Below are 202,438 nucleotides of genomic sequence, written 5' to 3' on the forward strand. Positions count from 1 at the left end.
TTTCCTCTGGGCCGAATAAGCTGACAACTCACCTGATTCAATCTCTTTTACAATCTGGATCTTTAGACTTAGCGTATAATCCTTCTGGGTGCGCTTTACATAAGTGTCATGTCTTTCCATGTCGATTCTTTTTTATTGTATCGCTATTTCAGGACGGGACATTTTCAGATAATAAAAAAGCACCGCAGAATTGTGGTGCTTTTTTATTTAATTTAAGGCTCAATTTCTCTTTTTGTCGGATTAACAATACATATCACCGAATTTTCTTTTTGATAAATATGCGATGAGTTTTTTATATATAATTTTGTCTTAAATACCACGCAAGATACCATTGGTCAATCCTTAGATATAATCTTTGGATATTGGTTTTTAATACAAACTTTTTCAGATTTGGATATAATGTCAGACTTGTAAATAGTCGATTAGAAAGACTTGTTTTTTTTACAGTTTTTTAATAATAAACTGGTTATTAATAAGATTGTGTTTTCCTTAATTTGTTGATGCAATGAATACTCATGAAGTAATAGTTGTTTAGATTAATTTGTGTTAATTGGAAAGGGCTGTCTTTTGTAGACAGCCCTTTTTTTTGCTTTATAAATAAACGGTTGTAGTTTATTTTGTTTTCTTTACATATTGTGTAAGGATTACAATGTATTGTCCTTCAACACGTCCTTCTATTTGTCCGGCGTTGTCCCAGACTAATTTGATGTTGTGTACGGCAGCGCCTCTTTTTGCAGTGAAATTTGCACCCTTTACATCTAAATCTTTGATTAAAACAACTGAATCTCCGTCCAGTAGAATATTGCCATTACTGTCTTTATGAACAATTTTTCCTTCGCCATCATCGCCTTCACCTGTTGCTTTTGCCCATTCCAAAGCTTCTTCGTCCAAATACATCATATCCAAAAGATCATTCTTTTTCAAGCGAGTTAGCATACGCCAAGCCACAATCTGAACCGGAAGATTTTCATTCCACATACTGTCAGACAAACAGTGCCAGTGATTGGCATCGGTAGTTTCAGGATTTTCAATCTGGCTTACACAGGTTTTACAGGCTAGAATGGATTGCTCCAGATTTTCAACTGTGTTAGGTGCCACATTAAAAACTTGTAAGTCATGTGGATTTCCACACAATTCACAAACAGAATTACTTCTGTCTTTTAATTTTTTTTCTATTACGCTCATTATAAGTTGAAAACCATGCTTACATTAGCATAGAATTGGTTGTTTAATTTTTCAAAACCTTGTACGTCAGTATCGTATTTAGCAAAAGGAACACCGAATTCGGTTTGTAAACCAAATCCCTGTGAAAAGAAATAACGGGCTCCAATATGTCCGCCAAAATTTTTAAGACCTAAATCAATACCTGGATAAACATCAATTTGTTCCGGTAATGTCATCACTTTTCCTATGTTAGCATTGAATCTCAATTTTGCATCGATACGGTCTTTAAATTTTGGTTTGATGGTTTCATCGGCAACAGTCACTTCTTTAACACCTAATAAATAAGAAGCAGAAAATCCTATTGAAATATTTTCTCCAAGTCCGTAATCAGTACCAACATTTATTCCTGTGCCGCCATCCTGGAAGTTAGCTCCCAAATGCATTTTAGTATCTCCTTTTCCGTTGTAAGCTTCCTGAGCATTTGCTAAACATGCAGAAAGTAACATTATTAATGTAAAAATCTTTTTATTCATCTTTATTAAATTAAATAGGGGGCAAATATAGTAAGAATCGGGTTAATTCCGCCCAATCTCATTAGGATAGAGTGTGTAAACAGGGTCACTTTGCCAAAATTCCTTGGTTTCGATATCCATTATAGTCAGTGGTCCTTTAAATGCGGCTCCGGTGTCTATGTTCCATACGTTAGCTTTATTGACGGGAATGGTCTGGTTAATTTGTGTGACCGGTGTGTGACCGATATAAATTTCTTTATAAAGACTGAGTCTTTTTGGAAAAAATACAGAATCTTTGGGAAGGGTGGGGTCTAATGAAAGTGCTAATTCCCATAATGTTCTGTCCCAATATAGCATACGGGGAAAATGTTCTATTGTTACACCTTTTAAATTGGTGAAACCTGCATGAACAAAAAGGCGGTTTTGTTCATCTATATGGTAATTTCTTAAGTTGAGTAAAAACTTAATATGTTTTTTTTTGTCTTCTTCAGAAATTTTTTGGTAAGCCATCACGGTAGATTCACCTCCATGATTATACCACATGGGATTGTCATGATTGTTTTGTAACCAGTGGAGAACCAGCTCATCATGATTGCCCCGCATAAAAATACAATTGTATTTTTTTTTCAAAGCGATAAGGAAATCCAGCAGTTGGGGAGATTCGCTCCAACCGTCCAGATAATCTCCCAAAAATATTATGGTGTCATTTGACGTTATCATCGCGCGCTCTAAAACTTGTTTCAATGCTTTTAAAGCTCCATGAATGTCGCCAACAACTAAGAACCTGTTAATCATGTAGTTACAATTTAACAAAATATGCGGAAAATCCGTAGCCACGTGTCATAAATCCTTTATAATTTAGGAAATTATAAAAGGGCCACACTTTTATAGAAAATAATAAATCCAAAAATAAATATTAATCGTTAAAATTTTGAATCATGAAAACTTTAGTTTTATCAATCAGCTTTTTTGTATTGACAATTTCACCCTTTACCTGTTCATCTGAAGTAACTGAAATTGTTGACGAGCAACAACAAACAACCACTCAGGATTGTGATCAGGAAAATGTAGAAATCGATCCTATTGTTATGCCTAAAAAACCATAAGGCCGTCAACAATAATACAAATTTAAAAATTATCTAATCAATAACTTCAAAAAATCAAGAACATGAGAACTTTAGTTTTATCAATCAGCTTTTTCGTATTAACAGTTTCCCCTTTTACTTGCTCTTCTGAGATGTCTAAAATGGCAGATGAACAACAAACCACAACAACTCAGCAAGATCCGGAGGGACTGGTAGAAATTGATCCTATCGTGATGCCAAAAAAACCTTAAGGTATCGGCTATATATAAGTTAACCGGATTCAGAAATTGCAAGAATTCCAGTTACATCAATACGTTTTTTCACAGTTGAAGATGTCTTCTTTTACCTGTAACCATGATATTTCAGAGGTTATGGATAATCCCAGTCAAAAATCACAACCGAGATTTTGATTGAGCAATGAAGATATAAATAGACCCGATTATTATGCCTATAAAGCCTTAATTTTTACTAAATTTCGAGGTTTAAAAGAAAAAACCTACAATTAAAGCTTAAAATTATACCATATTTTTTTTTAATGTAGTAGATTTGATATACTTTTATATCATCTCTGCAAATTGAAAAAGGTATTTTATAGTATACTATTACTTTTTATTTTCTCCTCATGTCATGAGGAGAAAAGCAATACAGGCTCTGTTTCCAGCGAAGAAATAGAATCATTGCTCATAAAAGCCAATGATTTTGAAGTAGCGAATAAAGAAAGAGTAGCCATTTCAAACCACATATTGCAGCTTCTCCAGAATCAACCCAATGATTCACTGAACCGTGCCCGTTATTTTAAATTGGCCGGAAGATATTTCAATGCCGAAGATTATGTGAAATATTTATATGTATGCCGTGAACTGTATAAAATGTCAAATCAGGCCGGTGATACATTGTATATTGCAAGGAGTTTAAACTACATCGGGGATTATCATTATAACCGGTTTAAAAACGATAGTGCTTATTACTACTATATTAAAACCGAAAAAGCGTATTCACATCTTAAAGGTAATCCTGAAGTACTAAGAGTAAAATTCTGGAAAGCAAATATCTTACTGCATGAGAAAGACTTTACCGGTGCAGAAACTGCTATTGTAAGTATTCTGAAAGAAGCAAAAATTGGTGATGATGCCAGATTGGTTTACGATTGCTATATCACACTTGGTAATGCACTTGAAGGATTGAACAACTTGGATGAATCCTTAATCTACTATCAGAAAGCTTATGAGTCATCACTTGAACTTAAAAAAGACCCGCAACATCTTTTGTTAAAAGCCCAAGCTTATAATTTTATCGGAAGATTATACCTTAAAAAAGAGGAGTATGAAAACGCTATCTTCTATTTTAAGAGTGCTTTGCAGTTTGCTAATTTTAAGAACTCCGATCCGGTGGTGTATTCTAACCTGATTAACAATTGGGCTTATGCAAAACTGGAATTAAAAGACGAATCGTCAATTGGAATGTTCAATGAAGCGGTTCAAATTAGGGAAAAACTCAATAATATACCCGGAATTGTTTCCAGTCAGATTAATTTGTCCAAATATTACCTCTTTAAGAGAGATACGATACGCGCTTTGTATTACGGACTTTCTGCTAAAAAGATGGCCAACGAAAACAAAATCTTCGAAGATGAACTTTCAGCGTTAAAACTTTTGGCCAAAATAGAACCGCATAAGAATGCCAAATATGTGTCACGATATATCAAACTTTCCGACAGCTTACAGGATGTTGAGCGTTCGACACGTAATAAATTCGCCAGAATTGAATTTGAAACGGATGAAATCCTGAGCCAGAAGAATAATATTGAGGCCGAAAAAAAGAAAATTTCCATTCAACTGTGGGTGATTGTTGCGCTTAGCGTTGGATTACTTTTGTTAATCATCATGGCTTATATCACCAAAGCACAGCACTCTAAAAACAAAGCATTGCAATTTGAACGGGAACAACAAAAGGCCAACGAAGAGATTTACCGTCTTATGTTAAACCAGCAGAGTGTAATCGATGAAGCACGGCAAAATGAAAAAAGAAGGATATCACAGGAGCTTCATGACGGAATTATGAGTAAATTGACCAGTACAAGGCTTAATTTGTTTATACTCGGTAAAAAAAATGATGAAGAAACTATCAAAAAATGTTTAAATTATATTGCTCAAATACAAGATATTGAAAAAGAGATCCGGAGTATTTCACATGATTTAGGAAAAGAGAATTTTCTTGAAAATGACAGTTTTAAAGCAATTGTTGAATCTTTAGTTGAAAGTCAGCGGGTTTTTTCCGATATTGACTATGTAATTGAAATCAGCAGCGAAATTGACTGGAAGGATATTGAAAGTTCAATCAAAATCAATTTGTACCGTATTTTCCAGGAATCACTGCAAAATATTTACAAGTATTCCAAAGCTAAAAATGTACTGATCGAAATTATTAAAACTGATAAAGGTTTATCTGCCATCATAAAAGATGACGGTCGTGGTTTTGACACAAGAAAAGTGCGGGAAGGTATAGGTTTGAAAAATATGCAGTCGCGGATTAAAAGTTTGAACGGTGAATTAAAAATAATGTCAGGGATTAATAAAGGGACAACAATCCAGATATTGATTCCGATTTAAAAAGATTAAAAATGAAATTGAAAATTCTGATTGTTGAAGACCATCCCTCAATGATTGAAGGTTATAAGATTATTTTGTCTTACAATACCAAAGATTATGAAATTGAGGCTACTTCTGCTTTTAATTGTAAGGCGGCTTATGATATAATCACTGATACAAATGAATTTGATGTAATCTTGTTGGATTACAGTTTGCCGGCTTATCCAGAAAAGGGAATTAATTCAGGGAAGGATTTGGCTGTATTAACGCGTAAACACAAACCAGATTCGAGGATAATCGTATTGACTTCGCATTCGGAGGCTTTGATTTTATATGATTTGATTGTTACGGTTGAACCCGAAGGTATTTTGGTTAAAAGTGATTTTTCTGCTGAAGAATTACTGAAGGCTTTCGAACTTATTGTTGAAGGAGGAACTTATCACAGTACCACAGTTACACAAAACGTGAGTGAATTATTATCCAAGAAAATCTATTTGGACAGTTACAACCGTAAAATTATTTCATTGCTTGCAGAAGGGATTAAGACCAAAAATATCCCAAATTATATGAATTTATCGATAAGTGCCGTTGAAAAAAGGAAGGTGCAAATCAAGGATTACCTAGGAATTGATAAAGGTGGTGATGAGGAAATTATACGCAAAGCCAAGGAAGCAGGTTTGATATAGCCAAAAACAATTTTTAACAAAATTGGAGGTAAAACCGTAAATAAATTTGAAGGAATTTTCGCAATTTTATCGTCTTGTTCCACTAAGGTTTTATGATTGCACAAAATTTAAATACAAGTAAAAATAACAGATTCTCGTTATTGATGTCAACTCTATTGGTTGCGCTTTTTATCGTCATTTCGTTAAATATTGTATTTATTTTGTTCTTCACACTTAAAAACATGAACCAACCTCTTTTTGATATTTTGACCCTGACTTTTAAAGAGGGTTATCTGCTTATCAATGATGAAAAAGTAGGCTTTTCGGTATTTGCTAATTTGTTGATTCTTTTTGTACTCTGGATCGTTATGATTTATAGTACTTTGAGAGCTATTAACAGGAATTTCAGCACTTACTTTTTGTAAATCAGATTCTCACTGTCGTATTTCATTTTTCGTAAGACCCTTAACGCTTCCTTAAAACTTACATAAATTGTAGGATAAGGTTTGAGTAATAATTTAGCGTCAATCAGTCTTTGTTTTGCATTTTCAAAACCGTTTAGATAGCAAAGCATGAATGTATAAGGGAGATTTTCCAAGTCTTTTTCTTCCCTTTCGGTTAAAGTAATTTTCTTTTCCATTTTTTCCAGAAGTGACTTGTTGGAATTGTAGATATGATGAAGCATTTTTTTGTTGTATTCAGGTGGTTCAAACAGCATTTCGGTTTCCATTTTGTAATAACCGTTGTCGAAGAAAGTAATGGTCATTTTTTCCAAAGGATAATAACTCGTTTTGTCATTCAGCCCCAGTGGAATGTATTCGGTTATTACAAAAGTACTGTCGGTATAACTAATCGTCACTTCATCCTGAGCCGAATAAAAGAGTTTGATCTGCTCATTAATTAATTCAATATCAACTCTTGAGAAATAAGTTATATCCCTTATTTTTTTCTTGTTTCCTGCCCAACAAACCACAAATAATTCTTTGAATACTTTGTGTTTGGTGTCCATGTCTTTATGTCTCACATTCATGAAATCCAAAACACCGTCCAATGTATAAGCGATGCTGTTGCGGGAGTTGTTCTCAATACTGATAACGGTCTCTATATTTTGTTTGTTATATGGAACTTTATCTTCCGTTGGGATTGTGTTGCTGCCAACTCTTATGAAAGTAGTGTTTGCGGTTATAGTGTGAATCCCTTTTTTAAAGTAAGATGTTTTATGATTGGGTTTTATGGTGACCAAACCTACAACCCGGTCTTTTGGCAAATTCGGGAATGGGATGTTTTCATATTGGATTTTGGGAGGGTTTTCCAAAAAAGCATTGACCAGATTCTGTATGCGGCTGTCGTCAAAAAAATCATCCCCGACAATTTCATTACTTTCATCTTCAACACCTACGACGATGTACGAATTATTGTTAGGATTCGAGTTTGACAGTGCGCAAATGTGTTTAAGGAATTTTCCTTTTCCTTCCCTTGTGTGCAAATTCAACTGCCTTTTTTTGTCATAAAAGCTATTCTCATCATTGTGAGCCAATAAGTTCTTGATAAGAAGACGCTTGTTAATCATTTCGGCTAAAATATATACTAAAATACATCTTTTACCGTTAAGTCAATAAGTGTAAGGTAAAAAACACATGTTATGTCTTTCTTCAGAAGGTTATAACAGTGGTATTACATGAAATATTTTGATTTCCAACACGTAAACTTGTAATGATTATTGAAAAATCAATTCTGCAAAGTTTATAAGGACAACCTTGATTTTAGTTAGTTCTAACACCGGCCTTTTCTCTCATTCGGGGCCGGTGTTTTTTATTTTAAGGAACTTTTGTTCCCATGCTCTCAGTCCAAATTTTAAACCAGTCTTCAAGATCCAGCTTTAAAGTCAGTGCCTGTGTTGCATTTTTAATACGTTGCGGACTTGTAGTGCCTATTACGGGTAAAATTCCGGAAGGATGTTGAACAATCCAGGCTAACAGAATAGTGTCGGTGGCTACTTGATACTTACTGCTAAGATTATTCAAAAGAACATTCAAACGTTCGGTTTGATCATTTTTCTCCCTGAAAATAGTTCCTAACGGATTCCAGCACATCGGAGTAATTCCGTTTAATTGCATAAAATCGAGACTGCCGTCAGTCATCGGTTCATGATGTGTGGCTGAAAATTGGATTTGGTTAAAATCTACAGCAATTTCTCTTTGGATTAATTGGGTTTGTGATGGTGTGAAATTGGATAATCCGAAGCTTCTTATTTTGCCTTGATGTTTGAGTTTGTCAATCGCTTCGGCAATTTCTTCAGTATGCATTAACGGACTTGGCCTGTGAAGTAATACAACATCTAAATAATCAGTTTGAAGGTTTTTTAGTGAATTTTCCACACTCCAAATAATATATTCAGCTGAATAATCGTAATGCTTAATGTTGTAATCTCTTTTCTCGGAAAGGTATTTGATGCCACATTTTGAAATCAGTTGGATGGTATTGCGTTCAATCCCGCTTTGCCCAAAGGCTCTTCCGAAATCTTCTTCGGTTGTATGTCCTCCGTAAATGTCGGCATGGTCAAAAGTGGTTATCTGTTCGTTAAGACATGTTTCCATCATCGATACCATTCCTTTTGAGTCCAGGTTTTTGCCCCAGCTTCCCCATGTCATGGTGCCGGCTATAATTCGGGATAATTTCGGTTTCAAGATAAATTGGATTAGTAGTTCTTAAAATTTGTCAAATATATTGCTAAACAAAGCTTAAAAATAGGCTATTCATTTAATATTTAACTCATTATTAACAGCATCAATGTAATTTAATTTTCAATTTGCACAGTATTAATTGAAATGTTAATTTCACGACCTTAAAAAAATGACAATGGAAGAAAATACAAGGACTTTAGATATTAGAGCCATAAATGAAAAAATAGAACGCGAAAGTGCTTTTATTGATTTGCTTACCATGGAAATGAATAAAGTAATTGTGGGGCAAAAACACATGATTGAACGATTGCTGATTGGGCTTTTGGGTCAAGGGCATATTTTGCTTGAAGGAGTTCCTGGATTGGCAAAAACTTTGGCAATCAATACGCTGTCACAAGCTGTCCATGGTAGTTTCAGCCGAATTCAGTTTACTCCTGATTTACTTCCAGCCGATGTGGTCGGTACTATGATTTATAACATAAAGCAAAATGAGTTCTCGATTAAAAAGGGACCTATTTTTGCTAATTTCGTTTTAGCCGATGAGATTAACCGTGCTCCTGCAAAAGTGCAATCTGCTTTGTTGGAAGCGATGCAGGAAAAGCAGGTAACTATTGGTGATTCGACTTTTAAATTAGAAAAACCTTTCCTGGTACTGGCAACACAAAACCCGGTAGAGCAAGAAGGAACATATCCGTTACCGGAAGCACAGGTTGACCGTTTTATGCTGAAAACGGTTATCGATTATCCAAAAATGGAAGATGAGCGTCAGGTAATCCGCCAAAACCTTAACGGTGGTTTCGAAAAAGTAAATCCTGTGGTTTCAATCGAACAAATTTTGCGTGCTCAGGAAGCTGTCCGCGAAGTGTATATGGATGAGAAGATTGAAAAATATATACTGGATATCATTTTTGCTACACGTTTCCCCGAAAAATACAAACTGGAATCATTAAAACCGCTTATCAGTTTCGGTGCTTCACCTCGTGGGAGTATCAATCTTGCAATGGCTGCTAAATGTTACGCTTTTATCAAACGCCGTGGCTATGTAATCCCGGAAGATGTCCGCGCTGTGGTACATGATGTATTGAGACACCGTATCGGTATCACATATGAAGCTGAAGCAGAAAATATTACTTCGGTTGAAATCATCAATAAAATTGTAAACGAAATCGAAGTGCCGTAGAAAAGTGACTAGTAAACAGTGACCAGTAACTAGCCTAGTCTTCTTACTAATCACTCTTTACTCTTTACTAATTACTAAGAGATGGATACCAAAGAATTACTTAAGAAAGTCCGCAAAATAGAAATCAAAACCAGAAGATTGAGCGATCATATCTTTTCGGGCGAATACCACACGTCTTTTAAAGGACGTGGTATGACGTTTTCAGAAGTGCGTCAGTACCAATACGGGGATGATGTGCGTGCGATCGACTGGAACGTGACGGCGCGTTATAATGAACCGTATGTGAAAGTTTTTGAGGAAGAACGTGAGTTAACCATGATGTTGATGGTGGATATTTCAGGTTCGGAGAGTTTTGGTACCAAAAACCAACTGAAAAGTGAAATCGTTACTGAAATTGCAGCTACTTTGGCTTTTTCGGCAACACAGAATAACGATAAAATCGGGCTGATTTTGTTTTCGGACCAAATTGAACTTTATATTCCTCCGAAAAAAGGAAAACCGCATGTGTTGCGCATCATCCGGGAATTGATCGAATTTTCACCAAAAAGCAATAAAACAGATATTTCACAGGCGTTACAGTTTTTATCGGCAACCCAGAAGAAAAAAGCAATCGTGTTTATGATTTCCGATTTCATAGCGGATGACGATTATGAAAAGACACTGAAAATTGCCAGTAAAAAACATGATATAACAGGAGTGAGGGTTTATGATATCCGTGAAGAAAAAATGATCAATGTCGGACTGGTAGCCATGCAGGATGCCGAAACAGGTCAGGTGCAATGGGTAAATACCGGATCAGCCACTGTACGCATGCAATACGAAAAGTATTATACTGATAAAGTTACCTATTTCAGGGAAATATTCTCAAAATGTGGTTCAGGCACTGTAAATACCAGAGTTGATGAAAGTTATGTTACCAAATTACTGGGGTATTTTAAATCAAGATAAGATTAATGAAAGTGATCAAAAAGTATAGTTTTCTTTTGTTGTTGTTATGCCAGGTTATGGCATATGCACAGTCTTTGGAAACAAAGATCGATAAGAAAAAAAATAAAATCGGCGCTCAGTTTACGCTTACATTAACGGTTAAAGGTAAGCCTTCAACACAGGTTGCTTTCCCGAATGAGAAATTTTACGGTGGACTGGAAGTTATCGAATCGTTTCCTATCGACACTGTAAAAGAAGAATCACAATATAAACTGATTAAGAAATACGGACTAACCCAATTTGATTCGGGTAAATATGTAATTCCCAGAATTCCGGTTCTAATTAATAAAAAGCTCAATTTTTCAGATAGTATACAAGTTGAGGTACTTAATGTTAAAGTGGATACTTTAAAACAAAAAATGTATGATATCAAACCCATAATTACGGTTGAAAAACCTAATGGGAACTGGTGGAAGTATTTATTGGCTGTTTTACTGCTTTCTGGTATTGGATATGGGATCTATTATTTTTGGAAGAAAAGAAAAGCGCCAAAGGAAGAAGAAATCGTTTATAATTCCCCTATTGAAAAGGCTACAGCTCTGTTGCAATTGCTGGAGAAAAAGAATTGGCTTGAAAAAGGTGAAGTAAAAGAATATTATTCGGAACTGACTGATATTGCACGTGATTATATTGAAGAAGCGATTGAAATTCCGGCTAAGGAAAGTACAACTTCCGAATTGATCGTTTCGTTGCGAATGGCATCGAACAAGAAGAAAATGAAGCTCTCAAAAGAGACTCTTGAAAGTCTTGAGAAAATACTCAAACAAGCCGATTTGGTAAAGTTTGCCCAATCAAAGCCGCTTGATTTTGAAATTGCAAGCGACAGGGAAAAAATCGAAAGTATTATCGTTACATTCGATAAAGCCATACCAGTTGTAGTTGATGAAAGCAGTCTGAAATGGCAAAAGGAACAACAGGAATTTCTTAAGAAACAGCAACGTAAAAAACGTACGGTTGCAGTAGCAGGAATTTCGGGACTTCTACTTTTATCAGCGTTGACATTTGTTAGTATTACCAAAGGAATCGATTATGTGAAAGATGGTTTTTCCGGATATTCAACCAAAGAATTACTATATACAGACTGGTTGAAATCGGAATACGGAAATCCGGCCGTACTTATAGAAACACCGGAAGTTTTGAAACGGATGGATGTGAAGAAAGTGTTGCCTAAAAATACGATGGCATTAATCAAGGATATGCAGATGTTCAGCTTCGGTAATATTTTTGAGTATTTCTATATCACGGTTTCAACAACTGAATTCAAGCAGAAAAAAGATATCGATTTAAGTACTGCATTGGACGGAACCATTAAAACGATTGAAGCACAAGGTGTACAAAATATGCTCGTAAAACAGGAAGAATTCAGTACCGGAAAAGGAGTTAAGGGAATCAAAGGATTTGGAACCATGACAGCAAACGGTGAAGTTTTGTATTATGAGATTTTGCTATTTAGTCAGGACGGAGGTTTACAGCAAATTATGATTGTCCACAAAGACGGTGATGAAAACGGACAGAAAATAGCTGAGCGTATGTTGAATTCGGTAGAACTTAAAGTAGCAAACTAATGGCCAATGTGACTTTTTTAAACCCGGAGTTTTTCTGGTTGTTTCTTCTGCTTCCTTTAGCAGTGGCTTGGTATTTTTATAAGCGTAAAGAAGAAAAGGCAACATTGAAAATAAGTTCGTTGAAAGGATTTAAAGCTTCTGCTTCAATCATTCCTAAATTGAAACCATTGTTATTAGTACTCCGATTATTGGCACTTAGCTCGTTAATTATTGCATTGGCAAGACCGAGAAGTGTTGATGTGAGTAATAAAAGTAACAATTCTGACGGTATCGATATTGTTATTGCATCGGATGTGTCAGCCAGTATGCTGGCTGCCGATTTGAAACCAAGCCGAATGGAAGCACTTAAAAAAGTTGCGGCTTCTTTTGTCAGTGAACGTGTAAATGACCGTATAGGTGTTGTGGTTTATGCCGCCGAAGCGTATACTAAAACGCCTGTTACCAGCGACAAAGCAATGGTATTACAGTCAATTGATGATATAAAATTTGACCCGGTTCTGGAAGACGGAACAGGAATCGGAATGGGATTGGCTACAGCGGTAAACCGTTTGAAAGAGAGTAAAGCCAAAAGTAAAGTCGTGATTTTAATGACTGACGGTGTGAATAATGCCGGATTTATTGAGCCGGTTATGGCTTCTGAAATTGCTGCCGATTTAGGAATAAAAGTATACACAATCGGTATTGGAACTAATGGAAATGCAATGTTTCCTTATGCCTATGCGCCTAATGGAGAATTATTGTTCAAAATGATGCCGGTTAAGATTGATGAAAAGTTATTGCAGGAAATTGCAAAGAAAACCGGCGGAAAGTATTTCCGTGCTAAAGATAATTCGGCGTTAGAACGTATTTATGAGGAAATCAATAAATTGGAAAAATCTAAGGTTGAAGAGTTAAAGCATGTTAATTATGATGAGAAATTTAGATTTTTCGCTGGGTTGGCAGGTTTATTGTTGTTAATTGAAATAGTATTGCAGAATACCATTTTCAGAAGTTTTATTTAAGATGTATAACGAAATAGACGAATCAAAATATTTGTACTTGTTATTTTTGCTTCCAATACTGGTACTCGTTTTTCTGTGGGTTCAGGTTTGGAAACAGAAGAAGCAAAAAGAATTTGGAGATGTACATCTGGTTAAATCATTATGTCCTGATAAATCAAGATTTAAACCGGGATTGAAATTTGGTTTTGTATTGTTTGGGCTTGCTATGTTGATTGTCGCACTAGCCAATCCGAAGATAGGAACTAAAAAAGAAAAAGTTAAGAGAGAAGGAATTGATATTGTTTTTGCAATTGATGTTTCCAAAAGTATGCTGGCTGAAGATATTGCACCTAACCGATTGGAAAAAAGTAAACAGGTTGTTTCGCAGATTATCAATAGTTTAGGAAGTGACCGTGTCGGGATTATAGCGTATTCGGGAAGTGCTTTTCCGGTGTTGCCAATCACAACCGATTACAGCATTGCAAAAATGTTCCTGCAAACCATGAATCCGAATATGATTTCTTCGCAGGGAAGTAATCTGAATGAAGCTATTGAGCTTACAGACAGTTATTTTGAAGGAAGCGGTAATACCAGCAAACTACTGGTCATGGTTACGGATGGTGAAGATCATTCTGAATCGGCAGAAAAAGCAGCAGTCCAATTGCGGAAAAAAGGAATTAAAATCATTACAATAGGTATCGGCACAACGGCTGGTGGTCCAATTCCCTTAAAAAATAACGGAGTAACCGAAAGTTATCATATTGACCGTTCAACCGGTGAGAAGGTAATCACAAAATTACGTCCGGAAGCTTTGGAAGCAATTGCAAAAGCTGCCAACGGTAGTTATATCAACGGTAGTAATACCAAGAGTGTGGTGAATTTCATGAAATCATCACTCAACAAAATACAGAAAACACAATTTGAAGCTACTGAAATGTCAAGTTTCCAGTCACAGTTTCAATGGTTTTTGGGAATAGGGTTTTTCTTTTTGTTTTTAGATATGTTTCTGCTGGAAAGAAAGACAAAATGGGTTCAAAAATTGGATTTGTTTAATGAGAAGAAAGAGAAATAACATGAAAAGCGTTTTTAAAATAGTATTTTTGCTGCTTTTTGTGGGCACTTTTGCACAGCAGAAGAAGGATTTTGCATTGCCGGAAGCGAACGAACAATTTGCTAAAAAGCAATTTGCCGAAGCTGAGGCGAATTATCGTGTTTCGAAAGCAATCAATGGGAAAAGAGCAACTTCTTCGTATAATCTCGGTAACGCGATTTATAAACAAAATCAGCCAAGTGAAGCTAAATATGCTTATGCAAAAGCAATAGAATCGGCAAAAGGAAAACAGCAAAAACACAACGCATTTCATAATATCGGGAATGTATTCATGAAGGAGAAAGCATACGATAAAGCTGTTGAAGCTTATAAAAATGCATTGCGAAACAATCCTTCCGATGAAGAAACGCGCTATAACTATGCTTTGGCCAAAAAAATGCTGAAAGACAATCCTCCAAAAGGAGATGACAAAAAAGACGATAAGAAAGATAAGAATAAGGATAAAAACAAAGATCAGAATAAAGATCAAAAGGATAAAAAAGACCAGAATAATCAAAATAAGGATCAGAAAAAACCTGAGGAGAATAAGCAGGATAAGCCAAAACCTAAACCAGGTAATGTTCCGAAAGACCGTTTGCAGAATTTGCTGGATGCTGTAAATAATGAAGAAAAGAAAATTCAGGATAAGGTTAATGCCAGAAAAGTAAAAGGACAACCGGTTGAAGAAGGGAAAGACTGGTAAAAATGACGGATTAAAATAATGAGGAGACTACTTTTTATATTATTACTTTTAAGTTTCAGATTGTCTGCACAAGTACAATTTGATGCCCGTGTCAGCGCCGACAAAATGGGGATCAATGAAACGGTACAGGTTAATTTTATAATGAATGATGACGGTGATAATTTTAATTATCCAGCATTTGACGGTTTTGAAGTGGTGATGGGACCAAGTCAAACAGTCAATTTTGCTTATAATAATGGAAGAAAATCTTTTCAGAAAACATACTCGTTTATATTACATCCTCTACGAAAAGGAGTTTTGATTATCAAACCGGCAACCATTGAAATCAGAAACAGAATATATAAAACAAACCCGATAAAAATTACAGTTGGTAACGCGGTTCAGAATGATGATTATAATACACCTTACGCCAAGCAGCTTAAGCAACAAAAAAAGAGCGAGCAGGTTTTTCTAGTTGCTGATATTTCAAACCCAAACCCATATCTTAATGAACGTGTGACAATTACTTATAAATTGTTTGTAGGGCCTCAGGCTGAAATTACAGGGTACAGTTCAACAGGGAAAGATCCTCAATATAAAGATTTTTGGAGTCAGGTTGAAAAGAATGATAATCCACAGCCTAAAAATCAAACTGTAAACGGCCAGGATTACCGTTATGTTGATTTAACCAGTGTGGTATTGTATCCTCAAAAATCAGGTAAATTTACGATTGATCCATTATTGCTGAATGTTGAACTAAATGTAATACAGGGTTTTGATATTTTTGGTGATCCGGTAGGAAAGCCAATGGTGAAACGATTTTCAACAGGTTCGAAAGTTATAACCGTTAAACCGCTTCCGGAAAGCAATAAACCCGAATCCTTTACCGGTGCAGTTGGGAACTTTGATTTTCAGGTTGTTCCTTCAAGAACACAATTGAAAGCAGGAGAATCTTTTGATTTAAAAATTGTAGCCAGCGGAAAAGGGAATTTGAAACTATTTACCTTACCTAAACCAGTTGTGCCTTCGGCATTAGAAATGTATGAACCGGCCCATAAAGAGAATATACAGACTTCAGTAGCCGGAATGTCAGGAAATGTAGCTGATACCTATACAATTATTCCGCAAAAGAAAGGGGAATATGTTATAGATCCGATCACTTTTACTTATTTTGATCCATCTACAAATCAATATAAAACCATTAGTTCCGGAAAGATTAAAGTTGATGTAGCAGAAGGTAATGTTATCGTAAACAATGATGCTGAAACCAGTGCAACTAAAACAGAAGTAAAAGCGAATACTACTTTCGGCTTTATAAAAACTAAAACGGAATTATCCGACAAGAATAATGGTGGTTTTTTAGGTTCAGGATTGTTTTACGCACTATTGTTTATTCCTTTTCTTTTGGTTCCGGTATTAGTAGTTTTCAGAAAGAGAAAAGATGCCAGCGATGCTGATGTCACCGGAAACAGAATTAAATTATCAAATAAATTGGCTAAGAAGTATTTGTCTGAAGCGCAAAAACAATTGGCAAATAAAGAGCCATTTTATATAGCACTGGAAAGAGCATTGCATAATTTCCTGAAAGCAAAACTTCATTTGGAAACATTTGAAATGAGCAAGGATAAAATCAAAGAATTATTATTGGTTAAAAAAGCAGATCCGGATACGGTAAACCAATTTATTGCTTTGGTTGAAAGCTGTGAATTTGCACGTTACGCGCCGTCAACCGGAGCGAGTCTGCAAAATGATTACAATTTGGCGGTAAGTATTATTTCCGAACTTGAAAAACAATTGGTTTAGAAATTGAAATCAGAATTTCAAAGAAATTAAATGAGAAAAATAATTTACATAGTCTTATTGTTTACCCAAGTATTTTGGGCGCAGGATGCTTTTGAAAAAGGAAATGAACTGTATCAAAAGGGGAATTATGAGCAGGCAGCTTCCGTGTATCAGAATATTCTGGATTCCGGTCATGAATCGGCTGAGGTTTATTTTAACTTGGGAAATTGTTTTTATAAACTCAGACAAACAGCACCGGCAATCTATAATTTTGAAAAAGCATTGCAGCTGGAGCCAAATGATTGTGAGATATTGAACAATCTTGGATTTGCGCAAAAAATGACAATTGATCATATTGAAGAAGTCCCAAAACTGGGGTTTTCAAAGTTGTTTTCCGATTCTACTTCTCTATTTCATTATGATACATGGGCCTGGTTGTCAGTTGTATTTGCATTTATGGCATTGTTAGGTTTTTCAGGCTATTATTTTTCTAACACAACAACCTTGAAAAGAGTTTTCTTTTCCGGAATGTTGTTTTCGTTACTTTTTGTAATACTTAGTGTTTTTGCAGGTTTTTTTGAAAAGAACCGTTTGGAAAAAGAAAGTCCCGCCATTGTTTTTGCAGAAGAAATCATCGTGAAGAGTGAACCGAATGCATCGGCACCTGATGCTTTCACGTTGCACGAAGGCACAAAGGTTTATGCTTTGGAAACAGTTGGAAATTATAAAAAAATACAATTACTGAATCAAAAAGAAGGCTGGATTGTAAAATCTGCGATCAAAGAACTTAAGTAATATTATTGAACGGTATCTTTGGAAAATTCTGCATCTTCCGACTTGTCATAATCCAAAACTTCTTCTTTTACATCATTAAACCAATCACTTAAAACGGGAAGCAATATTTCGGATGTTTTCATGCAAGGACCAACCAGTAAGGTGTTTTCCTGTAAATCTTCATCAACTTTTATGAAATTACTGTTCATTTTTTGGAACAAAGTCAGAATAATTCCGAAAAAAAGAGCCGTTTTAATCGAGCCGAAAACACCGCCCAATAATGAGTTTGCCCATCCAAGGAATGCAAAACTGGCAATTCCTGACAACGTTTTGGCTAATAAATGGATGGTAACAACTACAATCAATAATGTAATCACAAAGGAAGCGACCTGAAGTGTTTTAGGTGACCATGATTCGCTGTCTCCTATCGCGTTTTGTACAATATAGGAGAATTTCACGGCTATAAAAATGCCGATGAAAAATGCAACCAGTGAGGCTAACTCAACGAATAAGCCGTCTTTGTATCCTTTGTAAAATCCAACAGCTAAGAATATGGCTAATATGATATCTAAAACTCCCATTTTTGTCTCTTTTTTCCCAAAATTAAGAAAATACGGTAAAGAATCAACAGAAAAGAATATCAATGCTATCTTTGCAGACTAATTTTATGATTGTGAACTCATAGCTCATGACTCATAACTCATAACTCATAACAAAAAACGAATGTCACGCGATATACAACTCAAAGAACGCTGGGATCTGCTGGTTCAAAAACTTTCAGATCAATTTTCACAGGGTGAAGACCTTGATTTAGACGCCATTATTTATTTAATCGGGGTTCAGGAACTTGGTAAATTTAATACAACCTATAAGAAAGACGAAAAAATCAATTTGATGCATATAGCCATTTGCCGTTTGCTGGAGCCATATGGTTATTATGAATTTGAATATTTTGACAACGATGGCTGGCCACATTATACTGTAAAAGCCGAATTACCGCCATTGAAAGCTGGTGAACAATCGGTTTTGATGAAGGAAGCCATTGTTAATTATTTTCTCGAGAACGGATTTATAGAATAATAGCATAAAAATGTAAAGTGAACAGATTCATTAGTCTTTAACTGTTCATCGATAACCAAAAAATAGTAACTTTGCATCCTTATTGAAAAGACCCATGACAGATAAGATTAAAGAATACATTGAAGAAGCGAAAGCTTTTACAACCCAAAATAAAGAGAAGCTGGAAGAATTCCGAATCAAATTCCTTGGGAGTAAAGGTTTGGTTAAGGATATTTTTGCTGAATTCAGAAATGTACCGAATGATCAGAAGAAAGAATTCGGGCAGGTAATCAACTTGCTGAAAACCATTGCTGAAGATAAAGTGAAAGCGATTCAGGAGGAGTTGGAAAGTAAAGAAGAGGTAAAAGGAATTTATGGCGATTTATCACGTCCGGCTGAACCATTCAAAATTGGTTCACGCCACCCAATTTCTTTGGTGAAAAACCAGGTTATCGATATTTTCTCTAATATTGGATTTAATGTATCTGAAGGTCCGGAAATTGAAGATGACTGGCATAACTTTACCGCATTGAATTTACCTGAATACCATCCGGCAAGAGATATGCAGGATACGTTCTTTATCCAGACCAATCCGGATATCTTATTGCGTACGCATACATCATCGGTGCAGGTGCGTTACATGGAAAACAATAAACCGCCTATCCGTACCATTTCTCCGGGAAGGGTATTCCGTAATGAGGCAGTATCATCACGTTCACACTGTATTTTCCACCAGGTGGAAGGTTTATATATTGACAAGGATGTTTCTTTCGCCGATTTGAAGCAGACGCTTTTGTATTTCACGAAAGAAATGTTCGGAAAGTCAAAAATCAGATTGCGTCCGTCTTATTTCCCATTCACGGAGCCAAGTGCCGAAGTGGATATCTATTGGGGATTAAAAACTGAAACCGATTACCGTATTACAAAGGGTACCGGATGGTTGGAAATCATGGGCTGCGGTATGGTGGATCCGAATGTTTTAAAAAACTGCGATATCAATCCGGACGAATACAATGGTTTTGCTTTCGGAATGGGTATCGAGCGTATGGCGATGTTACTGTATCAAATCAGTGATATCCGTATGTTCTATGAAAATGATGTCCGTTTTCTTGAACAATTTAAATCGAGTATATAACGAAATAAATAGAAACCCTTTCAGAATAACTCTCGAAAGGGTTTTTTCTTCAAAAACAAAATGAAAAAAGATATAGAAATCCCGAAAGTAGAAAATGTATTTCTGGCTGCAATCCAGGAGTGGAGTGATGACTTTATGGACAAAGTCTGGTATGTTTATTTAGTGAATGATTCCGATTTTGATCTGGATAGTGTAATGGTGGTTTCCAAAGCCTTTGGAACTATAGATGGAGAAATGCGCAAAACATCGCTTTTAAGACACGCTTTTATAAAAGTGCCAACTGTATCTGCCGTGAAAGTAGAAATGATTGAAAACAGCGTTTTAGAGCTTAATAATGAGTTTATGGTGACTTATTTCATAGGAAATACTTTGTACGATAAGAAATTTACCTTCCGTAAGAATACCATTAATGAACGTGCCACCGAAGAAGTGCCCCATATTTGGCAGAATGGTGTGGTTTTAAGATAAAAAAAAGACTCTTTATTTAAGAGTCTTTTTTAATTCCTTTATTTCCTTTTCGTTATATCCCAATTCTTTACAGATTGCTTCAATTTTTTTGAAACTAATTTTTTCCAGAGGATTGAAATATATATGACGGCCCATAAAACCTAATTGTGCCATTGCGTCTGTAGGCATTTCTTCTGAAAGCATCGGTTTTACAGTTTTTAAGATCTCTCTTAAGCCTTTTTCTTCATCAAACGCAATTATATATTTCGGTACATCCGGTGGAATTAATGTGGAAGGCATTTTTGCTATTGTTGGCAAATAATCAGTCATTACCTGCCAAGAACTTTCATCCTTGATACTGGCCATTATTCTGGCTAAGTTCGTGATAGTACATGTAGATACCCTCGAGTTGAATAATTCATGGACTTTGTCTAAAGCCGGCTTTCCTGTTTTAATCAAAAGATTTGCTGCATCATCTTCCAATCCGTTACCATGATTTGCATGAATGTTTAAAATTGCAATACAGGTTTCTATTGTGAAGTTCTGGCTTTCATTTTTTTCAATTTCTTTTAATTTGTTGAGCTTTGATTTGTAATCTTTGCTCTCATCGTTAAAAAAATTAATGGTTTCAAGGTTTTTTTCAGAAAATTCCATCTCACAAAATGAAGGGACTAATTGGTGAAAATATCTTTTTTTGTTAAAAAGTTCACCTTTGGCTTTATCACCGCTTACTTCATATAATTCGGAAAGTTTAGAAAGAAGCTGTGGTTCGTTTGGATATGATTCCGATAGCTTTAGGAGGCATTCTTCAGCTGATTTGTAATTTTTTAAACCCAGATGGTTTTCGGCAATATTGAAAAGTGCTTCACTTTTTAATTCAGGAATCTCAACTATTTTCAGGAATTCTACATTCGATTTTTCAAATTCATTTTTTAGTTGGTAAATTTTACCGATGGTGTAAATCTCTTCGAAACGTTCCTGATAATTATTAACTAGGAAAATCAGGTCATTTAATGCAGCATCAAGATTTTCTGTCTTGAATTTTTCTTCATCATAATTAAGACCTTTTGCTTTATAAACAGCGTTTCCGTCAATGTTTCTTTGTCCGGTTCCGTTTTCATATAGTTCAAGTAACAGAAGGCTTTTTCTTTTAATGAGTTGGGCATTTTTTCCAAATTTTCCGATAGCTTCTTCCAGCATTTCAACTCCTTTTATGACTTCACCGCTTCTGAATAAACTTAAAGCATAAGTTTCGTGACTTTCAGGACAATCGTTGTTCTTGAGAATTTTTTCTGAAATTTCCACGGCTTTGGCGCTTCTGTTTTCGTTAAGTGCTGTATAAGCATCATTTAACTGGCTTTTAATGTTGTCAGAACACTCTTCAGTTGAATTTTTTAAATTCTGATAATCAAATTTTTTACGCGTGTATGTTTCCTGACTAAAGCATGCTATTGTAAAAAAAAAGAAAGAAAAATAGTTTTTTCATTGTATGCTTAATTCAACTTATCTGTTAATTTTTTAAACGATTGCTTCGCTTCTTTGCCTTCATACAATACTTCGTATACGGCATCTAAAATAGGCGTTTTAGCAGCATATTCCTTGTTCAGGTTCCAGGCACTTTTAGCGGCATAATATCCTTCAGCGACCATGCTCATTTCCATTTGCGCCGATTTTACCGTATAACCTTTACCAATCATGTTACCAAACATCCTGTTTCTGGAAAATACCGAATATCCCGTTACCAATAAGTCGCCTAAATAGGCCGAATTATTGATATTGCGTTTCATTTTATGGACTTTCTTGATAAAGCGTTTCATCTCGCGGATGGCATTGCTCATCAAAACCGCCTGAAAGTTATCTCCGTAACCCAAACCATGGGCAATACCGGCAGCAATTGAATAAATATTTTTTAAAACCGCCGCATACTCGGTTCCGATGATATCGTCAGAAGTTTTTGTTTTGATAAAATAACTCGACAGATTTTTAGCCATTACTTTAGCTTTTGCCGCATCACCACAGGCAATGGTTAAGTACGATAAACGCTCTAACGCAACTTCTTCAGCGTGACACGGACCGGTTATAACCCCAATATTGTCGTAATCGATATTGTAGTTTTTGTGGAAGTGTTCGCCCACAATCATACTGGTTTCGGGTACGATACCTTTAATGGCGGAGAAAATGATTTTTCCCTGTAAATCTTCGGTTAAGTTTTGAAGCTCGTTGTTCAGGAAAGCTGACGGAATGGCAAAAATGACATAATCGGCATCTTTTACCGCTTCGTTGATATCGTTGGTAAGGTTTAATTTTTTAATATCAAATTCAACCGAACTTAAATAATTCGGGTTGTGTTTGTGTAATTTTAAATGTTCTAAAGCATAAACGCTTCTCATGTACCAATTTACCTGGTCAACATTCATGGTCAGCATTTTAACGATAGCCGTTGCCCAACTACCGCCGCCTATTACGGCAAATTTAGGTTTTTCACTCATAGTTGAATTTTTAGCCCCGATAGAAACGGCATCCTTTTTACTTGTTAGAGAGGTATCTGTCAGACAAAAAAGTATCGGAAACAAGTAAAAAGATACAGTGGATAGCGGGAAAAAGCTCCTAAAAAAATTAAGGAAAATCAAAGGTAAGAAATTTTTGGCACGCAAATTGGATAGGTAGTTATGAAAACAATAAAAAACTAATATTATGAAAGCTTTAAAACTACTTTTGATCGCCCTAATCACACCAGTTTTGCTTACGTCTTGTACTACCGATGTATATTATGAGGATGATCACGGGATTTCCTTACCGGAATTAATGGAAGGCTACGATTTATGGTATGTTGATTATGACGCGACTACCGGAAGTGGTGACGTACCGTTTTTATCCAGAGCTTTTACCGTTTCATTTCTGAATGGTGATTTATATGCAAACAATAACCTTGCAGGTATCGGAACAACAGGAGGAGGTTTCGGAATTCGGGTTGGTTACTATGATTATTATACTAATTCGGTACGTGTGTATCACGATGTATACGGCGCGTATGATTTAGAAGTGTACCAAATTTCTGCCAACAGAATTAAATTATATAGCCCGAGCCAAAATGTTTCCTATTACCTGATCGGTTACCAAAGAAGTACTTTTGATTACGACCGTTTGTTCTATGATAACATTCATTATTTTTTACAGGAATACAGAGCTTGGGAAAAAGTATATACCAGCAATGTTGGAGCTTTGAATGATTTTGATAACGAGCATTTCATCAAATTCGTTCCGGGCGGAAGCAGCGATACGTTCAAATCATCACAGGATGCACCCGGCACACCGGTTAACAACATCTATTGGGATTTCACCGGATACTACGGTATTTCGAACACTTCGAACCCGTACAGTAAAACTTTAACATTAGATTATGATTTTTGGGGCAATGAATCGTTTACGCTTAGCGTTATCAATGACAACCGAATAAGATTATATCATAATGCAAGTGGTACAACTTATGAATTTGTGGGAAGAGGTTTCATTCAATATATGAAACAGTCTCCCGCAGAAGTTAAGAAAAACGCAACAAAAGAGTTAGTTAGTAAATCGAAATAAATTTAAATTAAGTTACGTTTTGTTTTTGGTGTTTAGTAAGAAGGCGCTCTAGGAATTTATTTCCAGAGCGCCTTCTGAATTTTTAATGGTTTTTTGGGCGTTTCCCTTCGGGTCGGGCTTTACGCTATATCTTTTTTACTTGTTCTCGATACGCTTCGCACTCGAACTGACGTAAAAAAGGATGCCGCTTCAATCCCTAACGCGGGCGTATCTCAATCACAATTATAAGTCTCCAAATTGGAATTTATACTTTTTAATAACTCATTTCCACAATTTCACGGACCTTCTCAGGCGTGATGTTTTGTTTTTCGCCCAATGCTTTCCAACCTCTTTCTTCGAAGCGTTTTACTATGAAATCGGCAGTTCCGTCAAATTGATCCGTGTTCTCGGATAATTTGGTTTGCATTCCCATGGCATGTAGGAATTCAACAGTTTTCTCAATGGCTTTTTCCGCTTTGTCTTCAACAGAAGTTCCGGTTATGCCAAATACACGTTCTCCGTATTGTGCAAGTTTGTCTTTCTTGGTTTCAAACATTACGCGGTATAAACTTGGACCTATGATGGCTAATGTTCTCGCGTGATCAATTTCATATAAAGCTGTCAACTCGTGACCAATCATGTGTGTGGCCCAGTCGGATGGCACGCCTTTTTGGATTAATCCGTTCAAGGCCATGGTCGCGCTCCACATAAAATTGGAAGCCAGTTTGTAATCGGATGGATTTTCAACTACTGACGGACCAATTTCCACTAATGTCTGTAAAATACCTTCTGCAATTCTATCCTGTAACAAAGCATCGTGCGGATACGTTAGGTATTGTTCCAATACGTGTGTGTAGGCGTCAACGATTCCGTTTTGGATTTGTCTTTTCGGTAATGATTCAATTACGGTTGGATCACAAACTGAGAATTTCGGAAATAAAGCACTGCCTCCAAATGCTAGTTTTTCCTGTGATTCGTCGATCGTAATTACCGCTCCCGAATTCATTTCACTTCCGGTAGCCGGTAAGGTTAATACCGTTCCGAATGGAATAACTTCCGAAAGTTCCTTGATTAATAAACGTTTGTGCAGGATATCTTTTGGTTCTCCTTTGAATTTTACGGCTGCCGAAATGAATTTTACACCATCAATCACGCTTCCGCCACCGACAGCTAAAATAAAACCGATGTTCTGCTCGCGGATGATTTCCACGGCTTTCATCAGGGTTTCATAGCGTGGATTGGGTTCAATGCCGCCAAATTCCACTATTTCATATCCGGCCAATGCCGTTTTGACCTGGTCATAAACACCGTTTTTAAAAATACTTCCGCCACCGTAAGCGAGTAATATTTTTGAATCTTTTGCTACTAAATCGGGAAGTTTTGCGATTTGTCCCTTGCCAAATACATAGTTGGTGGGATTGTATAATTCGAAGTTTGTCATAATTTAAAAAATTTAGGACATAAATTTAAGGAAGATTTAACCGACGCGTTTTAAAACTTTGTTAAATGATATATACGAGAATTGCATTATATTTGTGTATAAATCACACATAAAACAGCCATGCAGAATATCAAAATAGCCGTTGATGCTATAGTATTTGGTTATCAAAACAATACACTTTTTGTTTTATTGATCCAGCAGAAATTCGGGAGCCAGAATTCGTATTGGGCAGTACCGGGCGGTTTGGTTCAGGAAGACGAATCACTTATTGAAGCTGTTAAACGTGAATTGAAAGAAGAAACGAATGTTGCAGTTAATTACCTGGAACAATTATACACTTTCGGGGATGATATTACCCGGGATTCCCGTAACCGTGTGATTTCGGTAGCATACATGGCACTTGTTGATCCGTCCAAATTAATTTTAAAAGCAGATACCGATGCTGATGAAGTATCATGGGTGCCGGTTACTAAAATCCCAAATCTTGCTTTCGATCACAATGATATGATTGTTAAAGGTTTGGAGCGTTTAAAGGCTAAACTGACGTACCAACCCATAGGTTTTGATTTGTTGCCAGCTGAATTTCTTTTCTCTGAACTTGAAAATCTCTACACAACAATTCTTCAAAAAGAGATAGATCGCAGAAATTTCCGCAAAAAAATGTTGAGCTTTGGTATTTTGGAAGAAACAGAAACGATCTTACCGCAAAAAGCAGGCCGCCCAGCGAAGTTATTCCGCTTTAATACAGTAAAATACAACCAACTTGTTAAGGAGGGTTTTCACTTTGAAATTAAGTTTGCGTAAAAATTACACTAAAATATTTTGCCGGTAAATTTATTGTTTTTACATTTGTGTAATAAATACGCAAAAAAACAATAAATCATGATACTTAATTTAGATCCTCAGTTCCGTCCGTTTTCAAATGAATCAGAAATTGCTTTCCAGAGTTTTACTTTTTCGGGAGGTGAACCGCATATTAAAATACAATCGGGTTTTGATGTTTCCCAAAAAGTGACAGTTACACACCGTGTGAATTCGTTCAATGATCTGGGATTGGTGTGTGTTACGATTGATGCTTTAAAACGAATGGGAGTCAAAGTGATTGATTTGTTTATTCCATATTTCCCGGCTGCCAGACAAGACCGTGTGATGATTCCGGGCGAACCTTTGTCGGTAAAAGTATATGCTGATATTATTAACGGAATGGGTTTGAATAAGGTGATGGTTTTTGATGCACACTCGGAAGTTACCCCGGCTTTGGTGAATAATTGTGATGTAATCCCGAATTATGTATTTATCGAAAAAGTGCTGAAAGAAATTGGCAATGAAGCCAAATTGATTTCTCCTGACGGTGGAGCTCTAAAGAAAATCTATAAAGTTTCCGAATTTTTAGGTGGTGTCGAAGTGGTGGAATGCAGTAAAAGCCGTGATGTAAAAACCGGAAAGCTTTCAGGATTTAAAGTTTATGCGGATGATCTGGAAGGAATGGATTGTCTTATAGTGGATGATATCTGCGACGGCGGCGGCACTTTTATCGGCTTGGCCGAAGAACTGAAAAAGAAAAATGCCGGAAAATTATATTTAGCAGTCAGCCACGGTATTTTCAATAAAGGATTTGAGAGTCTGACTGTTTTTGATAAAATATTTACAACCAACTCATTTAAGGATTTTGATAATGGGGTTGTGAAACAAATTACATTGGAATTATGAACTATTCAATAGATATACTAAGTGAAGAATTTAGAAAAGGTAAGCGGCATAAATTTTTATTTTTCTGGGGCCACCAGAAATCAAAAGATGGATCGATAACCAAAACATGCTTCAGTCAGTGGTGGGGAAGTCCGTTTACGGTTGACGGAGTTGTTTATAAAACAGCCGAACACTGGATGATGGCCAGAAAAGCCGAACTATTTGGTGATTCTGAAATATACAACAGAATCCTCGATGCAAAATCACCCGCAGAAGCAAAAGCGTTAGGAAGGGAAGTCAAAGGTTTTAAGGCTGATGTCTGGAATGAAAAATGCTATCAAATTGTGGTAGACGGAAATTTCCATAAATTCAGTCAGAATACAGAACTGAAAGAGTTTTTATTGCAAACTAAAGACAGGGTAATTGTGGAAGCGAGTCCGGTAGATAAAATCTGGGGAATCGGTCTAACGGGCGACAGTAATAAAGCCGAAAATCCATTACTGTGGAATGGTTTGAATTTATTAGGATTTGCTTTGATGGAGGTTAGGGATCTTTTGAATGCTAAGTAATGAGGCAAATTGTTTTGATATTAGATTTAGACGGTGTTCTTATCACGACTCCAACCTGGAAGAAAGATGTGATGCATCTTGACGGCTATTCAGATTTCAATGAAAACTGTGTGGCGAATCTAAATCAGCTACTTGCAAATTATCCGATTACAATTTTTCTGAGTTCAACAAGAAGAACTGTCAAAACATTGGATGAGTTCAATGCAATTTTTCAGAATAGGAGTATTAAACAAAAGATAGAAGGGTTTCTTCCTTTGTATGAAAATAAAACCAGAAAGGGAGAACTTGAGCAGTTTGTGGCTGATAAAGGATTAAAAGATTTTATAATTATTGATGACGATAAATCTACCTTGGGTTTACCGGTAGAAATAAAACAAAAATTGGTTCATACCAATCTTCTGGACGGTTTTACGGAAGAAAAACTTGAAGAAGCGATTCAAATTATTCAAAATAATGAAAAACATTAAATACATAAAAGGAGATGCGACCCAACCTAATGACAACGGGAATAAGATAATTGTGCATGTTTGCAATGATATTGGAGGATGGGGAAAAGGATTTGTAATGGCAATTTCGAACAGATGGCCAGAACCGGAACGTCAATATAGGGAATGGTATAAGTCGAAAATCAATTTTGAATTGGGCGAAACACAATTTGTAAAAGTTGAAGAAGATCTTTGGGTTGCCAATATGATTGGTCAACATAAAATCAACAAGGACGAAAACGGGAATGCCCCAATCCGTTATGAAGCAATCCGTGACGGATTGAATAAGGTTTCCGAATTTGCCTTATTACATAATACTTCAGTGCATATGCCAAGAATCGGTTGTGGGTTAGCCGGTGGAAAGTGGGATATTGTTGAACCGATATTGATTGAAACACTTTCGCAAAAAGACATTGAAGTAACAGTTTATGATTTCTAATGTAAAAATAACAGCAATACAATCCGACATTACAACCATTGAAGTTGATGCCATTGTCAACGCGGCAAATACATCCCTACTTGGCGGTGGAGGAGTCGATGGCGCAATTCACCGCAAAGGCGGAAAAACAATCTTAGAGGAATGTGTAACCATACGCAATAAACAAGGCGGTTGTGAAATAGGAGAAGCGGTCATCACCACAGCAGGTAACTTACCGGCGAAGTTTGTGATTCATACAGTTGGGCCGGTTTGGAACGGAGACAAAGAGGAAAAGCAACAATTATTGGCACAATGTTATGTGAATTCTCTGAAATTAGCTGAAAAGCACCAACTGAAAACCATCGCTTTTCCAAACATCAGCACGGGAATTTATCATTTCCCAAAAGACAAAGCAGCAAAGATTGCGGTTCAAACGGTTAAAAACTTCCCTTTTCAATCCGTTGAAGAAGTCATTTTCGTCTGCTTTGACGAAGAAAATTATAAAATATATCAGACGTTATTGTCTGATTAAGACAATGAAAAATGAATTTAATACTAGAAAAATATAAAGAACAAATAAAAGAATGGCCACGTTCAGGTCATCATATCATGGCGCAATACAATGATGAAACGATTGTTGTATATCAATCCTACCGAAATGAAATCGGGGATTTTGCAGCCCAAAACCAGTTTTTCGGTGGTGCTTTCAGCTTAGAACGCATGACGTGGATCAAACCAAATTTCCTTTGGATGATGTACCGCAACGGCTGGGGCAAAAAAGAAGGCCAGGAAGTGGTTTTGGCCATTCACCTGAAACGTGAGGCTTTTGAAAGATACTTAAAAAACGCCGTGTATTCTTCCTTCAATCAGGTTGAAGGACAAACACATGAAGAATGGAAGGAAGATGTAAAAACTTCTGAGGTTAGGTTGCAGTGGGATCCTGATCATGATCCACACGGAGATAAACTGGAACGACGCGCTATCCAAATCGGTTTGCGTAATGATTTCATAAAAAGTTACGCGAAAGAAGATATCGTGTTAATTGAGGATATCAGTGGTTTTGTTACCGAACAATACGAACATGTAAAGAATAACGATTTGGATTTGTTAATGACGCCTTTGGAAAAACCTTTGCTTTTTGAAGACCAGGAATTGAATCTGAAATTAAAACTTTTGTATTAAATAATTCATGAAAGAGAAGGTAATACATAGTGCTTTATTCGGGTTAGCGGTTGCTGATGCATTGGGTGTGCCGGTAGAATTCAGAAAAAGAAGTGAATTGAAAAGCGATCCAGTTACCACCATGAGGGAATATGGGACACATAGACAGCTGAAAGGAACCTGGAGTGATGACAGTTCGCTTACTTTTTGCCTTGCCGAAAGTTTATGTGACGGATATAATTTGAATGACATTGCCAATAATTTTCTGCTTTGGTCTAAAGGTGATTTTTGGACGGCTCACGGAGAAGTATTTGATATTGGGATTTCAACCTATCATACGATTGAGAACATCGCTAAGGGAATCGATCCTGTTTTATGTGGCGGTTTTGAGGAATCAGAAAATGGAAATGGTTCACTGATGCGTATTTTGCCAATGGCTTTTTATTTTACTAATGAAGAAAATGATGGCGTTATTTATCAAAAAATCAAAGAAGTTTCTTCCATAACCCATGCACATTTCCGTTCGGTTTTTGCGTGTTTTGTATATGTGATTTTTGCAATTGAATTATTGAAGGATAAGCCGTTGGCAGAAGTTTATAATAGAACCAAAAAAAGAGTCAGCTTATTTTTGGATAAAAAGAATTTCAATTCAAATGAAACCGGCTTGTTTGCCAGGATTTTAAACAATGATATAAGTATTTTTCCTGAAGACGAGATCAACTCTAGCGGTTATGTTCTTCATAGTCTGGAAGCCGCATTGTGGTGTTTACTGACTTCGGAAACCTACGAAGAAACGGTATTGAAAGCCGTGAACCTGGGTAGCGATACAGATACAACGGCTGCCATAGCCGGTGGACTGGCAGGGATTTATTACGGATTTGATGCAATCCCAGAGGAATGGATACAGGTTTTAGCCAGAAAGAATGCTGTTTTTAATCTGTGTGATAAATTAGAAAAGAAATTAAAATAATGAACAACGATACAAAAAATATAAGCAAATTCCTGAGCCTTGTGCTCCGGCACGCTCCCGAAACCATTAAATTATCATTGGATGTAAACGGTTGGGCTGATGTTGAGGAATTATTGAAGCAGTGTAATGCTTTCCAAAAGAAACTAGATAAGGAAACGTTGGAACAGGTTGTGGAAACCAATGATAAAAAACGTTTTGCTTTCAATGACGATAAAACCAAAATCAGGGCAAGTCAGGGACATTCTGTAGCTGTGGATTTGGATATAAAACCAATAACACCTCCTGATATTTTATTTCACGGAACAGTGGAAAAATTCCTCGAAGCCATCAAAAAAGAAGGTTTGCAGAAAATGAGCCGCCAACATGTGCATTTGAGTAAAGATATTGAAACCGCAACGAAAGTAGCGTCAAGAAGAGGCAAGCCTGTTATCTTGAGCATTGAAACCCAAAGAATGGTAGAGGATGGTTATTTGTTTTATTGCTCGGAAAACGGCGTTTGGTTAACAGACGAAGTGCCTGTCGCATATATAAAATTTTAGAGATGGGAAGAACATTAGTATTTGGTGATATCCATGGCGGATTACGGGCCTTGGAACAGCTTTTGGAACGTGTAAATCCTCAGCCGGAAGATACTCTAATTTTTCTTGGTGATTATGTCGACGGATGGAGCGAATCGGCACAGGTTATTGCGTTTCTTATTGATTTATATGAGAAGCATAACTGTATTTTTATCAAAGGAAACCACGATTTATGGTGTGGAAGATGGTTAAGTTTAGGTGCTACAAATCCGGTGTGGGAAGAAAACGGTGGCCGCGCTACCATTAAAAGCTATATCGGTACGGGTTTGCTTTCTTCGCAAGCACATAAATCATTTTTTGAGAACCTGAAAGATTATCATTTGGATGACCAAAACCGTTTGTTTATCCATGCAGGTTACACGTCAATTCATGGAGTAGCGAAGGAAGTCTATGAAAGCAATTACTATTTCGACCGGACTTTATGGGAAATGGCAATCACAACTGATAAAATGATTGCTAAAGATTCCAAGTTATTCCCGAAAAGGTTATTATTGTACAAAGAAATCTATGTTGGGCATACGCCAACGACTAATTATGATTCAGACAAGCCCATGCAGGGTTGTAATGTCTGGAACATTGACACCGGTGCCGGATTTTCAGGGAAACTGAGTTGTATCGATATTGATACCAAGGAATTCTGGCAAAGTGATACCGTGCAGTCATTGTATCCAGATGAAAGAGGAAGAAATTAAAAAAATAAAACACATATCATGAACCCATTATTATTAACAGACGGTTATAAAGTTGATCACCGTCGTCAATATCCGGATAATACAACATTAGTATATTCCAACTGGACACCAAGAAAATCAAGAATTGAAGGTGTGAACGAAGTGGTATTCTTTGGATTGCAGTATTTTATTAAGAAATACATTTTGGACGAATTCAAAACCCAATTCTTTGACCAGCCGAAAGAAAAAGTGGTGGCACGTTACGCACGCCGTATAAATACGTATCTGGGTGAAAACCAAGTTGGTACAAAACATATTGAAGATTTACATGATTTAGGATATATCCCGATGGTTTTCAAAGCACTTCCGGAAGGTTCAACCGTTCCGTTGCGTGTTCCGATGTTTACCATGTACAATACAAAACCCGAATTTTTCTGGCTGACCAACTATTTCGAAACCTTATTGTCAGCTGTGGTTTGGATGCCTTGTACATCGGCGACAATTGCTAAACAATACCGTGTGGTGTTGGATAAGTATGCAGAAGAAACATCTTCACTACCTGAGTTTGTTGATTGGCAGGGACACGATTTCTCGATGCGCGGAATGGCGGGTATCGAAGCGGCCGTGATTTCGGGAATGGGACATTTACTGAATTTTACCGGAACTGATACTATTCCGGCGATTGATGCCTTGGAAACCTATTACAATGCTAATTCCGAACAGGAATTAATCGGAGGATCAGTAGCAGCAACTGAACATTCGGTAATGTGCATGGGAACCACCGAAGGTGAATATGAAACATTCAAACGTCTTATTTGTGATGTTTATCCGAAAGGAATCGTTTCAATCGTGTCAGACACCTGGGATTTATGGAAAGTACTGACGGATTATCTGCCAAGACTGAAAGAAGAAATCATTTCCCGTGAAGGTAAAGTGGTAGTGCGTCCCGACAGCGGGGATCCGGTATTGATCATCTGCGGAAACCCGGACGGAAAAACCGAACAGGAACGCAAAGGAGTTATCGAATTGCTTTGGGATGTATTCGGAGGAACGGTTAATGCCAAAGGATATAAAGAACTGGTGCCGCAAATCGGAGCTATTTACGGTGACAGTATCACAGTGGAAAGAGCGACCAGAATCTGTCAAAAACTAAAAGAAAAAGGATTTGCTTCCACAAACGTGGTGTTGGGAATTGGTTCTTATACGTATCAATATAACACCAGGGATACTTTCGGTTTTGCGATGAAAGCGACCTATGGCGAAGTAAACGGAAACGGACGCGAAATCTTCAAAGATCCAATCACGGATGACGGTACCAAGAAATCGGCTAAAGGATTAATGAAAATCGAACTGAATAACGGTCGCTATGAATTGAAAGATCAGGCAACCTGGGAAGAAGAGCAAAAGGGCGAACTGAAAGAAGTCTTCCGTGACGGTAAACTGTTGGTCGATGATTCACTGGCAGCGATCAGGGAAAGAATGAAGGAAAAGCAATTGAATTTAGCAGAATAGTTTTTTAAAGCTTTTTCCCGCTATCCACTACAAGTCCGCAGTATGGTGCTTGTTTTTGCAGGTGCAGTTGTGGGGCTCCCTCCGGTCGCCCCAACTTTCCGCAAAAAGTAAGCACCATCCTTTGCGGGCTTTTCGTTTTTATCGGGGCTAGTTTGGGATTACTTTAGAATTGTGCCTTTGGGAGTATTGGTTAAAAAACTTGATATGGAAATAGACAGAGATTTGGTACAGAAGATTCTCGACGATGAATTGGGAGGGAATTATGTAATCGGAAATGTTATGGATACCGAAAAATATGTGTTTGTTTGGTATGAGCATAAAACTTACAAAAAGGATGATCAACGTGGTCATTTGATAGGTGTGGGTCCGGTGGTGCTTAATAAGGAAACGGGAGAATATAAGTTATTAGGTTCCGGGGATTATATAGTGGGTGATTATATGGATTATTTACCTGAAGCAGAAGAAGCCGAAACATTGGAAGATTTTTTTGCAAAACCGGTGGAAGAAATTATTAAGGGTATTCATGACAGGGAATTCGTCAATGATGAAGATTATTTTTATTTTTTATATTTAATGGAAAAGGAGTTTCCGGGATTCAATGGCTATATTACTCTTGACAGAAATTTAAATCTAGGGGAACATTATTTATTTGATCAAGAAAACCCTAAATACAGACAAAAGATTATTGGATTCTGGGAGCAGATAGGATACCCATATTTTATTAGAAATGAAAAGGAAATTGTATTGGGAAGAGTAAAGAATTACAGGCTTTAATTATGTTTATGACGTAACAAAATCCTAACATTCGCATAACAGTCAGTTCATACAATCGTTCCATCTTTAACCTAGAAACAGAGCTCAGATTTCTAAATGTAAAAATGATAATAATGATACTGTATGACAGAAAAAGAAAGAGCATTATGGGAAACCATTTCCAGGTTTTCCTTTGATGAAACCATCGAAGAATATGGTTTCGAAACAAGATTGGCTTACGAAAATAAATGGACACACTACGTCACAAAACAAGCCATCGAAGAGTATAAGAAGTTCATGTTTTTAGCTTCGGTCTCCAACCAGATGGTTTCTCCCTCAGAAATAGTCGATACCGTCTGGCACCAACACCTAATCTTCAGTAAATCCTACGAAAAACTCTGTGGGATATTAGGAAAAAAAATTGAACATATTCCTTCTACTCACAACCCACACAACCATTCGGTTTTTAAATCAGCAAAGGAACACACAACAACTTTGTACGAATCCTACTTCGGAAAACAAAACCCGCATTTCTGGAATAACGATTATCTCGAAGAAACCCAATTAATATCAGATAATACGGCTTTACGTAAAAGGGTATTTCTCATTGGCTGTATAAGTGTCTTCCTGTATCTTCCACTGTTTTTTTTACTCAAACCTTTTATCGTCACAATTGAAAGTGAAGTTTTTATACTCTTTACCATAATACTGGAACTAACGTTGTTCTTCGTGCTTAAATTTCAAATTGAAAGTAAAATTGAGAATCAGGCCGGGATGCTCTACAGTGAAGACATACATACGCAAAACCTGACTGTTCCGGAAGTGCTATGCCTGAAAAACGGTAATAACGACGAGTATATCCATGCGGTTGTCAATACCATGATTAAAGAAGAGAAAATCCACTTCAGTAGTGATTATACGATAAGTCTTAATGAAGATGAAAAACCGGAATCTGAAAGTGAAATGGCTGTTGTAAATGTTTTTCTGGAGAAAGAAGTGCGGAATTACCCTGCTTTATTCAATCATTTGAAACACAAAAGTATCTTCACTATTCCGGACCTAGCAATGCAACTGTATAAAAAGCGCTGGTTAAATAATCCGGTTTTCATTAAGTCTGTTTCAGGATTGGTCTTAGTTATGTTACCAATGCTGTATCTGCTTTTAATCCGTTTGCAATTAGGATTGGAAAGGAATAAATCGGTTATCTTTTTACTAATCGGAATTGCAATGTATTTGCGGATTGCATGGTATTTCGTGAAAAAAATATACAACGATTTGCTTCAGGATAACTTGCCGGAATTGTATGTTCAAAAAATAAAAAGCAATGAGCGCACCGATTTAAAAGAAGGTTCCGAATGGCAATACCTGGTTTTGGGAAGTATTATGTACACCATGCATTTTAATCAAATGGTTAATCACGTTAATCATAATGCAAGTCAATCAGGTTCTTCATCAGGTTGTGGAACCAGTTGCGGTTCAAGCTGCGGAAGCAGTTGTGGTTCCAGTTGCGGCGGTGGCTGTGGGGGCTGCGGCGGTGGAGATTGATATCCCGGATGTTTTGTAATGTTTACTTGTTGTTTAACCTTTGGTTAAGCCTTTTTATTTTCTATAAAACAAATTATGGTCGATGTATTCCCAAACCTTATTTGGTAGCATGGGGATTACATTCTTTTTGTTCTTGATGCTTTCCCTGATGAAGGTTGAAGACAATTCAATCACGGGCGCACCTACACGGTGTATTTTAGGGTTATTGACAAACTCACTGCTGATTTCTCCCGAATTCAGTCTTGGGTACACATAAATGTCATGATTGTTTAAAATTACCTCATAATTCTTCCATTTGTGCAAAGAGTTGAGGTTGTCTTCCCCCATGATAAGTGAAAACTCGTGATCCGGATATTTTTCCTGTAAATGAGCCAGCGTATTGACGGTATAGTTCGGTTGCGGAAGCTTGAACTCTACATCCGTGGGTTTGATATCCGGATAGTTTTCGGTGGCCAGATGTACCATATGCAAACGGTGGTAATCATCCAGCAATGTATTTTTCTGCTTGTGCGGATTATGAGGTGTAACCACCATCCAGATCTGATCCAAATCGGAATGCTCGGCCATATGATTGGCAATAATCAAATGTCCAATGTGGATGGGGTTGAATGTTCCGAAGTAAAGTCCGATTTTCATGGTTTCAAATCTTTTTTAACTCATCAAAAAGAGTTGATTTATTAAACTTTTGTCTTTTATAATCAATTAAATGAAATACAGCTTCCTGTTTTTCTTTAGCCTCTTTAATAATAACTAAAACATTTCCAAATTCATTCCGAAGAATATCAGAATAAAAGATGATTTCATAGTTGTTTTGTTCCAGTTTTATGAACCTGTGTTTTTTGAAGAAATGATATTTTGAATCCTGAAAGAATTCAATTTTTAAGGTTAGTTCTTCAATTGAATCGTAAGGTTTTTTTTTAAATAAATTATTTTCTTTAACAGTTCTCAAATATTCCAAAAAAAAAGTAGAGAATGTACAAAAAGCAGCAGTTGCGAATGTAAACCCAATGGCATATTTTAAAGGAAATGTATTTTGATGAAAATAAGCAATCGTTAATAAAATGATTGAGAGGAATCCAAAAACAACTAAAAAAAATTTAAAAACAGTAAGAATAGGTTTTCGATTCAGAATTAAAACGCGAATCATTTTACTTTACAAAATTCTTTACCAACTGATAAGCCTCTTCCTTCGCAACATCCAAATCATAATTCTTGATAATTGTGTCAAATTGCGGTGCTGTTGCCAGTTCCACGTGTGCTTTGGCAATACGCATGTTGATTTTGTCGTCGCTTTCAGTAGAGCGTTCTTTCAGTCGGCGTTTTAACTCGTCCACACTTGGCGGTTTAACAAAAACAGCAAGAGTCTGTTCCGGGAATTTATGTTTAATACGCAATCCGCCGGCTACATCAATGTCGAAAATAACATTCTTGCCCAATGCCCAGATGCGCTCCACCTCACTTTTCAGTGTTCCGTAAAAGTTATCACGGTATACTTCTTCCCATTCCACAAAGTCCTCGTGCTTGATGTGTTGTTTGAAATCGTGAATTGACATGAAGTAGTAATCTTTTCCGCTTACTTCTTCGCCTCTCGGCTCGCGTGTTGCCGCCGAAATGGAAAACTCAAGATTCAATTCTTCAATTCCCAATAAATGCCTTACTATAGTGGTTTTTCCCGATCCCGATGGTGCCGAGAATACAATTAATTTTCCTCCGTTATTCATTTTTCTAGTGATTAGTGAATAGTAAAGAGTAATTAGTTAAAAGCAATCTCTTCGAAAGCCAGTCACTAATTACTCTTCACTAATTACTTATAAAACATTCAATACCTGTTCTTTTATTTTTTCGAGCTCGTCTTTCATCATGACCACCAGTTTTTGCATTCCGGAGTGGTTTGATTTAGACCCCATGGTGTTTATTTCACGTCCCATTTCCTGGGTAATGAATCCCAGTTTACGGCCATTGGCTTCTTTTCCGGCCAAAGTTTCAAGGAAGTAATCCAAGTGATTGGTGAGGCGGACTTTCTCTTCGGTGATGTCCAACTTCTCCAAATAGTAAATCAACTCCTGCTCAAAACGGTTTTCGTCCACATTGACTTTCAACTCGTCGATAGCGGTCTGTAGTTTGTTTTTGATATTCTGGATGCGTTCCGGATCTAATTCCAATGTTTGTTCCATGAACGAACGGATATTCGCAATGCGCAACTGAAATTCTTTTTCCAATGACATTCCTTCGTCAACCCTGAACTGGTTGATGTTGGTTAATGCTTCGTTGATCACACCCTGAATCTGGCCCCACTCGTTTTCATCGATTTCCTCACGTTCTGTTTTTAAGGCATCCGGCATTCTAACCGCCATTTTCATTAGCTCGGTGTTGTCGGCATCGGGTAAAATAGCACGCATTTGGGCAATGTATGCCTTTACGATGGGTGCATTGACCTTGGTTGAGGTTTCTTCTCCCGTTACTTCAATGTACAGGGAAAAATCAACTTTTCCGCGCTCTAACTGCTGGGCAATCTGATTGCGTAAACCCAACTCCATCTCACGGTAGGCAGAAGGCATCCTGACGTTCAGGTCCATTCCTTTACTGTTAAGGGATTTGAATTCTACGGTGATTTTTTTTGTGGGCAATTGCAAAGTTGCTTTCCCAAACCCGGTCATCGATTGTATCATAGTCATGAAATAAGAGGGTAAAGATAAGAAAAGTTATTAGTAGTTAGTACTTAGTGATTAGTGACTAGTAATTAGTAATTGGAAGGGTTGATAAGTTATGGATTGATGTTGATTGAAAAATGTGAACTAGTTACTAAATAATGAGAACTAGTAATTAAGTTTGGTGAACTAGTTACTAAGTAACGAGAACTAGTAATTAAGTTTGGTGAACTAGTTACTAAGTAATGAGAACTAGTAATTAAGTTTGGTGAACTAGTTACTAAGTAACGAGAACTAGTAATTAAGTTTGGTGAACTAGTTACTAAGTAATGAGAACTAGTAATTAAGTTTGGTGAACTAGTTACTAAGTAACGAGAACTAGTAATTAAGTTTGGTGAACTAGTTACTAAGTAATGAGAACTAGTAATTAAGTTTGGTGAACTAGTTACTAAGTAACGAGAACTAGTAATTAAGTTTGGTGAACTAATTACTAAATAATGAGAACTAGTTTGCAAATAGCGTAAACTATAAACAATCAACTATAAACCACTAACTTTTTACTAAGTGCTTAGGACTAATCACTAAGTACTCGAAACCTTCTTCTGCGTGACTAAATACACCCCGATAAAAATCAATAAAGCCGAACCCGCTTTCACCCAACTCATTTCATCTTTTTCTAATCCGATGGCGAAAATAGAAGCAAACAACGGCTGCAGGTAAATAAACACGGCAACAGTGGTGGGTTTGAGCTCTTTCATCGAAAGTAAATTCAGTAAGTACGTCAGGAAGGTTGAAAAAATCACCACAAAACCGATTTTCAGATAAGCAGAAGTAGGTACAACAGTCCAGTCCACCGCTTGGAATTCACTCCACCCGAAAGGAATAACCATCAGAAAACCGAAGAAGTATATCCACTTTACAAACGAAAGTGCATTGTATTTATCCATCAGTTTTTTAACGATGATGAGGTAAAAACCATACGACATGGCATTCACAAATACGAGAAAGTTACCCAGTGAGGCATTAGGCGCATTTACCATCGATTTTCCGTACAGGATCAATGTGATGGTTCCGGCCAGTCCAAGAAGGATACCAATTATTTTTTTGTTTTCCATCCGTTCTTTGGTGATGAGTGCCGAAAGAATAAGTACAATCATCGGTGTGGTGACCATTAAAACGGCTCCCATGATAGGAGAGGTGTAGCTCAATCCTTTAAAAAAGGTGAGCATGTTGAAGGCAATTCCGAAAAAAGAAGCCGCGATGATTCTTGGGAAATCGGCTTTGTCAATTTTTTCGGTCTTCACAAATAAGGTTGAAATCCAGAACAAAAGCATCGAACCGCCTACACGCAAGAAGATAAACCCGAAGGGATCGATGTATTTAGGCATCACATCTTTGGCAACCGTAAACGTTACACCGTAAATAATGGAAACCAGTGTGGCGGCTACAAGAGCCCATTGTCTTTTACTCATTGTTCAGGAATTTGATGGCGGCCTCAACGGTTTTGGCGCTGTTGCCCACAAATATGTTACCGTCGGCAATAATCACCGGACGTGATAAGAACGTATAATGTTCCAGGATATAGCGTTTGAAATCGGCTTCATTCAGTTTTTCGTCTTTCAGTCCCATTTCCTTGTACAAGGTGGCTCTTTTGCTGAAAAGGACTTCATAACTTCCGGCCATCTGCTGCATTTCATCTACCTGTTTCACGGTCATCGGTTCAGTCTTGATGTCTTGTAATTCAAAGGTGTCAAGGTGTGGCAATGACTTTAAAATACGTTGGCAGGTACTGCAGGTTTTTAAGTAATATATCTTTCGCATTATTTTAATTTTAAGTATTTATCGGCTTCTTTGTAAGGAATTAGTAATTCAATCGGTCCTTCTGCATACGAAGCCACTTCATATTGGTTGTAAACTAATTTTACTCCTTTTTCAGTCAGGAAAATATTCAGAGGCAAATGAAACTTTTCATCCGTAAACCAATAGCCGGTTTCATTGATGTTGACGTTTTTAGGAATGCTCTGTTGCTTTCTGAATTTCTGTTCGGCTAATTTGGTAAATCCCTTAAGATCAGAAAACAGATTTTCTTTTTTGATTTGTTTGCCGGTTTTGGCATCAATGAAAAAGGAAATTGAAGCACCGTTTCCGTGCGCACCGCCGGTGAAAGCCCAGTAGTCGACAACCAAGTTCAATAATTTGGATGATTGGTATTCAATTGTTGTGGTGCTGTAACCCTGCCAGGAAGTCGTATACTCCGGTTCTTCTTTCAGGGCTTGATTGTAAGTGTTTATGAAATTTGTGCAAATCGCATCAAAATCTTTAGGTTGGCTAAGTGTATCATTGTAGAATAAACTACTGTTTTCGTTTAATACCAGTTTATCGATACTGTCAGTTACTACGGATTTTGCTTTAAAAACCGGAACATCAAGTACTAACTCGGTTGTGTCCTGTCCTTCAACGATGCGCTTTTCGAATTTTTTCATGTCATAATCCAAAGTGTCAAAGTCAGATTTTACAGAATCAATAACAGCATTGGTTTTTGAAGTGTCAGTAGTTGGGGTTTCTTTTTTACAACTGACAGAAATACCCGCAATGAGAATAAAATAAAATAATTTACGCACGTTAAAATTGTATTAAAATGTACTACAAAATTAACTTTTTAAACTTACGGTTGGCGCTTTTGGTTTACTTTTGAAAAAAATAATTTATGGGAACTTTTACCAAAGAAATTTCAATTCGCTGGTCTGACCTGGACCCGAATTTCCATATGCGCCACAGTGCTTTCTATGATTTTGGCGCACAACACCGTATCGAAGTATTGGAACAACACGGATTAACCATGAAACTGATGCAACAGCAGTCTTTCGGTCCGGTTTTATTTCGTGAGGAAGCCATCTTCAGAAGGGAAATCCATTTAAGCGACACGATTACGATTACCACCAGAATGGGAAAAATGAAAGCCGATGCTTCGCGTTGGACCATCGTGCACGAACTGAAGAACCAAAGGGACGAACTGTGTGCCGTGATCAGTGTTGACGGTGCGTGGATGGATACTAAATTAAGGAAGCTGGCCAGTCCAACCCCGGAAATCGTTCAGGAAGTCATGAATGCATTCCCTAAAACAGAAAATTTTATTGCCTTGTAAACTAAACAACTATGGAATATACTTTTAAAATTAACCTTTTGTCGCGTAACGTTCTTTTGAAATTTCTTGAAAACCACACATTGGAACAATTGAACAAAGTTCCGGACGGATTCAGTAATAACCTGATCTGGAACATCGGTCATATTGTAGTGGTACAGCAAATGCTGGTGTACCGTTTGTCAGGATTACCGATGATGGTTTCAGATGCGATGGTTGCAAAATACATGAAAGGAACAAAGCCTGAAGCAGATGTAACGCTGGAAGAAGTCGAAGAAATCAAATCATTGCTGTTCGCTACTTTGGAACAATCCAAAAAAGATTTCGCTGATGACATTTTCAAAACCTATAATGAGTTCACGACTTCAGCAGGTTATACGGTTACCAGCGTAAAGGATGCGATGGAATTCAACAACTACCACGAAGGCATGCATACCGGCATTATGATGCAAATCAAAAAGTTTATTTAATAAAGGCAAAACTCCCCAAAAGAACAACACAAAATTTCTTAGGGGAGTTTTCTCGAATTAAGCAACTCTTTCTTCTTTTTTGAGAAGTATATTTTCTTTGAGTTCCGCTACCGGAATGTTAAGCTTAAATAGCTTTCTTTTGTGCAGGTAAAGCTTTAAGCGGAGTTTGTATAAATCATATACGATGATCACTGCGAGTACCAGACTCACCAGATAAAACATCTTGAATCCCAGATAAACATACGTGAACCCGGCCAATACCGCACCAATCAGGTAAAATACGGTTATCGATGATAATAGTTTTGCCCGTTGCTTCAGGTTTTTGTTGTTCCGGAATTCTTTCTTGGTGAACATTGAGAACAAAATCCCTAAATCGGTCGTCGTTCCTGTTAGGTGCGTTGTTTTGATGGAAAAGTTCGAAATACTTGCCGTCAGTCCGTTTTGTAAACCCATCGCGAATAGCATAATGGCTAATAAAACTTCGGTCTCGGCTAATGTTTCGCCATAAAAATTGTCTCCGTAAATACTCACTGCGATTAAACACAGTATCTCGAGTATTAATGGTATCGAATGGGCAATATAGCTGTTCTTATGATTAAGGTGTATCACGGCCAGATTTGAAGTGAAACTCCCCAGGAAGAATAACAAAATCCAGGAGAAAACCACAACAGTCTGATAGAGATTTCCTTTTACGATTTCTGAAGCAAGAACAGCATAATGCCCTGTAATGTTTGACGAGAATGAAAAGAATAGCAGTAGCGAACCGATATTGATCATTCCGGCAGAAAATGCGGATAAGGAACCGAGTTTGAGATTGTCTGAATGTGATCTGCTGTTACTGTATTTTCTAAGCATCTTTAGTTGTTTTTTTCAAATGTTAAGCGGGCAATGCCGCGTATATCTGTGTTTGTATTAAAATTGAGTACGAGCCTGTCTTCCGATAATTCCGTAAGGGTATAATGTTCAACAGTGTTGTCATTGTACTTCAGCTCGAGTATGTTTCCCCTTCCCTTGATGGTCCAGGTCAATTCTTTTGTGGTGTCTTTTCCTTCCAGAATTAATTTCCGTCCGGGCATGAAAATCCATTTTTCGGCTTTGTGGATAACCAGATTCTGACTGGCAATTTCCTTGACATAACCCGAAACGTTTTTGAAATCGGCATTCACCGTGTCGTTTTTATCGGCCTTTTCATATTCCCAGGTGGCTTCTTTCCATTCGCCTTCAATCTTTTTTTCCGGATTCCCGGACATGCCTGTCATCACAGTTAAGGATAACAAAACCAGCAAAGGGAGACTGATGTATTTTATAATGATTTTCATGATCGTTTCTTTTTGGGTTAACTGATGGAAACCTGATTCAGGAATACTTCTGTAATTTTTCCTTTTTCGGGAACCGGAATTGCAGTATCGCTATTGATGGTGATAACTTCCACGACCGATTTTTTAATGAATACTGATAAGTCAAAGCTGTTTTTGTTTGATAAGTTTTGCTTGCTGTCAGAGATGTAGATTTTTTCAATCCTGTTGGATTCTAAATAGCTGTTGAAAGCACTTTGGTTAAATCCGGTAAATAAATCGGTTTTCAATGAATTGATGTGGGAATCAAATTTGTTGCACAACACTTCGCAGGCTTCTTCAAATTCGGTATTGCTTAAAGCGTCAATATGCTTCATTTTGGAAAAGAACAATAAGTCTCTTATCGAATCGCTCAAATTCATTCCGTGCAATAAGATAATGTCTAAGGATGTGCCTGAAGTGTTGTTGCTTAAAACGGCTTTTAAAGTATTAAGGGAATTGACGGTAAAGTCGGTCGGTATTACAATTGTTTTTCTCATGCTTCTTACTATTTGTTGTTTACAGGGCAAAAGTAGAAGCGCCGTATTAGAGCCTTATTAAACTCACATTAAAATGTTATTAGAATTAGGCCTACGGGATTAAAATGAGATTAGAAAACCTTAGCAAAAAGTTAAAAAAGCAGTGACAGTATTGTTTTTAGTCTTCTGTTTTGACCGATGGAAGTGTGATTTGTACCGTCGTTCCTTCGTTTTCGGCAGAAGTCACCAAAATCTTCCCGTTGTGCATGCGGATGATATTTCGGGTAAGTGGTAATCCAATGCCGTAACCTTCGTAGTTTTTGGTGTTTGATGCCCTGAAGAAAGGATCGTAAATGTATTTGATCTCGTTCTCGGGAATACCGATTCCTTTGTCTTTGATAATAATGTAGACATAATCATCTGATGCGCCAATTGATACTGTTACATGGTTGTAGTCTGAATACTTACAACCGTTGCTGATGATGTTGCTGAAAGCAAGATGAAGGAGTTGGACGTTTCCGTTTACCTTTAACTTTAACGGATTTTCCGGTAAGAGTTCCATGTCAAGGTGTATTCTGTTCTTGCTGTTTAAGGTGCCCAGGTTTTCTTTTACATCCCAGATCAATTGGTCGATGCGTATTTTTTCGAATTTCTGTACTTTTCCGTTAAATCCGGTTTGTGCCAGAAACAACAGTGCTTTGGTTTTGTTGTCCAGTTTTTCGGCTTCCTGTAAAATGATTTTCAAAGAGTCTACATAGTCTTCAGTCTGTCTCGGTTTGGAAAGCACTACATCGGCTTCACCTATGATGGCTGTCAATGGAGTTCTTAATTCATGGGAGGCATTGCTGATGAAGTTGTTCTGGGTTTCAAAGGAGGTTTCAATCCGGTCGAGCATGTCATTGAAGGTGCCGGTAAGTTCATAAAGTTCATCTTTGGCGGTGTCTTCACTCAAACGCAAATGCAGGTTTTCGGAACTGATTTCTTTTACTTTCTCTGTAATGGCCGAAATAGGTTTGAATATGTTCTTCGAATAATAAACAGCAATGTATAATAATAGAAGGAAAGCTGCGCTTATGGCAAACAACATGGTTTTGATCAGGTTTTCGGCTTGGTTGATCTCGAAGTAATTCTCGGCAACGGTGATGACAATGAAATTGCCTTTAGCCGACTTGTATTTGATGCCTTTGTAAAGGTATTCATTGGAAACAAAACGAGCCTGTCCTTTTTGGATTACATCACTGAAAAATTCTTCGTTGATTCCTACTTTCTGGGATTGGTCACTAATGTTGAGACGACTGTCTATCGGAATGAAGAAATCCCGCTCGTGCGGAAGTTTGTCTAAATCATCATCGGGTGAAAATTCATTTCCACCGGCTAATTTCTCCTTGGCAACCTTATTTGCCCTGGCTTCCAATAAACGGAATAGATAATCTTCCGAATAATCGGAAACGGTCGCATAGATGAAGATACTGAACAGGAAAATTACGATCAGGAACGGGATCAGGAACAGTAAAATAATCCGTGAGTGTTTTTTCATGTCTCAGTTGTTGTTTGGGGTTAAACGGTTTAGTTTTCCCGCATCACATATCCCATGCCTATAACAGTATGGATAATCTTGTCTTCTGCTTTAAGGTCTATTTTTTTCCGGAGGTAATTGATGTATACATCTACGACATTGGTGCCCAAATCATAGTCAACGCCCCATACCGCCTCCAATATGTCCATTCTCGAAAGTACTTTGTTTTTGTTTTTCAGTAAATGGAGTAATAGTTTGTATTCGGTTGTGGTCAAAGAGACTTCTTCTCCTTCCAGGGTAACGGTTTTGGTATAGTCGTTTATCTTTAAATCGTTGAAACTGTACAGGTGTTCCGGCGCGAGGCTCTCGTCATTCTGGGAAGCCGCCTGTCCGGAAGAACGTCTCAGTAAGGTCTTGATGCGGGCTACGAGTTCAATGAATTTAAAAGGTTTGACCAGATAATCATCGGCTCCGTTTTCCAATCCCAAAACAATGTTTTCGGAAGTGCCGAGTGCTGTCAGAAATAATATGGGTACGGCTTGGTTCTTTATGCGTATGGATTTGCAGACTTCCAAACCGTTCATCTCCGGTAACATAATGTCTAAAATGATCAGGTCAAAATGGCTTTCCAATGCTAATTGCAATCCGGTCTTGCCGTCAAATGCAACACTGACTTCAAATCCTTCTTCTGTAAGTCCTTTTTTGATAAAGGAAACAACATGGGCCTCATCTTCAACCAAAAGTATTTTTTTCATGGGTAATGGTGCTTCAACGGGAAGGATTAGTCATAAAATTATTGTAAAAGAGAAGGCAAGTTAAAAAAAATAGTCCGAAGTTAATACCTTTGTGAAAAATATATGAACTATGAAATTTAATACTAAAGTTATACATGGTGGACAACACCATGATCCAAGTACCGGGGCGGTTATGCCGCCGGTTTACCAAACATCGACTTTCGTTCAGACAAGTCCGGGGAGACCTTTAAATCCTGATTACGAGTATAGCCGCGCTGCGAACCCAACACGTACTGCTTTGGAAGAGGCGCTGGCTTCTATTGAAAACGGAGCAAGAGGTCTTGCTTTTTCTTCGGGATTGGCTGCTACCGATTGTTTACTTCGTTTATTCAAGGCTGGTGACGAAATCATCGCAATGGATGATTTGTACGGCGGAACTTACCGCTTGTTCACGCGTTTGTACAAGGATAGCGGAATCAAGTTCCATTTCGTGGATATGAATGATCTTGAGGGTTTTCAGGATTTAATCAATGAAAATACTAAATTGGTTTGGGTGGAAACACCTACAAACCCGTTGATGAAACTGGCTGATATTGCTGCTATTGCAGAAATTACTAAAAAACACAATATCCTGTTTGCAGTCGATAATACATTCGCAACTCCTTACCTTCAAAAACCTTTGGACCTAGGTGCAGATATCGTAATGCACTCGGCTACTAAATATTTAGGCGGACACAGTGATGTGATTGCAGGTGCTTTGATTATTAAGGATAAGGTTTTGGGTGACGAATTACACTTCAAACAGTTTGCTACAGGAGCAACTTTAGGACCACAGGATTCTTTCTTGGTGTTAAGAGGGATTAAAACGCTTCATTTACGTGTACAGCGTCATTGTGAGAATGGTGTGAAAGTGGCTGAGTTCTTATTGAACCACCCAAAAGTAGAGCGTGTATATTACCCTGGACTGGAAAACCATCCGTTCCATGAAATTGCCAAAAAACAAATGATTGGCGGTTTTGGAGGTATGGTGACCTTTACTTTCAAATCAGGTGCAAAACAGGATGCAATCAGCTTCCTTGAGAAACTGCAGGTGTTTACATTGGCTGAATCATTAGGGGGCGTAGAATCACTGGCAAACCACCCGGCTTTAATGACGCACGCTTCAATTCCGGAAGATAAGCGTAAAGAAGTGGGTATTACCGATGATTTGGTTCGTTTAAGTGTTGGTGTGGAAGACGCAGAGGATTTAATAGAAGATTTAAAACAGGCATTAGCATAAAAAGAAAACCCTGACAACTGTCAGGGTTTTTTTATATCTCTTACTTACTGATTAATCTATGTAGTAGATGTATCCAAAGTTTAACCATAAATTCCAGTCGTTAGCTTTGTTTTCAGGATAAAGGTTTTCGTTTGGATTTAAACCGTCAACCCAGTTTGAAAAATAATACTGGAAACGTAAATCCAAAATCAAATCCGATAAAGGGGTTAATTTATAACGGGTACCCACACTTGATACCACTGACCAGGTGCTTCCTCTTTCGTTTGTGAAACCATGGTCTTTTCCGTCTGAAGGAGCCCAGTATTTAGCCGGTAAATTAGCCTGGATTAAACGGCCGTCTCCATAATTAGTACCCATCTCAGGTTTGTAAAAACTGAATTGGCCACCCAAGCTTACAAACGGACCGAAACTTCCGGTTTGTGAAGTGAAATCACGGATACTCATTGGGTAAAATTCCAATTGCATACCAATGTTCGTAACAGCAGTGCTACCAAACATCCCTCTTAATTTTTGAGCTTCTACCGAAGTCTTTTTTGGGTCTACCCAGTGTCCGAAATGCTCTAATTTTGTTTTGTTGTATGAAATCTCTGATCTTAATTTAAAGTGGTCGTTGAAGTAGGTTTCAGGTGTGTAACAGTTACAGTCAGCTCTGTAGGAGAAATTCAAATAGTGTACTAAACCAACACCTAAGCCGGTATTTCCTTTGTTAGTGTCAAAATCATGTCTTTCACCATAGTCAGACTGGAAGGCAACAGGACCCGTGATTACCCCAACTTCATGGGAAAATCCGAACTGCGCCTGAAGCGGATTCAGCGCTCCTAATAAGAGAAAAACGATTAAGCATTTTAATTTAGACATGGGTCAACTTTTAAGTCATTATAGGACAAATATATAAAAACATCAATGATGTCAAAAAAAAAACAGTAAAAAAACCGGATTATTGTATTGTTAAGTTTTTGATTAGTGATTTATTAGGCTAAAAACATTGGTGTTATTTTTAATAAATGTATATTTGTGCCACTAAACGAAAACGTTTTCTTTAAACGTAAAAAATTAAAATTATTATGTCACATAGTATTGATGCTTTTGTAGAGGCTGTAGCAAAAAACAATCCTAATGAACCTGAATTCTTACAAGCCGTAAGAGAAGTTGCTGAAACTGTAATTCCTTTCATCGAAAAAAATCCTAAATACCAAGGTAAAATGTTACTTGAGCGTATGGTGGAGCCGGAAAGAGTAATGATGTTCCGCGTGGCTTGGATCGATGATAAAGGTCAGACGCAAGTAAATAAAGGATACAGAATCCAAATGAACTCAGCAATCGGACCTTACAAAGGAGGTTTGCGTTTTCACCCTTCTGTAAACTTAAGTATCCTGAAATTCTTAGCTTTCGAGCAAGTATTCAAAAATTCATTGACTACATTGCCAATGGGTGGTGGTAAAGGTGGTTCTAACTTCGATCCTAAAGGAAAATCCGATACTGAAATCATGCGTTTCTGCCAGGCTTTCATGACTGAGTTAGCACGTCACATTGGCGCTGATACTGACGTTCCTGCCGGTGATATCGGTGTGGGTGGAAGAGAAGTTGGTTACATGTTCGGTCAATACAAAAAATTACGTAACGAGTTTACAGGAGTATTAACTGGAAAAGGAATCACTTTCGGAGGTTCTTTAATCCGTCCTGAAGCAACTGGTTACGGTGATGTATATTTTGCTTACAACATGTTGAAAACTAAAGGCGAAAGCTTCGATGGTAAAACGGTTGTGGTTTCCGGTTCTGGAAACGTAGCACAATATGCTGCTGAAAAAGCAACTCAATTAGGAGGTAAAGTAGTTACTTTGTCTGACTCTTCAGGTTATATCTATGATGCTGACGGTATTGATGCAGATAAATTGGCTTACGTAATGGAAATCAAAAACGTAAACTACGGTCGTATCTCTGATTACCTTAAAAAATACCCTAACGCTAAATTCGTTGAAGGAAAACGTCCATGGGAAGTAAAATGTGATATCGCATTACCATGTGCTACACAAAACGAATTGAACGAAGAGGAAGCTAAAGTATTAGTGGCTAACGGATGTATCTGTGTGGCTGAAGGTGCTAACATGCCGTCTACTCCGGAAGCTGTTTTAGTATTCCAAAACGCAAAAATCCTTTTCGCTCCTGGTAAAGCTTCTAACGCTGGTGGTGTGGCGACTTCAGGTCTTGAAATGTCACAAAATTCATTGCGTTTAAGCTGGTCTTCTGAAGAAGTTGACGATCGTTTGAAAGTGATTATGAACAATATTCACCAAGCTTGTGTTGAATACGGTTCAGATGGTAACGGATATGTTGATTATGTTAAAGGTGCAAACGTTGCCGGTTTCGTTAAAGTTGCCGATGCTATGTTAGCGCAAGGAGTTGTATAATTCCTGAATATAAATAACTTTTAAAGTCCCGCAAAAGCGGGACTTTTTGTTTTGGATATATTAAAACCCAAGTAAATCCGTTTTTATCTATATTTGTGCAATATCTTTACTTATATGAACAAAATTGCTGCTGTCTTCATAATTTTTATTTTTTCCCTGACGGGTTCCGCACAGGTTAATCAGGTATGGAAAGGTTACTATTCCTATAACTCAATAAAGGATATTACCCTGAATGAAACAGGATTTATTGCAGCTTCCGATAATGCGTATTTTAAAAGGGATGTCACCACAAACCAATCGGTAACGGTTACAACTGTGGAGGGACTATCAGGTCAGACAATCTCACAGATTTACCATTCGGAAACGTTCAAAAAAACCATCGTAGGGCACATCGACGGATTTATGACGGTTGTCAATGAAACAGACGGATCAATGCTCAACGTAGTAGATATCGTGAACAAGGTTTCGGTGCCGTCCAATAAAAAAAGAATTAACCATTTTACCGAATTCAACGGGAAGCTCTACATTTCAACTGATTATGGTATTTCGGTGTTCGATCTCCAGACGATGGAGTTCGGGGATACTTATTTTATCGGTCCCAATGGCAGCAATATCGAAATCTTCCAGACGGTTGTTTTTAATAATACAATTTATACCGTGGCTAACGGTTACGGATTGCTGAGTGCTTCGGTTACAAATCCTAATCTTATCGATTTTAACCAATGGACAATGGTGGCCGGAGGTAATTGGAAGGCCGTGGAAAAAACAAATACTGAAATAGTTTTGCTGGATAATGGTATCGGTCTGCATAAACTGGTGGGGAATAATCCTGTCTTTGTAATGAACTTTAATCAAATACCGGCCGATTTCAGATTTGTTGAAAATAAATTGGTGGTCACAACCCAGAATTATGTGTATGTGCTAAATAATCTGCTGGCGAATCTCTATACGGTTAATAATACTTCTGATCCCGCTACACGGTTAATCTGTGCCACTATTAAAAATGATGTGCTTTATATCGGTACCCAGGAAAAAGGAGTGGTGTCAACCACACAGGCGAATACCGCTGTTTTAACTAATGCGACGCCTCCGGGTGCTTACCGGAATAAGGTGTTTGGGGTTAAAACTTCGTCGAAAGGAACCTGGATGGCGTACGGGGATTATAACGCGGGTTTTAATCCGTACCCTTTGGATACTTTTAATATCAGTAAGTATACGGAAACTGACGGATGGAAAGATTTTGCTTATAGTACGCTTTTGGGAACAAAGACTATTACGAGTATTACAGTGAAACCAACCGATGAAAATGAAGTGTTCATGAGTTCGTATTACTCAGGACTTCTTAAAATTAAAAATGAGGTGCCGGAAATACAGTATAATGCATCAAACAGTTCGTTAAGGTCTATTCCCGGTCAGGTACCGGATGATATCAGGGTCGGTTTTTCCGATTTTGACCGCGCAGGTAATCTCTGGATGCCAACTTCATTGTCGAATAACCTGTTGCATGTGTTCAGGAGTTCCGGACAATGGCAATCGTATAATATTGCCTGTGCACCGGCTAACACTTCTTTGGTAACTAAAGGATTGGTGGCCGATAAGAATAATACAAAATGGATCATGACAAGGGTAGGGCTTGTAGCTTTTAACGATGGTTCTAATAAGTGCATAATGATTAAAGACGGAACGGGTGAAGGTAATCTGCCTTCGCGTGATGTAAGGGCACTTGCTATTGATAAGAATAACAGACTTTGGATTGGAACTTTAAGAGGTTTAAGGGTTTTGCCAAGTGTCGATTCGTTTCAAAACCAGGACGAACTGGAAACGAGTTCCATTATCATTCTGGAGGATGGCCTGGCCCAGGAGTTGCTATACCAACAGTTTATTACGGATATTGTAGTCGATGGTGCTAATAATAAATGGATTGCTACTGCCGGGAGCGGTGTCTTTTTTGTTTCTCCCGACGGTCAGAAGACTTTTAATATTTTTACCAAGGAAAATTCTCCATTGCCAAGTAATATTGTCAATGATATCGATATTGATATGATAACGGGAGAGGTTTTCATGGCTACCGAAGCAGGTATGGTTTCATACAAGGGAAATGCTACTTCGGGAGCAGGTGATTTGAAAAATGTAGTGGTTTTTCCTAATCCGGTAAGGCCAAACTTCACAGGGAATGTTTCGATCACCGGGCTAATGGATAAATGTAATGTTAAAATTACGGATATCAGCGGTAATCTGGTATATGAGGAAGTTGCCAAAGGAGGAACGATCATGTGGGATACCCGCGCTTTCGGAAAACATAAAGTAGCTTCGGGTGTTTATGTGGTGCATGTCTCTTCTGAAGACGGTGCCGAAGTGGAAACCAAAAAGATAATGATTGTCCGCTAATGCTGGTCAAAACTAAAGCTATTGTCATCTCGGCTTTAAAATACCAGGAAAAATCATTGATTGTAAGGTGTTTTACGTTGTCGGGCGGACTCAAGTCTTATTTTGTTCCTAATGCTTTTGCAGCTAAAAAATCCAACCAGAAGATTGCATATTTCCAGCCGCTGACATTGCTGGAGATTGAAGCCAGCCACAAAAATAAAGGAACGCTGGAATATTTTAAGGAAATCAAACTGGCCACTGCTTATCAGTCGCTCAATACGGATATAATTAAAAGTACAATTGCTATTTTCCTCTCTGAAATGCTGCACCACAGCATCCGGGAAGAGGAAAAGAATGAACGGCTTTTTGAGTTTCTGGAAACCAGTCTGCTCTGGCTGGACACACACAGAGAGGTGGCTAATTTTCATTTGATCTTCTTGCTGGAAATTACAAAATTTCTCGGATTTTACCCGGATGTGTCTGAACTGGATCTTCCTTTTTTTGAAATGACGGAAGGTATTTTCTCAAACTTGCCTTCCCTAAGTTGCCTTTCGGAAAATGAAACGGTGCTTTTCAAACGGTTGATTACGCTTAAGTTTGACAGCGACCAAAAGGTTTTTACGGCTAATGACCGCCAACTCTTGCTTAAAACACTTCTTGATTACTACACATTCCATCTCGAAGGCTTTAAAAAACCGAAATCACTTGAGGTTTTGAAAGAAGTTTTTGCCTGAAAATTTTTTCGCCTTTTTTGAAGGATATGCACAATAAAGATGCCTCGTTCCGGTTGGCTGGTTAAGTACAGAACGATGGCTGTGCCGGTTGAATCTAAGTATGCTGTAAGTCGTACTTGACCCGTACTTGACCCGTACTTGACCCGTACTTGACCCGTACTTGACCCGTACTTGACCCGTACTTGACCCGTACTTGACCCGTACTAAAGCCATACTAAAGCCATGTCAAAGTAGCCGACGGTGGCTGAGGCTCTCGAAGCCAAGTAGTGTCAAAGTAGTAGTAAGTTACTAAACCACCCGATTATGGGATTTATATCATTTTAAATTATACGTTAACTCATAACTTATAATTCGTAACTCATAATTCTGCAAAGTTTTGAATTTTATTTAGTCCTTCAATCCTCCAATCCTTCAATCTTTCAGTCAAAAACAAACAAATTCACATAATATTAGGAAATAGCCTTGATTTTTAACCATTTTTTGGCTCAGTTATTTTGTCTATTGCCTTACAAATCACTACTTTCGCACATTGATTTTAGAATGCGACAAAATGAGTACGAAATTTACTGAATACAAAGGACTTGACCTGCCAACCGTGGCATCGGAAGTTCTTGATTTCTGGAAAAAAAATAATGTCTTTGAACAATCTGTAACCTCGCGTGAAGGTGCAACGCCCTATGTGTTTTTTGAAGGCCCGCCTTCAGCAAACGGTTTACCGGGTATTCACCACGTGATGGCCCGTGCAATTAAAGATATTTTTTGTCGCTATAAAACACAAAAAGGGTTTCAGGTAAAGCGTAAAGCGGGATGGGACACTCACGGTCTGCCTGTTGAATTGGGTACCGAAAAAGAATTGGGAATCACCAAAGAAGATATCGGAAAAACAATTACGGTTACCGAATACAACGAAGCGTGTAAACGTACCGTTATGCGTTATACTGATGTATGGAATGACCTGACTGAAAAGATGGGGTACTGGGTAGATATGGAAGATCCGTATGTGACCTATAAGTCAAAATACATGGAGTCGGTCTGGTGGTTACTGAAGCAAATCTATAACAAGGATTTATTATACAAAGGATATACAATCCAGCCGTATTCACCAAAAGCGGGTACCGGACTATCATCTCACGAGGTGAACCAGCCGGGTTCCTACCGCGATGTGACCGATACTACTATCGTGGCACAATTCAAAGCGATTGAAGAATCATTGCCTGATTTCTTAAAAAGCTTTGGGACGATCCATTTCATGGCCTGGACAACCACGCCTTGGACATTGCCAAGTAACACTGCTTTGACTGTTGGCCCTAAGATCGATTATGCTTTGGTGAAAACTTTCAACCAATATACGTTTCAGCCAATCAATGTGATTATTGCCGAGAACCTGATCGGGAAACAGTTCGGAAGTAAATATTTCGTTGCCGAATCGGAAGAAGATTTCGCTAATTATAAATCCGAAGACAAGAAAATTCCGTATAGTATTGTAAAGGTGAGTAAAGGTGCCGATTTAGTAGGTGTCCGTTACGAACAGTTATTGCCGTACACTTTGCCATACCAGAATCCTGAAAATGCATTCCGCGTTATTTCAGGTGACTTCGTTACAACTGAAGATGGTACGGGTATCGTGCACACTGCGCCTACATTCGGTGCTGATGATGCTAAGGTGGCTAAAGAGGCTACACCGGAAGTACCGCCGATGTTGGTATTGGATGAAAACGGGAATCCTGTTCCTTTAGTGGATTTACAGGGCCGTTTCGTAAGCCAGATGGCCGAATTGGGTGGTAAGTATGTGAAGAACGAGTACTATACTGACGGTGATGCACCGGAAAAGTCGGTAGACGTGGAAATTGCTATCCGTCTTAAAGAAGAAAACAAAGCCTTCAAGGTTGAAAAATATGTACACAGTTACCCACACTGCTGGAGAACGGATAAGCCTATCTTGTACTATCCGCTTGACTCTTGGTTTATCAAGGTAACGGAAGTAAAAGACCGTATGTTCGACCTGAACGAAACCATCAACTGGAAACCGAAAGCAACCGGTGAAGGCCGTTTCGGTAACTGGCTGAAGAATGCAAACGACTGGAATCTTTCCCGCTCACGTTACTGGGGTATCCCATTACCGTTATGGAGAAACGAGGAAGGTACCGAAACACTTTGTATCGGCTCTGTTGAGGAATTGTACAATGAAATCGAGAAAGCCATCAATGCCGGTTTCATGACTGAAAATCCGTATAAAGGATTTGTAATCGGAAACATGGAGGAAACCAATTATGATTTGGTGGACTTGCATAAAAATATAGTGGATAATATTGTGTTGGTGTCACCTTCCGGTAAACCAATGAAGCGTGAATCTGATCTGATCGACGTTTGGTTCGACTCAGGTGCCATGCCATACGCACAATGGCATTATCCTTTCGAAAACAAAGAACTGATTGATGGTAACCAATCATTCCCGGCTGATTTCATCGCTGAAGGTGTAGATCAAACCCGCGGATGGTTCTATACCTTACATGCCATCGGTACTTTGGTTTTTGATAAGGTAGCCTATAAAAACGTAGTTTCAAACGGTTTGGTGCTGGATAAAGACGGACAGAAAATGTCGAAACGTTTAGGGAATGCAGTCGATCCTTTTGAAACATTAAAAGATTACGGTCCCGATGCTACGCGCTGGTACATGATCTCTAATGCGAATCCTTGGGATAACCTGAAGTTTGATATTGAAGGGGTTGCCGAAGTAAGACGTAAATTCTTCGGTACTTTATATAATACCTATTCGTTCTTTGCGTTATATGCGAACATTGACGGATTTAAATATGCTGAAGCGGAAGTTCCTTTACAGGAAAGACCGGAAATCGACCGTTGGATTTTGTCTGAATTGCATACATTGATTCAATTGGTGGATGAAGCTTATGCGGATTATGAACCTACAAAAGCTGCCCGTGCTATTTCCGACTTCGTTCAGGAGAATCTAAGTAACTGGTACGTACGTTTATGCCGCAGAAGATTCTGGAAAGGTGACTATGGGACTGATAAAATTGCGGCTTACCAAACACTTTATACCTGTTTGGTGACGGTGGCAAAACTGTCTGCACCAATCGCTCCGTTCTTTATGGATCGCCTGTATAAAGACTTGAATGCCGCTACAGGTGCCGAAAAATATGACAGTGTGCATTTGGCAGAGTTTCCTCAGTATGTTGAAAATTTTGTTGATAAGTCACTGGAAAGCAAAATGTTGAAAGCGCAAACGGTGTCGTCACTGGTGTTATCACTCCGTAAAAAGGAAATGATCAAGGTGCGCCAACCGTTGCAAAAGGTTATGATTCCAGTGCTTGACGAGGTACAACGTACTGAAATCGAGGCGGTTTCCGATCTGATAAAAGCAGAGGTAAATGTGAAGGAAGTAGAGCTTTTAGATGACGCTTCGGGTATATTGGTTAAACAAATTAAACCGAATTTTAAAAATTTAGGACCTCGTTTCGGTAAAGATATGGGGTTGATTTCCAAAGAGATACAAAGTTTTTCTCAGGAAATGATTACAAAACTGGAAAGAGAAGGCGAGATAACCCTTGTTATTTCAGGAAATAGTGTTAATTTAACAACTCAGGACGTGGAGATTTCTTCACAGGATATTGAAGGATGGTTGGTAGCTAATTCAAACGGTATAACAGTAGCATTGGACATAACGATTTCCGATGAATTGAGAAAAGAAGGTATCGCTAGGGAATTAGTAAACAGAATCCAGAATATCCGTAAAGATTCCGGTTTTGAAGTGACGGATAAGATTAAAGTGTCAATGTTGAAACAAGGGGATATTCAACAGGCTGTTGAAGCAAACTTAGACTACATTAAATCGGAAACCTTAACAGAAGAACTGGCTTTCACGGAAAGTATCGAAAATGGTACGGAAATTGAGTTTGATGAACTAAGAACTAAAATATTAATTTCAAAGTAAGGAATTATGGTAGAAGAACAAATAAGATATTCTGATGCTGATTTAGCAGAATTCAAAGAATTAATCCAAAAAAAGCTGGAAAAAGCAAAAACTGATTTGGACCTTATTAAAAGTGCTTACCTGAATGATTTGAATAATGGTACCGATGATACATCGCCAACATTCAAAGCTTTCGAAGAAGGAAGTGAGACTATGTCTAAAGAGGCCAACTCCCAGCTGGCGATACGCCAGGAGAAATTCATACGTGATTTGAAAAATGCATTGATCCGCATCGAGAATAAAACGTACGGAATTTGTAAAGTAACAGGAAAATTAATCCATAAAGAAAGATTGAAACTGGTTCCTCATGCCACCATGAGTATTGAGGCTAAGAACCTGCAACGTTAATCTTTTTCTAAAAATGACTGAACGCTCCTTTTTGGGGCGTTTTTTATTTAAATTATGCTATTTTTGTGACTCAAACGTGAAAAAATGAATTTAAAAAAGGCCTATTTCGTTGTTTTCTTAGTCTTATTGATTGATCAGATCTCTAAAATATACATCAAAACCCACTATGTGTTGCATACCGGTGAAGATGTATTTCCATGGTTCCAAATCCTTTTCGTTGAAAATGAAGGTATGGCCTGGGGAGCAGAGATACCGGGAGCCTACGGGAAAATAGCACTTACCTTATTCCGTATTGCTGCTGTTACCGGGATCGGATACTGGTTATGGCTTTCAGTTAAGGAGAAAGCTTCAAGCCTTCTGATTTTCTCTATTTCATTAATTCTTGCCGGAGCATTCGGGAATATCTTGGATTCGGTTTTCTACGGAAGGATCTTCAATGACAGTTCGTATGAAGTGGCAACGATGTTCTCTGATAAACCCTATGCACCATGGTTCTATGGTAAAGTGGTTGATATGTTCTACTTTCCTATCATCAAAGATTATCCCATGCCGGACTGGGTGCCTTTATTAGGGGGTAAAAACTTCACGTTCTTTAATGCAATCTTCAATGTGGCCGATGTGGCTATATCAACCGGAGTAGGCTTGCTGATTGTGTTCAATAAAAAAGCTTTTGCTAAAAAGCAGTTGTAATTACAATCGATATATAACAAAAAATGACCTCAATTTGAGGTCATTTTTTGTTAATCATGGTGATTATGATTTTTGTGTTTGTGGTGCTTGTCTTTTTTATGATGGTGATGTTTTTTTCCATGATCATGATGTACATGTCTTACTCTGGGTTTATGGGTATGGTGGTGGTGAACTGTACAGTTTGAAAGTGCAACTGAACAAATCATAACCATCACTACTAAAGATACTCTTGATTTTAAAATCTGTAACATGATGTTTTGTTTAAATAGTTTTGGATGCGCTAATATAAATTAAAATTTGATGACACCAAACGGAGTGATACAATAGTCTAATGCAATATCATTTTGGTTAATATCTTCGATAGTTTCCTCGGGATCAAAATAAGACAAGCCAATCTTGATCACATCCGGTTTACACGTTTTCAGGAATACATCATAAAAACCTTTCCCGTAGCCTACGCGGTGTCCTTTTTTATCGTAAGCCAGTAACGGTACAAATACAACATCTATTTTAGCAGGAGGTACTTCGAGTCCGTCCACGGGTTCCGGAATACCATAATCGTTGGTTTTAATCTTGGTATTATCGGTTAGTAAATAGTGGGTCATCTGTCTCGTTTCAAAATCTGATCTCGAGATCACAATCTCTTTGTCCCTGCCGGCCAAAATCTGTAATACAAATTCGGTATTGATTTCTTTCTGGGCTTCAATGGGTAAAAACAAATGGAAATAGGTTTTGTCCCAAATATCAAGGTATATGCAATGGTTCGCTATCGCCAGACTGTCGTTCATAATCTCGTCAAATGATAAGGTCTGGCGGAGTGTTTTGTATTTTTTACGTAATTCGGTCTTGTTCATGCTCTTTTTTACGGGTTCAGAATTTACAGCCGGACAAATGTACTTTAAAAATGAAACTTATTTGTAAATTTGAATCAACTCTTAATGTATAAACCGTAAATGTTAACTTCCCTCGAACTTCAAATCCAAACACTGCCTGATAATCCAGGTGTATATCAGTATTTTGATAAAGAAGGTAAGATTTTATATGTTGGCAAAGCCAAAAACCTGCGAAAAAGGGTTTCGTCTTATTTTAATAAGGTTCATGATACGGCCAAGACAAATGTTTTGGTTAAGAAGATTGTAAGCATCCAGCATATTGTTGTGCCTACAGAGACAGATGCGCTTTTGCTGGAGAATAATTTAATCAAAAAGCTCCAGCCGCGTTACAATGTGTTGCTTCGGGATGATAAAACCTACCCGTGGATTTGTATTAAGAACGAGCCTTTTCCACGCATCTTTTCGACCCGTAAAATGATCAAGGACGGTTCTGAATATTTTGGTCCTTACACGAGTTTTAAAACAGTGCATACGATTTTGGATCTGATTAAGGAATTATACCCGCTCCGGACCTGTAACTTTGATTTGAGCCGGGCCAATATCAATAGCGGGAAATTCAAAGTATGCCTGGAATACCATATCGGAAATTGTAAGGGCCCGTGTGAAGGTCTGGAAACACAGGAACATTATCAAAACCAGGTCAATGCCATCCGTGAAATCCTGAAAGGTAATTTTAAGGAAAGTCTTAAGGATTTCAAGAAACTGATGACGGATCTGGCCATGGATATGCAGTTTGAACAGGCACAGAAAATCAAAGAGAAGATTGAAGTACTGGAGAATTACCAGGCGCGTTCAACCATACTGAATCCTAAATTATCAAATATTGACGTTTTTTCTATTGTTTCGGATGAAGCAATGGCCTATATCAATTTTCTGCAGATCTCTCACGGAGCCATAGTCCGTTCCCATACCATGGAGCTGAAAAAAAAACTGGAAGAAACCGACGAAGAACTGCTTGAGTTGGCTGTTGTCGAACTCCGGGAACGTTTTCATCTTAATTCAAAAGAAATTATTCTCCCTTTTGAGTTGGATTTCGGTGAGAAGATCAGGGTTACAGTGCCTAAATTAGGAGATAAAAAACAAGTGTTGGATTTGTCTGAACGGAACGCCAAGTATTACCGTCTGGACCAATTGAAGCAGATCAAAATCGTTGACCCCGACAGGCATACGAACCGAATTATGGCACAAATGCAAAAAGACCTGAGGCTTTCGGTAGAACCCCGTCATATCGAGTGTTTTGATAATTCGAATATTCAGGGAACAAATCCGGTTTCGGCTTGTGTGGTGTTCAAAGACGGAAAGCCAAGCAAGAAAGATTACCGCCATTTTAACATCAAAACAGTCGAAGGCCCGAATGATTTTGCTTCCATGGAAGAAGTGGTGTACCGAAGATATAAGCGCATGCTGGAAGAAAACGAGCCATTGCCGCAGTTAATCATTATTGATGGTGGAAAAGGTCAGTTGTCATCGGCTCTCAAAAGTCTTGAAGATCTTGGACTGCGCGGTAAAGTAGCGATTGTCGGCATTGCCAAACGACTGGAAGAGTTGTTTTATCCGGGAGATTCCGTGCCGCTGTATCTGGATAAGAAATCGGAAACACTTAAAACCATTCAGCATCTGCGTAATGAGGCACACCGCTTTGGAATTACATTCCATAGGGATAAAAGAAGTAAATCGGCATTAAACTCCACACTGGAAATGATTCCTGGAATCGGTGAAAAAACAATGGTAACATTACTAAAACATTTCAAAAGTGTTAAAAGAATTAAGGAGGCAACAGAAAAAGAAATTTCTGACGTTGTAGGTGTTTCAAAAGCCAAAAAAATTTCCGAATTTTATAAGAAAATTTAGCCTTATGTTTTTTAAGCCAAAAGTGGGAAGCCAAATGCCATTATTTGTTTTTTGTGGGAGCTTTATAAAAGCCATTACAGACAAAGCAATAGAGGCAAAATATTTCTGTCTTTGGTCTTTTCTTTTCTTCTTTTCGGGTTTAATTCCGACAGTTTCTTCAGCTCAGGATACCATCAAAAAACCTAAAATCGGATTGGTTTTAAGTGGTGGCGGTGCCAAAGGTTTGGCACATATCGGTGTTTTGAAAGAAATCGAAAAAGCCGGAATCAAAATCGATTATATCGGCGGAACCAGTATGGGTGCGATTGTTGGTGGACTCTATGCTTGCGGCTATACTGCGAATGAACTGGATTCTATTTTTAGTAATTTGGATTCAGATGCAATTATCCAGGATGTTATTCCCCGGAGCAATAAAACATTCTATGAGAAAAACAATGATGAAGTTTACGCTCTTACACTTCCTTTTCAAAATCTCCGCATTACAGTACCGAAAGGTTTTTCCAAGGGATTGTATAATTATAACCTGTTCAGTAAGCTTACCCATAATTACCGCCATGTGCGTAATTTTAACGAATTGAAAATCCCTTTTCTGTGTATAGCAACTGATGTTGAAACCGGAGAGGAAGTGGTTTTCAGGGAAGGTTCTTTGCCATTGTGCCTTGCTGCCAGTGGTGCTTTCCCATCTTTGTTTTCGCCGGTTGAAATTGATGGCCGTTATTATATTGACGGCGGAGTAGTCAATAATTACCCAATCGAAGAAGTAAAACGTATGGGAGCTGACATAATCATTGGTGTTGATGTGCAGGACGGATTAAAAACGATTGACAATATTAGTGGGGCGACCGGTGTTCTGGTTCAGATTTCCAATTTTAAGACATTGGAAAAAATGAATGAGAAAGCAAAAATGACAGATGTTTATATCAAACCGAATATTAAAGGGTTTTCGGTAATTTCATTTGATTTGGGAGGCATGATTATTAAAAACGGAGAACAGGCAGCCCAAAAAAAATCTGAAGAACTTAAAGCTTTGGGTTCAGGTTATAAGACGGTTCCTCAAAAAAACTCGATGCGTGCCGATAGTTTAAATCTGGCCGAAATCCATATTGAAGGTTACAGGAATTATACCCGGTCTTATTTTCTTGGAAAACTTCGTTTCAAACCCGGATATAAAATCAGTTACAATGATTTACATAATGGGTTCAACAATCTCAACGCAACACAAAATTTTACTTCGATAAAATACAAACTGGCTCAGGAAAGTGAAAAGGATGTTTTGATGATTGATGTGCAGGAGAATCCAATCAAAACGTTTCTTAAATTAGGTGTTCACTATGATGATTTGTTTAAATCGGCAGCTCTGATTAATGTTACAAAGAAGAATTTGATTTTTAAAAATGATGTGATTTCTGCCGATTTTATTCTTGGAGATAATATTCGGTATAATCTGGATTATTACATTGATAACGGATTTCACTGGAGTTTTGGTCTGAAATCTAATTTTGAACAGTTCAATAAAGTGAGTAAAACTGATTTCAGAAATGGTCAGATTAAAGATATGTTGAATAAAGAAGCTATTGATTTGAGTTATAACAGTTTGTCCAATAAAGTGTATTTGCAGACTATCTTCGCCCAGAAGTTCCTGATTGGTGGTGGTTTGGAGCATAATCTGATTAATATTGAGTCAAACGATGTGCAAACAGCTTCCATGGATATCGACAACAGTTCTTATTATTCTGCTTTTGGCTTTTTAAAATTTGATTCTTTTACCAATAAGTATTTCCCTAAGAAGGGTTGGTATTTCTTTGGTGATTTCCAGTCCTGCTTTTATTCTACAGACTATAATAATGATTTTTCCAAGTTTTCCGTTTTTAAGGCTGATATGGGAATTGTTCAGACGGTTTTCAAAAAATTGTCGCTCAAGGCACAAACCGAGGGTGGTTTTACCGTTGGTGAAGGCGTGAATCATATTTTTGATTTTGTACTGGGCGGTTACGGGTTTCATAAGTTTAATAACTTCAGGCCTTTCTATGGTTATAACTTTCTTGATTTGCATGGTGACAGTTATGTTAAAGGGAGTGTTGGTGCCGATTATGAGTTTGTTAAAAAGAACCATTTAAGTTTTACGGCTAATTTTACCAATATCGGTGATAAAATATTTGATAACAAGGCTTGGTTTAAAAAGCCTGATTTTTCAGGTTATGCTCTTGGCTACGGATTGGAAACATTAATTGGTCCCGTGGAAGTCAAACATTCGTGGTCTCCTGACAACCGCAAACATTATACTTGGTTCAGCGTTGGTTTTTGGTTCTAAAAACCTATCAATTGTTAAACATTGCCATAAAATGCTATTTTTTTAGCTATTTGTTTTTAAAAAAGTCTATTTTTGGGACACAAAAACAACCAAACATTAATTTTATGTCAATTTGGAAAAGAAAATCTATTGATTTGCTACTTGCTGAAGCGGCCGATTCAGAGAAGGGTTTAAAAAGAACATTAACGGCTTGGACTTTGGTAGCGCTGGGTATCGGTGCTATTATCGGTGCAGGTTTATTCGTTAGAACGGCAGCGGCTGCTGCTAACAGTGCAGGACCATCAGTTACAATCGGATTTATTGTAGCGGCTATCGGATGTGCGTTGGCTGGTTTATGTTATGCTGAATTATCATCATCTATTCCAATCGCGGGTAGTGCTTATACATATACTTATGCAACCATGGGTGAGTTTCTTGCCTGGATTATCGGTTGGGATTTGATTTTAGAATATGCGGTTGGTGCTGCAACGGTTGGTATTGCCTGGAGTGAATATCTCAATAATTTACTGGTCAATGTCTTTCATACGAGTCCCATACCATTTGAGTGGTGTCACTCTCCGTTCCAGACTTCTGCAGACGGTGTGAGCGGAATCATCAATTTGCCTGCTTTGTTCATCGTGGGTGCTTTAAGCTTGCTTTTAATTAAAGGAACGCAGGAATCTGCTTTTGTAAACGGTATTATTGTTGTTTTGAAAGTGGCTATCGTTTTATTGATTATTGTTTTGGGATGGCAGTTTATTAACCCGACAAATCACGCGGAGTATATTCCACAGCCTTCAATTTATACTGACAAGCAAGGTTTGGATCATAATTTTGGTGGTATTATGGGTATTTTAGGAGCGGCAGGTACGGTATTCTTTGCTTTTATCGGTTTTGACGCGGTATCTACAGCAGCTCAGGAAACTAAAAACCCGAAAAAAGATATGCCTATCGGTATCTTGGGATCTTTAGCAGTGTGTACTGTTTTGTATATCTTATTTGCGCACGTTTTAACTGGTGTGGCAACTGTTGAAGATTTCAGAGGTGAAGGTGGTGAGGCATCGGTAGCTTATGCAATCAATAAATATATGGTTGGTTACGAATGGTTAGGACAGTTTGTTACTGTGGCTATTCTGGCAGGTTTCTCTTCAGTAATCCTTGTGATGCTTTTAGGACAATCAAGAGTTTTCTATTCAATGGGTAAAGATGGTTTATTGCCAAAAGTATTCAGTGAAGTACATCCTAAATATAAAACACCTTACAAAGCTAACATGATTATCTTTGTAATTGTTGGATTGTTTGCTGCATTCGTGCCTGGTGATATCGTAGGTGATATGACAAGTATCGGTACATTGTTTGCTTTTATCCTGGTTTGTATCTCAGTTATTGTATTAAGAAAAACAAATCCTGATATGAAACGTGAATTTAAAACACCATTGGTTCCATTGGTTCCTGTTTTAGGAGTGCTGGTTTGCTTGGCGATGGTTTACGGTTTAGGTTGGCCAAACTGGTTACGTCTAATCGCATGGATGTTAATCGGAGTTGTAATTTACTTCGGCTATAGCAAGAAGAATAGTAAATTAAATAATGGCGGAGAATAATCTCCAAATATATATACATCAAATCCCAAATTCATCATTTGGGATTTTTTGTTTTAATAAATAAGAGTTTTTTCCGATATTTGTAGTATATGAAAACCACTTTTGCAGGTTTATTAGCACACTTAAAATTCCTCATCAAGCGCAATCCTGAATGAGGTACGTTTCTTTTTTGATTTATACTGGTGTTTTGGTCAGCAGACTTAAAACCATGAACTTTAAAAATTTAAATAAAAAAAGATGCCATTTTATCATAAATTAGGAAAAATACCTTCGAAACGCCATACACAATTCCGGAAGGAAAACGGTGAGTTGTATTATGAGCAATTATTCGGAACTATCGGGTTCGACGGAATGTCTACCAACATGTACCATGTACACCGTCCAACTCAGGTGAAAGAAATCAGAAAGCAGTATTCGGTTGCGCCGAAAATTGCCAAGGCCAATAATATTCAATCGTACAGACTTCGTGGTTTTCAGGTTGAACCTACAGATGATTTCCTTGAAAGCCGTAAAATAGTTTTGACGAATTCGGATTGTCATATCGCTTTGGCAGCGCCAAAAAAATCGACAACAGATTATTTTTATAAAAACACAGATTCGGATGAAGTAATCTTTATCCACCGCGGCACAGGAAAATTAAGAACCATGTTGGGTAACCTCGATTTCAAGTATGGTGATTATCTTGTTATTCCCCGCGGGATGATTTATAAAATAGATTTTGATACTGAAGATAATCGTCTTTTTATTGTCGAATCGCATCGTCCAATTTATACACCTAAACGTTACCGTAACTGGTTTGGTCAGCTTTTGGAGCATTCTCCGTATTGTGAGCGTGATATACGCCGCCCTGAAGAGCTTGAAAACTATGACGAAAAAGGTGAGTTTGTGATCAAGTTGAAAAAGAAAGATGAAATCTTTGAAATGGTTTATGCGACCCATCCTTTTGATGTAGTGGGATATGATGGTTTTAACTATCCATATGCGCTTTCAATTCATGATTTTGAACCGATAACAGGCCGTATTCACCAGCCGCCACCGGTACACCAGACTTTCGAAACTGATGCTTTTGTAATTTGTTCGTTTGTGCCACGTTTGTATGATTATCACCCACAATCTATTCCGGCACCTTATAATCACAGTAATATTGATAGTGACGAGGTGTTGTATTATGTTGATGGAGATTTCATGAGCCGTAATGATATCGAAGCGGGTCATATTTCGTTGCATCCGGCAGGTATTCCGCACGGACCGCACCCAGGCGCAACAGAAAGAAGTGTTGGTAAAACAGAGACTCAGGAATTAGCGGTTATGGTTGATACTTTCAAACCTTTGATGGTTACGGAAGATGCGATGAAAATTGCTGATGAGAAATATTATCAGTCTTGGTTAGATTAATTAAAGAAACACAACTTCGGGCAATTTGATTTGCCTAATAAAATACAGATTATCATGTCACAGGAAATAAAATCAGTAGAATACGGACTAGAAAAAATATTTGAAGGAGCGCAGGATTTCCTTCCGCTATTAGGAACAGATTATGTTGAATTTTACGTAGGTAACGCTAAACAGGCGGCTCATTTTTATAAAACGGCTTTTGGTTTTCAGTCTTTGGCTTATGCCGGATTGGAAACTGGGGTAAAAGACAGGGCTTCTTATGTGTTGAAACAGGATAAAATCCGTTTGGTGTTAACCACGGCTTTAAATAGTAATTCGCCAATTGGTGAACACGTAAAAAAACACGGAGACGGTGTTAAAGTTATCGCTCTTTGGGTTGAAGATGCCCGCCATTCATTTGAAGAAACGACAAAACGCGGAGCGAAGCCTTATTTTGAACCGGTTGTCGAAAATGATGAAAATGGGGAAGTTGTACGAGCAGGTATCTATGGAGCTTACGGGGAAACCGTTTTTGTTTTTGTTGAACGTAAAAATTATAACGGAATCTTTTTGCCAGGATACAGTGAATGGAAATCAGATTACAATCCTGAACCGGTCGGATTGAAATTTATCGACCATATGGTTGGAAATACAGGATGGAACAGAATGAATGAAGCTGTAAAATGGTTTGAAGATGTGATGGGATTTGTGAATTTCCTTTCTTTTGATGATAAACAAATTACTACAGAGTATTCTGCTTTGATGTCTAAAGTAATGTCTAACGGGAATGGACGCATCAAATTCCCTATTAATGAACCTGCAAACGGTAAAAAGCGTTCTCAAATTGAGGAGTATTTGGATTTTTACGAAGATGAAGGAGTGCAGCATATTGCTGTTGCAACAGATGATATTATTAAGACGGTTGCAGATATGCGTTCAAGAGGTGTTGAGTTTTTGAGTACGCCACCGCAGGCTTATTATGATGCAATTCCCGAAAGGTTGAAAGATCATATGTCTAAATTTAAAGAAGATATCAATGAACTTCAAAAGTTGGGTATTATGATTGACGCTGACGAAGAAGGTTATTTGTTGCAGATATTTACTAAACCGGTTGAAGACAGACCAACACTTTTCTTTGAAATTATCCAAAGAATGGGAGCCAGAGGTTTTGGAGCCGGTAATTTTAAAGCTCTTTTTGAGTCAATTGAAAGAGAACAGGCTTTGAGAGGTACTTTGTAAAAATTATAAAAAATTGAATATAAATCCGGAAAATGCAATTTTCCGGATTTTTTGCATTTTGTAAAGGATTGATTTTGAGTTATTTTCTATAATCAGGTATTGAATTTGTTAAATTAGTATTAACAAAAACTTAATTTTATTGAATAATATTCAAAAGAAAACGTTGTAGTACACTTCATTTTGATAAAAATATGTTAAAGTTGAAATTTTGTTAGATAAAATTAAAAAGCCGCTATATATTTGCATCAGAATTCTAAGGGGTGGTTCCCTTATGAATTTTGATAAATTTTCATAATTTATAGTTTTTTGGTTGGTTAATAGCATAAAAACTCAGTTAGCAATGACTGGGTTTTTTTGTTTTTTATTACTTTTGGAATGGAAATTGTATCCTTTCTTGAAAACTAAAATCAACAAGAAATGAAATTAAGATTTATATTCTTCGCGTTATTACTTTCTTTAACAGCAGCTAAACAAAAGCCAAGTGCACCAAGTGCCTATGATGTTGGGGAATGGTTTAAATTCAGAATCCATTACGGAGTGGTTAATGCCGGTTATGCGACCCTTGAACTTAAGGAAGCAACCCGTAACAATAAGAAAGTTTTTTATGCTGTCGGGCACGGATTTACTTCGGGAATGTCACGCTTCTTTTTTAAAGTAGATGATCATTATCAAAGCCAGTTTGATAAAGAAACCACAAAACCTTATCAATACTTGCGTAAAATTGACGAAGGTGGTTATACTAAAAACCAGGAAGGTTTTTTCAATCAGGATAAGAATACAGTTTTGGTAAAAGACTACAAAAACAAAACGGAGAAGACTTTTAATGTTACCGAAAATGTTCAGGACATTGTTTCTTCCTTTTATTATTTGAGAAATCATCCCAAAATTGATAAAATGGAAGTGGGTGAGTCTATTTCGATGGATATGTTTTTTGATGACGAAATATACAAGTTCAAATTGAAGTATATTGGCCGTGAAACATTACGGACTAAATTCGGAAAGGTAAAAACAATGATATTCAGACCGATTGTACAGTCCGGAAGAGTATTTAAAGAACAGGAAAGTTTAACGGTATGGATTTCTGATGACGAAAATAAGATACCTTTGCGCATCAAAGCCAGTCTTGCCGTTGGTTCATTAAAAGCCGATTTGGAAGCTTTCAAAGGATTGAAAAATCCGTTCATGATAATAAAAGAAAAAAATAATGAGTGATTATTCAGGATTAGTAGACGAAATTGATCAGAAATACAAAGGATTAAATCAAAAAACCGAAGCGTATCTGGAAGGATTGCTTTGGTCAAAACCCATAACATACTGGGATTATATTCAAACAGACGCTTTGCTGAACCTTCAGGTGCAGAGAACAATATTGCCGGATGAAAATATTTTCATCATGTACCATCAGGTGAATGAATTGTTGTTTAAAATGATTCTTTGGGAAATTAAACAAGTGTCGCATAACGATAATCTTACGACTGATTTCTTTACCGAGAGACTTATGCGTATCAGTCGTTACTTTGATATGCTGACCACTTCTTTTACTATTATGGGAGACGGAATGGAAGTAGAACAATATATGAAATTTCGTCACACATTGACTCCAGCCAGTGGTTTTCAGAGCGCACAATACCGTATGATTGAATTCTGTTCTACCGATTTGATCAATTTAATAGATTATCGCTTTAGAGCATCAATCGACAGGAATACGCCCTATACACATGCTTTTGAGCATTTGTACTGGCAGGCTGCTGGGAAAGATTATCATACCGGACAGAAATCATATTTCCTGCAGCAGTTTGAAGAAAAATACAAAGTGGAGTTTCTCCGTATCATGGAAGAATACAATACCATTAATCTTTGGCGTAAATTCAAAGAGCTTCCTGAACAGGATCAGCAAAACCCTGAACTGATAAAAGCAATGCGTCATTATGATTACACCGTTAATATCACTTGGGTGATGGGACATTACAATGCAGCTAAAAAATATATCGACAACGGTAAAGGTGACGGAGAAGCGACAGGTGGCAGTGACTGGAAAAAATACATGCACCCAAGATACCAACGCAGGATTTTCTTCCCTGAACTTTGGTCGACTGAAGAATTAGCATCCTGGGGTGAGAATGTATAAAAAATTCTTATATTAGCTTTTATATCTATTTTATTCACTGTTTTTGGTGGATAGTACTAAAAAAGCTCCATTTGAAGAAATACATTACTTTTTTGATTGTTATTTTTTTAACGATTTCCTGTAAAAATGATAAAAAAGATGTGGTTCAGCCAGTGAAAAAGGCTGAACCCATTGTTTATGATTTCGGTTTCAAGCTGAATAGTTTTTCAGTTGTCCGTGATACCATAAAAAAAGATGATACTTTCGGGAGTGTACTTGAAAAACAAAACCTGAACGGTAAACAGGTTCATGAGATAATCGCTAAAGTTAAGGATTCTTTCAACGTGCGTATTATGCGATTGGGAAAGCCTTATACGATGTTGATGTCCAAAGACAAATCGAAAAAACTACAGTATTTTATTTACCAACCGGATCAGTTAAGTTATTATATTGTTGATTTTACTGATTCAATTGCAAAAGCCACTAAAAAATACAAGCCGGTTACTTTCAGAAGAAGGACTATAGCCGGAGAATTAAATGGTTCGCTTTCCGAAACATTGAAAAATGAAGGTGTGGCGGCGTCTCTTTCTTCCAAACTGACAAATGTGTATAAATGGTCTATCGATTTCTTCAAGTCGAAAAAAGGAGACAAGTTTGCGGTAACTTTTACAGAGCGCTATATTAACGATTCTATTTATGACGGAGTCGATTCTTTGGAATGTGCTTTTTTTGAGTATAAGGGAAAAAAAGTATATGCTTTTCCTTTTAAACAATCTGTCAAAGACCGGATTGAATATTATGATGAAGACGGAAAAGCGTTGAAAAATTTCTTCCTGAAAGCACCTTTGAAATCAATCAATATTACTTCACGTTTTTCGAAAAGACGTTACCATCCGGTCCAGAAATTCTTCAAACCGCATAACGGAACAGATTATGCAGCGCCACATGGAACACCTATCATGTCTACTGCTAATGGTGTTGTGGAATTGGCCGGATATACGGTTGGAAACGGTAACCATGTTAAAATTAAACACGATAAAACCTATTCGACGCAGTATTTGCATATGTCGCGAATTTTGGTACGTCGCGGTCAGCGAGTAAGACAAGGCCAGATAATTGGGAAAGTTGGAAGTACGGGATTGGCTTCGGGACCGCACGTATGTTACCGGTTTTGGAAAAACGGTAAGCAAGTTGATGCTTTGAAACTGAAGTTGCCAAATTCCACTCCGATGAATGCGGGAAATAAACCACGTTACCTGGCTTTTATTGAGCCTTTGAAAAAGGAATTGGACAGTGTGGCCGGAATCAAATAACTGAAATTTTTGAAAGGGAAATTCATGATTTTAGTTAGAGAATAAAAGAAGTTTTCAACTATAACGTTTTCGTTTGAAGAAACTTTGGCACAAGCTGGTTTTGTTGGTGATTTATCAAAATCAATATTGTAAATTCGCTATTCGGTAGTTGCTATAAAACAAAAAATCATGCCTTTATCTTCCATAAATCCCAGCGGAACTTCAGCCTGGCAAAACTTAAGAGAGCATTTTGAAACCATGCAATATGTGAATATGCAGGATTTGTTTGCAGAAGATGCTGACAGAGCTGATAAATTCCATATTCAATGGGATCAGTTTTTGGTTGATTATTCTAAAAACAGAATAAACACCCAGACAATGGATTTGCTTTTTAAATTAGCTGAAGAAGTTGGTTTGAAAGAAGCTATCGAAGCGCAATTTTCAGGAGAAAATATTAATAGAACTGAAAATAGGGCAGTTCTGCATACTGCTTTACGTGCTAAGGAAAATGATTCGGTTTTTGTCAATGGCCAAAATGTTATGCCGGAAATTTATGAGGTAAAAAGAAAAATTGAGCTTTTTTCCAAAGAAATTATTTCATCCGAAAGAAAGGGATTTACCGGTAAGACTTTCACTGATGTGGTAAATATAGGTATTGGCGGCTCAGATTTGGGTCCGGCAATGGTAGTTGATGCATTACAGTTTTATAAAAATCACCTTAATGTGCATTTTGTTTCGAATGTTGATGGTGATCATGTTCAGGAAGTTTTGAAGAAAATCAATCCGGAAACGACTTTGTTTGTAGTGGCTTCGAAAACTTTTACCACACAGGAAACACTTTCAAATGCTGAAACAATCCGAGCTTGGTTTTTGAAATCGGCAAAGCAAGAGGATGTGGCTAAGCATTTTGTGGCTGTTTCGACTAATATTGAAAAAGTGACAGCTTTTGGGATCGATGCCGCTAATATATTTCCGATGTGGGACTGGGTAGGCGGACGTTTTTCTTTATGGAGTGCCGTCGGACTTACAATCAGTTTGGCTGTTGGTTATGATAATTTTGAAAAACTTTTGTCCGGTGCAAATGCAATGGATAAGCATTTCAAAAATGAATCATTCGATCAAAATATTCCGGTGGTATTGGCTTTGTTGAGTGTTTGGTATAACAATTTCTTTGGTGCCGAAAGTGAGGCTTTGATTCCATATTCGCAATATCTGCAAAAACTGGCTCCATATCTCCAACAGGGAATTATGGAAAGTAACGGAAAAAGTATCGGTAGGGATGGATATCCGGTGAATTATCAAACAGGAACCATTATTTGGGGTGAGCCCGGAACCAATTCACAACATGCTTTTTTTCAGTTGATTCATCAGGGAACCAGGTTGATACCAACTGATTTTATCGGATTTAAAAAACCATTATATGGGAATAAAGAACATCACGATAAGTTGATGTCAAATTTCTTTGCCCAAACAGAAGCTTTGCTGAACGGGAAATCAAAAGAAGCAGTTCTGGCTGAATTTGAAAAAGCCGGTTTGGGTAACGATGATCCATTTTCTTTACTACCATTTAAAATATTTGATGGTAACAAACCAACTAATACTTTACTTATAAACTCTTTGACTCCTGAAACATTAGGTTCGTTAATTGCACTTTATGAGCATAAGATTTTTGTTCAGGGTGTCATTTGGAATATTTTCAGTTATGACCAATGGGGTGTCGAATTAGGAAAACAATTAGCTAATTCAATTTTAGAAGAACTTAACACTTTGGAGGTAAAAACTCACGATTCTTCCACGGCTTTTTTATTGAGGAATTATTTAAAAAAATAGTTTTTTGATAAAAAATATTCTTTTTTAAGATATTATTTCAATAATAATTACCTTTTTTATTGTTTTTATTGAATTTTGTTGAAAGTTATGCTTGCATAATGTTAACATTAGCTTAACATTGAACTTGAATATTTGTTGGAATTTTGCTCCAAACAAAAAATTTAAACATCACAAATGAGAAACATGAAAAATTGGTTTTTAGTGACTTTCTTTTTCTTAAGCATTTCGTCTGTATTTGCTCAGGGAAAAATTTCCGGAACAGTTCAGGATAAAAGCGGACCGCTTCCGGGTGCTAATGTTGTTATTGAAGGAACAACAACCAGTGCATCTACAGGATTTGACGGTAGTTTTACCTTAAATTCTTCAAAAGCTACCGGAAAGCTTGTAATTTCTTACTTAGGGTATGAAACCCAAAAAGTTGAATATTCAATTGTTGGTAGTTCTTCAGACTTAGGAGTTATCGTATTAAAAGACGAGAGCAACCAATTAGGGGAAGTTGTAATTAAAAGTACAGTAATTGACGTTGCAAAGGACCGAAAAACTCCTGTTGCAGTATCTACAATCAAAGCTGCTGAAATCAGAGAAAAATTAGGAAATCAGGAATTTCCTGAGATGTTAAATACAACTCCTTCAGTATATGCGACTAAAGCAGGTGGTGGTTTTGGTGATTCAAGAATTAATATTCGTGGTTTCAGTCAGGAAAATATCGCAGTAATGGTGAATGGAGTGCCTGTTAATGATATGGAAAACGGAAGGGTTTTCTGGAGTAACTGGGCTGGAATTTCTGATGTGACTTCTGCTATGCAGGTTCAAAGAGGTCTAGGTTCTTCTAAATTAGCAATTTCATCTGTTGGAGGAACAATCAATATTATAACTAAATCTTCAGATAAAGCTGAAGGAGGTATGGTTTCTTCTCAAATAGCAAATAATAATTCATACAAGTTATTGGCTACATATTCTACAGGTAAAATGAAAAACGGTCTTTCGGCTTCTGTGTTGTATAGTCGTTCTGAAGGTAGTACTTATGCTGATGCTACTGCTTATCAGGCAAGTAATTATTTTATTGGTTTAGGATATGAGCTGAATGAAAAACATGATTTTCAATTCACTTTTACCGGAGCGCCTCAATGGCACAACCAAAGGTTTACATCTAGTACTATTGCTGATTATATTAAGTATGGTGATGGTAAAGAACCAAATACTAAATACAATGCTGATTGGGGGTATCTTAACGGTAGAGTATTTAATACTAGTACAAACTTCTACCACAAACCAGTAATGTCTTTAAACTGGGATTGGAAAATTAATGAAACAACAAAATTGTCTTCAGTTGTATATGGGTCATGGGGTCGTGGTGCCGGTGCTGCAACGAATGTGGGAAGAATCAGAGGTTTAGCTGCTACAAATGCTGCTTTCAGATTGCCTGATGGAACACTTGATGTTCAAAAAATCTATAATTGGAACTCTGGATTACCAGTTGTAATCAATGGAGTGACTCAGACAAGACAAAAAGTTGATGGTTACTATCAAAATGATGCATCTGCAAGTTCAACACCTAATAATTTTTCCGGTATTTCAAAAGTTAATTCATTTAACTCACATGACTGGTACGGTGGGGTTTTTAACTTGAACAAAAAAATTGGTGAAAATATTACTGTAGACTTAGGTTTAGATGGACGTTATTATCATGGTATTCACTTTCAGTCAGTTAACAATTTGTTAGGGGCTGAAGCTTATAATGGTAATTATACACCGGCAACTGCTTCTGCGGGTAGTAACAACGATATTAATGGTACAACTGCTGGTCCTGTTTTCGGAGAGTATGAAGCTAGACCAAGTTGGAATCCATTCAAAAGCTATGATTACCAAAATAAAATCAATTACAATAATGATGGATTTGTTAGATGGTATGGTGCTTTTACACAGGTTGAATATTCAAAAGATAATTTAACAGCGTTTGTTCAAGGAGCAATTTCACAACAAGGATTCCAACGCGCTGATTATTTTAAATATTTGACAACCGATCCTTTGTATAAAACAGATTATGAAAATATTCTAGGAGGTAACGTTAAAGGTGGTATTAACTATAATTTAACTGAACAAATGAATGTTTTTGTTAATTCTGGATATTATTCTAAACAACCAAATTTCAGAGCTGTTTATCCTAATAATCAATCTGTAGTTAATGAAGATCTAACGAATGAAAAAGTTTTCGGTGTTGAAGCTGGATATGGTTTCCGTTCTCCGAAATTCAATGCAAATATTAATGTTTACCATACAACATGGAAAGACAGATATGATAGAAGAACGATTACTTCAGGTAGCAACGCTGGTGGGTATGTTGAATTGCCAGGTATTCAGGAAGTACATGATGGTGTTGAATTAGATTTCTTCTACGCACCTATTAACGCTGTTAAGATTAATGGTATGTTCTCTTATGGTAATTGGTATTATAAAGGAAATGCAACTGCTAATGAATTTAATGCATCTAACGGATTGGTGTCTACATCGCCTCTTTATTTGGATGACGTGAAAGTTGGAGATGCAGCTCAAATGACAGCTTCATTGGGAGCGACAGTTGAGCCTGTTAAAAACCTTAAATTTGATGCAAACTACCGTTTGGTTGACAAACTATATGCTTCTATTGATACACGTTCTTTCAGTGCTCAAAATAATAAAGGATCATTAGAACTTCCTTCATATGGTTTGCTTGATGCCGGTATGTCTTTTAAAATCAATAGAAATAAAGATGCAAAAGAGTATTTCGGTTTCAGATTAAACGTGAATAACGTATTAGATGAGATTTATATTTCTGAATCAAGAACTAATATCTTCGCTGATGATTATGTTAATCCTTCTAATCCAGCAGCAGGTACTTATGCTTCTAATAATAGATTATACAATGGTGTTGCTAATGCTAATCAGGTGTATTTTGGTTTCGGAAGAACATGGAATTTTACATTCTCGTATAATTTCTAATCGGTAAGATTAATTATAAATTTCAAAACCATCTGCCTGGCAGATGGTTTTGTTTTTTTAGCTATATTTGTTTAAACTAAAATTGTCAAAATGTACGAATTTATTCAAAAATTTCACTCAGGATGGGCTTATTTAGCTCTTTTGTTAGTATTGATTGTCGTGGTCAACAGCGGGATAGGTTTTTCTTCAAAAAGAGAGTTCACCGGAACAGACCGCAAGATTGCTTTGTTCGGACTTATAGCGGCCCATATTCAGCTTTTGGTTGGTTTGATTTTATATTTTGTGTCTCCATTAGGAAAAGCTTTATTGGGTGAGATGAAAGATCCTGCGGCCCGTTTGACATCTTTGGAACATCCTTTAATTAATATAATTGCCATCGTTTTTATTACGATAGGTTGGTCAAAACATAAAAAACTGGCTGAAAGTACTGCAAAATTCAAAACTATTTCAATATTTTTCGGAATAGGATTGCTTTTGATTTTAAGCAGAATTCCTTGGTCTTTATGGTTGTAATATAGAAAGCAAAAAGTCCTTATTTTAGGGCTTTTTGTTTTTGGGTACGGTATTTGAGTTAGGATGTGTGATGTTAAATAAAACTGATATGATAAACAGAATTTTAATGGTAATTACCACATCGATAGCTGTGTTGTTAATTTCGAATTTCTCATTTAGGAAATTTGATAAAAATAAATTTGACCTGACTGAAATCCAGGATACTATTAAGCCTGATACTATTGACAGTCTGGCGATAGACAGTCTTTCTATTGAAGAAGGATTGTATAACTACAAATTGTATAAAAGTAGTGCTCACGCTTCTTATTATGCCAACAGGTTCAACGGAAGAAGAACCGCCAGCGGAGAACGTTTCAATAATAAAAAATTTACTGCGGCACACCGTAAATTCAAATTCGGAACCATTTTAAGAGTGACTAACTTGCGTAACGGTAAACACGTTCTGGTGAAAGTGAATGACAGAGGACCACATGTAAGAAGCCGCGAAATTGATTTGTCACGTGCTGCTTTCATGTATCTGGCAACGAACAGGGCCGGAGGTGAAATGCGTGTTAAAATAGAAATTGCCCAGAAAAAGGAGTGATCTACCAGTTTTGGTAGGGATGATTGCTTAAATAGGCATTGTAATATTTTTCGTCACCCGTAACTTCTTCTCCTAACCAGTCCGGTTTCAGAAATTCTTCAGTTTCTGATGCTAATTCGATTTCGGCTATTATTAAGCCTTTGTTTTCTCCTGAGAATACATCGAGTTCATATGTGTGGTTTCCGGCTGGGATTTCGTATCTTATTTTGTCTATAACGCCTTTTTCACATAAAGAAAGTAATTGTTCGGCTTCTTTAACCGGTATTTCGGTTTCCCATTCCATTCTTGTTGTTCCTGATTGGTTGCCTTTACCTTTTATAGTCAGGTATCCCTGATCGCCTTTAATTCGTATTCTGACGGTTCTTTCGGGGTTGGAGTTTAAATAACCCTGTACAATTCTGTTTTGGTTTGAAGCCAAAGAAATGCAATCGGTGTTGGTAACTAAAAATTTGCGTTCTATTTCAATCATAGGATAAAGGTATTAAATTTGTGTGATGACCGATCCGATTCCACTAAGAAAAATAATTCACGTCGATATGGATGCTTTCTATGCTTCTGTCGAGCAAATGGATAACCCTGAATTGAAGGGTAAGCCACTTGCTGTTGGCGGCAATGAAATGCGTGGTGTGGTGTCGGCTGCGAGTTATGAAGCCCGGAAATTCGGTGTGCGCAGTGCTATGAGTGGTATTCAGGCAAAACGTTTGTGTCCCGATCTGATTTTCGTCCGTCCAAGATTTGACCGCTATAAAGAAATTTCCAAAAAAATACGCAAGATTTTTCATGATTATACAGATATGGTTGAGCCACTTTCATTGGATGAGGCTTATTTGGATGTGACCCAAAATAAAAAAGGTAATCCAAGTGCGTCTCTTATCGCTCAGGAAATCAGGAAGCGTATTTTTGAAGAAGTTGGGCTAACGGCTTCAGCAGGTATTTCGGTGAATAAATTTGTAGCCAAAATAGCTTCGGATTATAATAAACCTAACGGACAGAAAACGATTAATCCTGATGATGTGGAAGCTTTTCTTGAAGGTTTGGATGTGAAAAAGTTTTACGGAATCGGTAAAGTGACTACTGAAAAAATGTACCAGCTTGGGATTTACACCGGAGCCGATTTAAAATCGAAGACATTTGAGTATCTCGATGAGCATTTCGGAAAAAGTGGCCGCCATTATTACTATTTGGTCCGTGGGATTTCAAATAGTCAGGTAAAGCCTAACAGAACGACTAAATCGGTGGCGGCTGAACATACTTTTTATACGAATCTGACTTCTGAAATTTTTATGGAAGAGAAGTTGGAGCGCATTGCTGAAGAGTTGTCCCGTCGTTTGTTAAAACACAAAATCTCCGGTAAAACAATTACGTTAAAGATTAAATACAGTGATTTTACGCAACAGACAAGAAGCAAAACGTTGCCTTATTTTATTTCCGATAAAGGTTTGTTGTTTGAAAATGCTAAAGAATTGTTGTATCAGGAGCGAATGAAGGATTCCGTCCGTTTGTTGGGAATTTCACTGGCCAACTTAAATACAGAAATAAAAAAAACCGTAGTGGTACAACTACGGTTTGAATTCTGAATTATATTTTTTTATGCGATTTCGGAAATTCTTAAGGTATTAACCATTCCTTTTTCTACAACCGGCATAGCAGCAAGGTTAACTAAAATATCTCCTTTCTGGACATATCCTTGTTGATGTGCAATGGCATTAATATCATCGATGGTATCGTCGGTACTTACAAACTTATCATAAAAAAATGCGTGTACACCCCAAAGTAAATTCAACTGCGTTAAAATGCGCCTGTTTGAAGTGAATACCAAAACATGTGCATGAGGTCGCCATGCCGAAACCTGGAAAGCTGTATAACCGCTATTGGTTAATGTTGTAATCGCTTTGGCTTCGATGTCATCCGCTAAAATCGCTGCGTGGTAACATATGTGTTTTGTGATGAAACGGTTGGTTTTAATTTGTGGCTGCTTTTGAGGAACCTGAATTAATGGTGAATCTTCAACAGCTTCAATGATTTGTGTCATTTTTTCAATTACCTGAACCGGATAATTGCCTACAGATGTTTCTCCTGAAAGCATTACGGCATCTGCACCGTCCATTACCGAATTCGCAACGTCGTTTACTTCAGCACGGGTTGGTGTCAAACTTGTAATCATGGTTTCCATCATTTGGGTTGCAACGATTACCGGGATACGGGCTAATTTAGCTCTGTGGATTAATTTTTTCTGAATCAATGGTACTTCGTGTGCCGGAAGTTCAACTCCAAGGTCACCACGTGCCACCATCAAGCCATCACAATGAGCTACAATTTTGTCAATGTTTTCAACTGCTTCGGGTTTTTCGATTTTGGCTACAATCGGAATTTTATGATCCGAATGTTGTTCTATTAGATCTCTTAAATCTTTCAAGTCTTCCGGTGTTCTTACGAAAGATAAAGCAATCCAGTCTACTTTGTTTTCAATTGCGAAAATTGCATCCCTGATATCTTTTTCAGTCAAGGCAGGTAAAGAAACTTTTGTGTTAGGTAGATTAACTCCTTTTTTAGATTTTAAAGGGCCGCCTTGGATAACTTTACATACAACCTTAGCATCTCTGTCTGTTGATACAGCCTCGAATATTAATTTTCCGTCATCCAATAAAATTCTTTCGCCCGGGTTTACGTCCTGAGGGAAAGTTTTGTAAGTCATGTAGACATTGTCCGGTGTTCCCGGAACATCATTTGTAGTCTGGAAAGTAACCAAGTCGCCTTCGTTTACGATTACATCCTCTTTCATGACACCAACGCGTAATTTTGGTCCTTGTAAATCGGCTAAAATTGCGGTAGTGAAGCCTTCTTCTTCATTTATTTCCCTGATGATTCTGATTCTTTCGGCAACATCAGTGTAGTCAGCATGCGAGAAGTTGATTCTGAAAACATCAACTCCGGCTTCCATCATTTTTTTTATGATCTCTTTTGTGCTACAGGCAGGGCCGAGTGTAGCAACAACTTTAGTCTTCTTTCTTGTAGGCATCACTAAAATATTAAATTGTTCTTCGATTTGATTTCATGCACATCTATCGCATATACTGTGCTAATGGAATCAATCTTTTTAATTTTTGTTATAATTTCTTTTGTATTGATCTGTTCGTCGTGTTCTATTTTTAAAAAATAGTCCACTTTTTTAAGCTCGCTGATTAAATTTACTTGGGTGGTAACCCAATTGTCTTCAAATAGTGAATTGCTTTTGGTTTGGACCGGCAATTCCATATCCTGCTTGTTCTGTATTAAATCCCAACTCATCATGGCTGTTTCGTCTTCAAAAGTAAATCTTGAAAATGAAGTTTTCTGTTTGTTGATTTCGATTGGGATTTCTTCTTCGTTTTTAGAAAGCAAAATCTGCAATTGCTGATTTATTTTGAATGCTAACCTGTAATCTTCAAGTGTGGTATGTATGGCGATGAGATCATAATCTATCTGGTCAAAATCTTCTAACTGTAATTTATGAATAGCCATACAATTCAAAATAAAATGTAAATATACTATTAATAAGGGACTTTAAACGGTTTGTAACGTTAGCTTTTTGCTAATTTATTAACGAAAACGTTTGAGTTTTAGGTGGATACGGATTACTTTGCGTCAATTTGTGACTGAAAAACAAAATAAGCTCTTTTTGAAGCAATTTCTTCTGCTTTCTTTTTTGAAGTAGCCCGTGCTTTAGCGACGATTTTACCGTCAATGTGTAGTTTTACCCCGAAGTATTTTAAAGTGCCGGTTCCGTTGTCGTCGTAAATTTCATAATTGAAAGATTTTTTTTCTTTCTGGCACCATTCTATCAGTAAGCTCTTGTAGCTGATGACTTTTCCTTCCAGTCGGTCAATGTCGACATATGGCTTGATGATTTTTCGGTGGATGAATTTTTCACAGTATAAAAAGCCTTTATCCAGATAAATGGCACCTATGAATGCTTCAAAAATATTTCCGTGTACATTTTCGCCAAAATGCTGTGGAGCAACTTTGCTTTCAACAAATTGGATTAAATTAAAGTCTTTTCCCAGCTCATTCAAATGCTCACGGCTTACAATTTTGGATCGCATTTTTGTCAGATAACCTTCATCGCCTTTTGGTACTTTATTGAAGAGATGTGAAGCAATTACTGAGCCAAGCATGGCATCACCCAAAAATTCCAAACGTTCGTAATTGATCGGATTTCCGTTCTCGTCTGTTTTGTTCATCGAACGATGGGTGAATGCTTTTTTGTAATGCTCCAGGTTGTTAGGCTTAAAGCCTAGTATTTTCTCGAGTTTATCAAAAAAAATCCCGTCTTCAGGAGAACGGGAAGTTTTAAATATTTTTTTAATAATACTCATACAGGGAATTAGTCAATTTTTTTGAATAAAACACAAGCATTATGACCACCAAATCCGAAAGTATTGCTCATAGCCACTTTAATATCTCTTTTTTGAGCTTTATTAAGGGTTAGGTTTAATGACGGATCGATGTTTTCATCTACAACCGTGTGATTGATTGTAGGAGGAATGATTCCGTGTTTGATGGCTAAAACAGACGCAATGGCTTCAATGGCTCCGGCAGCACCCAAAAGGTGGCCTGTCATTGATTTCGTTGAGTTGATGTTGATGTTTTTAGCGTGATCACCAAAAACTGCACTAATCGCTTTTAATTCAGCTACGTCGCCAAGAGGTGTTGAAGTTCCGTGAGTGTTGATGTGTTCTACATCTTCAGGTTTCATACCGGCATCATTCAAACAGTTTTGCATTACGGCAATTACTCCAATTCCTTCAGGGTGTGGAGCAGTTAAATGGTAAGCATCCGATGACATACCGCCACCGCCAACTTCACAGTAAATTTTTGCTCCTCTTGCTTTTGCGTGTTCATATTCTTCCAATACCAATGCTCCGGCTCCTTCTCCTAGTACGAATCCGTCACGTGTTGCGTCAAACGGTCTTGATGCGGTTTCCGGACTTTCGTTTCTGGTTGATAAAGCCTGCATGGAGTTGAATCCGCCCATACCGGCAATGGTAACGGCAGCTTCTGAACCACCTGAAATGATTACGTCACACATTCCTAAACGGATATAGTTGAATGCGTCAATCAAAGCGTTTGCTGATGAAGCACATGCGGAAACGGTTGTATAGTTTGGTCCCATAAATCCGTTGCGCATTGAAATATGTGCCGGCGCAATGTCAGCAATCATTTTTGGTATGAAAAATGGGTTGAAACGTGGTGTTCCGTCACCTTTGGCATAGCTTAAGACTTCTTCCTGGAAAGTTTCCAAACCGCCAATTCCGGCACCCCAGATAACACCTACTCTTGCTTTGTTAACATTTGTGTCGGTAATTCCTGCGTCTTTGATGGCTTGCTCTCCGGCTACAATAGCGTACTGGGCAAATTTATCCATCCTGCGGGATTCTTTTTTGTCTATGTATTCTTCAACGTTGAAGTTTTTTACTTCGCAGGCAAACTTAGTTTTATGTTTTTCGGTGTCATAATACGTGATAGGTGCTGCACCGCTTTTTCCGTTTATTAACCCGTTCCAATATTCTTCTATAGTATTTCCTATTGGTGTAAGTGCTCCTAATCCTGTTACTACTACTCGCTTTAATTGCATCCTCAGTTGGTTTTGTTTGATATAAAAAAACCCATGGTACTTTTAATTAACTAAAAGAAACAATGGGTATTACATAATATTTATGATTGTAATACAATCAATGTTTTTACAAATCTACAAAAGATTTTGATAAAGACAGTAAAAAATAATAACATCTGTAAGGTGTTGCACTTACAGATGTTTGGTAGTATTATTATTTTTTAGCTTCTTCGATGTAAGAAATAGCTTGACCTACAGTAGCAATGTTTTCAGCTTGGTCGTCTGGAATTTGGATGTCAAATTCTTTTTCGAACTCCATAATTAGCTCAACAGTGTCTAATGAATCAGCTCCTAAATCGTTAGTGAAGCTTGCTTCTGTAACAACTTCGTTTTCGTCAACACCTAATTTGTCTACGATAATCGCTTTTACTCTTGATGCAATGTCTGACATAATCTTTAATTTTAAATTTTAATTAGTTGGCAAAAATAAAAAAATTATTTTACAACCAGTTTTTTAGTTAATAAATCTAACTACGAATTTAGAAAATTAATTTCACAAAGAATACCATTTTTAATTATTTGTCATTTATTATTCTTTTTTTTGCGGAATGAATAGTACAATTGCGCATTAATTCTAACCGGTTTATTGTCAATACTTTTAATAACACAACAAATGAAAAAGATTGTAATATTTGCATCGGGTTCAGGCTCGAATGCCGAACAAATCATATTACATTTTAAAAACAGTAATCAAGGAAACGTAGTCGGAATATTTACTAACAATCTGCATGCCAAAGTTTTAGATCGGGCTAAAAACCATAACATTCCTTTTGAAATTTTTTCACGGGAAGAGCTCATTGATGGTTCTGTATTGCAAAAAGTCGAAGAAATTAATCCGGATCTGATTGTGCTGGCCGGTTTTCTTCTGAAGTTTCCGTCTGATATCATTGCGAAATATCCGGATAAGATTATTAATATCCATCCTGCATTATTGCCAAAATTCGGAGGGAAAGGGATGTATGGCATGCGTGTGCATCAGGCAGTTTTGGATCAGAAAGAAAAAGAAACCGGGATTACGATCCATTATGTGAATGAGCATTATGATGAAGGCGGGATTGTTTTTCAGAAATCGGTATCGGTGGAAGATTGTAAAACGCCCGATGAAATTGCTTTTAAGGTACACTCGTTGGAATATCGGTATTTTCCACAGGTAATAGAACAACTTTTAATGAGTAAATAATTTTGAGTCATCAGGTTCACATATATACTGACGGTGCTGCTAAAGGCAATCCCGGGCCGGGAGGCTACGGGGTTGTTATGGAATTGGTCGGAACTGCATATAAAAAAGAATTTTACGAGGGTTTTCGGCTGACTACCAATAATCGTATGGAATTATTGGCGGTTATAGTGGGATTGGAAAAACTAAAAAATCCGAATATGAAAGTTTTGGTGGTTTCTGATTCTAAATATGTAGTGGATGCTGTTGAGAAAAGATGGGTTTTCGGTTGGGAGAAAATTGGTTTTAAAGCCAAAAAAAATCCGGACCTATGGATGCGCTTCCTGAAAATTTACCGTCAGCACCAAGTTGATTTCAAATGGGTGAAAGGACATAACAATCATCCGCAAAACGAGCGTTGTGATCAGTTGGCTGTAATGGCTTCCCAACAAAATAAATTGGCTGTGGACTCGTTTTATGAAAATGAAGCTGATAAACTGCTTTGATTTTCTTATTTTTATCTGATGCAGAAACTTTTATATCTCTTTTTAGGGTTCTTTCTTCTGGGATTTGTACAGCTTCATCCATGGAAGCTGGACTTGGATAAAGATGATATTAAAGTATATGTAAGGAAGACAGATTCCTCTTCCATTAAGGAGTATAAAGCTGTTATGGAGGTAAAAGCCCCCATGGATACGGTTTTGAAAAAAATCCTGGACATTAAAAACCTGAAAAACTGGAGTTATAAAACGAATAATTCTGTTTTGATTAAAAAACTTTCTGATACCAGTTGGATATTTTATATCCAGAATAACTTTGATTGGCCGGTAAAAGACAGAGATCATGTTTCTAAAGTTGTGTTGTCCAGAAAGAAAAAGGAATGTACCATAACCTTAACTGCAGCAAATAATATTGTTAAGATCAATCCGAAAATTATCCGTATTAAGCGTTTCAGAGGTTTTTGGAATCTTAAAAAAGTAGATGAAAAAACAACTGTTGTGACCCAGCAATTATTTGGTGATCCAGAAGCTAATGTGCCGGCTTTTGTTGTTAATTCCATGTTGAGCAAAGCTCCTTATGAAACTTTTAAGACAATGAAATATCAACTGGAAAATAGAACTAAAAATTCTGTTGGGAAGAACAAAAACTAAATTGTATCTTTGCGCCTTAATTTTCAATTCGTTTTATGAATAAATTATTAATTGTAGGAACAGTAGCTTTTGATGCTATTGAAACGCCGTTTGGAAAAACAGATAAAATTTTAGGAGGAGCAGGTACTTTTATTGGTCTTTCAGCTTCACATTTTAACTTGCAGTCGGCAATCGTTTCGGTTGTTGGGGAAGATTTTCCGCAAGAATATATCGATTTATTAAAATCAAGAAATATTGATGTAACCGGACTTGAAGTTGTTAAAGGCGGTAAAACATTCTTTTGGAGTGGTCGTTACCACAACGATATGAATTCCAGAGATACTTTGGCTACAGAATTAAATGTATTGGCTGATTTCAACCCGGTAGTTCCTGAAAATTTTGATGATGCAGATGTGGTAATGTTAGGAAACTTACATCCAATTGTGCAAACAGGGGTTTTGGATCAAATGTCACAAAAACCTAAATTAGTGGTTTTGGATACTATGAATTTTTGGATGGATTGTGCATTACCTGAATTGTTAGATGTGATTAAACGTGTGGATGTTATTACAATTAATGATGAAGAAGCCCGTCAATTATCAGGAGAGTATTCATTGGTAAAAGCAGCTGCTAAAATTCATACAATGGGGCCAAAATACGTGGTGATCAAAAAAGGTGAACACGGTGCTCTAATTTTTCACGGTAAAGAAATTTTCTTTGCTCCAGCTTTGCCATTGGCAGACGTTTTTGATCCTACAGGAGCAGGAGATACTTTTGCCGGTGGTTTCGCGGGATACATTACCCAGCAAGGAGATATTTCATTTGAAACGATGAAAACTGCCATTATCCAAGGTTCTAATTTGGCATCTTTCTGTGTGGAGAAATTTGGAACAGAAAGAATGGTAAGCTTAACCAAAGAAGAGGTAAAAGACAGATTGAAGCAATTCAAAGCGTTAACGCAATTCGATATTGAACTAGCTTAAAAAATTACGCCTCGATTTTCGGGGCTTTTTTTATTTATATAACAACAACACAACAACAATGAGTGACGCGATAAAACACGAGTGTGGTATTGCACTTTTAAGATTAAAAAAACCTTTAGAATACTACAAAGAAAAATACGGTACTGCTTTTTATGGAGTTGAAAAAATGTATCTTCTTCTAGAAAAACAACACAATAGAGGGCAGGATGGTGCAGGTTTGGCGAGTATCAAATTAGATGTAGATCCAGGTGAAAGATATATCAGCCGTATCCGTTCCAATCAAGCCCAGCCTATTCAGGATATATTCGGTCAGATTAACGGACGCATCAATGAAGAGCTTGAAAATCATCCTGAATACCTGAATGATGTCAGTTTGCAGAAAAAACATATTCCTTATGTAGGTGAGTTGTTTTTAGGACATGTTCGTTATGGTACATTTGGTAAAAACAGCATTGAAAATGTTCATCCATTTTTACGTCAGAATAATTGGATGCACCGCAATCTGATTGTTGCCGGAAATTTCAATATGACCAATGTGAAAGAATTGTTCGGTGATTTGGTTGCTTTGGGTCAACATCCGAAACAAATGGCAGATACTGTAACCGTAATGGAAAAGATCGGACATTTTTTAGACGACGAAGTGACCGAAATGTATCAGGTTTGTAAAAATGAAGGTTTGTCAAAACAGGAAGCTTCACCAGTAATCGCCGAGAGATTAGATGTGGGGCGTATTTTAAGACGTGCATCCAAAAACTGGGACGGCGGTTATGCCATGGCAGGGTTGTTAGGGCATGGAGATGCTTTTGTAACAAGGGATCCAGCTGGAATCAGACCAGCTTATTATTATCAGGATGATGAAATAGTAGTGGTGGCTTCTGAAAGGCCGGTTATACAAACGGTTTTCAATGTTCCTTTTGATGCTATCCAGGAAATTACACCGGGACATGCTTTGATTGTCAAAAAGAACGGAACAGTTATCGATGAGAAAGTCCGTGAGGCTCTGGATAAGAAAGCTTGTTCTTTTGAACGGATTTATTTTTCCCGTGGCAGTGATGCCGAAATTTATCAGGAGCGTAAACAGCTGGGTAAATTGATTATGCCTGCTGTTTTAAAAGCGGTAAATAACGATACTGATAATACTGTTTTCTCCTATATACCTAATACAGCAGAAACCTCTTTTTACGGAATGGTTGAAGCGGCCAACGACTTTTTGAACCAACGAAAAATTGCTGCTATTTTAGAGCATAAAGATTCTCTGTCTGAAGAAAAACTCCAGGAAATACTTTCTGTTAAATTGCGTTCGGAAAAAATTGCCATTAAAGATGTAAAATTAAGGACTTTCATTACCGAAGACAGTTCCCGTGACGATATGGTCGCTCACGTTTATGATGTGACTTATGGTGTGATTAAACCAACAGATAATCTGGTAATCATTGATGATAGTATCGTACGTGGTACAACATTGAAAAAGAGTATCATCAAAATGATGGATCGTTTAAATCCGAAGCAAATCGTTATTGTTTCTTCCGCACCGCAAATCCGTTATCCGGATTGTTATGGAATTGATATGGCTAAACTGGAAACGTTAGTAGCTTTCCAGGCGATGCTTGAATTGCTGAAAGATGCTAATAAGTATCATTTGGTTGATGAAGTATATGCTAAGTGTAAAGCGCAAGAACATCTTAATGATTCTGAAGTTGTGAACTATGTGAATGAATTATATGAACAGTTTACAGACGAGCAGATTTCGGATAAAATTGCTGAAATGCTTACTGAACCTTCGGTAAAAGCAGAAGTGAAAATTATTTTCCAAACAGTCGCTGATTTGCATAAAGCATGTCCGAAAAATTTAGGGGATTGGTATTTTACGGGGAATTATCCTACCGATGGAGGGAATAGGGTTGTGAACAGAGCTTTCATGAATTTCTATGAAGGTAAGGACGCCAGAGCGTACTAAAAGGATTACAAAAATGTCTTTTATCGACTTTATTTACAATTCACCGATTAAGTTTGGTGTGACTATATCCTGATTCTATATTCGCCATACCATTACATAAGTAGGTTAAGTTTATGGTAGATTTGGGGCAAAAAAGGTGGAACTAATACTTCCGCCTTTTTTATTTTATATACTTAAGCATTAGTTTTTGAATACTCTAACCAAAATTAATGAACCCTAATGCAATCAACGATTTTTTTGACAATTCACCGATTTATTTTGACAATGATTTAAAGCTGCTATACTTTCGCTATACCATTACATAAGTAGGTTAAGTTTATGGTAGATTTGGGGCAAAAAAGGTAGGAGCAATCCTGCCTTTTTTATTTTTGTAAAAAATTAAAAAGTATCATTTTTAAGGTGTAATTGGGTTTGTAAACCAGAGAATATCAAGCATAGCTTCTCTTGTCGATTATATAGGTAGTTTGACGACTTTCTTTGGTAACAAGATATTCCTGCTCTACATTTGACTCACCATTACATAAGTAGGTTAAGTTTATGGTAGATTTGGGGCAAAAAAGGTGGAACTAACAGTCCACCTTTTTTATTCTTTGTTAGTTATTAGTTCAAATAAAAAAGCCCGGTATAAACCAGGCTTTTCATTTTTTTAAAGATGAAGTTTTATTTTGCTTCGGAATATCTTCTTGCTACTTCTGTCCAATTGATTACATTGAAGAATGCTTCAATATAATCAGGACGACGGTTTTGGTAATTTAAATAATAAGCATGTTCCCATACATCCATTCCTAAGATTGGGGTTCCTCCGCATCCTACACCCGGCATTAAAGTGTTGTCCTGGTTAGGTGTTCCACATACTTCTAATTTTCCTTCTTTCACACATAACCATGCCCATCCAGATCCGAATTGCGTCGCTCCTGCTTTAGCGAAAGCTTCTTTAAATGCTGCAAAATTTCCAAATGCACTATTGATTGCATCTGCTAATTCACCTGTAGGTTCGCCTCCTCCGTTTGGAGACATAACAGTCCAGAATAAATTATGGTTATAAAAACCACCACCGTTGTTACGGATTGCTGCTTTTGTCAAATCTAAGTTTTTAAGGATTTCTTCGATCGATTTTCCTTCTAAATCAGTTCCGGCGATAGCTGCGTTTAAATTAGTGGTATAAGCATTGTGATGTTTTGAATGGTGGATTTCCATTGTTCTTGCATCGATATGTGGTTCTAATGCGTCGTATGCATATGGTAATTGCGGTAATTCGAAAGCCATAATATTGTTTGTTTAAAATTAATACTAATTGATTTCAAAATTAATCATTTAACTTTGGAAAAGGAAATAGTTATTTTTTATTTCACTATAAGCTAATCTTTATAAGTAATTTCTATTGAAAAAACCTGCGTTTTCTATTTATAATGCTTCTGCCGGTTCGGGTAAAACGTATACTTTGGTAAAAGAGTATCTGAAAATTATCCTGACTTCCCGGAAAGATGATGCGTATAAGAATATTTTGGCTATAACCTTTACCAATAAAGCGGTTCATGAAATGAAAAGCCGTATTGTTGACAGCCTTTTTGATTTTACCAAAGGAAATCCGTCAGATAAATCAATTAGTTTGATGAAGGATATTTCAATTGACACAGGTTTGGATCTTTATAAAATTACCGAAAAGTCTAAAGCAATTATTAAAAACATCATTCATAATTATGCTGCTTTTGATATTTCAACCATTGATAAATTTACACATAAGGTTATCCGGTCGTTTGCGCATGACTTGGATTTGCCGGTCAATTTTGATGTGTCACTTGATACGGAAAATTTGCTTCAGGAAGCTGTTGATGCGATTATTGCCCAAGCGGGAGAAGATGAAGTGCTGACTAAGCTTTTGGTGGATTTTACCATGGAGAAAACAGATGATGATAAATCCTGGGATATTTCAAGTGAGATTTTTACGACCGGAAAGCTTATTTTGAATGAAAATTATAGGGAAGAAGTGATTTCTTTGAAAGAGAAGCAAATACCCGAATTCGTTGCTTTGAAGAGAAAACTGCAGGAGTTGTGTAAAGATATTGACGATGAATCAGCTGATTTAGCTTCCCAAATAATAAATCGTATTGATTCAAGCGGGATTGATGTCAAATCTTTTTCCGCAGGACATTTTCCTAATCATCTTAAAAGTATTCAGGAGGAAAGATTTAATCCTAATAATAAAACATATCACGAACCTGACGATATCAAAATCAATAAAACTGCCAAAGACAGAAGTCTTATAGAGGGAATTATTCCGCAAATGCTGGCTGATCTTCATCTGATTTATAAGAAAATGGAAAAGAAACATTTTTATGAAGCTTTTCTTAAGAATATTACGCCGCTTTCACTTTTGAATACCGTGAGCAATCAATTGGCTAAAATTCAGGAAGAACAAAGTATTTTGTCTATTTCCGAATTCAATAAGTTGATTAATGAGCAAATTCAGAACCAGCCGGCTCCTTTTATTTATGAGCGGTTGGGAGAAAGGTATAAACATTTTTTTATTGACGAATTTCAGGATACTTCTGAAATGCAATGGCAAAATCTGGTTCCGCTTATCGATAATGCGTTGTCAAGTGAAGATTTACAGGGAAATCAGGGGTCGTTGTTGATTGTTGGTGATCCGAAGCAGTCTATTTATCGTTGGCGTGGCGGAAAGGCAGAGCAGTTTATTGATCTGACGAAAATGAAAAAATATCCTTTTAGTAATGAAAATTTCAAAGTTTTTAATCTGGAATCTAATTACAGAAGTTATGATGAAGTGATTCATTTTAATAACGACTTTTTTAGATTTTTGGCTGAGAAATTTGAAAATGAAGATTATAAGGATTTGTATCTGAATAAAAGTTATCAGCGGACTAATGCCAAAAAAGGAGGTTTTGTAAATATCTCTTTTCTGTCTGAGTTGGAAGAAGCTGATGATGAGGAAATTACAACAAATGATTTATATCTTCAAAAAACAGGACAAACCATACAGGATATTCTTGCGAAAGGGTTTTCTTTAAGCGATATCGTCTTATTGACAAGAAGTAATAAGCATGGTGTTTTATTGGCTAATTATCTGACTGAGAATAAAATACCGGTTATTTCTTCGGAAAGTTTGTTGTTAGATAGTTCTTCCGAAGTGCAGTTTGTTCTGGATGTACTTCGTTATCTGAATGATAAAAAAGATAAGGAATCACTGGCTCATCTTCTGTATTACTTGGTTAAAAACTATACAATTCCGGTTGGAGTCCATAATTTTATAAGTGAAGGAATTCAATTTGAGGATGAAGGTGAGTTTCGAAAATGGCTTAAGAGTTATGGTGTTAATCTTGATTTTACATATATCAGAAGAAAATCACTTTATGAGATAGCGGAGAATATTATAATGAATGGTATTCCGAAAGATAAAAACAATGCATATGTGCAGTTTTTTCTGGATGTGGTTTTGGAACGCGATGTAAAATACCAAATGAGTATTGGGGATTTTCTTGAATATTGGAAAAAAAGCGGAAGCAAGCTGAGCGTACCATCTGCGGAAGGATCTGATGCTATCCGCATTATGACTATTCACAAATCAAAAGGGTTGGAATTTCCGGTAGTTATTTTTCCTTTTGCCGAAGAAGATTTCACGAGGACAAAAGGTGATAAATTGTGGATTCAGGCTGATGAAGCTGAAATGGGAATGTCAAAAGCTTTGGTTGCCAAAAATAAAGACGTGCAGAAATTCGGTGAACAGGCAAACCGAGTTTACAACCAGAAAGCACAAGAAGATTTGTTGGATAATATTAATGTGTTGTATGTGGCTTTAACACGTGCTGAAGAGCAATTGTATGTTATTTCAGGTTACAAACAACGTAATAAAGAAGGGAAGTTACCCAATAATCTCGCTTCTTATTTTATCGAATTTGTGGAAGACCGGATTGATTTTGAAGCCGGTAAAATGAATTATGATTTTGGTTCTCCCGAGAAAATGTCTTCAGGTTTAAAAAAAACGAGTTATGTCGAGTCAATAAAAAGTTTACATTCAGTAATTAAACCGGATTCGATAAAAATTGCCCAACGCGAAGCTTTGATGTGGGGGACTTCACAACAGCAAGCGATAGAATTTGGTAATATGATGCATGAAATTCTTTCGTTTGTCAGAACTAAAGATGATGTAGGGTTGGCTGTAGCCAAAGCATTGGAAAACGGATTAATTTCAGCGCATCAGGAAAACACGGTGTTGGAAATGTTGCTGAAAATTGTTGGTCATCCTGAATTGGTTGATTTTTTTTCAGCGGAAAATAAAGTGTTCAATGAGCGTAGTATTTTGAAAAAAAATGTAAAAATGATGATTCCGGACCGCGTAGCCATAAAAGGAAACGAAGTGTATCTGCTTGATTATAAAACGGGGATGCATCAGGAAAAATATGTGAGACAAATTACCGAATATGAGGCTGTTTTGGAGGAAATGGGGTTAAATGTGGTTAAAAAAACACTTTTGTATATAGGTGAGAAATTAGAAGTAGTAAATTTGTAAATCAAAAATAGGAACTAACGATTCTGTTAATTAATACTGATATGTACGGAAAAATCAAACAACACTTACAAAATGAATTAGAGGCAATCGAGTCAAACGGATTGTACAAAAAAGAGCGGATCATAACTTCTCCGCAAGGAGCTGAAATCACTGTGAACGGTGAGACGGTTTTGAATTTTTGTGCCAATAATTATTTAGGTCTTTCTTCGCATCCTGAAGTGGTTCAGGCGGCAAAAGATGCTTTGGATTCACATGGCTTCGGAATGTCTTCTGTTCGTTTTATTTGTGGAACACAGGATATTCATAAACAACTTGAAGAAACAATTGCTAAGTTTTACGGTACTGAAGATACAATCTTGTATGCTGCTGCTTTTGATGCTAACGGAGGAGTTTTTGAACCATTATTGGGTGAGGAAGATTGTATTATTTCTGATAGTTTGAATCATGCTTCGATTATTGACGGAGTCCGTTTGTGTAAAGCGGCACGTTACCGTTATGAGAATAACAATATGGCTGATTTGGAAGAACAGCTTAAAAAGGCAACCGAGGCAGGCTGCCGTTTTAAATTAATTGTGACCGATGGGGTGTTTTCGATGGATGGTTTAGTAGCGCCATTGGATAAAATTTGTGATTTGGCAGATCAATATGATGCCATGGTTATGGTGGACGAATGTCATGCGGCAGGTTTTATCGGAGCGACAGGAAAAGGTACTTTGGAAGCGAAAAAAGTAATGGGACGTGTGGATATCATTACCGGGACTTTAGGAAAGGCGTTGGGTGGAGCTATGGGCGGTTATACTACGGCCAAAAAAGAAATCATCGAAATATTGCGTCAGCGTTCGAGACCGTATTTATTCTCAAATTCATTGGCGCCATCGATTGTTGGAGCGTCTTTGAAGGTTTTTGAGTTGTTGGAAAAAGATACAACTTTGCGTGATCAACTGGAATGGAATACCAACTATTTTAAAGACGGAATGAAAAAAGCAGGATTTGATATAATTGACGGAGATTCGGCTATTGTTCCTGTAATGCTGTATGATGCTAAGCTTTCTCAAGTGATGGCTGACGAATTGCTGAAAAAAGGAATTTATGTTATAGGATTCTTTTTTCCGGTGGTTCCTAAAGAAAAAGCCCGTATCAGGGTACAGCTTTCAGCAGCACACACAAAAGCACATTTGGACAAAGCCATTGAGGCTTTTACGAAAGTTGGCCTTTCTTTAAATATACTAAAAAAATAATTTTTTTCAATAAACAAGTCGATTTTTTTAACAATTCATTTTGTAATTAATTATTTACGACTTACTTTTGTCACAATAACGTATTGTAATCAAATAAAATTAAGTATGAAACATCTTAACAAACTTTTTGTTTCCATGTTGATGGTTGCTGGTTTGAATGCAAATGCACAAAGCAGTGATAATCCATGGGCGATATCTTTTGGTGCAAATGCAGTAGATACTAGAACTAGTGCAGGTACAAGAGATTTTAACATTAAAGATCACTTTTCACAATTTTTTGATGTGAGTGATAACTGGAATATTATTCCTTCTGTGTCTTATTTGTCAGTAGCTAAAAACGTAGGTGGTAGCTGGTCAGTAGGAATTACAGGGTCTATTAACAAAATTTCTAAATGGGTTGATGTAGTGCCAGGTTCAACTTCTCAAACTGTAACTTATAATCCTGGTGATTTTATGTACTATGGAGCTGATGGTAAAATTGCTTATAGCTTCAAGTCATTAATCGGTAGCAAATGGTTCGATCCTTCTCTTCACATTGGTGGAGGTTATACTTGGATGGACAAACAAAGTGCAGGAAATGCTAACTTTGGTGGTGCTGTAACTTTCTGGTTAACTGAGCAAGTTGGTTTATCATTAAGCTCTACTTACAAAAAAGCATTTACAGACAGACTTGATGAAGAAGGTCAATTAGACGTTCCTTCAGTTTTCCAACACATGGCAGGTCTTACTTTCCAATTTGGAGGTAAAGATACTGACAACGACGGTATCTATGATAAAGATGATGCTTGTCCTGAAGTTGCTGGTTTAAAAGAATTCCAAGGTTGTCCTGATACTGACGGTGACGGAATCCAAGATAAAGAAGATGCTTGTCCTGAATTAGCTGGTCCAAAAGAATTAAATGGATGTCCTGATACTGACGGTGACGGTATTGCTGATAAAGATGATGCTTGTCCTGAAACTCCAGGTTTAGCTAACTTACAAGGTTGTCCTGATTCTGACGGTGACGGTGTAGCTGATAACAAAGATAAATGTCCTACTGTAGCAGGTCCAAGAGATAACGGTGGTTGTCCATGGCCAGATACTGATGGTGACTCAGTTCTTGACAAAGATGACAAATGTCCGGATGTTAAAGGTACTGTAGCTAACAACGGTTGTCCTGAAGTAAGCGAAGACGTAATGAAAAAATTAAACGACTACGCTAAAACTATCTTGTTCGATACTAACAAAGCTACTTTCCAACAAAGAACTTACCCAGTGTTACAAGCTATGGTTGCTATCTTAAAAGAGTACCCAGGTTCTAACTTCTCTATCGAAGGTCACACTGATGCTGACGGTAAAGATGCTGCTAACCAAACTTTATCTGAAACTAGAGCTGCTGCTGTTAAGGATTATTTAATCCAAGAAGGTATCGATGCTGCTAGATTAACTTCAGCTGGTTACGGTGAATCTAAACCAATCGCTACTAACAAAACTAAAGCTGGTAAAGCTTTAAACAGAAGAGTAGAAGTGAAATTAGTAAAATAATTTCTTTAAAATATTCTCAAAAAACGCTCCGATAACCGGGGCGTTTTTTTATTTTTATACAATGCAAGACAATTCTTTTCTAGACAAACTTACTTCTTACATTCTAAAAAAGTATCCGGACCAGCTTTCTGATGTTACAATTGTTTTGCCTAATAAAAGAGCAAGGGTCTTTCTTTTAGATGTGTTCAGGGATAAAGTTGATAATCCTTTTTTTGCTCCAGAGTGTATTAGTATTGAAGAGTTTATTCACGACTTGTCAGGAATAAGAAGTGTTGATTCAATTGAATTACTTTTTGAATTTTATGAAGTTTATACTTCCTTAACTGAAAAAAGTGAATGCCAATCATTCGAAAAGTTTGCTAATTGGGCTAAAATACTTATTCAGGATTTTAATGAGATTGACCGTTATCTTTTAGAGCCTAATTATGTTTTTTCATACCTCAAAGATATTGAAGTATTGAAACGATGGGAGCTTAATCAGGAGGATAGAACTGAATTGATTGATAAACAATTAGAATTTTGGAATAAACTACCGGATTACTACGAAAGTTTTTACAATAACTTGTTGGCTAAAGGTATCGGATATCAAGGTTTGGTATATAGAGAAGCTGTTAATAATCTAGAGTTTTTCTCTTCTAATTTGAAGTCCGGAAAGTTGATTTTCGCCGGATTTAATGCTTTAAATCAAGCTGAAGAGAAAATAATACAGCATCTTTTGGCTATTGAGAAGGCCGAAATTTTATGGGATATCGATGAGGTTTTTATTAATGATCCTTTGCATGACACAGGTTTGTTTGTAAGGCGTTTCAAGGAGAAATGGGTACATTATAAAGCCAATCCGTTTGAATGGATTGTGAATGAGTTTTCGCAGGATAAAAAAATAGAAATTATTGGGACTTCCAAATCAATCGGTCAGGCAAAAATAGCTTCTTCTATTCTTCATGATTTAATTACTGGTCAGGATGAAGTTAGATTAGATAATGTGGCTTTGGTGCTTGGTGATGAAAATCTGCTTATTCCTGTTTTACATTCATTGCCTGAAAATGTAGGTAGTCTCAATATTACCATGGGTTATTCGAGTAAGAATAATCCTGTTCAGGTTTTAATTTCGAAACTGTTCAAAATGCATGGTAATGCATTGAACAGAAGTCAGGAGAGTTATGTGATGTATTATAAGGATGTTTTGGATGTATTGTCAAATCCAGTTATTGAATCATTCGTGAATGTATCTGAATTAGTTTCAACCATTAAGCGTAATAATTATACATTCATTACCCATCAGAAAGTAATGGATTTACAATCGGATCATAATGTATTATTCGGATTGTTATTCGAAAAATGGAATTGTAAACCAATTGAAATTCTTGAGCTTATTTCCCAAACCCTATTACTGATTAAGCAAAATTTAGCAAATAACAGTGAAGATGATAAACTTGTAAAAACGTTTTTGTATTCGGTTTTTAAAGTGGTCAATAAAATGATTTCGTATTGTTCTAAAAATGATTATGTTGATTCAATTGAAGTACTGCATTCTATTTATAAACAGGTAATTGATGTTGCCGAGGTTTCTTTTGAAGGTGAACCGCTATCTGGATTACAGATTATGGGCGTGCTTGAAAGCCGTGTGCTTGATTTTGAAACGGTAATTGTCACTTCGATGAATGAAGGTAAATTCCCGGCTGGTAAAAGTGTTAATTCTTTTATTCCTTATGATGTCAAAAAAGAAATAGGGTTACCGACTTTCAAGGAAAAAGATGCTATTTATACATATCATTTTTACCATTTACTACAAAGGGCCAAGAATATTTTTCTGTTGTATAATACCGAAAGTGAAGGTTTGGATGGTGGTGAAAAGAGCCGCTTTATAACGCAGTTGGAAGTGGAAAAGAAACCGAATCACAATATAATTCATAAAATCATTCAGCCTCATGTGCCGAACATCGCTTATGAAAAATTGTCAATCCCGAAATCTGCTTCTGTTTTAGAGCGCTTAAAGGCAATTGCTGTTGATACTGAAAAGGGATTTTCGCCCTCTGCACTCACTACTTATGTCCGTAATCCTATCCAGTTTTATTTCCAAAGAGTTCTTTCGATAAGGGAAGTAGAAGAAGTTGAGGAAAATATTGCTTTGAATACATTGGGAACAATTATTCACGAAACTCTTGAAGAACTATATAAGCCAGTTTTGAATAAATTCCTGTCGGTTACAGATATTGTTCAGATGCAGTCTTTGGCTGATGAAGAAATTTTTAACCAGTTCAAATTGGTTTATAAGGAAGGCGAAGTGAAAAAAGGGAAAAATCTATTGGCTTTTGAAGTTGCCAAAAGAAATATCCACAATTTTTTAAAGGAAGAAAAAAGATTAATTGATGGCGGTGATGTTGTTAAGGTTCTTGATTTGGAGAAAAGACTTTTCCGGGAACTGATTGATGATCGTTTGCATTTTCCTGTTGTAATCGGAGGAAGTGTCGACCGAATTGAAATCAGAAACGGGAAAATGCGTATCATCGACTATAAAACAGGAAAAGTAGAGGCAAGGAGTTTAGTGATTTCTGATTGGAATGGTCTGACACAGGATATAAAGAATGAAAAAATTATACAATTGTTGTGTTATGCATTCATGTGCCAGGAATCGGTAAACGGAATGGAAATTGAAGCCGGAATTATTTCATTTAAGAATATGAAAGCGGGATTTATGCCATTCGGATTTAAAGAAGGTAAAGAGATTTCAAGTTCAGTAACTCCAGGTATTTTGGATGATTTCAAAACCCAGTTGATTGGTTTGATTAATGAAATTTTGTCCCCTGAAATTCCATTTGAGGAAAAAGGGAATTAAAAGTTTTTAAAAAAATTATTCAAAATCAATATCAAATCTTCTCTGTTTTCGATGTGACTCATATGCCCGTCAGGCAAAGTGACAAGCTTTACCGGAGTGGCTTCTGATTGGGAAATATTATCTCCATAATTAAGTACAGGGTCTTTTTTTCCTAAAATTAAAAGAATTGGGAAAGTTGCCTGATGCAAAAGAAATTCTCTGTCTTTTCTGACTTTCATTCCTTCTAAAGCTGAAATTATGCCTTGTAGTGGAGTTTTTAGTGCTTGAAGTTTTACAGCTTCGATTTCATTTATCAGTTTTCCACGATTTTCTTCGCTGAACAAATTGGCTATCGACATACTTACAAAAATATCAGCATTTTGTTTCACGGCTTTAACAGCACGCATTCGGTTTAGTTTTCGTTCCTGACTGTCTTCTTTTGAGGTAGAATTGAGCAATACGATGCCTTTGATTATTTCGGGATATAATTCGGCTATGGCCAGCGAAACGTATCCGCCCATGGAATGTCCGATAAATATTGCTTCGGCTATGTCCAGATGCGATAAAACTGCATGTACGGCATCAGCCATATCTTCCATGGTGTGCATATAGCTCATGCTGTCTGTTTTTCCATGGCCAAGAAGATCTATGGCTATGATACGGTATTTTTTAGAAAAATAGCTTGTATAAAAATCCCACATCGTAGAATTTTCCAAAAAACCGTGAAGTAAAACTACTGGAATTCCATTTCCGTTGTCGGAATAACTGATTTTTGCGTTTTTGTAATAGATGTAATCCAAAGCCTGTATTTAAAGCTGTAAAGTTAGCTTTAGTTTATGACTTCAGAAAGTCAAATAAGGCTTTAAAGTATTCTTCTTCTGCGTCAAGCCAACCATAATGACCGCAATTGTCTAAGTATATGACTTTTGAATTTTTTAAAACTGAATGTGCGATTTCTGCAGTTTCAGGTTTTATCACGTCTTGTTTTCCCTGAATGATGAGAACTGGCTGGTTGAAATTTTTCAGTTTCGGCTTGCAGTCGAATTTTATTTTTTGAAGATCATTCCATACCAATCCATTGATCGTTGAGTTGCCTTGGGTTAATCTTTCGGCCAGAATCGGGACATATTTCTTGTCATATAAATAGGCCGGGGCCAATGCACGTCCTCTTCCTAATTGTGTTTTCTTGCTGGTGTCGCCATTATCAATTTTGGCATCGTAATAAGCTAATGAATCGCGTTCGGTTTTGGTTAATTTCGAATGGATATTTGCAGATGCGTATTTGGTCAGGCCTAAATCAATTCCGCCAGAAGCAGAGAAAACAATTTTGCTTATGTTTTCCGGATAAATTGTGGCATAATGTGCAGCCATGATTCCGCCGAAGGAATGTCCTAAAATGGACCATTTGTCTATTTTTAAATGTTTCCGCAATGATTCAATATCTTCGCCCATGTGCTTCATGTTGATGGTTTCCGAATTGAGTTCTTTTAAAGTTGATTTTCCGGTTCCGCGCTGATCGTAGAGAATAATCAGGTATTTTTCACCTAGTTTTTTGGCTAAAGCTTCAAATCCGTTGCTGTTCATTCCGGGTCCGCCGTTAATGACCAAAAGTGGTTCTCCTTTTCCGTAAATTTTATAGAAAGTTTGGGAGCCGTCAACGTTTGGTGAATAACCTTCGGTTTGGGCTTGTAAATTAAAAGCTGCTAAAGCTACAAGCAGGTGGATTAACTTTTTCATTATTCTGAATTTAAGAATAAAAATAAGTAAAAACGCCCTGCTATGTAGGACGTTAACAAATCTTTAGTTTTTACAATTTCAATATCCAGTTGCTCATTTTGTCGAGTACTTTTGGCGCTATTGTTTGTTCAATTTCAGCGTATTCTGAAAAAGCTCCTGTTTTGCATTCTTGAAATAAATGGTTAAGTCCTTCGAAATTGACTACTTCAAATTTTTTATTTCCTGCTTTGGATAATCCTTTTCTGAAACCTTCCAGATTGCTTGCCGCATCTACTTGAAAATCTTTACTGCCATTTAAGGCTAGAACCGGAATTTTTATTTTAGAGATATAATCTTGTGGTTCAAATCTTAGGAAATATACAAACCAGGGACTTGTTAATGTTTTGCTTTGATTTTTGGCTTCTTCTTCTATTTTTTTCGGTTCGGAAAAAGCTGGAGGGTATGTTTTAAGTTCGTTAGTATAAAAAACTTCAAGATCTTTTTGTAAATCGTTATTCTTGTAATTTATAATGTAGTCAAAGGCTTTTTTTGAAGTTTGTACGTCTAATTTTACTTTTTCAGGATTTTCACCAGCTAAAAGTCCGCCCTGTTCGATTTGTTTTAACATCAAATCGGTTATTTTAATGCCGGGCCCTGCCATAGAGATGATGAATTTCACTTTGTTGTTGGTTGTTGCTACAATTGGCGCAATCATACCGCCTTCGCTATGGCCTAACAAGCCAATGTTTGTATATCCTTTCTGTGCTAAAAAATCTACTGCCGAACTGATGTCAGTAGCAAAATCTGCAGTAGTTGATTTCTTTTCAACTTTACTGGAGCCGCCAACACCGCGGTCGTCTAATCGGAGTGTAGCAATTCCTTTTCTTGCAAAATCATCGGCAATTACTGCAAAAGGTTTGTGGCCAAAAAGTTCTTCGTCACGGTTTTGCCCACCGGAGCCGGTAATCATTACTACTATGGGGAATTCTTTTTTGTCATTCGGTATTGAGATAGTTCCTGCTAATACGTTTTTATCAATAGGATTTTCAAAGCTGACTTCTTCTGTTTTGTAATTAAATGGTTCTTTGGGTGTTTGCGGACGATTAAAAGTGTAGTCTTTTTGGCTGCCGTTTTTTTCTATATTCAAAGGAAGTTGCATGTTACCTTGTTTAAACACACCTTCTATTTTATTATTGTTTAATTTTCCCTGATAGCTAATTCCTAAATCGGATGCATCAATCGTTAAGGTGTTGTTTTCAAAAAGCGTGCTTTTTACTGGGATATCTTTTGCGCCTTGTTTTGGGCTGTCCAAAGTTGATTTTAAAAAGTTTCCTTCGGTTTTGATGTTGAATACCAATGGTAATTTTGTTCCCTGAACTTCTAATTCACCACTCCAAGTCCCGGTTATGTCTTGGCAGAACCCTACAAAGGATGAGAATAATGTGAATGCAAAGATTAATTTTTTCATTTTGTTCGTTTTAATGATTGTGATGATTGAAGTTTATGCAAATTGTTTAATTAGCACATGACTGATTGCTTCCGCAATTAAAATGGCCAAACCAAAAGCTACCCAATGTTGCGATTTTTTGATATTGGATGCGGTCTTGAAGCCGTAAACCAGTAATACTACGGCATAAGTGATACATAATAATGATATCAGACCAAATAATATGGCTAATACCATATCCATGGGTTGAGATAAAATTTTTTCGGGTTGATTGATGTTTTCAGCCACCCTCTTGTTTAAGTCAGAAGGGATTAAAAAAAAGCTCAGCGCAGAGACAGCATATAGAGGTAAACGGTACCAGAAAGATGTATTGAGAATATCTATGATCCGGGTTTTGTTGTTCAGGTATTTGCCTAATCCAAAAAGCAAAATGGTTAATGTTGAAATGTTGATTGTGTTTTCAAGAAAAACTATTGATAATTTGGTATTGTCAATAAGATGCATATCTAATACACCGTTGAAAGTGCTATTGCATAAATAACCAATAACGCTTCCTGTAATGGTTAGGAAAATGCCGGAAATAACAAGTTGTTTTTCGGTATATATTGAAAATGGATTGAAAAGAGTTTGCCAGTTCATAGTTGCTTATTTCATTTTTTGAATTTTTTCTATCAAATCGTCCATTTTATTACGCATGGTAGGATAAGAGAGTTCGGCCTGCTTGGCCATTTCTTTAATACTTCCGCTGGTTAAAAAGAATTCCAGAATAAAATCCTGTTCATCTCTTGTTAGTTTTAAGTATAGTGGCAGTTCATAGTTGCCATTAACTTCTGTGACGCATTGTTCACACTTCATCTGGCTTACACGAAGTGCGCTTTCACAACTCGGACATACAATGGGTAGCTTCATTTTTAACTAAAAGAAATTAATTAATATTAATACAAATGTATAAATTAATTATTTTATTTTTAATAAAGTTAAAATTTTTTTTAATAAAGTTAAAAATCAAAACATTTTTAAATCCAAAAAAGCCTCACGATTGTGAGGCTTTTTTAACTTTTATTCTTTTTCTCTGAATTACGAATTCATCAAACTCTCGATCTCGTCTGCTTCGATTGGAATGTTGCGCATTAAGTTGAATGGTTCTCCTTTTTCCTGGATCACCACGTCGTCTTCCAAACGAATTCCGAAACCTTCAGCCGGAATGTAAATTCCAGGTTCAACAGTAAAAACCATATTTGACTGCATCGGTTCGTGTAACAATCCGTAATCATGTGTGTCCAGTCCTAAATGGTGTGAAGTTCCGTGCATGAAATACTTTTTGTAAGCCGGCCAATCCGGATTTTCATTTTGTACATCGGCTTTGTCAATCAATCCTAATCCTAATAATTCTGAAGTCATGATTTTACCTACTTCCACATGATATTGTTTCCAAAGTGTTCCCGGAACCAACATTCTAGTCGCTTCATTCTTAACGTTTAAAACAGCATTGTAAACCGCGCGTTGTCTGTCGGTGAATTTCCCTGAAACCGGAATGGTTCTGGTCAAGTCACTTGAGTAGTTTGCATATTCGGCACCTACGTCCAATAATAATAAATCACCTGCTTTACACTGTTGGTTGTTTTCGATGTAATGCAATACGTTTGCGTTGTTTCCGGAAGCAATAATCGGAGTGTAAGCAAAACCTTTGGAACGATTACGTAAAAACTCGTGAGCTAATTCAGCTTCAACTTCGTATTCCATTACGTTAGGCTTTACGAAAGATAAAAGTCGGCGGATTCCTTTTTCAGTAATATTACAGGCTTGTTGGATCAAATCTATCTCCTCGCTCTCTTTGATAGAACGAAGACGTTGTAAGATTGGGTTTGATTTTTCAACTTTATGTGCCGGATACGTTTCTTTCCACCATTTGATGAATCTTGCTTCGCGTGTTTCAGTTTCGATACTTGCGCGATAGTGTTCGTTGGTATTGATATACATGGTGTCAGCATAGGCCATGATTTCTTTTAATGTTTTATGGAAATCCTGTAGCCAGATTACAGTTTTGATTCCCGAAACCTCAAAAGCACGTTCTTTGGTTAGTTTTTCACCTTCCCAAACCGCAATATGTTCGTTGGTTTCTCTTAAAAAAAGGATTTCTCTTAAATGCTCGTAAGGTGCATCCGGAAACAATAACAGGATACTTTCTTCCTGGTCAACTCCTGATAAATAAAAAATGTCGCGATGCTGTGCAAAAGGTAAAGTACTGTCCGCAGAAACAGGATAAATATCATTTGAATTGAAGATTGCAACACCGTTAGGTTTCATTTGTGCCGTGAATTTTCTTCTGTTTTTAATGAATAAATCACGTGCTATCTGATGGTATTTCATAAGGCTATAATTTTTAGAATACCAAAGTTACATAAACCAAATAAGTATAAGGTAGCCAAATGGCGTTATTTTATATTCTTTCTGATCCTGCTCATGTGACGGTCTGAAATTCCCAAAAACGAAGCCAGATAATGCAAAGGGATTTCGTTTAATAGTCTAGGTTCATTAATGAGTAGCTTTTGGTACCGTTCTTCAGGTGTAAGTGTTAATAAGTCAATTCGGTAATCGTCGATGAGGCAGATTTGTTTTTCAATTAAGTCATAATAAAATTGATGAAACTCTTTATTGTTGTCTCTCAATTTTTTGAAATCATTCAGATTGATAATTAATAAACGGGTATTGGTTAATGCCTTGATGTTCTTACGGGAAATTTCACCAAATAAAAAACTTTTCAAAGAAGATGTAATGGTGTTTTTTAATGCGAGATATGTTGTTTTTTCTTCTTCTTCAATAATAACTGAATGCTGTAAAATTCCTTCTTCCACAAAACAGAAATATGGGCAGACTGTTCCTTCTTTTACAAGATATTCGTTCTTTTTTAATTCCAAAGAGGTGAAATGTTCTTTGAATGGCTCTATTGAAATGGTTTTTGTGCCGTCAAAAAATGAAGAAAGCGTATGGGTTACCTTGGAAGTCTGCATCAAATAAGTTGTTTGTTCAAATTTAAAAAACAAAGTCGGTTAGTTGTCAATTTTATGATTACTTTAGTTTTTTTGGAAATTAAATTCTTGTCCCTATGAATCTTAGTAAATATTTGGGTTGTATGCTTTTTAGCATGTTGCTGTTCTCATGTGATGATAAAAACGATACGGCGCCTGATGAAGGTCCGCGTTTAATTGTGAAATTTAAATTTGACCCAAGTCAGGAAAGACTGAATAATATTGGTCAACCATCGACTGTTCCGGCAGGAAATGCAGCGCAGTCGCCTGTTTTTAATGCGATTAGTTCACATTATCTGGAATTAGCACCATCAGCTACAACGCAATTGGGTCAAGGTGAAATTTTGTATCATGCACCGGAAACGACAGCCGGAGGTGAAAGAGCAATCGATTTCAGTAAATCCAAAATTGTTGCAGAAGGAGAAGTGTTTTTGTCAATCCCGTTAAGCGAGATTCAGGCGGGTAGTTATGAATGGGTCAGATGTTCATTGGCTTATCAGGATTATAATATCAATATTTGGAATTCCGGGACGAATGTGGTGGGTAATCTGGGAAGTTTTGTCGGATTTAATAGCTATATCAAAACGCATAAGCTGGGTTCGGCCAGTTTTACGGTTAATGCGAACAGAAAGCAAGGCTATTGGGCATTGAATGTTGCGGGATTGCCATTTTCGGGACAGGCGCCGGAAGGGGCGACAACCGTACCGAATCCTATATCCGGTACATCGCCGATTCCTGCTGGATCATGTGTTGTGACAGGTAAGTTTTCTGAAAATCTGGTGATTACCGGAAATGAAACGCAGGATGTAACCGTCACATTGTCTCTTTCTGTTAATAATAGTTTTGAATGGGAAGAAGTGAATGTCGACGGAAAGTTTGAACCTTCGGCAAATGAAAAAGTTGTGGATATGGGGTTGAGAGGTTTGATACCTTCGTATGTCAGATAATTTCCGTGGATTTTCAAAAGGTTCTTTCTTAAGGTTAACTTTTTGAAAATCAATTGAAAATAAATCCACTTTAAATTCATTATAAATAAGGGGATTTGGTTTGTACATACAGCCAAATTCCCTTATTTTTGTTTCAATTTTTTTACAACCAATTATCTAACAAATATTATGGCAAAATCTGCACTTCTAAAGTCATCATTAGCAAAAAAATACTGGATGGCTCTAACGGGTTTATTTTTATGCTTGTTTTTGGTCGGTCACTTAGCTGGTAACCTACAGTTAATTTTTGGCGATGCATTACAATTCAATAAGTATGCATTGTTTATGACTACCAATCCTGCGGTAAAATTACTTTCTTACTTAACGTACATTTCAATTATTTTCCACGCTATTGATGGAATCATGTTGGCAATTCAAAACAAAAAAGCGCGCCCGATTGCTTATGCTATGAACAGCCCGCAAAACAGCAGCTCAACGGCTTCAAGAAATATGGCGGTTTTAGGAACAGTGATTTTAGTTTTCATCGCAACACACATGACTAACTTCTGGGCAAAAATGCACTTTTCAGAAATGCCATTGCAGAAAACAACGATTGAGTTACAACCCGGAATGTCTCAGGATTTCTATTTGACGACGGACGGAGGTTATGTTCCTGTTGATGAAACTGCTTATGTTGTTAAAAATAAGACAGAAATCTATGATGCTAAATTGAATATAAAACTTAAAGATGCCTATAAAGATTTGCATAAAATTACTTTTGAATTCTTTAAAGATGCTAAATGGGGATTGCCATTTACCATATTTTATGTTTTGTCAATGATAGTGTTAGGATTTCACTTATGGCATGGATTTCAAAGTGCATTCCAATCTTTGGGAATCAATAATAAGTTTACACCGACAATTCAATTTATCGGAAAAGGATTTGCAATCATCGTTCCGTTATTGTTTGCAATTATTCCAGTTTGTATCTATTTAAATCTTGTTGTAAAGCACTAATATATGAAGTTAGATTCTAAAATACCAGAAGGTTCAATTTCAGAGAAATGGACTAATCATAAAAACCATTTAAAATTAGTTGCGCCTAATAACCGTCCGAAAATTGATGTTATCGTTGTAGGAACAGGTTTAGCAGGAGCTTCTGCTGCCGCTTCATTAGGCGAAATGGGATATAATGTCAAAGCATTTTGTTTTCAGGATTCTCCACGCCGTGCACACTCAATTGCTGCACAGGGTGGTGTTAATGCTGCAAAAAATTATCAAAACGATGGTGACTCTGTTTACCGTTTATTTTACGATACAATCAAAGGTGGTGACTACCGCGCACGTGAAGCAAACGTACATCGTTTAGCAGAAGTTTCAGGTAATATTATCGACCAATGTGTGGCTCAGGGTGTGCCTTTTGCGCGTGAGTACGGAGGTTTGTTGGATAACCGTTCATTCGGTGGTACTCAGGTACAACGTACATTTTATGCTGCGGGTCAAACAGGACAGCAGTTGTTGTTGGGAGCTTATTCGGCTTTATCACGTCAAATCGGTTTAGGTCGTGTGAAAATGTACAACCGTCACGAAATGTTGGATATTGTTAAGGTTGACGGAAAAGCACGCGGAATTATTGCCCGCGATTTAGTTACCGGTGAAATCCAACGTCATTCTGCTCATGCTGTAATTATCGCATCAGGAGGTTATGGAAACGTATATTTCTTGTCAACTAACGCGATGGGAAGTAATGTAACTGCGGGATGGAAAATCCACAAGCAAGGAGCTTTGTTTGCTAACCCTTGTTATGTGCAAATTCACCCAACATGTATTCCTGTTCACGGAACGAATCAGTCTAAATTAACTTTGATGTCTGAATCATTGCGTAACTCAGGACGTATTTGGGTGCCAAAGAAAAAAGAAGATGCTGAAGCAATCCGTGCAGGTAAATTGAAACCGACACAAATTGCTGAAGAAGACAGAGATTATTATTTAGAAAGAAGATATCCTGCATTTGGTAACTTAGTGCCACGTGACGTTGCATCACGTGCTGCTAAAGAACGTTGTGATGTAGGTTTCGGTATCGAAGCTAATGATACAAACGAAGGAGTTTACCTTGATTTCTCTTCTGAAATTATTTCAAAAGGAAAGCAAACGGCTTATGCTAAAGGTAATCACAATCCAACTGATGCTGAAGTAACTGCTTTAGGAAAACAATGGTTGGAAGAAAAATATGGTAACTTATTTACCATGTACCAAAAAATTACGGATGAAAATCCATACGAAACCCCAATGAAAATTTACCCAGCCGTTCACTATACTATGGGTGGTGTTTGGGTTGATTACAACTTACAGTCAACAATTCCGGGATGTTTCGTAGCCGGTGAAGCTAACTTCTCTGATCACGGAGCGAACCGTTTGGGAGCTTCAGCGTTAATGCAAGGTTTGGCCGATGGATATTTCGTATTGCCTTATACGGTTTCTAACTATTTGGCTGATGAAATCCGAACTGGAAAGATTTCTACTGAAACTGCTGAATTCGTCGAGGCTGAAAAGAGAGTTACCGATCAAATCAACTTTTTCCTGAATAATAACGGAAACAAGTCGGTTGATCATTTCCATAAAGCTTTAGGAAATATTATGTGGAACAAAGTGGGTATGGGTAGAAACGCTCAAGGTTTAAATGAAGCTATCGCTGAAATCGATGTTCTGAGAAAAGAATTCTATAAAGATGTTTATGTTCCGGGTTCTGCTGATGAAATGAACACTGAATTGGAAAAAGCAATCCGTGTGGCAGACTTTATGGAGTTAGGTCAGCTAATGGCAATGGATGCATTACAGCGTGAAGAATCTTGTGGAGGTCACTTCCGTGAAGAACATCAGGATGCTGAAGGTGAAACATTACGTGATGACGAAAACTTCTCATTTGTGGGAGCTTGGGAATATCAAGGTGAAGACATCAACAAAGAGGTATTGCACAAAGAAGAGTTGAAATATGAATTTATCAAAATTGCAGCTCGTAACTATAAATAATTAGTTGTTGACTTAAAACAGTAAGATTATGGCTTCTAAAAAGAACATCAATATAAAATTAAAAGTTTGGCGTCAGAAAAAAGCTTCTGACAAAGGACAAATGGTAGATTATTCATTAAATGATGTATCTACTGACAGTTCATTTCTGGAAATGTTAGACCAGTTGAATGAGCAATTAGTTAACGAAAGAAAAGAACCTATTGCTTTCGATCACGATTGTCGTGAAGGTATTTGCGGTATGTGTTCATTATACATCAACGGACGTGCACACGGACCTGATACAGGTATTACAACTTGTCAATTGCATATGCGTATGTTCAATGATGGTGATACAATCTATGTTGAGCCATGGAGAAGTAAAGCGTTTCCTGTAATCAAAGATTTAGTGGTTGACAGAAGTGCTTTCGACAGAATCCAACAGGCAGGCGGTTTCGTATCGGTAAATACTTCAGGAAGAACTATGGATGCTAATGCAATTCCGGTTCCTAAAGCTGATGCAGACAAAGCTTTCGAAGCTGCAGCTTGTATCGGTTGTGGAGCTTGTGTGGCCACTTGTAAAAACGGTTCAGCCATGTTGTTCGTTGGAGCAAAAGTATCACAGTATGCTTTATTGCCTCAAGGGCGAGTTGAAGCTACAGACCGTGTTTTAAATATGGTACGCCAAATGGACGAAGAAGGATTTGGTAACTGTACAAACACAGGAGCTTGTGAAATCGAATGTCCAAAAGGAATTTCATTGGAAAATATTGCCCGCATGAACAGGGAATACCTGAAAGCGAGTTTAATAAAATAATTCTAAAGCGTCTCCGGACGCTTTTTTTATGGCTTGATTTTTGCTATCTTAACCAAAAAATAAAAAGATGAAAAAAATATATCTGGCTTGTTTATTGATTTCTGCTATTGGATTTTCTCAAACTGCAGAAGAAAAAGCCGAAAAGAAAAAACAAATCGAAGCTGAAAAAGCTTCTTTGCCGAAACCTTATCACGAAATGGAAGATGCAGACGCAAAAGTAAAAGAATTACTGGCCGAAGCGAAATCCGGAAATAAAAACATCATGATACAGGTTGGTGGTAATTGGTGTGTGTGGTGTTTAAGACTGAATGATTTTATTCAGAAAACTGACGCCCTAAAAAGCACAATGGATAAAAATTATGTGTTTTATCATCTGAATTGGTCACCAAAGAATAAAAACGAGAAATTCTTCAGCCAGTATGGTAATCCGGGAGAAAAATTGGGTTATCCTGTTTTTATGGTTTTGGATCAAAACGGAAAGTTGATTCATGTACAGGAAACCGGTTCACTGGAAGAAGGAAAAGGATACAGTCAGGAAAAGATTAAAACTTTTTTGGATGACTGGAAAGTGAAAAGCTGATACTAAAATAGTTAGAATAAATAAAAGCGCATCCGTTAATTCTGGTGCGTTTTTTGTATGAAATAACTGTAAGTAAAGATTTCAAATGACTATCTTTCCCAAAATTATTAATTTAAAAAGCCAAAAAAAATGACTTTGAATTTAAGAAAAATAACAATCCTGATTTTTGTATTGTTTTCAGCTATAATGCTAAATGCACAAGAAAAAGGAATCAATCTGACTAAAAGAGAAAACGGGAAAACTGTTTTTTTGAAAGAGAATAGAAGGGTCTTGATCAAAACAGACAGTGGTAAAATTCTCAAAGGGCGTTTTAAAATTGTCGACAACAATTCAATAGTAATCAAGAAGGATACCATTGCTTTAACTTCTATGGCTTCAATTAAAAGAAAACCGTTTGGTTTAGCTGCGGCATCAGGAGTGCTTGTTTTGGGAGTGGCAACCCCGATAGTTGTTGCGTCAGCTGCAGCGGGAGGATATGCTGTGCTTTTAATCCCGGCTGGAGCAGCAATTGGAGGGATTGGATTAGCATTGCCGACACTGCCTAAAAAATATAAAAAGGAAGACTGGGACTACACTATTGTAGCTGAAAAATAAAATTATATTTGTGATATAAATTCTTAAAACATAATGAAACTAATGAAAAAATGCATTCTGGCGATTTTATTCTTTTCGCTAACCCAGGCGTTTTATGCGCAATCTTCAAAGGAAATTCTAGTATTAAGTGCGGTTGTCAAGGATAAAGTAATTCCGGGAGCTCAGGTCATTTTTCAAAAAAACGGGGAGCAATCAATTCCGTTAGTGACAAATCAAAGTGGTAAAGTAACTATTCCTGCAGAATATCAGGATGAAACTAATTTGACTATAATTATTAAAAAGGAAGGCTATTCTACTTTGGTTTCAAAGTGTCCGTGTGGCGGACTTACCTATGCAATAAGTCCGGTAATGGAAGAATTAGACGGTATGCGTATTGTATTGAGTTGGGGAAGTTCTCCTAATGATTTGGACTCTCACTTATCGTATGAAGGCGGTTATGTTTGTTATTATAAAAAAGATGCATCGCAAGCAAATCTTGACGTTGATGATACAGATAGTTATGGCCCGGAAACAATTACGATTACCAAAAAAATACAAGGGAAGAAATACGTTTATGCGGTGCATAATTTTACAGATAAGGATAATGGTAACAATAACAGATTGTCAACCATCAGCAGGGCCAAAGTTTATGTTTACATCGGAAATACTTTAGTGCGGACTTTTACTCCTCCGGCTAATACTAAAGGTACGGTTTGGATCCCTTTCCTTATTGATGAAAATGGTAATTTGGTTGATGTGAATGAATTTAAAAATGCCTCTTCTTGGGAAGGTGTGAAATCGATACTGAGTGACTATAGATTTGACGCGGCTAATTTTGTTGTTGATCAGGCTAGTGCACAGGAATCGGCAAGATTGAACCAATTGGGCGAAAGAGCATATCATAATGATAATCTTGAAGGATCTGTTTATTATTACCAACAGGCTATTGAAGCAAACCCGAGAAATGGTCAGGCTTATAGTAATTTAGGATTGTCGTTCCAAAAATTGGATTATGAAGCTGAAGCACTTTGGGCTAACCGTAAAGCAATTGATTTGGCTGAAGGACAACGTGCTAATGTTATCAAAGCAAGTTCGTATTATAATATTGCTAAAATCTATGAAGGCAAAGGACAATGGAATAATGCACTGAATAATTTCAAATTGGCTAAACAGCACAACGCAAATCCGGCATATGATAAAGGTATAGCCAGAGTATCTGCTAAAATCAGATCTTAATGGTGAAGCTTAGATTTTTACTATTGCTTTTGTTTGTTTCCAATTCTTTTGGACAAATGCTTATTGCTAAAATTGACCGTTCGGTCTGGCCGTATCCAATGAATTCCAAAGCTGATTTTGATGTGGCTTCCAAAATGGAAATGTTGGTTTTTTCAGAAGTCTTGAATGAATATTCAGCTTTGAATCAAACAGAATTGTTCTATAAAATAGGAGTAAAAAATTTAAATGTAAAATCAATCAGAAATTGGGAGGCCAAAACGAAAAACATAATTCTGGATAATTTTAACCAATTGTTGCCTGAATCATTACCAACACATGTTTCGGTTAAAAAAAACATGGATTGGAATACATTGACAAGTTTTCAGTTGGAGAAGAAAATACCTGAAAATCTTAAGAAGTGGTATCAGGCATCAAGGATTTTTCATGAAGATTATTTGGTTGAATTGTACAGATTAGCCGCTTTAAATCCAAGAATAACAAGTGAAATTGCTGCAATTGATGGGACTGAAGTAAACGGGGATGATTTTAAACAAAGGCATTTTTTGTTAACGTTTGATGACGGACCAACTCCCGCAACCGGTAACACTGATAAAATGATAAGTGTTTTGAATACCCGCGGCTTGAAAGGGCTTTTTTTTGTTTTGGGTGATAACTTCAACCAGCGTCTGAATGCTTCTTCCGCTAAAGCATTGCAGAATTTGTATGAAGGACATGTTGTGGCATCACATGCAAAAGTTCATAAATCACACCAGAAATTTACCGAGTGGCAGGCGTCACTTGATTTTACCCAAAAAGTGATAAAATCAGTAAAGAAATCAGATAAGCTGGTTTATTTCAGACCGCCTTACGGACAAAGGAATAAAACGGTGGTTGATTATGTCAATACACATCAGTCTAAGGTAGTTTTATGGAATATGGACTCACAGGACTGGAATAAAGATATCAATGCGAAGGAAGTTGCCAGCAGGCAAATTACACTTATGCTTTTATGGCGCAAAGGAATCTTGTTGTTTCATGATGTTCATTCGAAAGCACAAACTGCAGTTCCTTTAATCCATGATTACTTTAAAAAGGCAGATGTTATTTGGATTGATCCAAATTCTGCCCAACTTTAAAGTGACAGATTTTGATATTATAGAAACGCATTCATTGATTTGAATGCGTTTTTTGTATTTTTAACCTATGGAAATAGCACTAATTCAATCAGACTTGATTTGGGAAAACCCAAAAGCAAACAGAGAACAATTTGAAAAGAAAATTGATGCAATTGATAAAATGCTTGATTTAATCGTTTTGCCTGAAATGTTTTCAACCGGATTTACCATGAATCCTTCCAAAGTTGCCGAAACAATGGATGGTGAAACTGTTTCGTGGGTGGTTTCTTTGGCCAAAAGAAGAAAAACAGCTGTAACCGGTAGTCTGGTTATTGAAGAAAACGGACATTTCTACAATCGAATGCTTTTTGTTTTTCCTGATGGCTCAATTACCAAGTATGATAAAAAGCATTTGTTTTCACTGGCTAAAGAACATGAAGTTTTTACGTCTGGTAATGAAAAAGTAATTGTTGAATACAAAGAGTGGAAAATCTGTCTGCAAATTTGTTATGATCTTCGTTTTCCTGTTTTTTCACGTAATGTTGAAAATTATGATTTACTGATTTATGTAGCGAGTTGGCCGAAGCCACGTATCAATGCCTGGGATATTTTGCTTAAGGCACGTGCGGTCGAAAATCTTTGTTATGTGGTGGGTGTAAATAGGGTTGGAACCGACGGCAGTCAATTGGAATATACAGGCCATTCCCAAATTATTGATTATTTAGGTAATTATGCTGCCGAACCTTTTGAAGACGATGGCATCAGGATAATTTCTTTAGATAAACAGGCAATGCTGGATACACGTAATAGACTGAATTTCCTGAATGATAAGGATGCCTTTGAGATTCTAGTTTCCTAATTCAATTTTTTGGTTTACGTCCCAATTTGACCTTACATCAATTTCGGTAGGGAAGTGGTATACTTCTTCCGCCTGTCTGTTTTCCAAATAATTTCCGGGATCATACTGGCCGTTTTTGTTTGAATCATAGATTATTCTTAGAGAATATTTTTGTGGTTCTATAGATAAAAATTCGACTAGCGGATTGCTTTCGATGAATTTTGTTACCAGCACTTTTCCTTTGTTATCGGTTAACTCAATAAGAATTGGGAATGATTTTGGGTTTTTGAAATCCAGAGTAAGATTTCCGTAATCAGCTTTTGATTTGGTGCTGAAATTAAAAGTCAGCTGTTTGTTCGATTGACCTAAATAATCCTGAATGGCATCAGCCTCTAAGGAAAAAGAATACTTTTCATTGGGTTCTTTGTCAAAAAGAATTTCAAGCGTCTGGTTGAATTCGTCATATTTAGTCGTGAAGTTGACAGCTGATGAATCTTTTTTGATCAATTTCATCTTGCTGTTGTCAAACTTGTCTAAAGGTGTAGTGGTGTTGATTTTGAATGAATCGTTAAAGCCTATGGTGCCTCTGGTTTTTGAAGTTAGGCTTAATGTATCCTGTTTCAAATTGCGCATTTTCAACACAAAGTCTTTTGTGTAATCATCCTTGTTTACTTTTAACTGGATGGAATCCGTTTTTAATGAAGCGAACCAGATTTGAAGTGTGTCTTTATCTGCCATTCTGGTGGTTCTGATTTTGAAATCCTGATCTTTATAAAGCCCAGTGGTTTTAATATTTTTAGCTTCACCGTCATAAGCAATCAATCCTCTGTTAGCTGAAGCTTGTACGGCTTTCTTTGCTTTGAATTTTGGTGTTTCCTTAAAAAGTTCAAGTTCGAAAATTGATGGATCGGGAATTGTAATGGTTTGATTGTAAAACCCGATTTTATCCGTATTGGGGTCAAATTTATAATTAACTGTTTTTTCTTTCAATGCCACCAGTCTGTATTTTCCGGCTTTAATGTTCTCCATTTTGAAAGTTACGGTGCTGTCAAGTGTATTGGTAATGTAACGTGGCGTTTGCTTGAAAATAATCGAATCTGTATAGTTTTCATCTACTTCATACAACATTACGTTTACATATTTTTCAGCTTCTTTTTCGTAAGCGTCTTTTATAATTCCCTGAATGCTCAGTGAGTCTAATTCTTTCCCAGTTGAAAAAGTATACTTGAACTGTTTGAGTGGATTGCCTTCATTGTTGTCAACGATACTTTCTCCGAAGTTAAAGCTATAGGTTGTATTGGGTTGTAAGGTGTCGTTTATTTTAATGGTGATCTGCTTGCTGGCGCTTCCCTGTGGTAACACCGTTATTGGTGTTTTCATCAATGGGGATGTAATCAGGTTTTTTTGTAAATCTTTTATTTTGACATATTCATCAAAAGTGATTTTAATGGTTTTTTCATTAAAATCGGTAGACAGATTTTTCGGATAGCTGGATACTATTTTCGGAGGAGTGATGTCTTTGTCTCCACCGGTAATGGAACCTCTTTTGGCACAACTTGCCAGAATTGATAAGCTAACTGAAATATAGGCTAAAAACTTAAGTTTTCTCATTTATATCGATTTACGCTACAAAATAACCACTTTATTTAGTGTTAACGAAATATTTTTGGATAGTTTAACGGCTATGATTCCGAAAATGCAATGGTAACAATACTTATTTTGGCACCCGGAATCTGTAAAATCGCACGGCCACAGTTTTCTAAAGTAGCTCCGGTGGTTAAAACGTCATCTATGAGTAAAAAGTGTTTGTTGTGATGGTTTTGATTAAAACGAGCCTCAAAAGTGTTTTCGGGGAGAATGCTTCTGTTGATTAGATTTTTTTTTGATTGGGTAGCTGTATTTTGGTTTCTGAACAGTAAATTGTCATCAACGGCTATGCTTAGATTTAGACTTAGAGCCTTGCAGAATGTAGTTATCTGGTTGTATCCTCTTTCTTTCAATCTTTTTTTATGCAATGGAACAGGGATTATGTAATCAACAGTGTTTAAAGTTGGGTTCTGTTTTAAGTCCTCAGCATACCACTCTCCCAAAACAGTGCCTATTTTTTGTTGGCGGTTGTATTTTAAATTGTGAATTAATTGTTGTGTTATCCCTTTTTTGTGATAATACAACATTGATGATGTGAATTCTGTAGGAATTTTTCCATAGAATTTCTTAAAAGCTTCGTTTTCTTTTAAAATATGGTGATTTGTAAGGGGAATCTCATGTCTGCAAGTTGTACATATCTGATTTTCAGATTCGAGTAATATGTAGGAACAACCTGAACAAACATTGGGGTAAAATAAGTTTAACAAATATTTAAGCATTTCATCGATTTTTTTTTTCTTTTATGACCCAATCAGATAAATTTAGAAAAAATAATTAATAGTGCCCTGAGTATGACAGTGAAAATTCCTACGACTATATTAAAATTATCTTCCGTTGCCTTGTTGTCGGCCACTTTGGTCTTCGCCATAAAATACTATGATGCCAGAAAGCAAAATGTCAGACTTAAGGAAAACATGAGGCTTGACAAGGAAACCTACACAAATGAACTGAAAGAAATCCTGAACAGATACGATGCTGAAGTGTTAAGGAACCAGCAATTACTCGATGAGAAAGGGATTATCGAAAAGGAAGAGGTAGTAGCTTCAGGAAATGATGTTTATCACCTGGAGAAAAAAATAATCCCAATCGGAAAGCAAGTTGAGAAAACTAAGAAGGATACATTTGAAAGTTTATTCCATAAGAAGATGGAAGAAAATGAAGATTTGTCTTACCAGTTGAATCAAATGGCTGAGAAAAACAAAGAGCTTCAAAAGAAGAACAACGATAACGAAGCTGTTATTGCTGTTTCTAAAAATCTTACAGCAACGAATGTCGTGGCTAATGGTATCAAAATTGTTTCAAACAATATCATCGAAACAAAACGCTTCAATGCTACAGAACAAATCAAAGTGTGTTTTACCTTATTGGAAAATAAAGCAGCGGTTAAAGGATATAAAGATGTTTATATCCAAATCGTTAACCCGGATGGAAAAGTGGTTTCCAAAAACGGAGAGTTCGTCGAATCAGGTGACCGTTTGTTGAGCTTCAGTGCCAAAACAAATGTGTATTATGATAATGAAGAATTGGATGTGTGCGTTTTTGTAGATCCAAACAAAAAAGATATGTCTAAAGGAGATTATGAAATCAATATTTTTTCAGGAATTAACTTAATCGGAAGTACTGTATTTTCACTAAAATAACACTATCGGTTCATTCTCAAATAAAAAACGAATTTTCATCTCATATAAATTGTAATATAAAACGGATTTTTAAGTCCGTTTTTTTATTTTTGCACCACTATGGCAAAACAAGAGGATTTATTTAAAAATGTAGTTTCGCATGCAAAAGAATATGGATACATTTTCCAGTCGAGCGAAATTTATGATGGTTTAAGCGCTGTATACGATTACGCGCAAAACGGAGTAGAATTAAAAAAGAACATTAGAGACTATTGGTGGAAATCAATGGTACAGATGCATGAAAACATTGTTGGTATTGATGCGGCAATCTTTATGCATCCTACCACATGGAAAGCGTCCGGGCACGTTGATGCTTTCAATGATCCGTTGATTGATAACAAAGACTCTAAGAAAAGATACCGTGCCGATGTTTTAATTGAGGATTATGCCGAAAAATTAAACCAGAAAGCACAAAAAGAAATCGAAAAGGCAAGAGGCCGCTTTGGTGAAGCTTTCGATGAAGAACAATTTGTTACAACAAACGAAAGGGTTAAAGGTTATCTGGACCAAAAGAATGCAATTCTTCAAAGAATGGCTCGCGGTCTGGAATCTGGTGATCTTGCCGATGTGAAAGCTTTGATCGAAGAATTGGAAATTGCGTGTCCTGATTCAGGTTCTAAAAACTGGACCGAAGTACGTCAGTTCAACTTAATGTTTGGAACGAAGTTAGGTGCTTCTGCAGATACTGCTATGGATTTATACCTGCGTCCGGAAACGGCTCAGGGTATTTTCGTAAACTTCTTAAACGTGCAGAAAACCGGCCGTATGAAAATTCCTTTCGGAATTGCGCAAACCGGAAAAGCATTCCGTAACGAAATTGTAGCGCGTCAGTTTATTTTCCGTATGCGTGAATTCGAACAAATGGAAATGCAGTTCTTTGTGAAGCCGGGTGAAGAAATGAAATATTATGAGTACTGGAAAGAAACCCGTCTAAAATGGCATTTGTCATTAGGGTTAGGGAAAGAAAACTACCGTTTCCATGATCATGAAAAATTAGCGCATTATGCAAATGCAGCTGCCGATATCGAATTTAACTTCCCGTTCGGATTCAAAGAATTGGAAGGAATTCACTCGCGTACCGATTTCGACTTGAAAGCACACGAAGAGTTTTCAGGTAAGAAAATGCAGTACTTCGATACGGAAGAAAATAAAAATTATACGCCATATGTGGTGGAAACATCTGTTGGTTTAGACCGTATGTTTCTGGCGGTTTTCTCTAATTCATTAAAAGAAGAAACGTTGGAAGACGGTTCGACAAGAACGGTTTTACAATTGCCTTCTGTATTGGCGCCAACAAAAGCGGCTGTTTTGCCATTAATTAAGAGAGACGGTTTGCCTGAATTGGCTAAAGAAATCATTGAAGACCTGAAATGGGATTTCAATGTGGCATACGATGAGAAAGATGCTGTAGGCCGTCGTTACCGTCGTCAGGATGCGTTGGGAACTCCTTTCTGTATCACGGTCGATCACCAAACTTTGGAAGATAAAACGGTTACCATCCGTCACCGTGATTCCATGCAACAGGATCGTGTGGCTATCGCAGATTTGAGAAAAATCATCAGCGAAGATGTTTCGATGCGTAACTGGTTGATGAAGATGTAATTTTATTAAATGTCTCAATAAAAAAAAATCCCAAACTTGAAATGTTTGGGATTTTTTATTTTATTCGATTAAAACTACAGCGTTGGTAGTTTGTGTTAAGCCTGTAATTCATGCAAACGTTTCACATACTTCCCAATCACGTCAAATTCTAAATTTACTTTTGTGCCAATTTTAAAGCTATTGAAATTGGTATGCTCATACGTATAAGGAATAATCGCAACACTGAATTCGTTCAGCTTCGAATTCACAACGGTCAAACTGGTTCCGTTAACAGTGATGGAGCCTTTTTCAATCGTGATGTTGTTGAGTGATCTGTCATATTCGAACGTAAAGTACCAACTCCCGTTTGCTTCTTCAATGTTTTTGCAAACGGCAATCTGGTCCACATGTCCCTGAACGATATGGCCGTCTAAACGGTCGCCCAGTTTCATGGCGCGTTCTAAATTTACGATGTCGCCTTCTGACCAGTCACCAATGTTGGTCTTGTCCAGTGTTTCTTTGATGGCGGTTACTGTGTACCTGTCGTTTTCAATACTTACAACCGTTAAACAAACGCCATTGTGTGCCACACTCTGGTCTATTTTCAGTTCTCCGGTGATGGAAGATTGTATGGTAATGTGAACATTTTCGCCTTCTTTTCTTAGCGATTGGATTGTTCCGAGAGTTTCTATGATGCCTGTAAACATTAACTGATTAATTTTAGTAAATTTGCATTCAAAATTAGCAATAAATACATTGAACTGATGACAAAAAGACCAGAAAATATAATAATAGGTATCTCTATTGGTGATTTGAACGGAGTAGGGAGCGAAGTAATCCTGAAGTCGTTTGAAGATACACGTATGCTGGAACTGTGTACGCCGGTGATTTTTGCTAATGTCAAGATTCTTTCTTTTTTAAAGAAGAGCTTGAATTTAAATATCAACCTTCACGGTATCGATAAGATTGAGCAGGCGCTGACCGGTAAGATCAATGTGCTTAATGTCTGGAAGGAAGGTGTGAATATTGAATACGGGAAAGTAGATGAGAATGTCGGGAAGTATGCTGTAAAATCTTTTGTGGAAGCGACCAAAGCTTTAAAAGAAGGAACGATCGACGCGTTGGTTACGGCTCCTATTAATAAATCAAACATTCAGTCTGAAGAATTTTTATTCCCGGGTCATACCGATTATTTGGACCAGGAGTTGGAAGGTGATGCCTTGATGTTCATGATACAGGACAATCTGCGTGTTGGTTTATTGACGGATCATGTGCCGCTTAACGATGTGGCTAAACATTTGACGGAAGAACTGATCCGTAAAAAAATAAAAACGATTAATCAATCACTTATTCAGGATTTCGGAATTACACGTCCTAGAATCGCTGTTTTAGGTTTGAATCCGCATTCAGGTGATAATGGTGTAATTGGTGATGAGGAAGAAAAAGTACTGAAACCGGCTTTGAAAAAGATTTTTGAAGAAGGTATTTTGGTTTTCGGGCCATATTCGGCCGACGGTTTCTTCGGGAGCAACCAGTATGAAAAGTACGATGCAGTAATTGCGACCTATCACGACCAGGGGTTAATTCCGTTTAAAACCTTATCTTTCGGTAAAGGTGTAAACTATACGGCCGGGTTAAATAAGGTGAGAACTTCGCCTGATCATGGAACCGGTTTTGATATCGCCGGAAAGGGAATTGCTGATCATCATTCGTTTTTGGAGGCAATTTATGCGGCCATCGATATTTTTAAGTCCAGAAATGAGCACCGTGAAATCGTTGAAAACCCTTTAAAGGTGAAAGAAAAGCAGTTATAAACAAAAAAATGTTTATAACCCTTTTGAATTTATAAATTATTTATATCTTTGCACACCTTAATTGAGGGACAAATTGTTGTTAGGATGAAACGCTATAAAGGAATATTTCTTTATTTAAAGGGTTAAATCACAAAGCGTTCCATCTGATACCTATAAATAATGTAGATTTATCAGATGAAAGTTACAAATGAATTTTTAATTCCATATGTGGGATTAAAGCTGGGAAAACATCAGTTTGAATATCAAATTAATAAGGCGTTCTTTGATCACTTTGAGTACGATGAATTTGATTCGGCTGACATAAAAGTGAATCTGGTTTTGGAAAAGCAAAGCAGTATGCTGGAATTAAACTTCAAGCATAGCGGAACCATAAACGTTCCCTGCGACCTGACAAACGAACCTTTTGATCTTCCCATCAAAGGAAAATTGAAATTGGTTGTCAGATTTGGAGAAACCTATAATGATGATAATGAAGAATTGCTGATTCTTCCATTTGGTGAACACCAAATAGATGTGACGCAATACATATATGAAATGATTGTATTGTCAATTCCTTTAAAAAGAATCCATCCCGGTGTAAAGGACGGAACTTTGAAAAGCGATGCGATGGACAAACTGAATAATATCGAAGTCAAAGACGAAGAAGAAGTAAAAGAAGAAGAAATTGACCCGCGTTGGGCAGCATTAAAGAAACTATTAACGGATAAATAATTTTGTAAAATGGCACATCCTAAGAGAAAAACCTCGAAAACAAGAAGAGACAAAAGAAGAACTCACTATAAAGCAACTGTTGCTCAAATCGCAACTTGCCCGATAACTGGAGAAGCACATTTATACCACAGAGCTTACTGGCATGAAGGTAAAATGTACTACAGAGGTCAAGTAGTTATTGATAAATCAGTAGCTGTTGCTTAATACGCTTTAGTAAAAAGAAAATCGAACTCTCACTCGAAATGTGGGAGTTTTTTTGTTGAATATAACCGAAATTATTTTTCAAAGCACTTAGTGTCTTTGTTTTAAAGTTTTTTCGTAACTTCAACCTCTTTTTGAAACACTTGTTTTAAGTTGAATTATTTGAACAACATGAATACAATTACTGCCGCAATAACCGCCGTTGGCGCCTATGTTCCAGACTACGTTCTGTCTAATGAAGTTCTCGAAACTATGATAGATACGACAGATGAGTGGATTACTACAAGAACTGGAATCAAAGAAAGAAGAATTCTTAAAGAAAAAGGAAAAGGGTCTTCTTACTTAGCTATAAAAGCAGCTCAGAACTTAATTGATAAAACCGGATTGGATCCAAAAACCATCGACTTGGTCATCCTGGCTTCTGCTACTCCGGATATGCCCGTGGCATCAACCGGTGTATATGTAGCTTCACAAATCGGGGCAACAAATGCATACGCCTATGATTTGCAGGCTGCCTGTTCGAGCTTCCTTTACGGAATGTCTAATGCAGCAGCATACATTCAATCAGGTAGATATAAAAAAGTATTGTTAATTGGTGCCGATAAGATGTCATCAATTATTGATTATACAGACAGAGCAACCTGCATTATCTTTGGAGATGGTGCAGGTGCTGTTCTTTTTGAACCTAACCATGAAGGTCTTGGTCTTCAGGATGAAATTTTAAAAAGTGACGGAATCGGACGTGATTACCTGAAAATTGATGCGGGAGGATCTATCCTGCCGGCTTCTAAAGAAACAGTTGAAAACGGTTTGCATACTGTATTCCAGGATGGTAAAACAGTTTTCAAATATGCAGTTTCAGGAATGGCTGACGTCAGCGAACAAATCATGGAGCGTAACGGTTTAACAGGTGATTCTGTAAACTGGCTGGTAGCACACCAGGCGAACAAGCGTATCATCGATGCAACGGCTCAACGTATGAACCTGGACGAAGAAAAAGTCCTGATCAACATCCACCGTTACGGTAATACAACTTCGGGGACTTTACCGTTGTTGCTGAGCGATTTCGAAAAACAATTGAAAAAAGGGGATAACCTTATATTTGCATCATTCGGAGGTGGATTCACTTGGGGATCTATCTACTTAAAATGGGCGTACGATACTAAATAATAAACCAAAAATCGAATATCATGGATATTAGAGAAATTCAGAACTTAATTAAATTTGTAGCAAAATCAGGTGCTACTGAAGTAAAACTAGAGATGGATGATTTCAAAATCACCATTAAAACTACTGATGCCGGTGCTGCCGAGCATACTTACATTCAACAAGTGCCTATGCAAGCTGCAATGCCTCAAGTACAGGCTGCTGCTCCGGTAGCTCCGGTAGCTGCAACTCCAGTGGCAACGCCTGCGGCAGAAGCTGAAGAAAATTCAAAATTCATTACGGTTAAATCTCCTATGATTGGTACTTTCTACCGTAAACCATCTCCAGACAAACCGGTTTTTGTTGAAGTAGGTTCTTCAATCGGTAAAGGTGATACGCTTTGTGTAATCGAAGCAATGAAATTATTCAACGAAATCGAAAGTGAAGTTTCTGGTAAAATCGTTAAGATCTTAGTAGATGACGCTTCTCCGGTAGAATTCGACCAACCGTTATTCTTAGTAGATCCATCTTAATTTTAGATTTTTAGATTTTTAGATTTTTAGACCTGAAGTGTTTATGAATCTGATAATCCAACAATCCAATTGTCACTCGAGGCGTAGCCGAATTGTATGGAGCGCAGCGGAATAAAATAATCTAATTGAAAAAAGATGTTTAAAAAAATATTAATCGCAAATAGAGGGGAAATTGCACTTCGTGTAATCAGAACCTGTAGAGAAATGGGAATCAAAACCGTAGCGGTTTATTCCACTGTTGATGCCGATAGTTTGCACGTGAAATTTGCTGATGAAGCAGTTTGTATCGGACCGGCACCAAGTAACCAGTCTTACCTGAAAATGGCTAACATTATTGCGGCTGCCGAAATTACTAACGCTGACGCAATCCACCCGGGATACGGTTTCCTTTCTGAAAATGCCAAGTTTTCTAAAATCTGTCAGGAACACGGAATCAAATTCATCGGGGCTTCTCCTGAAATGATCGACAAAATGGGAGACAAAGCAACGGCTAAAGCTACTATGAAAGCTGCCGGTGTTCCTTGTGTACCGGGATCAGAAGGTATCCTTGATTCATACGAAGACGCTGTAAAAGTGGCTGCAGAAATCGGTTATCCGGTGATGATGAAAGCTACTGCAGGTGGTGGTGGTAAAGGTATGCGTGCGATCTGGAAAGAAGAAGAGCTTGAAAAAGCTTGGGAAAGTGCGCGTATGGAAGCAGCAGCTGCTTTCGGAAACGACGGAATGTACATGGAAAAATTAATCGAAGAACCACGCCATATCGAAATTCAGGTGGTTGGGGATTCTTTCGGTAAAGCATGTCACCTTTCTGAAAGAGACTGTTCGGTTCAAAGAAGACACCAAAAATTAACAGAAGAAACGCCTTCTCCGTTCATGACGGATGAATTGCGCCATAAAATGGGTGAAGCAGCTGTAAAAGCAGCTGAATATATCCAGTATGAAGGAGCAGGTACTGTTGAGTTCTTAGTAGACAAACACAGAAACTTCTACTTCATGGAAATGAATACACGTATCCAGGTAGAGCACCCAATCACTGAGCAGGTTATCGATTATGACTTGATTCGTGAGCAAATCTTAGTGGCTGCAGGTGTGCCAATCTCCGGTAAAAACTATTTGCCGCAGTTGCACTCTATCGAATGCCGTATCAACGCGGAAGATCCATACAACGATTTCCGTCCGTCTCCGGGTAAAATTACCGTTTTACACGCTCCTGGAGGACACGGTGTACGTTTGGATACACACGTATATGCAGGGTATACGATCCCTTCTAACTATGACTCAATGATTGCCAAGTTGATCACAACAGCGCAAACAAGAGAAGAAGCGATTTCAAAAATGAAACGTGCTTTGGATGAGTTCGTAATTGAAGGAATCAAAACCACAATCCCTTTCCACAGACAATTAATGGATGAGCCTGATTATGTTGCAGGTAACTACACCACTAAGTTTATGGAATCGTTCAAAATGAAAGAACCTAAAAATTAATACCCAAAGCCCCGAACCATTCGGGGCTTTTTTATTGCCTTCAAATAGCCCCGAACTATAAACTATTAATCACTCCTCACTGAGTACTAAGTGCTATGGACTAAATACTATGGACTAAACTGGCACTATAATTGTTTGATAACCGTCTTGTTAACCATTAAACCCATCAAGATGAATCAAACCACCGAAAGAGGATACGGAGCCCGCATCGGAAATGCCGCAAAACTGGTACAGGCACTCGAAAGCTTCAATAACTACCAACCCCAAAAACCGGAATTAAGCATAGCAGGAATCAGCGAACAAATAGCTGCAATAAGAAACCTCAATAACGAAGTGGCTTCAAAAAAACTGGCCTACTCCCTGGCTGTCGAAAACCGCCTCCAGATTTTTGATAAAAATCAGGATTCCATTAGAAATATACTGTCGCCCATTAATGCAAACGTGAAAGTCAGTTATGGTAAAAATTCCAAGCAAGCTAAAGATGTCGCTCATATTATCAAAAAAATGAGAGGAAAGAACATTGCAAAAGCCAATGCTAACGAGGGAAATTCTATTAGTCAATCTTACCAATCGTTTCATTCTAAAACTCAGTTCTTTGCTGATTTGGTGGCTACTATTTCTACTTTCGGAAGTGACTACTGTCCGGTAAACCCAAAACTAAATGAGGTATCCCTCAAAGATTTGTATGACAACGCTGTGGCTGCTAACAATCTTATTGTAGAATCAAATGCAAAGTTTGTTTTAATTAATGAGAAGCGGATTGATGCTTACTTTAATCTTTCGCAAAATGCAATAGGTGTCAAAGAAAGTATTAAGGCGCAATTTGGGCCACAGTCTGTTGAATACCGAATTGTCAAAGGCTTGTATATTTAAATTCTTTTACTTTTTATAAATGTGAATTTATATACACTTAAAATAATGAAGATTTTTTAAGGTGGTGATTAGTGTTTTTGTTAGACGAGACTGTCTTCTAAAAGACTTTCATTGTGGAAGTCAATTACCATATCGTCACATATAATATCAATGTGCTGATTGTAAAGTAGAAGAGCTGGAACGGAAGGGGGGTGTACACAATAAATACGATTGTTGTCTTCAACGTATTTTTCTCTTAACTCCATTAATAGTCTGCCTAAAGCGTTTACGCCTATTAATTCATCATTGTTTGAAGATTTAGCTCCCCAAATCTTATTGTCAGTTGCATATTCAACAATTGATTTGTTTTGAGTGTCTCTAAGTATTTTGCTGAATTTGTCCCAATTTTGAGCTAATTTAATTTCTAAAGCCCAGCGCATTACTTTAATTTGAATTTTTTCCCAATCAGGACGAGAATATTGTGCTTTGTATTTATTACTAATCATTTTTGCCTTCATGGCATTATCTTGACTAATAATTTCAAATTGGATTTCTGGGTTAGTTGGATAGCGCATTGCTTGATACAGATGCTCAGATGAAGGAACTATTATTTCGTTAATGAACAATGAAAACCCTGATGCCATGTTGGATAAACCTCCAAACGGTTCAGTTGTTTTTCTAAAAACAATTACCTCTTTAGATTTATACGTTCTGCTATTCATAGTTAAAAGTTAGGGTAAATATAGTAAATATTTTAGTTCCCTCTATTGTGTAACGGAAAAAGACCTTTCCAATTGTGTGTAACATTATCCCACCAAAATACAATTGGACATGTGTTGCTTACATTTCGCCAAGTAAAAAACAAGGTTCCAGTTCCAAAAGTTTTATAACCCGGATAAGTTTTTCCTAATGGTCTATGTTTACGTTTGCTTTCAGGATCTTGAATTTGATTAATAATTTCAATCCCCTTGTCAAGAAAAATATGTTCAAGGCGTAATCTGTTTGTCTTTGAAGAAAAAAAAGTTTCTTGATTTGGTTGTGATTGTTTTCGATAAGCCCTATCTGCTTGTTTTGTTGCTTGGTCGAGTCCAGTAAGATAAACATCATAATCGTTTTTTGATTTTACTGGATAAATTAAATTTAAACGTTGATTAAACTCTTTAATGTTGTTTTCAACTGTATAGTGAGTTTTAATTGGAAATGCTTTGTAATCCAAAAAAAAGTTTTCCTCTGTAAATCTGTTTTTTAAAATATATCTTGCATTAACTGCACCCCAAGTATGGATACAGAAAAAATAGGATAAAATTTTAATTTCTTTGTTCTTTAATGCGTTGAGTAAATTGTTTTCAGATATGTATTTATGAATTTCGAAATTAAATTTACCGCCACTACCAATTACATCATCCAAATAAATATAATTCCTTATGCCCAAAGTGCCGCAGATATCCAATGAAAAACCAGTATTTTGAATTAAGATTTCATTAAGTATTGATAGTAGTACCGTTTGGCTTTTTTCAGCTCCTTGAATTGAGATAAAATGAGTCTCTCTTAAAAAAGTTTCTATATTTTGATAGTCAAAGTAGGTTGTGGCCTTATTAATAAATTCAAGAAGTATTTCTTTTGCTTTTTGTTTTGAAATATACACACCTTGTTTTAATATGTGTAAAACTTCATTTAAAACAAATTCTCGATCATCAGCATCAAACTGATTTACCCATTCAATAACGTGTTGTGATGACATAACAAAGCCATTATCATAATCAGAATGATAATCATTTGTTATTAATACTATTTTTTCTGCGATTTCTTCCAATCTTAGATTCTTTTTTGGTGTGTTTAATTATGGTTTTGATATTGCATTTTTTGTGTAGAAGTAAATTTAATTTTTTTAAACCTAAAAAATCGTTTTTGAAAAAAAATAAATTTTTACAGCTATATCTATGGTTATTTAGTTTGGAATTTTGTAGTAGTTCAAATGTGCGAAATTTTTAAATGCCATTTGTTTGTTTTAACCAATACAAAGAGAATTAATGTTTACTCCAATCTTTCGCAAAATGCAATAGGTGTCATAGAAAGTATTAAGGCGCAATTTGGGTCACAGTCTGTTGAATACCGAATTGTCAAAGGCTTGTATATTTAAATTCTTTTACTTTTTATAAACGTGAATATCATTTGGTGTTGAGCCTTGTGTAAAGGGTGTTGAACTAAGTGTAAAGGGTGTTGAGTCTGTTGTGTTTAGTGTAAAGGCTTAAGTAGAAGGTGTTGTGTCTTGTGTTGAAGGTTTTTTTTCCTGTGTGTTTGGTGTTGGACTTAATGTGTAAGGTGTTGAGCTTTGTGTGTTTGGTGTGTAAGCTTGTGTAATGAGTGTTGATGTCTATGTGAAGAGTGTTGAGCCTTCTGCAAAGTTTGCTATGACTTAATATTTATTTCCAAAGCATAAAAAAGCCCCTGTTTTACCAAGGGCTCTCTATTTGGGTTAAACATGAATTCCTCCAGAAGCTTCTATTCTTTGTCCGTTGACCCATTTCGACTCGTCTGAACAAAGGAAAGCAACTACACTGCCGATATCATCAGGTTTTCCAACTCTCCCCAGCGGTGTCAGATTGCTGATCATCTGGTTTAAGTCTTTGTCGTCTCTTAGTCTTCCGCCTCCAAAATCGGTTTCAATCGCACCGGGAGCTACTGAATTGGAACGTATTTTTCTTGGCCCGAATTCCACTGCCTGGTAACGGGTCAATCCGTCTATGGCGGCTTTCATGATGGCATATGCGGCGTATCCGTTGTAGCTGAAACGGGAAAGCCCGGATGAGGTATTCACAATGCTTCCGCCATCGTTGATGTGTGGGACTAATTTCTGGGTTAAAAAGAAAGGTGCCTTCAAATGAATGTCACTCATGGCGTCAAATCCGGCTTCGGTGGTCTCGCTGATCGATGCATGATAGCCTGATCCGGCATTGTTGACCAAAGCGTCTATTTTTTCAGTGCCAAAGTCGCTTGTAAGCGTGTTTTGTAAGTGGGTTGTAAAAGAATCAAACGAAGAAATGTCCGATAAGTCTAATTGAAGAAGACTTGCTTTTCTTCCTAAGGCTTGTATCTCGGTTACGGTTTTCGCTGCGTCTTCTTTTTGGGATTGATACGTGATGATGACGTCAAATCCTTTTTGGGCAAGCTGCAATGCCGAATTTTTTCCCAATCCGCGGCTGCCTCCTGTAACTAATGCAATTTTGTTGATATTGTTTGTCATTTTGATAGGTATTAAATTACAGTACAAAGTTGCGCCGGTTTCAGTGATTTTCCGTTGCTCGAAACAATCTGTTTTTTGCGAAAATCAAATAATCAGTTCCGGAAGGCTAATGGGGAGAGTCCGGATTGTTTTTTGAAGAAGTTGGAAAAGTGTGCAACTTCCTCAAATCCTAAACAATTTGATATCTCGGAAATGTTCCAACTCGTACTCTTCAGCAATACCTTCGATTCCTGTAATATTCTCGAAGTGATGATTTCACTTGTGGTCTTTCCGGTTCTTTCTTTTAAGGTTTTGTTTAAATGGTTGACGTGTACGTTCAATGTTTCGGCATAATCCTTCGGATTGCGCAATAACAAGGCTTGTGTGCTCGACTCGATCGGGAATTGTCTTTCCAGTAGTTCCAAAAACAGGGAGGTGATCCGTGAAGATGCATTCATATTGTCTATCAGCGAATCCATCGGTTTTAATTTCTGCCCGTTGTGCAGTAATTCAATGACATAGTTGCGGAGTAAGTCGTACTTGAACTGGTAATCCGACTGTATTTCGTTGTGCATCTTGACAAAAATGGATTCTATTTCCTGGTATTGTCTGGCATCCAGCCGGAAGATGAAATCGGTATTGGGCTGATAGATTGGTAACTCGTCCAGCAATAAGCCTGTTTTCGATTTGGTCATGAAATCTTCGGTAAATACACAAAAATGTCCTTTCTGGTTGTTGTCATAAGGCGTGTATCTGTAGGGTATCTTCGGAGTGGCGAATAAAATGGCAAAGTCTTCTATTTCAATAGTCTTGTCGGCATATTCGACTTTGTTCTTTCCGTTGATCAGGCTTATTTTGTAATAGGTTCTTCGGTTGTAGGGCATCGCAGGCTTGGCTTTACACGCGCCAAACATCTCCCCGATGTCAAAAACATTGAAATGGCCTACATCTTTTTTGTCCATCTCCTCTACATACTTGATCACTTCGGGACAATACTCCCCGAACATCTCATCATAAAACTCTTTAATGGTTGTTGTAGTCATGAGTTGCAAAATTCAAACAGGTAAAGGTAGTGAAAATTTGCACTGATTGATGCCAATAAAAAAATCCCGTCTTGTTTAACGAGACGGGATTCCTGATTGATGATATGTTGTAATTACAGTTTCAATTTAGAAGCAATCGCTGCCGGAACTGCTTTCTTGTGTAACATGATTGAAGTGGCTTTGTATTTGGCAAATTCTTTGGTCATGTATAAGTATCCTTTGTAATCGTTAGTTACACCCCAAGAGTTTTTCACGATATAGTATTCTTTACCGTTTTGGTCTTTTGAAATACCTACGATGTGCATTCCGTGGTCATCAGTAGTCAAATAGTTGTCAAATGCTTTCTGACGGATTTCTTCGGTAACTACTAATTCTTTCTTAGGTCCGTTGAATAAATCTGCTTTTTCTTCAGCATTCATATCTTCCACTCTTTTTTCAGGAACAAAAGCAACACCGTTTTTCCAAGAGAAACTTTTCTCGCTAACATCACCTGCCCATGCAACAGTATAACCGTTTTTCAATGCGCTGTCGATGGTTTCGATCAGTTCGTTCATCTTTACGTTGTATACCTGATCAAATGACCAGTTGTCCGGAACCATTAAAACGAATTTAGAATAATAAGGGTATTGTTGTAAGGATGAAATTTCAACGTAATCGTCAGCGTTGATTCCTACTACTTCTTTGGCGAAAGTCTCAGCAGTATATTTTTTACCGTTGTAGTCAAATGATGCAGGAACCGCTCCTAAATAAGCATCAATGATACCGGCATAAGCTTTTTCCCAGTTGGGAGTCAACTCACCGTTAGGGTTGGTAACAACCGCTTTTAAGAAAGCTTCTGTTAAAGCACCCATCTCGGCAAATTTGTTTTTATCGGTACCGTAGTTCAAACCTGTATACACAGATTGCGGAACAGCACCATATTTTTTGTACATATTGATTACGTCGTGAAACGCTCCACCGTCACCTAAAGAAACCGAACCGTGCATACGAACGTAGTTCTTTCCTTTTTCAACATAAGCATTACGTGCCGAAAAGATTTGTGATAATTCAACCGGCTTTTTACCCATACGGATCATTTCTGATTCCAAAAATGAATTCGCTGAATAACTCCAGCAAGTTCCTGATGATCCCTGGTTTTTAATTGAAGTATTCTCGATGTTGATTACATCTGAAAACTTGAATGCTTCTTTGCTTTTTTCGCTTGTATTGGTCTTAAGTGAATTGACTAAGTTGTCTTGTGCAAAAGACGTTACACCCACAAATAGTGATGCTGCAACGATTAATGGTTTGGTAATTGTATACATGTATTTATAGTTTTTTGTGAATTTGTCGGTAAAAATAGAAATCGGTTACAAAGGAGTGTGTTATTTAACATCAATTTATTCTTTTTTTAAGAAAAAATCCCTTCTCGCTCTTAAAACAAGAAGGGATTTCTGATATTATAGTGTCTCTTTTAGCCATTTGAAGAATTCACGTTGCCATACCAAAGCGTTTTGAGGCTTCAATACCCAGTGGTTTTCTTCCGGGAAAAGCAAGAAACGGCTTTTGATCCCTTTTAATTGTGCTGCCTGGAAAGCTTCCTGTCCTTGCCCGATTGGCACACGGTAATCTTTTCCACCCTGAATGATTAAGATTGGTGTGTTCCAGTTGTTAACCATAGTAATCGGGTTGAATTCGTTATAGGTTTTCTGTGCGGTTTTGTTTTCAGTCTCCCAATAAGCGCCTCCTGAATCCCAGTTGGTGAAGAAAACTTCCTCAGTGGTTCCGTACATACTTTTGGTGTTGAAAATTCCACAGTGTGAAATGAAAGTCTTGAATCTGTTTTTATGGATTCCGGCCAATTGGAATACAGAGTATCCACCATAACTGGCACCAACAGCTCCTAAACGTGTTTTGTCTACATAGGCTTCTTTTGCCACATCATCAATCGCAGCTAAATAATCATCCATTACCTGACCGCCCCAGTCTCCTGAAATCTGTTCGTTCCATTTAACTCCATGACCGGGCATTCCACGACGGTTTGGTGCTACTACAATGTAACCTTGTGCTGCAATCGTCTGGAAATTCCAACGGTATGAATAGTATTGTGTTAAAGCGCTTTGCGGTCCTCCCTGGCAGTATAATAAAGTGGGGTATTTTTTAGAAGCATCAAAGTTTGGAGGTAAAATTACCCAAACCACCATCTTTTTACCGTCGGTTGTGGTAACGTAACGTTTTTCGGTTTTGCTTAAGGCTAATTTGCTGTAAGTTTCGGTGTTCACGTTTGTGATTTGCTTCCATGATTTTTTTGCTAAATCATATGAATAAAGTTCAGAAGCATGGTTCATGTCGTTTCTTGCCACAATAACATTGGTTCCTGAGAAACCTACGATTTCTGTTACGTCAAAAGTTCCGTTGGTGATTTGTTTAACGGTGATTGCAATTCTTGTTAACCCCGGGAAGTTGACTTCAAAAAGTTGTTTGGTTCCGTCAACCGGAGCAATGAAATATACTTTTTTGCCGTCAACACTCCATTTGAAACTTTCTACAGTTCCGTCCCAGGCAGATGTCAGGTTCATGTGCATCCCTTTGAAGCTAACGATGATGTCGTTTTTGTCTGCTTCGTAACCGTCACGCTTCATTTGTAACCAGCTTAAATCTCCTTTTGGTGAAAAGGTTGGATGTGTATCATAACCTAAATTACCTTCAGTAAGATTCTTGGTTTCCTTGGTGTCAATATTATATTGGTATAAATCAGTGTTAGTGCTGGTTGCATAAGCGGTTCCAGCTTTCTTTTTACAAACATAGATGATGTTTTTGCTATCTGGCGACCAAATGTAATCTTCATCGCCTCCAAAAGGTTTTTGAGGAGAATCATACGCTTCGTTTGGCATAATGTCAACCGGGGCAGCCAGTCTTACGTTTGGTGCCGGAACACCACCGAAAAAGACATGGTTGTAAGTTCCGTCTCTCCAGGTGTCCCAGTGACGGTAATCCAATCCGTTATAGACTTTAGCATCGGATTTAGTCAATTCAGGGTAAACGTCTTTCCCTAAAACAGAATTTACTTTCACTTCTTTATGGGAAAGAAGGTATAATCCGTCAGGTGAAATATTTTTGTCTTTCAGTATTTCTTTCGTGTCTGGAATTTCAATTGCTGTTCCGCCATTTAACGGAATGCTGTAGAATTTTGAATTGGATTTGTTTTCTTCTACAGAAGGTGTTGCCACTTTGTATACAATGTTTTTTCCGTCTTTGGAAATGCCAAGCGGTGTAACGCGTCCCAGTTTCCAAAGTAATTCAGGAGTCATGACATCCTGGGCATTTGCTGATAATCCCATTATTCCAAGAGTTAAAATAAGTAGTTTTTTCATTTTTATATTTTTTGAAAGTGTCGCTAAATTACTGAAAATTTTATCACAGCCGGATTGTTGCCATAAAAAAACGCCTCCGGTTAAGAAGGCGTTTTATGTTTGGTTTGGTTTTGTGTTTAGTTTTTAATGAAACGTTTTGTTGTTGAAGTTCCGTTATCAGAAATTTCCATAATGTAATTTCCGTTAGTTAAACGTGAAACATCAATTGATCCGTTCATTATTTTACCGTCAAGGATGGTTTGTCCCATTACGTTGTATACTTTAAATGTTGCTGCTTCAGAAACCGAAGTTACATTTAAGATTGACGATGTTGGGTTAGGGTACAATCTGATATCATTAACTGTGATGCTTTCAGAAGATTCATCTTCTCTTGCAGCAGCAGTGATGTTAATGGTGTAATCTTCAACCTGTCCGTAAGAGAATGCTTCACAAGAAGTTGGTACTCCGTTGTATTTCATTGAAACTCTCATTCTTGTTGCTCCTAAAGTAGCTGTTGCAGGAATAGTGAACGAACCTGAAACCGGAGTTGTTGTTGAAGCAGTTTTAGTCCAAACTGTTTCACCTGCATCTGTGAATACACCATTTTGGTTGTAGTCAATGAATACTGCATAGCCTTCGCTATATACGCTACCTGTCCAAGTTGGAGTGATCGTAATGGTTTGTGAAGAACTTCTTCCTGCATTTGTAGAAAGAGAAGTGAAGTTTTCATAACCTGCAGTTCCTGTTGATGCATTGTTGATACTTCCGATAGCTACTCTTCCGATTCTCTCATCGTTAGTGTTGTTACCTTGTGAAGTACAGTATGTCAATACTACAGATGATGTAGTTACATTAACTGTGTTGCTTGAAGCAGAAACGTTACCTGCAGCATCTTTTGCTTTAACTGAGAATGTGTAAGCTGTTGCAGCTGTTAAACCTGTTACTGTATAAGAAGTTGTTGTTACAGTTGCTTTTAAAGTTGCACCTTGGTATACATCATATCCTGTTACGCCAACATTATCAGTTGATGCAGTCCAAGATAAATTAGTTGATGATGAAGTTGTTCCGGAAGCAGCTAAATTAGTCGGTGCTGAAGGAGCAGTTGTGTCAGGTGTACCTGCTACGATATTTACGGTGTAATCTTCAACTTGTCCGTAAGAGAAAGCCTCACATGAAGTTGGGATTCCATTGTATTTCATTGAAACTCTCATTCTTGTAGCTCCTAAAGTAGCCGTAGCCGGTACTGTGAATGAGCCTGAAACCGGAGTTGTAGTGGTTGCGGCAGTTGACCAAACCGTTTCGCCTGAATCTGTGAATACACCATTTTGGTTGTAATCGATGAAAACAGCATAACCTTCAGCATAAGTTGAACTTGTCCATGTAGGAGTTACCGTGATAGTAGAAGAAGCACTTCTTGTTAAGTTAGTAGATAGAGAAGTGAAATCTTCATAACCTGCAGTTCCTGTTGAAGGATTGTTGATTGATCCGATGGCCACTCTTCCGATTCTCTCATCAGCAGTGTTGTTTCCTTGAGAAGCACAGTAAGTGATGGTTACGGCAGAAGTTGTTACATTAACAGTGTTGCTTGCTGTTGAAATGTTACCTGCGGCATCTTTAGCTCTAACTGAGAAAGTATAAGCTGTTGAAGCAGCTAATCCTGTAACGTTGAAAGTTGTTGAAGCTGTAGTTCCAACCACTGTTGCGCCTTGGTATACATCATATCCGGTTACGCCAATATTGTCAGTTGAAGCTGTCCAAGATAGGTTAGTAGAAGATGAAGTAGTTCCAGATGCAGCAAGGTTAGTTGGAGTAGTCGGAGCAGTTGTGTCTACTACAGGAGCAGAAGTGGTTACGTTAACAGTGTTACTTGCTGTTGAAACGTTACCTGCAGCATCTTTCGCTCTAACTGAGAAAGTATAAGCTGTTGAAGCGGTCAATCCGGTTACATTATAAGATGTAGTAGCAGTATTTCCGATTATCGTAGCGCCTTGGTAAACGTCGTAGCTTGTTACGGCTACATTGTCAGTAGCAGCTGTCCAAGTTAAGTTTGTTGTTGTTTGGGTAGTTCCTGAAGCAGCAAGATTAGTTGGTGCTGTTGGAGCAGTATTGTCAATTGTTCCCGCAGTGACAGTAATGTTTGCGTTGTTAACGTCAAAGAAAATGTGATTGGTTCCTTTAACTAATATTCTACCTGTAGAAGTATTACTGTTAGGAATGGTTACGTTTTCAGAACCGTCATTTGCAGTTGCAGCTAATAAAGTAGTCCAAGTGTTCCCGCTATCTGTAGACCAAAGGATGTCAACATTGGCACAGTTTACGTTATTTGCAGTTGTTCCTGCTACGTTCCAGGTTACGGCTTGTGAAGTTCCTCCAGTATAGCTGGTCGCTGATCCTTGGGATGTGATGGCAAACGGACCTGCAGTTGCATTTACCGTAACAACCATGTCATCAGAATTGTTTGCAGAACCACCGGCTCTGTTATCACGGACAGTTAATCTGAAATTCATTGTTCTGGCTACAGACGGTACTGCTTCAACTGTGATTTCAGTACCTGCTGTTGTTGTTGCGCCTGTTAATACAGAAGCCATTCTAGGGAAGTATCTTACCGGCGTTGTAGTCGAAGAATACGATCTGAAAGTTGGTCCTGATGTTTTAGTAGCACTTGCAGCCGAACTTGCTCCGGTTTGTGAACTTGAAGCGTTGTCGAATTGTTCCCAGTTATAAGTCAAAGCGTCCCCGTTAGCATCGGTAGCTGTACCTGTTAACATAAAAGGTGTGCTTTTCGGGATAGTAAAATCGGCTCCGGCTCCGGCAGTTGGTACAGCATTTCCTGTTGCTGTGTTTGTCTGACAGGTTTTTGCTTTGATGTTGTTAGTTACCTGTTGGATACTGAATGCATGGAAGTAAGCATCAGAATGCGGTTGTACGTCCTGAGAAGTAATACCTGCATATCCCATGATTGAAGATCCTGAACCCGGCTCCATATTGGCTCCTGTTCCTTCATTACCATGTGAGAATGTGTGGTTAGCTCCAAATTGGTGTCCTAATTCGTGTGCAACATAGTCAATATCGAAGTTGTCTCCTGACGGGATTCCGTCTGATGGAGAAGTATATCCGCTTCCTTTTTGACCGTTAACACAGATACATCCAATACATCCTGCGTTTCCACCACCTCCGGAAGCACCGAATAAGTGTCCTACATCGTAATTAGCTTCACCAATTACTGAGGTTAGTGTATTTTGTAATTCTGAGTTCCATGCTCCTCCTGCACCGCTTGATGCTGCTGAGTATGGATCGGTTGATGCATTGGTGTAGATAACCGCGTCATTATTTGCAATTAATACCATTCTTACGGCAAAATCTTTTTCAAAAACACCGTTCACACGGGTCATTGAGTTGTTGATTGCTGCCAAAGCCTGTGCTTTTGTACCTCCGAAATAAGCAGTGTATTCTCCGGTAACCGACATGGCTAAACGGAAAGTTCTCAAAGTTGAATCGTCAGCATTCGGGCGCAGGTTTACTGTTTTTGGCTCGATTTTGTCAATTACTTTACATTCGAAAGGTGATAAATCAGCTTTTTTGTCTGATTTCTGGTAAACCGAATACGTTTTTAAATCAGATGAATACGGTTCGATGAATGAAGCCGATTTATCTGCATTGATGGTCATCGATTTGAAACCAAGCGGTGACATACTGAAATAAGCGGTCGATGTAGGATTGTCGATTCCAATTCCGATGTACGATTTGATTTCAGGATACCTTGCCGCTAAAGCAGGATCCATGTTTGAGTTTTCATAAATGCTGAAGCGTTCTAATGTTCCTTCTGCATTTGGTAATGTAATGATGTTTGTCGCTTTTGCATTAGCTGATCTTTTTGGAGATTTTGCTAAAGCTGTTTGCAATGAAGTCAAATCTAACTCAAATAGATTTTTCTCTGGAAGTTGCATTCTTTTTTCAAGAAGCGCTTTGTTGGAGTTGGTTGTTTTTCTCCATAAAGAGCCATCTTGAGCAAATGCAAAACTCGTGACCGTTAATAGCATAACGGAAAGTAGTTTGATTTTCATAAAGTGGTTTTTTAGTTGGTTTAATGGGTACGAATATATTTATATTTTTTTAATTATTTAACAAAATTTATGTAAGAAAAGTAAAAATATAACAATAAAATACTTAAAATTATGGATATAAAATTGCGAAAGCCTTATTTTTATTGGGTTTTTGGTGGTTTTGTAAATAAAAAAACCACTTCGGTTGAAGTGGTTGATTTTGAATATTTTATAATATTTATTGTGCGTTGACTACAAAATAGTTTTTCTTGCCTCTTTGTAGTAAAACAAACTGATTATTGATCAAATCTTTTTCGGTTACCATATATTCTTCGGTCACTTTTTCTTTGTTTACTGAAATCGAATTTTCGGTTAATGCACGTCTTGCTTCGCCGTTTGATTTTAAGAATCCGGTTTTGGTATTCAATACATCAACGATATTGATTCCGGCTTTAATTTCTTCCAAAGAAACTTCTGCCTGAGGAACACCGTCAAAAACTTCAAGGAATGTTTCGCTGTCCAATCCTTTCAAATCATCAGAAGTTGAATTCCCGAATAAAATGTTTGAAGCGGCAATAGCTTTCTCCAATGCTTCTTTACTGTGAACAAAAACGGTTACTTCTTCGGCTAATTTACGTTGTAAGACACGTAAATGAGGAGCTTCATTATGTTCTTTAATTAGAGCATCGATCGTTTCTTGGTTTAGGAAGGTAAAGATTTTGATGTATTTCTCAGCATCAACATCAGTTGTATTCAACCAAAACTGGTAGAATTTGTAAACAGAAGTTTTGTCAGCCGTTAACCATATATTTCCGCCTTCTGATTTTCCGAATTTAGATCCGTCAGCTTTTGTAATTAACGGACAAGTCATTGCAAACGCTTTGTTGTTCCCTTCCGGATTCATACGACGCACTAATTCGGTTCCGGTCGTGATATTTCCCCATTGGTCACTTCCGCCCATCTGTAATAAACAGTTGTGTGATTTGTGTAAATGGTAGAAATCGTAACCTTGGATCAATTGGTAGGTGAATTCGGTAAATGACATTCCTTCTCCGGTTTCGCCTGATAAACGTTTTTTAACCGAATCTTTGGCCATCATATAATTAACGGTGATTCTTTTTCCTACGTTACGGGCAAAATCAATGAATGAGAATGTTTTCATCCAGTCGTAGTTGTTCACTAAAACCGGCGCGTTAGTTTCAGCTGAATTGAAATCAAGGAATTTTGATAATACTCCTTTAATTCCTTCAACATTTTTAGCCAGTGTTTCTTCATCCAATAAGTTTCTTTCGTCACTTTTTCCTGAAGGATCACCAATCATTCCTGTTGCGCCACCTACTAAAGCGATAGGTTTGTGTCCGAATTTATTAAGATGAACCAATAAAATAATAGGTACCAAACTTCCAATGTGTAAGGAATCAGATGTTGGGTCAAAACCAATATATGTCGCAGTGCTTTCTTTTAACAATTGTTCTTCAGTTCCCGGCATCATATCGTGTACCAGTCCACGCCATTGTAATTCAGCAATTATGTTTTCCATTTTTTATAAAATTTCCGCAAAGATAATAGAATACAATCACAAGATAAAAGAGATTTAAATTGTTTTAAAGAAATCATTCCGACTTAATTTCTGTATGTCTTTTTGTCTTTCAATCAAATTTTTATCTTTGGAATATGATTTTAGTCACAGGAGCAACAGGATTAGTAGGTTCGCATTTGGTTTTGCAATTGGTTTCGCAAAATCTACAGGTAAGGGCGTTATTCCGTAAGGAAGAAGCGAGGAAAAGAGTTTTACAGGTTTTCTCATTTTATGAGAAGCCGGACTTATATGATAAAATAGAATGGGTTCAGGCTGATATTTTGGATGTTCCTTCGCTTGAAGCTGTTTTTGAAAATGTTGATCAGGTGTATCATTGCGCTGCGTTGATTTCTTTTGATCCGAAAGATGAGGAAAAACTGCGTAAAGCAAATATTGAAGGTACGGCTAATATTGTTAATCTGTGTATTGATTTTGGTGTAAAGAAATTATGCCACGTGAGTTCGATTGCTGCTCTTGGTGATTTGAAAGATTTTGAATCGGTTACAACAGAAGAGACTGAATGGAATCCCGAAGTTCATCATAATGATTATGCGATTTCCAAATATGGCGCCGAAATGGAAGTCTGGCGTGGACATCAGGAAGGATTGCAAGTTGTAGTTGTGAATCCGGGTGTGATCCTCGGGCCTGTTTTCTGGACGGAAGGAAGTGGTGAAATTTACGACAGAGTCCGAAAAGGATTGGTTTTTTATACCAAAGGCGGCAGTGGATTTGTAACCGTTGATGATGTTGTGAATTCGATGATTAATTTAATGCAGTCGGAAATAAACGGCGAACGTTTTATTTTGGTTTCGGAAACAATCACTTATCAGGATTTAACTTGTTTGATAGCTGAAAAATTGAAAGTAAATCTGCCAAAAATACAGGCAAAAAAATGGATGACAGAATTGGCGTGGCGCTTGGATTATTTGTTGGCTTTGTTTGGAAAAAAAAGAACATTGTCTAAAAGCATGGCTCGTACCTTGCATACGATTGAGTATTATGATAACTCCAAAGTGAAAAAAAACACAGGAACTGAATTTGTGAAAATTGCCGATTATTTAAATGGATAAAATGAATTTACAACCCGAAACTCTTAAAAATGATATCGTAAAATTGATTCCGCTGAGGGAGTCTGACTTCGAAGAATTGTATCAATGCGCATCCAATCCGGAAGTGTGGGAGCAACATCCCAATAAAGACCGCTATAAAAGAGATGTTTTTGAAAACTTTTTCAAAGGTGCGATGGAAAGTAAAGGAGCATTTAAAATTGTTGAGGTTTCCAACGGTAAAGTGGTTGGCAGTACCCGTTTTTACGATTATGACGAAAAAAGCAATGTGGTATTAATTGGTTATACTTTTTATGCGAAAGAATATTGGGGAAAAGGAATTAATCCGGTTGTAAAGAAAATAATGCTGGATTATGCTTTTCAGTTTGTGGATAATGTTCATTTCCATATTGGCGGAAATAATGTGCGCTCTCAAATCGCCATTCAGCGGATTGGTGCAAAAAAAATCAGTGAAAAGTTGATTGAGTATTATGGTGAGCCAGCCAAACTGAATTTCATCTATGAGATCAAAAAAGAAGACTGGCTTAATTTCAGTTGATTAGTTTTTAGAAGCTTTTGCGATTGAGTCTTTTCTTCTTTTTTGTTTCGCAGCCGTTTCTTTTTTGACCACTTCATTGGCGGCTTTTTTTTCGGTATCCAAGCGTTTGATGACTTTGTCGAACATTTGCATGTAATTTTGAACATCTGCTGAGTAATAGCGGTTGCTTTCTACAAACTGTAAACTGTCGATTTTGTATTTCTGGTAAATGTATGTTTTGGCATTAATCTCATTTTTGGCCAATGACTGTGGGCTATGTCCTTTTAGGGCCTGCAATAAAGCCAGATCATAAAGGATGTTTTCCATTGTTTCTTTTTCAATCAGTTTTTCGGGCTTTTTAACCTCTACTTTATTTGAACAGCTTACAATAATCAGGGATGAGATAAAAAAAAGTAATTTCTTCATAGTTTATCGGTCAAAGGCTAAACGTTTTCCTTTTTGGATTTCATTGATTTTTTGGTTTTCATAAACCAAATTTCCATTCACAAAGGTATGGGTAATTTTTGAACTGAAAGTAGTACCTTCGAACGGAGACCAGCCACAATGGTATAAAATGTTCTCTTTGGAAACTGTCCAGGCTTCATTTGGATTGACAATGGTTAAGTCGGCGTAAAAACCTTCCTTGATAAATCCACGGCGGTCAATTTTGAAAATTTTAGCCGGATTATGGGCCATTTTTTCTACTATTTTTTCAACGGAAATTCTTCCTTGTTTATTTGCTTCAAACATCGCAACTACAGCATGTTGAGCCAATGGTCCTCCCGAAGGAGCTGATGTGTATGGATTTGCTTTTTCTTCCAGTGTGTGTGGTGCGTGATCGGTTGCGATTACGTCAATACGTCCGTCAAGTAAAGCTTTCCATAATCCGTCTTTGTCTTTTTGGGTTTTTACCGCAGGATTCCATTTGATTAAAGAGCCTTTAGTTTTATAATCTTCATCAGTAAACCAAAGATGGTGTACGCAGACTTCAGCAGTGATTTGTTTTTCTTCTAACGGGATGTCATTTCTGAATAATTCGGTTTCTTTTGCAGTTGAAAGGTGGAATATGTGTAATCTGGCGCCTGTCTTTTTTGCTAATTCAACTGCTTTGGAAGAAGAAAGATAGCAGGCTTCTTCACTTCTGATGATGTGATGGAATTCCATCGGGATATCATCGCCGTATTTTTCTTTGTATTCGGCTAAATTGTTTTTAATGGTAGTCTCATCTTCACAATGAACTGCTATCAGCATTTTTGTGTTTGAGAAGATTTTAGTTAATACTTCTTCTCTGTCTACCAGCATGTTTCCGGTTGATGAGCCTAAGAAAATTTTAATTCCGGCTACATTCTTCGGGTTTGTTTTTAAAACTTCTTCCAGATTGTCATTGGTGGCGCCCATCATGAATGAATAGTTGGCGTAAGATGTCTCGGAAGCGATTTGGTATTTTTGCTCTAAAATTTCCTGGGTTACTGCGTTGGGAACTGTATTTGGTTGTTCAATAAATGAAGTGATACCGCCGGCAACAGCTGCACGAGATTCAGAAGCTATGTTTCCTTTATGGGTTAATCCCGGTTCGCGGAAATGTACCTGATCATCGATAGCGCCAGGCATAAGGTAATTTCCTTCGGCGTCAATGATTTTACAATTTTCGGGAATGTTGAGGTTGTTTCCTATTTGGGTGATGAATTCATTTTCAATTAAAACTTCGCCTTCGGTTATTTTTCCTTCGTTTACAATTTTTGCGTTTTTAATTAAAATAGAGCTCATAGTTGTGTGTGTTATAGTCGGTTGAATATTTTTCGGATACGAAGCATGATAACTCCTAAAATGGCTTCGCGGATAATGGCACCGCTCATTTTGGATTCACCTTTGGTTCTGTCAGTAAATATAATAGGTACTTCAGTGATTTTGAAATGATTCACAAAGGTCCGGTATTTCATTTCGATTTGGAAAGCATAGCCGGTAAATTTCAGTCGGTCCAAATTGATTTTTTCCAAAACTTGTCTTTGGTAACAAACAAAACCGGCTGTAGCATCCTGGATTTCCATTCCGGTAATCATACGGACATACACTGATGCAAAGTAAGACATCAATACGCGGTTCAACGGCCAGTTAACCACGTTTACACCGGTAATGTAACGGGAGCCGATTGACATTCCTGCGTTTTCATTTTTACAGGCGTTGTATAATTTTTCAAGATCATTTGGGTTGTGGGAAAAATCAGCATCCATTTCGAAGATGTATTCATAATGGTGTTGGATTGCCCATTTGAAACCATGCACATAAGCGGTTCCAAGTCCGGCTTTTCCTTTTCTTTTTTCCAAATGCAGTCCGTCAGTGAATTCCTGTTGTAATTCCACTACTTTATCTGCAGTGCCGTCAGGAGAGTTGTCATCAACGATTAAAACGTCAAATTTTTTAGGTAAAGAAAAAACCGCACGGATGATCGTTTCGATGTTTTCTATCTCGTTATAAGTTGGTATAATGACAATTCCGTCTTGCATGGTGTTAAAATCTGATGCAAAAATAAACTTTTTAGGTTATGTGTTTCTTAAATAATTTATAATTCGGTAATGCGATTAAAAAATTTGTAATTTTGCGCCATGGAAAAAATCGAATTTATTCCTCGTATAGTCGAAAACAAAGACTGGATAACAATCATGTTTATTGTTACCATCGGTCTTGTTGTGATTACCAAGGCGGCTTTTGAGAATCGGTTCAGTGATTTTATAGGTTTATTGGTTAACAACAAGTATATGAAAGTATATAAGGATACCAGTAACCTGATGAGTTGGTTCACAATTTTGCTTTTTGTGGTACAGCTGGTTTCTTTTTCCTTCTTTATATTGCTTGTGTTGAGTTACTTCGGATATACGACCAAAACAAACTGGGTGAGTTTTATCCAGATTTTTACCTTTCTGAGTTTTTTCGTTTTATCCAAATTTCTGATCGAAAAGATTATTGCCGCTTCGTTTAATATTGAAAGCTTTATTGAGCAGTTCAATTTGTTTAAAGTGAGCTATAGAACCTATGTTGGGCTATTGCTTCTTCCGGTGAACATCGTACTGTTTTATACAAATTTGATGAATTCTTATGTGATTCTTGGTGTTTTAGTTATATTATTGATAGTTAATGCGGTAACATACCTTGTTTCATTAAGAAATTATCAAAATTTGTTTTTGAGTAAGTTGTTTTATTTTATTTTATATATTTGCGCTCTTGAAATTGCACCCTATTACTTTATGTATTATGCAATTACAAACCGATAACAGATTTAGGCATGTCTAATATGAAAGTGAAAACTATTTTAGTATCGCAACCTGAACCCAAAGTTGATAATTCGCCTTATTTTGATTTACAGAATAAGCACAAAATAAAAGTTGATTTCAGACCTTTTATTCACGTGGAAGGTGTTCCGGCAAAAGATGTCAGAGCTCAGAAAATCGATTTAAACAACTTTACTGCGATTATATTAACAAGTAAAAATTCGGTAGACCACTTTTTCAGGGTTGCTGAAGAAATGCGTTATAAGGTGCCGGAAGATTTAAGATATTTTTGCCAGAGTGAAGCGATTGCTTACTATTTGCAAAAATATGTAGTGTACAGAAAACGTAAGATTTATGTGGGTCAGAAAGACTTTGCTGATATGTCTGCGCTTTTCAAAAAATACAAAGATGAAAAATTCCTGTTACCGGCATCTGATCAGTTAAATGCAGATGTTCCGCAAACATTGAATAATTTAAAATTGGATTGGACACCTGGAACTTTTTACAAAACGGTAATGAGTGATTTGTCTGACTTGAAGGATGTGTATTATGATGTTTTGGCATTTTTCAGTCCGACGGGAATTAAATCATTATTTAAAAATTTCCCTGATTTCCAGCAAAATAATACACGTATAGCGGTTTTTGGAAGTACAACCCAAAAAGAAGCTTTAGAGCATGGTTTGAGAGTGGATATTATGGCTCCAACGCCTGAAGCTCCATCAATGACAATGGCTCTTGAAAAATATGTAGCCGAGGTTAATAAAGGTAAATAAAGAAAGTCCCGATGTAAATCGGGATTTTTTTATGCTTTTTATTTACTTTTACGTATCAAATAACAAAACTATGTCAACTAACGGAACCATCACCACAAAAATTGAAAATAAGGTCGCTACCATTACTTTTTTCCATCCTGCCAGTAATTCATTTCCAAGTGTCCAGCTAAAAGAGCTGACCAGACAACTGGATTTGTTGAGTGATAATGATGAAGTCTCCGTTGTTGTGTTGCAAAGTACCGGAGGCGGTGCTTTTTGTGCAGGAGCTTCATTTGATGAATTGTTGTCTATTGATAATCTGGAAGACGGTACTGCTTTTTTCAGTGGATTTGCCAATGTAATTAATGCTATGAGAAGGTGCAGTAAAATTATAGTGGGAAGAGTACAGGGTAAGGCTGTTGGTGGGGGCGTTGGTTTGGTTTCTGCGTGTGATTATGCTTTTGCGGTGCAAAGTGCTGCTGTTAAGTTGTCTGAAATTGCTATTGGAATAGGTCCGTTTGTAATTGAGCCGGCAGTTTCCAGAAAAATAGGGAAAACAGCGATGTCACAAATGGCTTTGCAACCTACCGAATGGAAATCAGCGCAGTGGGCACATCAAAAAGGATTGTATTCTGAAATATTTGCTTCTATTGTGGAAATGGATTCGGCTTTGCATGCATATGTGGCGAATCTTAGTTCTTATAATCCCGATGCTTTGTCAGAAATAAAAAAAGTATTGTGGGAAGGTACCGAAAACTGGCCTGAACTTTTATACCATAGAGCTGCTGTTTCGGGAAAATTAGTGTTGAGTGATTTTACACGTAATGCCTTGAGTCAATTTAAAAATCAATAATCAGAAATCAGGTTTTCGTCTGGAGTTTTTGATTTCGGAATTGTTTTTCTTTTCATTTAAGCGTTTTTCTTTTACTCCTTTGGGAACTTTGGTTTCTTTTCTTGCTTTGGGTTTAACCAAAGCTTTCTGTAGTAAATCAAAAAGTTTTTTTGTAACTGTTTCTTTGTTTTTGCGTTGGCTTCTGTCTTCTTCGCAGGTGAGAAGTAAAATGTTTTCCTGGGAAAGTTTCTTCCCTAATTTAGCTATAAGCCATTCTTTTTCTTCTTCTGTAAGACCTTTGGAAATATTTAAGTTAAAAGATAAGACTACTTTGCTGGAAACCTTGTTGACGTTTTGTCCGCCCGCACCACTGCTTCGAACGGCTTTATATTCAAGTTCAGACAAAATAATTTCTTCAACCATGTTTAATCGGGTTGGTGGTTTGACTTTAATAAATCGTTTACTGTTTTTACCGGGTTAAATGTTTCGATCGGAACTTCAATGAATAGGGTAATCCAATTGGCCATGCTTCCATTCCAAAGTCCGGGTAATTCATATGCCTTGTATGTTTTTCCGTCTTTACTTTTTTCAACAATAAAACCTGTTTCCGGATTTGTGTAATCCAGTAAGTTGAATTTTTTTCCTTTGTGGTTCTTAATTCCGCAAACCAGATCAACCGGATTAAAGTGAGTAGCACTTTTAAAAAGTTTTTCCTGAGATGGATTTTCCAGGTCTATTTGCGCCGATTCAACTATCTGTAACGAAACTGATCCGTCTTTTTCTTTTATCCAAAAAGGTCCGCCGCCAGGTTCCTGTTCGTTTTTAACCATTCCGCATACGCGTATGGGGCGGTTTAAAATTGACTTTAAGCGTTTTATTTTACTTTCGTTTTTATAGTCATTAAAGCTGGTTGGAATGGAAATATTTAATTCAGTCTCAATGAATTTTACCACATTTTTCATGCAGTCTTTAGAAATTTCATCCTGATTATTAAAAAGGCGGATGTGTTCAAAAACTTGTTGTTGTTTTTCAATTAAGAAGCCTCCTAAAGCTTTTTTATATAAAGCTATGGTTTCTAAATTGTTGTGGCTGACATTGTCGATGTTTTTAATGAAAATAATATCCGAATCCCTTTCGTTTAAGTTGTGAAGTAAAGCGCCGTGTCCGCCGGGTCTGAAAATAATATTTCCATGGGCGTCCTTATTGGTTATAAATTTATCATTCAGTGTGATTGAATCAGTTAAAGGGTTCTGAATGGAAAAACTATAATCAATTTTTTTTCCTGCTTCTTTTTGAGTACGTTTTATAATAGCGTCAAAATCAGCTTCATGTTCTTCCGAAATCGTGAAATGAATCTTGGCTTTTTCTCCGTTGGAACAATATGCGAACACTTCTTTTAAATGTTCTTCAATAGGAGTTACATTCGTGCTGTTATATTGATGGAAAGGTAATATTCCTTTTGGTTTATTGATGTAATCAAAATTTTTATCGTTTAAGATGGTCGCAATAAACAGATGGTTTTTCCGGTCTCTTGAAAAGGTATTGAAGTCAGGAAAAACACCTTTTAAATAATGGTCGGTCTCTTTGAAAAAAGGCAACTTGTCCATGGCAACAATAAAAGTAGCCAAAGCATTATTTTGGGTTCTGTTAATGTAGCCGTTTATGGTTTCAGAAGCCGGGTTGTAATCCCGGAGGAAATCACTCAGAAATTTAAACATTCTGCTGGCGGCACCTGAAGCCGGGACGAATTTTTCTGTAGAATAATTATTGTTCTGATTGTCAAAAATGTCACTATAGTATTTGAATTCGTTTTCAGTAAGCTGAAATACACCATTGTTGATGGTTGCAGGTTGTTCAATAACGATTTTTGAAACACCAGCTTTTATATTATTGATTTGATTAACAGTGTAATCAATGTCTTTCTTAGTGTTATGTAAAGCAATGAAGTCGTGGTTGGTTAATCCTGCTTTTTTTGCTTTTTCTAAATTGGAAACAATTTTAATGGCTTTTTGGAGGCGCTCTTCTTGATTTCCGGAAATTAGGATGTATGGTTTTTTGTAATCAATTAAGGCTTTTTCAAAAACGGTGAATGAATTGTCGCGGTATTCCTGACTGTCTCTCAGCCCGTCGTCTTCCCAGGGAACATCAATGTCTGTTAAGAAATATAAATCATATTCGTGTAAGCGGGCAGCTTCTTCCAGTTCGTCTGTGCAGTGGTTGTAATAGATATCAGAAAATACTTTTGTGACAAGTGAGTTGGTGTCGCAAAATAAAAAGCGGTTTGCTTTTTCCAAAGCATTATTTTCTAATTGTGTCTGACCTATTGCAATGGGTAATAAGTCAGATTCGTCACATATAGCGTTGTGTTTGTTTAATTTTTCCTGAAGGTATTCTCTGGCAAATTCTTCAATCCAGACTGTGTCAAAGTGTTCGGCTAATTCTCTGGCAAGCGTGGTTTTTCCAGTGCTTTCAGGTCCGTAAAGCGTTACTTTTATAATTGAAGTTTCTTTTTGTCTAAGATCTTTCTCCATTCCAGATAAGCCATAATGGCTAATAGTGTAAAAATTAGGTATTGTAATGACAGCATTCCTAGACCTCTGTAAGCATATAGCGGAACAACAACGATATCACCAATAATCCACAATGTCCAGTTTTCTATTTTCTTCTTGGCCATGTACCACATTCCGGTGAAGAAAATACCAGATGCAAAAATATCAAAATAATTTTCGGTTTTTATCTCATAATCGAAGTATTTGTAAATACCAATGACAATAAATATTGTAAGGATGAATAATATGAGGCCGGAATATTTTTCAATTGTGTTTGTACGCGTGATTTCAAGCTGCTCGTCATTCTTTCCCTTTGACCAATTCCACCAGCCGTAAATGCTCATGATTGAAAAATACAGATTAATCATCATGTCACCTAAATATCCGGCACGCCAAAGTAAGTAAACGCTGATTACTGTTGCTATCAGTCCGGTTGGATACACTAAGATGTTTTCTTTTTTGGCATACCACACACTGAATATACCGAAAATGAAAGCAATGGCTTCCAGGATAATCTGCCAGAGCGGGGCATTTTTATAGGCTTCAATAAAAAAATCAAGCATGACAGTTGGATGGTTAATAGTTAAAAAAATTGATATCGTTTTCGAAAGCAGTTCCAATAACCACTAAGTCGGCTCCGGCTGCATAAGCATCGTCAATAGCTTTTTTGGTTCGGATACCGCCGCCTACAATTACCGGAATTTCGATTTGACCCGATACTTTTTCTATCATTTCTAAAGGAACTGTCTGTTGAGCACCACTTCCGGCCTCAAGATAGATGAGTTTGTTGCCGATGTATTCTCCGGCCTGTGCGGTTTGCAAAGTATAGCCGGGATTGTTTCTGCTGAGCGGTGTGGTTTGGCTTATGCGTTCAACTGCTGTTTGTTTTCCACTTTCGATAAGTATGTATCCGGTTGATATTACTTCGAGTTGGGTTTTCTTTAAAATGGGTACGGCGTTTACCTGATGTTCTATTAGGTAATCAGGGTTTCGGCCTGATAATAAAGTCAGGAAAAGAATGGCATCGGCTTTTTCGGAAATTTGTGATGGATTTCCCGGAAAAAGAACAATTGGTAATTCTATTTGTTGTTTCAGTGAAAGGATAAGTTCGTCAATAATGTCTGTCTCTACTATACTTCCGCCTACGAAAATGTGGGTAGCCGGAGATTTTTTAATTTTCTCCATTAAGGAAGGTAGTGAATCCATGTTGATTTTGTCAGGATCCAATAAAATGGCCAACAATTTTTGGTTATTCTCTTTAGCTGCTACAATTTGCGGGTAAACCATTTCTTCTTGCTTATTCAGTTGTAAAAGTAGGTCTTTTTTAAAATCGGTAAAATTTTAATGGTAATTTTGTTGGTGAACCTATCAAAATAATATGATTTCTGAAGCATTACTGATTTCAAATGGGGCGATTGCCAAGAAGTATAAAAAAGGAAGCCTGATTTTTAAAGAAAATGAATTACCGCTGTATTATTATCAGATTGTAACCGGTGAAGTTAAAATGTGTAACTTCAATGACGAAGGGAAAGAATTTATTCAGGGAATTTTTCATCACGGACAGAGTTTTGGTGAACCGCCATTGTTTTTGGAGCGGGTGTTTCCTGCCAATGCAATTGCGGTAACCGATTGTGAATTACTGGTAATGAAAAAAGAATTGTTCAGAAGATTGGTAACGGAGAATGCAGAAGTTTCGCTGGCAGTTATTGAAAATTTATCCCGGCGTCTCCATTATAAGGCGGTCATGTCTGCCGAAATCTCTTCACAGGATCCGGAACACCGTTTACTCACTTTAATGGATTATTCGATCCGTTTTTTTAAAATCGAAAAAGAACCGGAAGGTTACCGTATTGATTTGACCCGTCAGCAGATGGCTGATTTAACCGGTCTAAGGGTGGAAACGGTAATCCGTTCCATAAAAACCCTTGAAACAAAAAAGAAGATAAAAATCATTAACAGGAAAGTTTTCCGGTAATTTTTCCTTTATGATTTGAGTCATAAAATCAGGATGTAAGTGTGAATTAACTTTGTTGTAATAAAAACAAAGATTATGACACTTTATCAAAAAGCATTGGGAGATTTTCGCAAAGGATACATGGGATTTGCGACTTTGGCAATTATTGGGCAGAGCTGTTTCGGATCAGTTGCAGTAATGTATATTCTTCAAAATGGGACTTCATTTGGACAGATGATTCAGTTGGCGGCAGTTGTAATTGCCTGTATGATTCTTAACGGTTCGATTTTGTCACAGCAAAAGCCAAAATTGGTTTTCGACTTACTGTTAGTCAGTATTTTGGTTAGTTTTGTTATGATTGTGTTGAATACAATTTTTATTTAACCGTTATTTCCCGTGGCGTGCACAAATGAGCATATAATTCTGTTTTTCAGTGTTGGAGCCATTTGGGATTATCTCTTCAAAACAGATGTCGAAGTTTTCGATTTGATTGTTGAAATGTAATTCGGCTTTGCAGATTTTATCAGAAAGTAAAAAATCTTTTTCGAAAATATGATCTGAGAAACTGATGCCAACCTCATTTTTAACTTTGAAAATTGCTTCCTTGGTTCCCCAAATCACGGTGGCTTTTTTCGTTTGATCTTCCGGTGAAAGATTTTCGAGATGCCACATTTCCATAAACCGCGGAGCAATACGCAATACTTTTTCTTTGATTTGTTCGATGTCTATTCCGATGTTTTTCCTGCTCAGGGCAATTGCCGAAAAATCGAAAGAATGTGAGATTGAAATATGGGTGCCGTCATTTAAATGCGGTTTCCCGAATTCGTCATAAAACAAATCAAAATCGGTGTAGCCACAATGTTGAAGTAGCATCCGGACGCTCAAAAATCCCTTTTGATGGCTTTCTGATTTCATGTTTTCCATCCGGGCCAAAGAAGTGTCTTTGAGGGATGCCTGACGGAATAGTTCATTAAAATCTTCGGTTATTTCCCAAAGGAAAACCGTAGTGTCATTGTTGATATGGATGGTCTTGAATAAAGGCATGGCTCTCTAAAATAGCCCCGGTTGAAGCGGCATCCTTTTTAAAATTGTCAACTGAGCCTGTCGAAGTTCAATTTTAAAAAGATACAGCGGAAGACGGGAAATAGCTCCTAAAATTAAATATGCTGAAAATTAGTGTTTTATATTTATTAAACAAATATTAAATATCGATTAATAATTGGGAAATCGAAAACTAATCAGTAATTTTGCAGTCCGAATTTTGTTAAACAAATATACTAAAATAGATGAGTACAACAACAATTCCATTTGTAGCGTATAAGGTTAAAGATATTAATCTTGCAGCTTGGGGAAGAAAAGAAATCGAATTGGCAGAAGCTGAAATGCCAGGTTTAATGGCACTTCGTGCTGAATATGGAGCAAGCCAGCCGCTAAAAGGTGCACGTATTGCAGGATGTTTGCACATGACAATCCAAACAGCGGTATTAATTGAAACGTTAATCGCTTTGGGAGCTGAGGTAACTTGGTCTTCTTGTAATATTTTCTCTACTCAGGATCAGGCTGCTGCTGCTATTGCTGCTGCAGGAATCCAGGTTTATGCTTGGAAAGGTCTTGATGAAGAGTCTTTTGACTGGTGTATCGAGCAAACATTATTCTTTGGTGAAGACAGAAAACCATTGAATATGATCTTGGATGATGGTGGTGATTTAACCAATATGGTTTTTGACCGTTACCCTGAATTGATTCCTGGTATCAAAGGTTTATCAGAAGAAACAACTACAGGAGTTCACCGTTTATACGAAAGAATGAAAAACGGAACGTTATTCATGCCGGCAATCAACGTGAATGATTCGGTTACTAAATCGAAATTTGACAACAAATACGGATGTAAAGAATCTGCTGTTGATGCTATCCGTCGTGCAACTGACGTTATGTTAGCAGGTAAAAGAGTTGTGGTTTGTGGATACGGTGATGTAGGTAAAGGTACAGCGGCTTCTTTCCGTGGTGCAGGTTCTATTGTTACAGTAACTGAAATTGATCCAATTTGTGCTTTACAAGCTGCAATGGACGGTTTTGAAGTGAAAAAATTAGATACAGTGGTTGGAAATGCTGATATCGTGATCACTACAACTGGTAACAAAGATATTGTTGTTGGTAAGCATTTCGAAGCAATGAAAGATAAAACCATCGTTTGTAACATCGGTCACTTCGATAACGAAATCGATATGGCTTGGTTAAACAAAAACCACGGTGCGTCAAAAATTGAAATCAAACCGCAGGTTGATAAATACAACGTAAACGGAAACGATATTTTAATTTTAGCTGAAGGACGTTTAGTAAACTTAGGTTGTGCTACGGGTCACCCGTCATTTGTAATGTCAAACTCTTTCACGAATCAGACATTGGCACAGTTGGAGTTGTGGAATAACTCTGCTAACTATAAAAATGAAGTGTATATGTTACCGAAACATTTAGATGAGAAAGTAGCAGCTTTACACTTGGCTAAATTGGGAGTTGAATTGGAAACATTGAATGATGAGCAAGCTGCTTATATCGGTGTTGAGGTTCAAGGTCCGTTTAAGCCAGAATACTACAGATATTAATATTTGAAATTATTGATAGAAAAGCCGCTTCAATTGAAGCGGCTTTTTGTTTGGTAATATTTTTGTCTGCCAAAATTCTTAATTAGTTCTGTTTCAAAATGATTTGGCGGAATTAAATTGAAACAGCGAAGATTATTTCGTTGAGCAGATGATATTGATAGTCGATGTCAAATAAAAAGCCGCTCAATTAGAAGCGGCTTTTATTGTAATTGGTTTTATACATCGAATTTACTGTCGTAATAGTTTTTCAAAATCGGAATCTGTATGAATATCATGATGGCTGTCAAAACAAAGCTATAAGTAGTCACTGCTGAAAATTCATAAGAAGCTGTTATGTTATTGAAAGGAATAAAGTCTATGTGTGGAGCCCATCTGCTTGACCCTGTTGTGTCATAGAAAAAACTGGAAATGATCAAAGCCAATAATAAGCTAAATATAGTTATTAATATTTTCTTTGAAATCAACGGTTCGTATTTGGTAATGCTACTTGTTTTGGTTGTCAATACCTGTGACATCACTTTTGAAGTGAAATCGAACGATGGAGTGTCTAAAACACGATCCTTCATGAAGTGGTCAACCAGCTCCTCTATATGTTTGTCTTCGTTCTTACTCATAATAATTAATTATTTCAGGTTCTAATCGTTGCTTTAAGATGGAAGCTAGTTTCTTTCGGGTTCTGAAGAGCTTCACTTTAATATTGCTCACACTGTTGTTCATGATCTTGGAAATTTCCTCTACCGACTGTTCGTCAAAATAGTATAACGTTATCAGGAAAGCTTCGTCGCTTGGTAATTCTTCTAAACATTCCTGAATGGCTTGGTGTTTTTCTTTTTCGTCAATGGCATCAAAACTGTTTTCTAATGCTTTAGTCTGATGTTCGCTAAAATCCTCAATATAGGCTACTTTTTTTTCTTTTTTGTTTTTCTTTAAGGAGTCTAAGCAAGTATTGTAAGTTATTTTGTAAAGCCAGGTTGAAAATTTTGATTCACCTTTGAATTTATTCAAGGAATTGTAAATCTTGATAAATGTGTCCTGAGCAATTTCTTCGGCTTCTTCCTTATTGTTCAGCATTTTGATTGCCAATGAATAGACCATGTCTTTATAACGGTCAACTAATGTAGCAAAAGCATTAGTGTTTCCGTTTAAAACTAAATTGATATAATGTTGGTCTTCTATATGGCCCATATATATGTAAGACGACAAAGTATCGAATTAGGTTACAAGTTACGACAAAAAAATATTTTTTCTTTTTTCTGTAACCAAAATGAAACAGCGGTCGTCATAGCTTGTGAACATATCAATCAATATTAATTTAAATCAATCAATTATGTTAGGAGACATTTTAATTCCAATCAGTTTTTTCTTTGCCGTTTTCGGTGTGGTGTATCTTTATTTATCAACGAGAAACAGAGAACGTTTAGCACTTATCGAAAAAGGTGTTGATGCGAGTATTTTTATGCCGGGCGCAAAAAGTAAATCACCTTTTTATAAAGTAATACTTTTGAATCTGGCACTATTGTTAATGGGTATCGGTATTGGGGCTTTCACTGCTTTATTATTGACTACCTATACTTCATTGAATGAAAATGGTGTTTATCCGGCAACAATTTTTACCATGGCTGGAGCTGCTTTATTCATTGGATTCAATATGACCAAAAAATTAGACGAACAAGAATAGTTTAATCAAAAATCATCAATCAAAATCATGAACAAACAAATTATTACAATGGTTTCCCTTTTGATATTCTCATTAGGGACTACAAAAATGTTGGCTCAGGAGCAGCCATCAAAAACAGTATCTAAATACGATTATCATGCTGCGTTCGGACCAAATTTTTACACCAAGAATGCTACTGAAACCCGCTCGGTAAGCGGTCAGCCCGGAGCTAAGTATTGGCAAAACAGAGCCGATTATAAATTAACAGCTGTTTTAAATGACCAAAAGAATGAAATTATTGGAACAGAAGTCTTGACTTACACCAATAACAGTCCGGATAAAATTTCTTTTCTGTGGATGAATGTTGATCAGAATTTATTTAAGGACGGTTCGCGTGGGAAATCGACTATTCCTTCGTCAGGAGGCCGTAATGGGGATAAAGGGCAAATATTCGACGGAGGACATAAAATCAAGTCGGTTAGTGTTGTTTCAAATGCAAACGGCAAAACGGTTGAAAAAGAAGTTAAATTTGAAATTATAGATACCCGTATGCAGGTGTTTTTGCCACAGGAACTTCAAGCTAATGGAGGGAAAGTGACACTTAAAATTGATTTTTCATTTATTTCGCCCAACTTCGGTTCAAACAGAATGGGCGTGCATGAGACGCAAAACGGTAAAATATTCAGCATGGCACAGTGGTATCCAAGAATGTGCGTGTATGATGATGTTAAAGGATGGAATTCTTTACCATACCTTGGTGCGGGAGAGTTTTATTTAGAGTACGGTGATTTTGATGTGGCTGTAACGGCTCCTTCTAGTCATATTGTTGTGTGCTCAGGTGAATTAATGAATCCTGCTGAAGTATATACGGCAGAACAACAAAAAAGATGGAAGTTAGCTGCTCAAAGTGATAAGGCAGTAACTATCCGTTCGGCGGAAGAAGTTTCAAATGCTAATTCGAGACCTTCCGGAACGACCTTAACCTGGCGTTTTAAAATGAAGAACGCGCGTGATGTTTCATGGTCTTCATCAGCATCTTTTATAGTTGATGCATCTAAAATTAATCTTCCAAGTGGAAAAAAATCATTGGCTATTTCAGCTTATCCTGTTGAAAGTGCAGGGCAGGAAGCTTGGGGAAGATCTACCGAATATACTAAGTATTCCATTGAAAATTATTCTAAGCGTTGGTTGGAATATCCTTATCCGGCAGCCGTTAATGTCGCCAGTGGAAGTGCAGGAGGAATGGAATATCCAGGTATTGTTTTTTGCGATTGGAAATATGGTGGGGAAGATTTATGGAGGGTTACCGATCATGAATTTGGTCATACATGGTTTCCAATGATTGTGGGTTCTAACGAACGACTATTCGCCTGGATGGATGAAGGATTGAATACATTTATCAACTCGTTGAGTTCGTCAGATTTTAATAATGGGGAGTATAAAACCAAACCAAGAAATATGCATCGTGGTGCTAATTTTTTAACTAACCCGGATTTAGAGCCGGTAATGACAACTCCTGACGGAATGAAAGAACAAAATCTGGATGTGTTAGCTTATGAAAAACCGTCATTGGGATTAGTAATGTTGAGAGAGCAGGTATTGGGTAAAGAACGATTTGACAGAGCTTTCAAAGTTTATATTGAGCGTTGGGCTTTTAAGCATCCAACACCAGATGACTTTTTCAGAACAATGGAAAATGTAACAGGTGAAGATTTAAATTGGTTTTGGAGAGGTTGGTTCATTAACAACTGGAGATTGGATCAAGGGATTACTAAGATTAAATATTTAAAAAACAATCCTAAAAACGGAGCTTTGGTTTCTATAGAAAACTTCGAAAAAATGGCCATGCCGGTTATTTTGGAAGTAAAAACTAAGTCGGGAGCAGTAAGTCGTGTGCAATTGCCGGTTGAGGTTTGGCAGCGTAATACTGATTGGAAGTTTAAATTAAATACAATTGAAGAAATAGCAACGATTACGATAGATCCTGATCGTGCTTTTCCTGATGTGAATCCGAGTAATAATGTGTGGGAAGATGGAAAAAATGAATTGGAAAAAGAACCGGCTTTGGATGCTTACTTAGGAAAGTTTTCCAGCAAACAGATTCCGGTTAAAATTAACTTCACTAATGAAGATGGAGCACTTGTTGGTACACCTGAAGAAGGTCAAGGACCGCCGCTTACTTTTGAGTCAGCCGGAAAGGATAAATTCAAATCTGATGCAGCCGGAGTTGAGTTGCAATTTAATGAAGCTAAAAATGAGTTTACTATTAATATGGGCGGACAGAGTTTCTTGTTTGCCAGATACTAAATTTTGATTATAGATTGGTTAAAACCCTTGCTGAAAAGTGAGGGTTTTATTTTTATATAATGTCTGAAGTAAATTTACATTACCATCAAATTGCATCCGCGTATATCTGAATTGTCGAATCTTCCAAGAATTTCGAATGAATTGTTTCCTGTTATTTTGCCCAAATCCTGTGTTGCTATAAAAGAACAGGAATTGATGTTAGCTAAATCAATAACGTTGACTCCTCCTGTTTTACCTTCTTCAATGTAAGTTAAAGCGTCTTCAGTATCACGTACCAGAATTCTCATCCAGGCCGGACATTCAAATATGCCGTTACCTAACGAATAAGCCTGTGAAAGTAATTCGGTCATGCCGTACTCTGAATGAATTTCGGGAACGCCAAAACCAGAGCATAAGATTTCATGTAATTCTTCTCTGATAATCTCTTTTCGTTTGCCTTTCATGCCTCCAGTTTCCATGATGATGGTGTTTTTGAGCTTAAATTGCTGTTTTTCAATTAAGTCCAATAAGGCATAGGTTACGCCAATAAGAATTACGTTTTGACCATCATTATCCAAACGGATCAATTTTTCAATAAGTTCGTCGTGATTGTGGAGAAAGAAACCGCTCTCAGGATTATTAGATGCTTTGATTAAATCATCCACCATGTAAATTAGCGATGAACCTTCCCGTTCCAGATAGGATGGAAGTAAGGCCAAAACCACATAATCTTCAATATTCCCGTAAAATTGACGGAATGCTAAACGGTAACTGTCTTCGTAAAATTCCAAATCAGTAACATGGTGTCTGCTTGTATTCATTCCGGTTGTTCCGCTGCTTGTGAAAGTGGTTTGGATTGCTTCGGAAGAACTCAGTACATTATGGCTTTTAAAAAACTGAATGGGTAAAAAAGGAATATCTTCAATCCGTTTTACATTGGTTTTGTCTTTCTTTAAGAATGTACAAAAATCCCTGTAAACGTTGTTGTTGTCATATTGAAAACGAAATGCTTTCAGTGTGATTTTTTCGAATTCTTTTTTGGAGCCAATGTGAAATATGTCGGATGTACTAAGCATGGTCCAAAATTAAGCAAAAATTGAAAGCCCTGCAAAATGGCAGGGCTTTCGGGTATATGAAGATCAAAATTAATTGACTGTCAGTTCCTTGATTTCAGTTTTTCCGCCTTCTTTGATTTTGATGGCATAATTTCCTTTTTCAAATTTAGAAAGATAGATTGGTGAACCTACTGTTGTAGTTTTGAACACTCTTTCTCCTTTGAAATTGTAAATTGATACTTTTTTCTGAACGTAATTATCAGAAACTACGTAGATATGTTTCCCCATTTTTTTAGAATCGTAAGAAACAATTTTTAATCCATCAATCTTGCTGCTATTCATTTTGCTTTCTAATGCAGAGACTTTTTTTGCTGCTTTAGGATTTTCAATATCCTTTTGGTTTGTTGTTAAAGCGTTAGCAGAGATTGAAAGTGTAAGTGCTACTAAAAAATAAATCGTTTTCATATTTGATGTTTGTGTTATGTTCTTTGTTATTGATGATGTAAAAGTAGTTACTGCATTTCGTCGATAATAATTTAATCGGTAACTAATCTATTTACTCGACAAAAAGACACATTGTACTGAAAATGATTAGTTTGCAGATTTTTTATCTAACTAATTTTGGTGATGCGGATATGCTGAAATTGATTACAAGTTTAATTACATATAAAAAAATACCGCCTTGTGAAATTAAGACGGTATTTAAGTTGCTTATAATTAGGTTCTTGTGTGTTATTCAGTAGCAAATTTTCGTGGGTAAAATGTTTCTATGAAGCTAATGAGTAGTCATTGATGTGGGAAATTTTATAGAATGGGTTGATTTTGTCGATAATCAAAAAAACGTCAACCGGAAAGGTTGACGTTTTTTGAATAACTATATTATTATATGACTAATTCTTAACTATTTTACGGTTGATGGTTTTATTATCTTCTGTTTCAATTCTAATAATGTAAATGCCGTTCTGATATTTACTCAAATCGATTAATTGTTTTTTATCCTTGAAATTGTTATTACTATAGAAAGATTTACCATCTATTGATATTATTTCGATGTTCTTCATGTATTTGTCTTCAGAAGTAATGGTAATATAGTCGTTGGTTGGGTTGGGATAAATCAAGATTGAACTACCGATGTTATCCTCGTCTTTTTCTCTAATTGCTTTTTTGTTAACGTTTTCCGGACAATCCTCTATTCTGGCTAAAAATGTTGAATTACCATGAATGTAAGTGTTTGGTGCTAAATCGATACTCGTTTGCGCATTGAGTGTAATGTTTTGACCATTTACGTCATAGTTATTATTGCATACTATCCAAGAACTTGTATTGTATGTATGAGCGTAATTGTTTGTTGAAGGTTCTGGATTTGTTAAAGTTAGATTTTCAACACATAAATTGTTTGAACAACTCGGGTCATTTGAATTTAAAACTGTAATAGTAAGACTTGTACTTGTGGCACATTGTCCTGAGTTAGGTGTAAAAGTATAAGTAGTGGTCATGGTATTGTTTAATGGCGGTGACCATGTTCCTGTTATTGCATTAGTTGATGTTGTGGGTAGTGGATTTAATGTTGTGCCGGTGCAGATTGGTGCTGTAGCTGTAAAATTAGGTAATAGTATTGGGTCAACATAAATTGTGTCAGAAATAGTAATCAAACAGTTTTCAGAATTTATATAGGTGTAATTAATTTGATGGAGCCCTGATCCTGCTTGTGATGCATCAAAAGTAAAAGATGAGCCTAAGTTTGTTATTCCGTGTCCACTGAAAATACCATTGCTAGGGCATGAGCTAGTGTAATTCACTAAATTTTGCAGAGTTGAATTTGCGCAAATGTTTGCAGGCAGATTTAAGCCTGCTCCATGCGATGGAATAAGACTTACATTGTCAACAAAATAATAAGGTTGCCTTTGTAAATAAGCTATTGTGCCGCAGCCATTGATTGGAGTTACTGGGATTATGTTTATATCAGGTCCTGCTTGATTAGTTAATACACCAAGGTAAAGGTATTCTTCACCTCCTGTTGAATCGGTTGTAAATTCCAAAGAGACTGTATGCCAGCCATTTGTAATTGTTGAATAGACTGGAGATGTTTTAAGCATTGATTGATTACTGATGGGAATATAGGAGTTTCCAGATTGGAAAATAAATGTTTTGCTTAAGTAGCCCTGAAATTTTACAGCTACATTACTGGTTGATTCAGCTAGTGAAATATCCATATTCAATATGTATTTTGTATTTGGAAGTAATGGAGTTTTTAACTTCGTTCTGATGCTCTCGCTATATCCACTTCGATTGGTCATAACGTACATGCCGGCATATGCCCTGCCATTTCTTTGGTCAGTTTCAAATCCTAAATTATTGCAAGGAACGTTTAGGTTGACACCATTAGGAGCAGGTGTTGTTAAATCACTGTGAAAGTATTCGTTGCTTCCGTAAAGACGTGTCGAGCTCCAACCACATGCTGTATTGTGAAATTGGCTCATACTATTCACTAGAGTTTCATTATGCTGTTCGAAATCACCATTTAAAACCAGATTACAAGTTGATGGTATTGCACAACTACCGTTTTCAATTACATAAACGTAGATGTAAGTTATATTTCCTTTTTTTTCATCTAGATTTACTGGTATATATCTTAATAGATGTAGGCCAGAAACTGTACTGCTGAAGTTAATTGTGGTTGATGCATTGCCTGTTCTTTCAGAGAATGTTGCTGTAGTGTCGTAGACATCTTCAAGACATTCAAATGAAGCTGCGTTGTGGTCATTCAAAATGATGTTTGTAATAGCTATTTGAGTATTTGTATTTCCAATAAATGAAAACGTTCCTGTTGGTGAAATTCCATCATTCACCCCTGCTGTATAACTCCCGGTTGTATTACTTCCGTAATTATTATAACTGTTTAAAACGAAGTTTTCATCTCCATAAATAAAGTTCAAGGTATATCCGATATCAATTAAGGCATTCCGTTCTTCTGGTTTTAAAAAGCGTTTAGTGTATTCATTTCCGGAATTTTGTTTGTTACTCATTGCAAAATAAGTGTCATTGCCATTATTTGGAGGGCTAATGCACAAGTCTTCGAAATGACTGAAGCTACTGCCTTCTTCAAAGCAGTTTGGAGTGTACACTGGAATTGTATTGGTTCCAACAAATTTTAATGCATTTGAACAAATTGTCTGATTTGTTGTACAGTTTGATGCGTTAGCCGTCAATGTGCCTTCGTTATAATCATAATTGTACATTGAAGAACATGAATCTGAATTCGATATTACATACTGGTTATTCAAATTGTCTTTTATGTGAAGGTCGTAACGTGAGTAATATTGGTATCCTAATCCGAAAACTGATTGTCCGTTTTTTTTTATCAAACTATTGAAGCCTAAAACATGTGTAATTTCATGTAAAATGATTGAATATAAATCATATTCTCCTGTTTCTGTGGTTGAAAGCATATTTAAATTCCAGGAAGGGCTATCAAAATTAATTGACATCATGCCGTGGTAGAATTTTCCTGATGATGCCGTAGAGCCATCAGAATCAATTAGAGGTACTGCAGTTGATGTGTAGGAATCTATACCTCCGTGTATAGTTTTGTATACTTCTCCATCGATAATACCACCAAAATTTACTACAGGATTATATGGCATTGTGTAGAATGAGGTTCCTGTGCCCAAAGCATTGCTAGGTGCATTCAAGTTGTCAATGTTTCGTATCCAAAGTCTGACTTTTGTGGTGTTTGTAGGATCTTTGATAGGAGCATCTATGATAAAGTCTGAAATATCTTTTAAGACCCTACAAAGAACTTCTCTGCGTTGGTTATGGATCGGATTGCTGGTGTTTTCCATGCCGGAGTTTGTTTCAAAATACAATTCGAATATGCCCGGATTGCAACTAATGGTAGTTGTTCTGCTTGTGTTGTTGTCTTTTATTTGATCTTTGCCTACTTCTAAATCTTTTAACTCGTATTGATTACCAAAACGATCGAAAACTTTATCAAAATATCCGTTGGGAGTTAATATTATTTTGTCTGATGGGATTTGTGCTTTACCAATAACTCCAGTTATTAGTAATAGAAAAATGATTATTTTTTTCATGTCTTATTTTCTAGCACTGTCTTTCTCAATCAATTTGCTTACTAAAGCTTTTAATTCTTTGATTTCTTTAGCTTGCTTTTCGTTGATTTTATTTTGTTCGATAACATACAATGTTAGTTCTTCAATTTTTTCTTGTTGGATTTTAGACATTTCGCCTAATTCAATGCCATTGTTTTTTACTTCTTCAGCACTTGGGACATTGATTAAATGACCTTTTGTAGCAATGTGATTTTCTACTTCAGTAAGTGTTGGCAATCTATAGTCTTTCTTGAAAACATAATCAGCCCATGTGCTTTGAAGGGTTACACGGACTTGCTCTGTTAAAATACCTCCCTTTACAAAAAGATTGTAATTAGATACATTAACAGTTCCGCTTGTTGAAGGATAATTGCTAAATCCATAGCCAATACCTACTTTGCCATTGAATTTTAATCTGTCATTCGCGAAATCTCCCCAAATAAGAGAGGTTGATGAATCTGTATTGTCTATCATTAATTTGTCATTACCGGTTTCGCGTGATCCGACATTATATCCTATAAAGACATTTCCTGATCCAATTTCTTCACTATCACCGCTTGCATTTGGTCCTGTAAATGCTCCTAGGAAAGTATTTCTACTGCTTCCTGTTGTTGTGCCTGATCCCATACATGACCCAGCTCCGATGTATACATTTCCGATTCCTGTTGTGTTCATTACTCCAGCAGCCATTCCAATAAATACATTGTTTAATCCTGATGTGTTGTTTTGTCCGGCATCTGTCCCTATAAATGAATTAGAAGAGCCTGTGGTGTTTTGTGACCCGGCTCCAGTGCCTATAAAGCTGTTGTTTGATCCGTTGGTGTTATATATACCGCTTTCATGACCAATAAAAGTATTGCTAACTCCTGATTGATTTGTGGTTTTTCCCGACTGGTATCCGTAAAATGTATTCCGTCCGATGCCTGAAGTTGTAGTTCCAGCTTGGGAACCTCCACTAGTGGCTAAGCTGTTTGACTGGACATTTTGTGCATTGCTTAATAATGAATAAACGCTAAAAAAAGTAATTAAAAAAAATGTTTTGTTTTCATGATATCATTTGAGGTTATTTTTATTCAGGATGTTTCAGAGGCAAAAAAAATGTTTGCTATGTGTTAAGTTTGTTAATGAAAAAGCACTAATGATGACTAGTGCTTTTGAAGTTTGCTTTTTGAAAAAGCTATTCAATAACAAATTTTCGTGTAGCCGTTTTTTCTTCTTCAATTATTTTGGCTACATAAACTCCTCTGGACAAACCAGATAGATTAATTGGGCTGTTATTGGTCTTGATTTTTAAAACTATTTTTCCTAAAGTGTCATACAATTCCACTTGTTTTTCTGAAAAACTGTCAGAAGTAACAAATAATGTGCTTTTAGTAGGATTAGGATAAACTTTAAGGCCTGCTATTGTGTTTTTATTATTGTTTAGCGCAGATGTACCAGTAAGTTTGATATCGTCAACTCTAAATCCTATGTTAGATACTGGGTTTTCAAAACGAATTCTTAGGTTTTGAGTTGTTGGAATTGTTCCAGATGGGGTAATGATTTGCCATACTGATGGGCCAGTAGCTCTTGTGTATGTTAGTGGTGTCCAAGTATTACCGTCTTCACTTACAGAGATTGTTAATTCGTTTGTAGAAGCAAGTGTGCCTTTGTAATGACCGAAAGACATAGTAATGTTTGAATAATCCATCGTGTTAATTCCTCCTATTATAATTTCTTTAGCAGGTGAAGTCCCTCCTAAAAATACACAGCCTCCTCCTGAGGCTCCTTGGTAATCAGAAGGGGTTAAGGTTGTAAGTGTTGCGTTTCCGTTAAAAGAAATTGGTGCGGTATTGTTTTGGAAGGTATGAGATGATATTTGTGTTGGGCTTGTGACAGGAGTTCCGAAGTTTTCAGAGAAAATTGTTGTTTGTGAAAATACAGCCGAAGAAACTAAGGCTAAAAAGGTAATGTAAAGGTTTTTCATTATTTATTTTTTAGCCGGCAAAAGTATAAAAAAAGCACTGAGAATATCAGTGCTTTTTAAGAATTTTATTAAAAAATAGTTATTCAATTACGATTTTTCTTGTAGCGGTTTTACCTTCTTCGGTAACTTTTACTACATAAACGCCACTTGTTAAACCAGATAGGTTGATCGGAGCGTTAGTAACTTTAGCTTTTAAAGCAACTTTGCCTAAAACATCATAAAGTTCAATTTGTTTTTCTGCGAAACTGTCAGAAGAAATATATAAGTTGTTTTTTGCTGGGTTAGGGTATACTTTTAAACCTGAGATACTATTGTCAGGATTGCTTAAAGTACAAGGACTTAAAGTAGTAGCTGTGTTTCTTGGAGTAGGAGTGGCAACAGTAAAATCTGCTGAATTGCTGTCTGTGTCTATACAGCCTCCGGTGTTTCTTATTGCAGCTGTTGTATTGGATAATGCACCAGTAGCACCAGCGCCTTCAAAAGCATTAGCAGATCCATATCCTACCTTGTCTATAATGTTGGCTCCAGATGGGTTTGATGTAGTTTCTTGTGTTGTGCTATTTACGAGGATTACTTTTCCGTTAGCTGAAGCCATTGCAATTGCTCCAGTTGCAGCACCGTTACTTCCAAGGGTTCCAGGGTTTGCTCCATTTGCATCAGGTGTTGGTAATGCAGATCCGGTAGCTCCTCCGCCTTGTTGAATAAGAAAATATTGACCAGGTTGTAATGTTACATTAGGAAGAGGTGTCATGAACCAAAAGTTATTTGGTGCAGCAGCAGGTCCAGCTGTTGATGTGTACTGTACTGACCATCCGTTAAGGCTAACTGCAGCTGTTCCACGATTGAATAATTCAATAAAATCATTTGTATATGGTGCTCCGGCATTACCACCACCACCGTAAACTTGGCTAATTACAACTTGTGCATTACTTGTTAATGCAGTGGCTAATAAAGCACCTATAAAGTAAATTTTTTTCATTGTTTTTTATTTTTAATTGGACAACAAATATAATAAGTAATTTCTTTAGGAAAAAAGAATTCAATGTAAATAAAACTTAAAGTTTTATGATTTTTCCAATTTGTTTTATTTGATGATTAACTTCCGTGTAGCACGTTGTTCACCTTCTTTGATTTTGATGATGTAAACTCCCGGCGTTAGAGAAGAAACGTTTAGTTCCTTACTGGAAATTGTGATTTGCATCACGCGTTTACCTAATACGTCAAAAATTTCGATATCCTTTGGTGCAGTGGTTTTTGAAGTAATATACACACGGTCATTGACAACCGGATTGGGATATATGTTTAAATTTTCAAAGGGTTGTTCCTGGATTTTTGAATTCACGGCAGTATCCTTATTTTCCTGGGCGTAAATGCCTGAAGAAAAAAGAAGTAACAAAGATGTAATATAAAAGTATTTTTTTGCCATTGAATCAAATTGAATTGTAAAGATATAAAAAATATTTCAAAAATTATACCAAAAAAAATGCTCCATAATTGGAGCATTTTTTATTGAACTTTTTCAGTGATTATTGTACTAAACTTACACCGTCTACAGTACTCCAGGCACCGCCTGTTAAACTTGCACCTGTTGTAGATGTTGTAGTTGTGTATTGTCCTGTTGGGAAAGCAACCGTGAATGATGCTCCGGCTCCAGTTTGTGGAGTTGATCCGGTAATTTTAACATTAGTCAATTTGATTTTTGAAGCATTCACCTGATTGTTATTTGTTGCTGCATCCTGGATTCTTACCGCTACTGCATTAGCATCGTTATAACCTTCGATTAAAATGTTGCTGAAATCTCCGTTTCCTTCTTTTTTGAATTGGATTGCATCATATTCAACAGATGCATTTTCAGTTAACGTACCTGCCGCTCTTTTTAATGTAATGTTCGTTACTTTTGGCCAGAATGCATTGTTAACTGATTTACATTCAACTTCCATTCCGAAGTTTCCTGTTCCCGTTTGGTATGCATACCAGTTAGAGTTGTCTTGACCTCTCCATCCGTCTTGCCAGTCGAAAGAATCATCCGTGTTTCCGTAGCAGATAATGTTTTTAGCACTTACAGTTCCTCCGTAAAATTCGATTCCGTCATCTGAACCTTTGTAAGCTACTAAGTTTTCTAAAATTGTACCGCTACCTACTGCGTACATTGAGAACGCGTTTAATTCTTTTGTTCCGTCAGCGATTTTTCTTCCTGCGTATTCCACACGTACATATTTTAATGTTCCGCTGTTATCTGCAGCTACAGTTCCGCCGTAAGTTGTGCTTGTTCCGTCTTCAGAAGTAGCAGTAGTTGAAGAAGTTGAAGGAACGATTGGAGCATCTCCGTACATCACAATTCCGCCCCAAGCTCCAGGAGTTTTAGTAACTGAAGTACAAATGATTGGTTCTGCTGCAGTACCAACCATGATTAGTTTTCCACCTTTTTCAACAGTTAAAGTGATTAATCCGTTAGCGTCCTGTGCAGTTAAAACCGAACCTGCTTCGATTGTTAATGTAGCTCCTGATTTTACTCTTACAGAACTTGATAAAGTGTAATTTCCTTTTACATACGTTTTGTTTGTAGTAATATCTCCTGAAATTTCCCCAGTTACCGGTTCAACTGAAGAATCGTCATCACTTGAAGTACAACCTGTAAAAAGTGTAGCTAAAATTGAAAGACTAAAGATTAATTTTTTCATGGTGTTGTCTGTTTTAATTTTTCTGATACAAAACTATTACGCTTGTTTTTTTTAATGGTTATCAGAAAATTATTGAATTGTTATTCTTCTAAATTGTTTTTTAAAGCCAATGTTAAGACTGTTAATTTATTAGAATGTATAACCGATTGTCAATCCGAATCCTGTTCCTTTTTTGTATTGACGTACCGTTAAATCATTTTCATAGATGGTAACTTTGCTGTCATCACCCATAACTCTTTTGAAATTTGGATTTAAGATGTTGTCAATCGATAATTTTGCCTCAAGGTTTTTTGATAACTTACTGGTCCATACGAAATCCAGTTTTTGGAATGGTTTTTCGTAAATGTGGTCTAATCCTGAAGTTCCTACTGCATAAATTCTGTCTCCTGTTACTCCGTATACTAAAGTCATGGTGTTTTTCATGTCTTCATTGAATTCGAATTCATATTTTAAGTCAGAGTTGATTACCCAGTCAGCAGCTCCCTGTAGTTTTCTTGTGTCTGAATTCTCTGCAGGGTTGTTGATTTTGTCTACTTTTACTTTGGTCTTCATTAATGAAGTATTGAACCCGAACGTGAATTTGTCCAAAGCCGGAGCAATACGTTTTAATTGTAACAATAATTCTAATTCAGCTCCGAAAATAGTTGCACTTTTTGAGTTGTCGAAAGTTGTGATTTGTCCGCCGCTGCTCGCACTTTGAACAAATATTCTCTCAATTGGGTTTTGGATTTGTTTTCCGAATACACCCACAGCAAGCATTTCACTTTCTTTTGGGAAGATTTCATATTTCAAATCAAAATTCAGGTTATCAGTGTTTTTCAATGATTTCCAGTTCTGTTCAGCCTGGAATACTGTTCTGGCTAATGGGTAGTTACCTAAAACAACTGTACCATCGGCATTTAAGTACTCAATTGGTAATAACTCCGCAGAAGCCGGTCTTGTGATGGTTTTCGAAGCAGCAAAACGCAGGTTACTTTTGTCGTTCAGGCTGTATTTTGTGTTAACCGATGGTAAGAAGTCGATTTCATCATCTGTTAATTTTGAGAACGGACTGTTAATTCCGTACCCTAAACGTCTGAATTTGATTTCGCGTAATGATTTCTCAATACGGACACCTCCGTTGATTTCCCACTTTTCTCCAAAATTCCAGAATAAATTTGCGTAACCAGCCTGTATGTTTTGGTATAATTTCGATTTGTAATCTTCGTTCGAAGTTTCTGTGAAATTAACGTTTCCGTTTTGTACGGCATTTGATACAACGCCTTCAATGTTGTTTAAGCTCGTTGTGAATTGGGGAAGTGCTGTGGAAATTGGTTTTCCGAATAAGAATCGGTAAGATGAAATTTCCTCATTGCTGAATCCGTTGTAACCTACAGATAATTTGTTGTCTTTACCGTTTTCGGTAGTGTTCAGTTTTATGTTGTATTCCAGCATTCCAGAGAAAAAGCGGTCACCTGAAATGTCTAAATGTTGTCTGATTAAGTTGTTTCCACCGAAGTTTGCCGTAATCTGGTCTTCTCCGCTTAATTCTCCCACGATGAATTTTCTGTCCGGTTGTCCGAATTTTGTTTTTACATATGAAAATCCGCCTTTTAAAGTATGTTTTTTGTCTTCAGTCAAATCGTAGTTACCAATGATTTGGTTGTTCCAGTATTGTGTTTCTTCAAACTGATTCAAACGGATGATCATGTTTGGCTTGTTGGCCTGACTGTTTGTGTAACCAAATTGGTCTTCGATTTTAGACGAAGTGGCTCTTAATAAGAATGAATTGAATCCAATCCCGAAACGGTTTGTTTTATATTTTACGCTCGCTAATCCAGAAACAGTTGTTTTGAAATCATATGAAGTCGTGAATAAATTGTTGTCGTAATTTCCCTGTCCGAAGTTGAAAGTACGCTCAACTCCTTTTCTGATTACATAGGCATTGTCCTGATTAACTGAAACAATATAGTTTAGGTTGTTTTCTCCGACTTTAACTTTGTTGGCATGTAAAAAGCCTAAGCTTGTATTGATCGGACTTGATGATTTGTCTGCATTCCAGTTGCTGTTTTTGCTGTAATCAGCATATTGTGACGGAGTCATCACTACTCCTGAAGGTCTGCTTCCGAAATAACCAGGCAATACTTTGTCATCACCGTTTAATCCCAAAAATCCTTGAGTTGTATTGGCGTCTTCTGAGATTAAGAAATCTTCACCATTGTTGTTTGTTACATAACTGAAACCAGAAGAGATTTTAGTAATGCTGTTTTTAGGTTGTGAAGTTTCGATATTGATGGTTGCGCCGGCAAAGTCACCTGAAATATTTGGGTTGAATGTTTTATAAACATTTAAAACACCTACGATATCTGTCGGGAATAAATCAGTTGGGATGATTTTTTTGAACGGACTATTTGAAGGTGCCTGTAAATCATTTATTAATAAGTTGTTGTAACGATCTTCTAATCCGCGCACGAATAATCCGCGTCCGTCAACTTTAGCGATACCGGTGATTTTAGTTAATCCTTCCTCTACATCGCTTACACCTTTTCTTGACATTTCCTGTGCACCGATACTTTGTTTGATTTCAACTGCTTTTTTCTGTTCTAATAATAAAGCGCTTTCTTTTTCGCGGTTTACAGTAGATTTGATTACTACGTCTTCCAAAGTTACACTTCCGGTACCAATGGTTTCGTTGATGGTTTTGCTTTCGCCTTGTGTTATGCTGAATTGTACTTCTTTAGATTCGTAACCCAGAAAACTGAAAACCACAGTGTGGCTTCCTGCCGGAACTTCTAAAGTGTATTTTCCGTCGATATCCGTCGTTGTGCCAATTGATTTACCTTTGATGGAAACATTTGCAAACGGAAGAGGTTCTCCTTTTAAGTCTTTATCTGATACCACACCAGATATAGTTGTTTTTTGTGCAAAACTTACTAAAGAGAGTAATAAGAACAAAAATGTTAATTTAAGTTTCATTGAGTAGCTGTGTTTAATTTTGGTGCAAAGGAATGTTAGCTACGTAAAGATTGTGTTAATTGGAAGTTACATTTTGGTTTTCATTATGTTTCCTGAATGTTAAGAGATTAAATTTGTGTAATCACAATATTTTCTTTCAAATATTACATACTTTTACATCAAATAACAATCAAGCTCTTTGTATGAAAAAGAAGGATATTAAGATTCTTTTAGTTGATGATGAGGTAGATATCCTGGAAATCGTAGGATACAACTTAACACAAGAAGGTTATCAGATTTTTACGGCTGATAACGGAAAAAAAGCCGTCGAAAAAGCAAAAAAACATCTTCCCCATTTAATTATTATGGATGTCATGATGCCCGAAATGGACGGAATGGAAGCTTGTGAAAATATCAGAAAAATCCCTGAATTAAGCCAAACCATTATTACATTCTTAACGGCACGTAGTGAGGATTATTCGCAGGTTGCCGGATTCGATGCCGGAGCTGATGATTATATTACAAAACCGATCAAACCAAAAGTCTTGGTAAGTAAGGTAAAAGCATTGCTTCGCAGACTTAAAGATGAAGAAACGGCAAGTGATAGTCTGAATGTAGGTGGTATCGAAATTAACCGCGAAGAATATAAAATACATAAGGACGGGGAGGAAATTATCCTGCCAAGAAAAGAATTTGAACTGTTTTATCTATTGGCTTCGAAACCGGGTAAAGTCTTCAAAAGAGAAGAAATTCTAGATAAGGTTTGGGGAAATGAAGTGGTTGTGGGTGGTCGTACCATCGATGTGCATATCCGTAAGCTGAGAGAAAAAATCGGTGAAGAATTATTCAAAACAATTAAAGGAGTTGGGTATAAATTTGAGTTTTAATGAGTATCAATTTTAAGAAGACGTATAAGTTTGCGGTAAAATCGGCACTGTATATTGCGTTGTTTTCTTCAGGATTTGTTACGATACTGACTTACTTCTTTTTTACTGTTAACTGGATTTTCAGTTTAGTGTTTGCTATCTCAATATTTAATTTTTCCTTTTTTGTATTGCAATACCGCGTTGAGCATTTCATTTATAGAAGGGTTAAAAAGATTTATGATGATATTTCCTTTCTGGATTCGACCGAATTCAGGAGCCAGCCCATTACTACCGATATGGCTACTTTGACCAAACAGGTGAAGAAGTTTGCAACCGATAAGAAATTGGAAATCGAAATGCTGAAGGATCGCGAAGAATATCGTCGCGAATTTTTAGGTAATGTTTCCCATGAGTTAAAAACGCCATTGTTTACCGTTCAGGGTTATATTTCTACATTGCTTGACGGTGCTCACAAAGATAAAGTGCTTCGGAAAAAATATTTGGAACGCGCCGAAAAAGGAGTAGAACGTCTCGTGTATATCGTGGAAGACCTGGATATGATTTCAAAACTCGAAATGGGTGACGAAAGTCTTGAAATGGTTGAGTTCGATATGGTAGAATTGGCTCAGAATGTAATGGACTTGCTTGAAATTAAAGCCAATAAAAAAGATATTACCTTGAGTTTTGATTCAAAATATTATAAACCAATTATGGTTTTGGCCGATTATGAAAAAATCCAGCAGGTGATGTTGAATCTGGTCATGAATTCGATTAAATATGGTAAAGAAGGCGGATCAACGGAAATTGGTATAGAAGATCTGACAAACAATAAAGTGATTGTCCGTGTAAGTGATAACGGTGAAGGAATTGAAAAACAAAATATTCCGCGTTTATTTGAACGTTTCTTCAGGGTTGATAAAAGTGGGGCAAGAAGTGAAGGTGGTTCCGGACTCGGATTGTCTATTGTTAAACATATTATTGAAGCACATGATGAAAAAATTTACGTGCAAAGTAAATTTGGTAAAGGGTCAGAATTTTCATTTACTTTAGAGAAAGTGTAATAAAAACATTTTTTAAGATATAAAAATTAAATTTTTAATCGAATTAATGTCAAGTTGTTGAATTTGAGTTAATTCGATTTTTTTATGTTTTTTTTCAATGTTACGAAATTGTTAAGTAAAAGTTTTTTTATTGTAAATTATTTTTTATATTTGATTAAATAATTTATAAATCCTTAAATCGTAGACCTATGAAAAATACATTTTTAGCATGCGCTTTATTAGTATCAGGAATGATGATGGCGCAGGAAGTTGAGCCAAAATACGAAATTGACGGTAATTTAGTGAAAGCTACTTATTATTATGACAATGGGAGTGTAAAGCAGGAAGGTTTTTATAAGGACGGAAAAGTTCATGGTACATGGGTTTCTTATAACGAAAAAGGAATCAAAACTTCGATAGGCGAATTCACAAATGGTAAAAAAACCGGTAAATGGTTTTTCTGGAGTGACGGAGCTTTAAATGAAGTTGATTACAAAGATAGCCGCGTAGCCGTGGTAAACAAATGGGAAAAAGAAACAGTTGCTTATAGAAAATAAGCTGAACTGACCTACTTGATAAAATAAAAAACCGACAATCGTCGGTTTTTTTTATTTGAATACTTCCAGTAAATCCTGCCATTTAATATGGCTTTCAAAACTCCGTAAGCCTTTGTATAGTTCGATTTTATCCAATTTCTTTACTTTGAATTTTTCCTGACTGCAGGATGGAACCAGTCCTTCCTCCTTGAATTTTTTAGCTAAATATTCCTGTTCATATTGTCCAGGAGTCGGGATGAAAAAAGCTTTCTTTTTCAATTTGGCCAAATCCATAACAGTGGTATAGCCGGAACGGCATAAGATCTTTTCACTTTCGTTGAAAGCAACTTCAATCTGTTCTGAATTCATATAATTGTAAAAAGTGAATTGGTTTTGTTTTTGGATGCGCTGTTCTTCTTCAATTTTGCCTTTTACAAAGAGAATTGTACCGTGATAAGATTCCAATTCGGAAATCAGTTTTTCTTCTAACATGGTTCGTTGTGGTTCCGGACCAGAGAGGATAACCATTAGGTCGTATTTCTTTTCAAGGTTCTTTTTATGCAGACGGCTCAACGGGCCGATATATTTTACGTTGGTTTGTTTCTTTTCGGGATGGCCAAGGTTTCCACTTAAATTAGGAAATGTGTCTACATCGGGAACCCAGCATTCGTCAAATTTTTTAATTACCTGATTGTGCAGTTGGGTTGTAAGCCAGGTCGTGTTCCCTGTCATCACGTTCAGCTGGTGGGTGATGAAAACTGATGGAATAGTGTCGCTAACAACGCCCAAACGGTTGTCGGATACAATACCCTGAATATTGTACATCTGGATAATCTGTCTTGTTTTGTTTCTCTCTTTTAAAATCGCGCGAATCATTTTGTGGCTGTTTAGAAACAGCTTTAATTTGAAATTGGCTCCGTTTTTGGCATATTGAATTTGGTAAGAGGGTAATTCAATTGTTTGCAGGTTTGGAAATTCCTTTTGTAAAAGTTCCAAAGCAACTCCGTCTGATGCGATAATCGGATTGAAATCATTATCGATCAAAGCGTTGATTACCGGTATACATCGCGTTGCGTGTCCCAGTCCCCAATTGAGTGGCGCTACAAGGATGTTCTTTTTTTCAGATGCTGTTTTAAACATAAATTATTTTTCAATGATGGAAATGAATTGTTCAACCAAATGGTTTTCGTATTCGAAAGTTTCCTCATATTGTTCAAAAGTAATGCTTTCGGTCTTATGGTCATACAACCTCCATTTTTTCTTATTGTATTCCAAAGCTGTCAGATTTTCGATCCAGTCTCCCGAATTCAGGTAAGTGGTTTCGCCATGCTGGTTTTTAACCTGTTCTATTTTTGGTTCATGAATGTGTCCGCAAATCACATAATCGTATTTTTTTTCAATAGCCAGTTCAATGCAAACGCTTTCAAAATCGGAAATAAATTTTACTGCCGATTTCACACTGGACTTGATTTTTTTGGATAACGAATAAGGTTCCTGGTTCATTTTGATTAATGCCCAATTGATGGCTCTGTTCAGAAGAATCAATGAGTCGTATCCCCATCCACCCAATTTGGCCAGCCATTTGGTGTGTGTTATGGAAGCATCAAAAACGTCACCGTGAAAAATCCAGGCTTTTTTGCCGTCTAAATCCAGCGTCATTTTATTGAGCAGACTGAAATTCCCCAAATGGATATCGGTGAATTTACGCAAAAGTTCATCGTGGTTGCCGGTGAGGTAGTAAACTTTGGTTCCTTTTGAACTTAATGAAATGATTTTTTTTAAAACTTTCAGGTGCGTGGGAGGGAAATAGGATTTTCTAAATTGCCAGATGTCAATGATATCTCCATTCAAAATCAGAATCTTTGGTTTGATTGCCGATAAGTAATCCAGTAATTCTTTGGCATGACACCCGTAGGTTCCTAAATGAACATCAGAAATGACAACGACTTCTACTTTTCTCTTTTTCAAAGTTTTTTATTTCAAATTAACTCAAGATATGTTGCAGGAATGTTACTGAGATGTTATAAAATGGTTTCGGGCTTTAATTTTTTGTGTCTAAACAACTTTGGTTTTCAAAAACAATATAAATGCCTACTTTTGCCAAAAATTTATAGCAGTGGGAAGTAAGAATAAGTTAAAGAGATTTAAAGAAAACGAAACATTCACAAATGTATTTCAGCCAACAAGAGAGGAAGTGGTTTCAAACAGTTTTGCTTTAAAAGGAAAGTGGAATGCTGATTTTTTTAAAAATGACAATCCGATTGTTTTGGAATTAGGTTGCGGAAAAGGTGAGTATACCATCGGTCTTGCCGAAAGTAATCCTAATATAAATTTTGTCGGTATTGATGTTAAAGGTGCACGTTTCTGGCGTGGTGCCAAAACTTCAGTTGAAAGCGGAATGGCTCACGTTGCATTTGTGCGTACGCAAATCGAACTGATCGATTATGTTTTTGCCGAGAACGAAATCAGCGAAATCTGGATTACATTCCCGGATCCGCAAATTAAATATAAGCGAACCAAACACCGTATGACCAATTCAGAATTCCTGCAATTGTACAAAAAGATTTTAAAACCGGACGGAGTCATGAATCTTAAAACCGATTCTGAATTCATGCATGGTTATACTCTGGGATTATTGCATGGGGAAGGTCACGAAGTATTATATGCTAACCACAATGTGTATAAAAACGAAGGCGCTCCCGAAGCAGTAACTTCAATCCAGACATTTTACGAAAAACAATATTTGGAAATTAACAAGGCAATTACGTATATTCGATTTAAAATTAAATAGCATTTATGGCTTATATCCTGCCGCTTCTTTTTGGGTTTGCTGTCTCAGTAATAGGAATTCTTCCTCCGGGATTAATTAATATGACAGCAGCCAGAATTAGTCTTCAGGATGGAAGAAACAGAGCCATGATGTTTACAGCGGGTGCTGTTTTGATTATTTTCTTCCAGACTTATCTAGCCTTAATTTTCGCAAGGTATATTGATGCTCATCAGAACGTGGTTATTCTGCTCAGGGAAATCGGATTCGGTATTTTTGCATTGGTAACCGTTTATTTTCTGTTTATTGCCAAAAAGCCAAAAGGTAAAATCAAGGAAGATCTTAAAATTAAAAGCAAAAAGAGCCGGTTTTTTCTTGGAATGCTGATTTCGGCTATTAACTTTTTTCCGATACCTTACTACGTGTTTGTTAGTGTGACGCTGGCTTCTTTCGGGTATTTTAATTTTGAACCGGCTTCTGTTTACAGTTTTGTGCTGGGCGTGGTTTTAGGTTCGTTTTTAGTGTTTTATACTTACATTGCTTTCTTTAATAAAATACAGCATAAAACCGAATTCATAATGAAAAACATGAACATCATAATTGGTTCCATAACCGGAGTGATTTCTGTTTTTACCCTGTACAATATCCTGAAATACTATTTTAAATTCTAAAAGTACGCTGTGGCCAAATCCAAATTCAATCCGGACAACGATAATTTCTTCGAAAGAGTGTATGAAATTGCACGTCAGATTCCGGAAGGTAGAGTTACTTCGTATGGCGCCATTGCCAAAGTTTTGGGAGCAGCCCGTTCGGCAAGGATGGTAGGTTGGGCGATGAATGCGTCACACAATATGGAAGATGTACCAGCGCACCGTGTTGTAAACCGTAATGGTGTCCTCACGGGTAAACATCATTTTGACGGAACTAGCCTAATGCAACAATTGCTCGAAAGTGAAGGTGTTGAGGTGGTTGATAACCAAATTGTTGATTTTGAAAAATATTTTTGGCAGCCCAACGTTAGAGAAGAATAACTTCTGTTAATGAAAAAACTACATATACTCTTAATAATAGTTACGGTATTTGCATCTTGTTCTGATAAGAAGAAAAATGCTTTTCCCCGGCTGACCGGTTTTGAAACAGATAGTATTGTTTTTGTAAACAGTAAAGAAATGTTGCAGAACGAGTCTCCAATCATTGCAGCCAATTTTAGTAACGATGTTTCGATCTTTAAAATGTTCAAAGGGTATTTTGAATATGATAAAGAGACAAAAATGTATAAGGGAATTAAGGGTGCTTTTTTTTTAAAAGAGAGAGATCTGAGTATTTTTATAGATACGACTTATGAATTTACCTCCAAAGGATTGCGATTTAAAAACGTGCTGTTTTCTGTTAATAAAAAGATGTTAGCAGATAGTGTACATAATAAGTTTTATCGGAATAAGGTTGGGTTTTTTGAGGGGTATAAGTTGGAGCAACGCAATGTTTTGGCTTATCCAGTTCTGTTTTTCAATAATTCTTCAAAAAGTATTCCGTTTGGCGATACAAGTCTCTATGTTAGTGTTATTCAGGAAGCAAAAGATTTTGATGGTAAGTGGAAGCCAATTGAGTTTTCTTATACGATTGGTTCTTGTATACCTCCTCTAGATCTTTTGTTGCAACCAAAGCATTATTCTGCTGCCTCGATAATAAAATATGATGGAGACTTCAAAACGAAAATCAGGGTAAAATATTCAGATGGTCAAAATTTTTTTTATTCGAATGAAATCAATGGAAAGATCAATCGTTCTCAATTTAATCAGAAAGATTTGATGAAGTTTGTTGAAGATAGAAAACCGGGAGAATTATCTTTTTACGGTTCACAGCGATTAAAGTTGATGTTACTGGAAAAAGCGGATTAGTTTTTTGTTAAAAGCCTCTCATCAGTATTCTCTATCTGATTATAACAAAACTTTAAACCCTCAAACTTTCAAACTTTTAAACTTCTGACTATCTTTGCAATCTAAAATCAGTTTAAATAAACATAGCTGAAACAGAATTACCAAAGAAATGAAATTAGACAGAAAAGAGATCCTTAAAGCTTTAGAAACCATTTCAATAGCTGGTGAAGGAAAAAATATGGTCGAAAGTGGTGCGGTTCAAAACGTAATTACTTTCGGTGATGAGGTTGTGGTTGATTTAGTATTGTCAACACCGGCCATGCACATCAAAAAAAGAGCAGAAGACGATATCCGCAAATTAATCCACGATACTTTTTCGGCTGATACCAAAGTAAAAGTCAATATCAAAGTGGAAGTTCCTGAAAAATCGAATGAAATTAAAGGAAAAGCCATTCCGGGAATAAGCAACATTATTGCGGTTGCTTCTGGTAAAGGTGGTGTTGGTAAATCTACCGTTACTGCTAATTTAGCAGTGACTTTAGCTAAAATGGGATTCAAGGTTGGAGTTTTGGATGCTGATATTTACGGACCGTCAATGCCAATCATGTTCGACGTAGAGAATGAAAAACCTATTTCAATCGAAGTAGACGGAAAATCAAAAATGAAACCGATTGAGAGTTTCGAAATCAAATTGCTTTCCATCGGATTCTTTACTGCGCCAAGTCAGGCGGTAATCTGGCGAGGACCAATGGCTGCCAAAGCGTTGAATCAAATGATCTTTGATGCTGCTTGGGGAGAATTGGATTTCATGTTAATCGATCTGCCTCCGGGAACCGGCGATATCCACTTGTCAATCATGCAGTCGTTGCCTATTACGGGAGCTGTAGTGGTAAGTACGCCACAGGCTGTTGCACTTGCCGATGCTAAAAAAGGAGTTTCGATGTTCATGTCGGAAAGCATCAATGTTCCGGTTCTGGGAATTATTGAAAATATGGCTTATTTTACTCCGGAAGAATTACCGGAAAACAAATATTACATTTTCGGAAAAGAAGGTGCTAAAAACCTTTCAGAAGATTTACAGGTACCGTTCCTGGGTGAGGTGCCATTGGTACAAAGCATCCGAGAAGCTGGTGATTACGGTCGTCCGGCTGCCTTGCAAACCGCTTCTCCATTGGAAGGGATTTTCGAGAATATTGCGCGTAACGTAGTGCAGGAAGTAGTGAACAGAAACGAAAATTTACCGGCTACCGAAGCGATAAAAATAACAACTATGGCAGGTTGTTCTGCCGTGAATAAAAAATAGATTGCCGGATTAATTTAAACTTTCCTGAAATGAAAGTCTAAAAGTCTAAAAGTCTAAGATGTCTAAAAATCTAAAGAAGATGACAAAAGAAGAATTAACACTTAATATCGAAAAAGCGCTAGAGGAAATACGTCCGTTTTTGAATTCTGACGGTGGAGATATCACTTTGGTTTCCATCGAAGATGAAAAACATGTGAAAGTGCGTCTTGAGGGTGCGTGTACAAGTTGTAGTTTGAGTATCAGCACTTTAAAGGCTGGGGTGGAAACAACCATCAAAAAGTATGCGCCACAAATTGAAACGGTGGTAAACGTAGCTTAATATTTTCCTGAATCTATCGGATTATGGCGTTCGTATTATCCTGCTTTTCAGTGCAGCAGGACAATACGGCGGGCTTTCCGCACTCGCTTTTTGTCTGATCCTGACGGATTACAGACAAAAGAGCTCAGACAATTGCTGCAATCCCTAACGCGATGCCATTCTGTACGGAATACTTATAACCTTGGTTGCATGGCGACCTAGTAATTTTTTTGAAAAATGATTGAAACCGATATACTTATCATTGGTGCCGGCCCAACAGGGCTTTTTACAGTATTTGAAGCCGGTCTTTTGAAATTAAAATGTCATATTATTGACGGTCTGCCACAACCTGGCGGGCAATTAACTGAATTATATCCGAAAAAGCCCATTTTTGATATTCCGGGTTTTCCTTCTGTTTTAGCAGGAGATCTTGTGGATAACCTGATGGAACAAATCAAACAGTTTCAGCCGGGATTCACTTTGAATGAGGTCGCAGAGAAAATTCAAAAACTGGATGACGGGACTTTTATTGTAACTACAAATAAAGGTACTGAACATCATACAAAAGCTGTTGCTATTGCAGGTGGTTTGGGTAGTTTTGAGCCAAGAAAGCCAATTATTGAAGATATTGAATTCTACGAAGACAAAGGGGTTGAGTATTTTGTAAAAGATCCGGAATTGTTTCGTGATAAGAAAATTGTAATTGCAGGTGGCGGTGATTCCGCTTTGGACTGGAGTATCTTTTTAGCTGATGTTGCTTCGGAAGTAACCTTGATTCACCGTAGAAACGAATTTCGTGGTGCTTTGGATTCAGTTGAAAAAGTGCAGGAATTAAAGCATGCCGGGAAAATACATTTGATTACACCTGCAGAAGTTGTCGGACTTAACGGTGCTGAGCATCTGGAATCTATCGATATTGATGAAAATGGTGCGCACCGTAACATAAAAACGGATTATTTCATACCGCTTTTTGGTTTGACTCCTAAATTAGGTCCAATTGCACATTGGGGGCTTGAGATTGAGAAAAATGCGATTAAAGTAAATAATGCTTTGGATTATCAGACTAATATCGAAGGTATTTATGCAATTGGAGATGTAAATACATATCCGGGGAAACTTAAATTAATTCTTTGCGGTTTCCACGAAGCAACATTAATGTGTCAGAGTGTTTATAATAAATTGAACCCGGGCAAAAAGTATGTGTTGAAGTATACTACGGTTTCAGGAATTGATGGTTTTGACGGTTCACGAAAAGAAGCGGAAAAAGCAGTTGTAAAAGCAATCGATTAATGATTTATATACAAACAAAAATCCCATAGTAACACTATGGGATTTTTTTATGCTTTGTTTTTGCTGGCGAGATAAACACCGCTTAGAATAATCAATGATCCGAGAAACTGGAGCGGACTTAATCGTTCTCCGTCCAATAATCCCCATGCCATGGCTACCAATGGGATAAAGTAGGTAACTGATGATGCAAATAACGGTGATGTGATGTGGATTAATTGGAAATACAAAATATTAGCAACTCCTGTCCCCAACATTCCTAACACTATAATAAAAAGTGTGGCATGCTTGACTTCCGGTTGCAAAGCAATTTGCGGATAACCACTAATAAATAGAATCACTATGGCTGGAATTAATAAAAAGGTGAAATTTCCGGTTGTGATGCTTAACGGGCTAACATCTGAAAGGTATTTCCGGATCAGATTTACGTTTAAAGCATAACATAGGGTTGCAATGACAACCAAAAAGGCATAAAAATAATTGGTTTCACCATTTCCTGAATTTCCGCCAATGACAAGCATCAAGCAACCGGTTAATCCTAATAAAACACCGAATATCTGATTTCTCATGAAGGTTAATCCAAAAAGTAAAATCCCTAAAAGTAAAGTGTATAATGGTGTCAATGAATTTAAAATTCCGCTGACTGAACTTTTAATGCCGGTTTGAGCGTATGCAAACAGAAAAACAGGAAATCCGGTCCCGAATAAGGCTGTTATGGCAATGTATTTCCATTTGAATAACGGAATTTTGAAAAGACTTTTAAATCCGATTACCAATAAAAAGAGTGAAGCAAATATAATCCGTAAGGCTCCTAACTGGAACGGATTTAAACCAACTAACCCTCGTTTGATAAGTATAAATGAGCTTCCCCAAATCAATGAAAGAAGTATCAGTAAGAACCATTTGTTGTTTTTAGAAAACATAGTTTGTGATTTGATTTCCCAAAATTCTGTTATTTTTATGACAATCAAATTACTTTTTCGATAATTTTGCCTTATCGCATTATAAACAATTAAAATTCAATACTATGAAAATTATGAAATTATCTACCCTTGCTTTAGTGTTTGCAGGTTTGACATTGGTTGGATGTAAAAAAGAAATTGCTGAAACTTCATCTGAGGAAGGAACCCAAAATGAAACAAGTAAAGTAGTAGCTAAGGCTGAAACTACATCTTTTAAAATTGACGGAATGACTTGTGCTATGGGTTGTGCTAAAACAATCGAAAATAAGTTGGCTGGATTAGACGGAGTGCAAAAAGCAACAGTTGATTTCGAAAAGAAAACGGCTACCGTAGAGTATGATGCTGCTGTGCAGACTCCTGAAAAATTAGTTGAAACTGTTGAAGCAGTAGCAGACGGCAAAACGTATAAGGTTTCAGATGTTAAAAATTCGGCAGATAAGGCAATGAATTATCAAGAGCCAAAACAGGATAAAAAGAAAAAGGCTGCTAAAGCTAATGATGAGGCAAAAACTACTGCTGCTCCGGAAGGAGAAAAGAAGGTAGGATGTTGTGCGGGAAAAAAAGCCTGTTCAGAAAAAGAATCAAAGCCGGCTACTTTATAATATAGGTTTGAAAATAAAAAAAGCTTCAGCATTGCTGAAGCTTTTTTTATTTCTTCCATTTTAAGGACTCCATTAAAATCCTAAGATCATTTTTGATATAATGTGCAGCAGGTAAAACCGAATCGAAATTTGGCTTTGCATAAAAATAGACTGACCCTACTAAAAAGTGTTTTGTGCTGTCAGTTAGATAAAACTGTGATTGGGAAGCGGCATTTCCGCCTATCTCATAAAACATTCCGTATGCTTTTCTCTCTTTATTTACATAAGGTTGTTCTACAATGCCGTCTGCTTTGATTACGTGTTCATAGGTCAGCTTTTGGGCATCGCGCAATAATTTGTCAATGTTGTTTTGTACCGGTTTGTATGTAAGGTATACTGTCGCCTTTAGATTTGGGTAATTGATGTGAAAATTGCAATTCCCCTGATCTTCAACTTTCCCAAGAGTGTTGTATTCGAAAGTATAGTCGCATGTTTTGTCAAATGGAGCATAAACCGGTTTTGGGTAGTCTAGGCTTAAATAGGCTTTTGGTTTAGGTAAAACATCATCTTTGCAACTGATGGCGCAGGTTAAAATACCTGTGAAAAATAATAGGCTTAAGTATTTTGTTGACATTAATTTTGAATTAAAAAGGTAAATCGTTTTCGATTGGGTTGTCAAAATTAGTGCTTTTTGGTGTTTCCGGGGTATTTTTTACAACTTCGGAGTCTTTTTTGGTGGTTAAAAAGGTAAATTCGGTTACCTGAATTTCGGTTGTGTACTTTGTTGAACCGTCTTCGGCTTGCCATTGACGTGATTTAATGCGTCCTTCCACATAGATCTTATCGCCTTTTGAAAGGTATTTTTCGCAAATTTCCGCTGCTTTATTCCGTACGACTACATTATGCCATTCGGTAGAGGTTATTTTTTCACCTGTTGTTTTGTTGATGTATATATCATTAGTGGCTAAAGGAAATCTTCCAATGCAGTTTCCTCCGTCAAAATAATGCATTTTTACTTCATCACCTAAATGACCTATAAGTATTACCTTGTTTAATGTCCCGTTCATGGCTTATAATTTAGTTAATATCAAATATACGTAAAAAATCAATACTTATTGTTTTCAATGAAATTATGCAAAACTATAGGGAAGGGTAAAAGCATCAAGTCGTCATGGCTTAGTCCTTTGTCCAACTGGTGGTTTAGGTTGATTTTCCAAAAGCGTATGTGTAAATTTTGATGTGATAATTTATGCAGGATGCTTTCAGAATCCAAAAGTGTTACCAAGCTGGTTTCAGGGTATAATTTGTGGATTCGGAATTTTATTTCGGTTTCTGTTTCCGGATTGTCCGTTTCGATTAAAGGAAATTCGTATAAATTTTGCCATATGCCTTTTCCGGTTCTTTTATTGGCAATGCTTTTCTGGTTATTGTCTGTAATAAACAGATAATTCAGGAATCTGTCTCTTGTTTTGGTCTTCTTTACTTTGACCGGTAGATCGCCGACTTTTTTTTGTGAGAGAGCATAACAGGAATTATTCAAAGGACAAATGTTGCAATCCGGGTTTTTTGGGGTGCACTGCAATGCGCCGAATTCCATAATGGCCTGATTGAATAAAGCAGGATTTGCAGCGTCGATTAACTCTTCTGCAAGTTGAGTGAATTCTCTTTTTGCTTTTGGTGATGCTATGTCGGTTGTGATTCCTAAATAACGGGCTAATACCCTAAAAACATTTCCGTCCACAACCGGAGTTTTTTCATTGAATGAAAAAGAAGCAATTGCGGCTGCTGTATATTCACCGATCCCCTTAAGTTTTAGTAAATCGTTGTAGTTGTCTGGGAAATTTCCTTCAAGGTTGAATGCGATATGTTTTGCTGTTGCATGAAGGTTTCTCGCTCTTGAATAATAACCAAGTCCCTGCCATAATTTTAAAACCTTTTCTTCTTCCGCTTTTGCTAAATCAGAAACAGTTGGAAATGTTTCGGTAAAAGCTAAAAAATAAGGTAATCCCTGTGCTACCCGCGTTTGTTGGAGCATGATTTCGGATAGCCAAATGTGATACGGATTGGTTGTATTGCGCCATGGTAAATCGCGTTTGTTTTCTAAATACCACGTTATTAATGTCTTACTGAAATTCATTGTTAAGGTTTGGTTGGCAAAAATAAATCTTTATGTTATTAAATTTTAATCGTTTATAGTTGAATTATTCTGTTTTTAATTTATATATTTGCACTCTCAAAAAAAATTAGATAAACTTAATTTATATAATAAAATGACAAAAGCAGATATCGTAGCTAAAATTGCTGACAAATTAGGCTTAGAAAAAGGAGATGTTCAAGCTACAGTTGAATCTTTTATGGATGAAGTGAAAAATTCATTGGAAACAGGAGATAATGTGTATTTAAGAGGTTTTGGAAGTTTTATCGTTAAAACAAGAGCTGAGAAGACTGGAAGAAACATTTCAAAAAACACTACAATCAAAATTCCAGCTCACAACATCCCTGCATTCAAACCTGCTAAAGTGTTCGTAGAAGGTGTAAAAACAAATAACGAAGCAAAATAATTTACTAATCAATAAAACTACAAAGTTATGCCAAGTGGTAAAAAAAGAAAAAGACATAAGGTAGCTACTCACAAACGTAAAAAAAGAGCGAGAGCTAATCGTCATAAAAAGAAAAAGTAGTTCTCTAACTACTTTTTTCTTTTTAAACGTTCATTGAAATCGGGGATTTCAAAAATTAAAACAATTTTAAGTCTTGAAATCTGCCAACGGGTAAATTACCTGTAAAAAATGTTTAATCCATCCTTGCAATTCAGTTATGGGTTAAGAATTATGTGTGCAAACTCTAATTGTTAACGGTTAACTAAGAGTCGGGATAAAAATTTACACATGAATAAAGAATTAATTATTCGAACAAGTTCTGAAGCTGTAGATTTTGCCTTATTAAAAGATGGAAAACTAGTTGAATTACATAAAGAAGAAGAGACAAGTAACTTTCAGGTGGGTGATATTTTTATCGCTAAAATCAGAAAGCCGGTTGCAGGATTGAATGCTGCTTTTGTAAATGTGGGTTTTGAAAAAGACGCATTTTTGCATTACCATGATTTAGGTCCTAATCTTTCTTCTCAATTGAAATTCATCAAACTTGTAAGCGCAGGTAAAATAAAGGATTTCGCCCTTAAAAATTTCCCTTTTGAACCGGAAATAGATAAAGATGGTGCTATAGCAGATGTGCTGAGCGCTAATCAGTCTATTTTAGTTCAGGTGGTCAAAGAGCCAATATCAACCAAAGGTCCAAGAATCAGTTCTGAGCTGTCACTGGCTGGTAGGTATATTGTTTTGGTTCCTTTTTCGGACAGGGTTTCGATTTCGCAGAAAATCGAATCCAGAGAAGAAAAAGACCGTCTAAAAAGATTGGTACAATCAATCAAACCAAAGGGATTCGGTGTTATTGTGAGAACAGTAGCCGAAGGCAAAAAAGTTGCAGAAATTGACAAAGACTTGCAAAACTTGCTGGACAAATGGACTGCAATGTGCAAGCGCATCCCAACAGCTCATCATCCTTCAAAAGTACTGGGTGAATTGAATAGGGCATCATCGATTTTACGAGATGTATTCAATGATACTTTCAGTGGGATTATAACAGATGATAAAGAACTGTTGAATGAAACAAAGGAGTATTTGCAGCAAATAGCTCCTGGTAAAGAATCAATCGTCAAGCTCTACCAGTCGAAAGACGTGCCGCTTTTTGAGAAATACAGTATAGAACGCCAGATTAAAACTTCGTTCGGGAAAACAGTTTCGATGAGTAAAGGTGCTTATCTTATCATTGAACATACCGAAGCTATGCATGTCATAGATGTTAACAGTGGAAACCGTTCTAATAAAGCTGCAAATCAGGAAGAAACAGCCCTTGAAGTGAATATGATCGCTGCTGCAGAAGTAGCACGTCAGTTAAGACTTCGTGATATGGGTGGTATTATTGTGGTGGATTTTATCGATATGCAAAATCCGGATAACCGCAAAATATTGTACGATTTTCTGAAAGAGGAAATGAGTGACGATAAAGCAAAACACAAAATATTACCTCCAAGTAAGTTTGGTCTAGTCCAGATTACACGCCAAAGAGTCAGACCGGAAGTTAATATTAAGACCAAAGAGGAAGATCCAAACAACGAAAACGCCGAAGTAGATGCGCCAATAGTTGTGATAGATAAGATTTCAACCGATTTGGAAAGACTCGTTAAACAGCAAAAAAAGATACGGTTAAACGTGCATCCTTTTATTGCTGCATACCTTACAAAAGGTTTTCCATCAATACGTTCAAAATGGTTTTTTGAACATAAAAAATGGGTGAAAATTATACCTCGTGACGCTTACACGTACTTAGAATATAAGTTTTTAGATGAAAACGGAAATTCTATAGAAGATTAAATTACTACAAAAACCGCCTTGAGAAATCCTGGCGGTTTTTTTATTTATTGTTTAGAATCAATAAAAATAACGTAATTAAAGTACGTTTTTTAAACGAAAACCAAATTTATAATTGTTATTTAACTTGCACCCAGTTATCTTTGTTGTTCTGATAAAACTATTCAAATAATATGCAAACAAATCAGTTGGATTTTCTGCCCATTTTGATGCAGGTAGGATTAGCTGTAGGTTTCGTTGGGGCGACAATCTTCATTTCGGGATTATTAGGGCCAAAGCGTCATTCGGCTAATAAAGATAAGAATTTTGAGTGTGGAATTGAATCGGTTGGAAATGCACGTGTTCCTTTTTCGGTAAAATATTTCCTGGTAGCGATTCTTTTTGTATTGTTTGATGTGGAGGTTATCTTTATGTATCCTTGGGCGGTAAATTTCCGTGATATGGGAATTGATGGCTTGGCAAAAATGGGAATCTTTATGGCTTTGTTGGTTGTAGGTTTCTATTATGTGATCAAGAAAAAAGGATTGGAGTGGGAATAAGAATTTGAAATTGAAATTTGCGGTCAAAGAGTTGAAATCTGAGATCCAATGCCCAAAATCTAAATAATATGAATGATTCTTCTAAATATAAAATGGCCGATGCTCCGGAAGGTTATGCCGGAGAAGGCTTTTTTGCTACAAAACTAAGTGATGTAGTTGGATTGGCTCGCGCTAATTCACTTTGGCCATTACCATTCGCAACGTCTTGTTGTGGTATCGAGTTTATGGCAACCATGGCATCACACTATGATGTGGCACGATTCGGTTCTGAGCGTATGAGTTTTTCTCCACGTCAGGCCGATATGCTTTTAGTAATGGGTACCATTGCAAAAAAAATGGCGCCTATCTTACGTCAGGTATATGAGCAGATGTCAGAACCTAAATGGGTAATTGCAGTAGGAGCCTGTGCTTCTTCCGGGGGTGTTTTTGATACCTATTCGGTACTTCAGGGTATCGATAAAGTGATTCCGGTTGATGTATACGTTCCGGGTTGTCCTCCAAGACCAGAGCAAATCTTAGACGGAATCATGCGTTTGCAGGAAATTGTGAAAAACGAATCGGTACGCCGTCGTAGTTCAGACGAGTACAAAGATTTATTAGGTTCTTATAACATCAAGTAAGTATGGCTTTAGAGAGCACAGTAATCCAACAAAAAATGATTGACCAGTTCGGACTTAAAGTTGCCGATTTTGTTCAATTACACGATATATTGACTTTTGAAGTAGCGCCCGATGCGATTTTGGAAGTGATGAAATACTTAAAAGAAGATCAAACACTTCGCTTTAACTTTTTAACTGATATCTGCGGAATCCATTATCCTGAATATGCTGAAGAACGCCAATTTGCGGTTGTCTATCATATGCATAACTGGATTGATAATGTACGTATCAGAATCAAATCCTTTCTACCGGCTTCAAACCCTGAAATCGATTCGGCTATTCCTTTGTTTCTTGGAGCAAACTGGATGGAGCGAGAAACGTATGACTTCTTCGGAATTGTCTTCAAAGGACATCCACAGTTAAAGCGTATCCTGAATATGGATGAAATGACGGTTTTCCCTATGCGCAGGGAATTCCCATTAGAAGATGGTGGACGTACCGATAAGGACGACCGTTTCTTCGGAAGAACCCAACAAAATTGTTAATAAACCTGAAATATCTTATCCATGTCAGAGTTATTATTACCACCAGAACAACGTTACGCTAATGTCATCAACCAAAGAAGAAATGAAGACGGAAGCGAACTGACAATATTAAACTTAGGACCTACACACCCTGCAACACACGGTATCTTTCAGAATATCCTTTTAATGGATGGAGAAAGAATCCTGGATGGTGAGGGAACAGTAGGGTATATCCACAGAGCATTTGAAAAAATCGCCGAAAACCGTCCGTTTTACCAAATTACCGTATTGACTGACCGTCTGAATTACTGTTCGGCGCCAATCAATAATATGGGCTGGTGGATGACACTTGAAAAAGCCTTAGGTATTGAAGTGCCTAAACGTGTACAATACATGCGTGTAATCGTAATGGAATTGGCACGTATAGCTGATCATATTATATGTAATTCAGTTTTAGGTGTAGATACGGGAGCTTTAACCGGTTTCTTGTATGTGTTTCAGTTCCGTGAGAAAATTTACGAAATCTACGAAGAGATTTGTGGAGCCCGTTTGACAACTAATATGGGGCGTATTGGTGGTTTCGAAAGAGATTGGACGCCTGTTGTTTGGGAAAAAATTAATGCCTTCCTTGAAGAATTTCCGGGCGTATGGCAGGAATTTGAAAACCTGTTAATGCGTAACCGTATCTTTATGGACAGAACAATTAATGTTGGTCCTATCTCTGCTGAAAATGCCATGAGTTACGGTTTCACAGGTCCGAACCTGCGTGCTGCCGGTATCGATTATGATGTTCGTGTGGCACAGCCGTATTCTTCCTATGAAGACTTCGAATTTGATGTCCCGGTTGGAAAATCCGGAGATACGTACGACCGTTTCTGTGTGCGTAATGCAGAAGTATGGGAAAGTTTGAAAATAATCAAACAAGCTTTGGCTAAAATGCCTGAAGGTCCTTATCATGCTGATGTTCCTGAATATTACCTGCCTCCAAAAGAGGATGTTTATACTACAATGGAATCGTTGATTTATCACTTCAAAATTGTGATGGGAGAGGTTCCGGTTCCTTTAACTGAAGTCTATCATCCGGTTGAAGGAGGAAACGGTGAATTAGGATTCTACCTGATTACTGACGGTAGCCGTACACCTTACCGTTTACACTTTAGAAGACCGTGTTTTATATATTATCAAGCATTTAACGATATGGTAAGAGGTCAGAACCTTTCTGATGCAATTGCTACTCTATCAAGTTTGAATGTTATCGCTGGCGAATTAGACGCATAATGAGTATGGAAAAACATAATTTTAAACAAGAAATAAATATTACTCCTGAATTGATGGCCCGTATCAATGAGCTGACAAGTCATTATCCGGAGGATAAACGTAAATCCGCTTTAATTCCGGTATTGCACGAAGTACAGGATGCCCATGATCACTGGTTGAGCTATGAGTTGCAGGATAAAGTGGCTGAAATTTTAGGTATTTTACCGGTAGAAGTTTATGAAGTAGTATCGTTTTACACGATGTTCAACAGAAGGCCAATCGGTAAATATATGTTTGAATTCTGTCAGACTTCATGTTGTGTAACCCGTGGTGTAGAGAATCTAATGGATTACACTTGTGAGAAATTAGGTGTGAAAATCGGAGAAACTTCAGCTGATGGACTTTTCGAAGTGCGCGGTGTTGAATGTTTGGGAGCATGTGGTTATGCGCCCATGTTACAGTTAGGAGATTTCTATCACGAAAATCTGACCAAAGAAAAAGTAGACCAGCTTATAGATGACTGTAAAGCAGGAAAAGTAACATTATTGGATAAATAGTGCTATGGGAAAGAAGATATTATTAGATAAGATAAATATTCCGGGGATTAAAACCTATGAAGTGTACCGTCAAAATGGTGGATATGCGTCAGTAGAAAAAGCCCTGAAACAAATGACGCCGGATGAAGTGACGGAAGAAGTGAAAACTTCGGGAATCCGTGGGCGTGGTGGAGCAGGTTTCCCTGTAGGAATGAAATGGAGCTTTATCGATAAAAAATCAGGTAAACCACGTCATTTGGTGTGTAATGCCGATGAATCGGAACCGGGAACGTTCAAAGACCGTTATTTGATGGAGTACATTCCGCACTTGTTGATTGAGGGAATGATTACTTCTTCTTATGCATTGGGTGCTAACCTGTCATATATCTACATCCGTGGAGAATATATGTGGGTTTTCAAAATTTTGGAAAGAGCTATCGCCGAAGCTAAAGCTGCCGGTTGGTTAGGAAAAAATATTTTAGGTTCGGGATATGATCTTGAACTGTATGTTCACTGTGGTGCCGGAGCCTACATTTGTGGTGAGGAAACTGCTTTGATCGAATCATTGGAAGGAAAAAGAGGAAATCCACGTATCAAACCACCATTCCCTGCTGTTCAGGGATTATGGCAGAATCCTACCGTGGTAAACAACGTGGAATCTATTGCTGCCGTGCCTTGGATTGTTATGAATACAGGTGAAGAGTATGCAAAGATCGGTGTTGGCCGTTCAACAGGTACCAAATTGATTTCTGCTTCAGGACACATCAAAAATCCTGGGGTTTACGAAATCGAATTAGGTCTTACAGTTGAGGAATTCATGAACTCTGATGAGTACCTTGGTGGTATGTTAAATGACCGTCCTCTGAAGGCATTAGTGCCGGGAGGTTCTTCGGTGCCAATTTTACCTGCACACTTAATTTACAAAACTGCAAACGGTGAAGACCGTTTAATGACATACGAATCGTTGTCTGACGGTGGATTCGCAACAGGATCGATGTTGGGTTCAGGAGGATTCATCGTGTACAATGATACAGCCTGTATCGTTCGTAATACTTGGAATTTCTCCCGTTTTTATCACCATGAATCTTGCGGTCAATGTACACCATGCCGTGAAGGAACGGGTTGGTTGGAGCAAATCCTGCACCGTATCGAGAACGGTCACGGACGAGAAGAGGATATCGAATTGTTATGGAGTATTCAGGCAAAAATCGAAGGAAACACAATATGTCCTTTGGGTGATGCCGCTTCTTGGCCGGTAGCTGCTGCTATCCGCCACTTCAGGGAAGAATTCGAATACCATGTTCGTTTCCCTGAAAAAATTAAAAACAGAGATCACTTTGTTGCTGAGCCTTTTGAAAAAGTAAAACACTTAGTAGCAAAACAAACCATATAAGTTGAGTTCAAAGTTGAAAGTTGGAAGTTGAAAAGTCCCAAAACTTTAAAAACATTCAAACTTTAAACATTCAAACAGTATAAAGAATGAAAGTAACCATAGACGGACAAAGCATAGAAGTAGAGCCAGGAACAACGATCCTGCAGGCTGCTCGTATGATAGGAGGAGAAGTTGTTCCTCCTGCCATGTGTTATTATTCTAAATTAAAAGGAAGTGGAGGAAAATGCCGTTGCTGCCTGGTTGATGTAACCAAAGGTAGTGAGGCAGATCCAAGACCAATGCCAAAATTGGTTGCTTCTTGTGTAACAGGATGCCAGGATGGTATGGAAGTTGCCAGTAAGGCTTCACCAAGAGTGGAAGAAGCAAGAAAATCGGTTACCGAATTCTTGTTAATCAACCACCCGCTGGATTGTCCGGTTTGTGACCAGGCAGGAGAGTGTGACTTGCAAAACCTGAGTTTTGAACACGGAAAATCTGAAACACGTTTCATTGAAACGAAAAGAACTTTCGAACCGGAAGATATCGGTCCGAACATTCAATTGCACATGAACCGTTGTATCTTGTGTCAACGTTGTGTTCAGGTTGCTGATCAGCTAACGGACAAACGTGTTCACGGAGTAATGGATCGTGGGGATCACGCTAATATTTCAACTTGTATTTCCAAAGCAATCGACAACGAAATGTCAGGAAATATGATTGATGTATGCCCTGTTGGCGCTTTGACTGATAAAACTTTCCGATTCAAATCAAGAGTTTGGTTCAGTAAACCTTATAATGCACACAGAGATTGTGATAAATGTTGCGGAAAAACTACGGTTTGGATGTTTGGTAACGAAATTCAACGTGTAACCGGTCGTAAAGATGAATACCACGAAGTGGAAGAGTTTATCTGTAATACGTGCCGTTTCGATAAAAAAGATGTAAACGACTGGACTATCGAAGGACCTCGTACATTCGAGAAAACTTCGGTAATCAACCGTAACAAATATGCGCTTAATGCTCCAAAAGTGGAAATCAAAACAGAAGACCATATTCTGGAAGGACGTGAGCAAGACCGTAAAAAGATTAGTATGATTGATGTTCCTTTGGAGAACACTGAAAATTCAAAACAATAAGAAATGGACAGTGTAATAATCATAGAAAAAGGAATTTTTATCACAGTAATTTTTGCCATTACAATGCTAATGGCAATGTATTCGACATGGGCAGAACGTAAAGTAGCTGCTTGGTTACAGGATCGTGTAGGTCCAAACAGAGCCGGTCCGTTTGGATTGTTTCAGCCACTTGCTGACGGTTTGAAACTTTTCTCCAAAGAAGAGTTTATGCCGGATACACAAAACAAATTTTTATTCATCTTAGGTCCTGCTATCTCCATGAGTATGGCGCTTATTACAAGTGCAGTTTTGCCTTGGGGTGATAAGTTGGAAATTGCAGGAAGAACAGTAATACTTCAGGCGACAGATATCGATGTGGCATTATTGTATGTCTTTGCTGTTTTATCAACCAGTGTATACGGAATTATGATTGGGGGATGGGCATCTAACAATAAGTATTCGTTAATGAGTGCTTTGCGTGCTTCTTCACAAATGATTTCATATGAGGTGGCAATGGGATTGTCGATTATTGCTTTGGTAATGATGACCGGAACATTAAGTCTAAGCGAAATTGCTGCAGGGCAAAAGGGAATGAACTGGAATGTTTTCTACCAACCGGTTGGTTTCCTGATTTTCTTAGTGTGTTCATTTGCCGAAACCAACAGAACACCATTCGATTTAGCCGAATGTGAGGCCGAGCTTATCGGTGGTCACCATACTGAATATTCATCAATGAAAATGGGATTCTACCTGTTTGGTGAATATGCAGCAATGTTCATCTCCTCAGCAATTCTTTCAATTTTATATTTCGGGGCATACAATTACCCGGGTATGGACTGGATGGCTGAAAATGCAGGTGTAAATATTGCCAATATCCTTGGTATCGTTGTGTTGTTTGCCAAAATCTGTTTCTTCATATTCTTCTATATGTGGATTCGTTGGACAATACCGCGTTTCAGATACGATCAATTAATGAATTTAGGTTGGAGAATGTTAATCCCATTAGCAATTGCAAATATTGTATTGACTGGAATTATCATTATCATAGCTGATAAATACTTATAATAAAATGTCTTTAGATACCATTTCATTATCAGGAAGAAAAAAGGAAGTCTCAAACAAAAAGATGAGTTTCCTGGAAAGTCTTTATATAGTAGCCATTGCCAAAGGTTTGGTTATTACGATTAAGCACTTATTCAAAAGAAAAGTAACCATTAAGTACCCGGAACAAAAACGTGAGTTCAGCCCGGTGTACCGTGGTCAACATATGTTAAAACGTGACGAGCAGGGTCGTGAAAACTGTACGGCCTGCGGTATGTGTGCCGTTGCCTGTCCGGCTGAAGCAATCACAATGACTGCTGCAGAGCGTAAAAAAGGGGAAGAGCATTTGTACCGTGAAGAAAAATATGCTTCGGTTTATGAAATCAATATGTTGCGTTGTATCTTCTGTGGTCTGTGTGAAGAAGCTTGTCCAAAAGACGCTATCTACTTAACCGAATCTAAAGTGATTGTAAAATCAGCTTCTAACAGGGAAGATTTTATCTACGGAAAAGATAAATTGGTCATGCCGCTGGAAATGGCTATTAAAAATTCTAAATCAGTAAATTAATATGTCGTTACTAACTATATTTTATATACTGGCTGCGGTAACTTTAGCTACCGGATTTATGACAGTTATCAGTAAAAACCCAATCCATAGTGCCATTTACTTAGTATTGTGTTTCTTCAGTATTGGAGGGCATTATTTACTGTTCAATGCGCAATTCTTAGCGATGGTTCATATCATTGTTTATGCCGGTGCAATCATGGTATTGATCTTGTTTACGATCATGTTGATGAACCTAAATAAAGAAACCGAACCACTCAAATCCAAAGCCTCGGTCTTTGCAGCTGTAATTGCTTTCGGTTTACTGTGCTTTGTTATGTTGGCAACCTTTGTGAAAGCAATGCCGAAAATTAAGGCTAGCCCGTCTAATGGTATGGATTTCCAGTCAATCAAAGTATTGGGTAAGGTTTTATTAAACGAATACATGGTGCCTTTCGAATTCGTGTCTGTCTTGTTATTGGTGGCTATGATCGGTGCAGTATTATTGTCTAAAAAACAAAAAACAGTTCAATAAGATGGGAAATATACTTGAAGCTATAGGAATTGAAAACTACATTTTTTTAAGTGTAATACTATTTTGTATCGGTGCTTTCGGAGTGTTGTACAGACGTAATGCGATCATTATGTTCATGTCGATAGAAATCATGTTAAATGCAGTAAACTTACTGTTGGTGGCTTTTTCTACGTTACATCAGGATGCAGAAGGGCAAGTGTTTGTATTCTTCTCGATGGCTGTAGCTGCTGCCGAAGTTGCAGTAGGTTTAGCGATTTTGGTTTCGATTTTCAGAAACACAGGATCGATTGATATTGATAATTTAAAGAATTTAAAAGGATAAATACTAATGGAGAAAAATTTAGCTTTAGTATTATTGTTAGCACCGCTTTTCGGATTTTTATTCAACGTTTTCTTAGGAAAGAAAGCCGGAAAGGGTATCGTTGGGGTAGTAGGAACTTCATCTATTTTAGTTTCGTTCTTAGCTACTTTGTTTTTCTTTTCACAAATTAATGCAAACCCTGGACAACCGGTTGTGGTGAATTTATTCCAATGGATTTCTTTAGAGAAGTTCAATGTTGATTTTTCATTTCTTCTGGATCAGTTGTCAATCTTATGGTTGCTGTTTGTAACGGGAATCGGGACATTGATTCATATGTATTCGGTAAGTTATATGCACGATGATGAAAACATGCATAAATTCTTTGCTTACCTGAATCTGTTTGTGTTTTTTATGATCACATTGGTAATGGGAAGCAATCTTCTAATCCTTTTCATCGGATGGGAGGGAGTTGGATTATGTTCTTACCTGCTTATCGGATTCTGGTATAAAAACCAGGAGTACAATGATGCGGCTAAAAAAGCTTTCATCATGAACCGTATAGGGGATTTAGGGTTGTTAATCGGTCTTTTTATTCTGGCCTATGTTTTTGGAAGTCTGGATTACCATGTAATCGCCCAAAATGCCTTAAATACAAAAATCATTGGTGAAAATAGTGCTTTAATTACATTGGCTGCTCTTTGTTTGTTCATTGGAGCAACCGGTAAATCGGCACAAATTCCTTTATATACATGGTTGCCTGATGCGATGGCGGGACCTACACCGGTTTCGGCTTTGATCCACGCGGCAACGATGGTAACAGCAGGTATCTTCATGGTAACCAGAATGCACGTTGTATTTGACCTGGCACCATTGGTTCAAAATATAATTGCCATCATCGGTGCGGCAACAGCTGTTTTGGCTGCCTCAATCGGATTGGTCCAAAACGATATCAAAAAAGTATTGGCATATTCTACGGTTTCACAACTTGGTCTAATGTTCATGGCTTTAGGTTTGGGAGCTTATGAAGTGGCTGTTTTCCACGTAATCACGCACGCTTTCTTTAAGGCTTGTTTGTTCTTGGGCTCGGGATCTGTTATCCACGGTTTACATGGCGAGCAGGATATCCGTAACATGGGTGGTCTACGTAAGGCAATGCCGATCACTTTCTGGACAATGATGATTTCAACACTGGCTATCTCAGGGATCTTCCCATTTTCCGGTTTCTGGTCTAAAGACGAAATCTTATTAACGGCTTTCCACGGTAATACTGTTTTATGGATTGTAGGTTCAATCGCTTCAATCATGACAGCTTTTTATATGTTCCGTTTGATGTACTTAACTTTCTTCGGGGAGTTCAGAGGTACTGAGGAGCAAAAACACCATTTGCATGAAAGTCCTGCTTTGATTACTATTCCTTTAGTAATATTGGCTGCTTTGGCTGCTGTTGGCGGATTAATCAGCTTGCCTGGAAGCAGTTGGTTAAACCATTTCATGGCGCCTTTATTCCATAAAGCTCATGAAGCACATCATTTGGATAGTACGGCTTATGGTTTGATGGGTGTGGCAACTATCGGTGCCCTGATCGGTATCGGGATTGCTTACGTAAAATACATCAAGAAGCAGGAAGTTCCGGAACAGGATTCGGAAATCAAAGGAATCGCTTCGGTTTTATATAATAAGTATTATGTGGATGAAGCATACGATGCCTTATTCGTTAATCCATTGAAACGCATGTCTCACTTCTTCAGAAATTATTTTGAAGTAGTTTTCTCTGAAGCTGTTTTTGCTTTCGGAAAAATTGCAAGTGCTGCTGCGAATCAAGGAAAAGCAATCCAAAACGGAAGCGTTGGTTTTTACCTTCTGGCTTTTGTACTTGGTCTGGCTTCGATTTTAGTTTGTTTATATTTAGTTTAATAATTACGCATAATGAACGTATCAATTATACTCATTTTATTATTGTTTGGTGCTCTGGCAACTTATTTTGCCGGAGATAAATTAGCTAAAACCGTTGCTTTTACAGTGAGTTTGGCTGCATTTGCGGCTTCTGTCGTTATTTTGAACCAGCACAACGCAGGACTAAGTTCTGATTTTGATTTTCAATGGATGACAAATCCGGATATTTTCCTGATTTCAAAAGTCGACGGACTCTCAATCGCAATGATGCTTTTAACTACGGCATTAACGGCAATTATTATATTATCCTCTTTTGGTAATCAATACAAAAACAGTAAAGCTTTTTATGCTTTGGTGTTGTTCATGGCATTCGCAATGGTTGGTACATTTATCAGTGCTGATGGTTTGATGTATTATATCTTCTGGGAATTGGCCTTGATTCCAATCTATTTCATTGCTTTGATTTGGGGTTCAGGTACTGTTGAAGAACGTAAAAAGGCTATCGTAAAGTTCTTTATCTATACATTGGCAGGTTCATTGTTTATGTTGGCTGCTTTTGTGTATTTGTTCCAAAAAGCCGGAACTTTAAGATTAAACGATTTGTATGCTATCCAGTTAACAGCTGATGAGCAATTCTGGATTTTCGGAGCTTTCTTCCTGGCATATGCGATCAAAATTCCAATCTTTCCATTCCATACATGGCAGGCAAATACATACCAGATGTCTCCTTCAGTAGGAACGATGTTGTTGTCGGGTATCATGTTGAAAATGGGATTATACAGTGTAATCCGTTGGCAATTGCCTTTAGCTCCAATAGCTGCTAAGACATATATGGATGTATTACTTGTATTAAGTATCATTGGTGTAGTGTACGGTTCTATCGTTGCGCTGAAACAACATAATCTTAAAAAATTACTGGCTTATTCTTCATTGGCGCACGTCGGGTTAATTGCTGCAGGTGCTTATACTTTATCTGTTGACGGATTAAGAGGGGCAGTGCTTCAAATGCTGGCGCATGGTTTCGTTGTGGTTGGTTTATTCTTTGCCGCTGAAATCATCGAAAGAAGATTCCAGACTCAGGAAATCGCCCAAATGGGGGGTATCCGTATTCAGGATAACAAATTTGCATCAATGTTCATGATCGTAATGCTGGCTTCGGTTGCTTTACCGTCTACTTTCAACTTTATTGGTGAGTTTACCTTGTTGTACAGCTTGTATAATGTAAATATATGGTTTGCCGTAATCGCGGGAACGACTATTATATTGGGTGCGGTTTATATGTTGAAAATGTTCCAGAATGTAATGTTGGGTGAAGCAAATGCTAAACCCTTCCCGGCTGTTACGGTTCAGGAATCTTTGGTTTTTATCGTGATTATAGCCGTTTTATTGTTCTTCGGATTGTACCCGAAACCAATCAACGATTTAATCACTCCTGCTTTACAGGAAATCGTAGCCAAGATCAATTTTAATTTAAAGATGTAATTTCTGAAGTTGTTCAGATTTATAATAGAAAAGGAATGAATACATTAATAGCGATATCAGGATTAGGAATCATCACTCTTTTAGCCGAAATTTTTAACGGAAGGAAAATTATTGTTCCGTTTACAATTATCGGCCTACTGGGTATTTTGGGATATAACGTTTCGACAAGTAATCCGTATGGTACTTTCTTCAACAACATGATTGTGGTTGATAAACCGGCCGTTGCCTTTACAAGTTTGTTTATTGCCATTACAATTTTCCTGATTGGATTAAGTCATGAGTTTTACAAAGACAGACCAACAACGATTTCCGACTTTGTGTCAATCAAGGTTTTCTTATTGGCTGGTGCCGTGGCTATGGTTTCTTTCGGTAACCTGGCGATGTTCTTTTTGGGAATCGAAATCCTGTCGGTTTCTTTATATGTCCTGGCTGCAAGCCGTCGTATGGATTTAAGAAGTAATGAAGCAGGTATGAAGTATTTCCTGATGGGTTCTTTTGCTTCAGGTATCATCCTTTTCGGTATCACACTTATTTATGGTTCAACAGGTTCTTTCGATACGACAACTATTTACCAGATCATTCATTCAACTACTTATCCTAAATGGTACTTTATCGGAGTAACCATGTTGTTGATTGGTATGTTGTTCAAAATTGCTGCTGTGCCGTTCCATTTCTGGGCTCCTGATGTATACGAAGGTGCTCCGGCTTTAACAACGGCGACAATGAGTACATTGGCCAAAGTTGTCGCAATGACGGCATTGTTTAAATTAATCAATAATTTACTGCCGATGAAGACTTACGAATTCCAAATGACTATTGTGGTGGTTGCTGCCTTATCAATGATTGTTGGTAATATCATGGCGTTACGCCAAAACAACGTGAAGCGTATGTTTGCGTTTTCGGGTATTTCACATGCCGGTTTTATGTTGACGACTTTATTGTTGCAAAATAACGCCCAAAATGTGTTGTTCTACTATGCCGCTGCATATACTGTTGCCGGTCTGGCTTTCTTCGCGGTGGTGTTTTATGTGACCAAAGAGAAGAAACACGAAACAATTGATGCTTTCAACGGATTGGGTAAATCTCATCCATTATTGGCTGTAATCATGACAACTTCTTTATTGTCAATGGCCGGTATTCCTATTTTGTCCGGTTTCTTCGCTAAGTTTTTCTTATTGACAGAATTGATGCAAACAGGATGGATTGTTTCGGTTATCATTGCGGTTATCGCTTCAATCATCAGTGTTGGGTACTACTTCAGAATTATTCTGGCGATGTACACAAAAGATGCTGAAGGGGAAATGACAAAAATTCCTGCGGTTTACCTGATTATTGCCGTGATTGCCTTTATAGGGAATGTTGCTATCGGATTGTATCCGGGGGGTCTCTTTAATTTATTGGGATAAATAGTATTTTCGATTATATAAAAGACACCCTGACCGGTGTCTTTTTTTTTATGTTTAAATCACTTCATTTATTTTTTAACACGAAAATGTATATTTGTGAAAATTTTTCCCATGAAACTTGTCGCTATCTTTTCCTTTTTCTGCATCTCATTGACTGCTTTTTCGCAAAGTACTAACAGATTAACAGATACTGAATACCTTAGGTTACGGGACAGGATTAAGACTTTGTCCGGCACTAGGGCAGACAGTGCCTTTACTTATGCTGAGCAAATGGAAAAGTCAGATGTAAGCGCCCATAAAGCGTTTGCTCTTATGGCGAAGTCATACTTGATTCAAATGAAAGGGGACAGCATTACTTCAAAAAAATACGCTGCCTTGGCTTTTGATTATCTTAAGAAGGTGCCTCCCGGAGCCGAGAAAGTAAAACTGAATGCTTACATGCTTAATTATAATGGCCTGGCCGAATGGAAAAGGTTAAACCTGAACAAAGCATTGCAATCTTACAATCAAGGAAAAGCAATGTCGAAAAGTATCGGGGATATTATCCAGGTGATCAAATTTAACAATAACATTTCATCTGTTTATGCCGATGCCAAAAACTACCGCCTGGCCATTAGAACAGCAAAGGAGTCTGACCGTCTGACGGATCTTAATGTGAATTTGTACGAAAAGGAGAAGTATGATCAAAGTAAAACAACCGTCTGTTATAAACTGGGCTGTTTTTATGAACTTGAATTTTTTACAGATGAAACAAATCGTGTCTTACTGGATTCAGCCGAATATTATTATAAAAAAACGCTTATATATTCAAATCATACCGCAACTAATAATGTTTCTGCGCAACTTAATCTTGCTAAAATATACCATTACAAAGGGAATGCAGACCAAGCCGGAAAAATGTATCTGGCGTTGCTTAAAAGGAGCAGGGATTATTTAACTTCTGATAATTTTAAATACCTGAACCTTAATTTGGGTGAATTGTATTTCAAACAAAAGAAGTATAATGAAGCACTGATGTGTTTTGCTAAAGTCGATTCGGTTCATCAGGTAAACAGCAATTATCCGGTCGCTTACTATTATTCAAATTATTTCCAGGCTAAAATTTTTAACCAGCTCAATAACCACGAAAAGGCGCTGGAACATTCAAAAATCTTTCTGGAAAACTATGATAAAACTGAAACGAAGTCAATGCAGGAAGCTTCTGATGTGAACTTTATTGCCAGTAAAGAGATTTCTTCCAAAGAGATTCAGGAAATTGAAAAATCAAATAAGAGGAGTGTGCTCCTGAAATGGATTTCGATTGGTTTATTGGTTTTGATTGTTGGTTTTGTCATCTGTTTCCTGATTTGGAAGAACCAGCAGAAGAAAAAGGACATTCAAAAAGCAATGCTACTCATTGAGGAATTCAAACAGCAAATAGAGAAGAGTAAAAATAATGAGGTACATGAAGTTTTGCCCAAAAAGGAATCTCCTGCACTGAGTATTGACGAGGAAAAAGAAAATGAAATCATCAGGAAACTTCAGGAACTTGAAGATAAACTGGTTTTCCTCAATCAGGATTATACCCAGCAGTTTGTGGCCAAAAAAATTAAAACCAATACTGCCTACCTGTCGCTCGTGGTCAATAAGCGTTTCGGAAAGACTTTTAGTGAATACGCAAACGAATTAAAAATCAATTATGTGATTAATGAACTGATCACAAATCCTACTTACCGCAAATATTCCACGCAGGCGATTGCCGAAAGCGCCGGTTTTAAAAAAGCCAATTCTTTTACGATTTCTTTCAAAAAAAGAACCGGATTGACTCCGGTTCAGTTTGCAGATAAAATCGAATCTGAATATAGTGTTTAATTATGGGTTTGTTCCCGTACTGTCAGGGTTCGGATCCGTGTAGTTTCTGTTGCCTGATGGAGGCGGATTGAATCTCGGGTTGTATAAGTCCGGATCTTTGATGTCTCCCGGATCTCCCGGTGGCGGGACTGTGCCTCCTTTTATGTTTTTTAAATGTCCTGTATTTAAAAGGCTTCCTTTATAATCTTCAAGGCTTACGTTTGTTTTTTTCATAGTTTGTAAGTTTTAATTGTTTACAGTTTGAACCAGTACCACTTGGCTATAGCTGCTTGTTCCCTGGCTAATCGGATAATGGTTGTTCTGTTATGGATTTAACGGGTTGTCCGGATCCGGGTCAATATAACCCGGGTGATTGCCTTTCGGTGGTGGTTGTGTAGGATCATTTGTGTCTCCCGGATCTGCCGGAGGGGGTACATATCCGCCTGAAATGCATTTCAGTTGTGCCCGGTTCAATACTTCAGCATCAAAATCGGAAAGGGTTGGTTTTCTTTTCATAAGTTATAAGTTTTAATCTTTTCAAATGTAAAGGATTTGTTGGCTATATTCTTATGAATTGCCGCTTCGTCTTGTTTTGACTTCTTGTTGATTTGTTAAGTCTTGTTTTATAAGGGTTTAGTTGATAAATATGTCTTTCTAATTTATAAATTATGTGTGTGATAATTTATAAAATGTTTAAATGTTGCCTTTTTTTTCTGACAAAACCTTCAAATATTTGCCTCAGGTTTTTCAGGATAAAATGAAATTCTGTTTTGAAAAATATTCTTGATCAAGAGCAGACATATGATCCAAGTGTCTTAAAAGGATTGGATAATCAACAATAGTAAAACTTATAAATTATGTTAAAAAACATTTCAAACTTAGAAGGAGCTCAAAGCTTAACTAAAAAAGAACAAATGAATGTAATGGGTGCTGGCAGAAGAACACCGCCGTCTTTATGTGCTGAACCTCTTTTGTATTGTGCTAACGAAAGAACTTATGATCCATGTGCACCAATATCGCAAACGAATTATCCATGTTAATCCGTTAAGTTATGTTAAAGAACATTTTAAAATTAGATGGAGCCGAAGGTTTGTCTAAAAAGGAGCAATTGAATATTATAGGTGCTACAGGAAGAACGCCTCCTCATCAGACAGCATGTATTTGGGCTGTTGAAATCTGTCGCGATGGTTCAATATATGATCCTTGTCAGCCACTAACAGAACATAATTTTATGTGTTAATTCTGTAAAGCCATGTTAAAAAACATTTTAAAATTAGATGGAGCTGAAGGCTTATCTAAAAAAGAGCAATTGGAAATCGTCGGAGCAGGAAGAACTCCTCCGTCTTTATGTGCAGAACCTTTGCAATGGTGTCATGCCGACAGAAGTTATGATCCGTGTGCACCTGTCAGTTCAACAAACTACCCTTGTGGAGACTAATCTACAGGTCGTAAATTAATTCGGTAAAAAAAGCCTCTTTCGTTTGGAAGAGGCTTTTTGTTATGCTGCTACGGATTGCTTTTCTTGTATTCGGCTTTCTTGGCCATTAAAAATTCAATGACATCTAAAGTGTTACTGTTGTCAGTTATCGTTTTCGACTTCGGATCAGCCTCACAGTATTCAATAAAAGGGACTATCTCTTCTTTTTGTATTCCAAGAGTTTCCGAAAAGAACTGACTGTCATAGTCATTCAGCATCCTGTCCTTAAAAGCAATGGTTTTCTGTTCTTTGTTTTTCCGGAACAGTTTTACGATGTCTTTGTAAATCCGCACAAAATCGGTCCCGTTTACAATACTGCCGTCGTTAAACATCCTGACTTTTGGAACCGATTGGTTATCGTCAAAATAAGGGGTGTCGGTTATCTTTTGTGAGTTGTAATCGGGCTTTGCGTTTGAACTGACCACCACTTCATCCAGTTGCTCTTTCTTCGGAGTCATGATCACATTCAAATCGGTTTTGTATAACTGATCGCCTAAATAGACTTTCTTGATTACATGGTTTTTGGAGATGAAGACTAATATATCCTGTGGATTAACCTTAATGGTGAATTGCCCTTTCCGGTCGGTATGGGTAATGATTTTGGAGCTTAAATTGAGGACTTCCGTTCCGGGAAGCGTATTCTCACTGTCGGCTACGGTCCCACGGAGTGTTGTTCCGGATTGTGAAGAAGAAATCTGGAACCAAATAAGAAAACCCACTATGTGAAGTAAATGTTTCATGATCCAAATATTTGGGATACATAAAGTTACAAAAAATATCGTTCTTCTGCTTTTTATCGTCCAAATGATACATTTAGACCGGATTGATCGCATTTGTAAGAATTTTGGCACAATGTTAGCAAGAAGGTTTAGCTGTTAATTTAAACCATTATAAGTATGAAATCATCAACAGAAAACAGTTATGGTGCCCGCATCGGGAATGCCGAAAGTTTAGTAACCGCTTTAAGAGGGTTCAACAACTATCAATCCTCTAAACCCGAATTGGGTATCGAAGGGTTCAGCAGTCTTATTGCCAACATCAAAAACCAAAACACCCAAATCGCCATCCACAAACAAAACTACTCCCTGGCGGTCGAAGAAAGAGTCAAAATCTTCGAAAAAGACTTGCTTTCAGTAGGGCGCATTCTATCTCCAATCAATGCCACAATTAAAGTTAGCTTCGGAAAAGAAGCTAAGGAAGCTACTGATGTGGCAGCTATCATCTCAAAAATAAGAGGCTCAAATGCTAAATCATTGAAAAGTACCGAAGGAACTTTTGTGAGTCAGTCACATCAGTCTTTTAATTCAAAGATTCAGTTCTTTTCTGATTTAATTGCTAATCTTTCAGCCTTTGGAAGTAATTATGCTCCCAGCCGAGATGAATTGTCTGTCGAAAATCTAAAGGACTTATATGAAAATGCGGTAGCCGCTAATAATGCGGTGATTGATGCTTACTCACAGTTCATTCAGAAAAATGATATTCGTTTGAGTGCATACGATACTCTTTCTAAAACCGCGGTGCATATTAAAGAAAATGTCAAAGCTCAATATGGTTATAATTCCAGTCAGTATAATTTGATCGGAAAATTGAAAATTTAGTTTTTTTGATTGACAATGATTGACATCCCTTACATTTTTAATGGTGTTTGGGATGTTTTTTTATGTTCGGCCAATTTGTATCAGTATCTTTTTTTCTTCTTTATGAATGTTTTTTGGACTTTCGGTCAGTTTGATTTGTTGTTGGATCCTGATAAATTGTTGCTGAGAGAATATGAACTGTTTCGGAGAGAATATGAACCCTTGCGGAGTCAATGTAAACTGTTTCGGAGAGAATATAAACTCTTGTGGAGTCAATATAAACTGTTTCGGGGAGAATATGAACTCTTGTGGTGCCTCTGTAAACTGTTTCGGAGAGAATATAAATTCTTGTGGAGTCTCTGTAAACTGTTTGGGGGAGAATATGAACTCTTGTTGAGCCTCTGTGAACTCTTTGGGAAAGGAAGTGAACTCTTGTGGGGCTTCTGTGAATTGTTTCAGATTGATTGGTAACAATTGTATAGTCTTTCTAAATTGAGGTCATGAGGGCTTAATTTATTGTTGAATAATTCCCGATCATTACGTAATAACCATCAACTATAAACAACGACACTATCCCAAAAAGTGTGTAAGTTTAAAAATAACGGGGTTTGACTTTTTACTTAAAGTTGAACCCTTTTTTCAAATATCGTTAAGAACTGATTAAGTATTAATCCCCAATTATGGATTGGCATC

Annotated in this window: 198 protein-coding genes; 122 read left to right on the forward strand and 76 right to left on the reverse strand. The window is 37.1% G+C overall.

All coding sequences use genetic code 11. The annotated features are described in order from the left end of the window. Positions 1-612: 612 nt before the first annotated feature. From NAT51_RS10280 to NAT51_RS10290, 3 genes are read right to left on the reverse strand one after another with little or no spacing between them, the layout of a single operon-like run. Entirely contained in the window at positions 613-1,185 is a 573-nt protein-coding gene (locus NAT51_RS10280; RefSeq protein WP_250598763.1) for a PhnA domain-containing protein, read from the reverse strand. Continuing rightward, on the reverse strand, positions 1,185-1,697 hold the full coding sequence (locus tag NAT51_RS10285) for a DUF6646 family protein (protein ID WP_250598765.1): 513 nt from the start codon (positions 1,695-1,697) through the stop codon (positions 1,185-1,187). The genes NAT51_RS10280 and NAT51_RS10285 overlap by 1 nt, the downstream gene beginning before the upstream one ends. A gap of 42 nt (positions 1,698-1,739) precedes the next feature. Next, positions 1,740-2,471, reverse strand: a complete 732-nt coding sequence (locus NAT51_RS10290) for a metallophosphoesterase (protein WP_250598767.1) — start codon at positions 2,469-2,471, stop codon at positions 1,740-1,742. 143 nt (positions 2,472-2,614) lie between these two features. Here NAT51_RS10290 and NAT51_RS10295 point away from each other — a divergent pair, with 143 nt between their 5' ends. From NAT51_RS10295 to NAT51_RS10315, 5 genes are all read left to right on the forward strand, one after another. Continuing rightward, complete coding sequence (locus NAT51_RS10295; RefSeq protein ID WP_250598768.1) at positions 2,615-2,782, forward strand: hypothetical protein; 168 nt, start codon at positions 2,615-2,617, stop codon at positions 2,780-2,782. 62 nt (positions 2,783-2,844) lie between these two features. Further along, on the forward strand, positions 2,845-3,012 hold the full coding sequence (locus tag NAT51_RS10300) for a hypothetical protein (RefSeq protein ID WP_250598770.1): 168 nt from the start codon (positions 2,845-2,847) through the stop codon (positions 3,010-3,012). A gap of 324 nt (positions 3,013-3,336) precedes the next feature. Next, positions 3,337-5,370 carry a tetratricopeptide repeat-containing sensor histidine kinase gene (locus NAT51_RS10305; RefSeq protein ID WP_250598772.1) on the forward strand — a complete coding sequence of 678 codons (2,034 nt, stop codon included), beginning with the start codon at positions 3,337-3,339 and terminating at the stop codon, positions 5,368-5,370. Positions 5,371-5,381: 11 nt separating this feature from the next. Next, positions 5,382-6,035: a response regulator gene (locus NAT51_RS10310; RefSeq protein ID WP_250598774.1), complete on the forward strand. Its 654-nt coding sequence runs from the start codon at positions 5,382-5,384 to the stop codon at positions 6,033-6,035. A gap of 92 nt (positions 6,036-6,127) precedes the next feature. After that, positions 6,128-6,439, forward strand: a complete 312-nt coding sequence (locus tag NAT51_RS10315) for a hypothetical protein (protein ID WP_250598776.1) — start codon at positions 6,128-6,130, stop codon at positions 6,437-6,439. On the opposite strand, the gene NAT51_RS10320 is transcribed toward NAT51_RS10315, so the two are convergent. Next, positions 6,427-7,584 carry an ATP-binding protein gene (locus NAT51_RS10320; RefSeq protein ID WP_250598778.1) on the reverse strand — a complete coding sequence of 386 codons (1,158 nt, stop codon included), beginning with the start codon at positions 7,582-7,584 and terminating at the stop codon, positions 6,427-6,429. The two genes, NAT51_RS10315 and NAT51_RS10320, sit on opposite strands and share 13 nt — an antisense overlap. Positions 7,585-7,831: 247 nt before the next feature. Further along, a complete protein-coding gene (locus tag NAT51_RS10325) occupies positions 7,832-8,704 on the reverse strand; it encodes an aldo/keto reductase (protein ID WP_250599016.1) in 873 nt (290 codons plus the stop codon). A 169-nt stretch (positions 8,705-8,873) separates the two neighbouring features. Between NAT51_RS10325 and NAT51_RS10330 the strand changes: the two genes are divergently transcribed. From NAT51_RS10330 to NAT51_RS10365, 8 genes are all read left to right on the forward strand, one after another. Then, the gene (locus NAT51_RS10330; protein ID WP_250598780.1) at positions 8,874-9,878 is read left to right on the forward strand and encodes an AAA family ATPase; all 1,005 of its coding nucleotides are present in this window, start codon (positions 8,874-8,876) and stop codon (positions 9,876-9,878) included. Between the two features lie 81 nt (positions 9,879-9,959). Further along, a complete protein-coding gene (locus NAT51_RS10335; RefSeq protein ID WP_250598782.1) occupies positions 9,960-10,826 on the forward strand; it encodes a DUF58 domain-containing protein in 867 nt (288 codons plus the stop codon). 5 nt (positions 10,827-10,831) lie between these two features. After that, a complete protein-coding gene (locus tag NAT51_RS10340; protein ID WP_250598784.1) occupies positions 10,832-12,430 on the forward strand; it encodes a hypothetical protein in 1,599 nt (532 codons plus the stop codon). Then, entirely contained in the window at positions 12,430-13,431 is a 1,002-nt protein-coding gene (locus NAT51_RS10345; RefSeq protein ID WP_250598786.1) for a VWA domain-containing protein, read from the forward strand. Before NAT51_RS10340 ends, NAT51_RS10345 begins: the two co-directional genes overlap by 1 nt. A gap of 1 nt (position 13,432) precedes the next feature. After that, a complete protein-coding gene (locus NAT51_RS10350) occupies positions 13,433-14,482 on the forward strand; it encodes a VWA domain-containing protein (protein ID WP_250598788.1) in 1,050 nt (349 codons plus the stop codon). Further along, complete coding sequence (locus NAT51_RS10355) at positions 14,463-15,203, forward strand: tetratricopeptide repeat protein (protein WP_394799696.1); 741 nt, start codon at positions 14,463-14,465, stop codon at positions 15,201-15,203. The genes NAT51_RS10350 and NAT51_RS10355 overlap by 20 nt, the downstream gene beginning before the upstream one ends. Positions 15,204-15,221: 18 nt before the next feature. Beyond that, positions 15,222-16,985 (forward strand): BatD family protein, encoded by a 1,764-nt coding sequence (locus tag NAT51_RS10360; RefSeq protein WP_250598790.1) that lies wholly within the window; start codon positions 15,222-15,224, stop codon positions 16,983-16,985. 30 nt (positions 16,986-17,015) lie between these two features. Further along, positions 17,016-17,759, forward strand: a complete 744-nt coding sequence (locus NAT51_RS10365) for a tetratricopeptide repeat protein (RefSeq protein WP_250598792.1) — start codon at positions 17,016-17,018, stop codon at positions 17,757-17,759. 2 nt (positions 17,760-17,761) lie between these two features. Here NAT51_RS10365 and NAT51_RS10370 read toward each other — a convergent pair whose 3' ends face one another. Continuing rightward, positions 17,762-18,319, reverse strand: a complete 558-nt coding sequence (locus NAT51_RS10370; protein WP_250598794.1) for a CvpA family protein — start codon at positions 18,317-18,319, stop codon at positions 17,762-17,764. A gap of 142 nt (positions 18,320-18,461) precedes the next feature. Between NAT51_RS10370 and NAT51_RS10375 the strand changes: the two genes are divergently transcribed. The 3 genes from NAT51_RS10375 (at position 18,462) to NAT51_RS10385 (ending at position 20,400) form a co-directional block, all read left to right on the forward strand. Beyond that, positions 18,462-18,818, forward strand: a complete 357-nt coding sequence (locus tag NAT51_RS10375; RefSeq protein WP_250598796.1) for a hypothetical protein — start codon at positions 18,462-18,464, stop codon at positions 18,816-18,818. 94 nt (positions 18,819-18,912) lie between these two features. Further along, positions 18,913-19,932, forward strand: a complete 1,020-nt coding sequence (gene pheS, locus NAT51_RS10380; protein ID WP_250598798.1) for a phenylalanine--tRNA ligase subunit alpha — start codon at positions 18,913-18,915, stop codon at positions 19,930-19,932. A gap of 60 nt (positions 19,933-19,992) precedes the next feature. Then, positions 19,993-20,400, forward strand: coding sequence for a hypothetical protein (locus NAT51_RS10385; RefSeq protein ID WP_250598800.1), 408 nt, complete (start codon positions 19,993-19,995; stop codon positions 20,398-20,400). Between the two features lie 12 nt (positions 20,401-20,412). On the opposite strand, the gene NAT51_RS10390 is transcribed toward NAT51_RS10385, so the two are convergent. Both NAT51_RS10390 and NAT51_RS10395 read right to left on the reverse strand, forming a co-directional pair. Next, a complete protein-coding gene (locus tag NAT51_RS10390) occupies positions 20,413-21,684 on the reverse strand; it encodes a tetratricopeptide repeat protein (protein WP_250598802.1) in 1,272 nt (423 codons plus the stop codon). Positions 21,685-21,872: 188 nt separating this feature from the next. Next, a complete protein-coding gene (locus NAT51_RS10395; RefSeq protein ID WP_250598804.1) occupies positions 21,873-22,868 on the reverse strand; it encodes an NAD(P)H-dependent glycerol-3-phosphate dehydrogenase in 996 nt (331 codons plus the stop codon). 205 nt (positions 22,869-23,073) lie between these two features. On the opposite strand from NAT51_RS10395, the gene NAT51_RS10400 reads away from it, so the two are divergent. Then, on the forward strand, positions 23,074-23,964 hold the full coding sequence (locus NAT51_RS10400) for a nicotinic acid mononucleotide adenyltransferase (RefSeq protein ID WP_250598806.1): 891 nt from the start codon (positions 23,074-23,076) through the stop codon (positions 23,962-23,964). A gap of 253 nt (positions 23,965-24,217) precedes the next feature. Here NAT51_RS10400 and NAT51_RS10405 read toward each other — a convergent pair whose 3' ends face one another. Continuing rightward, positions 24,218-25,384 carry an iron-containing alcohol dehydrogenase gene (locus tag NAT51_RS10405; protein WP_250598808.1) on the reverse strand — a complete coding sequence of 389 codons (1,167 nt, stop codon included), beginning with the start codon at positions 25,382-25,384 and terminating at the stop codon, positions 24,218-24,220. A gap of 120 nt (positions 25,385-25,504) precedes the next feature. Between NAT51_RS10405 and NAT51_RS10410 the strand changes: the two genes are divergently transcribed. From NAT51_RS10410 to NAT51_RS10470, 13 genes are all read left to right on the forward strand, one after another. Further along, the gene (locus NAT51_RS10410) at positions 25,505-26,188 is read left to right on the forward strand and encodes an NUDIX hydrolase (RefSeq protein ID WP_250598810.1); all 684 of its coding nucleotides are present in this window, start codon (positions 25,505-25,507) and stop codon (positions 26,186-26,188) included. 78 nt (positions 26,189-26,266) lie between these two features. Continuing rightward, a complete protein-coding gene (gene prs, locus NAT51_RS10415) occupies positions 26,267-27,094 on the forward strand; it encodes a ribose-phosphate diphosphokinase (protein ID WP_250598812.1) in 828 nt (275 codons plus the stop codon). Further along, positions 27,091-27,642, forward strand: a complete 552-nt coding sequence (locus NAT51_RS10420; protein ID WP_250598814.1) for an NADAR family protein — start codon at positions 27,091-27,093, stop codon at positions 27,640-27,642. Before prs ends, NAT51_RS10420 begins: the two co-directional genes overlap by 4 nt. Then, positions 27,642-28,109 carry an HAD domain-containing protein gene (locus NAT51_RS10425; RefSeq protein ID WP_250598816.1) on the forward strand — a complete coding sequence of 156 codons (468 nt, stop codon included), beginning with the start codon at positions 27,642-27,644 and terminating at the stop codon, positions 28,107-28,109. The genes NAT51_RS10420 and NAT51_RS10425 overlap by 1 nt, the downstream gene beginning before the upstream one ends. Continuing rightward, on the forward strand, positions 28,096-28,566 hold the full coding sequence (locus tag NAT51_RS10430; protein ID WP_250598818.1) for a macro domain-containing protein: 471 nt from the start codon (positions 28,096-28,098) through the stop codon (positions 28,564-28,566). Before NAT51_RS10425 ends, NAT51_RS10430 begins: the two co-directional genes overlap by 14 nt. Then, the gene (locus NAT51_RS10435) at positions 28,556-29,077 is read left to right on the forward strand and encodes an O-acetyl-ADP-ribose deacetylase (RefSeq protein ID WP_250598820.1); all 522 of its coding nucleotides are present in this window, start codon (positions 28,556-28,558) and stop codon (positions 29,075-29,077) included. The genes NAT51_RS10430 and NAT51_RS10435 overlap by 11 nt, the downstream gene beginning before the upstream one ends. A gap of 11 nt (positions 29,078-29,088) precedes the next feature. Then, entirely contained in the window at positions 29,089-29,727 is a 639-nt protein-coding gene (locus NAT51_RS10440; protein WP_250598822.1) for a DUF4291 domain-containing protein, read from the forward strand. Positions 29,728-29,734: 7 nt separating this feature from the next. Beyond that, entirely contained in the window at positions 29,735-30,676 is a 942-nt protein-coding gene (locus NAT51_RS10445) for an ADP-ribosylglycohydrolase family protein (protein WP_250598824.1), read from the forward strand. Continuing rightward, positions 30,676-31,215 (forward strand): RNA 2'-phosphotransferase, encoded by a 540-nt coding sequence (locus tag NAT51_RS10450; protein WP_250598826.1) that lies wholly within the window; start codon positions 30,676-30,678, stop codon positions 31,213-31,215. The genes NAT51_RS10445 and NAT51_RS10450 overlap by 1 nt, the downstream gene beginning before the upstream one ends. A gap of 2 nt (positions 31,216-31,217) precedes the next feature. Then, the gene (locus NAT51_RS10455) at positions 31,218-31,946 is read left to right on the forward strand and encodes a metallophosphoesterase family protein (RefSeq protein WP_250598828.1); all 729 of its coding nucleotides are present in this window, start codon (positions 31,218-31,220) and stop codon (positions 31,944-31,946) included. A gap of 18 nt (positions 31,947-31,964) precedes the next feature. Continuing rightward, on the forward strand, positions 31,965-33,437 hold the full coding sequence (locus NAT51_RS10460) for a nicotinate phosphoribosyltransferase (RefSeq protein ID WP_250598830.1): 1,473 nt from the start codon (positions 31,965-31,967) through the stop codon (positions 33,435-33,437). 204 nt (positions 33,438-33,641) lie between these two features. After that, positions 33,642-34,211 carry a hypothetical protein gene (locus NAT51_RS10465; protein WP_250598832.1) on the forward strand — a complete coding sequence of 190 codons (570 nt, stop codon included), beginning with the start codon at positions 33,642-33,644 and terminating at the stop codon, positions 34,209-34,211. Positions 34,212-34,334: 123 nt separating this feature from the next. Further along, positions 34,335-35,735 carry a hypothetical protein gene (locus NAT51_RS10470; protein WP_250598834.1) on the forward strand — a complete coding sequence of 467 codons (1,401 nt, stop codon included), beginning with the start codon at positions 34,335-34,337 and terminating at the stop codon, positions 35,733-35,735. 54 nt (positions 35,736-35,789) lie between these two features. Here NAT51_RS10470 and nadD read toward each other — a convergent pair whose 3' ends face one another. The 7 genes from nadD to NAT51_RS10505 all read right to left on the reverse strand — a co-directional run bounded on the left by nadD (position 35,790) and on the right by NAT51_RS10505 (position 41,004). After that, positions 35,790-36,371, reverse strand: a complete 582-nt coding sequence (nadD, locus tag NAT51_RS10475) for a nicotinate (nicotinamide) nucleotide adenylyltransferase (protein WP_250598836.1) — start codon at positions 36,369-36,371, stop codon at positions 35,790-35,792. 4 nt (positions 36,372-36,375) lie between these two features. Continuing rightward, complete coding sequence (locus NAT51_RS10480; RefSeq protein WP_250598837.1) at positions 36,376-36,882, reverse strand: hypothetical protein; 507 nt, start codon at positions 36,880-36,882, stop codon at positions 36,376-36,378. A gap of 1 nt (position 36,883) precedes the next feature. Beyond that, entirely contained in the window at positions 36,884-37,456 is a 573-nt protein-coding gene (gmk, locus tag NAT51_RS10485; protein WP_250598839.1) for a guanylate kinase, read from the reverse strand. Between the two features lie 87 nt (positions 37,457-37,543). Then, positions 37,544-38,404, reverse strand: a complete 861-nt coding sequence (locus tag NAT51_RS10490) for a YicC/YloC family endoribonuclease (RefSeq protein WP_250599019.1) — start codon at positions 38,402-38,404, stop codon at positions 37,544-37,546. Positions 38,405-38,964: 560 nt separating this feature from the next. Beyond that, on the reverse strand, positions 38,965-39,855 hold the full coding sequence (locus NAT51_RS10495; RefSeq protein WP_250598841.1) for a DMT family transporter: 891 nt from the start codon (positions 39,853-39,855) through the stop codon (positions 38,965-38,967). Further along, the gene (locus NAT51_RS10500; protein WP_250598843.1) at positions 39,848-40,204 is read right to left on the reverse strand and encodes an arsenate reductase family protein; all 357 of its coding nucleotides are present in this window, start codon (positions 40,202-40,204) and stop codon (positions 39,848-39,850) included. The genes NAT51_RS10495 and NAT51_RS10500 overlap by 8 nt, the downstream gene beginning before the upstream one ends. Further along, positions 40,204-41,004 carry a DUF3298 and DUF4163 domain-containing protein gene (locus tag NAT51_RS10505; protein WP_250598845.1) on the reverse strand — a complete coding sequence of 267 codons (801 nt, stop codon included), beginning with the start codon at positions 41,002-41,004 and terminating at the stop codon, positions 40,204-40,206. The genes NAT51_RS10500 and NAT51_RS10505 overlap by 1 nt, the downstream gene beginning before the upstream one ends. Before the next feature lie 86 nt (positions 41,005-41,090). On the opposite strand from NAT51_RS10505, the gene NAT51_RS10510 reads away from it, so the two are divergent. Both NAT51_RS10510 and NAT51_RS10515 read left to right on the forward strand, forming a co-directional pair. After that, complete coding sequence (locus NAT51_RS10510) at positions 41,091-41,528, forward strand: acyl-CoA thioesterase (RefSeq protein ID WP_250598847.1); 438 nt, start codon at positions 41,091-41,093, stop codon at positions 41,526-41,528. 11 nt (positions 41,529-41,539) lie between these two features. Further along, positions 41,540-41,995, forward strand: a complete 456-nt coding sequence (locus tag NAT51_RS10515) for a DinB family protein (RefSeq protein ID WP_250598849.1) — start codon at positions 41,540-41,542, stop codon at positions 41,993-41,995. A 57-nt stretch (positions 41,996-42,052) separates the two neighbouring features. On the opposite strand, the gene NAT51_RS10520 is transcribed toward NAT51_RS10515, so the two are convergent. From NAT51_RS10520 to NAT51_RS10540, 5 genes are all read right to left on the reverse strand, one after another. Continuing rightward, positions 42,053-42,850: a YoaK family protein gene (locus tag NAT51_RS10520; protein ID WP_250598852.1), complete on the reverse strand. Its 798-nt coding sequence runs from the start codon at positions 42,848-42,850 to the stop codon at positions 42,053-42,055. Positions 42,851-42,852: 2 nt separating this feature from the next. Next, on the reverse strand, positions 42,853-43,314 hold the full coding sequence (locus NAT51_RS10525) for a lipocalin family protein (RefSeq protein ID WP_250598854.1): 462 nt from the start codon (positions 43,312-43,314) through the stop codon (positions 42,853-42,855). Positions 43,315-43,331: 17 nt separating this feature from the next. Next, positions 43,332-43,829: a hypothetical protein gene (locus NAT51_RS10530; RefSeq protein WP_250598856.1), complete on the reverse strand. Its 498-nt coding sequence runs from the start codon at positions 43,827-43,829 to the stop codon at positions 43,332-43,334. Between the two features lie 157 nt (positions 43,830-43,986). Beyond that, a complete protein-coding gene (locus NAT51_RS10535) occupies positions 43,987-45,345 on the reverse strand; it encodes a HAMP domain-containing sensor histidine kinase (protein WP_250598858.1) in 1,359 nt (452 codons plus the stop codon). Positions 45,346-45,374: 29 nt separating this feature from the next. Beyond that, positions 45,375-46,079, reverse strand: coding sequence for a response regulator transcription factor (locus tag NAT51_RS10540; protein WP_250598860.1), 705 nt, complete (start codon positions 46,077-46,079; stop codon positions 45,375-45,377). Between the two features lie 109 nt (positions 46,080-46,188). Here NAT51_RS10540 and NAT51_RS10545 point away from each other — a divergent pair, with 109 nt between their 5' ends. Continuing rightward, positions 46,189-47,337: a cystathionine gamma-synthase gene (locus NAT51_RS10545; protein ID WP_250598862.1), complete on the forward strand. Its 1,149-nt coding sequence runs from the start codon at positions 46,189-46,191 to the stop codon at positions 47,335-47,337. Positions 47,338-47,388: 51 nt separating this feature from the next. On the opposite strand, the gene NAT51_RS10550 is transcribed toward NAT51_RS10545, so the two are convergent. Continuing rightward, the gene (locus NAT51_RS10550) at positions 47,389-48,195 is read right to left on the reverse strand and encodes a THC0290_0291 family protein (RefSeq protein ID WP_250598864.1); all 807 of its coding nucleotides are present in this window, start codon (positions 48,193-48,195) and stop codon (positions 47,389-47,391) included. A gap of 206 nt (positions 48,196-48,401) precedes the next feature. Between NAT51_RS10550 and gdhA the strand changes: the two genes are divergently transcribed. The 7 genes from gdhA to NAT51_RS10585 all read left to right on the forward strand — a co-directional run bounded on the left by gdhA (position 48,402) and on the right by NAT51_RS10585 (position 58,083). Beyond that, on the forward strand, positions 48,402-49,745 hold the full coding sequence (gdhA, locus tag NAT51_RS10555; RefSeq protein WP_250598866.1) for an NADP-specific glutamate dehydrogenase: 1,344 nt from the start codon (positions 48,402-48,404) through the stop codon (positions 49,743-49,745). 114 nt (positions 49,746-49,859) lie between these two features. Then, positions 49,860-52,133 (forward strand): type IX secretion system anionic LPS delivery protein PorZ, encoded by a 2,274-nt coding sequence (gene porZ / locus NAT51_RS10560; RefSeq protein ID WP_250598868.1) that lies wholly within the window; start codon positions 49,860-49,862, stop codon positions 52,131-52,133. Further along, on the forward strand, positions 52,133-52,846 hold the full coding sequence (gene recO / locus NAT51_RS10565; protein WP_250598870.1) for a DNA repair protein RecO: 714 nt from the start codon (positions 52,133-52,135) through the stop codon (positions 52,844-52,846). Before porZ ends, recO begins: the two co-directional genes overlap by 1 nt. Positions 52,847-53,396: 550 nt before the next feature. Further along, positions 53,397-56,798 (forward strand): isoleucine--tRNA ligase, encoded by a 3,402-nt coding sequence (gene ileS / locus NAT51_RS10570; RefSeq protein ID WP_250598872.1) that lies wholly within the window; start codon positions 53,397-53,399, stop codon positions 56,796-56,798. Positions 56,799-56,804: 6 nt separating this feature from the next. After that, positions 56,805-57,185, forward strand: a complete 381-nt coding sequence (locus NAT51_RS10575) for a TraR/DksA family transcriptional regulator (protein ID WP_250598874.1) — start codon at positions 56,805-56,807, stop codon at positions 57,183-57,185. An 84-nt stretch (positions 57,186-57,269) separates the two neighbouring features. Next, positions 57,270-57,875: a lipoprotein signal peptidase gene (locus NAT51_RS10580; protein ID WP_250598876.1), complete on the forward strand. Its 606-nt coding sequence runs from the start codon at positions 57,270-57,272 to the stop codon at positions 57,873-57,875. A 34-nt stretch (positions 57,876-57,909) separates the two neighbouring features. Next, a complete protein-coding gene (locus tag NAT51_RS10585) occupies positions 57,910-58,083 on the forward strand; it encodes a hypothetical protein (RefSeq protein ID WP_250598877.1) in 174 nt (57 codons plus the stop codon). 82 nt (positions 58,084-58,165) lie between these two features. On the opposite strand, the gene NAT51_RS10590 is transcribed toward NAT51_RS10585, so the two are convergent. Further along, complete coding sequence (locus NAT51_RS10590; RefSeq protein ID WP_250598878.1) at positions 58,166-58,729, reverse strand: 5-formyltetrahydrofolate cyclo-ligase; 564 nt, start codon at positions 58,727-58,729, stop codon at positions 58,166-58,168. Positions 58,730-58,828: 99 nt separating this feature from the next. On the opposite strand from NAT51_RS10590, the gene uvrC reads away from it, so the two are divergent. The 12 genes from uvrC to NAT51_RS10650 all read left to right on the forward strand — a co-directional run bounded on the left by uvrC (position 58,829) and on the right by NAT51_RS10650 (position 76,427). Continuing rightward, entirely contained in the window at positions 58,829-60,619 is a 1,791-nt protein-coding gene (uvrC, locus tag NAT51_RS10595) for an excinuclease ABC subunit UvrC (protein WP_250598879.1), read from the forward strand. A gap of 34 nt (positions 60,620-60,653) precedes the next feature. Further along, the gene (locus NAT51_RS10600) at positions 60,654-62,930 is read left to right on the forward strand and encodes a patatin-like phospholipase family protein (protein WP_250598880.1); all 2,277 of its coding nucleotides are present in this window, start codon (positions 60,654-60,656) and stop codon (positions 62,928-62,930) included. A gap of 104 nt (positions 62,931-63,034) precedes the next feature. Then, on the forward strand, positions 63,035-64,510 hold the full coding sequence (locus NAT51_RS10605) for an amino acid permease (RefSeq protein ID WP_250598881.1): 1,476 nt from the start codon (positions 63,035-63,037) through the stop codon (positions 64,508-64,510). A 237-nt stretch (positions 64,511-64,747) separates the two neighbouring features. Next, positions 64,748-65,905: a homogentisate 1,2-dioxygenase gene (locus NAT51_RS10610; protein WP_250598882.1), complete on the forward strand. Its 1,158-nt coding sequence runs from the start codon at positions 64,748-64,750 to the stop codon at positions 65,903-65,905. Positions 65,906-65,959: 54 nt separating this feature from the next. Next, the gene (gene hppD / locus NAT51_RS10615; protein ID WP_250598883.1) at positions 65,960-67,123 is read left to right on the forward strand and encodes a 4-hydroxyphenylpyruvate dioxygenase; all 1,164 of its coding nucleotides are present in this window, start codon (positions 65,960-65,962) and stop codon (positions 67,121-67,123) included. Positions 67,124-67,540: 417 nt separating this feature from the next. Continuing rightward, complete coding sequence (locus tag NAT51_RS10620) at positions 67,541-68,335, forward strand: DUF3108 domain-containing protein (protein ID WP_250598884.1); 795 nt, start codon at positions 67,541-67,543, stop codon at positions 68,333-68,335. Further along, positions 68,328-69,251 carry a tryptophan 2,3-dioxygenase family protein gene (locus tag NAT51_RS10625; RefSeq protein WP_250598885.1) on the forward strand — a complete coding sequence of 308 codons (924 nt, stop codon included), beginning with the start codon at positions 68,328-68,330 and terminating at the stop codon, positions 69,249-69,251. The genes NAT51_RS10620 and NAT51_RS10625 overlap by 8 nt, the downstream gene beginning before the upstream one ends. A gap of 71 nt (positions 69,252-69,322) precedes the next feature. Then, complete coding sequence (locus tag NAT51_RS10630; RefSeq protein ID WP_250598886.1) at positions 69,323-70,543, forward strand: M23 family metallopeptidase; 1,221 nt, start codon at positions 69,323-69,325, stop codon at positions 70,541-70,543. 168 nt (positions 70,544-70,711) lie between these two features. After that, entirely contained in the window at positions 70,712-72,352 is a 1,641-nt protein-coding gene (gene pgi, locus NAT51_RS10635) for a glucose-6-phosphate isomerase (protein ID WP_250598887.1), read from the forward strand. A 174-nt stretch (positions 72,353-72,526) separates the two neighbouring features. Next, complete coding sequence (locus tag NAT51_RS10640) at positions 72,527-75,331, forward strand: TonB-dependent receptor (protein WP_250598888.1); 2,805 nt, start codon at positions 72,527-72,529, stop codon at positions 75,329-75,331. 90 nt (positions 75,332-75,421) lie between these two features. Then, positions 75,422-75,844 carry a hypothetical protein gene (locus NAT51_RS10645; protein WP_250598889.1) on the forward strand — a complete coding sequence of 141 codons (423 nt, stop codon included), beginning with the start codon at positions 75,422-75,424 and terminating at the stop codon, positions 75,842-75,844. Positions 75,845-75,932: 88 nt separating this feature from the next. Continuing rightward, complete coding sequence (locus NAT51_RS10650) at positions 75,933-76,427, forward strand: septal ring lytic transglycosylase RlpA family protein (RefSeq protein ID WP_250598890.1); 495 nt, start codon at positions 75,933-75,935, stop codon at positions 76,425-76,427. Position 76,428: 1 nt separating this feature from the next. Here the strand turns inward: NAT51_RS10650 and NAT51_RS10655 are convergent, their stop codons facing one another. After that, a complete protein-coding gene (locus NAT51_RS10655) occupies positions 76,429-76,896 on the reverse strand; it encodes a CYTH domain-containing protein (RefSeq protein WP_250598891.1) in 468 nt (155 codons plus the stop codon). Positions 76,897-76,921: 25 nt separating this feature from the next. Between NAT51_RS10655 and dinB the strand changes: the two genes are divergently transcribed. Then, complete coding sequence (dinB, locus tag NAT51_RS10660; RefSeq protein ID WP_250598892.1) at positions 76,922-78,004, forward strand: DNA polymerase IV; 1,083 nt, start codon at positions 76,922-76,924, stop codon at positions 78,002-78,004. An 11-nt stretch (positions 78,005-78,015) separates the two neighbouring features. On the opposite strand, the gene pyk is transcribed toward dinB, so the two are convergent. The 5 genes from pyk to NAT51_RS10685 form a co-directional block, all read right to left on the reverse strand. Continuing rightward, positions 78,016-79,446, reverse strand: coding sequence for a pyruvate kinase (gene pyk / locus NAT51_RS10665; RefSeq protein ID WP_250598893.1), 1,431 nt, complete (start codon positions 79,444-79,446; stop codon positions 78,016-78,018). Positions 79,447-79,448: 2 nt separating this feature from the next. After that, the gene (locus tag NAT51_RS10670) at positions 79,449-79,928 is read right to left on the reverse strand and encodes an IPExxxVDY family protein (RefSeq protein WP_250598894.1); all 480 of its coding nucleotides are present in this window, start codon (positions 79,926-79,928) and stop codon (positions 79,449-79,451) included. 113 nt (positions 79,929-80,041) lie between these two features. Continuing rightward, positions 80,042-80,782: a ribonuclease III gene (gene rnc / locus NAT51_RS10675; protein ID WP_250598895.1), complete on the reverse strand. Its 741-nt coding sequence runs from the start codon at positions 80,780-80,782 to the stop codon at positions 80,042-80,044. 8 nt (positions 80,783-80,790) lie between these two features. Further along, positions 80,791-82,041 (reverse strand): beta-ketoacyl-ACP synthase II, encoded by a 1,251-nt coding sequence (gene fabF, locus NAT51_RS10680; RefSeq protein WP_250598896.1) that lies wholly within the window; start codon positions 82,039-82,041, stop codon positions 80,791-80,793. Positions 82,042-82,234: 193 nt separating this feature from the next. Next, positions 82,235-82,471 (reverse strand): acyl carrier protein, encoded by a 237-nt coding sequence (locus NAT51_RS10685; RefSeq protein ID WP_007137004.1) that lies wholly within the window; start codon positions 82,469-82,471, stop codon positions 82,235-82,237. Between the two features lie 222 nt (positions 82,472-82,693). Here NAT51_RS10685 and purN point away from each other — a divergent pair, with 222 nt between their 5' ends. The 5 genes from purN to NAT51_RS10710 are packed head-to-tail and all read left to right on the forward strand — an operon-like array spanning position 82,694 to position 87,306. Then, positions 82,694-83,260: a phosphoribosylglycinamide formyltransferase gene (purN, locus tag NAT51_RS10690; protein WP_250598897.1), complete on the forward strand. Its 567-nt coding sequence runs from the start codon at positions 82,694-82,696 to the stop codon at positions 83,258-83,260. Between the two features lie 2 nt (positions 83,261-83,262). Then, a complete protein-coding gene (gene rnhA, locus NAT51_RS10695) occupies positions 83,263-83,742 on the forward strand; it encodes a ribonuclease HI (RefSeq protein ID WP_250598898.1) in 480 nt (159 codons plus the stop codon). Between the two features lie 18 nt (positions 83,743-83,760). After that, positions 83,761-84,387, forward strand: coding sequence for an START domain-containing protein (locus tag NAT51_RS10700; protein WP_250598899.1), 627 nt, complete (start codon positions 83,761-83,763; stop codon positions 84,385-84,387). Positions 84,388-84,422: 35 nt separating this feature from the next. Beyond that, complete coding sequence (locus tag NAT51_RS10705) at positions 84,423-85,349, forward strand: PfkB family carbohydrate kinase (protein ID WP_250598900.1); 927 nt, start codon at positions 84,423-84,425, stop codon at positions 85,347-85,349. Between the two features lie 58 nt (positions 85,350-85,407). Beyond that, positions 85,408-87,306, forward strand: a complete 1,899-nt coding sequence (locus NAT51_RS10710) for an amidophosphoribosyltransferase (protein WP_250598901.1) — start codon at positions 85,408-85,410, stop codon at positions 87,304-87,306. 660 nt (positions 87,307-87,966) lie between these two features. Here NAT51_RS10710 and NAT51_RS10715 read toward each other — a convergent pair. Next, positions 87,967-88,572 carry a superoxide dismutase gene (locus NAT51_RS10715; RefSeq protein WP_250598902.1) on the reverse strand — a complete coding sequence of 202 codons (606 nt, stop codon included), beginning with the start codon at positions 88,570-88,572 and terminating at the stop codon, positions 87,967-87,969. A 115-nt stretch (positions 88,573-88,687) separates the two neighbouring features. On the opposite strand from NAT51_RS10715, the gene NAT51_RS10720 reads away from it, so the two are divergent. From NAT51_RS10720 to NAT51_RS10735, 4 genes are all read left to right on the forward strand, one after another. Then, positions 88,688-91,834, forward strand: a complete 3,147-nt coding sequence (locus NAT51_RS10720) for a UvrD-helicase domain-containing protein (RefSeq protein ID WP_250598903.1) — start codon at positions 88,688-88,690, stop codon at positions 91,832-91,834. A gap of 41 nt (positions 91,835-91,875) precedes the next feature. After that, entirely contained in the window at positions 91,876-93,072 is a 1,197-nt protein-coding gene (gene kbl / locus NAT51_RS10725) for a glycine C-acetyltransferase (RefSeq protein WP_250598904.1), read from the forward strand. Positions 93,073-93,177: 105 nt separating this feature from the next. After that, on the forward strand, positions 93,178-94,596 hold the full coding sequence (locus tag NAT51_RS10730; protein ID WP_250598905.1) for an OmpA family protein: 1,419 nt from the start codon (positions 93,178-93,180) through the stop codon (positions 94,594-94,596). Between the two features lie 61 nt (positions 94,597-94,657). Further along, positions 94,658-97,432 carry a PD-(D/E)XK nuclease family protein gene (locus NAT51_RS10735; RefSeq protein ID WP_250598906.1) on the forward strand — a complete coding sequence of 925 codons (2,775 nt, stop codon included), beginning with the start codon at positions 94,658-94,660 and terminating at the stop codon, positions 97,430-97,432. Here NAT51_RS10735 and NAT51_RS10740 read toward each other — a convergent pair. From NAT51_RS10740 to NAT51_RS10770, 7 genes are all read right to left on the reverse strand, one after another. Beyond that, a complete protein-coding gene (locus NAT51_RS10740) occupies positions 97,429-98,211 on the reverse strand; it encodes an alpha/beta fold hydrolase (RefSeq protein WP_250598907.1) in 783 nt (260 codons plus the stop codon). The genes NAT51_RS10735 and NAT51_RS10740 overlap by 4 nt on opposite strands. A gap of 34 nt (positions 98,212-98,245) precedes the next feature. Then, entirely contained in the window at positions 98,246-99,148 is a 903-nt protein-coding gene (locus tag NAT51_RS10745; RefSeq protein WP_250598908.1) for an alpha/beta fold hydrolase, read from the reverse strand. A 70-nt stretch (positions 99,149-99,218) separates the two neighbouring features. Further along, entirely contained in the window at positions 99,219-100,595 is a 1,377-nt protein-coding gene (locus NAT51_RS10750; RefSeq protein WP_250598909.1) for an alpha/beta hydrolase family protein, read from the reverse strand. A 33-nt stretch (positions 100,596-100,628) separates the two neighbouring features. Further along, on the reverse strand, positions 100,629-101,213 hold the full coding sequence (locus NAT51_RS10755; RefSeq protein ID WP_250598910.1) for a hypothetical protein: 585 nt from the start codon (positions 101,211-101,213) through the stop codon (positions 100,629-100,631). Between the two features lie 6 nt (positions 101,214-101,219). Continuing rightward, positions 101,220-101,483 carry a DUF2089 family protein gene (locus tag NAT51_RS10760; protein ID WP_250598911.1) on the reverse strand — a complete coding sequence of 88 codons (264 nt, stop codon included), beginning with the start codon at positions 101,481-101,483 and terminating at the stop codon, positions 101,220-101,222. A gap of 168 nt (positions 101,484-101,651) precedes the next feature. After that, positions 101,652-102,944 carry an aminopeptidase P family protein gene (locus NAT51_RS10765; protein WP_250598912.1) on the reverse strand — a complete coding sequence of 431 codons (1,293 nt, stop codon included), beginning with the start codon at positions 102,942-102,944 and terminating at the stop codon, positions 101,652-101,654. Between the two features lie 65 nt (positions 102,945-103,009). Further along, positions 103,010-103,585, reverse strand: a complete 576-nt coding sequence (locus tag NAT51_RS10770) for a Crp/Fnr family transcriptional regulator (RefSeq protein WP_250598913.1) — start codon at positions 103,583-103,585, stop codon at positions 103,010-103,012. Between the two features lie 95 nt (positions 103,586-103,680). On the opposite strand from NAT51_RS10770, the gene NAT51_RS10775 reads away from it, so the two are divergent. The 9 genes from NAT51_RS10775 to NAT51_RS10815 all read left to right on the forward strand — a co-directional run bounded on the left by NAT51_RS10775 (position 103,681) and on the right by NAT51_RS10815 (position 112,694). Then, positions 103,681-104,550, forward strand: coding sequence for a hypothetical protein (locus tag NAT51_RS10775; protein ID WP_250598914.1), 870 nt, complete (start codon positions 103,681-103,683; stop codon positions 104,548-104,550). Positions 104,551-104,718: 168 nt separating this feature from the next. After that, a complete protein-coding gene (locus NAT51_RS10780) occupies positions 104,719-105,546 on the forward strand; it encodes a succinate dehydrogenase cytochrome b subunit (RefSeq protein ID WP_250598915.1) in 828 nt (275 codons plus the stop codon). Positions 105,547-105,549: 3 nt separating this feature from the next. Then, complete coding sequence (locus NAT51_RS10785; RefSeq protein WP_250598916.1) at positions 105,550-107,559, forward strand: fumarate reductase/succinate dehydrogenase flavoprotein subunit; 2,010 nt, start codon at positions 105,550-105,552, stop codon at positions 107,557-107,559. A 28-nt stretch (positions 107,560-107,587) separates the two neighbouring features. Continuing rightward, positions 107,588-108,352 carry a succinate dehydrogenase/fumarate reductase iron-sulfur subunit gene (locus tag NAT51_RS10790; protein ID WP_250598917.1) on the forward strand — a complete coding sequence of 255 codons (765 nt, stop codon included), beginning with the start codon at positions 107,588-107,590 and terminating at the stop codon, positions 108,350-108,352. A 67-nt stretch (positions 108,353-108,419) separates the two neighbouring features. Continuing rightward, positions 108,420-108,932 carry a thioredoxin family protein gene (locus NAT51_RS10795; RefSeq protein WP_250598918.1) on the forward strand — a complete coding sequence of 171 codons (513 nt, stop codon included), beginning with the start codon at positions 108,420-108,422 and terminating at the stop codon, positions 108,930-108,932. Positions 108,933-109,061: 129 nt separating this feature from the next. Beyond that, positions 109,062-109,526 (forward strand): hypothetical protein, encoded by a 465-nt coding sequence (locus tag NAT51_RS10800; RefSeq protein WP_250598919.1) that lies wholly within the window; start codon positions 109,062-109,064, stop codon positions 109,524-109,526. Positions 109,527-109,568: 42 nt separating this feature from the next. Beyond that, entirely contained in the window at positions 109,569-110,741 is a 1,173-nt protein-coding gene (locus NAT51_RS10805; protein ID WP_250598920.1) for a YfaP family protein, read from the forward strand. Beyond that, positions 110,741-111,856: a polysaccharide deacetylase family protein gene (locus NAT51_RS10810; protein WP_250598921.1), complete on the forward strand. Its 1,116-nt coding sequence runs from the start codon at positions 110,741-110,743 to the stop codon at positions 111,854-111,856. The genes NAT51_RS10805 and NAT51_RS10810 overlap by 1 nt, the downstream gene beginning before the upstream one ends. A 67-nt stretch (positions 111,857-111,923) precedes the next feature. Then, complete coding sequence (locus NAT51_RS10815) at positions 111,924-112,694, forward strand: nitrilase family protein (RefSeq protein ID WP_250598922.1); 771 nt, start codon at positions 111,924-111,926, stop codon at positions 112,692-112,694. On the opposite strand, the gene NAT51_RS10820 is transcribed toward NAT51_RS10815, so the two are convergent. Continuing rightward, positions 112,683-114,284, reverse strand: a complete 1,602-nt coding sequence (locus NAT51_RS10820) for an Ig-like domain-containing protein (protein ID WP_250598923.1) — start codon at positions 114,282-114,284, stop codon at positions 112,683-112,685. The two genes, NAT51_RS10815 and NAT51_RS10820, sit on opposite strands and share 12 nt — an antisense overlap. Positions 114,285-114,355: 71 nt before the next feature. Then, positions 114,356-115,039, reverse strand: a complete 684-nt coding sequence (locus tag NAT51_RS10825; RefSeq protein ID WP_250598924.1) for a ComF family protein — start codon at positions 115,037-115,039, stop codon at positions 114,356-114,358. 72 nt (positions 115,040-115,111) lie between these two features. Here NAT51_RS10825 and NAT51_RS10830 point away from each other — a divergent pair, with 72 nt between their 5' ends. Next, on the forward strand, positions 115,112-115,960 hold the full coding sequence (locus NAT51_RS10830) for a hypothetical protein (RefSeq protein WP_250598925.1): 849 nt from the start codon (positions 115,112-115,114) through the stop codon (positions 115,958-115,960). A gap of 99 nt (positions 115,961-116,059) precedes the next feature. Continuing rightward, complete coding sequence (locus tag NAT51_RS10835) at positions 116,060-117,601, forward strand: glycine--tRNA ligase (RefSeq protein ID WP_250598926.1); 1,542 nt, start codon at positions 116,060-116,062, stop codon at positions 117,599-117,601. 95 nt (positions 117,602-117,696) lie between these two features. Here NAT51_RS10835 and NAT51_RS10840 read toward each other — a convergent pair whose 3' ends face one another. Further along, the gene (locus tag NAT51_RS10840) at positions 117,697-118,287 is read right to left on the reverse strand and encodes a riboflavin synthase (protein ID WP_250598927.1); all 591 of its coding nucleotides are present in this window, start codon (positions 118,285-118,287) and stop codon (positions 117,697-117,699) included. Between the two features lie 57 nt (positions 118,288-118,344). Between NAT51_RS10840 and pdxA the strand changes: the two genes are divergently transcribed. From pdxA to NAT51_RS10875, 7 genes are all read left to right on the forward strand, one after another. After that, positions 118,345-119,394, forward strand: coding sequence for a 4-hydroxythreonine-4-phosphate dehydrogenase PdxA (gene pdxA / locus NAT51_RS10845; RefSeq protein WP_250598928.1), 1,050 nt, complete (start codon positions 118,345-118,347; stop codon positions 119,392-119,394). A gap of 174 nt (positions 119,395-119,568) precedes the next feature. Beyond that, entirely contained in the window at positions 119,569-120,105 is a 537-nt protein-coding gene (locus NAT51_RS10850) for a YceD family protein (RefSeq protein WP_250598929.1), read from the forward strand. A 9-nt stretch (positions 120,106-120,114) separates the two neighbouring features. Beyond that, positions 120,115-120,309, forward strand: coding sequence for a 50S ribosomal protein L32 (rpmF, locus tag NAT51_RS10855; RefSeq protein WP_129434012.1), 195 nt, complete (start codon positions 120,115-120,117; stop codon positions 120,307-120,309). 168 nt (positions 120,310-120,477) lie between these two features. Further along, positions 120,478-121,476: a beta-ketoacyl-ACP synthase III gene (locus tag NAT51_RS10860; RefSeq protein ID WP_250598930.1), complete on the forward strand. Its 999-nt coding sequence runs from the start codon at positions 120,478-120,480 to the stop codon at positions 121,474-121,476. 20 nt (positions 121,477-121,496) lie between these two features. Beyond that, positions 121,497-121,985, forward strand: coding sequence for an acetyl-CoA carboxylase biotin carboxyl carrier protein (gene accB / locus NAT51_RS10865; RefSeq protein ID WP_250598931.1), 489 nt, complete (start codon positions 121,497-121,499; stop codon positions 121,983-121,985). Between the two features lie 135 nt (positions 121,986-122,120). Continuing rightward, a complete protein-coding gene (accC, locus tag NAT51_RS10870; RefSeq protein WP_250598932.1) occupies positions 122,121-123,470 on the forward strand; it encodes an acetyl-CoA carboxylase biotin carboxylase subunit in 1,350 nt (449 codons plus the stop codon). A gap of 171 nt (positions 123,471-123,641) precedes the next feature. After that, on the forward strand, positions 123,642-124,343 hold the full coding sequence (locus NAT51_RS10875) for a hypothetical protein (protein WP_250598933.1): 702 nt from the start codon (positions 123,642-123,644) through the stop codon (positions 124,341-124,343). A gap of 80 nt (positions 124,344-124,423) precedes the next feature. On the opposite strand, the gene NAT51_RS10880 is transcribed toward NAT51_RS10875, so the two are convergent. The 8 genes from NAT51_RS10880 to tyrS all read right to left on the reverse strand — a co-directional run bounded on the left by NAT51_RS10880 (position 124,424) and on the right by tyrS (position 137,503). Continuing rightward, positions 124,424-125,044 carry an NADAR family protein gene (locus NAT51_RS10880; RefSeq protein ID WP_250598934.1) on the reverse strand — a complete coding sequence of 207 codons (621 nt, stop codon included), beginning with the start codon at positions 125,042-125,044 and terminating at the stop codon, positions 124,424-124,426. Between the two features lie 32 nt (positions 125,045-125,076). Further along, positions 125,077-126,135: a phosphoribosyltransferase-like protein gene (locus tag NAT51_RS10885; RefSeq protein WP_250598935.1), complete on the reverse strand. Its 1,059-nt coding sequence runs from the start codon at positions 126,133-126,135 to the stop codon at positions 125,077-125,079. Between the two features lie 663 nt (positions 126,136-126,798). After that, positions 126,799-127,566, reverse strand: a complete 768-nt coding sequence (locus tag NAT51_RS10890) for an SDR family NAD(P)-dependent oxidoreductase (protein WP_250598936.1) — start codon at positions 127,564-127,566, stop codon at positions 126,799-126,801. Between the two features lie 92 nt (positions 127,567-127,658). Beyond that, positions 127,659-128,588, reverse strand: coding sequence for a helix-turn-helix domain-containing protein (locus tag NAT51_RS10895; RefSeq protein WP_317245531.1), 930 nt, complete (start codon positions 128,586-128,588; stop codon positions 127,659-127,661). A gap of 113 nt (positions 128,589-128,701) precedes the next feature. Beyond that, positions 128,702-129,892: a C1 family peptidase gene (locus NAT51_RS10900; protein ID WP_250598938.1), complete on the reverse strand. Its 1,191-nt coding sequence runs from the start codon at positions 129,890-129,892 to the stop codon at positions 128,702-128,704. Between the two features lie 135 nt (positions 129,893-130,027). Continuing rightward, entirely contained in the window at positions 130,028-131,941 is a 1,914-nt protein-coding gene (locus NAT51_RS10905) for a S9 family peptidase (protein WP_250598939.1), read from the reverse strand. A gap of 116 nt (positions 131,942-132,057) precedes the next feature. Further along, positions 132,058-135,984 carry a reprolysin-like metallopeptidase gene (locus tag NAT51_RS10910; RefSeq protein WP_250598940.1) on the reverse strand — a complete coding sequence of 1,309 codons (3,927 nt, stop codon included), beginning with the start codon at positions 135,982-135,984 and terminating at the stop codon, positions 132,058-132,060. 217 nt (positions 135,985-136,201) lie between these two features. Further along, positions 136,202-137,503, reverse strand: coding sequence for a tyrosine--tRNA ligase (gene tyrS / locus NAT51_RS10915; protein WP_250598941.1), 1,302 nt, complete (start codon positions 137,501-137,503; stop codon positions 136,202-136,204). Positions 137,504-137,637: 134 nt separating this feature from the next. Here tyrS and NAT51_RS10920 point away from each other — a divergent pair, with 134 nt between their 5' ends. Next, on the forward strand, positions 137,638-138,612 hold the full coding sequence (locus NAT51_RS10920) for an NAD-dependent epimerase/dehydratase family protein (RefSeq protein WP_250598942.1): 975 nt from the start codon (positions 137,638-137,640) through the stop codon (positions 138,610-138,612). Between the two features lies 1 nt (position 138,613). Further along, positions 138,614-139,147, forward strand: a complete 534-nt coding sequence (locus NAT51_RS10925) for a GNAT family N-acetyltransferase (protein ID WP_250598943.1) — start codon at positions 138,614-138,616, stop codon at positions 139,145-139,147. Here the strand turns inward: NAT51_RS10925 and NAT51_RS10930 are convergent, their stop codons facing one another. The 3 genes from NAT51_RS10930 to NAT51_RS10940 are packed head-to-tail and all read right to left on the reverse strand — an operon-like array spanning position 139,148 to position 141,630. Continuing rightward, complete coding sequence (locus NAT51_RS10930; protein ID WP_250598944.1) at positions 139,148-139,552, reverse strand: DUF4296 domain-containing protein; 405 nt, start codon at positions 139,550-139,552, stop codon at positions 139,148-139,150. Positions 139,553-139,555: 3 nt separating this feature from the next. Then, complete coding sequence (locus tag NAT51_RS10935; protein ID WP_250598945.1) at positions 139,556-140,893, reverse strand: dihydroorotase; 1,338 nt, start codon at positions 140,891-140,893, stop codon at positions 139,556-139,558. Between the two features lie 11 nt (positions 140,894-140,904). Continuing rightward, positions 140,905-141,630 (reverse strand): polyprenol monophosphomannose synthase, encoded by a 726-nt coding sequence (locus NAT51_RS10940; protein WP_250598946.1) that lies wholly within the window; start codon positions 141,628-141,630, stop codon positions 140,905-140,907. Positions 141,631-141,729: 99 nt separating this feature from the next. On the opposite strand from NAT51_RS10940, the gene NAT51_RS10945 reads away from it, so the two are divergent. The 3 genes from NAT51_RS10945 (at position 141,730) to NAT51_RS10955 (ending at position 143,997) form a co-directional block, all read left to right on the forward strand. Next, positions 141,730-142,395 (forward strand): DUF4271 domain-containing protein, encoded by a 666-nt coding sequence (locus tag NAT51_RS10945; RefSeq protein WP_250598947.1) that lies wholly within the window; start codon positions 141,730-141,732, stop codon positions 142,393-142,395. Positions 142,396-142,415: 20 nt separating this feature from the next. After that, the gene (locus NAT51_RS10950) at positions 142,416-143,165 is read left to right on the forward strand and encodes a uroporphyrinogen-III synthase (protein ID WP_250599021.1); all 750 of its coding nucleotides are present in this window, start codon (positions 142,416-142,418) and stop codon (positions 143,163-143,165) included. Positions 143,166-143,235: 70 nt separating this feature from the next. After that, a complete protein-coding gene (locus NAT51_RS10955; RefSeq protein WP_250598948.1) occupies positions 143,236-143,997 on the forward strand; it encodes an enoyl-CoA hydratase/isomerase family protein in 762 nt (253 codons plus the stop codon). Here NAT51_RS10955 and arfB read toward each other — a convergent pair whose 3' ends face one another. Genes arfB through NAT51_RS10975 form a run of 4 tightly spaced genes read right to left on the reverse strand, consistent with a single transcriptional unit; the run spans position 143,998 to position 147,812 of the window. After that, the gene (gene arfB, locus NAT51_RS10960) at positions 143,998-144,399 is read right to left on the reverse strand and encodes an alternative ribosome rescue aminoacyl-tRNA hydrolase ArfB (protein ID WP_250598949.1); all 402 of its coding nucleotides are present in this window, start codon (positions 144,397-144,399) and stop codon (positions 143,998-144,000) included. 2 nt (positions 144,400-144,401) lie between these two features. Further along, positions 144,402-146,507: a DUF4301 family protein gene (locus NAT51_RS10965; RefSeq protein ID WP_250598950.1), complete on the reverse strand. Its 2,106-nt coding sequence runs from the start codon at positions 146,505-146,507 to the stop codon at positions 144,402-144,404. After that, entirely contained in the window at positions 146,468-147,088 is a 621-nt protein-coding gene (gene pnuC, locus NAT51_RS10970) for a nicotinamide riboside transporter PnuC (protein WP_250598951.1), read from the reverse strand. The genes NAT51_RS10965 and pnuC overlap by 40 nt, the downstream gene beginning before the upstream one ends. A gap of 13 nt (positions 147,089-147,101) precedes the next feature. After that, entirely contained in the window at positions 147,102-147,812 is a 711-nt protein-coding gene (locus tag NAT51_RS10975) for a geranylgeranylglyceryl/heptaprenylglyceryl phosphate synthase (RefSeq protein ID WP_250598952.1), read from the reverse strand. Positions 147,813-147,903: 91 nt separating this feature from the next. On the opposite strand from NAT51_RS10975, the gene NAT51_RS10980 reads away from it, so the two are divergent. Continuing rightward, positions 147,904-148,500 carry a Crp/Fnr family transcriptional regulator gene (locus tag NAT51_RS10980; protein WP_250598953.1) on the forward strand — a complete coding sequence of 199 codons (597 nt, stop codon included), beginning with the start codon at positions 147,904-147,906 and terminating at the stop codon, positions 148,498-148,500. Between the two features lie 75 nt (positions 148,501-148,575). Then, positions 148,576-148,863: a hypothetical protein gene (locus NAT51_RS10985; protein WP_250598954.1), complete on the forward strand. Its 288-nt coding sequence runs from the start codon at positions 148,576-148,578 to the stop codon at positions 148,861-148,863. 3 nt (positions 148,864-148,866) lie between these two features. On the opposite strand, the gene NAT51_RS10990 is transcribed toward NAT51_RS10985, so the two are convergent. Beyond that, complete coding sequence (locus NAT51_RS10990) at positions 148,867-149,523, reverse strand: 4'-phosphopantetheinyl transferase family protein (RefSeq protein ID WP_250598955.1); 657 nt, start codon at positions 149,521-149,523, stop codon at positions 148,867-148,869. Positions 149,524-149,765: 242 nt separating this feature from the next. Between NAT51_RS10990 and ahcY the strand changes: the two genes are divergently transcribed. Beyond that, positions 149,766-151,082, forward strand: a complete 1,317-nt coding sequence (ahcY, locus tag NAT51_RS10995) for an adenosylhomocysteinase (protein ID WP_250598956.1) — start codon at positions 149,766-149,768, stop codon at positions 151,080-151,082. 215 nt (positions 151,083-151,297) lie between these two features. On the opposite strand, the gene NAT51_RS11000 is transcribed toward ahcY, so the two are convergent. Both NAT51_RS11000 and NAT51_RS11005 read right to left on the reverse strand, forming a co-directional pair. Further along, on the reverse strand, positions 151,298-151,696 hold the full coding sequence (locus tag NAT51_RS11000) for a hypothetical protein (RefSeq protein WP_250598957.1): 399 nt from the start codon (positions 151,694-151,696) through the stop codon (positions 151,298-151,300). Continuing rightward, the gene (locus tag NAT51_RS11005) at positions 151,689-152,267 is read right to left on the reverse strand and encodes an RNA polymerase sigma factor (RefSeq protein ID WP_250598958.1); all 579 of its coding nucleotides are present in this window, start codon (positions 152,265-152,267) and stop codon (positions 151,689-151,691) included. Before NAT51_RS11005 ends, NAT51_RS11000 begins: the two co-directional genes overlap by 8 nt. Before the next feature lie 142 nt (positions 152,268-152,409). Between NAT51_RS11005 and NAT51_RS11010 the strand changes: the two genes are divergently transcribed. Continuing rightward, a complete protein-coding gene (locus NAT51_RS11010; RefSeq protein WP_250598959.1) occupies positions 152,410-152,760 on the forward strand; it encodes a DUF6249 domain-containing protein in 351 nt (116 codons plus the stop codon). Between the two features lie 27 nt (positions 152,761-152,787). Then, a complete protein-coding gene (locus NAT51_RS11015; protein WP_250598960.1) occupies positions 152,788-155,046 on the forward strand; it encodes a M1 family metallopeptidase in 2,259 nt (752 codons plus the stop codon). Between the two features lie 74 nt (positions 155,047-155,120). On the opposite strand, the gene NAT51_RS11020 is transcribed toward NAT51_RS11015, so the two are convergent. The 9 genes from NAT51_RS11020 to NAT51_RS11060 all read right to left on the reverse strand — a co-directional run bounded on the left by NAT51_RS11020 (position 155,121) and on the right by NAT51_RS11060 (position 167,791). Then, positions 155,121-156,101, reverse strand: coding sequence for a LuxE/PaaK family acyltransferase (locus NAT51_RS11020; protein WP_250598961.1), 981 nt, complete (start codon positions 156,099-156,101; stop codon positions 155,121-155,123). 69 nt (positions 156,102-156,170) lie between these two features. Then, positions 156,171-156,545: a T9SS type A sorting domain-containing protein gene (locus NAT51_RS11025; RefSeq protein ID WP_250598962.1), complete on the reverse strand. Its 375-nt coding sequence runs from the start codon at positions 156,543-156,545 to the stop codon at positions 156,171-156,173. Between the two features lie 425 nt (positions 156,546-156,970). Then, on the reverse strand, positions 156,971-160,171 hold the full coding sequence (locus NAT51_RS11030; protein ID WP_250598963.1) for a T9SS type A sorting domain-containing protein: 3,201 nt from the start codon (positions 160,169-160,171) through the stop codon (positions 156,971-156,973). Positions 160,172-160,174: 3 nt separating this feature from the next. After that, positions 160,175-160,879 (reverse strand): hypothetical protein, encoded by a 705-nt coding sequence (locus NAT51_RS11035; RefSeq protein ID WP_250598964.1) that lies wholly within the window; start codon positions 160,877-160,879, stop codon positions 160,175-160,177. Positions 160,880-161,366: 487 nt separating this feature from the next. Beyond that, positions 161,367-162,155: a T9SS type A sorting domain-containing protein gene (locus tag NAT51_RS11040; protein ID WP_250598965.1), complete on the reverse strand. Its 789-nt coding sequence runs from the start codon at positions 162,153-162,155 to the stop codon at positions 161,367-161,369. A gap of 79 nt (positions 162,156-162,234) precedes the next feature. After that, entirely contained in the window at positions 162,235-163,134 is a 900-nt protein-coding gene (locus NAT51_RS11045) for a T9SS type A sorting domain-containing protein (RefSeq protein WP_250598966.1), read from the reverse strand. A 105-nt stretch (positions 163,135-163,239) separates the two neighbouring features. Continuing rightward, positions 163,240-163,581 carry a T9SS type A sorting domain-containing protein gene (locus NAT51_RS11050; protein ID WP_250598967.1) on the reverse strand — a complete coding sequence of 114 codons (342 nt, stop codon included), beginning with the start codon at positions 163,579-163,581 and terminating at the stop codon, positions 163,240-163,242. Between the two features lie 100 nt (positions 163,582-163,681). Next, complete coding sequence (locus NAT51_RS11055) at positions 163,682-164,836, reverse strand: hypothetical protein (protein ID WP_250598968.1); 1,155 nt, start codon at positions 164,834-164,836, stop codon at positions 163,682-163,684. A gap of 129 nt (positions 164,837-164,965) precedes the next feature. Continuing rightward, positions 164,966-167,791, reverse strand: coding sequence for a TonB-dependent receptor (locus tag NAT51_RS11060; protein ID WP_250598969.1), 2,826 nt, complete (start codon positions 167,789-167,791; stop codon positions 164,966-164,968). 182 nt (positions 167,792-167,973) lie between these two features. Between NAT51_RS11060 and NAT51_RS11065 the strand changes: the two genes are divergently transcribed. The 3 genes from NAT51_RS11065 to NAT51_RS11075 all read left to right on the forward strand — a co-directional run bounded on the left by NAT51_RS11065 (position 167,974) and on the right by NAT51_RS11075 (position 170,233). Further along, a complete protein-coding gene (locus NAT51_RS11065; protein WP_250598970.1) occupies positions 167,974-168,657 on the forward strand; it encodes a response regulator transcription factor in 684 nt (227 codons plus the stop codon). After that, complete coding sequence (locus NAT51_RS11070) at positions 168,657-169,697, forward strand: sensor histidine kinase (RefSeq protein ID WP_250598971.1); 1,041 nt, start codon at positions 168,657-168,659, stop codon at positions 169,695-169,697. Before NAT51_RS11065 ends, NAT51_RS11070 begins: the two co-directional genes overlap by 1 nt. Before the next feature lie 188 nt (positions 169,698-169,885). Next, entirely contained in the window at positions 169,886-170,233 is a 348-nt protein-coding gene (locus NAT51_RS11075; RefSeq protein WP_250598972.1) for a toxin-antitoxin system YwqK family antitoxin, read from the forward strand. 51 nt (positions 170,234-170,284) lie between these two features. On the opposite strand, the gene NAT51_RS11080 is transcribed toward NAT51_RS11075, so the two are convergent. Next, a complete protein-coding gene (locus tag NAT51_RS11080; RefSeq protein ID WP_250598973.1) occupies positions 170,285-171,352 on the reverse strand; it encodes a glycosyltransferase in 1,068 nt (355 codons plus the stop codon). Between the two features lie 3 nt (positions 171,353-171,355). Next, positions 171,356-172,180 carry a UDP-2,3-diacylglucosamine diphosphatase gene (locus tag NAT51_RS11085; protein ID WP_250598974.1) on the reverse strand — a complete coding sequence of 275 codons (825 nt, stop codon included), beginning with the start codon at positions 172,178-172,180 and terminating at the stop codon, positions 171,356-171,358. 148 nt (positions 172,181-172,328) lie between these two features. On the opposite strand from NAT51_RS11085, the gene trmB reads away from it, so the two are divergent. From trmB to NAT51_RS11120, 7 genes are all read left to right on the forward strand, one after another. Then, positions 172,329-173,003, forward strand: coding sequence for a tRNA (guanosine(46)-N7)-methyltransferase TrmB (gene trmB, locus NAT51_RS11090; RefSeq protein WP_250598975.1), 675 nt, complete (start codon positions 172,329-172,331; stop codon positions 173,001-173,003). A gap of 5 nt (positions 173,004-173,008) precedes the next feature. Beyond that, entirely contained in the window at positions 173,009-173,650 is a 642-nt protein-coding gene (locus NAT51_RS11095; protein ID WP_250598976.1) for a LysE family transporter, read from the forward strand. Between the two features lie 9 nt (positions 173,651-173,659). Further along, positions 173,660-174,010 (forward strand): MGMT family protein, encoded by a 351-nt coding sequence (locus NAT51_RS11100; protein WP_250598977.1) that lies wholly within the window; start codon positions 173,660-173,662, stop codon positions 174,008-174,010. 9 nt (positions 174,011-174,019) lie between these two features. Next, on the forward strand, positions 174,020-174,877 hold the full coding sequence (locus NAT51_RS11105) for a hypothetical protein (protein WP_250598978.1): 858 nt from the start codon (positions 174,020-174,022) through the stop codon (positions 174,875-174,877). A gap of 148 nt (positions 174,878-175,025) precedes the next feature. Next, positions 175,026-176,159 carry an Mrp/NBP35 family ATP-binding protein gene (locus NAT51_RS11110; RefSeq protein ID WP_250598979.1) on the forward strand — a complete coding sequence of 378 codons (1,134 nt, stop codon included), beginning with the start codon at positions 175,026-175,028 and terminating at the stop codon, positions 176,157-176,159. A 79-nt stretch (positions 176,160-176,238) separates the two neighbouring features. Next, positions 176,239-176,478, forward strand: a complete 240-nt coding sequence (locus NAT51_RS11115) for a NifU family protein (protein WP_250599022.1) — start codon at positions 176,239-176,241, stop codon at positions 176,476-176,478. Positions 176,479-176,694: 216 nt separating this feature from the next. Next, entirely contained in the window at positions 176,695-177,747 is a 1,053-nt protein-coding gene (locus tag NAT51_RS11120) for an NAD(P)/FAD-dependent oxidoreductase (protein WP_250598981.1), read from the forward strand. A gap of 47 nt (positions 177,748-177,794) precedes the next feature. Here NAT51_RS11120 and NAT51_RS11125 read toward each other — a convergent pair whose 3' ends face one another. After that, a complete protein-coding gene (locus NAT51_RS11125; RefSeq protein ID WP_250598982.1) occupies positions 177,795-178,667 on the reverse strand; it encodes a DMT family transporter in 873 nt (290 codons plus the stop codon). Positions 178,668-178,771: 104 nt separating this feature from the next. On the opposite strand from NAT51_RS11125, the gene NAT51_RS11130 reads away from it, so the two are divergent. After that, positions 178,772-179,308 (forward strand): heavy-metal-associated domain-containing protein, encoded by a 537-nt coding sequence (locus NAT51_RS11130; protein ID WP_317245535.1) that lies wholly within the window; start codon positions 178,772-178,774, stop codon positions 179,306-179,308. A 46-nt stretch (positions 179,309-179,354) separates the two neighbouring features. Here NAT51_RS11130 and gldD read toward each other — a convergent pair whose 3' ends face one another. Genes gldD through mutY form a run of 3 tightly spaced genes read right to left on the reverse strand, consistent with a single transcriptional unit; the run spans position 179,355 to position 181,424 of the window. Further along, the gene (gene gldD / locus NAT51_RS11135) at positions 179,355-179,921 is read right to left on the reverse strand and encodes a gliding motility lipoprotein GldD (protein WP_250598984.1); all 567 of its coding nucleotides are present in this window, start codon (positions 179,919-179,921) and stop codon (positions 179,355-179,357) included. 10 nt (positions 179,922-179,931) lie between these two features. Next, complete coding sequence (locus NAT51_RS11140; RefSeq protein WP_250598986.1) at positions 179,932-180,354, reverse strand: single-stranded DNA-binding protein; 423 nt, start codon at positions 180,352-180,354, stop codon at positions 179,932-179,934. Between the two features lie 38 nt (positions 180,355-180,392). Then, entirely contained in the window at positions 180,393-181,424 is a 1,032-nt protein-coding gene (mutY, locus tag NAT51_RS11145) for an A/G-specific adenine glycosylase (protein WP_250598987.1), read from the reverse strand. Between the two features lie 88 nt (positions 181,425-181,512). Here mutY and NAT51_RS11150 point away from each other — a divergent pair, with 88 nt between their 5' ends. From NAT51_RS11150 to NAT51_RS11230, 17 genes are all read left to right on the forward strand, one after another. Then, positions 181,513-181,848, forward strand: a complete 336-nt coding sequence (locus NAT51_RS11150; protein WP_262921809.1) for an HU family DNA-binding protein — start codon at positions 181,513-181,515, stop codon at positions 181,846-181,848. Between the two features lie 327 nt (positions 181,849-182,175). Continuing rightward, positions 182,176-183,720 carry an Rne/Rng family ribonuclease gene (locus tag NAT51_RS11155; protein ID WP_250598988.1) on the forward strand — a complete coding sequence of 515 codons (1,545 nt, stop codon included), beginning with the start codon at positions 182,176-182,178 and terminating at the stop codon, positions 183,718-183,720. A gap of 170 nt (positions 183,721-183,890) precedes the next feature. Then, a complete protein-coding gene (locus NAT51_RS11160; RefSeq protein WP_250598990.1) occupies positions 183,891-184,256 on the forward strand; it encodes an NADH-quinone oxidoreductase subunit A in 366 nt (121 codons plus the stop codon). A 68-nt stretch (positions 184,257-184,324) separates the two neighbouring features. Beyond that, the gene (locus tag NAT51_RS11165) at positions 184,325-184,876 is read left to right on the forward strand and encodes an NADH-quinone oxidoreductase subunit B (protein ID WP_250598992.1); all 552 of its coding nucleotides are present in this window, start codon (positions 184,325-184,327) and stop codon (positions 184,874-184,876) included. Positions 184,877-184,878: 2 nt separating this feature from the next. Then, positions 184,879-185,400: an NADH-quinone oxidoreductase subunit C gene (locus NAT51_RS11170; protein WP_250598993.1), complete on the forward strand. Its 522-nt coding sequence runs from the start codon at positions 184,879-184,881 to the stop codon at positions 185,398-185,400. 21 nt (positions 185,401-185,421) lie between these two features. Next, complete coding sequence (locus NAT51_RS11175; RefSeq protein WP_250598994.1) at positions 185,422-186,657, forward strand: NADH-quinone oxidoreductase subunit D; 1,236 nt, start codon at positions 185,422-185,424, stop codon at positions 186,655-186,657. Between the two features lie 5 nt (positions 186,658-186,662). Beyond that, positions 186,663-187,193 (forward strand): NADH-quinone oxidoreductase subunit NuoE family protein, encoded by a 531-nt coding sequence (locus NAT51_RS11180; protein WP_250598995.1) that lies wholly within the window; start codon positions 186,663-186,665, stop codon positions 187,191-187,193. Between the two features lie 4 nt (positions 187,194-187,197). After that, on the forward strand, positions 187,198-188,565 hold the full coding sequence (nuoF, locus tag NAT51_RS11185; RefSeq protein ID WP_250598997.1) for an NADH-quinone oxidoreductase subunit NuoF: 1,368 nt from the start codon (positions 187,198-187,200) through the stop codon (positions 188,563-188,565). 86 nt (positions 188,566-188,651) lie between these two features. Beyond that, positions 188,652-189,680 (forward strand): 2Fe-2S iron-sulfur cluster-binding protein, encoded by a 1,029-nt coding sequence (locus NAT51_RS11190; RefSeq protein WP_250598998.1) that lies wholly within the window; start codon positions 188,652-188,654, stop codon positions 189,678-189,680. A 3-nt stretch (positions 189,681-189,683) separates the two neighbouring features. Continuing rightward, entirely contained in the window at positions 189,684-190,724 is a 1,041-nt protein-coding gene (nuoH, locus tag NAT51_RS11195; protein ID WP_250598999.1) for an NADH-quinone oxidoreductase subunit NuoH, read from the forward strand. Positions 190,725-190,728: 4 nt separating this feature from the next. After that, entirely contained in the window at positions 190,729-191,268 is a 540-nt protein-coding gene (nuoI, locus tag NAT51_RS11200; protein WP_250599000.1) for an NADH-quinone oxidoreductase subunit NuoI, read from the forward strand. Between the two features lies 1 nt (position 191,269). Then, complete coding sequence (locus NAT51_RS11205) at positions 191,270-191,779, forward strand: NADH-quinone oxidoreductase subunit J family protein (protein WP_250599001.1); 510 nt, start codon at positions 191,270-191,272, stop codon at positions 191,777-191,779. A 1-nt stretch (position 191,780) separates the two neighbouring features. After that, positions 191,781-192,101 (forward strand): NADH-quinone oxidoreductase subunit NuoK, encoded by a 321-nt coding sequence (gene nuoK, locus NAT51_RS11210; protein ID WP_250599002.1) that lies wholly within the window; start codon positions 191,781-191,783, stop codon positions 192,099-192,101. A 6-nt stretch (positions 192,102-192,107) separates the two neighbouring features. Beyond that, complete coding sequence (nuoL, locus tag NAT51_RS11215) at positions 192,108-193,994, forward strand: NADH-quinone oxidoreductase subunit L (protein ID WP_250599003.1); 1,887 nt, start codon at positions 192,108-192,110, stop codon at positions 193,992-193,994. 12 nt (positions 193,995-194,006) lie between these two features. Further along, positions 194,007-195,455: a complex I subunit 4 family protein gene (locus tag NAT51_RS11220; protein ID WP_250599005.1), complete on the forward strand. Its 1,449-nt coding sequence runs from the start codon at positions 194,007-194,009 to the stop codon at positions 195,453-195,455. Between the two features lie 35 nt (positions 195,456-195,490). Further along, complete coding sequence (locus NAT51_RS11225; protein WP_250599006.1) at positions 195,491-196,861, forward strand: NADH-quinone oxidoreductase subunit N; 1,371 nt, start codon at positions 195,491-195,493, stop codon at positions 196,859-196,861. Positions 196,862-196,972: 111 nt separating this feature from the next. Then, positions 196,973-198,712 carry a helix-turn-helix domain-containing protein gene (locus NAT51_RS11230; RefSeq protein ID WP_250599007.1) on the forward strand — a complete coding sequence of 580 codons (1,740 nt, stop codon included), beginning with the start codon at positions 196,973-196,975 and terminating at the stop codon, positions 198,710-198,712. On the opposite strand, the gene NAT51_RS11235 is transcribed toward NAT51_RS11230, so the two are convergent. Both NAT51_RS11235 and NAT51_RS11240 read right to left on the reverse strand, forming a co-directional pair. Beyond that, a complete protein-coding gene (locus tag NAT51_RS11235; RefSeq protein WP_250599008.1) occupies positions 198,713-198,925 on the reverse strand; it encodes a hypothetical protein in 213 nt (70 codons plus the stop codon). A 90-nt stretch (positions 198,926-199,015) separates the two neighbouring features. Further along, positions 199,016-199,207, reverse strand: a complete 192-nt coding sequence (locus NAT51_RS11240; protein WP_250599010.1) for a hypothetical protein — start codon at positions 199,205-199,207, stop codon at positions 199,016-199,018. Between the two features lie 341 nt (positions 199,208-199,548). Here NAT51_RS11240 and NAT51_RS11245 point away from each other — a divergent pair, with 341 nt between their 5' ends. From NAT51_RS11245 to NAT51_RS11255, 3 genes are read left to right on the forward strand one after another with little or no spacing between them, the layout of a single operon-like run. Beyond that, entirely contained in the window at positions 199,549-199,731 is a 183-nt protein-coding gene (locus NAT51_RS11245; RefSeq protein ID WP_250599011.1) for a hypothetical protein, read from the forward strand. Between the two features lie 11 nt (positions 199,732-199,742). Next, complete coding sequence (locus NAT51_RS11250) at positions 199,743-199,931, forward strand: hypothetical protein (protein WP_250599012.1); 189 nt, start codon at positions 199,743-199,745, stop codon at positions 199,929-199,931. A 12-nt stretch (positions 199,932-199,943) separates the two neighbouring features. Beyond that, positions 199,944-200,129 carry a hypothetical protein gene (locus tag NAT51_RS11255; RefSeq protein ID WP_250599013.1) on the forward strand — a complete coding sequence of 62 codons (186 nt, stop codon included), beginning with the start codon at positions 199,944-199,946 and terminating at the stop codon, positions 200,127-200,129. A 68-nt stretch (positions 200,130-200,197) separates the two neighbouring features. Here the strand turns inward: NAT51_RS11255 and NAT51_RS11260 are convergent, their stop codons facing one another. Then, positions 200,198-200,908, reverse strand: a complete 711-nt coding sequence (locus NAT51_RS11260) for a carboxypeptidase-like regulatory domain-containing protein (RefSeq protein WP_250599014.1) — start codon at positions 200,906-200,908, stop codon at positions 200,198-200,200. 156 nt (positions 200,909-201,064) lie between these two features. On the opposite strand from NAT51_RS11260, the gene NAT51_RS11265 reads away from it, so the two are divergent. Continuing rightward, positions 201,065-201,766: a hypothetical protein gene (locus NAT51_RS11265; RefSeq protein ID WP_250599015.1), complete on the forward strand. Its 702-nt coding sequence runs from the start codon at positions 201,065-201,067 to the stop codon at positions 201,764-201,766. Positions 201,767-202,438: the final 672 nt, after the last annotated feature.

It is taken from the genome of Flavobacterium amniphilum, assembly GCF_023634845.1.
GTDB classification, from domain to species: Bacteria; Bacteroidota; Bacteroidia; order Flavobacteriales; family Flavobacteriaceae; genus Flavobacterium; species Flavobacterium amniphilum.

Bases quoted from the DNA above. Each gene is read 5' to 3' on its own strand.
- NAT51_RS10280 (WP_250598763.1), bottom strand. From the start codon at position 1,185: ATGAGCGTAATAGAAAAAAAATTAAAAGACAGAAGTAATTCTGTTTGT.
- NAT51_RS10285 (WP_250598765.1), bottom strand. From the start codon at position 1,697: ATGAATAAAAAGATTTTTACATTAATAATGTTACTTTCTGCATGTTTA.
- NAT51_RS10290 (WP_250598767.1), bottom strand. From the start codon at position 2,471: ATGATTAACAGGTTCTTAGTTGTTGGCGACATTCATGGAGCTTTAAAA.
- NAT51_RS10295 (WP_250598768.1), top strand. From the start codon at position 2,615: ATGAAAACTTTAGTTTTATCAATCAGCTTTTTTGTATTGACAATTTCA.
- NAT51_RS10300 (WP_250598770.1), top strand. From the start codon at position 2,845: ATGAGAACTTTAGTTTTATCAATCAGCTTTTTCGTATTAACAGTTTCC.
- NAT51_RS10310 (WP_250598774.1), top strand. From the start codon at position 5,382: ATGAAATTGAAAATTCTGATTGTTGAAGACCATCCCTCAATGATTGAA.
- NAT51_RS10315 (WP_250598776.1), top strand. From the start codon at position 6,128: ATGATTGCACAAAATTTAAATACAAGTAAAAATAACAGATTCTCGTTA.
- NAT51_RS10320 (WP_250598778.1), bottom strand. From the start codon at position 7,584: ATGATTAACAAGCGTCTTCTTATCAAGAACTTATTGGCTCACAATGAT.
- NAT51_RS10330 (WP_250598780.1), top strand. From the start codon at position 8,874: ATGGAAGAAAATACAAGGACTTTAGATATTAGAGCCATAAATGAAAAA.
- NAT51_RS10335 (WP_250598782.1), top strand. From the start codon at position 9,960: ATGGATACCAAAGAATTACTTAAGAAAGTCCGCAAAATAGAAATCAAA.
- NAT51_RS10340 (WP_250598784.1), top strand. From the start codon at position 10,832: ATGAAAGTGATCAAAAAGTATAGTTTTCTTTTGTTGTTGTTATGCCAG.
- NAT51_RS10345 (WP_250598786.1), top strand. From the start codon at position 12,430: ATGGCCAATGTGACTTTTTTAAACCCGGAGTTTTTCTGGTTGTTTCTT.
- NAT51_RS10350 (WP_250598788.1), top strand. From the start codon at position 13,433: ATGTATAACGAAATAGACGAATCAAAATATTTGTACTTGTTATTTTTG.
- NAT51_RS10355 (WP_394799696.1), top strand. From the start codon at position 14,463: ATGAGAAGAAAGAGAAATAACATGAAAAGCGTTTTTAAAATAGTATTT.
- NAT51_RS10360 (WP_250598790.1), top strand. From the start codon at position 15,222: ATGAGGAGACTACTTTTTATATTATTACTTTTAAGTTTCAGATTGTCT.
- NAT51_RS10365 (WP_250598792.1), top strand. From the start codon at position 17,016: ATGAGAAAAATAATTTACATAGTCTTATTGTTTACCCAAGTATTTTGG.
- NAT51_RS10370 (WP_250598794.1), bottom strand. From the start codon at position 18,319: ATGGGAGTTTTAGATATCATATTAGCCATATTCTTAGCTGTTGGATTT.
- NAT51_RS10375 (WP_250598796.1), top strand. From the start codon at position 18,462: ATGTCACGCGATATACAACTCAAAGAACGCTGGGATCTGCTGGTTCAA.
- pheS (WP_250598798.1), top strand. From the start codon at position 18,913: ATGACAGATAAGATTAAAGAATACATTGAAGAAGCGAAAGCTTTTACA.
- NAT51_RS10385 (WP_250598800.1), top strand. From the start codon at position 19,993: ATGAAAAAAGATATAGAAATCCCGAAAGTAGAAAATGTATTTCTGGCT.
- NAT51_RS10395 (WP_250598804.1), bottom strand. From the start codon at position 22,868: ATGAGTGAAAAACCTAAATTTGCCGTAATAGGCGGCGGTAGTTGGGCA.
- NAT51_RS10400 (WP_250598806.1), top strand. From the start codon at position 23,074: ATGAAAGCTTTAAAACTACTTTTGATCGCCCTAATCACACCAGTTTTG.
- NAT51_RS10405 (WP_250598808.1), bottom strand. From the start codon at position 25,384: ATGACAAACTTCGAATTATACAATCCCACCAACTATGTATTTGGCAAG.
- NAT51_RS10410 (WP_250598810.1), top strand. From the start codon at position 25,505: ATGCAGAATATCAAAATAGCCGTTGATGCTATAGTATTTGGTTATCAA.
- prs (WP_250598812.1), top strand. From the start codon at position 26,267: ATGATACTTAATTTAGATCCTCAGTTCCGTCCGTTTTCAAATGAATCA.
- NAT51_RS10420 (WP_250598814.1), top strand. From the start codon at position 27,091: ATGAACTATTCAATAGATATACTAAGTGAAGAATTTAGAAAAGGTAAG.
- NAT51_RS10425 (WP_250598816.1), top strand. From the start codon at position 27,642: ATGAGGCAAATTGTTTTGATATTAGATTTAGACGGTGTTCTTATCACG.
- NAT51_RS10430 (WP_250598818.1), top strand. From the start codon at position 28,096: ATGAAAAACATTAAATACATAAAAGGAGATGCGACCCAACCTAATGAC.
- NAT51_RS10435 (WP_250598820.1), top strand. From the start codon at position 28,556: ATGATTTCTAATGTAAAAATAACAGCAATACAATCCGACATTACAACC.
- NAT51_RS10440 (WP_250598822.1), top strand. From the start codon at position 29,089: ATGAATTTAATACTAGAAAAATATAAAGAACAAATAAAAGAATGGCCA.
- NAT51_RS10445 (WP_250598824.1), top strand. From the start codon at position 29,735: ATGAAAGAGAAGGTAATACATAGTGCTTTATTCGGGTTAGCGGTTGCT.
- NAT51_RS10450 (WP_250598826.1), top strand. From the start codon at position 30,676: ATGAACAACGATACAAAAAATATAAGCAAATTCCTGAGCCTTGTGCTC.
- NAT51_RS10455 (WP_250598828.1), top strand. From the start codon at position 31,218: ATGGGAAGAACATTAGTATTTGGTGATATCCATGGCGGATTACGGGCC.
- NAT51_RS10460 (WP_250598830.1), top strand. From the start codon at position 31,965: ATGAACCCATTATTATTAACAGACGGTTATAAAGTTGATCACCGTCGT.
- NAT51_RS10465 (WP_250598832.1), top strand. From the start codon at position 33,642: ATGGAAATAGACAGAGATTTGGTACAGAAGATTCTCGACGATGAATTG.
- NAT51_RS10470 (WP_250598834.1), top strand. From the start codon at position 34,335: ATGACAGAAAAAGAAAGAGCATTATGGGAAACCATTTCCAGGTTTTCC.
- nadD (WP_250598836.1), bottom strand. From the start codon at position 36,371: ATGAAAATCGGACTTTACTTCGGAACATTCAACCCCATCCACATTGGA.
- NAT51_RS10480 (WP_250598837.1), bottom strand. From the start codon at position 36,882: ATGATTCGCGTTTTAATTCTGAATCGAAAACCTATTCTTACTGTTTTT.
- gmk (WP_250598839.1), bottom strand. From the start codon at position 37,456: ATGAATAACGGAGGAAAATTAATTGTATTCTCGGCACCATCGGGATCG.
- NAT51_RS10490 (WP_250599019.1), bottom strand. From the start codon at position 38,404: ATGATACAATCGATGACCGGGTTTGGGAAAGCAACTTTGCAATTGCCC.
- NAT51_RS10495 (WP_250598841.1), bottom strand. From the start codon at position 39,855: ATGAGTAAAAGACAATGGGCTCTTGTAGCCGCCACACTGGTTTCCATT.
- NAT51_RS10500 (WP_250598843.1), bottom strand. From the start codon at position 40,204: ATGCGAAAGATATATTACTTAAAAACCTGCAGTACCTGCCAACGTATT.
- NAT51_RS10510 (WP_250598847.1), top strand. From the start codon at position 41,091: ATGGGAACTTTTACCAAAGAAATTTCAATTCGCTGGTCTGACCTGGAC.
- NAT51_RS10515 (WP_250598849.1), top strand. From the start codon at position 41,540: ATGGAATATACTTTTAAAATTAACCTTTTGTCGCGTAACGTTCTTTTG.
- NAT51_RS10520 (WP_250598852.1), bottom strand. From the start codon at position 42,850: ATGCTTAGAAAATACAGTAACAGCAGATCACATTCAGACAATCTCAAA.
- NAT51_RS10525 (WP_250598854.1), bottom strand. From the start codon at position 43,314: ATGAAAATCATTATAAAATACATCAGTCTCCCTTTGCTGGTTTTGTTA.
- NAT51_RS10530 (WP_250598856.1), bottom strand. From the start codon at position 43,829: ATGAGAAAAACAATTGTAATACCGACCGACTTTACCGTCAATTCCCTT.
- NAT51_RS10535 (WP_250598858.1), bottom strand. From the start codon at position 45,345: ATGAAAAAACACTCACGGATTATTTTACTGTTCCTGATCCCGTTCCTG.
- NAT51_RS10540 (WP_250598860.1), bottom strand. From the start codon at position 46,079: ATGAAAAAAATACTTTTGGTTGAAGATGAGGCCCATGTTGTTTCCTTT.
- NAT51_RS10545 (WP_250598862.1), top strand. From the start codon at position 46,189: ATGAAATTTAATACTAAAGTTATACATGGTGGACAACACCATGATCCA.
- NAT51_RS10550 (WP_250598864.1), bottom strand. From the start codon at position 48,195: ATGTCTAAATTAAAATGCTTAATCGTTTTTCTCTTATTAGGAGCGCTG.
- gdhA (WP_250598866.1), top strand. From the start codon at position 48,402: ATGTCACATAGTATTGATGCTTTTGTAGAGGCTGTAGCAAAAAACAAT.
- porZ (WP_250598868.1), top strand. From the start codon at position 49,860: ATGAACAAAATTGCTGCTGTCTTCATAATTTTTATTTTTTCCCTGACG.
- recO (WP_250598870.1), top strand. From the start codon at position 52,133: ATGCTGGTCAAAACTAAAGCTATTGTCATCTCGGCTTTAAAATACCAG.
- ileS (WP_250598872.1), top strand. From the start codon at position 53,397: ATGAGTACGAAATTTACTGAATACAAAGGACTTGACCTGCCAACCGTG.
- NAT51_RS10575 (WP_250598874.1), top strand. From the start codon at position 56,805: ATGGTAGAAGAACAAATAAGATATTCTGATGCTGATTTAGCAGAATTC.
- NAT51_RS10580 (WP_250598876.1), top strand. From the start codon at position 57,270: ATGAATTTAAAAAAGGCCTATTTCGTTGTTTTCTTAGTCTTATTGATT.
- NAT51_RS10590 (WP_250598878.1), bottom strand. From the start codon at position 58,729: ATGAACAAGACCGAATTACGTAAAAAATACAAAACACTCCGCCAGACC.
- uvrC (WP_250598879.1), top strand. From the start codon at position 58,829: ATGTTAACTTCCCTCGAACTTCAAATCCAAACACTGCCTGATAATCCA.
- NAT51_RS10600 (WP_250598880.1), top strand. From the start codon at position 60,654: ATGCCATTATTTGTTTTTTGTGGGAGCTTTATAAAAGCCATTACAGAC.
- NAT51_RS10605 (WP_250598881.1), top strand. From the start codon at position 63,035: ATGTCAATTTGGAAAAGAAAATCTATTGATTTGCTACTTGCTGAAGCG.
- NAT51_RS10610 (WP_250598882.1), top strand. From the start codon at position 64,748: ATGCCATTTTATCATAAATTAGGAAAAATACCTTCGAAACGCCATACA.
- hppD (WP_250598883.1), top strand. From the start codon at position 65,960: ATGTCACAGGAAATAAAATCAGTAGAATACGGACTAGAAAAAATATTT.
- NAT51_RS10620 (WP_250598884.1), top strand. From the start codon at position 67,541: ATGAAATTAAGATTTATATTCTTCGCGTTATTACTTTCTTTAACAGCA.
- NAT51_RS10625 (WP_250598885.1), top strand. From the start codon at position 68,328: ATGAGTGATTATTCAGGATTAGTAGACGAAATTGATCAGAAATACAAA.
- pgi (WP_250598887.1), top strand. From the start codon at position 70,712: ATGCCTTTATCTTCCATAAATCCCAGCGGAACTTCAGCCTGGCAAAAC.
- NAT51_RS10640 (WP_250598888.1), top strand. From the start codon at position 72,527: ATGAGAAACATGAAAAATTGGTTTTTAGTGACTTTCTTTTTCTTAAGC.
- NAT51_RS10645 (WP_250598889.1), top strand. From the start codon at position 75,422: ATGTACGAATTTATTCAAAAATTTCACTCAGGATGGGCTTATTTAGCT.
- NAT51_RS10650 (WP_250598890.1), top strand. From the start codon at position 75,933: ATGATAAACAGAATTTTAATGGTAATTACCACATCGATAGCTGTGTTG.
- NAT51_RS10655 (WP_250598891.1), bottom strand. From the start codon at position 76,896: ATGATTGAAATAGAACGCAAATTTTTAGTTACCAACACCGATTGCATT.
- dinB (WP_250598892.1), top strand. From the start codon at position 76,922: ATGACCGATCCGATTCCACTAAGAAAAATAATTCACGTCGATATGGAT.
- pyk (WP_250598893.1), bottom strand. From the start codon at position 79,446: ATGCCTACAAGAAAGAAGACTAAAGTTGTTGCTACACTCGGCCCTGCC.
- NAT51_RS10670 (WP_250598894.1), bottom strand. From the start codon at position 79,928: ATGGCTATTCATAAATTACAGTTAGAAGATTTTGACCAGATAGATTAT.
- rnc (WP_250598895.1), bottom strand. From the start codon at position 80,782: ATGAGTATTATTAAAAAAATATTTAAAACTTCCCGTTCTCCTGAAGAC.
- fabF (WP_250598896.1), bottom strand. From the start codon at position 82,041: ATGCAATTAAAGCGAGTAGTAGTAACAGGATTAGGAGCACTTACACCA.
- NAT51_RS10685 (WP_007137004.1), bottom strand. From the start codon at position 82,471: ATGTCAGACATTGCATCAAGAGTAAAAGCGATTATCGTAGACAAATTA.
- purN (WP_250598897.1), top strand. From the start codon at position 82,694: ATGAAAAAGATTGTAATATTTGCATCGGGTTCAGGCTCGAATGCCGAA.
- NAT51_RS10700 (WP_250598899.1), top strand. From the start codon at position 83,761: ATGCAGAAACTTTTATATCTCTTTTTAGGGTTCTTTCTTCTGGGATTT.
- NAT51_RS10705 (WP_250598900.1), top strand. From the start codon at position 84,423: ATGAATAAATTATTAATTGTAGGAACAGTAGCTTTTGATGCTATTGAA.
- NAT51_RS10710 (WP_250598901.1), top strand. From the start codon at position 85,408: ATGAGTGACGCGATAAAACACGAGTGTGGTATTGCACTTTTAAGATTA.
- NAT51_RS10715 (WP_250598902.1), bottom strand. From the start codon at position 88,572: ATGGCTTTCGAATTACCGCAATTACCATATGCATACGACGCATTAGAA.
- kbl (WP_250598904.1), top strand. From the start codon at position 91,876: ATGTACGGAAAAATCAAACAACACTTACAAAATGAATTAGAGGCAATC.
- NAT51_RS10730 (WP_250598905.1), top strand. From the start codon at position 93,178: ATGAAACATCTTAACAAACTTTTTGTTTCCATGTTGATGGTTGCTGGT.
- NAT51_RS10735 (WP_250598906.1), top strand. From the start codon at position 94,658: ATGCAAGACAATTCTTTTCTAGACAAACTTACTTCTTACATTCTAAAA.
- NAT51_RS10745 (WP_250598908.1), bottom strand. From the start codon at position 99,148: ATGAAAAAGTTAATCCACCTGCTTGTAGCTTTAGCAGCTTTTAATTTA.
- NAT51_RS10750 (WP_250598909.1), bottom strand. From the start codon at position 100,595: ATGAAAAAATTAATCTTTGCATTCACATTATTCTCATCCTTTGTAGGG.
- NAT51_RS10755 (WP_250598910.1), bottom strand. From the start codon at position 101,213: ATGAACTGGCAAACTCTTTTCAATCCATTTTCAATATATACCGAAAAA.
- NAT51_RS10760 (WP_250598911.1), bottom strand. From the start codon at position 101,483: ATGAAGCTACCCATTGTATGTCCGAGTTGTGAAAGCGCACTTCGTGTA.
- NAT51_RS10765 (WP_250598912.1), bottom strand. From the start codon at position 102,944: ATGAAATACCATCAGATAGCACGTGATTTATTCATTAAAAACAGAAGA.
- NAT51_RS10770 (WP_250598913.1), bottom strand. From the start codon at position 103,585: ATGCAGACTTCCAAGGTAACCCATACGCTTTCTTCATTTTTTGACGGC.
- NAT51_RS10775 (WP_250598914.1), top strand. From the start codon at position 103,681: ATGAATCTTAGTAAATATTTGGGTTGTATGCTTTTTAGCATGTTGCTG.
- NAT51_RS10780 (WP_250598915.1), top strand. From the start codon at position 104,719: ATGGCAAAATCTGCACTTCTAAAGTCATCATTAGCAAAAAAATACTGG.
- NAT51_RS10785 (WP_250598916.1), top strand. From the start codon at position 105,550: ATGAAGTTAGATTCTAAAATACCAGAAGGTTCAATTTCAGAGAAATGG.
- NAT51_RS10790 (WP_250598917.1), top strand. From the start codon at position 107,588: ATGGCTTCTAAAAAGAACATCAATATAAAATTAAAAGTTTGGCGTCAG.
- NAT51_RS10795 (WP_250598918.1), top strand. From the start codon at position 108,420: ATGAAAAAAATATATCTGGCTTGTTTATTGATTTCTGCTATTGGATTT.
- NAT51_RS10800 (WP_250598919.1), top strand. From the start codon at position 109,062: ATGACTTTGAATTTAAGAAAAATAACAATCCTGATTTTTGTATTGTTT.
- NAT51_RS10805 (WP_250598920.1), top strand. From the start codon at position 109,569: ATGAAAAAATGCATTCTGGCGATTTTATTCTTTTCGCTAACCCAGGCG.
- NAT51_RS10810 (WP_250598921.1), top strand. From the start codon at position 110,741: ATGGTGAAGCTTAGATTTTTACTATTGCTTTTGTTTGTTTCCAATTCT.
- NAT51_RS10815 (WP_250598922.1), top strand. From the start codon at position 111,924: ATGGAAATAGCACTAATTCAATCAGACTTGATTTGGGAAAACCCAAAA.
- NAT51_RS10820 (WP_250598923.1), bottom strand. From the start codon at position 114,284: ATGAGAAAACTTAAGTTTTTAGCCTATATTTCAGTTAGCTTATCAATT.
- NAT51_RS10825 (WP_250598924.1), bottom strand. From the start codon at position 115,039: ATGCTTAAATATTTGTTAAACTTATTTTACCCCAATGTTTGTTCAGGT.
- NAT51_RS10830 (WP_250598925.1), top strand. From the start codon at position 115,112: ATGACAGTGAAAATTCCTACGACTATATTAAAATTATCTTCCGTTGCC.
- NAT51_RS10835 (WP_250598926.1), top strand. From the start codon at position 116,060: ATGGCAAAACAAGAGGATTTATTTAAAAATGTAGTTTCGCATGCAAAA.
- NAT51_RS10840 (WP_250598927.1), bottom strand. From the start codon at position 118,287: ATGTTTACAGGCATCATAGAAACTCTCGGAACAATCCAATCGCTAAGA.
- pdxA (WP_250598928.1), top strand. From the start codon at position 118,345: ATGACAAAAAGACCAGAAAATATAATAATAGGTATCTCTATTGGTGAT.
- NAT51_RS10850 (WP_250598929.1), top strand. From the start codon at position 119,569: ATGAAAGTTACAAATGAATTTTTAATTCCATATGTGGGATTAAAGCTG.
- rpmF (WP_129434012.1), top strand. From the start codon at position 120,115: ATGGCACATCCTAAGAGAAAAACCTCGAAAACAAGAAGAGACAAAAGA.
- NAT51_RS10860 (WP_250598930.1), top strand. From the start codon at position 120,478: ATGAATACAATTACTGCCGCAATAACCGCCGTTGGCGCCTATGTTCCA.
- accB (WP_250598931.1), top strand. From the start codon at position 121,497: ATGGATATTAGAGAAATTCAGAACTTAATTAAATTTGTAGCAAAATCA.
- accC (WP_250598932.1), top strand. From the start codon at position 122,121: ATGTTTAAAAAAATATTAATCGCAAATAGAGGGGAAATTGCACTTCGT.
- NAT51_RS10875 (WP_250598933.1), top strand. From the start codon at position 123,642: ATGAATCAAACCACCGAAAGAGGATACGGAGCCCGCATCGGAAATGCC.
- NAT51_RS10880 (WP_250598934.1), bottom strand. From the start codon at position 125,044: ATGAATAGCAGAACGTATAAATCTAAAGAGGTAATTGTTTTTAGAAAA.
- NAT51_RS10890 (WP_250598936.1), bottom strand. From the start codon at position 127,566: ATGACAAACAATATCAACAAAATTGCATTAGTTACAGGAGGCAGCCGC.
- NAT51_RS10895 (WP_317245531.1), bottom strand. From the start codon at position 128,588: ATGACTACAACAACCATTAAAGAGTTTTATGATGAGATGTTCGGGGAG.
- NAT51_RS10900 (WP_250598938.1), bottom strand. From the start codon at position 129,892: ATGTATACAATTACCAAACCATTAATCGTTGCAGCATCACTATTTGTG.
- NAT51_RS10905 (WP_250598939.1), bottom strand. From the start codon at position 131,941: ATGAAAAAACTACTTATTTTAACTCTTGGAATAATGGGATTATCAGCA.
- NAT51_RS10910 (WP_250598940.1), bottom strand. From the start codon at position 135,984: ATGAAAATCAAACTACTTTCCGTTATGCTATTAACGGTCACGAGTTTT.
- tyrS (WP_250598941.1), bottom strand. From the start codon at position 137,503: ATGGAAAACATAATTGCTGAATTACAATGGCGTGGACTGGTACACGAT.
- NAT51_RS10920 (WP_250598942.1), top strand. From the start codon at position 137,638: ATGATTTTAGTCACAGGAGCAACAGGATTAGTAGGTTCGCATTTGGTT.
- NAT51_RS10925 (WP_250598943.1), top strand. From the start codon at position 138,614: ATGAATTTACAACCCGAAACTCTTAAAAATGATATCGTAAAATTGATT.
- NAT51_RS10930 (WP_250598944.1), bottom strand. From the start codon at position 139,552: ATGAAGAAATTACTTTTTTTTATCTCATCCCTGATTATTGTAAGCTGT.
- NAT51_RS10935 (WP_250598945.1), bottom strand. From the start codon at position 140,893: ATGAGCTCTATTTTAATTAAAAACGCAAAAATTGTAAACGAAGGAAAA.
- NAT51_RS10940 (WP_250598946.1), bottom strand. From the start codon at position 141,630: ATGCAAGACGGAATTGTCATTATACCAACTTATAACGAGATAGAAAAC.
- NAT51_RS10945 (WP_250598947.1), top strand. From the start codon at position 141,730: ATGGAAAAAATCGAATTTATTCCTCGTATAGTCGAAAACAAAGACTGG.
- NAT51_RS10950 (WP_250599021.1), top strand. From the start codon at position 142,416: ATGAAAGTGAAAACTATTTTAGTATCGCAACCTGAACCCAAAGTTGAT.
- NAT51_RS10955 (WP_250598948.1), top strand. From the start codon at position 143,236: ATGTCAACTAACGGAACCATCACCACAAAAATTGAAAATAAGGTCGCT.
- arfB (WP_250598949.1), bottom strand. From the start codon at position 144,399: ATGGTTGAAGAAATTATTTTGTCTGAACTTGAATATAAAGCCGTTCGA.
- NAT51_RS10965 (WP_250598950.1), bottom strand. From the start codon at position 146,507: ATGGAGAAAGATCTTAGACAAAAAGAAACTTCAATTATAAAAGTAACG.
- pnuC (WP_250598951.1), bottom strand. From the start codon at position 147,088: ATGCTTGATTTTTTTATTGAAGCCTATAAAAATGCCCCGCTCTGGCAG.
- NAT51_RS10975 (WP_250598952.1), bottom strand. From the start codon at position 147,812: ATGGTTTACCCGCAAATTGTAGCAGCTAAAGAGAATAACCAAAAATTG.
- NAT51_RS10980 (WP_250598953.1), top strand. From the start codon at position 147,904: ATGATTTCTGAAGCATTACTGATTTCAAATGGGGCGATTGCCAAGAAG.
- NAT51_RS10985 (WP_250598954.1), top strand. From the start codon at position 148,576: ATGACACTTTATCAAAAAGCATTGGGAGATTTTCGCAAAGGATACATG.
- NAT51_RS10990 (WP_250598955.1), bottom strand. From the start codon at position 149,523: ATGCCTTTATTCAAGACCATCCATATCAACAATGACACTACGGTTTTC.
- ahcY (WP_250598956.1), top strand. From the start codon at position 149,766: ATGAGTACAACAACAATTCCATTTGTAGCGTATAAGGTTAAAGATATT.
- NAT51_RS11000 (WP_250598957.1), bottom strand. From the start codon at position 151,696: ATGAGTAAGAACGAAGACAAACATATAGAGGAGCTGGTTGACCACTTC.
- NAT51_RS11005 (WP_250598958.1), bottom strand. From the start codon at position 152,267: ATGGGCCATATAGAAGACCAACATTATATCAATTTAGTTTTAAACGGA.
- NAT51_RS11010 (WP_250598959.1), top strand. From the start codon at position 152,410: ATGTTAGGAGACATTTTAATTCCAATCAGTTTTTTCTTTGCCGTTTTC.
- NAT51_RS11015 (WP_250598960.1), top strand. From the start codon at position 152,788: ATGAACAAACAAATTATTACAATGGTTTCCCTTTTGATATTCTCATTA.
- NAT51_RS11020 (WP_250598961.1), bottom strand. From the start codon at position 156,101: ATGCTTAGTACATCCGACATATTTCACATTGGCTCCAAAAAAGAATTC.
- NAT51_RS11025 (WP_250598962.1), bottom strand. From the start codon at position 156,545: ATGAAAACGATTTATTTTTTAGTAGCACTTACACTTTCAATCTCTGCT.
- NAT51_RS11030 (WP_250598963.1), bottom strand. From the start codon at position 160,171: ATGAAAAAAATAATCATTTTTCTATTACTAATAACTGGAGTTATTGGT.
- NAT51_RS11035 (WP_250598964.1), bottom strand. From the start codon at position 160,879: ATGGCTGCTGGAGTAATGAACACAACAGGAATCGGAAATGTATACATC.
- NAT51_RS11040 (WP_250598965.1), bottom strand. From the start codon at position 162,155: ATGAAAAACCTTTACATTACCTTTTTAGCCTTAGTTTCTTCGGCTGTA.
- NAT51_RS11045 (WP_250598966.1), bottom strand. From the start codon at position 163,134: ATGAAAAAAATTTACTTTATAGGTGCTTTATTAGCCACTGCATTAACA.
- NAT51_RS11050 (WP_250598967.1), bottom strand. From the start codon at position 163,581: ATGGCAAAAAAATACTTTTATATTACATCTTTGTTACTTCTTTTTTCT.
- NAT51_RS11055 (WP_250598968.1), bottom strand. From the start codon at position 164,836: ATGAAAAAATTAATCTTTAGTCTTTCAATTTTAGCTACACTTTTTACA.
- NAT51_RS11060 (WP_250598969.1), bottom strand. From the start codon at position 167,791: ATGAAACTTAAATTAACATTTTTGTTCTTATTACTCTCTTTAGTAAGT.
- NAT51_RS11065 (WP_250598970.1), top strand. From the start codon at position 167,974: ATGAAAAAGAAGGATATTAAGATTCTTTTAGTTGATGATGAGGTAGAT.
- NAT51_RS11070 (WP_250598971.1), top strand. From the start codon at position 168,657: ATGAGTATCAATTTTAAGAAGACGTATAAGTTTGCGGTAAAATCGGCA.
- NAT51_RS11075 (WP_250598972.1), top strand. From the start codon at position 169,886: ATGAAAAATACATTTTTAGCATGCGCTTTATTAGTATCAGGAATGATG.
- NAT51_RS11080 (WP_250598973.1), bottom strand. From the start codon at position 171,352: ATGTTTAAAACAGCATCTGAAAAAAAGAACATCCTTGTAGCGCCACTC.
- NAT51_RS11095 (WP_250598976.1), top strand. From the start codon at position 173,009: ATGGCTTATATCCTGCCGCTTCTTTTTGGGTTTGCTGTCTCAGTAATA.
- NAT51_RS11105 (WP_250598978.1), top strand. From the start codon at position 174,020: ATGAAAAAACTACATATACTCTTAATAATAGTTACGGTATTTGCATCT.
- NAT51_RS11110 (WP_250598979.1), top strand. From the start codon at position 175,026: ATGAAATTAGACAGAAAAGAGATCCTTAAAGCTTTAGAAACCATTTCA.
- NAT51_RS11115 (WP_250599022.1), top strand. From the start codon at position 176,239: ATGACAAAAGAAGAATTAACACTTAATATCGAAAAAGCGCTAGAGGAA.
- NAT51_RS11120 (WP_250598981.1), top strand. From the start codon at position 176,695: ATGATTGAAACCGATATACTTATCATTGGTGCCGGCCCAACAGGGCTT.
- NAT51_RS11125 (WP_250598982.1), bottom strand. From the start codon at position 178,667: ATGTTTTCTAAAAACAACAAATGGTTCTTACTGATACTTCTTTCATTG.
- NAT51_RS11130 (WP_317245535.1), top strand. From the start codon at position 178,772: ATGAAAATTATGAAATTATCTACCCTTGCTTTAGTGTTTGCAGGTTTG.
- gldD (WP_250598984.1), bottom strand. From the start codon at position 179,921: ATGTCAACAAAATACTTAAGCCTATTATTTTTCACAGGTATTTTAACC.
- NAT51_RS11140 (WP_250598986.1), bottom strand. From the start codon at position 180,354: ATGAACGGGACATTAAACAAGGTAATACTTATAGGTCATTTAGGTGAT.
- mutY (WP_250598987.1), bottom strand. From the start codon at position 181,424: ATGAATTTCAGTAAGACATTAATAACGTGGTATTTAGAAAACAAACGC.
- NAT51_RS11155 (WP_250598988.1), top strand. From the start codon at position 182,176: ATGAATAAAGAATTAATTATTCGAACAAGTTCTGAAGCTGTAGATTTT.
- NAT51_RS11160 (WP_250598990.1), top strand. From the start codon at position 183,891: ATGCAAACAAATCAGTTGGATTTTCTGCCCATTTTGATGCAGGTAGGA.
- NAT51_RS11165 (WP_250598992.1), top strand. From the start codon at position 184,325: ATGAATGATTCTTCTAAATATAAAATGGCCGATGCTCCGGAAGGTTAT.
- NAT51_RS11170 (WP_250598993.1), top strand. From the start codon at position 184,879: ATGGCTTTAGAGAGCACAGTAATCCAACAAAAAATGATTGACCAGTTC.
- NAT51_RS11175 (WP_250598994.1), top strand. From the start codon at position 185,422: ATGTCAGAGTTATTATTACCACCAGAACAACGTTACGCTAATGTCATC.
- NAT51_RS11180 (WP_250598995.1), top strand. From the start codon at position 186,663: ATGGAAAAACATAATTTTAAACAAGAAATAAATATTACTCCTGAATTG.
- nuoF (WP_250598997.1), top strand. From the start codon at position 187,198: ATGGGAAAGAAGATATTATTAGATAAGATAAATATTCCGGGGATTAAA.
- NAT51_RS11190 (WP_250598998.1), top strand. From the start codon at position 188,652: ATGAAAGTAACCATAGACGGACAAAGCATAGAAGTAGAGCCAGGAACA.
- nuoH (WP_250598999.1), top strand. From the start codon at position 189,684: ATGGACAGTGTAATAATCATAGAAAAAGGAATTTTTATCACAGTAATT.
- nuoI (WP_250599000.1), top strand. From the start codon at position 190,729: ATGTCTTTAGATACCATTTCATTATCAGGAAGAAAAAAGGAAGTCTCA.
- NAT51_RS11205 (WP_250599001.1), top strand. From the start codon at position 191,270: ATGTCGTTACTAACTATATTTTATATACTGGCTGCGGTAACTTTAGCT.
- nuoK (WP_250599002.1), top strand. From the start codon at position 191,781: ATGGGAAATATACTTGAAGCTATAGGAATTGAAAACTACATTTTTTTA.
- nuoL (WP_250599003.1), top strand. From the start codon at position 192,108: ATGGAGAAAAATTTAGCTTTAGTATTATTGTTAGCACCGCTTTTCGGA.
- NAT51_RS11220 (WP_250599005.1), top strand. From the start codon at position 194,007: ATGAACGTATCAATTATACTCATTTTATTATTGTTTGGTGCTCTGGCA.
- NAT51_RS11225 (WP_250599006.1), top strand. From the start codon at position 195,491: ATGAATACATTAATAGCGATATCAGGATTAGGAATCATCACTCTTTTA.
- NAT51_RS11230 (WP_250599007.1), top strand. From the start codon at position 196,973: ATGAAACTTGTCGCTATCTTTTCCTTTTTCTGCATCTCATTGACTGCT.
- NAT51_RS11235 (WP_250599008.1), bottom strand. From the start codon at position 198,925: ATGAAAAAAACAAACGTAAGCCTTGAAGATTATAAAGGAAGCCTTTTA.
- NAT51_RS11240 (WP_250599010.1), bottom strand. From the start codon at position 199,207: ATGAAAAGAAAACCAACCCTTTCCGATTTTGATGCTGAAGTATTGAAC.
- NAT51_RS11245 (WP_250599011.1), top strand. From the start codon at position 199,549: ATGTTAAAAAACATTTCAAACTTAGAAGGAGCTCAAAGCTTAACTAAA.
- NAT51_RS11250 (WP_250599012.1), top strand. From the start codon at position 199,743: ATGTTAAAGAACATTTTAAAATTAGATGGAGCCGAAGGTTTGTCTAAA.
- NAT51_RS11255 (WP_250599013.1), top strand. From the start codon at position 199,944: ATGTTAAAAAACATTTTAAAATTAGATGGAGCTGAAGGCTTATCTAAA.
- NAT51_RS11260 (WP_250599014.1), bottom strand. From the start codon at position 200,908: ATGAAACATTTACTTCACATAGTGGGTTTTCTTATTTGGTTCCAGATT.
- NAT51_RS11265 (WP_250599015.1), top strand. From the start codon at position 201,065: ATGAAATCATCAACAGAAAACAGTTATGGTGCCCGCATCGGGAATGCC.